This is a genomic window from Citrobacter sp. LJND-P06 (genome assembly GCF_058188415.1).
In genome coordinates this window covers 922,747-1,150,520 of the sequence record NZ_CP187317.1, presented here as the reverse complement: position 1 = coordinate 1,150,520, position 227,774 = coordinate 922,747, and the positions used below count along the sequence as shown (strand labels likewise).

Annotated in this window: 223 protein-coding genes, 6 tRNA genes, 3 rRNA genes, 1 other RNA gene, 5 pseudogenes and 1 other annotated feature (2 of these 239 only partly in view); of the genes and pseudogenes, 95 read left to right on the top strand and 143 right to left on the bottom strand. The window is 53.1% G+C overall.

The window, feature by feature from the left end:
- The 5 genes in view from rseC to rseD are tightly spaced (at most 31 nt apart) and all read right to left on the bottom strand, a layout consistent with a single transcriptional unit that may run on beyond the window.
- On the bottom strand, positions 1 to 182 hold the beginning of the coding sequence (gene rseC, locus ACO7SM_RS05585; protein WP_490470026.1) for a SoxR-reducing system protein RseC. It extends 298 nt beyond the left edge of the window; only the first 182 of its 480 coding nucleotides appear in the window; it begins with the start codon at positions 180 to 182; the stop codon falls past the left edge of the window.
- Positions 179 to 1,132, bottom strand: a complete 954-nt coding sequence (gene rseB, locus ACO7SM_RS05580) for a sigma-E factor regulatory protein RseB (protein ID WP_490470025.1) — start codon at positions 1,130 to 1,132, stop codon at positions 179 to 181. The genes rseC and rseB overlap by 4 nt, the downstream gene beginning before the upstream one ends.
- Positions 1,132 to 1,782 carry an anti-sigma-E factor RseA gene (gene rseA, locus ACO7SM_RS05575; protein WP_162379149.1) on the bottom strand — a complete coding sequence of 217 codons (651 nt, stop codon included), beginning with the start codon at positions 1,780 to 1,782 and terminating at the stop codon, positions 1,132 to 1,134. Before rseA ends, rseB begins: the two co-directional genes overlap by 1 nt.
- Positions 1,783 to 1,813: 31 nt before the next feature.
- Entirely contained in the window at positions 1,814 to 2,389 is a 576-nt protein-coding gene (gene rpoE, locus ACO7SM_RS05570) for an RNA polymerase sigma factor RpoE (protein WP_000003307.1), read from the bottom strand.
- Entirely contained in the window at positions 2,386 to 2,469 is an 84-nt protein-coding gene (gene rseD, locus ACO7SM_RS05565; protein WP_490470873.1) for a rpoE leader peptide RseD, read from the bottom strand. The genes rpoE and rseD overlap by 4 nt, the downstream gene beginning before the upstream one ends.
- 347 nt (positions 2,470 to 2,816) lie before the next feature.
- On the opposite strand from rseD, the gene nadB reads away from it, so the two are divergent.
- The gene (gene nadB / locus ACO7SM_RS05560; protein ID WP_490470024.1) at positions 2,817 to 4,439 is read left to right on the top strand and encodes an L-aspartate oxidase; all 1,623 of its coding nucleotides are present in this window, start codon (positions 2,817 to 2,819) and stop codon (positions 4,437 to 4,439) included.
- Here nadB and trmN read toward each other — a convergent pair.
- Positions 4,424 to 5,161 carry a tRNA(1)(Val) (adenine(37)-N(6))-methyltransferase TrmN gene (trmN, locus tag ACO7SM_RS05555; RefSeq protein WP_490470023.1) on the bottom strand — a complete coding sequence of 246 codons (738 nt, stop codon included), beginning with the start codon at positions 5,159 to 5,161 and terminating at the stop codon, positions 4,424 to 4,426. The genes nadB and trmN overlap by 16 nt on opposite strands.
- Before the next feature lie 131 nt (positions 5,162 to 5,292).
- Between trmN and srmB the strand changes: the two genes are divergently transcribed.
- Positions 5,293 to 6,627, top strand: a complete 1,335-nt coding sequence (gene srmB / locus ACO7SM_RS05550; protein ID WP_490470022.1) for an ATP-dependent RNA helicase SrmB — start codon at positions 5,293 to 5,295, stop codon at positions 6,625 to 6,627.
- Between the two features lie 18 nt (positions 6,628 to 6,645).
- On the opposite strand, the pseudogene ACO7SM_RS05545 reads toward srmB, so the two are convergent.
- A pseudogene (locus ACO7SM_RS05545) lies at positions 6,646 to 6,762 on the bottom strand (LysR family transcriptional regulator); the annotation flags it as partial.
- Between the two features lie 146 nt (positions 6,763 to 6,908).
- Positions 6,909 to 7,292 carry an autonomous glycyl radical cofactor GrcA gene (gene grcA, locus ACO7SM_RS05540; protein WP_096756118.1) on the bottom strand — a complete coding sequence of 128 codons (384 nt, stop codon included), beginning with the start codon at positions 7,290 to 7,292 and terminating at the stop codon, positions 6,909 to 6,911.
- A gap of 317 nt (positions 7,293 to 7,609) precedes the next feature.
- Between grcA and ung the strand changes: the two genes are divergently transcribed.
- A complete protein-coding gene (gene ung, locus ACO7SM_RS05535) occupies positions 7,610 to 8,299 on the top strand; it encodes a uracil-DNA glycosylase (protein ID WP_490470021.1) in 690 nt (229 codons plus the stop codon).
- Between the two features lie 96 nt (positions 8,300 to 8,395).
- On the opposite strand, the gene ACO7SM_RS05530 is transcribed toward ung, so the two are convergent.
- Entirely contained in the window at positions 8,396 to 9,475 is a 1,080-nt protein-coding gene (locus ACO7SM_RS05530) for a tRNA/rRNA methyltransferase (RefSeq protein ID WP_490470020.1), read from the bottom strand.
- 214 nt (positions 9,476 to 9,689) lie between these two features.
- Between ACO7SM_RS05530 and trxC the strand changes: the two genes are divergently transcribed.
- The 5 genes from trxC (at position 9,690) to ACO7SM_RS05505 (ending at position 15,411) form a co-directional block, all read left to right on the top strand.
- Positions 9,690 to 10,109: a thioredoxin TrxC gene (gene trxC, locus ACO7SM_RS05525; RefSeq protein ID WP_490470019.1), complete on the top strand. Its 420-nt coding sequence runs from the start codon at positions 9,690 to 9,692 to the stop codon at positions 10,107 to 10,109.
- A gap of 69 nt (positions 10,110 to 10,178) precedes the next feature.
- Complete coding sequence (gene tapT, locus ACO7SM_RS05520) at positions 10,179 to 10,877, top strand: tRNA-uridine aminocarboxypropyltransferase (RefSeq protein ID WP_490470018.1); 699 nt, start codon at positions 10,179 to 10,181, stop codon at positions 10,875 to 10,877.
- Between the two features lie 35 nt (positions 10,878 to 10,912).
- Entirely contained in the window at positions 10,913 to 13,573 is a 2,661-nt protein-coding gene (locus ACO7SM_RS05515; RefSeq protein ID WP_490470017.1) for a bifunctional acetate--CoA ligase family protein/GNAT family N-acetyltransferase, read from the top strand.
- Positions 13,574 to 13,687: 114 nt separating this feature from the next.
- Positions 13,688 to 15,043, top strand: coding sequence for a CDP-diacylglycerol--serine O-phosphatidyltransferase (pssA, locus tag ACO7SM_RS05510; protein WP_490470872.1), 1,356 nt, complete (start codon positions 13,688 to 13,690; stop codon positions 15,041 to 15,043).
- Positions 15,044 to 15,087: 44 nt separating this feature from the next.
- Entirely contained in the window at positions 15,088 to 15,411 is a 324-nt protein-coding gene (locus tag ACO7SM_RS05505) for a YfiM family lipoprotein (RefSeq protein ID WP_490470016.1), read from the top strand.
- Here ACO7SM_RS05505 and kgtP read toward each other — a convergent pair.
- From kgtP to rluD, 8 genes are all read right to left on the bottom strand, one after another.
- Complete coding sequence (gene kgtP, locus ACO7SM_RS05500) at positions 15,408 to 16,706, bottom strand: alpha-ketoglutarate permease (RefSeq protein WP_490470015.1); 1,299 nt, start codon at positions 16,704 to 16,706, stop codon at positions 15,408 to 15,410. The two genes, ACO7SM_RS05505 and kgtP, sit on opposite strands and share 4 nt — an antisense overlap.
- A 276-nt stretch (positions 16,707 to 16,982) precedes the next feature.
- Positions 16,983 to 17,098 (bottom strand): 5S ribosomal RNA (rrf, locus tag ACO7SM_RS05495).
- Positions 17,099 to 17,195: 97 nt separating this feature from the next.
- Positions 17,196 to 20,103 (bottom strand): 23S ribosomal RNA (locus ACO7SM_RS05490).
- Between the two features lie 216 nt (positions 20,104 to 20,319).
- Positions 20,320 to 20,395, bottom strand: a tRNA-Glu gene (locus tag ACO7SM_RS05485).
- 85 nt (positions 20,396 to 20,480) lie between these two features.
- A 16S ribosomal RNA gene (locus ACO7SM_RS05480) occupies positions 20,481 to 22,022 on the bottom strand.
- Together the 16S, 23S and 5S rRNA genes with 1 tRNA gene alongside form the textbook arrangement of a ribosomal RNA operon.
- 451 nt (positions 22,023 to 22,473) lie before the next feature.
- Entirely contained in the window at positions 22,474 to 25,047 is a 2,574-nt protein-coding gene (clpB, locus tag ACO7SM_RS05475) for an ATP-dependent chaperone ClpB (protein WP_490470014.1), read from the bottom strand.
- A 129-nt stretch (positions 25,048 to 25,176) separates the two neighbouring features.
- Entirely contained in the window at positions 25,177 to 25,908 is a 732-nt protein-coding gene (yfiH, locus tag ACO7SM_RS05470) for a purine nucleoside phosphorylase YfiH (RefSeq protein WP_490470013.1), read from the bottom strand.
- The gene (rluD, locus tag ACO7SM_RS05465; protein WP_203360363.1) at positions 25,905 to 26,885 is read right to left on the bottom strand and encodes a 23S rRNA pseudouridine(1911/1915/1917) synthase RluD; all 981 of its coding nucleotides are present in this window, start codon (positions 26,883 to 26,885) and stop codon (positions 25,905 to 25,907) included. The genes yfiH and rluD overlap by 4 nt, the downstream gene beginning before the upstream one ends.
- Positions 26,886 to 27,016: 131 nt before the next feature.
- On the opposite strand from rluD, the gene bamD reads away from it, so the two are divergent.
- The 4 genes from bamD (at position 27,017) to pheA (ending at position 29,778) form a co-directional block, all read left to right on the top strand.
- Positions 27,017 to 27,754, top strand: a complete 738-nt coding sequence (bamD, locus tag ACO7SM_RS05460; protein WP_203360362.1) for an outer membrane protein assembly factor BamD — start codon at positions 27,017 to 27,019, stop codon at positions 27,752 to 27,754.
- Between the two features lie 274 nt (positions 27,755 to 28,028).
- On the top strand, positions 28,029 to 28,367 hold the full coding sequence (gene raiA / locus ACO7SM_RS05455) for a ribosome-associated translation inhibitor RaiA (protein WP_162382704.1): 339 nt from the start codon (positions 28,029 to 28,031) through the stop codon (positions 28,365 to 28,367).
- A gap of 102 nt (positions 28,368 to 28,469) precedes the next feature.
- Positions 28,470 to 28,595: a sequence feature (Phe leader region), on the top strand.
- Positions 28,471 to 28,518, top strand: a complete 48-nt coding sequence (pheL, locus tag ACO7SM_RS05450; RefSeq protein ID WP_102000890.1) for a pheA operon leader peptide PheL — start codon at positions 28,471 to 28,473, stop codon at positions 28,516 to 28,518. Its footprint overlaps the feature before it by 48 nt.
- Before the next feature lie 22 nt (positions 28,596 to 28,617).
- Complete coding sequence (gene pheA, locus ACO7SM_RS05445) at positions 28,618 to 29,778, top strand: bifunctional chorismate mutase/prephenate dehydratase (protein WP_490470012.1); 1,161 nt, start codon at positions 28,618 to 28,620, stop codon at positions 29,776 to 29,778.
- Between the two features lie 104 nt (positions 29,779 to 29,882).
- Here the strand turns inward: pheA and tyrA are convergent, their stop codons facing one another.
- Both tyrA and aroF read right to left on the bottom strand, forming a co-directional pair.
- Entirely contained in the window at positions 29,883 to 31,004 is a 1,122-nt protein-coding gene (gene tyrA / locus ACO7SM_RS05440; RefSeq protein ID WP_490470011.1) for a bifunctional chorismate mutase/prephenate dehydrogenase, read from the bottom strand.
- A gap of 10 nt (positions 31,005 to 31,014) precedes the next feature.
- Entirely contained in the window at positions 31,015 to 32,085 is a 1,071-nt protein-coding gene (gene aroF, locus ACO7SM_RS05435) for a 3-deoxy-7-phosphoheptulonate synthase AroF (protein WP_490470010.1), read from the bottom strand.
- 214 nt (positions 32,086 to 32,299) lie between these two features.
- Between aroF and ACO7SM_RS05430 the strand changes: the two genes are divergently transcribed.
- The 4 genes from ACO7SM_RS05430 to ACO7SM_RS05415 all read left to right on the top strand — a co-directional run bounded on the left by ACO7SM_RS05430 (position 32,300) and on the right by ACO7SM_RS05415 (position 35,069).
- A complete protein-coding gene (locus tag ACO7SM_RS05430; RefSeq protein ID WP_490470009.1) occupies positions 32,300 to 32,674 on the top strand; it encodes a DUF2799 domain-containing protein in 375 nt (124 codons plus the stop codon).
- A 159-nt stretch (positions 32,675 to 32,833) separates the two neighbouring features.
- On the top strand, positions 32,834 to 33,352 hold the full coding sequence (gene yfiR, locus ACO7SM_RS05425) for a regulatory sequestration protein YfiR (RefSeq protein ID WP_490470008.1): 519 nt from the start codon (positions 32,834 to 32,836) through the stop codon (positions 33,350 to 33,352).
- The gene (dgcN, locus tag ACO7SM_RS05420; protein ID WP_490470007.1) at positions 33,345 to 34,568 is read left to right on the top strand and encodes a diguanylate cyclase DgcN/YfiN; all 1,224 of its coding nucleotides are present in this window, start codon (positions 33,345 to 33,347) and stop codon (positions 34,566 to 34,568) included. The genes yfiR and dgcN overlap by 8 nt, the downstream gene beginning before the upstream one ends.
- Positions 34,569 to 34,583: 15 nt before the next feature.
- The gene (locus ACO7SM_RS05415; RefSeq protein ID WP_490470006.1) at positions 34,584 to 35,069 is read left to right on the top strand and encodes an OmpA family protein; all 486 of its coding nucleotides are present in this window, start codon (positions 34,584 to 34,586) and stop codon (positions 35,067 to 35,069) included.
- Here the strand turns inward: ACO7SM_RS05415 and ACO7SM_RS05410 are convergent, their stop codons facing one another.
- The 7 genes from ACO7SM_RS05410 to ffh all read right to left on the bottom strand — a co-directional run bounded on the left by ACO7SM_RS05410 (position 35,070) and on the right by ffh (position 40,687).
- On the bottom strand, positions 35,070 to 36,440 hold the full coding sequence (locus tag ACO7SM_RS05410; protein ID WP_490470005.1) for a PepSY-associated TM helix domain-containing protein: 1,371 nt from the start codon (positions 36,438 to 36,440) through the stop codon (positions 35,070 to 35,072).
- Between the two features lie 63 nt (positions 36,441 to 36,503).
- Positions 36,504 to 36,914 carry a DUF2946 domain-containing protein gene (locus ACO7SM_RS05405; RefSeq protein ID WP_490470004.1) on the bottom strand — a complete coding sequence of 137 codons (411 nt, stop codon included), beginning with the start codon at positions 36,912 to 36,914 and terminating at the stop codon, positions 36,504 to 36,506.
- Positions 36,915 to 37,048: 134 nt separating this feature from the next.
- Positions 37,049 to 37,396 carry a 50S ribosomal protein L19 gene (gene rplS, locus ACO7SM_RS05400; protein WP_203360309.1) on the bottom strand — a complete coding sequence of 116 codons (348 nt, stop codon included), beginning with the start codon at positions 37,394 to 37,396 and terminating at the stop codon, positions 37,049 to 37,051.
- Between the two features lie 44 nt (positions 37,397 to 37,440).
- The gene (trmD, locus tag ACO7SM_RS05395) at positions 37,441 to 38,208 is read right to left on the bottom strand and encodes a tRNA (guanosine(37)-N1)-methyltransferase TrmD (RefSeq protein ID WP_490470003.1); all 768 of its coding nucleotides are present in this window, start codon (positions 38,206 to 38,208) and stop codon (positions 37,441 to 37,443) included.
- 30 nt (positions 38,209 to 38,238) lie between these two features.
- Positions 38,239 to 38,787 (bottom strand): ribosome maturation factor RimM, encoded by a 549-nt coding sequence (gene rimM / locus ACO7SM_RS05390; protein ID WP_490470871.1) that lies wholly within the window; start codon positions 38,785 to 38,787, stop codon positions 38,239 to 38,241.
- An 18-nt stretch (positions 38,788 to 38,805) separates the two neighbouring features.
- A complete protein-coding gene (gene rpsP / locus ACO7SM_RS05385) occupies positions 38,806 to 39,054 on the bottom strand; it encodes a 30S ribosomal protein S16 (protein WP_003031228.1) in 249 nt (82 codons plus the stop codon).
- Positions 39,055 to 39,325: 271 nt separating this feature from the next.
- Positions 39,326 to 40,687 (bottom strand): signal recognition particle protein, encoded by a 1,362-nt coding sequence (gene ffh, locus ACO7SM_RS05380; protein ID WP_276294267.1) that lies wholly within the window; start codon positions 40,685 to 40,687, stop codon positions 39,326 to 39,328.
- Between the two features lie 165 nt (positions 40,688 to 40,852).
- Here ffh and ACO7SM_RS05375 point away from each other — a divergent pair, with 165 nt between their 5' ends.
- Both ACO7SM_RS05375 and ACO7SM_RS05370 read left to right on the top strand, forming a co-directional pair.
- Entirely contained in the window at positions 40,853 to 41,644 is a 792-nt protein-coding gene (locus ACO7SM_RS05375) for a cytochrome C assembly family protein (RefSeq protein WP_203360307.1), read from the top strand.
- 19 nt (positions 41,645 to 41,663) lie between these two features.
- Positions 41,664 to 42,950: an HlyC/CorC family transporter gene (locus tag ACO7SM_RS05370; protein WP_490470870.1), complete on the top strand. Its 1,287-nt coding sequence runs from the start codon at positions 41,664 to 41,666 to the stop codon at positions 42,948 to 42,950.
- 62 nt (positions 42,951 to 43,012) lie between these two features.
- Here the strand turns inward: ACO7SM_RS05370 and grpE are convergent, their stop codons facing one another.
- The gene (gene grpE, locus ACO7SM_RS05365; protein ID WP_276294266.1) at positions 43,013 to 43,606 is read right to left on the bottom strand and encodes a nucleotide exchange factor GrpE; all 594 of its coding nucleotides are present in this window, start codon (positions 43,604 to 43,606) and stop codon (positions 43,013 to 43,015) included.
- Positions 43,607 to 43,729: 123 nt separating this feature from the next.
- Between grpE and nadK the strand changes: the two genes are divergently transcribed.
- The 3 genes from nadK to bamE all read left to right on the top strand — a co-directional run bounded on the left by nadK (position 43,730) and on the right by bamE (position 46,849).
- A complete protein-coding gene (nadK, locus tag ACO7SM_RS05360; protein ID WP_192613137.1) occupies positions 43,730 to 44,608 on the top strand; it encodes an NAD(+) kinase in 879 nt (292 codons plus the stop codon).
- A gap of 85 nt (positions 44,609 to 44,693) precedes the next feature.
- The gene (gene recN, locus ACO7SM_RS05355; protein ID WP_490470002.1) at positions 44,694 to 46,355 is read left to right on the top strand and encodes a DNA repair protein RecN; all 1,662 of its coding nucleotides are present in this window, start codon (positions 44,694 to 44,696) and stop codon (positions 46,353 to 46,355) included.
- 149 nt (positions 46,356 to 46,504) lie between these two features.
- A complete protein-coding gene (gene bamE, locus ACO7SM_RS05350; RefSeq protein WP_192613139.1) occupies positions 46,505 to 46,849 on the top strand; it encodes an outer membrane protein assembly factor BamE in 345 nt (114 codons plus the stop codon).
- Between the two features lie 44 nt (positions 46,850 to 46,893).
- On the opposite strand, the gene ACO7SM_RS05345 is transcribed toward bamE, so the two are convergent.
- The 3 genes from ACO7SM_RS05345 to ACO7SM_RS05335 all read right to left on the bottom strand — a co-directional run bounded on the left by ACO7SM_RS05345 (position 46,894) and on the right by ACO7SM_RS05335 (position 48,979).
- Positions 46,894 to 48,107 (bottom strand): IS3 family transposase gene (locus tag ACO7SM_RS05345; protein ID WP_490467723.1). Its coding sequence is split into 2 segments (ribosomal slippage): positions 46,894 to 47,765 and positions 47,765 to 48,107, totalling 1,215 coding nucleotides; the frame shifts between segments, so codons are not numbered across the junction.
- A 115-nt stretch (positions 48,108 to 48,222) separates the two neighbouring features.
- Entirely contained in the window at positions 48,223 to 48,513 is a 291-nt protein-coding gene (locus tag ACO7SM_RS05340; RefSeq protein ID WP_490470001.1) for an RnfH family protein, read from the bottom strand.
- Positions 48,503 to 48,979 carry a type II toxin-antitoxin system RatA family toxin gene (locus ACO7SM_RS05335; RefSeq protein WP_490470000.1) on the bottom strand — a complete coding sequence of 159 codons (477 nt, stop codon included), beginning with the start codon at positions 48,977 to 48,979 and terminating at the stop codon, positions 48,503 to 48,505. The genes ACO7SM_RS05340 and ACO7SM_RS05335 overlap by 11 nt, the downstream gene beginning before the upstream one ends.
- Before the next feature lie 131 nt (positions 48,980 to 49,110).
- On the opposite strand from ACO7SM_RS05335, the gene smpB reads away from it, so the two are divergent.
- The 7 genes and pseudogenes from smpB to ACO7SM_RS05300 form a co-directional block, all read left to right on the top strand.
- On the top strand, positions 49,111 to 49,593 hold the full coding sequence (gene smpB, locus ACO7SM_RS05330; protein ID WP_192613142.1) for an SsrA-binding protein SmpB: 483 nt from the start codon (positions 49,111 to 49,113) through the stop codon (positions 49,591 to 49,593).
- A 246-nt stretch (positions 49,594 to 49,839) separates the two neighbouring features.
- Positions 49,840 to 50,203: a transfer-messenger RNA gene (gene ssrA, locus ACO7SM_RS05325) on the top strand.
- A 217-nt stretch (positions 50,204 to 50,420) separates the two neighbouring features.
- Positions 50,421 to 50,597 (top strand): annotated as a pseudogene (locus ACO7SM_RS05320) (hypothetical protein); the annotation flags it as partial.
- 170 nt (positions 50,598 to 50,767) lie between these two features.
- A complete protein-coding gene (locus ACO7SM_RS05315; protein WP_490469999.1) occupies positions 50,768 to 50,983 on the top strand; it encodes a hypothetical protein in 216 nt (71 codons plus the stop codon).
- Between the two features lie 240 nt (positions 50,984 to 51,223).
- Complete coding sequence (locus ACO7SM_RS05310) at positions 51,224 to 51,469, top strand: hypothetical protein (RefSeq protein WP_490469998.1); 246 nt, start codon at positions 51,224 to 51,226, stop codon at positions 51,467 to 51,469.
- Between the two features lie 2 nt (positions 51,470 to 51,471).
- Positions 51,472 to 51,939, top strand: a complete 468-nt coding sequence (locus tag ACO7SM_RS05305) for a hypothetical protein (protein ID WP_490469997.1) — start codon at positions 51,472 to 51,474, stop codon at positions 51,937 to 51,939.
- Between the two features lie 295 nt (positions 51,940 to 52,234).
- A pseudogene (locus ACO7SM_RS05300) lies at positions 52,235 to 52,527 on the top strand (integrase arm-type DNA-binding domain-containing protein); the annotation flags it as partial.
- A 103-nt stretch (positions 52,528 to 52,630) separates the two neighbouring features.
- On the opposite strand, the gene ACO7SM_RS05295 reads toward ACO7SM_RS05300, so the two are convergent.
- Genes ACO7SM_RS05295 through ACO7SM_RS05285 form a run of 3 tightly spaced genes read right to left on the bottom strand, consistent with a single transcriptional unit; the run spans position 52,631 to position 53,836 of the window.
- Positions 52,631 to 52,978 (bottom strand): hypothetical protein, encoded by a 348-nt coding sequence (locus ACO7SM_RS05295; RefSeq protein WP_490469996.1) that lies wholly within the window; start codon positions 52,976 to 52,978, stop codon positions 52,631 to 52,633.
- On the bottom strand, positions 52,978 to 53,361 hold the full coding sequence (locus ACO7SM_RS05290; protein WP_490469995.1) for a hypothetical protein: 384 nt from the start codon (positions 53,359 to 53,361) through the stop codon (positions 52,978 to 52,980). The genes ACO7SM_RS05295 and ACO7SM_RS05290 overlap by 1 nt, the downstream gene beginning before the upstream one ends.
- Before the next feature lie 10 nt (positions 53,362 to 53,371).
- Positions 53,372 to 53,836: a hypothetical protein gene (locus ACO7SM_RS05285; protein WP_490469994.1), complete on the bottom strand. Its 465-nt coding sequence runs from the start codon at positions 53,834 to 53,836 to the stop codon at positions 53,372 to 53,374.
- A 1,424-nt stretch (positions 53,837 to 55,260) separates the two neighbouring features.
- Here ACO7SM_RS05285 and ACO7SM_RS05280 point away from each other — a divergent pair.
- From ACO7SM_RS05280 to ACO7SM_RS05270, 3 genes are all read left to right on the top strand, one after another.
- The gene (locus tag ACO7SM_RS05280; protein WP_490469993.1) at positions 55,261 to 55,767 is read left to right on the top strand and encodes a hypothetical protein; all 507 of its coding nucleotides are present in this window, start codon (positions 55,261 to 55,263) and stop codon (positions 55,765 to 55,767) included.
- Positions 55,768 to 56,088: 321 nt separating this feature from the next.
- Positions 56,089 to 56,475, top strand: coding sequence for a DUF7079 family protein (locus ACO7SM_RS05275; RefSeq protein ID WP_490470869.1), 387 nt, complete (start codon positions 56,089 to 56,091; stop codon positions 56,473 to 56,475).
- Positions 56,476 to 56,562: 87 nt separating this feature from the next.
- On the top strand, positions 56,563 to 57,261 hold the full coding sequence (locus ACO7SM_RS05270) for an RluA family pseudouridine synthase (RefSeq protein ID WP_490469992.1): 699 nt from the start codon (positions 56,563 to 56,565) through the stop codon (positions 57,259 to 57,261).
- A 36-nt stretch (positions 57,262 to 57,297) separates the two neighbouring features.
- Here ACO7SM_RS05270 and ACO7SM_RS05265 read toward each other — a convergent pair whose 3' ends face one another.
- On the bottom strand, positions 57,298 to 57,654 hold the full coding sequence (locus ACO7SM_RS05265; protein ID WP_490470868.1) for a DUF1294 domain-containing protein: 357 nt from the start codon (positions 57,652 to 57,654) through the stop codon (positions 57,298 to 57,300).
- Between the two features lie 181 nt (positions 57,655 to 57,835).
- Here ACO7SM_RS05265 and ACO7SM_RS05260 point away from each other — a divergent pair, with 181 nt between their 5' ends.
- On the top strand, positions 57,836 to 58,192 hold the full coding sequence (locus tag ACO7SM_RS05260; RefSeq protein ID WP_490469991.1) for a hypothetical protein: 357 nt from the start codon (positions 57,836 to 57,838) through the stop codon (positions 58,190 to 58,192).
- 93 nt (positions 58,193 to 58,285) lie between these two features.
- Here ACO7SM_RS05260 and ACO7SM_RS05255 read toward each other — a convergent pair whose 3' ends face one another.
- From ACO7SM_RS05255 to speB, 10 genes are all read right to left on the bottom strand, one after another.
- Positions 58,286 to 58,438, bottom strand: coding sequence for a YnfU family zinc-binding protein (locus ACO7SM_RS05255; protein ID WP_238929229.1), 153 nt, complete (start codon positions 58,436 to 58,438; stop codon positions 58,286 to 58,288).
- A gap of 158 nt (positions 58,439 to 58,596) precedes the next feature.
- Entirely contained in the window at positions 58,597 to 58,770 is a 174-nt protein-coding gene (locus ACO7SM_RS05250) for a GnsA/GnsB family addiction module toxin (protein ID WP_490469990.1), read from the bottom strand.
- Positions 58,760 to 58,828, bottom strand: coding sequence for a hypothetical protein (locus ACO7SM_RS05245; protein WP_446714979.1), 69 nt, complete (start codon positions 58,826 to 58,828; stop codon positions 58,760 to 58,762). Before ACO7SM_RS05245 ends, ACO7SM_RS05250 begins: the two co-directional genes overlap by 11 nt.
- A 135-nt stretch (positions 58,829 to 58,963) precedes the next feature.
- Positions 58,964 to 59,191 (bottom strand): hypothetical protein, encoded by a 228-nt coding sequence (locus ACO7SM_RS05240; RefSeq protein WP_192613157.1) that lies wholly within the window; start codon positions 59,189 to 59,191, stop codon positions 58,964 to 58,966.
- Between the two features lie 80 nt (positions 59,192 to 59,271).
- Positions 59,272 to 59,460 (bottom strand): cold shock small protein YmcF, encoded by a 189-nt coding sequence (gene ymcF, locus ACO7SM_RS05235; protein WP_192614395.1) that lies wholly within the window; start codon positions 59,458 to 59,460, stop codon positions 59,272 to 59,274.
- Positions 59,461 to 59,470: 10 nt separating this feature from the next.
- Positions 59,471 to 59,683, bottom strand: coding sequence for a cold shock protein CspG (gene cspG / locus ACO7SM_RS05230; RefSeq protein WP_192613158.1), 213 nt, complete (start codon positions 59,681 to 59,683; stop codon positions 59,471 to 59,473).
- Between the two features lie 388 nt (positions 59,684 to 60,071).
- Positions 60,072 to 61,760 (bottom strand): choline dehydrogenase, encoded by a 1,689-nt coding sequence (gene betA / locus ACO7SM_RS05225; RefSeq protein WP_490469989.1) that lies wholly within the window; start codon positions 61,758 to 61,760, stop codon positions 60,072 to 60,074.
- Between the two features lie 2 nt (positions 61,761 to 61,762).
- Positions 61,763 to 63,304 (bottom strand): purine-cytosine permease family protein, encoded by a 1,542-nt coding sequence (locus ACO7SM_RS05220; protein ID WP_490469988.1) that lies wholly within the window; start codon positions 63,302 to 63,304, stop codon positions 61,763 to 61,765.
- 142 nt (positions 63,305 to 63,446) lie between these two features.
- Positions 63,447 to 64,958 (bottom strand): aldehyde dehydrogenase family protein, encoded by a 1,512-nt coding sequence (locus ACO7SM_RS05215; protein WP_490469987.1) that lies wholly within the window; start codon positions 64,956 to 64,958, stop codon positions 63,447 to 63,449.
- 90 nt (positions 64,959 to 65,048) lie between these two features.
- Entirely contained in the window at positions 65,049 to 66,026 is a 978-nt protein-coding gene (gene speB, locus ACO7SM_RS05210; protein ID WP_490469986.1) for an agmatinase, read from the bottom strand.
- A gap of 198 nt (positions 66,027 to 66,224) precedes the next feature.
- Between speB and ACO7SM_RS05205 the strand changes: the two genes are divergently transcribed.
- From ACO7SM_RS05205 to csiR, 7 genes are all read left to right on the top strand, one after another.
- Entirely contained in the window at positions 66,225 to 67,091 is an 867-nt protein-coding gene (locus ACO7SM_RS05205) for a LysR family transcriptional regulator (RefSeq protein ID WP_490469985.1), read from the top strand.
- 425 nt (positions 67,092 to 67,516) lie between these two features.
- A complete protein-coding gene (glaH, locus tag ACO7SM_RS05200; RefSeq protein ID WP_490469984.1) occupies positions 67,517 to 68,494 on the top strand; it encodes a glutarate dioxygenase GlaH in 978 nt (325 codons plus the stop codon).
- Positions 68,495 to 68,517: 23 nt separating this feature from the next.
- Positions 68,518 to 69,786 (top strand): L-2-hydroxyglutarate oxidase, encoded by a 1,269-nt coding sequence (gene lhgO, locus ACO7SM_RS05195; protein ID WP_490469983.1) that lies wholly within the window; start codon positions 68,518 to 68,520, stop codon positions 69,784 to 69,786.
- 23 nt (positions 69,787 to 69,809) lie between these two features.
- Positions 69,810 to 71,258 carry an NADP-dependent succinate-semialdehyde dehydrogenase gene (gene gabD / locus ACO7SM_RS05190; RefSeq protein WP_490469982.1) on the top strand — a complete coding sequence of 483 codons (1,449 nt, stop codon included), beginning with the start codon at positions 69,810 to 69,812 and terminating at the stop codon, positions 71,256 to 71,258.
- 35 nt (positions 71,259 to 71,293) lie between these two features.
- Positions 71,294 to 72,577 carry a 4-aminobutyrate--2-oxoglutarate transaminase gene (gene gabT, locus ACO7SM_RS05185; RefSeq protein WP_490469981.1) on the top strand — a complete coding sequence of 428 codons (1,284 nt, stop codon included), beginning with the start codon at positions 71,294 to 71,296 and terminating at the stop codon, positions 72,575 to 72,577.
- Between the two features lie 121 nt (positions 72,578 to 72,698).
- Positions 72,699 to 74,099, top strand: a complete 1,401-nt coding sequence (gabP, locus tag ACO7SM_RS05180) for a GABA permease (protein ID WP_203360280.1) — start codon at positions 72,699 to 72,701, stop codon at positions 74,097 to 74,099.
- A 51-nt stretch (positions 74,100 to 74,150) separates the two neighbouring features.
- A complete protein-coding gene (gene csiR / locus ACO7SM_RS05175; RefSeq protein ID WP_490469980.1) occupies positions 74,151 to 74,843 on the top strand; it encodes a DNA-binding transcriptional regulator CsiR in 693 nt (230 codons plus the stop codon).
- Between the two features lie 265 nt (positions 74,844 to 75,108).
- Here the strand turns inward: csiR and ACO7SM_RS05170 are convergent, their stop codons facing one another.
- A complete protein-coding gene (locus ACO7SM_RS05170; RefSeq protein WP_192613185.1) occupies positions 75,109 to 75,267 on the bottom strand; it encodes a YqaE/Pmp3 family membrane protein in 159 nt (52 codons plus the stop codon).
- Between the two features lie 183 nt (positions 75,268 to 75,450).
- Between ACO7SM_RS05170 and ACO7SM_RS05165 the strand changes: the two genes are divergently transcribed.
- Together ACO7SM_RS05165 and ACO7SM_RS05160 are read left to right on the top strand one after the other, a co-directional pair.
- Positions 75,451 to 75,750, top strand: coding sequence for an ArsR/SmtB family transcription factor (locus ACO7SM_RS05165; protein ID WP_490469979.1), 300 nt, complete (start codon positions 75,451 to 75,453; stop codon positions 75,748 to 75,750).
- 9 nt (positions 75,751 to 75,759) lie between these two features.
- Positions 75,760 to 76,311 carry a rhodanese family protein gene (locus tag ACO7SM_RS05160; protein ID WP_490469978.1) on the top strand — a complete coding sequence of 184 codons (552 nt, stop codon included), beginning with the start codon at positions 75,760 to 75,762 and terminating at the stop codon, positions 76,309 to 76,311.
- Between the two features lie 70 nt (positions 76,312 to 76,381).
- Here the strand turns inward: ACO7SM_RS05160 and stpA are convergent, their stop codons facing one another.
- Positions 76,382 to 76,783: a DNA-binding protein StpA gene (stpA, locus tag ACO7SM_RS05155; protein ID WP_490469977.1), complete on the bottom strand. Its 402-nt coding sequence runs from the start codon at positions 76,781 to 76,783 to the stop codon at positions 76,382 to 76,384.
- 694 nt (positions 76,784 to 77,477) lie between these two features.
- Here stpA and alaE point away from each other — a divergent pair.
- The gene (alaE, locus tag ACO7SM_RS05150) at positions 77,478 to 77,915 is read left to right on the top strand and encodes an L-alanine exporter AlaE (RefSeq protein ID WP_490469976.1); all 438 of its coding nucleotides are present in this window, start codon (positions 77,478 to 77,480) and stop codon (positions 77,913 to 77,915) included.
- Between the two features lie 156 nt (positions 77,916 to 78,071).
- Here alaE and ACO7SM_RS05145 read toward each other — a convergent pair whose 3' ends face one another.
- Positions 78,072 to 78,428 (bottom strand): DUF2002 family protein, encoded by a 357-nt coding sequence (locus tag ACO7SM_RS05145; protein WP_192613190.1) that lies wholly within the window; start codon positions 78,426 to 78,428, stop codon positions 78,072 to 78,074.
- A 161-nt stretch (positions 78,429 to 78,589) separates the two neighbouring features.
- Here ACO7SM_RS05145 and ACO7SM_RS05140 point away from each other — a divergent pair, with 161 nt between their 5' ends.
- Positions 78,590 to 78,916 carry an ElaB/YgaM/YqjD family protein gene (locus ACO7SM_RS05140; RefSeq protein WP_192613191.1) on the top strand — a complete coding sequence of 109 codons (327 nt, stop codon included), beginning with the start codon at positions 78,590 to 78,592 and terminating at the stop codon, positions 78,914 to 78,916.
- Positions 78,917 to 78,966: 50 nt separating this feature from the next.
- Here the strand turns inward: ACO7SM_RS05140 and pdxR are convergent, their stop codons facing one another.
- Positions 78,967 to 80,304, bottom strand: a complete 1,338-nt coding sequence (gene pdxR, locus ACO7SM_RS05135) for a MocR-like pyridoxine biosynthesis transcription factor PdxR (protein WP_490470867.1) — start codon at positions 80,302 to 80,304, stop codon at positions 78,967 to 78,969.
- A gap of 91 nt (positions 80,305 to 80,395) precedes the next feature.
- Here pdxR and ACO7SM_RS05130 point away from each other — a divergent pair, with 91 nt between their 5' ends.
- From ACO7SM_RS05130 to ACO7SM_RS05090, 9 genes are all read left to right on the top strand, one after another.
- Entirely contained in the window at positions 80,396 to 80,827 is a 432-nt protein-coding gene (locus tag ACO7SM_RS05130; protein WP_490469975.1) for a carboxymuconolactone decarboxylase family protein, read from the top strand.
- A 284-nt stretch (positions 80,828 to 81,111) separates the two neighbouring features.
- On the top strand, positions 81,112 to 81,348 hold the full coding sequence (gene nrdH, locus ACO7SM_RS05125; protein ID WP_490469974.1) for a glutaredoxin-like protein NrdH: 237 nt from the start codon (positions 81,112 to 81,114) through the stop codon (positions 81,346 to 81,348).
- Positions 81,345 to 81,755, top strand: a complete 411-nt coding sequence (gene nrdI / locus ACO7SM_RS05120; RefSeq protein WP_490469973.1) for a class Ib ribonucleoside-diphosphate reductase assembly flavoprotein NrdI — start codon at positions 81,345 to 81,347, stop codon at positions 81,753 to 81,755. Before nrdH ends, nrdI begins: the two co-directional genes overlap by 4 nt.
- Entirely contained in the window at positions 81,728 to 83,872 is a 2,145-nt protein-coding gene (gene nrdE / locus ACO7SM_RS05115) for a class 1b ribonucleoside-diphosphate reductase subunit alpha (RefSeq protein WP_490469972.1), read from the top strand. Before nrdI ends, nrdE begins: the two co-directional genes overlap by 28 nt.
- Before the next feature lie 10 nt (positions 83,873 to 83,882).
- Entirely contained in the window at positions 83,883 to 84,842 is a 960-nt protein-coding gene (gene nrdF, locus ACO7SM_RS05110) for a class 1b ribonucleoside-diphosphate reductase subunit beta (RefSeq protein WP_490469971.1), read from the top strand.
- Positions 84,843 to 85,198: 356 nt separating this feature from the next.
- Positions 85,199 to 86,401: a glycine betaine/L-proline ABC transporter ATP-binding protein ProV gene (proV, locus tag ACO7SM_RS05105; RefSeq protein ID WP_490469970.1), complete on the top strand. Its 1,203-nt coding sequence runs from the start codon at positions 85,199 to 85,201 to the stop codon at positions 86,399 to 86,401.
- Positions 86,394 to 87,449: a glycine betaine/L-proline ABC transporter permease ProW gene (gene proW / locus ACO7SM_RS05100; RefSeq protein ID WP_490469969.1), complete on the top strand. Its 1,056-nt coding sequence runs from the start codon at positions 86,394 to 86,396 to the stop codon at positions 87,447 to 87,449. The genes proV and proW overlap by 8 nt, the downstream gene beginning before the upstream one ends.
- Positions 87,450 to 87,518: 69 nt before the next feature.
- Positions 87,519 to 88,514, top strand: a complete 996-nt coding sequence (gene proX / locus ACO7SM_RS05095; RefSeq protein WP_490469968.1) for a glycine betaine/L-proline ABC transporter substrate-binding protein ProX — start codon at positions 87,519 to 87,521, stop codon at positions 88,512 to 88,514.
- Positions 88,515 to 88,646: 132 nt separating this feature from the next.
- Positions 88,647 to 89,831, top strand: coding sequence for an MFS transporter (locus ACO7SM_RS05090; protein ID WP_490469967.1), 1,185 nt, complete (start codon positions 88,647 to 88,649; stop codon positions 89,829 to 89,831).
- A 95-nt stretch (positions 89,832 to 89,926) separates the two neighbouring features.
- Here ACO7SM_RS05090 and ACO7SM_RS05085 read toward each other — a convergent pair whose 3' ends face one another.
- Entirely contained in the window at positions 89,927 to 90,109 is a 183-nt protein-coding gene (locus ACO7SM_RS05085; protein ID WP_490469966.1) for a hypothetical protein, read from the bottom strand.
- A 185-nt stretch (positions 90,110 to 90,294) separates the two neighbouring features.
- Between ACO7SM_RS05085 and mprA the strand changes: the two genes are divergently transcribed.
- From mprA to emrB, 3 genes are all read left to right on the top strand, one after another.
- A complete protein-coding gene (gene mprA / locus ACO7SM_RS05080; protein ID WP_490469965.1) occupies positions 90,295 to 90,825 on the top strand; it encodes a transcriptional repressor MprA in 531 nt (176 codons plus the stop codon).
- Between the two features lie 128 nt (positions 90,826 to 90,953).
- A complete protein-coding gene (emrA, locus tag ACO7SM_RS05075; protein ID WP_490469964.1) occupies positions 90,954 to 92,126 on the top strand; it encodes a multidrug efflux MFS transporter periplasmic adaptor subunit EmrA in 1,173 nt (390 codons plus the stop codon).
- A 16-nt stretch (positions 92,127 to 92,142) separates the two neighbouring features.
- The gene (emrB, locus tag ACO7SM_RS05070; protein ID WP_490469963.1) at positions 92,143 to 93,681 is read left to right on the top strand and encodes a multidrug efflux MFS transporter permease subunit EmrB; all 1,539 of its coding nucleotides are present in this window, start codon (positions 92,143 to 92,145) and stop codon (positions 93,679 to 93,681) included.
- A gap of 103 nt (positions 93,682 to 93,784) precedes the next feature.
- On the opposite strand, the gene luxS is transcribed toward emrB, so the two are convergent.
- The 14 genes from luxS to pncC form a co-directional block, all read right to left on the bottom strand.
- The gene (luxS, locus tag ACO7SM_RS05065) at positions 93,785 to 94,300 is read right to left on the bottom strand and encodes an S-ribosylhomocysteine lyase (RefSeq protein WP_490469962.1); all 516 of its coding nucleotides are present in this window, start codon (positions 94,298 to 94,300) and stop codon (positions 93,785 to 93,787) included.
- A 149-nt stretch (positions 94,301 to 94,449) separates the two neighbouring features.
- Positions 94,450 to 96,006, bottom strand: a complete 1,557-nt coding sequence (gene gshA, locus ACO7SM_RS05060) for a glutamate--cysteine ligase (RefSeq protein WP_490469961.1) — start codon at positions 96,004 to 96,006, stop codon at positions 94,450 to 94,452.
- A gap of 72 nt (positions 96,007 to 96,078) precedes the next feature.
- Positions 96,079 to 96,507 carry a YqaA family protein gene (locus ACO7SM_RS05055; protein WP_490469960.1) on the bottom strand — a complete coding sequence of 143 codons (429 nt, stop codon included), beginning with the start codon at positions 96,505 to 96,507 and terminating at the stop codon, positions 96,079 to 96,081.
- Entirely contained in the window at positions 96,504 to 97,070 is a 567-nt protein-coding gene (gene yqaB / locus ACO7SM_RS05050; RefSeq protein ID WP_490469959.1) for a fructose-1-phosphate/6-phosphogluconate phosphatase, read from the bottom strand. The genes ACO7SM_RS05055 and yqaB overlap by 4 nt, the downstream gene beginning before the upstream one ends.
- Before the next feature lie 270 nt (positions 97,071 to 97,340).
- A tRNA-Arg gene (locus ACO7SM_RS05045) sits at positions 97,341 to 97,417 on the bottom strand.
- A 41-nt stretch (positions 97,418 to 97,458) separates the two neighbouring features.
- Positions 97,459 to 97,535 (bottom strand) — tRNA-Arg (locus tag ACO7SM_RS05040).
- Positions 97,536 to 97,729: 194 nt separating this feature from the next.
- Positions 97,730 to 97,806: transfer RNA gene (locus ACO7SM_RS05035), tRNA-Arg, on the bottom strand.
- A 93-nt stretch (positions 97,807 to 97,899) separates the two neighbouring features.
- Positions 97,900 to 97,976: transfer RNA gene (locus ACO7SM_RS05030), tRNA-Arg, on the bottom strand.
- 3 nt (positions 97,977 to 97,979) lie between these two features.
- A tRNA-Ser gene (locus ACO7SM_RS05025) sits at positions 97,980 to 98,072 on the bottom strand.
- A 344-nt stretch (positions 98,073 to 98,416) separates the two neighbouring features.
- Positions 98,417 to 98,602 carry a carbon storage regulator CsrA gene (gene csrA / locus ACO7SM_RS05020; RefSeq protein ID WP_000906486.1) on the bottom strand — a complete coding sequence of 62 codons (186 nt, stop codon included), beginning with the start codon at positions 98,600 to 98,602 and terminating at the stop codon, positions 98,417 to 98,419.
- Positions 98,603 to 98,840: 238 nt separating this feature from the next.
- Complete coding sequence (gene alaS, locus ACO7SM_RS05015; protein WP_490469958.1) at positions 98,841 to 101,468, bottom strand: alanine--tRNA ligase; 2,628 nt, start codon at positions 101,466 to 101,468, stop codon at positions 98,841 to 98,843.
- A 254-nt stretch (positions 101,469 to 101,722) separates the two neighbouring features.
- On the bottom strand, positions 101,723 to 102,223 hold the full coding sequence (recX, locus tag ACO7SM_RS05010; protein WP_490469957.1) for a recombination regulator RecX: 501 nt from the start codon (positions 102,221 to 102,223) through the stop codon (positions 101,723 to 101,725).
- 104 nt (positions 102,224 to 102,327) lie between these two features.
- A complete protein-coding gene (gene recA / locus ACO7SM_RS05005; protein WP_490469956.1) occupies positions 102,328 to 103,389 on the bottom strand; it encodes a recombinase RecA in 1,062 nt (353 codons plus the stop codon).
- 80 nt (positions 103,390 to 103,469) lie between these two features.
- Positions 103,470 to 103,967, bottom strand: coding sequence for a nicotinamide-nucleotide amidase (pncC, locus tag ACO7SM_RS05000; protein WP_490469955.1), 498 nt, complete (start codon positions 103,965 to 103,967; stop codon positions 103,470 to 103,472).
- A gap of 196 nt (positions 103,968 to 104,163) precedes the next feature.
- Here pncC and ACO7SM_RS04995 point away from each other — a divergent pair, with 196 nt between their 5' ends.
- Complete coding sequence (locus ACO7SM_RS04995) at positions 104,164 to 104,412, top strand: hypothetical protein (protein ID WP_490469954.1); 249 nt, start codon at positions 104,164 to 104,166, stop codon at positions 104,410 to 104,412.
- A gap of 45 nt (positions 104,413 to 104,457) precedes the next feature.
- Here the strand turns inward: ACO7SM_RS04995 and mltB are convergent, their stop codons facing one another.
- Positions 104,458 to 105,537, bottom strand: coding sequence for a lytic murein transglycosylase B (mltB, locus tag ACO7SM_RS04990; protein ID WP_490469953.1), 1,080 nt, complete (start codon positions 105,535 to 105,537; stop codon positions 104,458 to 104,460).
- Positions 105,538 to 105,803: 266 nt separating this feature from the next.
- Here mltB and srlA point away from each other — a divergent pair, with 266 nt between their 5' ends.
- The 7 genes from srlA to gutQ all read left to right on the top strand — a co-directional run bounded on the left by srlA (position 105,804) and on the right by gutQ (position 110,750).
- Positions 105,804 to 106,367, top strand: coding sequence for a PTS glucitol/sorbitol transporter subunit IIC (gene srlA, locus ACO7SM_RS04985; protein WP_490469952.1), 564 nt, complete (start codon positions 105,804 to 105,806; stop codon positions 106,365 to 106,367).
- Positions 106,364 to 107,335: a PTS glucitol/sorbitol transporter subunit IIB gene (gene srlE / locus ACO7SM_RS04980; protein WP_490469951.1), complete on the top strand. Its 972-nt coding sequence runs from the start codon at positions 106,364 to 106,366 to the stop codon at positions 107,333 to 107,335. The genes srlA and srlE overlap by 4 nt, the downstream gene beginning before the upstream one ends.
- Positions 107,336 to 107,346: 11 nt before the next feature.
- Positions 107,347 to 107,709, top strand: coding sequence for a PTS glucitol/sorbitol transporter subunit IIA (gene srlB / locus ACO7SM_RS04975; RefSeq protein WP_490469950.1), 363 nt, complete (start codon positions 107,347 to 107,349; stop codon positions 107,707 to 107,709).
- 10 nt (positions 107,710 to 107,719) lie between these two features.
- Positions 107,720 to 108,499 carry a sorbitol-6-phosphate dehydrogenase gene (gene srlD / locus ACO7SM_RS04970; RefSeq protein WP_490469949.1) on the top strand — a complete coding sequence of 260 codons (780 nt, stop codon included), beginning with the start codon at positions 107,720 to 107,722 and terminating at the stop codon, positions 108,497 to 108,499.
- Positions 108,500 to 108,590: 91 nt separating this feature from the next.
- Positions 108,591 to 108,950 (top strand): transcriptional regulator GutM, encoded by a 360-nt coding sequence (gene gutM / locus ACO7SM_RS04965; RefSeq protein WP_490469948.1) that lies wholly within the window; start codon positions 108,591 to 108,593, stop codon positions 108,948 to 108,950.
- 68 nt (positions 108,951 to 109,018) lie between these two features.
- The gene (gene srlR / locus ACO7SM_RS04960) at positions 109,019 to 109,792 is read left to right on the top strand and encodes a glucitol operon DNA-binding transcriptional repressor SrlR (RefSeq protein ID WP_490469947.1); all 774 of its coding nucleotides are present in this window, start codon (positions 109,019 to 109,021) and stop codon (positions 109,790 to 109,792) included.
- On the top strand, positions 109,785 to 110,750 hold the full coding sequence (gene gutQ / locus ACO7SM_RS04955; RefSeq protein ID WP_490469946.1) for an arabinose-5-phosphate isomerase GutQ: 966 nt from the start codon (positions 109,785 to 109,787) through the stop codon (positions 110,748 to 110,750). Before srlR ends, gutQ begins: the two co-directional genes overlap by 8 nt.
- On the opposite strand, the gene norR is transcribed toward gutQ, so the two are convergent.
- Positions 110,747 to 112,264, bottom strand: coding sequence for a nitric oxide reductase transcriptional regulator NorR (gene norR / locus ACO7SM_RS04950; protein ID WP_490469945.1), 1,518 nt, complete (start codon positions 112,262 to 112,264; stop codon positions 110,747 to 110,749). The two genes, gutQ and norR, sit on opposite strands and share 4 nt — an antisense overlap.
- Before the next feature lie 187 nt (positions 112,265 to 112,451).
- On the opposite strand from norR, the gene norV reads away from it, so the two are divergent.
- The 4 genes and pseudogenes from norV to ACO7SM_RS04930 all read left to right on the top strand — a co-directional run.
- The gene (norV, locus tag ACO7SM_RS04945; RefSeq protein ID WP_490469944.1) at positions 112,452 to 113,900 is read left to right on the top strand and encodes an anaerobic nitric oxide reductase flavorubredoxin; all 1,449 of its coding nucleotides are present in this window, start codon (positions 112,452 to 112,454) and stop codon (positions 113,898 to 113,900) included.
- Positions 113,897 to 115,030 (top strand): NADH:flavorubredoxin reductase NorW, encoded by a 1,134-nt coding sequence (norW, locus tag ACO7SM_RS04940; RefSeq protein WP_490469943.1) that lies wholly within the window; start codon positions 113,897 to 113,899, stop codon positions 115,028 to 115,030. Before norV ends, norW begins: the two co-directional genes overlap by 4 nt.
- Positions 115,031 to 115,045: 15 nt before the next feature.
- A complete protein-coding gene (locus tag ACO7SM_RS04935; protein WP_490469942.1) occupies positions 115,046 to 115,177 on the top strand; it encodes a hypothetical protein in 132 nt (43 codons plus the stop codon).
- Between the two features lie 66 nt (positions 115,178 to 115,243).
- A pseudogene (locus ACO7SM_RS04930) lies at positions 115,244 to 115,324 on the top strand (hypothetical protein); the annotation flags it as partial.
- A 125-nt stretch (positions 115,325 to 115,449) separates the two neighbouring features.
- Here the strand turns inward: ACO7SM_RS04930 and hypF are convergent.
- The 3 genes from hypF to ACO7SM_RS04915 form a co-directional block, all read right to left on the bottom strand.
- The gene (gene hypF / locus ACO7SM_RS04925) at positions 115,450 to 117,711 is read right to left on the bottom strand and encodes a carbamoyltransferase HypF (protein ID WP_490469941.1); all 2,262 of its coding nucleotides are present in this window, start codon (positions 117,709 to 117,711) and stop codon (positions 115,450 to 115,452) included.
- Positions 117,712 to 117,859: 148 nt separating this feature from the next.
- Positions 117,860 to 118,405 carry an electron transport protein HydN gene (gene hydN / locus ACO7SM_RS04920; protein WP_192613214.1) on the bottom strand — a complete coding sequence of 182 codons (546 nt, stop codon included), beginning with the start codon at positions 118,403 to 118,405 and terminating at the stop codon, positions 117,860 to 117,862.
- A gap of 145 nt (positions 118,406 to 118,550) precedes the next feature.
- Positions 118,551 to 119,564, bottom strand: a complete 1,014-nt coding sequence (locus ACO7SM_RS04915) for a LacI family DNA-binding transcriptional regulator (protein ID WP_490469940.1) — start codon at positions 119,562 to 119,564, stop codon at positions 118,551 to 118,553.
- Between the two features lie 298 nt (positions 119,565 to 119,862).
- Here ACO7SM_RS04915 and ACO7SM_RS04910 point away from each other — a divergent pair, with 298 nt between their 5' ends.
- The 7 genes from ACO7SM_RS04910 to ACO7SM_RS04880 all read left to right on the top strand — a co-directional run bounded on the left by ACO7SM_RS04910 (position 119,863) and on the right by ACO7SM_RS04880 (position 126,222).
- Positions 119,863 to 120,342 carry an Hcp family type VI secretion system effector gene (locus ACO7SM_RS04910; RefSeq protein ID WP_490469939.1) on the top strand — a complete coding sequence of 160 codons (480 nt, stop codon included), beginning with the start codon at positions 119,863 to 119,865 and terminating at the stop codon, positions 120,340 to 120,342.
- A gap of 25 nt (positions 120,343 to 120,367) precedes the next feature.
- Positions 120,368 to 121,255, top strand: a complete 888-nt coding sequence (locus tag ACO7SM_RS04905; RefSeq protein ID WP_490469938.1) for a hypothetical protein — start codon at positions 120,368 to 120,370, stop codon at positions 121,253 to 121,255.
- Positions 121,255 to 121,719 (top strand): DUF1240 domain-containing protein, encoded by a 465-nt coding sequence (locus tag ACO7SM_RS04900; RefSeq protein WP_490469937.1) that lies wholly within the window; start codon positions 121,255 to 121,257, stop codon positions 121,717 to 121,719. Before ACO7SM_RS04905 ends, ACO7SM_RS04900 begins: the two co-directional genes overlap by 1 nt.
- A gap of 123 nt (positions 121,720 to 121,842) precedes the next feature.
- Positions 121,843 to 122,313 (top strand): hypothetical protein, encoded by a 471-nt coding sequence (locus ACO7SM_RS04895; protein WP_490469936.1) that lies wholly within the window; start codon positions 121,843 to 121,845, stop codon positions 122,311 to 122,313.
- A gap of 155 nt (positions 122,314 to 122,468) precedes the next feature.
- On the top strand, positions 122,469 to 122,921 hold the full coding sequence (locus tag ACO7SM_RS04890; RefSeq protein ID WP_490469935.1) for a DUF1240 domain-containing protein: 453 nt from the start codon (positions 122,469 to 122,471) through the stop codon (positions 122,919 to 122,921).
- Positions 122,922 to 123,320: 399 nt separating this feature from the next.
- On the top strand, positions 123,321 to 124,775 hold the full coding sequence (gene ascF, locus ACO7SM_RS04885; RefSeq protein ID WP_490469934.1) for a PTS cellobiose/arbutin/salicin transporter subunit IIBC: 1,455 nt from the start codon (positions 123,321 to 123,323) through the stop codon (positions 124,773 to 124,775).
- 22 nt (positions 124,776 to 124,797) lie between these two features.
- The gene (locus tag ACO7SM_RS04880; protein ID WP_490469933.1) at positions 124,798 to 126,222 is read left to right on the top strand and encodes a 6-phospho-beta-glucosidase; all 1,425 of its coding nucleotides are present in this window, start codon (positions 124,798 to 124,800) and stop codon (positions 126,220 to 126,222) included.
- A 357-nt stretch (positions 126,223 to 126,579) separates the two neighbouring features.
- Here the strand turns inward: ACO7SM_RS04880 and hycI are convergent, their stop codons facing one another.
- The 9 genes from hycI to hycA form a co-directional block, all read right to left on the bottom strand.
- Positions 126,580 to 127,047 carry a hydrogenase maturation peptidase HycI gene (hycI, locus tag ACO7SM_RS04875; protein ID WP_490469932.1) on the bottom strand — a complete coding sequence of 156 codons (468 nt, stop codon included), beginning with the start codon at positions 127,045 to 127,047 and terminating at the stop codon, positions 126,580 to 126,582.
- Entirely contained in the window at positions 127,040 to 127,450 is a 411-nt protein-coding gene (locus ACO7SM_RS04870) for a formate hydrogenlyase maturation HycH family protein (protein WP_490469931.1), read from the bottom strand. Before ACO7SM_RS04870 ends, hycI begins: the two co-directional genes overlap by 8 nt.
- Complete coding sequence (gene hycG / locus ACO7SM_RS04865) at positions 127,447 to 128,214, bottom strand: formate hydrogenlyase subunit HycG (protein WP_490469930.1); 768 nt, start codon at positions 128,212 to 128,214, stop codon at positions 127,447 to 127,449. Before hycG ends, ACO7SM_RS04870 begins: the two co-directional genes overlap by 4 nt.
- The gene (hycF, locus tag ACO7SM_RS04860; RefSeq protein WP_490469929.1) at positions 128,214 to 128,756 is read right to left on the bottom strand and encodes a formate hydrogenlyase subunit HycF; all 543 of its coding nucleotides are present in this window, start codon (positions 128,754 to 128,756) and stop codon (positions 128,214 to 128,216) included. The genes hycG and hycF overlap by 1 nt, the downstream gene beginning before the upstream one ends.
- A 9-nt stretch (positions 128,757 to 128,765) precedes the next feature.
- Positions 128,766 to 130,475, bottom strand: a complete 1,710-nt coding sequence (hycE, locus tag ACO7SM_RS04855) for a formate hydrogenlyase subunit HycE (protein WP_490469928.1) — start codon at positions 130,473 to 130,475, stop codon at positions 128,766 to 128,768.
- A 16-nt stretch (positions 130,476 to 130,491) separates the two neighbouring features.
- Positions 130,492 to 131,415 carry a respiratory chain complex I subunit 1 family protein gene (locus ACO7SM_RS04850; protein WP_192613222.1) on the bottom strand — a complete coding sequence of 308 codons (924 nt, stop codon included), beginning with the start codon at positions 131,413 to 131,415 and terminating at the stop codon, positions 130,492 to 130,494.
- Between the two features lie 2 nt (positions 131,416 to 131,417).
- Positions 131,418 to 133,244: a formate hydrogenlyase subunit 3 gene (gene hycC, locus ACO7SM_RS04845; protein ID WP_490469927.1), complete on the bottom strand. Its 1,827-nt coding sequence runs from the start codon at positions 133,242 to 133,244 to the stop codon at positions 131,418 to 131,420.
- Entirely contained in the window at positions 133,241 to 133,852 is a 612-nt protein-coding gene (hycB, locus tag ACO7SM_RS04840) for a formate hydrogenlyase subunit HycB (protein WP_192613224.1), read from the bottom strand. The genes hycC and hycB overlap by 4 nt, the downstream gene beginning before the upstream one ends.
- A 144-nt stretch (positions 133,853 to 133,996) precedes the next feature.
- Positions 133,997 to 134,458 (bottom strand): formate hydrogenlyase regulator HycA, encoded by a 462-nt coding sequence (gene hycA / locus ACO7SM_RS04835; protein ID WP_490469926.1) that lies wholly within the window; start codon positions 134,456 to 134,458, stop codon positions 133,997 to 133,999.
- 200 nt (positions 134,459 to 134,658) lie between these two features.
- Between hycA and hypA the strand changes: the two genes are divergently transcribed.
- The 6 genes from hypA (at position 134,659) to flhA (ending at position 140,499) form a co-directional block, all read left to right on the top strand.
- On the top strand, positions 134,659 to 135,009 hold the full coding sequence (gene hypA, locus ACO7SM_RS04830; RefSeq protein ID WP_490469925.1) for a hydrogenase maturation nickel metallochaperone HypA: 351 nt from the start codon (positions 134,659 to 134,661) through the stop codon (positions 135,007 to 135,009).
- Between the two features lie 3 nt (positions 135,010 to 135,012).
- Complete coding sequence (hypB, locus tag ACO7SM_RS04825; RefSeq protein WP_490469924.1) at positions 135,013 to 135,885, top strand: hydrogenase nickel incorporation protein HypB; 873 nt, start codon at positions 135,013 to 135,015, stop codon at positions 135,883 to 135,885.
- Entirely contained in the window at positions 135,876 to 136,148 is a 273-nt protein-coding gene (gene hypC / locus ACO7SM_RS04820; RefSeq protein ID WP_490469923.1) for a hydrogenase 3 maturation protein HypC, read from the top strand. The genes hypB and hypC overlap by 10 nt, the downstream gene beginning before the upstream one ends.
- Positions 136,148 to 137,269, top strand: coding sequence for a hydrogenase formation protein HypD (gene hypD, locus ACO7SM_RS04815; protein WP_490469922.1), 1,122 nt, complete (start codon positions 136,148 to 136,150; stop codon positions 137,267 to 137,269). The genes hypC and hypD overlap by 1 nt, the downstream gene beginning before the upstream one ends.
- Positions 137,266 to 138,276 (top strand): hydrogenase expression/formation protein HypE, encoded by a 1,011-nt coding sequence (gene hypE / locus ACO7SM_RS04810; RefSeq protein WP_490469921.1) that lies wholly within the window; start codon positions 137,266 to 137,268, stop codon positions 138,274 to 138,276. The genes hypD and hypE overlap by 4 nt, the downstream gene beginning before the upstream one ends.
- 141 nt (positions 138,277 to 138,417) lie before the next feature.
- Positions 138,418 to 140,499 carry a formate hydrogenlyase transcriptional activator FlhA gene (gene flhA / locus ACO7SM_RS04805; RefSeq protein ID WP_490469920.1) on the top strand — a complete coding sequence of 694 codons (2,082 nt, stop codon included), beginning with the start codon at positions 138,418 to 138,420 and terminating at the stop codon, positions 140,497 to 140,499.
- Between the two features lie 148 nt (positions 140,500 to 140,647).
- Here flhA and ACO7SM_RS04800 read toward each other — a convergent pair whose 3' ends face one another.
- A complete protein-coding gene (locus ACO7SM_RS04800) occupies positions 140,648 to 140,992 on the bottom strand; it encodes a nitrous oxide-stimulated promoter family protein (protein ID WP_490469919.1) in 345 nt (114 codons plus the stop codon).
- A gap of 189 nt (positions 140,993 to 141,181) precedes the next feature.
- Between ACO7SM_RS04800 and ACO7SM_RS04795 the strand changes: the two genes are divergently transcribed.
- The 4 genes from ACO7SM_RS04795 to sitD are packed head-to-tail and all read left to right on the top strand — an operon-like array spanning position 141,182 to position 144,601.
- Positions 141,182 to 142,099 carry a metal ABC transporter substrate-binding protein gene (locus ACO7SM_RS04795; RefSeq protein WP_490469918.1) on the top strand — a complete coding sequence of 306 codons (918 nt, stop codon included), beginning with the start codon at positions 141,182 to 141,184 and terminating at the stop codon, positions 142,097 to 142,099.
- A complete protein-coding gene (gene sitB, locus ACO7SM_RS04790; RefSeq protein WP_490469917.1) occupies positions 142,096 to 142,911 on the top strand; it encodes an iron/manganese ABC transporter ATP-binding protein SitB in 816 nt (271 codons plus the stop codon). Before ACO7SM_RS04795 ends, sitB begins: the two co-directional genes overlap by 4 nt.
- Before the next feature lie 2 nt (positions 142,912 to 142,913).
- On the top strand, positions 142,914 to 143,774 hold the full coding sequence (sitC, locus tag ACO7SM_RS04785; RefSeq protein WP_490469916.1) for an iron/manganese ABC transporter permease subunit SitC: 861 nt from the start codon (positions 142,914 to 142,916) through the stop codon (positions 143,772 to 143,774).
- Positions 143,765 to 144,601 (top strand): iron/manganese ABC transporter permease subunit SitD, encoded by an 837-nt coding sequence (sitD, locus tag ACO7SM_RS04780; protein WP_490469915.1) that lies wholly within the window; start codon positions 143,765 to 143,767, stop codon positions 144,599 to 144,601. Before sitC ends, sitD begins: the two co-directional genes overlap by 10 nt.
- A gap of 246 nt (positions 144,602 to 144,847) precedes the next feature.
- Here sitD and ACO7SM_RS04775 read toward each other — a convergent pair whose 3' ends face one another.
- The 30 genes from ACO7SM_RS04775 to ACO7SM_RS04630 all read right to left on the bottom strand — a co-directional run bounded on the left by ACO7SM_RS04775 (position 144,848) and on the right by ACO7SM_RS04630 (position 176,908).
- On the bottom strand, positions 144,848 to 145,294 hold the full coding sequence (locus ACO7SM_RS04775; RefSeq protein WP_490469914.1) for a hypothetical protein: 447 nt from the start codon (positions 145,292 to 145,294) through the stop codon (positions 144,848 to 144,850).
- A gap of 46 nt (positions 145,295 to 145,340) precedes the next feature.
- Positions 145,341 to 147,269: a type VI secretion system Vgr family protein gene (locus tag ACO7SM_RS04770; RefSeq protein WP_490469913.1), complete on the bottom strand. Its 1,929-nt coding sequence runs from the start codon at positions 147,267 to 147,269 to the stop codon at positions 145,341 to 145,343.
- A gap of 137 nt (positions 147,270 to 147,406) precedes the next feature.
- Positions 147,407 to 148,168, bottom strand: coding sequence for an ankyrin repeat domain-containing protein (locus ACO7SM_RS04765; RefSeq protein ID WP_490470866.1), 762 nt, complete (start codon positions 148,166 to 148,168; stop codon positions 147,407 to 147,409).
- Between the two features lie 214 nt (positions 148,169 to 148,382).
- Complete coding sequence (locus ACO7SM_RS04760) at positions 148,383 to 148,838, bottom strand: hypothetical protein (RefSeq protein ID WP_490469912.1); 456 nt, start codon at positions 148,836 to 148,838, stop codon at positions 148,383 to 148,385.
- 224 nt (positions 148,839 to 149,062) lie between these two features.
- Positions 149,063 to 150,496: a serine/threonine protein kinase gene (locus tag ACO7SM_RS04755; protein WP_490469911.1), complete on the bottom strand. Its 1,434-nt coding sequence runs from the start codon at positions 150,494 to 150,496 to the stop codon at positions 149,063 to 149,065.
- A 26-nt stretch (positions 150,497 to 150,522) separates the two neighbouring features.
- Positions 150,523 to 153,138 (bottom strand): type VI secretion system ATPase TssH, encoded by a 2,616-nt coding sequence (tssH, locus tag ACO7SM_RS04750; RefSeq protein WP_490469910.1) that lies wholly within the window; start codon positions 153,136 to 153,138, stop codon positions 150,523 to 150,525.
- A 35-nt stretch (positions 153,139 to 153,173) separates the two neighbouring features.
- Positions 153,174 to 154,217, bottom strand: a complete 1,044-nt coding sequence (gene tssG, locus ACO7SM_RS04745; protein ID WP_490469909.1) for a type VI secretion system baseplate subunit TssG — start codon at positions 154,215 to 154,217, stop codon at positions 153,174 to 153,176.
- A complete protein-coding gene (tssF, locus tag ACO7SM_RS04740; protein ID WP_490469908.1) occupies positions 154,214 to 156,085 on the bottom strand; it encodes a type VI secretion system baseplate subunit TssF in 1,872 nt (623 codons plus the stop codon). Before tssF ends, tssG begins: the two co-directional genes overlap by 4 nt.
- Positions 156,086 to 156,087: 2 nt before the next feature.
- A complete protein-coding gene (tssE, locus tag ACO7SM_RS04735) occupies positions 156,088 to 156,651 on the bottom strand; it encodes a type VI secretion system baseplate subunit TssE (protein WP_490469907.1) in 564 nt (187 codons plus the stop codon).
- Entirely contained in the window at positions 156,644 to 157,456 is an 813-nt protein-coding gene (locus tag ACO7SM_RS04730; RefSeq protein ID WP_490469906.1) for a type VI secretion system accessory protein TagJ, read from the bottom strand. The genes tssE and ACO7SM_RS04730 overlap by 8 nt, the downstream gene beginning before the upstream one ends.
- A 9-nt stretch (positions 157,457 to 157,465) precedes the next feature.
- On the bottom strand, positions 157,466 to 158,440 hold the full coding sequence (locus tag ACO7SM_RS04725) for a hypothetical protein (RefSeq protein WP_490469905.1): 975 nt from the start codon (positions 158,438 to 158,440) through the stop codon (positions 157,466 to 157,468).
- A 16-nt stretch (positions 158,441 to 158,456) separates the two neighbouring features.
- Positions 158,457 to 159,254, bottom strand: a complete 798-nt coding sequence (locus ACO7SM_RS04720; protein WP_490469904.1) for a PP2C family protein-serine/threonine phosphatase — start codon at positions 159,252 to 159,254, stop codon at positions 158,457 to 158,459.
- Entirely contained in the window at positions 159,251 to 160,999 is a 1,749-nt protein-coding gene (tagH, locus tag ACO7SM_RS04715; RefSeq protein ID WP_490469903.1) for a type VI secretion system-associated FHA domain protein TagH, read from the bottom strand. The genes ACO7SM_RS04720 and tagH overlap by 4 nt, the downstream gene beginning before the upstream one ends.
- A 98-nt stretch (positions 161,000 to 161,097) precedes the next feature.
- On the bottom strand, positions 161,098 to 161,505 hold the full coding sequence (locus ACO7SM_RS04710) for a putative T6SS immunity periplasmic lipoprotein (RefSeq protein ID WP_490469902.1): 408 nt from the start codon (positions 161,503 to 161,505) through the stop codon (positions 161,098 to 161,100).
- 20 nt (positions 161,506 to 161,525) lie between these two features.
- Positions 161,526 to 161,966 carry a hypothetical protein gene (locus tag ACO7SM_RS04705; protein ID WP_490469901.1) on the bottom strand — a complete coding sequence of 147 codons (441 nt, stop codon included), beginning with the start codon at positions 161,964 to 161,966 and terminating at the stop codon, positions 161,526 to 161,528.
- Positions 161,967 to 161,970: 4 nt separating this feature from the next.
- Positions 161,971 to 162,363, bottom strand: coding sequence for a hypothetical protein (locus ACO7SM_RS04700; RefSeq protein WP_490469900.1), 393 nt, complete (start codon positions 162,361 to 162,363; stop codon positions 161,971 to 161,973).
- The gene (locus tag ACO7SM_RS04695; protein WP_301699652.1) at positions 162,364 to 163,380 is read right to left on the bottom strand and encodes a hypothetical protein; all 1,017 of its coding nucleotides are present in this window, start codon (positions 163,378 to 163,380) and stop codon (positions 162,364 to 162,366) included.
- Positions 163,381 to 163,460: 80 nt separating this feature from the next.
- Positions 163,461 to 163,943 (bottom strand): Hcp family type VI secretion system effector, encoded by a 483-nt coding sequence (locus tag ACO7SM_RS04690; RefSeq protein WP_192613252.1) that lies wholly within the window; start codon positions 163,941 to 163,943, stop codon positions 163,461 to 163,463.
- 180 nt (positions 163,944 to 164,123) lie between these two features.
- Positions 164,124 to 164,513 (bottom strand): T6SS amidase immunity protein Tai4 family protein, encoded by a 390-nt coding sequence (locus ACO7SM_RS04685; protein WP_490470865.1) that lies wholly within the window; start codon positions 164,511 to 164,513, stop codon positions 164,124 to 164,126.
- A gap of 165 nt (positions 164,514 to 164,678) precedes the next feature.
- On the bottom strand, positions 164,679 to 164,912 hold the full coding sequence (locus ACO7SM_RS04680; RefSeq protein WP_490469899.1) for a hypothetical protein: 234 nt from the start codon (positions 164,910 to 164,912) through the stop codon (positions 164,679 to 164,681).
- Between the two features lie 62 nt (positions 164,913 to 164,974).
- Complete coding sequence (gene tssC / locus ACO7SM_RS04675) at positions 164,975 to 166,474, bottom strand: type VI secretion system contractile sheath large subunit (protein ID WP_490469898.1); 1,500 nt, start codon at positions 166,472 to 166,474, stop codon at positions 164,975 to 164,977.
- 3 nt (positions 166,475 to 166,477) lie between these two features.
- Positions 166,478 to 167,002: a type VI secretion system contractile sheath small subunit gene (gene tssB / locus ACO7SM_RS04670; RefSeq protein ID WP_203360208.1), complete on the bottom strand. Its 525-nt coding sequence runs from the start codon at positions 167,000 to 167,002 to the stop codon at positions 166,478 to 166,480.
- Between the two features lie 75 nt (positions 167,003 to 167,077).
- A complete protein-coding gene (tssA, locus tag ACO7SM_RS04665; protein ID WP_490469897.1) occupies positions 167,078 to 168,094 on the bottom strand; it encodes a type VI secretion system protein TssA in 1,017 nt (338 codons plus the stop codon).
- Positions 168,095 to 168,105: 11 nt separating this feature from the next.
- Entirely contained in the window at positions 168,106 to 168,822 is a 717-nt protein-coding gene (gene tagF, locus ACO7SM_RS04660) for a type VI secretion system-associated protein TagF (RefSeq protein ID WP_490469896.1), read from the bottom strand.
- A gap of 16 nt (positions 168,823 to 168,838) precedes the next feature.
- Complete coding sequence (gene tssM, locus ACO7SM_RS04655) at positions 168,839 to 172,459, bottom strand: type VI secretion system membrane subunit TssM (protein WP_490469895.1); 3,621 nt, start codon at positions 172,457 to 172,459, stop codon at positions 168,839 to 168,841.
- Positions 172,460 to 172,461: 2 nt separating this feature from the next.
- Positions 172,462 to 173,700 (bottom strand): DotU family type VI secretion system protein, encoded by a 1,239-nt coding sequence (locus tag ACO7SM_RS04650; protein ID WP_490469894.1) that lies wholly within the window; start codon positions 173,698 to 173,700, stop codon positions 172,462 to 172,464.
- 17 nt (positions 173,701 to 173,717) lie between these two features.
- The gene (tssK, locus tag ACO7SM_RS04645; protein ID WP_490469893.1) at positions 173,718 to 175,061 is read right to left on the bottom strand and encodes a type VI secretion system baseplate subunit TssK; all 1,344 of its coding nucleotides are present in this window, start codon (positions 175,059 to 175,061) and stop codon (positions 173,718 to 173,720) included.
- A gap of 28 nt (positions 175,062 to 175,089) precedes the next feature.
- Entirely contained in the window at positions 175,090 to 175,593 is a 504-nt protein-coding gene (gene tssJ, locus ACO7SM_RS04640) for a type VI secretion system lipoprotein TssJ (protein ID WP_490469892.1), read from the bottom strand.
- A 23-nt stretch (positions 175,594 to 175,616) separates the two neighbouring features.
- Positions 175,617 to 176,111 (bottom strand): SH3 domain-containing protein, encoded by a 495-nt coding sequence (locus tag ACO7SM_RS04635; RefSeq protein ID WP_490469891.1) that lies wholly within the window; start codon positions 176,109 to 176,111, stop codon positions 175,617 to 175,619.
- A gap of 626 nt (positions 176,112 to 176,737) precedes the next feature.
- Entirely contained in the window at positions 176,738 to 176,908 is a 171-nt protein-coding gene (locus ACO7SM_RS04630) for an integrase (RefSeq protein WP_490469890.1), read from the bottom strand.
- 144 nt (positions 176,909 to 177,052) lie between these two features.
- Between ACO7SM_RS04630 and mutS the strand changes: the two genes are divergently transcribed.
- The gene (gene mutS / locus ACO7SM_RS04625) at positions 177,053 to 179,614 is read left to right on the top strand and encodes a DNA mismatch repair protein MutS (RefSeq protein ID WP_490469889.1); all 2,562 of its coding nucleotides are present in this window, start codon (positions 177,053 to 177,055) and stop codon (positions 179,612 to 179,614) included.
- 78 nt (positions 179,615 to 179,692) lie between these two features.
- Here mutS and ACO7SM_RS04620 read toward each other — a convergent pair whose 3' ends face one another.
- From ACO7SM_RS04620 to ACO7SM_RS04610, 3 genes and pseudogenes are all read right to left on the bottom strand, one after another.
- Positions 179,693 to 179,932, bottom strand: a complete 240-nt coding sequence (locus ACO7SM_RS04620) for a non-oxidative hydroxyarylic acid decarboxylases subunit D (protein WP_490469888.1) — start codon at positions 179,930 to 179,932, stop codon at positions 179,693 to 179,695.
- A 10-nt stretch (positions 179,933 to 179,942) separates the two neighbouring features.
- Positions 179,943 to 181,370, bottom strand: a complete 1,428-nt coding sequence (locus tag ACO7SM_RS04615; RefSeq protein ID WP_490469887.1) for a non-oxidative hydroxyarylic acid decarboxylases subunit C — start codon at positions 181,368 to 181,370, stop codon at positions 179,943 to 179,945.
- Positions 181,370 to 181,573, bottom strand: a pseudogene (locus ACO7SM_RS04610) (phenolic acid decarboxylase); the annotation flags it as partial. The pseudogene ACO7SM_RS04610 and the gene ACO7SM_RS04615, both read right to left, overlap by 1 nt.
- A 145-nt stretch (positions 181,574 to 181,718) precedes the next feature.
- On the opposite strand from ACO7SM_RS04610, the gene ACO7SM_RS04605 reads away from it, so the two are divergent.
- On the top strand, positions 181,719 to 182,123 hold the full coding sequence (locus ACO7SM_RS04605) for a MarR family winged helix-turn-helix transcriptional regulator (RefSeq protein ID WP_490469886.1): 405 nt from the start codon (positions 181,719 to 181,721) through the stop codon (positions 182,121 to 182,123).
- Between the two features lie 118 nt (positions 182,124 to 182,241).
- Here ACO7SM_RS04605 and rpoS read toward each other — a convergent pair whose 3' ends face one another.
- The gene (gene rpoS, locus ACO7SM_RS04600; protein WP_000081498.1) at positions 182,242 to 183,234 is read right to left on the bottom strand and encodes an RNA polymerase sigma factor RpoS; all 993 of its coding nucleotides are present in this window, start codon (positions 183,232 to 183,234) and stop codon (positions 182,242 to 182,244) included.
- Positions 183,235 to 183,296: 62 nt separating this feature from the next.
- Positions 183,297 to 184,382, bottom strand: a complete 1,086-nt coding sequence (gene nlpD, locus ACO7SM_RS04595; protein ID WP_490469885.1) for a murein hydrolase activator NlpD — start codon at positions 184,380 to 184,382, stop codon at positions 183,297 to 183,299.
- Between nlpD and ACO7SM_RS04590 the strand changes: the two genes are divergently transcribed.
- Positions 184,318 to 184,452 (top strand): peptidase, encoded by a 135-nt coding sequence (locus ACO7SM_RS04590; RefSeq protein WP_490469884.1) that lies wholly within the window; start codon positions 184,318 to 184,320, stop codon positions 184,450 to 184,452. The genes nlpD and ACO7SM_RS04590 overlap by 65 nt on opposite strands.
- Before the next feature lie 114 nt (positions 184,453 to 184,566).
- Here the strand turns inward: ACO7SM_RS04590 and ACO7SM_RS04585 are convergent, their stop codons facing one another.
- The 11 genes from ACO7SM_RS04585 to cysG all read right to left on the bottom strand — a co-directional run bounded on the left by ACO7SM_RS04585 (position 184,567) and on the right by cysG (position 193,381).
- Positions 184,567 to 185,193, bottom strand: coding sequence for a protein-L-isoaspartate(D-aspartate) O-methyltransferase (locus tag ACO7SM_RS04585; protein ID WP_192613265.1), 627 nt, complete (start codon positions 185,191 to 185,193; stop codon positions 184,567 to 184,569).
- A complete protein-coding gene (surE, locus tag ACO7SM_RS04580) occupies positions 185,187 to 185,948 on the bottom strand; it encodes a 5'/3'-nucleotidase SurE (protein ID WP_490469883.1) in 762 nt (253 codons plus the stop codon). Before surE ends, ACO7SM_RS04585 begins: the two co-directional genes overlap by 7 nt.
- Positions 185,929 to 186,978 carry a tRNA pseudouridine(13) synthase TruD gene (gene truD / locus ACO7SM_RS04575; protein ID WP_490469882.1) on the bottom strand — a complete coding sequence of 350 codons (1,050 nt, stop codon included), beginning with the start codon at positions 186,976 to 186,978 and terminating at the stop codon, positions 185,929 to 185,931. Before truD ends, surE begins: the two co-directional genes overlap by 20 nt.
- Positions 186,975 to 187,454, bottom strand: coding sequence for a 2-C-methyl-D-erythritol 2,4-cyclodiphosphate synthase (ispF, locus tag ACO7SM_RS04570; RefSeq protein ID WP_490469881.1), 480 nt, complete (start codon positions 187,452 to 187,454; stop codon positions 186,975 to 186,977). Before ispF ends, truD begins: the two co-directional genes overlap by 4 nt.
- Positions 187,454 to 188,164: a 2-C-methyl-D-erythritol 4-phosphate cytidylyltransferase gene (ispD, locus tag ACO7SM_RS04565; protein WP_490469880.1), complete on the bottom strand. Its 711-nt coding sequence runs from the start codon at positions 188,162 to 188,164 to the stop codon at positions 187,454 to 187,456. The genes ispF and ispD overlap by 1 nt, the downstream gene beginning before the upstream one ends.
- A 17-nt stretch (positions 188,165 to 188,181) precedes the next feature.
- The gene (gene ftsB / locus ACO7SM_RS04560; protein WP_490469879.1) at positions 188,182 to 188,493 is read right to left on the bottom strand and encodes a cell division protein FtsB; all 312 of its coding nucleotides are present in this window, start codon (positions 188,491 to 188,493) and stop codon (positions 188,182 to 188,184) included.
- Between the two features lie 205 nt (positions 188,494 to 188,698).
- A complete protein-coding gene (locus tag ACO7SM_RS04555; protein ID WP_490469878.1) occupies positions 188,699 to 189,022 on the bottom strand; it encodes a DUF3561 family protein in 324 nt (107 codons plus the stop codon).
- A gap of 49 nt (positions 189,023 to 189,071) precedes the next feature.
- Positions 189,072 to 189,677, bottom strand: coding sequence for an adenylyl-sulfate kinase (gene cysC, locus ACO7SM_RS04550; RefSeq protein ID WP_490469877.1), 606 nt, complete (start codon positions 189,675 to 189,677; stop codon positions 189,072 to 189,074).
- The gene (gene cysN / locus ACO7SM_RS04545; RefSeq protein WP_490469876.1) at positions 189,677 to 191,104 is read right to left on the bottom strand and encodes a sulfate adenylyltransferase subunit CysN; all 1,428 of its coding nucleotides are present in this window, start codon (positions 191,102 to 191,104) and stop codon (positions 189,677 to 189,679) included. The genes cysC and cysN overlap by 1 nt, the downstream gene beginning before the upstream one ends.
- A 9-nt stretch (positions 191,105 to 191,113) precedes the next feature.
- On the bottom strand, positions 191,114 to 192,022 hold the full coding sequence (gene cysD, locus ACO7SM_RS04540; RefSeq protein WP_490469875.1) for a sulfate adenylyltransferase subunit CysD: 909 nt from the start codon (positions 192,020 to 192,022) through the stop codon (positions 191,114 to 191,116).
- Between the two features lie 9 nt (positions 192,023 to 192,031).
- The gene (cysG, locus tag ACO7SM_RS04535) at positions 192,032 to 193,381 is read right to left on the bottom strand and encodes a siroheme synthase CysG (protein ID WP_490470864.1); all 1,350 of its coding nucleotides are present in this window, start codon (positions 193,379 to 193,381) and stop codon (positions 192,032 to 192,034) included.
- A 247-nt stretch (positions 193,382 to 193,628) separates the two neighbouring features.
- Between cysG and ACO7SM_RS04530 the strand changes: the two genes are divergently transcribed.
- Entirely contained in the window at positions 193,629 to 194,672 is a 1,044-nt protein-coding gene (locus tag ACO7SM_RS04530) for an aminopeptidase (RefSeq protein ID WP_490469874.1), read from the top strand.
- 88 nt (positions 194,673 to 194,760) lie between these two features.
- On the opposite strand, the gene cysH is transcribed toward ACO7SM_RS04530, so the two are convergent.
- From cysH to cysJ, 3 genes are all read right to left on the bottom strand, one after another.
- Complete coding sequence (gene cysH, locus ACO7SM_RS04525; protein ID WP_490469873.1) at positions 194,761 to 195,495, bottom strand: phosphoadenosine phosphosulfate reductase; 735 nt, start codon at positions 195,493 to 195,495, stop codon at positions 194,761 to 194,763.
- A gap of 102 nt (positions 195,496 to 195,597) precedes the next feature.
- Positions 195,598 to 197,310: an assimilatory sulfite reductase (NADPH) hemoprotein subunit gene (cysI, locus tag ACO7SM_RS04520; RefSeq protein ID WP_490469872.1), complete on the bottom strand. Its 1,713-nt coding sequence runs from the start codon at positions 197,308 to 197,310 to the stop codon at positions 195,598 to 195,600.
- Positions 197,310 to 199,109: an NADPH-dependent assimilatory sulfite reductase flavoprotein subunit gene (cysJ, locus tag ACO7SM_RS04515; RefSeq protein WP_490469871.1), complete on the bottom strand. Its 1,800-nt coding sequence runs from the start codon at positions 199,107 to 199,109 to the stop codon at positions 197,310 to 197,312. The genes cysI and cysJ overlap by 1 nt, the downstream gene beginning before the upstream one ends.
- A gap of 305 nt (positions 199,110 to 199,414) precedes the next feature.
- On the opposite strand from cysJ, the gene queD reads away from it, so the two are divergent.
- A complete protein-coding gene (gene queD / locus ACO7SM_RS04510; protein WP_490469870.1) occupies positions 199,415 to 199,777 on the top strand; it encodes a 6-carboxytetrahydropterin synthase QueD in 363 nt (120 codons plus the stop codon).
- Positions 199,778 to 199,877: 100 nt separating this feature from the next.
- On the opposite strand, the gene queE is transcribed toward queD, so the two are convergent.
- From queE to ACO7SM_RS04495, 3 genes are all read right to left on the bottom strand, one after another.
- A complete protein-coding gene (gene queE / locus ACO7SM_RS04505; RefSeq protein WP_490469869.1) occupies positions 199,878 to 200,549 on the bottom strand; it encodes a 7-carboxy-7-deazaguanine synthase QueE in 672 nt (223 codons plus the stop codon).
- Positions 200,550 to 200,620: 71 nt separating this feature from the next.
- Positions 200,621 to 201,310: an N-acetylmannosamine-6-phosphate 2-epimerase gene (locus tag ACO7SM_RS04500; RefSeq protein ID WP_490469868.1), complete on the bottom strand. Its 690-nt coding sequence runs from the start codon at positions 201,308 to 201,310 to the stop codon at positions 200,621 to 200,623.
- The gene (locus ACO7SM_RS04495) at positions 201,307 to 202,866 is read right to left on the bottom strand and encodes a PTS transporter subunit EIIC (protein ID WP_490469867.1); all 1,560 of its coding nucleotides are present in this window, start codon (positions 202,864 to 202,866) and stop codon (positions 201,307 to 201,309) included. Before ACO7SM_RS04495 ends, ACO7SM_RS04500 begins: the two co-directional genes overlap by 4 nt.
- Before the next feature lie 165 nt (positions 202,867 to 203,031).
- On the opposite strand from ACO7SM_RS04495, the gene ACO7SM_RS04490 reads away from it, so the two are divergent.
- Positions 203,032 to 203,856 (top strand): MurR/RpiR family transcriptional regulator, encoded by an 825-nt coding sequence (locus ACO7SM_RS04490; RefSeq protein ID WP_490469866.1) that lies wholly within the window; start codon positions 203,032 to 203,034, stop codon positions 203,854 to 203,856.
- Positions 203,857 to 203,912: 56 nt separating this feature from the next.
- Here ACO7SM_RS04490 and eno read toward each other — a convergent pair whose 3' ends face one another.
- The 5 genes from eno to rlmD all read right to left on the bottom strand — a co-directional run bounded on the left by eno (position 203,913) and on the right by rlmD (position 211,651).
- On the bottom strand, positions 203,913 to 205,208 hold the full coding sequence (eno, locus tag ACO7SM_RS04485; RefSeq protein WP_490469865.1) for a phosphopyruvate hydratase: 1,296 nt from the start codon (positions 205,206 to 205,208) through the stop codon (positions 203,913 to 203,915).
- Positions 205,209 to 205,294: 86 nt separating this feature from the next.
- The gene (gene pyrG / locus ACO7SM_RS04480; protein ID WP_490469864.1) at positions 205,295 to 206,932 is read right to left on the bottom strand and encodes a glutamine hydrolyzing CTP synthase; all 1,638 of its coding nucleotides are present in this window, start codon (positions 206,930 to 206,932) and stop codon (positions 205,295 to 205,297) included.
- Between the two features lie 227 nt (positions 206,933 to 207,159).
- Positions 207,160 to 207,951 (bottom strand): nucleoside triphosphate pyrophosphohydrolase, encoded by a 792-nt coding sequence (gene mazG / locus ACO7SM_RS04475; protein ID WP_203360177.1) that lies wholly within the window; start codon positions 207,949 to 207,951, stop codon positions 207,160 to 207,162.
- A gap of 112 nt (positions 207,952 to 208,063) precedes the next feature.
- Positions 208,064 to 210,301 (bottom strand): GTP diphosphokinase, encoded by a 2,238-nt coding sequence (gene relA, locus ACO7SM_RS04470; RefSeq protein WP_490469863.1) that lies wholly within the window; start codon positions 210,299 to 210,301, stop codon positions 208,064 to 208,066.
- Positions 210,302 to 210,352: 51 nt separating this feature from the next.
- Entirely contained in the window at positions 210,353 to 211,651 is a 1,299-nt protein-coding gene (gene rlmD, locus ACO7SM_RS04465; RefSeq protein WP_490469862.1) for a 23S rRNA (uracil(1939)-C(5))-methyltransferase RlmD, read from the bottom strand.
- 57 nt (positions 211,652 to 211,708) lie between these two features.
- On the opposite strand from rlmD, the gene barA reads away from it, so the two are divergent.
- Positions 211,709 to 214,465 (top strand): two-component sensor histidine kinase BarA, encoded by a 2,757-nt coding sequence (gene barA / locus ACO7SM_RS04460; RefSeq protein ID WP_490469861.1) that lies wholly within the window; start codon positions 211,709 to 211,711, stop codon positions 214,463 to 214,465.
- A gap of 83 nt (positions 214,466 to 214,548) precedes the next feature.
- Here barA and ACO7SM_RS04455 read toward each other — a convergent pair whose 3' ends face one another.
- From ACO7SM_RS04455 to syd, 8 genes are all read right to left on the bottom strand, one after another.
- Positions 214,549 to 215,691: a glycerate kinase gene (locus ACO7SM_RS04455; protein ID WP_490469860.1), complete on the bottom strand. Its 1,143-nt coding sequence runs from the start codon at positions 215,689 to 215,691 to the stop codon at positions 214,549 to 214,551.
- A gap of 87 nt (positions 215,692 to 215,778) precedes the next feature.
- Positions 215,779 to 217,119 (bottom strand): glucarate dehydratase, encoded by a 1,341-nt coding sequence (gene gudD / locus ACO7SM_RS04450; RefSeq protein ID WP_490470863.1) that lies wholly within the window; start codon positions 217,117 to 217,119, stop codon positions 215,779 to 215,781.
- A 20-nt stretch (positions 217,120 to 217,139) separates the two neighbouring features.
- Entirely contained in the window at positions 217,140 to 218,480 is a 1,341-nt protein-coding gene (locus ACO7SM_RS04445; RefSeq protein ID WP_490469859.1) for an enolase C-terminal domain-like protein, read from the bottom strand.
- Positions 218,477 to 219,835, bottom strand: coding sequence for a galactarate/glucarate/glycerate transporter GudP (gudP, locus tag ACO7SM_RS04440; protein ID WP_490469858.1), 1,359 nt, complete (start codon positions 219,833 to 219,835; stop codon positions 218,477 to 218,479). Before gudP ends, ACO7SM_RS04445 begins: the two co-directional genes overlap by 4 nt.
- A 602-nt stretch (positions 219,836 to 220,437) precedes the next feature.
- Positions 220,438 to 220,887, bottom strand: a complete 450-nt coding sequence (locus ACO7SM_RS04435; protein ID WP_203360172.1) for a flavodoxin — start codon at positions 220,885 to 220,887, stop codon at positions 220,438 to 220,440.
- 18 nt (positions 220,888 to 220,905) lie between these two features.
- Positions 220,906 to 221,688: a tRNA pseudouridine(65) synthase TruC gene (gene truC / locus ACO7SM_RS04430; protein ID WP_490469857.1), complete on the bottom strand. Its 783-nt coding sequence runs from the start codon at positions 221,686 to 221,688 to the stop codon at positions 220,906 to 220,908.
- Positions 221,688 to 222,017: a YqcC family protein gene (locus tag ACO7SM_RS04425; RefSeq protein WP_490469856.1), complete on the bottom strand. Its 330-nt coding sequence runs from the start codon at positions 222,015 to 222,017 to the stop codon at positions 221,688 to 221,690. Before ACO7SM_RS04425 ends, truC begins: the two co-directional genes overlap by 1 nt.
- 633 nt (positions 222,018 to 222,650) lie before the next feature.
- The gene (gene syd, locus ACO7SM_RS04420; protein WP_490469855.1) at positions 222,651 to 223,196 is read right to left on the bottom strand and encodes a SecY-interacting protein; all 546 of its coding nucleotides are present in this window, start codon (positions 223,194 to 223,196) and stop codon (positions 222,651 to 222,653) included.
- A gap of 67 nt (positions 223,197 to 223,263) precedes the next feature.
- Between syd and queF the strand changes: the two genes are divergently transcribed.
- From queF to sdaB, 4 genes are all read left to right on the top strand, one after another.
- Positions 223,264 to 224,112: an NADPH-dependent 7-cyano-7-deazaguanine reductase QueF gene (queF, locus tag ACO7SM_RS04415; protein ID WP_490469854.1), complete on the top strand. Its 849-nt coding sequence runs from the start codon at positions 223,264 to 223,266 to the stop codon at positions 224,110 to 224,112.
- Positions 224,113 to 224,225: 113 nt separating this feature from the next.
- Positions 224,226 to 225,590: a nucleotide 5'-monophosphate nucleosidase PpnN gene (gene ppnN, locus ACO7SM_RS04410; RefSeq protein WP_490469853.1), complete on the top strand. Its 1,365-nt coding sequence runs from the start codon at positions 224,226 to 224,228 to the stop codon at positions 225,588 to 225,590.
- Positions 225,591 to 226,128: 538 nt separating this feature from the next.
- The gene (locus ACO7SM_RS04405) at positions 226,129 to 227,418 is read left to right on the top strand and encodes an HAAAP family serine/threonine permease (protein WP_490469852.1); all 1,290 of its coding nucleotides are present in this window, start codon (positions 226,129 to 226,131) and stop codon (positions 227,416 to 227,418) included.
- Between the two features lie 59 nt (positions 227,419 to 227,477).
- On the top strand, positions 227,478 to 227,774 hold the start of the coding sequence (sdaB, locus tag ACO7SM_RS04400) for an L-serine ammonia-lyase II (RefSeq protein WP_490469851.1). The gene runs 1,071 nt beyond the window's last position; only the first 297 of its 1,368 coding nucleotides appear in the window; the start codon lies at positions 227,478 to 227,480; its stop codon lies off the right edge, out of view.

Here is a 227,774-nt window from a genome sequence, read left to right as displayed (position 1 = left end):
GGAACCAACGGCTCAGCACTCGGCACCACAATCGTATGCGTCGTTTGCGGCCCCAGTTTATTCAACACCCGAGTGCCGCATCCTGCCCGGGAAGCGCAACTGCTGCAGGATGCCTTAACATCACAACTCACCCTCGCCTGACCATCCTGCCAGGAGACAACCGTTGCCCACTCTTTGATCATTGCGCTGCCCTGAACTTAATGTTGTCTGCAATACGTTTGGCAGTTTGCGGCGGAAGTTCACCCACAACGGTGATTTCTGCGTTGTCACGCACGCTGGTGCTTACCGTTCTACGCCCGGTACGCAGCAGTTGATCGGTGCTGGCTTGCGTCGCACGGTTAACGTTCACCGAGAAACTGAACAAACCATCGGAGTACAGACGAGACTCAATGGGCATTTCCATGGTCGGAATCGGACGTCGGCTACTGGAGATTTCGCTGAACCCTTGCGGAAGCCAGGATGGGCTCCAGTTGAAGTTGGTCTTTTCCCCCGCCGGAACGGAAAGCAGAGGCGGCAGATTAGCTTTTGCCAAGGTTTGCATCGTATTGCCGATATCATTGCTCACGTTGAAGGAAATCACACGGAATTGCTCCAGTGTTTCACCATCGCGATCAAGGAGATCAACTCTCATCGGTAATCGGGTCTCTGCGTCCATCCAGACGATGTAGCTATAGCGGGTACCGTCACGCGCAACAACACGGATCACTTCGCACAAACGGTCAGCAATACGCGTTTTCCCGACAGAGATAAAATCATAAAAGGGAGCGAGTCGCTTAAAGTCGGTGTAGACCAGAGAAGGCAGGGAATCAACGATGTAGTCACCGTTTAAGGTGAACGGCTCAAGCCCGGGTTCGAAATAGCTGATTTCGTTTCCACGCTGGACGACTTCCCGGCGCGGGCCATCCAGTTGCAACAATTGTGCAAGCGGACGATCTTCGAGGCGCGCATGCCGATAGCGCAGAGACTCAACGCCTTGTTTATTGATGCTGACGAATGACAGCTCGTAAGTGAGTGACTGGCTGGCCAGATTCATCTGCTGCAATAACGCCCCGGACGCAGGATTGGCCGAGGCGTTAGCAGAGAAGAACAGGCTACCTGTCACAAGTGACATGGCAAACCAAAGTTGCTTCATTACTGCGATTGCGTTCCTAAAGTTTGAATTCCTGGCACCTGCACAGCGGCTTGCTGTGTTTGCGCCTGCTCAAACTGAAGCTGTTCGGAGTGCAGTCGACGTTGCAGTTCGTAATCCTGCAGCATGGCATTGATACGACGACGCTGCTCCTGTACCTGCTGTTGCTGGCCACCGCTGGCCGTTGCATCGGAAGGTACCCCCAGACTCACCGGACTCGCCTTACCCATCATTGGTAAGGTATTGAATACCGGTGTTTCAGGCTGCTGGGACGTTTCAGATTGTCCGTTATAGTGCTGGACGCCAACAATAACTGCAAGCGATACGCATGCTGCAACGCCCATTTGGGTGAGTTGCGCTGCCCACGGACGCATTTTCTTCCAGAAAGGCATTTTTTGCCACTGGTGTGGTGCGGGTTGGGCTTCAGGGATCAACGGCGTCGCCTGGCGTACGGGCTCGCTTTCAATCGCGGCCATAACGCGCGCGGAAATATCGAAATGGAGAACATCAGCCGTGTCTCCGCGCATGGAATCGCGGATCAGGTGATAACTCTCCCATGTTTTCTGCATTTCCGGGTCATGAGTCAGCGCTTTAAGCAGCTCATTATCCAGCGTTTCGCCATCCATTAAAGCGGAAAGTTTCTCTTTCTGCATGCCTAATACCTTTTCCAGTATCCCGCTATCGTCAACGCCTGATAAGCGGTTGAACTTTATTATCAATAGCTTCCCGCGCTCGGAAGATACGAGAACGCACCGTACCCACCGGACAATCCATGATAGCAGCTATCTCTTCATAGCTTAGGCCATCTAGCTCCCGCAAGGTAATTGCCATGCGTAAATCTTCCGGGAGGGACTCAATAGTTCGGAAAACTATCTGTCTCAGCTCTTCTGACAACATTAAGTTCTCAGGGTTCGAAATTTCTTTCAGCGCACCACCACTTTCGAAGTTTTCTGCTTCAATCGCATCCACATCACTGGATGGCGGGCGGCGCCCCTGAGCGACCAGGTAATTCTTAGCTGTATTGACTGCAATTCGATATAGCCAGGTATAAAAAGCACTATCTCCCCGGAAAGAATCCAGCGCGCGATAGGCCTTAATAAATGACTCTTGCACCACATCGGGAACATCGCCCGACGGCACATAGCGGGAAACCAGACTCGCCACTTTATGCTGGTAGCGTACCACCAGTAAATTAAAGGCTTTCTGATCTCCCTTCTGGACCCGTTCAACCAGGACCTGGTCCGTTAACTGCTCGCTCATCCGAGGTAAAGTCTCCCCAAACCAAATTTCCACGCGCTCTCGAAACGCCACTCCATCAGCCGCACTATATGAGCAAGCACCAGGTTAGAGTGTCAGAGTTTCGTAAAGTTCCGTTACGCATTTGTTTTTGTTTGTCATGTTGTAGACAGGTCATTATCTCTCATTATAAGTCTACAGAGTCTGAACAACGCACTATCTGTTTAGAAATGCCCATTTAGTCGCTTGCAGAGTAACCCAACAGCGTCTTTATTTCATCACATTATCTGACGCTAACGACCTGCTTCGCAAAATATTTTCCCTATTCTACCTCTAACTGTCTTATCCTTTCATGTTTAGTGGTTGCAACACATTTGAAAATAAAACGTGCTGTAAAGCGCGGTGTGGTGCTATGCTGACCAAACACTGTTTAGTAAATTAAACAAACGCAATGAATACGATTCCTGAATTTTCCTGTGACGTGTTGATTATTGGCAGCGGTGCTGCCGGACTCTCTCTGGCACTGCGCCTGGCTGAAAAGCATCAGGTCATTGTCCTGAGTAAAGGGCCGGTCTGCGAAGGCTCGACATTTTATGCGCAGGGCGGTATTGCCGCCGTTTTCGATGAAACTGACAGTATTGACTCCCATGTCGAAGATACGTTGGTTGCAGGCGCCGGGATTTGCGATCGCCACGCGGTAGAGTTCGTCGCCAGCAATGCCCGCCCATGTGTTCAATGGCTGATTGATCAGGGCGTCCTGTTTGACACCCACGTTCAGGCTAATGGGGAAGAGAGCTATCACCTGACCCGCGAAGGTGGACATAGCCATCGCCGCATTCTGCATGCTGCCGATGCCACCGGCAAAGAAGTCGAAACCACGCTGGTCAGCAAGGCGCAAAACCATCCTAATATCCGTGTGCTGGAACGCAGCAATGCCGTTGATTTAATTATCTCCGACAAAATTGGCTTGCCGGGAACCCGCCGGGTGGTTGGCGCATGGATCTGGAATCGTAATAAAGAAGCCGTCGAAACCTGCCACGCCAAATCGGTTGTACTGGCGACGGGCGGAGCATCAAAGGTGTATCAATACACCACCAACCCGGATATCTCCTCAGGTGATGGTATTGCCATGGCCTGGCGCGCCGGGTGTCGCGTCGCCAACCTCGAGTTTAATCAGTTTCACCCCACTGCGTTATATCACCCACAGGCGCGAAATTTCCTGCTCACCGAAGCGCTGCGCGGCGAAGGGGCGCACCTTAAACGCCCTGACGGCACACGATTTATGCCGGACTTTGATGCGCGTGGCGAACTGGCACCACGCGATATTGTCGCCCGGGCCATCGATCATGAAATGAAGCGTCTTGGCGCAGATTGTATGTTCCTCGACATCAGTCATAAACCCGCTGAGTTTGTCCGCCAGCACTTCCCGATGATTTACGAAAAGCTGTTAGGACTGGGGATTGATCTCACCAAAGAACCCGTGCCCATCGTCCCTGCCGCACACTACACCTGCGGCGGCGTCATGGTGGACGATTTTGGCCGCACCGATGTCGATGGTCTGTATGCAATCGGAGAAGTGAGCTATACCGGCCTGCACGGCGCAAACCGCATGGCCTCTAATTCACTGCTTGAATGCCTGGTCTACGGTTGGTCAGCGGCGGAAGATATTGACCGCCGAATGCCCTATGCCCGTGGCGTTAATCAACTCCCGGCCTGGGATGAAAGCCGCGTTGAGAACCCGGATGAACTGGTAGTTATTCAGCATAACTGGCACGAATTGCGCCTGTTTATGTGGGACTATGTCGGCATTGTTCGCACGACAAAACGTCTGGAGCGCGCCCTGCGCCGCATCACCATGCTGCAACAGGAGATCGACGAGTATTACGCCAATTTCCGCGTGTCGAACAATTTACTGGAACTGCGTAATCTGGTGCAGGTGGCTGAACTTATTGTCCGCTGTGCGATGCAACGTAAAGAGAGCCGGGGTTTGCATTACACGCTGGATTATCCAGCCCTGTTGCCTGAATCCGGCCCGTCGGTGCTCTCTCCATTAAGCACTCACATAAACAGATAAAACGCCTGGGTTAGCGCCGTGTAACTTTCAGAGTAACGCTGGTCTGGCCCACGGATCACCATCCGGTCGCTAAAACACTCTCCGGCCAGCGGAGAAAACGCCAACAGCACCCGATGCGGCAAGCGAGCTTCCGTTTCCGCTACATCGGTACGCAGTCGCAAATGCCAACCCATGCTTAACGCCTGTTGCGTGAATGTGTTGCCAATGTGTTCTGGCAGCACAACGCAAAAGAATCCCTCTTCCGTAATGCACTCCGTGGCATTGGCCAGCAACGTCTGGTGATCCAGCGTCGTGGTATATCGCGCCTGTTCACGCTGTGGCGTGGCGCATTCCACGCCCTGCTCATAATAAGGAGGATTACTGATTATCAGATCGAAACGAACAGTCTGACGAGGAACCCATTGCTGAACGTCTTCACAGTGTACCGTCACGCGATGCGCCCACGGTGACTGTACAATATTTTCCTGCGCTTGTTCGGCAGCGGTGGCGTCCAGTTCTACAGCATCAATGATGACGTTTTCGTCGGTACGCTGCGCTAACATTAGCGCCAGCAGCCCACTACCCGTACCAATATCAAGGACTCGCTTTACACCCGCGACTGGCGCCCAGGCACCTAACAGAATGCCGTCAGTTCCCACTTTCATCGCGCAACGGTCGTGCGCTACAAAAAACTGCTTAAAAGTAAATCCATTACGACGGACGACGGATGTAGACTGGGGCATGAAAACACAACCTTGCAGGAAAAACGGCAATAGCACCGAGTGAAAACAATACCTGAGAAGCGATATCCATACAAACAGATGAAGATTGCAGCCGTAACGTCTATAATCAGCGCCCCACACAGAGGTAGAACATGACTGTAACGACTTTTTCCGAACTTGAACTCGATGAAAGCCTGCTGGAAGCTCTCCAGGATAAAGGTTTCACTCGCCCGACCGCCATTCAGGCTGCCGCCATTCCGCCTGCGCTCGATGGCCGTGATGTCCTCGGTTCTGCGCCAACAGGCACCGGTAAAACGGCGGCATATCTGCTGCCAGCGTTGCAGCACCTGCTCGACTTCCCGCGCAAAAAATCCGGTCCGCCGCGAATTTTGATTCTGACGCCGACCCGCGAACTGGCGATGCAGGTTGCCGATCACGCCCGTGAACTGGCGAAAAACACCCATCTGGATATCGCAACCATCACCGGGGGCGTGGCATACATGAACCACGCGGAAGTGTTTAGCGAAAACCAGGACATCGTGGTCGCCACCACCGGTCGCCTGTTGCAGTATATTAAAGAAGAAAACTTCGACTGCCGCGCCGTCGAAACCCTGATCCTCGACGAAGCCGATCGTATGGTGGACATGGGTTTTGCTCAGGATATTGAACATATCGCTGGGGAAACTCGCTGGCGTAATCAGACGATGCTGTTCTCCGCTACGCTTGAAGGCGAAGCTATTAAAGATTTTGCTGAGCGTCTGCTGAAAGAACCGGTTGAAGTCTCTGCAACGCCTTCCACTCGCGAGCGCAAAAAGATCCACCAATGGTACTACCGTGCCGATAATTTTGAGCATAAAGTCGAACTGTTGAAGCACCTGCTAAAACAAGACGATGCCACACGTACTATCGTATTTGTGCGTAAGCGCGAGCGCGTACATGAACTTGCCGGGATGCTGCGTACCGCGGGGATCAACAACTGCTATCTCGAAGGCGAGATGCCGCAGATCAAACGCAACGAAGGCATTAAGCGACTCACCGATGGTCGTGTAAACGTACTGGTTGCCACCGACGTTGCCGCGCGCGGTATCGATATTCCTGACGTGAGTCACGTCATTAACTTTGATATGCCGCGCAGTGGTGATACCTATCTGCACCGTATCGGTCGTACAGGCCGCGCCGGTCGTAAAGGTACCGCCATTTCTCTGGTCGAAACCCACGATCACCTGCTGTTGTTAAAGATCGGTCGCTACATTGAAGAACCGCTGAAAGTGCGAGTCATTGATGAGCTTCGCCCGACAACGCGTGCGCCGAGTGAGAAACTGACCGGCAAGCCATCTAAAAAAGTGTTGGCTAAACGCGCAGAGAAGAAAAAAGAGAAAGACAAAGAAAAACCACGCGTGAAAAAACGTCACCGTGATGCGAAAAATATCGGTAAGCGTCGCAAGCCTGCCAACGCGGGTACGCCACCGCAGAAGAACGAAGAGTAAAACAAATCGCCGGGTTATTTAGCCCGGCATTTTTTTATCTTCTGCTGAAAAACACGCCTCAACACACTCCATAAAAATCTGCATCGCCGGGCTGACGGCTTTTCCCGCATGGTGCGCGCACAACGCCATGATTGAAGGCGTTGTATCGAATGGCCGTTTATTTACTGCTGGTGGTCTGGTGGGTAGTGCGGATTTTTTACTGATGGAATGCAAAAAGCGGAAGATACGCTTGCATCTTCCGCTTTTGATTATCGTATTACTGGGGGATTCCCCCGTGAGCCTTACAGGCTCTCAGTAAAGGTACGAGCGATAACGTCGCGCTGCTGTTCTGGCGTCAGAGAGTTAAAACGCACAGCATAGCCAGAAACACGGATGGTCAGTTGCGGATATTTTTCCGGATGCTTAACCGCATCTTCCAGCGTTTCGCGACGCAGAACGTTAACGTTCAGGTGCTGACCACCTTCCACGCGAACTTCCGGTTGCACGTCTACCGGAACTTCACGGTATTCGATTTCGCCCAGTTTGCTGACGGCAACGACTTCGTCTGCAGAGAAACCTGCTTTCGCAACGATGCAGCGTGCTTCGCCTTTTTCGCTGTCCAGCAGCCAGAAAGAGTTCAGCAGGTCGTCGTTAGCAGCTTTAGTAATCTGGATACCTGTAATCATGTGATGCCTCCCCGGCAAAATTAATTGATTTCGGTTGGCCCATCGCGGCCAATTGGTAAAACCATTGTTGCTTGAGTGTATATATACCCCTCACACCCCCTTGATTCTTTGATTTAAATCAACAAAAACCACACCACAAAAAGGGTGATGGGTGGATTTTATTGTTTTACATCAACTTACACCCCGCGCAGCGATAAACTTTTTACATAAATTTTCAACATTCTTTAGACGTAGCCCGGCTTTGCGGCATGCAGAATTTTGCGCCGTAGAAAGAAGCAGTTAAGCTAGGCGTATTGAAAAATTCGCAGGAGAGCGAGATGGCTACCGAATTAACCTGGCATGACGTACTGGCTGATGAAAAGCAGCAGCCTTACTTTGTTAACACGCTACATACCGTCGCTGGAGAGCGTCAGTCGGGAATGACGATTTATCCACCGCAACAGGATGTCTTCAATGCGTTTCGCTTCACTGAACTGGGTGATGTTAACGTCGTGATTTTGGGGCAAGACCCCTATCATGGGCCCGGTCAGGCGCATGGACTTGCCTTCTCAGTGCTTCCTGGGATCGCCCCGCCTCCGTCGCTGGTAAATATGTATAAAGAACTGGAGGCCTCAGTACCAGGCTTTACGCGTCCCACGCATGGTTATCTGGAAAGTTGGGCGCGTCAGGGCGTACTGCTGCTCAATACGGTGCTCACCGTGCGAGCGGGCCAGGCGCATTCACACGCCAGTCTCGGCTGGGAAACGTTCACCGATAAGGTCATCAGTCTTATCAATGAACATCGGGAAGGGGTGGTCTTTTTACTCTGGGGTGCACACGCGCAGAAGAAAGGCGCCATTATTGACACCCAGCGCCATCACGTATTGAAAGCGCCACATCCATCGCCGCTGTCCGCGCATCGTGGTTTCTTTGGCAGCAATCACTTTGTTCTGACAAATCAGTGGCTGGAACAGCGTGGCGAAAAGCCAATCGACTGGATGCCGGTGATACCGGAGAAGAGTGAATAACCTATTGCAGGCTGTGAGCCCGGTAAGCATCGCGCCACCGGGCACATCGCCGGATGGCAGCGAAAGCGCCTTATCCGGCTAACATACAAAGCGCAATTACGCTTTGTTTTGACGCCACCATTCAGCAAGCAGCACACCTGTCGCCACTGAGACGTTGAGCGTGTCAACATTACCCGTACCGTCGATCGCAACGCACAGGTCATCTGCAGAAAGTGCGGCTTCCGGTAAGGCGTCGCGTTCACGCCCCAGCACCAGCACCATTTTCTCTGGCAGTGCGGTTGCAAACAGCGGTTTGCCCTGAGCGCTGGACGTCGTGACTACGGTGTAACCCGCCTGACGGAAATCATCCAGCACGTCAACAAGGCTGTCGCCCGTGATCGGCTGCACATGCTCTGCGCCACCTTCAGCAGTACGGATCGCCGCACCTGACTCCAGCAGCGCGGCATCCTGCACCACGACGCCTTTCACGCCAAAGTGCGCACAGCTACGCATCATTCCGCCAAGGTTGTGCGGGTTAGCAATATCTTCCAGCGCCAGCACACAATCCTGTGCCCCCGCCTGACTTACCCACTGCTTAACCGTCGTACCGTTGCGTTTTTTGATCAGGAAACAGACGCCACCGTGGTGTTCCGTACCGGAGGCTTTCGCCAGTTCCGCTTCGTCAACCACGTGATAGGCTTTGCGGTTTGCCGCCATCCAGCGTAGCGCTTCTTTAAAACGCGGGGTCACGCTCTGAATAAACCAGGCGCGTACAATCGCATCCGGACGGCTCTGGAACAGAGCCTGACAGGCATTCTCGCCGTAGACGCGGGTTTCTTCCGCACGTTGGCGACGCAATACTTCAGGATCGATAAAACTTTTGCCGCTGATTCCGCCGTGATCGGCTTTTTCCGTCGTGTCATCGCTCGGGGCACGGGAAACCGTACGCCACGGTGAGTCTTCACGTTTACGGTCGCGTTCAACATCGCGGTCACGACCACGTTCACGACCGCGTTCACTGTTCGGGCCTTTTCTGTCATCACGGGCAGGGCGACGACCGCCTTCGGCTCGGGAAGTACCGGGGCGACCGCCGCCTTTACCAGTACGTGGATTTTGAGTGCGTTTGTCCGAGTCATCATCGCTGCGGACGTACATCACTTTGACCTTGCCGTTTTTGTTCTTCAGTTCGTCGCTCATTTCTTTTCTCCACCTGCGCTGCGCGAAGCGCGCAGATTACCTGATGTGTCACCGGTTAGCCATTATTTCATTTAAAAGCTAATGACTATTGTACCCATCGAATAAAACACATTGTTGTTTAAAACAGTCTCCCCGATAATATGTAACATAATAGAAACATACCGACGTGGATGTGATTGTCGGGAAGTCTACCCTACTCTTCCAGAGGTTAGTTATGAATACCGTTTGTACCAGCTGCCAGGCAATCAATCGCATTCCCGATGATCGTATTGAGGAAGCGGCAAAATGCGGACGCTGTGGTCACGACCTGTTTGATGGAGAAGTGATTAATGCGACCGGTGAAACGCTGGATAAACTGCTGAAAGACGATCTTCCGGTGGTGGTTGATTTTTGGGCGCCGTGGTGCGGCCCATGCCGTAATTTTGCCCCGATCTTTGAAGATGTCGCCGAAGAGCGTAGCGGTAAAGTTCGCTTTGTTAAAGTGAATACGGAAGCGGAACGTGAACTGAGCGCCCGTTTTGGTATTCGCAGTATTCCAACCATCATGATTTTCAAGAAAGGCGAAGTTATCGATATGCTGAATGGCGCAGTGCCAAAAGCCCCTTTTGATAGCTGGCTGAACGAATCACTGTAATCTCTCCGGGGCGCATCTTGTGCCCCGTTTTCACCTCTGCGACAATAGCGTTTTTCAACGCATTCTCCCATGACTGATAACGCTGTTCTCCAGTTACGCGCCGAACGCCTCGCGCGCGCCACGCGTCCCTTTCTTGCCAGAGGTAACCGCATTCGTCGCTGTCAGCGATGCCTGCTGCCATTGAAACAGTGTCTGTGTGACACACTAATCCCTTCGCAAGCGAAAAGCTGCTTTTGTCTGGTGATGTTTGATACCGAGCCGATGAAGCCCAGCAATACAGGCCGTTTAATTGCGGATATTTTACCCGATACCACGGCGTTTCAATGGTCGCGCACAGAACCGCCACAGGCGCTGCTCGAACTGGTGAAAAACCCGGATTATCAACCGATGGTGGTGTTCCCGGCCTCTTATGCAGGTGAAGAGCGCGACGTGATTTTCACGCCCCCGACAGGGAAACCGCCGCTGTTTATTATGCTCGACGGCACCTGGCCGGAAGCGCGTAAAATGTTTCGTAAGAGCCCTTATCTCGACAACCTGCCGGTGATTTCAGTCGATCTGTCACGGCTTTCCGCTTATCACCTGCGCGAAGCCCATGCAGAGGGGCAATACTGCACCGCCGAAGTGGCTATTGCGCTACTGGATCTGGCTGGCGACACCAACGCAGCAAGCAGCCTGGGCGAGCATTTCTCCCGCTTTAAAACGCGTTACCTGGCAGGAAAAACGCAACATCAAGGGAGCGTCACAGCAGACTTATCAGAAAGCGTTTAAAATCATTCGGTCACTGGTGCCATAAGGAAGCCGATATGAGTCAGCGTGGTCTGGAAGCGCTACTGCGACCAAAATCTATTGCGGTGATTGGCGCATCAATGAAGCCCCATCGTGCGGGTTATCTGATGATGCGCAACCTGCTGGCCGGAGGGTTCAACGGCCCCGTCCTGCCAGTGACGCCCACCTGGAAGGCGGTTTTAGGCGTTCTTGCCTGGCCCGATATCGCCAGCCTGCCTTTTACACCCGATCTCGCGGTTCTTTGTACCAATGCCAGCCGCAATCTGGCTCTCCTGGAGGCGCTGGGAGAGAAAGGGTGCAAAACCTGCATTATTTTGTCGGCACCTGCGTCTCAGCATACAGAGCTTCAGTCCTGCGCCCGCCGTTTCAACATGCGGCTTCTTGGCCCTAATAGTCTCGGATTACTGGCGCCCTGGCAGGGCCTAAACGCCAGTTTCTCGCCGGTGCCGATTAAGCGTGGCAAGCTCGCGTTTATTTCGCAGTCAGCCGCCGTTTCCAATACCATTCTGGACTGGGCGCAGCAGCGGGAAATGGGCTTTTCTTACTTTATCGCGCTAGGCGACAGTCTGGATATTGATGTCGATGAATTGCTGGATTACCTTGCACGAGACAGCAAGACCAGCGCGATCCTGCTTTATCTTGAACATTTAAGCGATGCCCGCCGCTTTGTCTCTGCCGCCCGTAGCGCGTCGCGTAATAAACCGATTCTGGTCATTAAAAGCGGCCGTAGTCCGGCAGCTCAGCGTTTACTCAACACCAGTGCGGGGATGGACCCTGCATGGGACGCCGCGATTCAGCGTGCGGGGTTGCTGCGCGTCCAGGATACCCACGAACTCTTCTCTGCGGTCGAAACCTTAAGCCACATGCGCCCACTGCGCGGTGACAGACTGATGATCATCAGTAATGGCGCAGCCCCTGCCGCCCTCGCGCTGGATGAACTTTGGTCACGTAATGGCAAATTAGCCACGTTGAGCGAAGAGACATGTAGCAAACTGAGAGAAGCGCTGCCTGACCACGTCAACATCGCTAACCCATTGAATCTGTGTGATGACGCCAGCAGCGATCATTTTGTCAAAACGGTAGACATTTTGCTGGCCAGCCAGGATTTCGATGCCTTGATGGTGATCCACTCCCCCAGTGCCGTCGCCCCGGGGACCGAAAACGCCCACGCGCTGATTGAAGCGGTGAAGCATCATCCCAGAGGGAAATACGTCACGTTGCTGACCAACTGGTGTGGCGAATTCTCCTCTCAGGAATCCCGCAAATTGTTCAGTGAAGCCGGACTGCCCACCTATCGTACGCCGGAAGGCACGATCACGGCCTTTATGCACATGGTCGAGTATCGCCGGAACCAGAAGCAACTGCGGGAAACGCCAGCACTGCCGACAAACCTGACATCAAATACAACTGAGGCGCACAAGCTACTGCAGCAGGCCATTGATGAAGGTGCAACGTCACTGGATACCCATGAGGTTCAGCCTATTTTGCAGGCCTACGGTTTGCAGACATTGCCGACCTGGATTGCCAGTGACAGTGCGGAAGCGGTGCATATCGCGGAACAAATCGGCTATCCGGTAGCGCTAAAACTACGCTCTCCGGATATTCCGCATAAGTCTGAAGTTCAGGGGGTCATGCTGTACCTGCGTACAGCAAATGAAGTTCAGCAGGCGGCCAATGCCATATTTGATCGCGTAAAAATGGCCTGGCCGCAGGCGCGAATCCACGGCCTGTTGGTACAAAGCATGGCCAACCGCGCAGGTGCGCAAGAGTTGCGCGTGGTGGTGGAGCACGATCCGGTATTTGGTCCGCTGATTATGCTTGGCGAAGGTGGCATGGAGTGGCGCCCTGAAGAGCAGGCGGTCGTTGCGCTGCCGCCGCTAAACATGAACCTGGCGCGCTATTTAGTGATTCAGGGAATAAAGAATAAAAAAATCCGCGGTCGGAGCGCGCTACGTCCACTGGATGTCGCAGGGTTAAGCCAGTTGCTGGTGCAGGTATCGAACCTGATCGTCGATTGCCCGGAAATTCAGCGTCTGGATATCCATCCGCTGCTCGCATCCGCTGACGAATTCACGGCGCTTGATGTGACGCTGGATATCGCCCCTTTCGAAGGCGATAACGAAAGTCGACTTGCGGTACGTCCTTACCCGCAACATCTCGAAGAGTGGGTGGAGTTGAAAAATGGCGAACGTTGCCTGTTCCGCCCTATCCTCCCTGAGGATGAACCGCAGCTTCAGCAGTTCATTTCCCAGGTCACAAAAGAAGATCTTTATTACCGTTATTTTAGCGAGATCAACGAATTCACTCATGAAGATTTAGCCAACATGACGCAGATCGACTACGATCGGGAAATGGCATTTGTCGCCGTACGTCGTCATGACAGCACTGAGGAGATCCTCGGCGTCACGCGCGCGATCTCCGATCCGGATAATATCGATGCAGAGTTTGCTGTATTGGTGCGCTCGGATCTCAAAGGATTAGGGTTGGGACGTCGGTTAATGGAAAAATTGATTGCTTATACTCGGGATCACGGACTAAGACGCCTCAATGGTATTACGATGCCAAACAATCGCGGCATGGTGGCACTGGCCAGAAAGCTCGGTTTTGAGGTTGATATCCAGCTCGAAGACGGAATTGTTGGGCTAACGCTTAATCTTGCCCAGCATGAGGAATCGTGAGTAAGGTACTGGAAATGTTGACCACTTTAATGGGTACTGATGTTATCATTGCCCGCTTATGTCGTCTGCATAGTACAGAGGACCCTTCAATGAACAGAGAAGAAATGCACTGTGATGTTGTCAAAATTTAAGCGTAATAAACATCAACAACACCTTGCCCAACTACCTAAGATTTCTCAGTCAGTTGATGATGTAGATTTCTTTTATGCTCCCGCTAATTTCAGGGAGGCTCTGCTGGAGAAAATAGCCAGCGCGACACGACGTATTTGCATTATTGCCCTGTATCTTGAACAGGATGATGGCGGCAAAGGCATACTCGACGCGCTTTATGCGGCTAAACGGCAGCGTCCTGAGCTGGATGTCCGGGTGCTTGTCGACTGGCATCGTGCGCAGCGTGGGCGTATTGGCGCAGCAGCGTCCAACACCAACGCTGACTGGTATTGCCGAATGGCGCAAGAAAACCCCGGTATTGAGATCCCCGTCTACGGTGTACCGGTTAACACGCGGGAAGCGCTTGGCGTCCTTCATTTCAAAGGCTTTATTATCGATGACAGCGTCATCTATAGCGGCGCCAGCCTGAACGATGTTTATCTGCATCAACATGATAAATACCGTTACGACCGTTATCAGCTTATTCGCAATGCGCAAATGGCGGACATCATGTATGAGTGGGTCACTCAGAATTTGATGAACGGCCGTGGCGTGAACCGTCTGGATGATACGCATCGTCCGAAAAGCCCTGAGATTAAAAATGACATCCGGTTGTTCCGTCAGGAACTACGCGATGCGTCATACCATTTCCAGGGAGATGCCGATAACGAGCAACTTTCCGTGACCCCCCTGGTCGGATTAGGGAAATCCAGTCTGCTTAACAAGACGATTTTCCACCTTATGCCATGCGCGGAGCAAAAGCTCACTATCTGTACGCCTTATTTCAACCTGCCTGCAGTTCTGGTACGTAGCATTATTCAGTTACTGCGTGATGGTAAAAAGGTCGAGATCATTGTCGGTGATAAAACGGCGAACGACTTTTTCATCCCCGAGAATGAACCGTTCAAAATCATCGGCGCGCTTCCTTATCTTTACGAGATTAACCTGCGTCGCTTCCTGAGCCGTCTGCAATATTATGTTAATACCGATCAACTCGTTGTGCGCCTGTGGAAGGATGACGACAATACCTATCATCTGAAAGGTATGTGGGTCGATGACAAATGGATGCTCATCACCGGTAACAACCTGAATCCTCGGGCCTGGCGTCTGGATCTTGAAAACGCGATTCTGATCCACGATCCAAAACAGGAATTAGCCCCTCAGCGTGAGAAAGAGCTGGAGCTTATCCGCACGCATACCACGATTGTTAAGCATTATCGCGACCTGCAGAGTATTGCCGACTATCCCGTTAAAGTCCGCAAGCTGATCCGTCGATTACGTCGTATTCGAATCGACAAATTAATTAGCCGTATTCTGTAAACAAAACCCCGTCCAGTGACGGGGTTTTTCCTGTGGAGGTGTCGGTGCGCTTCTTTATCCTTATTGCTGTTCTGCTTCTTACCGGTTGTAGCCATATGGCGAATGACCGCTGGAGCGGACAGGATAAAGCGCAACATTTTATCGCTTCCGCTATGCTCTCCGCCGCAGGAAATGAATACGCTCAACGCCAGGGAATGAGCCACGATCGCAGTGCCGCATTCGGTCTGATGTTTTCCGTCAGCCTCGGTGCATCAAAAGAATTATGGGACAGCCGCCCCGAAGGAAGCGGCTGGAGCTGGAAAGATTTTGCCTGGGATGTCGCAGGCGCAACTACAGGTTACGCCGTCTGGCAAATGGCTCACGACTAAAGGCGCAGACCTTTGCCTTTACGGTGCAGCATCAATGAAACAAAAAATGCCACGACAGCCATCGCCGTAACGTACCAGAAGAATGAGGTCTCCATACCAATGGACTTCAGCGACAACGCAACATATTCAGCAGACCCCCCGAACAACGCATTCGCCACAGCATAAGAAAGACCAACGCCTAACGCACGCACCTGTGCCGGGAACATTTCTGCCTTCAGGATCCCGCTAATTGAGGTGTAGAAACTCACGATGAGCAACGCGCACATGACCAGTCCAAAGGCGGCATAAGGCGAGGTGACATTCTGTAATGCCGAGAGGATCGGCACCGTAAAAATAGCGGCCAGAGAGCCAAAACATAACATCGATGTCCGTCGCCCGATTTTATCCGATAGCGCACCAATCAAAGGCTGAATAAGCATAAAAACGAACAATGCCGCCGTCATAATTCCGCTTGCCACATTGGCATGCATTCCGGCGGTATTGACCAGATACTTCTGCATATACGTTGTGAAGGTGTAGAAACAGAGCGAACCTGCCGCGGTAAAACCCAACACCATCATGAACGCTTTACGGTTACGCCATAATCCCTTCAACGAACCCGCCTCTTTCAGAGCACGCGTTTCTTGCTGAGACGTTTCATCCAGTTGGCGACGTAACCATAACGCGACAATCGCCAATGCCGCACCCAACGCAAAGGGGATACGCCAGCCCCATGCTCTAAGAGAGGCATCATCCAGCGTTTGCTGGAGAACCACAACAACCAACAATGCCAGAAGTTGCCCACCAATCAGCGTGACATACTGGAATGAGGCATAAAATCCTTTGCGACCTTCTACGGCCACTTCACTCATATAGGTTGCACTGGTTCCGTACTCCCCGCCAACAGACAAGCCCTGAAACAAACGAGCCAGTAACAAAAGCGCCGGAGCCCATGTGCCAATGGTTTCATAGCCGGGCAAGCAGGCGATCACGAGCGATCCCATGCACATCATACAAACCGACAACAGCATCGATTTTTTACGACCGTGTTTATCGGCAATGCGACCAAATAACCATCCACCGATAGGACGCATCAGAAACCCTGCTGCAAAAACACCGGCAGTTTGCAAAAGCTGAGTCGTCGTGTTTCCTGATGGGAAGAAAATGTGGGCAAAGTAGAGAGAGCAGAACGAGTACACATAGAAATCAAACCATTCGACCAGATTCCCGGATGATGCCCCCACAATAGCCCATATGCGACGACGGGTATCACTGTCAGTCAGTGACCCGTTCGCAGTTACACTGCTTTCAGTCATTAGAATTGTACTCCTGCCAAGGATCCAACCGAGAATATCGGCGCTTATTATTGTCACTTAAAGTGAACGGAATGTTATATAGTTGTTATATATAAATATGTGACAGGAATCTAGTTTTTAATTAGCAGGCCAACGATTTAGGAGTATAAGCCAGGGTAGGATCGACTCATCTATATACCGGATCTGATCTGAGAAACACTGCGCCAGTCAGCATTTCCTCGAACCGCAGACGCAAAAAAGCCCATCCTGACGGATGGGCTTTTTTGCTTATTTGATGCCTGGCAGTTCCCTACTCTCGCATGGGGAGACCCCACACTACCATCGGCGCTACGGCGTTTCACTTCTGAGTTCGGCATGGGGTCAGGTGGGACCACCGCGCTACAGCCGCCAGGCAAATTCTGTTTATTAACCCGCTTCTCTGCGCGTTAATCTAATCTGTATCAAGCTGATATTGATGTCTTTCTTTCACCAAAACACCTTTGGCGTTGTAAGGTTAAGCCTCACGGTTCATTAGTATCGGTTAGCTCAATGTATCGCTACACTTACACACCCGACCTATCAACGTCGTAGTCTTCAACGTTCCTTCAGGAGACTTATAGTCTCAGGGAGAACTCATCTCGGGGCAAGTTTCGTGCTTAGATGCTTTCAGCACTTATCTCTTCCGCATTTAGCTACCGGGCAATGCCATTGGCATGACAACCCGAACACCAGTGATGCGTCCACTCCGGTCCTCTCGTACTAGGAGCAGCCCCCCTCAATTCTCCAGCGCCCACGGCAGATAGGGACCGAACTGTCTCACGACGTTCTAAACCCAGCTCGCGTACCACTTTAAATGGCGAACAGCCATACCCTTGGGACCTACTTCAGCCCCAGGATGTGATGAGCCGACATCGAGGTGCCAAACACCGCCGTCGATATGAACTCTTGGGCGGTATCAGCCTGTTATCCCCGGAGTACCTTTTATCCGTTGAGCGATGGCCCTTCCATTCAGAACCACCGGATCACTAAGACCTGCTTTCGCACCTGCTCGAGCCGTCACTCTCGCAGTCAAGCTAGCTTATGCCTTTGCACTAACCTCCTGATGTCCGACCAGGATTAGCTAACCTTCGTGCTCCTCCGTTACTCTTTAGGAGGAGACCGCCCCAGTCAAACTACCCACCAGACACTGTCCGCAACCCGGATTACGGGTCTACGTTAGAACACCAGCCATTAAAGGGTGGTATTTCAAGGTTGGCTCCATGCAGACTGGCGTCCACACTTCAAAGCCTCCCACCTATCCTACACATCAAGGACCAGTGTTCAGTGTCAAGCTATAGTAAAGGTTCACGGGGTCTTTCCGTCTTGCCGCGGGTACACTGCATCTTCACAGCGAGTTCAATTTCACTGAGTCTCGGGTGGAGACAGCCTGGCCATCATTACGCCATTCGTGCAGGTCGGAACTTACCCGACAAGGAATTTCGCTACCTTAGGACCGTTATAGTTACGGCCGCCGTTTACCGGGGCTTCGATCAAGAGCTTCTCCCTAAGGATAACCCCATCAATTAACCTTCCGGCACCGGGCAGGCGTCACACCGTATACGTCCACTTTCGTGTTTGCACAGTGCTGTGTTTTTAATAAACAGTTGCAGCCAGCTGGTATCTTCGACTGATTTCAGCTCCACGAGCAAGTCGCTTCACCTACATATCAGCGTGCCTTCTCCCGAAGTTACGGCACCATTTTGCCTAGTTCCTTCACCCGAGTTCTCTCAAGCGCCTTGGTATTCTCTACCTGACCACCTGTGTCGGTTTGGGGTACGATTTTGTGTTACCTGATGCTTAGAGGCTTTTCCTGGAAGCAGGGCATTTGTTACTTCAGCACCGTAGTGCCTCGTCATCACACCTCAGCGTTAGTAAGCGTCCGGATTTACCTAAACGCTCCGCCTACATGCTTAAACCGGGACAACCGTCGCCCGGCCAACATAGCCTTCTCCGTCCCCCCTTCGCAGTAACACCAAGTACAGGAATATTAACCTGTTTCCCATCGACTACGCCTTTCGGCCTCGCCTTAGGGGTCGACTCACCCTGCCCCGATTAACGTTGGACAGGAACCCTTGGTCTTCCGGCGTGCGGGCTTTTCACCCGCATTATCGTTACTTATGTCAGCATTCGCACTTCTGATACCTCCAGCAACCCTCACAGGCCACCTTCAACGGCTTACAGAACGCTCCCCTACCCAACAACACATAGTGTCGCTGCCGCAGCTTCGGTGCACAGTTTAGCCCCGTTACATCTTCCGCGCAGGCCGACTCGACCAGTGAGCTATTACGCTTTCTTTAAATGATGGCTGCTTCTAAGCCAACATCCTGGCTGTCTGTGCCTTCCCACATCGTTTCCCACTTAACTGTGACTTTGGGACCTTAGCTGGCGGTCTGGGTTGTTTCCCTCTTCACGACGGACGTTAGCACCCGCCGTGTGTCTCCCGTGATAACATTCTTCGGTATTCGCAGTTTGCATCGGGTTGGTAAGTCGGGATGACCCCCTAGCCGAAACAGTGCTCTACCCCCGAAGATGAGTTCACGAGGCGCTACCTAAATAGCTTTCGGGGAGAACCAGCTATCTCCCGGTTTGATTGGCCTTTCACCCCCAGCCACAAGTCATCCGCTAATTTTTCAACATTAGTCGGTTCGGTCCTCCAGTTAGTGTTACCCAACCTTCAACCTGCCCATGGCTAGATCACCGGGTTTCGGGTCTATACCCTGCAACTTAACGCCCAGTTAAGACTCGGTTTCCCTTCGGCTCCCCTATTCGGTTAACCTTGCTACAGAATATAAGTCGCTGACCCATTATACAAAAGGTACGCAGTCACCCCATTAAAGAGGCTCCCACTGCTTGTACGTACACGGTTTCAGGTTCTTTTTCACTCCCCTCGCCGGGGTTCTTTTCGCCTTTCCCTCACGGTACTGGTTCACTATCGGTCAGTCAGGAGTATTTAGCCTTGGAGGATGGTCCCCCCATATTCAGACAGGATACCACGTGTCCCGCCCTACTCTTCGAGTTCACAACACATGCGATTTTGTGTACGGGGCTATCACCCTGTATCGCCGGACTTTCCAGACCGTTCCACTACCACACATGCTGATTCAGACTCTGGGCTGCTCCCCGTTCGCTCGCCGCTACTGGGGGAATCTCGGTTGATTTCTTTTCCTCGGGGTACTTAGATGTTTCAGTTCCCCCGGTTCGCTTCATTACGCTATGTATTCACGTAATGATAGTGTGACGAATCACACTGGGTTTCCCCATTCGGAAATCGCCGGTTATAACGGTTCATATCACCTTACCGACGCTTATCGCAGATTAGCACGTCCTTCATCGCCTCTGACTGCCAGGGCATCCACCGTGTACGCTTAGTCGCTTAACCTCACAACCCGAAGATGTTTCGTAAAACACATCGTGTTGTGAAAATTTGAGAGACTCGAACACACCGCTTATCTGTTCTTATTACGGAGAACAGACACAGTGTGTCGTTTCAATTTTCAGCTTGATCCAGATTTTTAAAGAGCAAATATCTCAAACATGACTCGTAAGTCAGTTTTGAGATATTACGGCAGGTGACTTTCACTCACGAACCAGCAAGTGGCGTCCCCTAGGGGATTCGAACCCCTGTTACCGCCGTGAAAGGGCGGTGTCCTGGGCCTCTAGACGAAGGGGACACTGAAGTCTCAATCGCAAGACGCCTTGCTATTTACTTTCCATCAGACAATCTGTGTGAGCACTACAAAGGCAGGTTCTTTTAGGTAAGGAGGTGATCCAACCGCAGGTTCCCCTACGGTTACCTTGTTACGACTTCACCCCAGTCATGAATCACAAAGTGGTAAGCGCCCTCCCGAAGGTTAAGCTACCTACTTCTTTTGCAACCCACTCCCATGGTGTGACGGGCGGTGTGTACAAGGCCCGGGAACGTATTCACCGTGGCATTCTGATCCACGATTACTAGCGATTCCGACTTCACGGAGTCGAGTTGCAGACTCCGATCCGGACTACGACATACTTTATGAGGTCCGCTTGCTCTCGCGAGGTCGCTTCTCTTTGTATATGCCATTGTAGCACGTGTGTAGCCCTACTCGTAAGGGCCATGATGACTTGACGTCATCCCCACCTTCCTCCAGTTTATCACTGGCAGTCTCCTTTGAGTTCCCGGCCGAACCGCTGGCAACAAAGGATAAGGGTTGCGCTCGTTGCGGGACTTAACCCAACATTTCACAACACGAGCTGACGACAGCCATGCAGCACCTGTCTCACGGTTCCCGAAGGCACTAAAGCATCTCTGCTAAATTCCGTGGATGTCAAGAGTAGGTAAGGTTCTTCGCGTTGCATCGAATTAAACCACATGCTCCACCGCTTGTGCGGGCCCCCGTCAATTCATTTGAGTTTTAACCTTGCGGCCGTACTCCCCAGGCGGTCGACTTAACGCGTTAGCTCCGGAAGCCACTCCTCAAGGGAACAACCTCCAAGTCGACATCGTTTACGGCGTGGACTACCAGGGTATCTAATCCTGTTTGCTCCCCACGCTTTCGCACCTGAGCGTCAGTCTTTGTCCAGGGGGCCGCCTTCGCCACCGGTATTCCTCCAGATCTCTACGCATTTCACCGCTACACCTGGAATTCTACCCCCCTCTACAAGACTCTAGCCTGCCAGTTTCGGATGCAGTTCCCAGGTTGAGCCCGGGGATTTCACATCCGACTTGACAGACCGCCTGCGTGCGCTTTACGCCCAGTAATTCCGATTAACGCTTGCACCCTCCGTATTACCGCGGCTGCTGGCACGGAGTTAGCCGGTGCTTCTTCTGCGAGTAACGTCAATCAACACGGTTATTAACCGTATTGCCTTCCTCCTCGCTGAAAGTACTTTACAACCCGAAGGCCTTCTTCATACACGCGGCATGGCTGCATCAGGCTTGCGCCCATTGTGCAATATTCCCCACTGCTGCCTCCCGTAGGAGTCTGGACCGTGTCTCAGTTCCAGTGTGGCTGGTCATCCTCTCAGACCAGCTAGGGATCGTCGCCTAGGTGAGCCGTTACCCCACCTACTAGCTAATCCCATCTGGGCACATCCGATGGCAAGAGGCCCGAAGGTCCCCCTCTTTGGTCTTGCGACGTTATGCGGTATTAGCTACCGTTTCCAGTAGTTATCCCCCTCCATCGGGCAGTTTCCCAGACATTACTCACCCGTCCGCCACTCGTCACCCAAGGAGCAAGCTCCTCTGTGCTACCGTTCGACTTGCATGTGTTAGGCCTGCCGCCAGCGTTCAATCTGAGCCATGATCAAACTCTTCAATTTAAGTTTGATGCTCGTGAATTAAACTTCGTAATGAATTACGTATGTTCACTCTTGAGACTTGGTATTCATTTTTCGTCTTGCGACGTTAAGAATCCGTATCTTCGAGTGCCCACACAGATTGTCTGATAAATTGTTAAAGAGCAGTGCCGCTTCGCTTTTTCTCAGCGGCGCGGGGTGTGCATATTACGCCATCCCGCTGCAGAGTCAAGCATTTATTTTTGCTTTCTCTGCCGGAGTTCTCAGTGGAACCCCGCTGACCCGGCGGCTTGCGTGCCGTTGTTCCGTGTCAGTGGAGGCGCATTATAGGGAGTTATTTCAGGCTGACAAGCCAAAAATACAAAAAACCTATCAACTGATTACTTTTCCATCAAAAATCGCAATGAACGGCTATATTCGCCTGGTTTTTAAACAAAAACGAGCCCCGCAGGGCCCGTTTTTATTGTTTTGTGACTTACTGCACTGCCACGATGCGATCGTCATTCACTTCCAGACGAATCGTTTTGCCTGGAATCAGCTCACCAGACAAGATTTGCTGTGCCAGTGGGTTTTCAATCTGTTGCTGGATAGCACGTTTCAATGGACGCGCCCCGTAGACCGGATCGTAACCGTTCGCACTCAGCAGTTTAAGCGCCTCGTCAGAAATGTGGATGTCATAACCACGTTCTTCCAGACGTTTGTACAGACGCTGAAGCTGTATCCGGGCGATAGATGCGATGTGTTTTTCGCCAAGCGGGTGGAATACCACAACTTCATCTATACGGTTAATGAATTCGGGACGGAAGTTGTGACTGACCACTCCCAGCACCAGGTCTTTCATATGCCCATAATCCAGTTCACCGAAACGTTCCTGGATAAGATCGGAACCGAGGTTAGACGTCATGATGACCACCGTATTACGGAAGTCGACCGTTCTCCCCTGCCCGTCCGTCAGGCGACCATCATCCAGCACCTGCAACAGTATGTTGAACACATCCGGGTGTGCTTTTTCGACTTCATCCAGCAGGATCACGGAATAAGGACGACGACGTACCGCTTCTGTCAGATAGCCCCCTTCTTCATAACCCACATATCCCGGAGGCGCACCGACCAGACGAGACACGGAGTGTTTCTCCATAAACTCGGACATGTCGATACGCACCATTGCGTCGTCGCTGTCGAACATAAAGTTAGCCAGCGCTTTACACAGTTCGGTTTTACCCACACCGGTCGGCCCAAGGAACAGGAACGAACCGATCGGACGATTAGGGTCAGCCAGACCCGCACGGCTACGACGAATCGCGTTCGATACCGCCTCAACCGCTTCATTCTGACCAATTACGCGGTTATGCAGATCCTGCTCCATACGCAGCAGTTTCTCACGCTCGCCTTCAAGCATTCTGGCAACCGGGATACCCGTCCAGCGCGCCAGCACTTCGGCAATTTCCGCATCTGTCACTTTATTACGCAACAGGCGCATGGTTTTACCTTCAAGCTGAGTGGCGGCTTCCAGCTGTTTTTCCAGTTCTGGAATTTTGCCGTACTGCAGTTCGGACATCCGCGCCAAATCGCCAACACGACGCGCCTGTTCAATGGCGATTTTCGCTTGTTCCAGTTCAGCTTTGATGGTTTGCGTTCCGGAGAGTGAGGCTTTCTCGGCTTTCCACTCTTCTTCCAGCGCCGAATACTGACGTTCTTTGTCGTCCAGTTCTTCGTTAAGCATATCTAGGCGTTTTTTGCTCGCCTCATCAGACTCTTTCATCAACGCCTGCTGTTCCAGCTTTAACTGGATGATACGGCGATCGAGTCTGTCCAGCTCTTCCGGCTTGGAATCAATCTGCATACGAATGCTGGATGCAGCCTCATCGATAAGGTCGATAGCTTTATCCGGTAATTGACGATCCGAAATATAACGATGCGACAGCGTCGCCGCCGCCACAATGGCCGGGTCGGTTATCTGCACATGGTGATGCAGCTCATAACGTTCTTTCAGGCCACGCAGAATCGCGATGGTATCTTCCACTGACGGTTCGGCAACAAACACTTTCTGGAAACGACGTTCCAGCGCCGCATCTTTTTCGATGTACTGGCGATACTCATCCAGCGTTGTCGCGCCCACACAGTGCAGTTCACCACGCGCCAGGGCCGGTTTCAGCATGTTCCCGGCATCCATTGCGCCGTCCGCTTTCCCCGCCCCGACCATGGTGTGCAATTCGTCGATAAACAGGATGACGTTACCTTCCTGTTTTGAGAGATCGTTAAGTACCCCTTTCAGGCGCTCTTCGAACTCACCGCGGTATTTTGCCCCGGCCACCAGCGCACCCATGTCCAGCGCCAGTACGCGACGGCCTTTTAGCCCTTCAGGGACTTCACCATTAATGATGCGTTGTGCCAGACCTTCAACAATCGCAGTTTTACCCACACCGGGTTCACCGATGAGTACCGGGTTGTTTTTGGTACGGCGTTGCAGTACCTGTATGGTACGGCGAATTTCTTCATCACGGCCAATAACCGGATCGAGTTTGCCTTGCTCGGCACGCTCAGTCAGATCGACGGTGTATTTTTTCAAGGCCTGACGTTGGTCTTCAGCCCCTTGATCGTTCACGCTTTCACCTCCGCGCATTTGTTCAATTGCCTGAGTGATATTGGCCGTTGTCGCTCCAGCCGATTTCAATAAGTCGGTCAGCGTACCGCGAGACTCAAGCGCCGCCAGAACGAACAGTTCTGACGAAATAAAATTGTCCCCACGTTTTTGCGCCAGCTTGTCGCAAAGATTCAGTACACGCACCAGCTCCTGAGACGGTTGCACGTCGCCGCCGGTACCTTCCACTTGCGGTAGACGGCTCAGCGCTTGATCAATCGCGGTGCGTAACTGGCCAGCATTGATGCCAGCAGACGTTAATAAAGGACGAACCGATCCCCCTTCCTGATTCAGCAAGGCGCTCATTAGATGAAGAGGTTCGATGAATTGGTTGTCGTGCCCTAATGCAAGTGATTGGGCATCGGCAAGAGCAAGCTGGAATTTATTAGTAAGACGATCCAGACGCATAACTCCTCCCATAACAGGTCAAAATTGCTACTGGAGATTAAATGAGGTCATCCCTCAATTATTCAAGGTGAATGACCTGAATTATGTGAAAAGAAAACGGCGCGTTCCGGATCGTCTTGATTCTTTAGGTTATATCAGCCAAATAAAACTTGCCATCCGACCAGTGATCTTGTCGCGACGATAAGAGAAGAATGTCTCACTTTCACGATATGTGCAGCGGTCGCCACCATAAATGTGGGTGATCCCAGCGTTCGTCAGGCGTTGACGTGCAAGCTGATAAATGTCCGCCAGATATTTTTCTCCGCGTGGCAAAAAGGCAGCCTGCGCCTTCGCATCTTTCGCCATAAATGCGTCACGAACTTCTGGCCCTACCTCAAAAGCCGCGGGGCCGATGGCTGGGCCTAACCAGGCCATAATGTTTGCCGGTTTATCAGCAAAGCAGGCAACGGTTTCTTCCAGTACGCCTTCACACAATCCGCGCCACCCCGCGTGGGCTGCCGCCACTTCCGTTCCGTCGAGATTACAAAACAGTACGGGCAGGCAATCCGCCGTCATCACCGCGCAAACGGTGCCGGGCGTGTTGCTGTACGACGCATCCGCCCTTTTAGAATCATAGGGCGCACCGGTCAGTTTCAGCACATCCTTACCGTGCACTTGCTCCAGCCAGACCGGCTTCGAAGGCAGATTGCCCGCAGTAAACAGTCGTTTTCGGTTCTCTTCGACATGTTCCAGGTTATCGCCACAGTGGGCGCCCAGATTCAGCGAATGGTAAGGAGGCAGACTGACACCCCCAATACGTGTAGAACTACAGGCCGCAACGCCTTTCGGCAGCGGCCACTGCGGGACAATTAGCTTACTCATAACCAGGCAACATCATCCTTATGTTCTTCAAAATCAGCGCGCATGACTTCAATGAGTTTGACCATATCCTGCGGGATCGGCGCATGCCACTCCATTTCGATACCGGAGATCGGGTGATAAAGACGCAGCATGGTGGCATGCAGCGCCTGGCGATCGAATTTACGCAACGTAGAAATAAATTCGTCCGATGCCCCTTTCGGTGGGCGCGGACGGCCGCCGTAAACCTGATCACCCACCAGCGGATGGGTAATGTGCGCCATGTGCACGCGGATCTGGTGCGTACGTCCGGTCTCCAGACGCAGCCGCAGACGCGTGTGCACACGGAAGTGTTCCATAATACGGTAGTGAGTCACCGCCGGTTTACCCATAGGATGCACTGACATATGCGTACGTTTGGTGGGATGACGGCTGATCGGTTCTTCTACCGTCCCCCCCGCAGTCATATGACCAATCGCCACGGCTTCGTACTCACGCGTGATTTCACGCAGTTGCAGTGACTCCACCAGACGCGTTTGCGCCGGAACGGTTTTTGCAACAACCATTAATCCGGTGGTGTCTTTGTCCAGACGGTGCACGATCCCCGCACGCGGGACATCCGCGATTGGCGGGTAGTAATGCAGTAACGCATTCAGTACCGTGCCATCAGGATTACCCGCACCAGGATGCACCACGAAGTCACGTGGTTTGTTGATGACAAGAATGTCGTCATCTTCATAGACGATATCCAGCGGGATATCTTGCGCTTCAAAACGAATTTCTTCGTCAATTTCAGCATTGATGGAGACACGCTCTCCGCCCAATACTTTTTCTTTCGGTTTATCGCAAAGATGCCCATTTACCAGCACTCGCTGGTCGAGGATCCATTCTTTTATGCGTGAACGCGAATAATCAGGGAACAATTCGGCCAAAGCCTGATCTAAGCGTTGACCGAGCTGATTTTCGGAGACTGTTGCGGTGAGTTCTACTCGTTGTGCCATAAACTGCTTCTTCGTTTAACGTTGGGTTTTACGGCTTTGCCGTTTAATATAGTGTGCTATTGTAGCTGGTCTTAACCGGGAGCAGGAACAGAGAATCTCCCGTATTACATTTTGAGGAAAGTCAAAACGTCATGACGCGCATGAAATATCTGGTGGCAGCAGCCACGTTGAGCCTGTTTTTGGCGGGTTGCTCTGGTTCAACGGAAGAAGTGCCCGATAATCCGCCTAATGAAATCTACGCGACTGCTCAGCAAAAGCTGCAGGACGGTAACTGGAAACAGGCAATAACGCAATTGGAAGCGTTGGATAACCGTTATCCATTTGGACCGTATTCCCAGCAGGTGCAGTTGGATCTCATCTACGCTTACTACAAAAACGCAGACCTGCCATTGGCTCAGGCTGCTATCGATCGTTTTATCCGTCTTAACCCAACGCACCCAAATATTGATTATGTCATGTATATGCGCGGCCTGACCAATATGGCGCTGGATGACAGTGCGCTGCAAGGATTCTTTGGTGTTGATCGCAGCGATCGCGATCCACAACACGCCCGAGCTGCGTTCAACGATTTCTCCAAACTGGTGCGTGGCTATCCGAACAGCCAATACACAACCGATGCCACTAAGCGTCTGGTGTTCCTGAAAGATCGTCTGGCGAAATACGAATACTCTGTTGCCGATTATTACACCGCGCGTGGCGCATGGATTGCCGTCGTGAACCGCGTAGAGGGAATGATGCGCGACTACCCGGATACCCAGGCAACACGTGATGCTCTGCCGCTGATGGAAAATGCCTATCGTCAGTTGCAGATGAATGCTCAGGCTGACAAAGTGGCGAAAATTATTGCCGCTAACAGCAGCAACACCTGATTCATCTCCGAACGCAAAACAAAACGGCAGCCCAATGGCTGCCGTTTTTTTGTCCGTAAACGCCGCAACTGAAGCGGTTTAGCTGCAACGCATCCTATCAAATATGGCCTGCTTTCAGGTATTCCTCAAGTAAAAGATCCCCTGTTCCTGCGATGCCTCACAAAAAGATATCCCTGACAAAAAGTGACAAAAAAATGTGATTTAAATCACACATTTTGACATTAGGAACGGTATGCTGGGTTCACCAAGACGGGAAAGACAAGAGGTAAAATTTATGACAATGAACATTACCAGTAAACAAATGGAAATTACTCCGGCAATTCGCCAGCATGTCGCAGACCGTCTCTCCAAACTGGATAAATGGCAAACTCACCTAATTAATCCACATATCATTCTGTCTAAGGAGCCACAGGGTTTCACTGCTGATGCCACCATTAATACACCGAACGGACATCTGGTCGCCAGCGCAAAACACGAAGATATGTACACCGCCATTAATGATTTGATCAACAAGCTGGAACGGCAGCTCAATAAAGTGCAGCACAAAGGCGAAGCCCGTCGTGCAACAACTTCAGTAAAAGACGCCAACTTCGTCGAAGCAGAAGAAGAGTAGTCCCTTACATTGAGTGTATCGCCAACGCGCCTTCGGGCGCGTTTTTTGTTGACAGGGTTAAAACAGTGCGGGTACTTTACTCTTGTCGCCAAAGGAAAATGACATGAAACCAACGCCGTTCTTCTTCGCATTCTTTTTTACCTTCCCCTGAATGGGAGGCGTTTCGTCGTGTGAAAAAGAATGCGAAGACGAACAACAAGGCCTCCCAAACCGGGGGGCCTTTTTTATTGATAACAAGAAAGGCAACACTATGACATCGGAAAACCCGTTACTGGTACTGCGAGAGAAGATAAGCTCGCTGGATGAAAAATTGCTGGCCTTGCTGGCCGAGCGTCGTGAGCTGGCGGTTGAAGTGGGCAAAGCCAAACTGCTCTCTCATCGCCCGGTGCGCGATATTGACCGTGAACGTGATTTGCTGGACAGATTGATCACGCTCGGCAAAGCACATCATCTGGATGCGCACTATATCACCCGCCTGTTCCAGCTCATTATTGAAGACTCCGTACTCACCCAACAGGCCCTGCTGCAGCAGCATCTGAATAAGATTAACCCTCACTCTGCGCGTGTTGCTTTCCTGGGGCCAAAAGGTTCTTACTCTCACCTCGCCGCCCGTCAGTATGCCGCCCGTCACTTTGAGCAGTTTATCGAAAGCGGTTGTGCAAAATTTGCCGATATCTTTAATCAGGTTGAAACCGGGCAAGCAGACTACGCCGTCGTGCCGATTGAAAACACCAGCTCCGGCGCCATCAACGACGTTTACGATCTCCTGCAGCACACGACGCTGTCCATCGTCGGCGAGATGACTATCACTATCGACCACTGTGTGCTGGTTTCTGGCACAACAGATTTGAACACCATCGAAACGGTATACAGCCATCCGCAACCCTTCCAGCAGTGCAGTAAGTTCCTGAACCGTTACCCACACTGGAAAATCGAATACACCGAAAGTACCTCAGCAGCGATGGAAAAAGTGGCGCAGGCGAACTCTCCACACGTTGCCGCGCTGGGAAGTGAAGCCGGTGGTGGGTTACACGGTTTACAGGTTCTTGAACGTATTGAAGCGAATCAGACGCAAAATATCACCCGCTTCGTCGTGCTGGCGCGCAAAGCAATCAACGTTTCCGATCAGGTTCCGGCAAAAACGACGCTGTTAATGGCTACCGGCCAACAGGCGGGTGCACTGGTTGAAGCACTGCTGGTGCTGCGCAACCACAATCTGATCATGACCAGACTGGAATCGCGTCCGATCCACGGGAATCCGTGGGAAGAGATGTTTTACCTCGACATCCAGGCGAATCTGGAATTACCGGAGATGCAAAAAGCGCTGAAGGAGTTGGGAGAGATAACCCGTTCCATGAAGGTTCTGGGGTGTTATCCCAGCGAGAACGTGGTGCCGGTGGATCCGACCTGAGACAAAAGTCCGTTTTCGGATGGCGCTACGCTTAGCGGGCCTACAATTCATGCAATTTTTGTAGGCTCGCTAAGACGCGCCAGCGTTGCTGGCAGGCATCTTACTTACTGACGGCTATCATTCGCCTGACGTAGCAGCGTGCGACTTTCATTCTGGAAGCGTTTGGCATAATCACCAAACCAGTGTTCTACCTTGCGGAAGCTGTCAATAAAAGCCTGTTTATCCCCCTGCTCCAGCAACTCAATGGCTTCACCAAAACGCGTGTAGTAACGCTTGATCAACGCAAGGTTGCTTTCTGACGACATAATAATATCGGCATACAGCTGCGGATCCTGGGCGAACAGGCGTCCTACCATCGCCAGTTCAAGGCGATAAATCGGTGAAGAAAGCGCCAGTAACTGTTCAAGCTGGACATTTTCCTCTGCCAGATGCAGCCCGTAAGCAAAAGTAGCAAAATGGCGCAGAGCCTGAATAAACGCCATATTTTGATCGTGTTCGACAGCGCTGATACGGTGCAGTCGTGCTCCCCAGACCTGAATTTGCTCCAGGAACCACTGATACGCCTCCGGCTGGCGACCATCGCACCAGACCACCACCTGCTTCGCCAGGCTGCCGCTGTCCGGGCCAAACATCGGATGCAGACCAAGAACCGGCCCGGCATGCGCCGCCAGCATCGCCTGCACAGGGCCGTTTTTCACCGATGCCAGATCGACCAGAATGCAGTCAGACGGCAAACGCGGTAGTTTTGCAATCACCTGCTCAGTCACATGGATTGGCACACTGACAATCACCATCCCGGCATCGGCAACAATCTCCCCGGCGCGATCCCAGTCCTGCTGCTCAAGAATGCGCACCTGATAGCCTGAAAGCGTGAGCATTTTCTCGAAAAGTTGCCCCATTTGACCGGCACCGCCGACGATAACCACCGGACGCAGAGAAGGGCAAAGGGTCTTAAACCCTTTGTCATTCTCACTGGAGTAAGACTCACGCATGACCCGGCGCAGCACATCTTCGATGAGATCGGGCGGAACCCCCATCGCCTGAGCCTCAGCACGGCGCGAAGCCAGCATCGTGGCCTCACGTTCAGGTACGTAAATCGGCAAGCCAAAACGACTTTTGACCTCACCGACTTCAGCCACTAATTCCAGACGGCGCGCCAGCAAATCCAGCAACGCCTTGTCCACTTCATCTATTTGATCGCGTAATGCGGTCAACTCAGCAACCATAACAAGCCTCTTATGCTACACGCGCCGCCAGATGACCGTTGAGATTTCCACAAATTTCACGCAGCAGTGCATCGGTGGTTTCCCAGCTAATACACGCATCCGTCACAGACACACCGTATTTCATATCGCTGCGCGGCTGCTCAGAAGACTGATTACCTTCGTGAATATTGCTTTCAATCATTAAGCCAATGATTGAACGATTCCCATCTTTAATCTGCGCAACCACAGACTCAGCCACGGCAGGCTGACGGCGGTAATCTTTATTTGAGTTACCATGGCTGCAATCTACCATCAGAGAAGGATGCAGTCCTGCCTGTTCCATCTCTTTTTCGCATTGTGCGACATCAGCAGGGCTGTAGTTAGGCGCTTTGCCGCCGCGCAGAATCACATGACCATCCGGATTACCCTGAGTCTGCAACAGCGCCACCTGACCCGCCTGATTGATCCCAACGAAACGGTGCGACTGTGCTGCGGCACGCATCGCATTGATCGCTGTCGCCAGGCTGCCATCCGTACCATTTTTAAACCCAACCGGCATGGAAAGACCCGATGCCATTTCACGGTGAGTTTGCGATTCCGTGGTACGAGCGCCAATGGCGGACCAACTGAACAGATCGCCCAGGTATTGCGGGCTGTTAGGATCCAATGCCTCTGTTGCCAACGGCAGCCCCAGATTGACCAAATCAACCAGCAGCTGACGCGCAATTTTCAGACCGGCTTCCACATCAAAAGAGCCATCCATATGAGGATCGTTAATCAACCCTTTCCAGCCAACGGTAGTCCGGGGCTTTTCAAAATAGACGCGCATCACCAGGTAGAGGCTATCGCTGACCTCTTCGGCAAGGGCTTTAAATCGACGAGCATATTCCAGCGCAGTTTCAGGATCATGAATAGAACACGGCCCACACACCACCAGCAGACGAGGATCGCGACCGGCAATGATGTCAGAAATGGTTTTGCGTGACTGGGCGATTTGCGCCTCTTGTGACAAACTCAGCGGGAACTCCGCTTTCAGTTGTTCTGGCGTCATCAGAACTTGTTCGTCAGTAATATGTACGTTGTTCAGCGCGTCTTTTTGCATGATGGTGATCCTGTTTAGCTCGTTTGCGATAGTTTTCCTCAGTGAGGATGACGTAACGATAACACAACAGGTAAAGATTTCAATCCACATTCCGTAAATTTTATTTTACAGAACTCAACATAAGTGCAGCCACCAAGCATCTTCATGTACTAATAAATTTACACTCCGATATTTATTAATCCGCTATGCTTTGAAAAACACAGGAGCACAGGCAATGAAGCGACTCGCAGGCGCGCTACTCACAATACTTCTCAGCGGATGTCAGATAGATCCTTATACGTTCTCCCCTACCTGGACCGGCACTGACTGGTACGATGCCGGTATTGAAGATGCCATTGCAGGATATGCCGTTAAAGATAACGACATGCTCGCCGATACTTTTAATGACCCGGAAGTCGACCGGACGCAATACCTTAAAGGCTATGCGGAAGGTCAGCGAAAAACCTGTCAGCAAGATTTAGCGTATGCCAGAGGCCTGGCAGGGAAAACATTTCCCGCCAGCTGCGATACCGTAGAAAATGCCAGTGAGATACGCAGCGCCTGGCAAAAAGGGGCCGACGAAGGGGCTGGCGCAATAAGGCTCAATTAATAAAAACCTTACGAATTAATATTTACATGAGATTTACCTTAAGAGGCATTTGTTAACCTGTATGGTGTAATGACTCTCGGGCAAAATAATGTTATTTTGTTGTGAACGATCACGGATGTATTTAAATGCTTTACGACTGATGCTGGTGATGACCTGTTTATGATATTTTCTCACCGACTCAAATTTCTGCTAACGCTATTACTGGCGGGATTGCCACTTTACGCCGCGAGCATGACCGACGAAGCCAAATCTGTGCGTTCGATAGTTTCTGGCATTGTCAGCTATACTCGCTGGCCTTCGTTATCAGAACCACCAAGGTTGTGTATTTTCTCCTCGTCTCGTTTCACCAGTACACTTGGAGATAGTCATTCGGGGCCATTACCCTACCAGCCTGTTATCATCCGCTCGGAACAGGAAGCACTGACCGCGCGTTGCGATGGTTTTTATTTCGGAAATGAATCCCCTACCTATCAGGTGGAATTAACGAATAAATATCCGTCTAAGACATTGTTATTAATTGCAGAACAAAACTCCGAGTGTATTATCGGCAGCGCTTTCTGTTTGATTATTAACAATGATGAAGTCAGATTCTCCGTTAATCTGGATGCACTCTCGCGCAGTGGCGTCAGAGTAAATCCGGACGTATTGATGCTTGCACGGAATCAAAAGCATGGGTAAGGAGTTCTCCCCAATCACGCGACCGACGTTCAAACGGACATTGCGACGCATCAGCATGATAAGCGTCGTGGTGACAATGACCCTAATCTGGTTGCTGTTGTGCGTAGCGTCTGTCTTGACGCTGAAACAGTATGCGCAAAAAAACCTGGATCTGACCGCCGCCACAATGACCCACAGCCTTGAAGCTGCACTGGTGTTTGCTGATGGAACTGCCGCAGCAGAAACGCTGGCGGCATTGGGGCGACAAGGCCAATTTTCAGCGGCAGAAGTCCGCGACAAAAATCAAAAATTGCTCGCAACCTGGCATTATGATGCCAGGGCCTCCGATGACAAACTGAGTGGCTTAGTCAGCCACTGGCTATTTCCCTTACCGGTCACTCAACCGGTCTGGCATAACGGCAATGTCATTGGTGAAGTTCGCCTGACTGCCCGTGACAGCCTCATCAGCCATTTTATCTGGTTGTCTTTGGCGGTGCTTACCGGGTGTATTTTACTGGCGGCTGGCATTGCGATTCTTCTCACACGCTATTTGCATAATGGCGTGGTTGACGCACTGCAAAATATCACGGACGTGGTACACGACGTCCGTACTAATCGTAATTTCTCACGCCGGGTTTCCGAGGAGCGCATTGAAGAATTTCATCTGTTTGCGCAGGATTTCAATAGTCTGCTGGATGAGATGGAAGAGTGGCAATTACGACTGCAAGCTAAAAATGCCCAGTTGTTGCGTACTGCATTGCACGATCCTTTGACCGGTCTTGCAAATCGGGCTGCATTTCGCAGCAGTATTAACGCGTTGATGAACGATAATTCTGCCCGTAGCAGCTCGGCATTGTTATTCCTGGATGGCGATAATTTTAAATTAATTAATGACACCTGGGGTCACGCAGCAGGCGACCGCGTTTTAATTGAAGTGGCGAAAAGGCTGGCAGAATTTGGCGGTAAACGCCATCACCCATACCGGCTCGGCGGAGACGAATTTGCCATGGTACTTTATGGCGTTCATTCAGAATATGAAGTCCAGCGCATTTGTGCCGCGCTCTCGCAGGAGTTTAACCGGCCTTTTGATCTGCTTAACGGGCATCTGGCGAACATGACGCTGAGTATTGGTTTCGCCCTGACGTGGGAAAATGCGACTGCTGAAAAATTACAAGAATTGGCCGATCGTAATATGTATCAGGCTAAACATCAGCGTTCTCAACGCTGGATTAAATAATAAGGAATTACACACATGATGAAGCGTCTTTTTTCTCCACTGATTCTGGCTACGTTGATTCTGACGGGTTGTCAGGCACAGCCACAGGGCAAATTTACCCCCGAGCAGATTGCAGCGATGAAGTCATACGGATTTACCGAATCCGCCGGAGACTGGTCTTTGGGTTTATCCGATACCATTCTGTTTGATAAAAATGACTACAAACTGCGCCCAGAAAGCCAGAAGCAAATCCAGGGTATGGCTTCCCGATTATCGTCTACCGGCCTGAACCATGCCCGCCTGGACGGTCACACGGATAACTACGGCGAAGACAGCTACAACGAAGCGTTATCGCTCAAGCGTGCAAATGTGGTGGCAGATGCCTGGGCTGAAGGTGCGAACGTTCCGCGTACGAACCTGACGACCCAGGGTTTAGGCAAAAAATACCCGGTTGCCAGTAATCAAACGGCAAAAGGTCGTGCTGAAAACCGTCGTGTTGCCATCGTTATCAGCACGCCTTAATCATTCGTCGGCTGACTGCGCCTGAAGAACACGAGAAGCACTGAACCAGCGCAGCCAGTCAACAACCATAAACAGCAAAAGACTGATTCCCAACACCGGCATCGCTACCCCCAGCGCGACAGCCAGCACCGCCAGACCGCCCCTTCCCTGCCAGCCGATCGCGAGGATCCCCTGTACAAGCGTCTGTGCGGGATCAACTTCTGAACGTGCCGGGCGACGGATCCACCACAGTCGGTAGCCGATCACAATCATCAGACACAGCCCAACCCCGAACGCGATCAATGCGACCTGGTTTATCACGCCAAACAGTATCCCCATATGAAAATCCACACCCCAGCGCGTCAGTTTCGCCATAAGCGGGAAATCAGAAAAATACGTACGATCGATAACGTGCAGAGTTTGAGGATCCACAGAAACAGCATCGACCTGAGTGGGCCAACGACGATCGATTTCCGTCACCGTCCAGCCATGCTGCGCGTCCTTTGGCGGTCGGATCTCCAGCCTTCTGGCATCAATTCCTGATACCTGCGCGACATGCAACACCGCATCAAACGCGTTTGCATCAACACTTTTTGCAGGCATCGGCATTCCTGCAAAGTGCCCATGATGACTGGCATGTTCATTCTGCACTGGCATAACGCCATCCCGTTGAGTATTCACCTGCGGTGTTAGCCAGCCAAAAGTGGCCCGCATTTTATCTACATTGCCGCCAGCCCACTGCGACCATGTCAGGCCGGTTGCCGAGAAAAGCAGCATCCCCACAAGCAAAAACCATCCCAGCGTGACATGTAGACGACGATGATTCTGTACGCGGTTTTTCAGCCGACGTTTAGGACGGGTAAAATACCAGAGCGTAATGCCGCCCAGCGCCGCCACCCACATCCAGGAGGCGGCCAGCTCGCTATAAATTCGCCCAACATCGCCAAGCAACAAAGAGCGGTGCGCATAATCAATCCATTGTCGCAGCGGCAAAATACCACTGGTGCCATAGACCGTCATATCGCCTGTTACCGCAAGCGTCACCGGATCAATAAAAATCGCCCGGTTCTCAGATTCATTCAGCGCAGGGTCGGCAAACATGACGCGTGTCGTTTGCCCCGCTTCCAGCGCCGGACGCACGGAATGCAATCGCAGATGTCCGCCGGTTACCTGTTCGGCGATAGCGATTTGGGCCGCCAGCGGCTGAGTCTCACCCTGAATGGAGCCTTGCAGCGCTTGCGAATAGAGCGCCTCCTCCAACTGTGGCGTCGCCACATACAGCGTCCCCGTTAAGGCTGCCACGAAAATAAATGGCCCAACGAACAAACCGATATAGAAATGAAGACGTCGCAGCAAGGTAATCCATGCCGCGCGTGAAGTGCAGGTGGTCATACTTTTCCTCAGAACAAGCAAAAGAGTGTCGTGACGCTTTCGCGCACAATCTTATTGTAAGAATCAGGAAATAGCAGACCTGCGCGGCGGCGCGCGCGTATCGGGGAAAAGCCAGGGAAAGAAATGCCAGTGTTTAACAATCGGTCGCGGAGACGCACTTTTCTGCCGCAACAGTATTGCACACAGCAAAAGCACAATCGCCAGCATCAGCCCAGGAACATGCGCGAACAAGACACAATAGCCGCACGCTTCACCATGGTCGACGGGCGTCGTTGCGGGCGTGGACTGCTGATGATGTTCATCAGGTTCAGCCATCATGCTCATCTCATGATGCATGCCTGACATTGTACTCATGGGGTCTTTTTGCAGAGAAACCGAGATCAGCGGCGCGACAACAATCAGCAGGATCGCGCACAGCGCTAACCATGCCGCGTTGTATTGATGACCTGACTGGCGAAATGTCCCGATATCCACAGTTCCTCCTGCGACGACGGAGGCATTGTAAATGATACATGACCAAAAAGTTAACAAAATGAACTAATCAGCCATAAAAAAAGGGCCAGCCAATTGGCCAGCCCTTTTTAACAGGATGTCGCCTGAGCGATATCTTAGTTAAGACGCTCTTTGATACGAGCAGACTTACCAGTACGCTCACGCAGGTAGTACAGTTTAGCTTGACGAACAGCACCACGACGTTTGACAGAGATGCTGTCAACTACCGGAGAGTGAGTCTGGAAGACACGCTCAACGCCTTCGCCGTTGGAAATTTTACGAACAGTGAATGCAGAGTGCAGACCGCGGTTACGAATAGCGATAACCACGCCCTCAAATGCCTGCAGACGTTTTTTGGAACCTTCAACAACCCATACTTTCACTTCCACGGTATCACCCGGACGGAAGGAAGGTACGTCCTGCTTCATCTGCTCTTGTTCAAGTTGCTTAATAATGTTGCTCATAATTTAATCTCTTATCCTGGGTAAACTGATATATCGGGAGCGTATTACGCATGCCCATCATGTTTATGTTGCTGTTGTGCGTGTTCCTTTTTGAACTCCGCCAGCAACCTTGCTTGCTCTTCAGTCAGAGCCAGGTTTTCCAGAAGTTCAGGTCTTCTAAGCCAGGTACGGCCCAGCGACTGCTTCAAACGCCAGCGACGTATCTCAGCATGGTTCCCCGACAGTAACACCGCCGGTACTTCCATCGTCTCTAACACTTCAGGTCGGGTATAGTGCGGACAGTCCAACAATCCATCAGCAAAAGAATCTTCCGTTGCCGAAGCTTCATGACCCAGAACCCCCGGGATGAACCGGGAAACGGAGTCAATCAGCGTCATTGCTGGTAACTCACCACCACTGAGAACGTAATCGCCGATTGACCATTCTTCGTCAATTTCGGTTTGGATCACGCGCTCATCTATGCCTTCGTAGCGACCACACACCAGAATCAGCTTTTGATTCGTTGCCAGTTCGCTAACGCCCGCTTGATCAAGCTTGCGTCCCTGAGGTGACAGATAAATCACCTTTGCGCCTTCACCCGCCGCGCTTTTTGCTGCATGAATAGCATCCCGCAAGGGTTGCACCATCATTAACATCCCCGGTCCGCCGCCGTAAGGACGATCGTCCACGGTACGGTGCCGGTCATGCGTGAAGTCCCGAGGACTCCAGCTCTGGATGTTCAGCAGGCCATTCTTTACTGCCCGGCCAGTTACCCCGTAATCGGTAATTGCGCGGAACATTTCAGGAAACAGGCTAATTATGCCAATCCACATAGCGCCGTCTTTTACCGTTTATCCGGTGGTTTAAAAACCAGGATCCCAATCTACTTCGATAGTACGAGTAGCGAGATCGACTTTCTTGATAACCTGCCCATCGAGGAACGGTACGAGACGTTCCTTGATACCAAACGCATCTTTCAGGTTTGCCTTAATGACGATGACGTCATTTGATCCGGTTTCCATCATATCGACGATTTTACCGAGATCGTAGCCTTCAGTGGTCACTACCTGGCAGCCCATCAGGTCTTTCCAGTAGTAGCTACCCTCTTCAAGCGCAGGCAACTGCGAAGAATCCACGACAATTTCGCAATTAGTCAGCAGATTCGCAGTATCACGATCGTCAACGCCTTTCAGCTTGATGATCAGATCCTGATTGTGGTGCTTCCAGCTTTCCAGCTGTACTTGCTGCCACTGACCCGCCTTCTGGATAAACCAGGGCTGATAGTCAAAAATGCTTTCGGCGTCTTCAGTGGAAGAAAACACTCTGAGCCAACCACGAATACCGTAAGAAGAACCCATTTTCCCCAGAACTATGGGTTCAACAGGGACTTGTGCGGCGAGTTGCTTGCTCATCATGACCACCGTGACAGATTAAGCTGCTTTGTTTGCTGCTTTGATCAGCGTAGCTACGCGATCAGAAATAGTCGCGCCCTGGCCAACCCAGTGAGCGATGCGATCCAGATCCAGGCGAGTGCCTTCTTCTTTTTCGCTAGCGATTGGGTTAAAGAAGCCAACGCGCTCGATGAAGCGACCGTTACGTGCATTACGGCTGTCAGTAACAACAACCTGGTAGAACGGACGCTTTTTAGCGCCGTGACGAGCTAAACGAATAGTTACCATAACATCCTCTTGTGTGAATAGAACACCCGGGCCCCATCGAGGGACGGGGCCCGGGTGTCATATTAAAAGCCCGAAAATTTTACTCATTTCTGGGGAAATTGCAATCAGCATATGCTTCACATATGCCAAACAAGGGATATAAGGCGTATATCGGTGCAGCCAGTTTAGTGCCGGCGTGCGCGCAAAAAGCGGAGCGTACACGCAGTACGTGAGCATTTTGAGCACACCCCGGGGCTAAAATGGCAAACAAGATAGCCTTATTCCCTTGTTTTTAGCGGCCAGGAAATCCGGGGGGCATCATCCCCTTCATACCACGCATCATTTTCGCCATACCGCCTTTCTTCATTTTCTTCATCATGCGCTGCATGTCGTCGAACTGTTTCAGAAGACGGTTAACGTCTTGTACCTGCATGCCGCAACCGGCTGCGATACGACGTTTACGGGAACCTTTGATGATTTCCGGCTTGGCGCGCTCTTTCAGGGTCATCGAGTTGATGATGGCTTCCATGCGCACCAGCACTTTGTCATCCATCTGCGATTTAACGTTGTCAGGAATCTGCCCCATGCCCGGTAGCTTGCCCATCAGGCTCGCCATTCCGCCCATGTTTTTCATCTGACGCAGTTGCTCAAGGAAATCGTTCAGATCAAAGCCGTCACCTTTTTTCAGCTTGCTGGCCAGTTTCTCAGCCTGCGCACGGTCAACTTTGCTTTCGATATCTTCGATCAGCGACAGCACATCGCCCATGCCGAGAATTCGGGAGGCGATACGGTCTGGATGGAACGGCTCCAGCGCTTCGGTCTTCTCGCCGACGCCGAGGAACTTAACGGGCTTACCGGTAATATGGCGAATAGAGAGCGCCGCACCGCCGCGGGCGTCACCGTCCACTTTCGTCAGTATCACACCGGTTAACGGCAGCGCTTCGTTAAACGCTTTTGCCGTATTGGCGGCATCCTGACCGGTCATGGCGTCAACCACAAACAGAGTCTCAACCGGATTGATCGCGGCGTGAACCTGTTTGATTTCGTCCATCATCGCTTCATCAACGTGCAAACGACCGGCGGTATCCACCAGCAGCACGTCATAAAACTTGAGTTTGGCCTCTTTCAGCGCGGCATTAACAATATCAACCGGCTTCTGACCCACGTCAGACGGGAAGAAATCGACGCCAACTTGCTCAGCTAACGTTTCCAGCTGTTTGATCGCCGCCGGGCGATAGACGTCGGCAGAGACAACCAGCACTTTCTTCTTGTGTTTCTCGCGCAGGAATTTACCCAGCTTACCGACGCTGGTCGTTTTACCCGCACCCTGTAAACCCGCCATCAACACGACAGCCGGCGGCTGTGCAGCCAGATTCAGCGTCTGGTTTTCTTCGCCCATTGCCGCAACCAGTTCGTTACGGACAATCTTGACGAACTCCTGCCCTGGCGTCAGGCTCTTGTTAACTTCATGACCAACCGCTTTCTCTTTTACGCGATTGATAAACTCACGCACTACCGGCAGCGCAACGTCAGCCTCCAGCAGCGCCATGCGCACTTCGCGCAGCGTCTCTTTAACGTTGTCTTCAGTAAGGCGTCCACGGCCACTGATATTGCGCAGTGTGCGCGACAAACGATCGGTTAAATTATCAAACATTGTCTCTCGCCTGGGGTGGAAACGGTTGGTCGCTAGCGCGACACATCTACAGAATTTTGCCGCAGTATAACATGAAGCCGTCTTTGTTGTTATGCAACGGTTGGAGCAGCGGTCACGTAACGCTATACTGCTTCTCTCTCTACTGGCCAACTGTCGACACTTAATATGCCCGTTTTTGCCCTGCTCGCCCTTGTCGCCTATTCCATCAGCCTCGCGCTGATCGTTCCTGGTCTGCTGCAAAAAAACAGCGGCTGGCGGCGTATGGCCATTCTCTCCGCAGTTATCGCGCTGGTGTGTCACGCGTTCGCGCTGGAAGCCCGCATTCTGCCGGGCGACGGCAGCGGACAAAACCTGAGCCTGTTAAACGTTGGCTCGCTGGTCAGCCTGATGATTTGCACCGTGATGACCATTGTTGCCTCACGCAATCGCGGCTGGCTTTTGTTGCCTATCGTCTACGCATTTGCGCTGATCAATCTGGCCTTCGCCACGTTCATGCCCAATGAGTACATTACTCACCTCGAAGCAACGCCAGGCATGATGATACACATCGGACTGTCGCTGTTCTCTTACGCAACGCTCATTATTGCTGCGCTGTACGCCTTACAACTGGCGTGGATCGACTATCAGTTGAAGAACAAAAAACTGGCCTTCAGTAATGAAATGCCGCCGCTGATGAGCATTGAGCGCAAAATGTTTCACATCACGCAGATTGGCGTTGTACTGCTGACACTGACCCTTTGTACCGGTCTGTTTTACATGCATAACCTGTTCAGCATGGAAAATATCGATAAAGCCGTGCTCTCCATCGTGGCGTGGTTTGTCTATATTGTCCTGTTGTGGGGGCATTACCATGAAGGCTGGCGTGGACGCCGTGTCGTCTGGTTTAACGTTGCTGGCGCGGGCATTCTGACAATGGCCTATTTTGGCAGTCGTGTATTGCAGCAGTTTGTAAGCTAAACCCTCTAAGGAGTTTCCCCTGGAACATATTTCCACCACCGCGCTGATCGTCACGCTGATCATCATGGTGGTTATTTCAGCCTATTTTTCCGGCTCCGAAACCGGAATGATGACGCTGAACCGCTACCGCCTTCGTCATCTGGCGAAGCAAGGCAACCGCCCGGCAAAACGCGTGGAAAAATTGCTGCGCAAGCCAGACCGTTTGATCAGTCTGGTGCTGATCGGCAATAACCTGGTGAATATTCTGGCGTCGGCGCTCGGCACAATTGTCGGTATGCGACTGTACGGTGATGCTGGCGTAGCGATTGCCACCGGCGTGCTCACTTTTGTCGTGCTGGTGTTCGCGGAAGTATTACCAAAAACCATCGCCGCGATGTACCCGGAAAAGGTCGCTTACCCAAGCAGCTTCCTGCTTGCGCCGTTGCAGATACTGATGATGCCGCTGGTCTGGCTGCTCAATACCATAACCCGTCTGCTGATGCGAATGATGGGCATCAAAACGGATATCGTTATTAGTAGTTCGCTGAGTAAAGATGAACTGCGAACCCTGGTGAACGAATCGCGCTCGCAAATTTCTCGTCGCAATCAGGATATGCTGCTGTCGGTGCTGGACCTGGAGAAAGTCAGCGTTGACGACATTATGGTTCCGCGCAACGAGATTATCGGGATCGACATCAACGACGACTGGAAGTCGATTGTGCGTCAGCTTTCGCACTCGCCACACGGGCGTATCGTGCTCTATCGCGAGTCACTGGATGACGCCATAAGCATGCTGCGGGTTCGTGAAGCCTGGCGGCTGATGTCGGAAAAGAAAGAGTTCACCAAAGAGACGATGCTGCGCGCCGCTGATGAAATTTACTACGTCCCGGAAGGAACACCGCTCAGTACACAGTTGGTCAAATTTCAGCGTAATAAAAAGAAAGTCGGTCTGGTGGTCAACGAATACGGCGATATTCAGGGGCTGGTGACGGTTGAAGACATTCTGGAAGAGATTGTCGGCGACTTCACGACCTCCATGTCCCCCACCCTGGCAGAAGAAGTGACGCCGCAAAATGATGGTTCGGTAATCATTGACGGTAGCGCCAACGTTCGCGAAATCAACAAAGCGTTTAACTGGCACCTCCCCGAAGACGATGCCCGGACGGTAAACGGCATTATCCTGGAAGCGCTGGAAGAGATCCCGATAGCAGGTACCCGCGTGCGTATTGGTCAGTACGATATCGATATTCTCGACGTGCAGGACAATATGATTAAACAGGTGCAGGTGTTGCCGGTAAAACCGCTGCGGGAAAGTGTGGCGGAATAAGGCCTGGCAGGAGTTGTAGGCCGGGTAAGGCGTCACCGCCACCCGGCACTATGAGAAGCAGATTAGCCCTTCGCTTTCGCCACGGTGACCATGGCAGCACGAATGGTACGGCCGTTCAGCGTATACCCTTTTTGCATAACACCCAGTACATTGCCCGGTGTCACATCTTCAGATTCCACCATGGCAATCGCCTGATGCACGTTCGGATCTAACGGCACGTTAACGTCTGCAATCACTTCGACACCAAATTTACGCACAACATCCAGCATGGATTTCAGCGTTAATTCAATACCTTCCACCATAGACGCCATGTCCGGGTTGGCTTTATCGGCCACTTCCAGCGCACGATCCAGGCTATCCACTACCGGCAGCAGCTCATTGACGAATTTTTCCAACGCAAATTTGTGCGCTTTTTCTACGTCCAGCTCAGTACGGCGGCGCAGGTTTTCCATTTCCGCTTTGATACGCAACACGCTGTCACGTTCACGCGTCTGGGATTCAGCAAGCTGAGCTTCCAGATTCGCAATTTTTTCATCGCGCGGATCCACCTGCTCAGCAGAAGCGTCTGATTCAACCGCCTCAACTTCTTCGTGCTGATCCATGATAATTTCTTCCGGGGCTTGCCCCTCAGGCGTTTTCTGTTCTTTACTACTCATGAATTTCTCCGCGTTTTTTTTCGCATTCATCTCGCTAACTTCGCTTATTATGGGGATCAGATTCAGGGATTCAAGGGAAGCACTCACATTGTCATCAATCTTCGCTACAAGGACCTCGAGAAAATGAATAACCATTTCAAGTGTATTGGCATTGTGGGACATCCACGTCACCCCACGGCACTGACCACACATGAAATGCTCTACCGTTGGCTATGCGCCAAAGGTTATGAGGTTATCGTGGAGCAGCAAATCGCCCATGAATTACAGCTCAACAATGTACAAACCGGCACGCTTGCGGAGATTGGTCAACAGGCTGACCTCGCGGTGGTGGTCGGCGGCGACGGCAACATGCTCGGCGCGGCGCGCACCCTCGCGCGCTATGACATCAAAGTCATCGGCATCAACCGCGGCAACCTCGGATTCCTGACCGACCTTGACCCTGACAACGCCCTGCAGCAGTTAGCCGATGTGCTGGAAGGCCACTACATCAGTGAGAAACGCTTCCTGCTTGAAGCCCAGGTGTGCCAACAAAACTGCCAGAAGCGCATCAGTACCGCCATCAACGAAGTGGTTCTGCATCCTGGCAAAGTCGCGCACATGATCGAGTTTGAAGTCTATATTGACGAAATTTTTGCGTTTTCACAGCGCTCCGATGGGTTGATTATCTCCACCCCAACGGGTTCCACGGCCTATTCGCTCTCTGCTGGCGGCCCTATTCTGACCCCTTCGCTGGACGCGATCACCCTGGTGCCGATGTTCCCGCATACGCTCTCAGCTCGCCCGCTGGTGATCAACAGCAGCAGCACGATTCGCCTGCGTTTTTCGCATCGCCGTAACGATCTTGAGATCAGCTGCGACAGCCAGATTGCGCTTCCTATACAGGAAGGTGAAGATGTCCTTATTCGCCGCTGTGATTATCACCTTAATTTGATACATCCTAAAGATTACAGCTATTTCAATACATTAAGCGCCAAACTGGGCTGGTCAAAAAAATTATTCTAATTTTACGCCAGACTCTTTACTGTATAAAAAACCAGTTTATACTGTACGTAATTACAGTTATGGTTTTTCATACAGGAAAACAGCTATGTTGGCACAACTGACCATCAGCAATTTTGCTATCGTTCGTGAACTCGAGATCGATTTTCAGAGCGGAATGACCGTCATCACCGGTGAAACCGGGGCGGGTAAATCCATTGCAATTGATGCGCTCGGCTTGTGTCTGGGTGGGCGGGCCGACGCCGACATGGTGCGCGTTGGTGCCTCACGCGCCGATTTGTGCGCCCGCTTTTCTCTGAAAGATACCCCGGCCGCGCTACGCTGGCTCGAGGAAAATCAGCTTGAAGAAGGCCGCGAGTGCTTACTACGTCGCGTCATCAGCAGCGATGGTCGCTCGCGCGGCTTTATCAATGGTACCGCCGTTCCCCTGTCGCAACTGCGCGAACTCGGCCAGTTGCTTATTCAAATTCATGGTCAACATGCACATCAACTGCTGACCAGGCCTGAGCATCAAAAAAATCTGCTTGATGGCTACGCGAACGAATCCACGCTGATTCAGGAAATGGCTGCGCGTTATCAACTGTGGCATCAAAGCTGCCGCGATCTGGCGCATCACCAACAACAAAGCCAGGAGCGCGCCGCCCGAGCCGAATTGCTGCAATACCAGCTAAAAGAGCTTAACGAATTCAATCCACAACCCGGTGAATTTGAACAAATAGACGAAGAGTACAAACGTCTGGCCAACAGTGGGCAACTGCTCACAACCAGCCAGAATGCGCTGGCAATCATGGCCGACGGCGAAGACGTTAATTTGCAAAGTCAGCTGTATACGGCAAAACAACTGGTCACTGAACTGGCAGACATGGACAGCAAACTTTCTGGCATTCTCGACATGCTGGAAGAAGCCACAATCCAGCTCAGCGAAGCCAGCGACGAACTGCGCCACTACTGTGACCGTCTGGATTTAGATCCCAATCGCCTGTTCGAACTGGAGCAGCGGATTTCAAAGCAGATCTCACTGGCCCGTAAACATCACGTTAGCCCGGAAGCGTTACCGCAATTTTATCAGTCTCTGCTCGAAGAACAGCAGCAGCTTGACGACCAGGCAGACTCTCTGGAAACCCTGACACTGGCGGTAAGTAAACATCATCAGCAGGCGCTGGATGCGGCGAAAGCGCTGCACGATCAACGTCAGTTGTATGCGCAGGAATTGGGGCAACTCATTACCGAAAGCATGCATCTCCTTTCCATGCCGCATGGGATTTTTGCCATCGACGTGAAGTTTGACGAGCAACATTTAAGTGTGGACGGTGCTGACCGTGTTGAATTTAAGGTCACCACAAACCCGGGGCAACCTATGCAGCCAATTGCTAAAGTGGCTTCTGGTGGCGAACTGTCACGTATCGCGCTGGCTATTCAGGTGATCACGGCACGTAAGATGGAAACCCCAGCGCTCATCTTTGATGAAGTGGACGTGGGTATCAGTGGCCCAACCGCAGCGGTTGTTGGTAAACTGCTGCGTCAACTAGGTGAATCTACTCAGGTGATGTGCGTCACCCACTTGCCGCAGGTGGCGGGATGTGGTCATCAACACTTCTTCGTCAGCAAAGAAACCGACGGTGCAATGACCGAAACACACATGCAAGCGCTGGACAAACGTGCACGTCTGCAGGAGCTAGCACGTTTACTCGGCGGTAGCGAAGTGACGCGCAATACCCTCGCAAACGCGAAAGAACTGCTGGCGGCGTAAACTTTTTTTCACCTTCAGGGTCAGAGTACACAACGAAATCGCCGTAAGAGCCGACACCAAAAGGTTTTAAAGTGGTGAAAGGTCTATTATCATCGGCATATTACATATGAGCCGCGTACTGCTCGGGCCCGAAAAGGAATCAAATCACTATGCGCTGTAAAACGCTGACTGCTGCCGCAGCAGTACTACTGATGTTGACTGCAGGCTGTTCCACTCTGGAGCGAGTGGTTTACCGTCCTGACATCAACCAGGGGAACTATCTGACACCTAACGATGTGTCCAAAGTGCGTGTCGGCATGACGCAACAACAAGTTGCTTATGCTCTGGGTACTCCAATGATGTCCGATCCGTTTGGCACAAACACATGGTTTTATGTGTTCCGTCAGCAACCAGGGCACGAAGGTGTGACGCAACAAACACTGACGTTGACCTTTAACAGCAACGGCGTGTTAACTAACATCGACAACAAGCCAGCACTGACCAGCAATAAATAAGCTCGCAAATGACTAGTCCTGATATAGGTTGACACTTTTCAGCCTTAAAACGCCTGATGAACTTCATCGGGCGTTTTGTATTTTAACGACAGATGGGGTCGCCGTGTGTTGTAAATCTCTACCGACTCCCTGACCATCTTTCTCGCCTGCTCAATATCTTCTGGCCTGACGAGAAGATATTCCATTTTTAATATCCCGTTTACCCGTTCCGCCAGCGCATTCTGATAGCAGTCATATCCATCCGTCATCGAGCAGATGACGCCGTAACGTTCATGCAGCGCCTGATATTCTGTTGAACAGTACTGGATACCCCGGTCTGAGTGATGTATCAGTGGGGCTGTTGTACGCCTGCTCACCAGTGCCATTTTGAGTGCGGTGGCCACATGCCGGGTATGCAGACTTTCATGTACATGATATCCCACTATTTTTCGCGACCAGACATCGGTTACCAGACTGACATACGCCGTTCCCTGACGCAGTGGAAGATACGTGATATCCGCGACCCATATCTGTTCCGGATGGCTGGCAACAACCTGATGTTCACCTGACTTCAATAAGTTAGGGTGACAATAAAAGCGATGATGGCTGTTCGTCGTTTTATGATAGGCCCGCTTCGGCATCACCAGTAAATGCGAGCAACGCAGTATCCGGAACAGACGGTCACGGCCAACATACAGCGCCGGGTCTGCTTGTTGTCGCAGCAGATAATGCAATTTACGCGTGCCCAGCCGGGGCTGTTGCAACCGGATGGTCGTCACCTGTTCAATGATGTTCCTGGCCTGAATTTCCCGGCCACGCTCACGCTGCAAAGACTGATACCATGCCTGCCGGCTAATCCCCAGGAACCGGCAGGCACGTGTTACTGTGAGTCCCGGCGTTTGTGTTTGCGTGATAAGACGTCCAACTGCTTTTTTGTCAGAGTCGCTCCGAACTCCGTATTCATAACTTTCACAACCGCTTCAAAAAACTGTGCTTTGATTTCTGATTCAGCGAGTTGCTGCTCGAGTTCTTTAATTCGCTGTTCGGGGGTGAGAGGCATTTTAGGCATGTTAACTCCGCATGCTCTGACAGGAGAGGAGGAACGCCAGTCGAGTTGACCATATTTGCGCAGCCATGCCATGACTGTGTAGCTACCCTGAATACCGTAGCGATCTTGCGCCTGGCGGTAAGTCATTTCACCTTTTTCGACCTGTTCAACAACGGCCAGTTTAAAGGATAGTGGGTAATCGCGTTGTGTGCGTTTAATGTATTGGTTCATCACATTCTCCTCAGTGTGCGAGTTAAATGTGTCAACGCTATTTAGGACGGGTCAAAATATCAAAAAAGGTGCTCAATGAGCACCTTTTTTATTGTGACTGACCCGTCCTGAATAGTTATTTATTGCCTGACTTTTCTGCGCGCTTTCGGCGCAACTCTTTCGGGTCAGCGATTAATGGTCGATAAATCTCAACCCGATCACCATCATGAACCGCATCGGCAAGTTTTACCGGACGACTATAGATACCGACTTTGTTCTTCGCGAGATCGATATCCGTGCGTAATTCCAGCAGCCCGGAAGCCCGGATAGCCTCTTCAACCGTTGCCCCCTCTGCCAGCGTCACACGCTGTAAATACTGCTTCTCAGGCAAGGCGTAGGCAACCTCGACGACAATTTTAGCCAACACTGTAAACCTCTTTGGCGCGGACGGTGAAAGCCTGCACCATGTTGGAAGCCAGTTCCTTGAAGATACGCCCAAACGCCAGCTCTATAAGTTTGTTGGTAAACTCAAAATCAAGCTGAAATTCAATGCGACACGCTTCATGACTCAACGGCGTAAACTTCCAGCCGCCAATCAATTTTTTAAACGGCCCGTCGACCAGATGCATCAGGATGCTCTGATTATCCGTCAGATGATTGCGCGTGGTGAACGTTTTGCTGATCCCAGCTTTCGAGACGTCCACCGCAGCGGTCATCTGCCCTGGCGTCGACTCCAGAACACGACTTCCAATGCAGCCCGGTAAAAACTGGGGGTAGGACTGAACATCATTTACTAACTGATACATCTGCTCCGCACTGTAAGGTACTAAAGCTGTCCGGCTTATCTGAGGCATAGCTATTTCCATCAACATAAATCGAACAAATAATACCATTTATCATCCGGTAAAAAAAACGCTATACCTCCGGTCAGGTACTTGCGGGTTCATGCTAAGATAATGCCTTCCCCCCGCAGGATGATAATGGGGTGTTTTTCGATTCCAGATTACCTATACTGAGCGGCATTATGACGAAGAAAAAAGCACACAAACCTGGCTCAGCCACTATCGCGCTTAACAAACGCGCCCGACACGAATACTTTATCGAAGAAGAGTTCGAAGCTGGACTTGCCCTGCAAGGTTGGGAAGTCAAATCCCTGCGCGCGGGTAAAGCCAACATCGGCGACAGCTACGTGATCCTGAGAGACGGCGAAGCATACCTGTTTGGCGCCAACTTCACGCCCATGGCTGTAGCCTCTACGCACGTCGTGTGCGACCCGACCCGTACCCGTAAACTGCTGCTTAATCAGCGTGAGTTAGACTCTCTCTATGGCCGCGTGAACCGGGAAGGCCACACCGTTGTGGCGCTCTCCTTGTACTGGAAGAACGCCTGGTGCAAAGTGAAAATTGGCGTCGCGAAAGGTAAAAAACAGCACGATAAACGTTCGGATGTGAAAGAGCGTGAATGGCAGTTGGATAAAGCACGTATCATGAAAAATGCGGGACGATAACCGCCAGCCAAACTTTGTGGCCAGTTTCATGATTGCAACTGGCCACTCCTCAATACTCACCTCCTGGCAATATCCCAAATTTAACCAGCAACGATAACCTGCGTTGATCGTCAGTAAGCGGAAACCGTCTCTGACGCTCTGAATAAACCGCATAACCGCATGAAATAAGCGCTATATGAGCGCTAAGCGAACAGATACAGACTGGCATTGAGCTTCACAAATCTGTTATACTTGCTTTAACACATTGGGGCTGATTCTGGATTCGACGGGATTCGCGAAACCCAAGGTGCATGCCGAGGGGCGGTTTGCCTCGTAAAAAGCCGCAAAAAAATAGTCGCAAACGACGAAAACTACGCTTTAGCAGCTTAATAACCTGCTCTGAGCCCTCTCTCCCTAGCTTCCGCTCTTAAGACGGGGATCAAAGAGAGGTCAAACCCAAAAGAGATCGCGTGGAAGCCCTGCCTGGGGTTGAAGCGTTAAAACTAATCAGGCTAGTCTGGTAGTGGCGTGTCTGTCCGCAGGTGCCAGGCGAATGTAAAGACTGACTAAGCATGTAGTACCGAGGATGTAGGAATTTCGGACGCGGGTTCAACTCCCGCCAGCTCCACCAAAATTCTCCATCGGTGATTACCAGAGTCATCCGATGAAGTCCTAATAGCCCGCACGGCGCAAGCCCTGCGGGCTTTTTTGTGCCTTGAATTTGTCCTGCTGAGTCTGAAGTAAACTCATTAAATCCGAACCTTTTAGGCCCATTGATAGACCCAACGAAAAGCTCTATTGTTTTCGTTGGTCCTAAACGCAGGGAAATTACTCATTGTAACCATCCCGCCATGCTGAAAGAGTATGGGCTAAATTACGATAAACGTCGGGCAAATCCGGGCATGCAGACAAACCTCACGCTCAAAGAGGAAAGCAACGCCGACTGGCTACCAAAGTGCATTGAACCCGCAAACTCTGACCGGCAATTGCCGGTCTTTTTGTGTCCACAAACAGCATATTGTTAAGATCTCACTGGTAATTACCCGCCAATTATTTACTTATAATTCATTGAAAATAAATATAAAATTATCACAAACAGTAGTTTAACCAGTAAATATAAAAAAGAACTTTTAGTGATAATGTGCTAGATATTTGTTCAACGCTTCTCTGAGCCAATAAAAGGAACAATGAGAATATGGATGCGACTTTACTTAGCGCCTTAGACACCAATTGCCGCGAAAAATTTGAAAGCGCTATAAATGCCTTGCAAGGCGACGTTTCCGCCGCCGCTGCAAGATTATCAGTGGATCCCCGTTTACGCCTTGAATACTCAAAACGAATCAAAGAAATGTCTGCAGCTTTACAGGCAAAGGCTAATGCTGGTGTAATCTCATGGGAAAAAGCTGCATGAGAAACTCAGGAAACACGAAATGTGATCATGGAAATGGTGAGATCGCGGAGCACTCCACTTGGTCGGGCAATGGCCGAACAGATCAAAACCGAGGGTAAAACGCTCAATGAACTCGTTGCCAAAAAAGCGAAATCCTTATTTTGACCACAGGCAAATTTTAACAACCTCTCTGAAGTACAAAAAAATCAGATATACGCAAATATCGTCGAATCCGCAGGTAAATCTAACCCGCAAGTAAACATGAAAATGATGCAACTCTCCCACGTTGGAAGAGGGCTTATTGTTCTTTCGATTGCGATTTCTGTTTATGAAATTTATACCGCCGACAATAAAGTTTCTGAGTCGGGGAGACAAATAGCCATTAATAGTTCAGGTGGTGCGATGGCAGGATTAATGTGTGGGCCAGGCGCACCTGTTTGCGTACTTATTGGCGGTTTTGTCGGCGGTGCTCTTGCCGCATGGGAAATGGGACGTTTGTGGAATTGATTATGCAGCAGATTAATTCAATATCTCTGGTAACGGTTCGCGAAGCTACCGATTTATCCCAGGCTCAGTCTGATGTTGTGCTCAGTGGCAATAGCACTGGCATTATTATACCAGGGCAAGTGCTGGAAGCGGCGGTTCAGGTCAATGAGCAGCGTTACATTCTGTTTCTGACGGATGATGTTATTTTCGAGGAATCACTAACAATTGCCCTCATTGATGTTCGCAATGGTGTTAAAGAGATAGTTCGATTGGGTAATGAATACTCGACGGGAAGTTTTGAGGACTTATCTGTTTCAGCGGATAGCATCAATTTCAGATTCATTGGTGGTTCTCTATGGACAATCAAAACCGTTGATTCACCACGTTTGAGGCTTCCTTTTGGTTCAGATCCGAAAGGTGTGAAACGAGAAGCCGGACTACAAAAATATATGATGATTTCAGCTACTCCTGCGCCTGAGAAAATTCGCTGATGTTATTTCAACCAAAATACTAAGCGTCCTAAGGGTGCAGGCATTGCTCTAATGTGAAGAGTCTACTCTTCACTTACTCATCACTGCTTATCCATTTGATAAATAAATAATAAAATACATGGTGAATAGTGTGTACAGTTAAACGAAAAAAAGATTTTTCTCTACCAACTGAGTAACAAGCCCTGCGGGCTTTTTTGTGCCTTGAATTTGTCCCGCGAAGCCTGAAGCCTACTCATTAAATCCGAACCTTTTAGACACCTCATAAAACATGATTGTTTTTGAGGTGCCTAAAACGATGGAAACCCGGCAATGGCAAGACAAACCTCTTTCCGTTAAGGAAATCGAATCCGCCAAACCCAGGGAAATGGACTCCGTTCTCTATGATGGTGATAGCCTTGAGCTACTCATCAAATCCAGCGGCAGTAATATTTGGCGGTTTCGCTACATCCGGTCTGTCACCAAGAAACGAGCGAAGAAGAGCATTGCCCCTACCCGTCAGTCACCCTTGCCGATGCCCGAAACTACCGGGCAGAGTCCCACTCTCTTCAGGCAAAACAAATCGATCCTCAGGAACATCAGCACGATCAACAACCTGTTTGACTGCTTCAATTTTAAACTCTTCAGGATAACGCTGACTGCTTCCATCTTAAATGACTCTGAGGTGTCTGTTAAACCCGTAGCGATTCAATCCTTACTGCTGAGTACAGGTAAACCCGCCGCCTATAGTTGGATTACAGTTAGTTTGAGTGACTGGCTTAGGTTGAATACTCTGATTGTAAGCCGCGCTAGCAGCATTCAAATTAGCCGCTTTTTGTTGCCACCCCGCCGCTGTACTTTGTGCAATGTTGGCACAATCAGCTGCTGAGATTGTGGAGGTTCCTGCCTGTATACGGCTTTGCATCATTTGAGCTGCTTCTGATCCACTGGTAAACGTGTCACCGCTCATTGCCTGACATAATTCATAATCTGAGGCGTTAGGGTTGTTAGCACAACCAATAAGCATTACAGACGCTAAAGTCATTAATAATAAATATTTCATTAGTTCAATCCCTTCTCAGCCCATTTAGAACAAAGTGCAATTGCCTGATCATGCAATACTGGGTTAGCCTCATTAAACTGAATGGCTACCCTTGCTTTTACTCCTGCCAGATAAGCACTTTTATCTTTCACAGCGGCTTTATCATTAGCAGCCCGGTTAAAACATTGCGCTGTCAGGAATTTATTACGCATGGTCATTAGGATAGCCGCCTGATCCTCTGGTAACAGATAATCATAAGCCCCCTCACCTCCCACGCTTTCTGCCTCAAGAGTAGCAAGCGTGAGAGCATCACGCCCCATTTCATCCGGTGTAGGTGCTACCTCTACTTGTTCAGCACATCCCGCCAATAGAGCAACAATCACAACTGCTAATAAACACTTCATTGTTATATTCTCAATTAAAACTTTCGTAATCAGTCTGTTCACATTTGGCTGAATAATAAACTTTTGTACCTTCACTATTCGTTTTCATTGCTTTATCAGAGAAATGAGCCTCGATGACACCACTCTTATGATGAATATCGAACATAGCCCCTTTGCCTTGCCCGTTCCCGTCACTGTCGGATTTAGTGAAAAGCATTGTATAAACGATTTCCCCTGTTTTTTCATCCGGGATCTTGCCATCAATGTACATTGGAATATTAAAGTTGCTGCCTTTGCTATCACTCCAGCTTACGAATCGATATATACCATCAGGGCGCTTGTATTCATCAAAGCTGACGATAGTAGAGCCACATTTAAAAACCCGTAGGCTGATCGGTTGTTCACCAGGTTGCACTGTAAAATTTTCTGCATATGCAGGAGCAATCACACAAGCAGCCGTTAAAGTTGCCAGCATCCATTTAACAAGTAATTTCATTTTAATTCCCCAAAGCCAGAAAAGTGCCACAAGCCAGAATAACCAACAGACTAATGAGAAGAAATAAATCTATCTTTTTTCATTCTTTTCAATGGTTAATATTTTATGATCTAACTGCCCCTTAACATAAGCCTGAGCGTTTCAAGAAAAGCAATCCTTGCTTGAGCAACATCGAAATTGCGAATTAAATTAACATCACTCATTTACAACTATCTCCACTACCTCATATCGTTAAACCGTATCAACTCCAATAAATATCCCCCCAACGATACTATTGATAACAATGCACTATGGCTAATAGTAACGAAACTACTTTCACTTCGTTTAGTTCTGCCGTGGTGCCCTATGCGCTCTTTATCGCATGATATGCGACGCAATAGACCAGGGATCAGCAACGCCGGGGTGATTACTCAATGCCTCTCTACCCACCATTTGAAAGCGCTTAATTTCGTCTATGCCACAGGTATTACAACCCCCCGTATTAGGGCTTATAGGATGGCGGCAGGATATGATCTTGATCACGTTTTAGCTATTCGTGCTTTGTATGACAATTAACTTATTCATAGAAAAGGTGAATTTTTTATATCCAGACATATTGAAACCTGTCTTCCTGAAACGAATGGGAATAGTTACCTTCCGTAATGAGAGCCGTTCTCACCAAAGTAGAGACAGGAGGGATTGAGGATGGCAAGACACCAGAACGTGATCACACCACACTGCTCGCACTGTTGGTATGTCACTAATCTATAATCCTTGTTCACAGACTAACAAAAACCGTGGACACATTATTGCAGCCATCTGGAGTGCTAAATAAGCCCCCGTTCTGGAAGTGGAGTATATGTCAAAATTGCTAAACGTTTATTTTTATTGTTTCCCTTCAGGTAATTTTTTAGATTCCCCTTGAAATTAATAGCCATCTCATTTTGAGATTGAATAACAAAACCCACTCTATCTACAAAATCGTTTAAATTCCTCTCTGAAATTTAAAACCGTTAATTAAGGTCATTCATTTTTTGAAAGTTTTCACCCTGGTTCCCTGCCCTCACCCTGGATAAAATATAACCACAGGAGTGATACCCTATTTTTTAATCCACTCGGTTGTTTTCGGGCTGCGTCTTAGAGGGAAACCATGTTCTCGTGCCTGAAAACAGCCCCAGTCTAAACTGAAGTACCCGGTCTTGCTTCCATTTCACCGGAAGCCACATCGCCATGAAAAAGATCCGTTATTCCGAAAAACAGATTGCGTTTGCGCTGAAACAGGCCAAAACCGGTGCTCGCGTTGGTAAGCCACTTAAAAGCAAAATAATTTCCAATACATTGATTAAAATGTTTCCGCTATGAAGGCCTCAATACCAGAATCACTCTCTACCCTACAGCGGAAACACGTTACACAAACCGCCAGACAACCAAAAAAGGCGTCTTAAATGTTAAGAAAAATAGTGCTTATAAGTTTATTTTCATTTACATACTTACCCGTTGCACAGGCATCATGGAAAACGGTTGTCGAGAACGATATATTCTCTACTGGCAAAAAAGCGGAACTCATCGGAGAAATATCAAATGAAAATCAGTCGGTTGTATTTGATTGCTCTGAAGGACAGTTAACGGTCAGTCAGGTTGAAGCAGACAGAAATACGGTTGTCACAGGGAAAGGGCGTTATCAGACGCTCATCAAGATTGATGATAACCAGCCTGTCGCATTGAGCACGACATTGATAAGAAGAAGTCCGGAGTCTATAGCGCTTACCAGTACTGAAAAAGATAAAATTATGACGCTTCTGCGGCAGTTACAGGCTCAAACCTCCAGACAAGACTTTTTAATTGGAGATATGGATAGCAAAGGGAATCAGCTTTCATCAGGCTCCGGCTCTGTTTCGTTTGCCAAAAAATCCGTCACTAAATTCATCAAAGCATGCAAAATCGAACTGTAAACCGAACTCTGGTTATTTTTCCCTGAGCAATCGATATGCTGCGGCAAGCTCCTGATTCGTTGCAGCCAAAATCCGCCTATGGCGGATTTTGTTTCGCGCAGGCCTTATACCCCGCGATTAACAGCATTCATAACAGCGCGGTGATACGGTAGACTGCTTTGTGTCGCTGTATCGACAGAAACCCTGACTCAATGAGAGTTCACTGCTGTTAAATCGCCCGGACTCTGGCCATCGGTGGCTTTTACAGCATAATTTTAGCCGTATGCATTCGCGCCCAACCTGGTATTTCATCGATACGTTTCACCACAGGGAAAAATGTCTATGCCGCTTAGCGAAGCCGAATTGATTACCCGTGTCCCTGTCTGGTATGCGTTATCTGAACTTTTCACCTGGCGTGATCTCCAGGACTATGACTACAAATGGATGGCGCAGGTGCTGAAGGACTCCGGGCTAAGCCGGGAAGAGATCTTTACTATTCTCGATGAGGAAGTCGCCCCCGCCTTGCAGACAAATCTCCTCTATAACCCCACGCCTGTTATAGATTGCTGGTCAGAAGACGATGTCAAAACCCTTGTTTTGCATTATGTCAGCAGAAAACCGACCCTTATTGAGCGGGTTATCCCCTCCCATTTTTTATTTAAACAGCGGCGAAAATACATTCAGGATGACATCCTAAAACTCACTGCTGAGCTGGATAAAAGCACATAAAAAAACCGATGCCCCATCAAACTGAAGATTCGCCAGTCAGCTAAAAATTCGCTATTATCCGCCCTCACTCTCCATCCGGGCAGCCTGATGTCTACGATTTTCGATACCTTTATTGCCCCGCCGTGCCATGACAAGATAGAAATACTCTATCAGGACGATCACCTGGCCCTTATCAATAAACCCACAGGATTGCTCAGTCTCTCGGGGAAAAATCCGCAAAATATCGATTCGGTACATCATCGGCTGGTACAGATATTCCCCGGCTGTACCCTGGTTCACCGCCTTGATTTCGGGACGTCCGGGCTGATGGTGATTGCCCGTAATAAGGCTATCAATGCCGCACTCTGCCAACAGTTCAGTCAGCGTACAGTGACCAAAGTGTACGGCGCACTGCTTTGTGGACATCTCAACGACAATGAAGGGGTAATAGACGCGGCGATTGCCAAAGACCCTGCGCTGTTCCCGCTGATGTCAATTTGCGCAATCCACGGCAAGCCCGCTCGATCCCGCTATCGGGTCATTGAGCGCTTACATTACGAACGGGAAGATCAAACGTTACTGCCGGTAACGCGGGTAGAGCTAACCCCGGAGACCGGGCGTACCCATCAACTGCGCATCCACTGCCAGCAATTGGGCCACCCCATTTTGGGCTGCGACCTGTATGGCGGGCGCCTGTTGCCAGGCACCGAGCAGACACCACGGTTGATGCTGCACGCCAGTGAGTTGCATTTTGTTCATCCCATAAGCCAGGAGAAGATAGCCGCTCATCATGCCAGCCCGTTCTGAAGCCACTACTCTCTGAACGTGAAACGGACGCCAGCCTCATAGTGCTGTTATTTGTTCAAGTATTTCGCGTTGATATACCAGACCTAACAGCACGGCTAAATTCACAATAACACTCACCATAAACCAGGTTTTGAACGGTTGTTTCTGGGTTTTATGCCGGAACAACTGCTGCGCGATCATTCCACCAGGCCACCCACCTACAAGGCCAAAGATCAGAAGCGTCTTTTCTGGCACGCGCTGCCAGTCGCTACGTGCAGCATATTTATCTGCACCATAGAGCAGAAAAGTGAATATATTGACCAGCAACAACCACCCCCAGAACGAATGAAAAACGAAATAGCTGGCTATCAACGAGAGCACCAGTACGCTATAACAAAGTTGATTAATTCTCATATTGACGGCCTTCCCGCTCCATAAATCCACGGCAAAGCATAATCCAGAAATGAACCTCATTTCACCCGTTAATCTCCTATCGTCATGACGCGCTTAATCACCCAGGCGGCGGGCATCAACCGGTTGATGCGGGTTATCCCCATGGTAAACTACCGCCGGATACAACTAATGGATGCAAAACATGAAAAAAATTATCGCTGTAGCGCTGGGAGCGCTTTTATTGTCAGGCTGTACGGTGCGCGTTGCCGATCTCACTGTCGCCAGTACCAAGAACTACAACCTGAACGGTGGGCATTTCTATAAGGGGAAACGGGTAACCGCGGAAGATAGCTACCCGGTGATCATCTTCCCTACGGGGATCCCGAACGTGAAAACAGCAGCAGATCGCGCTATTGAGAAAGACAAGTGTGCGGTTGGTTTAACCGATGTGGTGGTCACTCAGTTAAATCACGCATTTCTGTTCGGCAAAATCGGTTTACGCGTTGAAGGTAATCTGATTATTGACCGCGGTTTACCCGGTTGCGAAAACGCCAGCTAATATCTTAATCCAGCCTGCGGGCTGGTTTTTCATCCATTGCGCCCCGGTTCTGAATTCCCGTCCCTCGTCATTTAACCGCCAGCAGAATTCACATCACGAGCCTGATCGCGGCACAATAAACAGGGCTTTACACCCGGGGCAAAGCATTGCCTGCTTCAGGCGAATTTTAGATGCGGACTGGGAAGACTTGAGGCCACATTCCGGGCAGGTGACAGTAGTTGTAGAAGCGCCACCAATGAATTTCATTGCGTAATCGAAAAATGACATGATGATTAACCTTTCAATGAATGAGCTTCATCGTATCACGCGGTGGTCAAATCGTATGCAACACAAAACACAAAAACATCACTTCAGAAAAAAGTGATGTTTTATATAAATAAATCTCAAGGAACGAAAAAAAAGAATTAAATTAATTTAATCTTTACGTCATAGCTTTCAAGACCAGTCATCTTCTCACGAGCGGAAAACTGAATATCAGAGACTTCTTTCCCGGTATTCTTTTTCAGTTCCACTATTTTCTTCGTGATAAATTCCGATATATCCGCTTCTGTTTTTCTTTTTAAGTCGTCAATGTTCACTGTTGACCTCTTCTGGTTTGTAAAGGCAGCAACGCGCCAGCAAGGTTAATGATTTCAGTTTGCCTATAAGGCACGGATATTTATAAGCTATCCTGCTGAAACATTCAATAACCCCGACTACGGGCGATGCTCATTCTTTAGGCAAAAACAGGCCAGGATTCGACAGTGAAAGAGGAAGAGATAGACGGTTTCGCTAAAGAAACTTTCTCGCGGCATCCAGTATTTCTTCTGAACTAATATCGCGATCGGAGGCTACATGAACGACCTGATGATCGCCCGTCAGGGAAGGAAATCCAGCAGACATGACGGGTAAATGCGTTTTCTCGCCATTGGGATACTCACGTAATATTGTCGTGATGCCACTCATAACGGAAACAACAGCAGCAGGTTCTGCGTTAAAAAACACAATCACTTTTTTCATAACCCCACCGTGATGCCCTCTACAGGCCATCTGTTATCATACTGAAATCAAATATGGCTCCAGTGCGGAGCCAATATGCATTATTTTCTGAAATCTAATGGAGCCTGACCGGAACGGACGTACAACGCGACATTATCGAATGTCATCATTGTCGACTTGCAAAAAATACATTTTGCGCCGAAGGGATTGCTTTCAGTGACATCAAACGTTGATGTTCTGTACTGTGAACCATGACAACATGGACACCGGAAGTGAATATGGTTAGTAATATCAGTTACCTTAGAGCGCCACGACATTGACTGCCGTCGGACCTTTAGGGCCCTGTTCTACCGAAAATTCAACTTCCTGATTTTCATTCAGCGTACGGAAATCATTACTTTGAATTGCAGAAAAATGGACGAATACATCTTTGCTGCCATCTTTAGGGGTAATGAAACCAAAACCCTTATCAGCATTAAACCATTTTACTAAACCAGTCATTTTATTAGACATAAATTATTACCTTATTGAGTTAGCCCTTGGGCAAAATAGTCCGAAAAAATTTATCAGAGAGAAAAGAACCTAAAGGGAATCTCAAGAGGGAATCATGATGAGAAATATAACAATGACTACTTCAGATAAGTTTGTATCAAACCAGACAGCCATTAACGCATGGTTAACCAAACATAGCAAGCTTTAGTTTTGCTAAAAAATAATTCTTATCTTTCCTCGTCAATACCGGGATAAATCCAAAAACGGGCGGCAATGACCCTCATCACTGCCGCCACTCCCCCGCTTAGCGGGCGGGGGACGTTTTGTTAATCCACGCGTGGTTATCTTTGCAGGTGAAACACCCTTTGCACACCGGGTCAACCATCGCCGTACGCGTTACTAACCGTACTCAAACGGCCACTTTACGGTGAGGTTCATGGGTACGTTGCTGCGTTTCCCATTTATCCGCCAGGCCGACTTCAACCTCTGACGGCACGAGCATTGTGCGACCGCGAACCAGATCCGCCGCACGCTCCGCCAGCATGATCGTCGGTGCATTCAGGTTGCCGTTCGGTTCCGTTGGGAACACAGAAGAGTCAATCACGCGAACCCCTTGCAGACCATGTACGCGCAGTTCGGAATCGACGACCGCCAGCGAGTCTTCCCCCATCCGGCAGGAGCCACACGGATGCATCGTGCTTTCCATGTTGGCGCGCACAAACGCATCGATCTCCTCGTCCGTGTTGACGTTCGGGCCCGGGGCCAACTCCTCGCCACGAAAACTGTCCATCGCGGGCTGACCGATTATCTCACGCGTCAGACGCACGCAGCGGCGGAAACCTTCACGATCTTCTTCGCGTTCCAGATAGTTAAAACGAATTTCCGGATGCTCATACGGATCGGCAGAACGTACCCGCACATAGCCGCGACTCTTCGGTTTGTTAGGGCCGGTCAGCACCATAAAGCCGTGTCCCTTGAACGGCTTATCGCCATCGTAGCGCATTGCCGCAGGTAAAAAATGGAACTGAATATCCGGCCAACGCAGCCCCTTCTCTGAGCGGATAAATCCTCCCGCCTCGAAATGGTTGCTCGCCCCCAGCCCATCTTTAAACAGCAACCAGCGCAGGCCAATTAAGGCTTTCGAAAACAGTCCCATTTTGCTGTTCAGCGAGACCGGTTCTTTGCACTGGAACTGGATATAAATCTCGGCGTGATCCTGTAAGTTTTCCCCGACGCCAGGGAGATCGTGTTTCACTTCGATACCGGCTTTACGCAGAACCTCAGCGGGGCCAATGCCGGAGCGCTGCAACAAGTGCGGAGAGCCGATCGGGCCAGAAGAGATCAACACCTCTCGCGTACAGCGCACGGTGTGGATTTCTCCTCCCTGCTCATACTCGACGCCGACGACACGTTTACCGGCCAGCACCAGCTTACGCGTCATCGCATTGGTGACGACGGTCAGGTTAGGTCGCGCCATAGCCGGTCGCAGATAGGCATTTGCGGTAGACCAGCGCACGCCATTTTTGACCGTCATATGCATCGCGCCAAAGCCTTCCTGCATATAGCCGTTGGTATCATCCGTTTTGATATAGCCCGCCTGCGCGCCCGCTTCTACCCATGCGCCATACAGCGGGTTTTGCATATTGTTGCCGTTGTTGGTGCTCAACGGGCCTTCTGAACCGCGATAATCATCGCCGCCAAACTTGTAGTTCTCCGCTTTACGGAAGTAAGGCAGACAGTTGCGGTAACCCCAGTTTTTGGCCCCTAACGACTCCCATTCATCGAAGTCGTAAGCGTGACCCCGGATGTAGACCAGGCCGTTGATCGATGACGACCCACCCAACACTTTCCCGCGAGGGCAGTGCAGACGACGCCCATCCAGATGCGGCTCCGGCTCGGTTTCGTAGTGCCAGTTAAATTTTTTGGTGTTCATCGGCATCGAGAACGCGCTGGGCATCTGGATAATAATGTTGCGATCGCTTCCGCCGTACTCGATAACCAGTACGTTCACACGCGCGTCTTCAGTCAGGCGGTTTGCCAGTACGCAGCCGGCCGATCCTGCCCCTACGATGATGTAGTCGAACTGTTTAGTAGACATTATTAGCTTGCTCCATTTTGATTCTGGACAATTGCGACAGGCACACCTTTATTACCCGTGGTGTACTCCGGCATGTGTAATTCGATATGCGAAATCACGGCCTCTTCATGATGCAGGTTCAGTGAACGGCAAGAGACGTAGTAGACGATACTGGAGGCGATAAGCCCCACCAGCCAGGCCAGATCAACGCTGCCCATCGCGCGCGCTATCGGCCCGACAAACACCTCGCGACCGCCGTCAAAGATGCAGAAGAACGGCACCATCGCGAGAAAGCCCGCGAGGTAAGAGAGCAAACCACGCGCCCCCCAACGGCCATAAATGTTGCCGTGCGGCTGGAAGAAATGCGGGATGGCGTAACGCCCTCTGCGTACAAAGAAATAGTCCGTCAGGTTGACCGCCGTCCAGGGCACCAGGAAGTACAGCATCACCACCAGATAGATGTTCAGTACGGACAACCCCGAGCTGGAGTTGTAGATGCTCATCGCCACGCCCAGTTGCAGGAGCACCACAAAGATGATGGCCACAATACGCGCTTTAGCCGTCGGCTCTATCTTCCTGAAGGAGTCCACGCTGGTAATGGCGGTCAGTTTGGCGCTGTAGATATTCATCGCAATCACCGGCAGGAACGCCAGGATAGTGATGGCTACCACGGCCGTTCCCAGATGAGGAGAAAAGTTGGCGCCAACTGTATTGAGCGCCACCAGCACATCGGTGGCTCGCAAATGAGACGCCAGCCAGCCGCCCACCGAGATCATCCAGGCCCCCGACAACGATGCCCCCAGGAACACCGCGGCGATCAATTTACCGCTGGAGGTATTTTTCGGCAGATAGCGCGAATAGTCGGACACATACGGTGCGTAAGCGATGTTGTAACTGGCGGCCGCCGCAAACTGAGCAACAAAGCCCGTCCAGTTAAAACCTAAAGGTGCCGCCTTCGCCGCCCCTTCGACGGCCGGAGCGTCATGAACCCAGCCCATCAGCACCGCCAGCGTCACCAGACCGTACAACGGCAACGATAAAAACAATGACCATTTGAAGGTTTTGTGCATCCAGTCATGGCCGAGAATGGCCAGAATGGTCGCCGGTACCGTCACCGCCAGCGCGACCTGGAACGGGTTCCAGCTAAACAGCGTTTTCAACCCCTGCATCATCAGCACCAGGTTGACAATATTGAAGCCAGCAAACACAAACAGCGTTGCTAACAACACCAGCACCACGCCGCGATAGCCAAACTGCGCGCGCGACTGGATCATCTGCGGCAGTCCCAGGTGCGGTCCCTGCGATCCGTGGAAAGCCATGAACAGCGTACCGAACATGATGCCCAGAGTGCCCGCCAGCGTAGTCCATAGCGCATCAAGCCCAACGCTCGGCCCGACAAAGCCGATGGTCATGGTAAAAAAAGTAAAATTGCCGACAAACCAGAAGGGTCCCTGACTGGAGAGTTTATCGGTGCGTTCCTGTTCTGGCACAAAGTCGATCGAGCGTCCTTCTATTGGACTTTGTTCACTGCTTGTCCCTTTCACTGCGGTTGATTCTGGTTGCATAAGGTACCCCTTGGTAGAGAAGGGTGAAGCAATAAGAATTCATTAAGCCAGGCGGTTGCCGGCTCGTTAGCTCAGTGTGTTGTGCCGTACCGGGCCGCTTCCGGGCAGCATGACGCTGCGCCGGAAGCGCCGATAAGTCAGACTATGAAGGCAAGGTGATCCACACGGTTTTGGTTTCCATCAGGTAGTCAAGCTGCTCGGGGCCGAGATCTTTGCCAAAGCCGGACTCCTTGAAACCGCCGAACGGCAGCGCCGGGTCGATGGTGCTGTGCGCGTTGACGTACACCGAACCGGCCTCAAGCTGGGGAATAAGGGTATGCACGCGGGCCAAATCGTTCGAATAGATTGCGGCAGCCAGGCCAAACGGCGAGTCATTGGCAAGCTCAACCGCTTCTTCGACGGTATCGAACGGCGCAGTAACCAGCACCGGGCCAAAGATTTCTTCGCGCACAATGCGCATATCATTGCGACAGTGAGCAAAAATGGTCGGCTCAACGAAGAATCCTTCCCGATCCTGGGGACGTCCGCCATAGTACAGCGTCGCCCCTTCGCGTACGCCAGCGTCAATGTATGACAGCACGGTGTCCTGCTGTTTGGCGGAAACCAGCGGGCTAATGAAACATTCAGGATCAAGACCCGGGGCCATTTTCAGCGTAGCGGTATAGTCAGCGAGCGCCGCCAGGAAACGGTCGTAAATACTGCGGTGAATATAGGCGCGGGTTCCCGCGTCGCACACCTGCCCGGAGTTAAAAAACACGCCATTGGCTACCGCCTGTGCCGCGGCAGGAATATCGGCATCTTCCAGTACCAGAACCGGGGACTTCCCGCCCAGTTCCAGGGTCACGCGCTTGATGTTTTCAACCGCCGTTTGCCCAACGGAACGCCCGACAGGCGTCGAACCGGTAAAGGTCACTTTGTCGATCCCCGGATGTGCGGTCATGGCCGCGCCAATCACGCTGCCGTATCCGGTGACAATATTCACCACACCGTCAGGAATCCCCGCTTCCTGAACCAGTTCAGCAAAACGCAGGGTCGATAATGACGTCAGTTCAGCGGGTTTAATCACCGCAGTACAGCCCACCGCCAGCGCCGCCGCCAGTTTCCACGCCATGGTTTGCAGAGGAAAGTTCCACGGCACAATCGCGGCCACTACGCCGATCGGCTCTTTGCGGGTATACGCCAGATAATTGCCCGGCAGCGAAGGTTCTACCGTGCGGCCATGCAGCTTTGAGGCCCAGCCCGCGAAGTAGCGAAAGGTGTCGATGGTGCCCTGGATATCCACGTCGCGCGCCTGCGTCACCGATTTCCCCATATCAATGGATTCGATTTCGGCAAGTTCATCGGCATTGGCTTCAATCAGATCGGCCAGGCGATGCAGCATACGCTCGCGTTCCAGCGGTTTCAGACGACGCCACTCACCGTGGTCGAACTGCTGGCGAGCGGCCGCCACGGCGCGATCCAGGTCAGACGCGGTCGCCAACGGGACAGTGGTCAACACGCCCTGCGTGGAAGGCTCGATAACAGCGCTGACCTCCCCTTCGCTACCGTCAACCCACTCTCCGCCAATAAACATTTTCTGCGGTTTACTCAGAAAGCGTCGTGTCGCGTCTAAAATACCGTAACGATCGAGATAGTGCATTACAGCTGCATCCATTTGATGATCCTCTTTTTTTTACACCCGATTTTTAACTCACGGGTTATGCAGGTAGGGTTCAGAGGGGTGGTTTAACCACCCACTTATTGCTTAGCGAGTCTGGGATTGCTTACGTTCGTAGAAAATAAAACCGATGCTATTCATCAGCAGTTGGGCCGCCAGAATCGAGGTCACGCCGGTGGGATCGTAGGCGGGCGCCACTTCGACCAAATCCATACCGATAATGTTGCCGCCACTGCGTTTCGCCAGTGCCTGAATAATCTCCAGCACCTCGTAATACTGGAAACCACCGTGGCTCGGCGTACCGGTGCCAGGGGCAATCGAGGGGTCAAAACCGTCGATATCAATGGTGAGGTAGTAGTTGCAGCCCTGCGGGATCTGCTCCAGCACGCCTTCGACGCCTAAACGGCGCACGTCGCGTACCGACAGAATATTGGAACCCGCCGCACGCGCTGCGTCGTAGTCGCTGCGGTTGGATGAGGAAACGTTGCGGATACCGAGTTGCGTCATGCCCGCGATGTGATTCATTTCTGACGCGCGGCGCAGCGGGCTACCATGGCCGTAGCGCACACCGTGGCGCTCATCGACGAAATCGAGGTGAGCATCGAAATGGACGATGTGAATCGGCCCGCGCCCTTCATAGGCTTTAATGACCGGGGCGTGAATGGAATGGTCGCCGCCCAGCACCACCGGCATCGCGCCGGAAGCCAGGATCTTACGTACCGCCAGTTCAATATTTGCGTTACTGCTGGTCATATCGGTATGTACGATGTCCGCATCGCCGACATCGACCATTCGTACCTGGTCTTGCGTCAGATACAACGCATCGTCTTCATGATCGTAGGCGCCTGCATGACCAAACGAAAATAACGTAGACGCCTCGCGAATGCCGCGGGGTCCGAAGCGGGCACCAGAACGCCACTGCGTCCCCATATCGTTGGGCGCGCCCAGGATCGCGACATCGGCATCAATCTCTTCCCAGTTGAGGCATACCGGCGCTTTAGCAAAAGTACAATGGCCGACAAACGGCAGATTCAATCGTCCGGACTCGTAGTTATTGTTCCCCATACTTTCTCCCCCAATCTGTGAATTTTCTGAAACGACCTGGCACAGGTTGACTTGCCATAACAATGACTATGGACAACAATTTGCATGATAAAAATAGAAAACATCAGATATTCATATCGGCTTTTCCGAAGTGACGCATGAGGAGACAGAGACGTGAATCAACTGCAGAATATTGACCTTAAGCTACTCAGAATTTTCATGACCATAGTGAAATGTAATGGTTTTTCTGCAGCTCAGGCGGCGTTGAATGTGAGCCAGTCCACGATTAGCGAACATATGACCAGCCTGGAGACACGCCTCGGCGTCAAATTGTGCGAACGCGGACGTTGTGGGTTTCGACTGACCGAATATGGCACCGCCACTTACGAGGCGGCGCAACGGCTGTTTCTGGCGGTGGATACGTTTTGTATGGATACTTCTGCGCTCAAGCGGCACATCTCTGGCAAGCTCTATCTGGGCATCATTGACAATACCGCCACCGACAACGACAGCGTCTTGTCGCGTACGTTGCGTCAGTTCGTCTCACACGGTCACGATGTGCAACTGGATATTTACATTGGTACGCCCGCAGAGCTGGAAGGACGCGTGCTGGACGGGCGGCTTCACGTCGCTATCGGCCATTTCCCGTTTGAGGTGGCCGGGCTTAGTTATACGCAGTTATACGATGAGCCTGATGGTCTGTATTGCAGCCGCTATCATCCGCTTTTCGATAATCCTCCCCGCGGCGATGCCCTCATCGAGGCGATCCGTGAGAGTCAAATTGTCGCGCGCGGCTTTCTGCAACAACGCGATCTGCAATTGCTAAAATCAAGCTATGCCGCCGCCACCGTCGACAATGTCGAAGCGCAGGCCATTCTCATTCTGACCGGCGCTTACCTCGGTTTTCTCCCCCGACACTATGCCCGCCAGTGGGTCAACGCAGGTCAAATGCGCCAGCTAGAGCCTGAGCAATTTGGTTCTAAATGGCCGTTTTCTTCGATAACAAAACGGGGAGCCACGCAACCGGCAATCCTTCGCCTGTTTTTGGAGGAGCTGATGAGTCGTTCTTATTGTGCGTCTGCCTGATAGATATCATTTTCGTCGCTGCTGATGACATTGAAATTATCGCCAGTAATGTCGGAAACCCGGTGACACAACGCCCGTTAGCGCCCACGGCTGAGGGTTTTCTGGCCGCAGGTGCGCAAAACGCGGTTCGCCATCATGGAATATCGCGCTGACTGAAAGCACCCTCTCCTATGAATTATCGATGAGCACACAGCGGCCAGCTCTTATTAATGTACTGTTTTCAATAACTTTTAGCTAAAAACCTCACTCTCCCGCCTTTATCCACACAATTCATATTGTTAAATATTTGTTGCAGTCGATCACAAAAATTAAACAATTTGGCCGTTTTATATGCGTTTCTCAAAAATGTAGATATTTTTAATTTATGGCTACGAAATGAGCATCGCCATGTCTCCCACGACAATCTACCGAGAGGATCGATTCTGATGAATGCACTGACTGCCGTAAAACCCAACGCTGGGGATTCAGCCCGGAACTACACCGGTTTCACTGTCGCCCCGTCAGCACAATCACCGCGACTGCTGGAACTGACGTTTTCCTCCGACACGACCCAACAATTCTTACAGCAGGTTGCGCAGTGGCCGGTGCAGGCGCTGGAATACAAATCATTTTTACGCTTTCAGGTGGGCAAGATCCTCGACGATCTCTGCGGCAACCAACTGCAACCGCTGCTGATCAAAACGCTGCTGGAGCGGGGCGAAGGCGCGCTGTTAATTGGCGCTGAAGGGATCGACAACGTGGCGCAGGCTGACGATATGGTCAAGCTGTCTACCGCCGTGGCGCATCTGATTGGGCGTTCCAATTATGACGCGATGAGCGGTCAATACTATGCGCGGTTTGTGGTGAAAAATGTCGACAGTTCAGACAGCTACCTGCGCCAGCCTCACCGTGTTCTGGAATTGCACAATGACGGAACGTTCGTCGAAGAAATCACCGATTATGTGCTGATGATGAAAATCGATGAGCAGAACATGGAAGGCGGTAATTCACTGCTGCTGCATCTTGATGACTGGGAACACCTGGAAGAGTACTTCTCACATCCTCTGGCACGCCGGGCGATGCGCTGGGCAGCACCGCCAAGCAAAAACGTCAGTCACGATGTCTTTCATCCGGTGTTCGACGTCGACCCACTGGGCCGTCCGGTTATGCGCTACATCGACCAGTTCGTCCAGCCGAAAGATTTTGAAGAAGGCACCTGGCTTAGCCGTCTTTCTGACGCGCTGGAAACCAGTAAAAACATCCTTTCCGTTCCCGTACCGGTCGGCAAATTCTTGCTGATTAACAACCTGTTCTGGCTGCACGGACGCGATCGCTTTACCGCACATCCTGATTTGCGCCGTGAACTGATGCGCCAGCGCGGTTATTTCGCCTACGCCACTCACGGCTACCAGACGCACCAATAAGCGCCACCCGAGGAACAGAGCGGATGTATGATTTTGTGATTATTGGCGGCGGCATTATCGGCATGTCGACCGCCATGCAGCTAATTGATGTCTACCCGGACGCCAAAATTGTGGTGCTGGAAAAAGAGTCTGCACCGGCCTGTCATCAGACGGGCCACAACAGCGGCGTAATTCATGCCGGGGTTTACTACACCCCTGGCAGCCTGAAAGCGCAGTTTTGCCTGGCAGGAAACAAGGCCACCAAAGCCTTTTGCGATCAAAACGGCATTCGCTACGACGAGTGCGGAAAAATGCTGGTCGCCACCTCCGAACTGGAAATGGAACGGATGCGGGCGCTGTGGGATCGTACGGCAGCCAACGGGATTGAGCGCGAGTGGCTCAGTGCCGGGGCGTTGCGCGAACGCGAGCCGAACATTACCGGACTGGGCGGCATTTTTGTGCCTTCCAGCGGGATTGTCAGCTATCGCGAAGTCACTGCTGCCATGGCGAAAATCTTCCAGGCAAAAGGCGGCGACATTGTTTATCACGCCGAGGTTAGCGCCCTGAAAGAGCTCGCCACCGGCGTGGTCGTCCATACCCGACAGGGGCAAGAATTTGAAGCCTCGACGCTGATTAGCTGCTCCGGGCTGATGGCCGACAGACTGGTCAAAATGCTGGGAGTCGATCCCGGTTTTATTATCTGCCCGTTCCGTGGCGAGTATTTCCGCCTGGCGCCTGAGCATAATCACATCGTCAACCATTTGATCTACCCGATCCCCGATCCGGCGATGCCGTTTCTTGGCGTGCATCTCACCCGTATGATCGACGGCAGCGTCACGGTCGGCCCCAACGCCGTGCTGGCCTTCAAACGCGAAGGTTATCGCAAGCGCGACTTCTCCTTCAGTGACACGCTGGAGATCCTCGGTTCATCCGGGATCCGTCGTGTACTGCAAAACAATCTGCGTTCCGGCCTCAGTGAAATGAAAAATTCACTGTGCAAAAGCGGCTACCTGCGGCGGGTACAAAAATACTGCCCGAGCCTGACATTACAGGATCTTCAACCGTGGCCTGCGGGCGTGCGGGCGCAGGCCGTTTCGCCAGACGGAAAGCTTATCGACGACTTTCTGTTTGTGACCACACCGCGCTCTATCCATACCTGTAACGCCCCTTCTCCCGCGGCGACATCGGCCATTCCGATCGGCGCCCATATCGTCAGCAAAGTGCAGACGCTACTGGAGAGTCAACACAATACCGGACGTACGCTGCGTGCGGCACGTAGCGTGGACACCTTACACGCCGCATTTACCCGTTAAACACCTTGAGACAGGAAGCAATCATGCAACTTAACGATCCAACCTTGTTCCGCCAGCAGGCTTTTATTGAGGGCCAGTGGCGCGATGCCCAAAGCGGCGACGTGATCGCAGTGAACAATCCTGCAAACGGCCAGCAGTTGGGCAGCGTCCCCAAAATGGGGGCCACCGAAACCCGCGAAGCCATTGAAGCCGCGAATCGCGCCCTCCCCGCCTGGCGTGCGCTGACCGCCAAAGAACGGGCCAATATTCTGCGTCGCTGGTACAACCTGATGATGGAGCACCAGGACGATCTGGCGCGCCTGATGACCCTGGAACAGGGCAAGCCGCTGGCTGAAGCAAAAGGCGAAATCAGCTATGCCGCCTCCTTTATTGAATGGTTTGCCGAAGAGGGAAAACGTATTTATGGCGACACCATTCCAGGCCATCAGGCAGACAAGCGTCTGATCGTCATCAAACAACCGATTGGCGTCACGGCCGCCATTACGCCGTGGAACTTCCCGTCGGCAATGATCACCCGTAAGGCTGGCCCGGCATTGGCTGCGGGCTGCACCATGGTGCTCAAACCCGCCAGCCAGACCCCGTTTTCCGCGCTGGCGCTGGCGGAACTGGCGCATCGCGCCGGCGTCCCCGCCGGCGTCTTTAACGTCGTCACCGGATCAGCAAGCGCCGTCGGCAATGAACTGACCGGCAACCCGCTGGTACGCAAACTCTCCTTTACCGGCTCCACAGAAATTGGCCGCCAGTTAATGGAACAGTGCGCCAAAGACATCAAAAAAGTCTCTCTGGAGCTTGGCGGCAACGCGCCGTTTATCGTCTTTGACGATGCCGATTTGGATAAAGCCGTGGAAGGGGCGCTGGCCTCAAAATTCCGTAATGCCGGGCAGACCTGCGTCTGCGCCAACCGCCTGTATGTGCAGGACGGCGTTTACGAGCGCTTTGCGGAAAAACTGCAGCAAGCGGTGAACAAACTGCATCTCGGCGATGGTTTACAGGCGGGCGTCACCACCGGGCCGCTGATCGATGAGAAAGCCGTCGCCAAAGTGAAGGAACATATCGCGGATGCCGTCGGGAAAGGCGCGCGCGTGGTCACGGGCGGTGAAGCGCATGTGCTGGGCGGCAACTTCTTCCAGCCCACGATTCTGGCGGATGTTCCTCGTGATGCGAAAGTAGCAAAAGAAGAGACGTTCGGCCCGCTTGCCCCGCTGTTCCGTTTTCACGATGAAGCTGACGTGATAGCCCAGGCCAACGACACCGAGTTCGGCCTGGCGGCCTATTTCTATGCCCGCGATCTGAGCCGCGTATTCCGCGTCGGCGAAGCGCTGGAGTACGGCATTGTCGGGATCAACACCGGCATTATCTCTAACGAAGTTGCGCCCTTTGGTGGGATCAAAGCCTCCGGTCTTGGCCGCGAAGGCTCCAAGTACGGTATCGAAGATTATTTAGAAATCAAATACATGTGTATCGGCCTTTAAGTAAACCTTACCTGATTGAAGACTGGAGAAAGCGAATGAGCACCAATAAAGAGTTAATGCAGCGCCGCAGCAACGCCGTTCCTCGCGGCGTTGGGCAGATTCACCCTATCTTTGCCGATCGCGCAGAAAACTGCCGCGTCTGGGATGTTGAAGGTCGTGAGTTTCTTGATTTTGCGGGCGGCATTGCGGTGCTGAATACCGGACACCTGCATCCGGGGATCGTCTCGGCAGTAGAAGAACAACTGAAAAAATTGTCACACACCTGTTTTCAGGTGCTGGCCTATGAACCGTATCTGGAACTGTGCGAAATCATGAACCAGAAAGTGCCGGGGGACTTTGCCAAGAAGACCCTGCTGGTGACCACCGGTTCAGAAGCGGTTGAGAATGCGGTGAAAATCGCCCGCGCCGCCACCAAACGCAGCGGCACCATAGCGTTTAGCGGTGCTTACCACGGTCGCACCCACTACACGCTCTCGCTGACCGGGAAAGTGAATCCGTATTCTGCCGGAATGGGACTGATGCCGGGCCATGTTTATCGCGCACTGTACCCCTGCGCGCTGCACGGTATCAGCGATGACGATGCGATTGCCAGCATTGAGCGCATCTTCAAAAACGATGCCGCGCCGGAAGACATTGCCGCCATCGTCATCGAACCGGTCCAGGGCGAAGGCGGTTTTTATGCCGCCTCCCCGGCCTTTATGAAACGCCTGCGCGCCATCTGCGACGAGCACGGCATCATGCTGATTGCCGATGAAGTCCAGAGCGGCGCAGGTCGTACCGGTACGCTGTTCGCCATGGAACAAATGGGCGTCGCCCCGGATATTACGACCTTTGCCAAATCCATTGCCGGAGGATTCCCGCTGGCAGGCGTGACCGGTCGTGCTGAAGTGATGGACGCCGTTGCCCCTGGTGGTCTGGGCGGCACGTATGCCGGTAACCCGATTGCCTGCGCCGCCGCGCTGGCAGTACTGAAAATCTTCGAGCAGGAAAATCTGCTGCAAAAGGCCAACACGTTGGGCAAAACCCTGCGCGAAGGACTGTTGGCAATTGCCGAAACACACCCGGAAATCGGCGATGTTCGCGGACTGGGCGCCATGATCGCCATCGAACTGTTTGAAAACGGCGATCACAGCAAACCCGATGCGAAGCTAACCGCAGAAATCGTCGCCCGCGCGCGCGACAAAGGTCTGATCCTGCTCTCCTGCGGCCCTTACTACAACGTGCTGCGTATTCTGGTTCCGCTGACCATTGAAGATGCGCAGATCCGCCAGGGCCTGGAGATCATCGCCCAGTGTTTCGATGAGGTTAAACAACGCTAAGGCTATACCTCGTTGCTAACGGAATGATGACGATGCAGTAAACACAACAATAATACGCGTGCCCCGACGCGGGAAATGTCGGGGTGCTCTCCCAAGTGACACACTTTCGAGAGGATAGAAGATGGGGCAATCGTCAGAATCACATGCTTTAGGGGGCGGGCTGAAATCACGCCACGTCACCATGTTATCTATTGCCGGTGTTATCGGCGCGAGTTTATTTGTCGGCTCCAGCGTCGCTATTGCTGAAGCCGGGCCTGCGGTTCTGCTGGCCTATCTGTTCGCCGGTCTGTTGGTGGTGATGATCATGCGTATGCTGGCTGAAATGGCTGTCGCCACGCCAGACACCGGGTCGTTTTCCACCTATGCGGATAAAGCTATCGGCCCGTGGGCGGGGTATACCATTGGCTGGCTGTACTGGTGGTTCTGGGTGTTGGTGATTCCACTGGAAGCCAATATCGCGGCCATCATCCTGAATTCGTGGATACCGGGAATACCTATCTGGTTGTTTTCACTGGTTATCACGCTCGCTCTGACGGGCAGTAACTTGCTGAGCGTCAAAAACTACGGCGAATTTGAATTCTGGCTAGCGCTGTGCAAAGTCGTTGCCATCCTGGCGTTTATTGCGCTGGGCGCGGTGGCGATCAGTGGTTTTTATCCGTATGCCGACGTGGGCGGTGTTTCCCGCTTATGGGATCATGGCGGCTTTATGCCCAATGGTTTTGGCGCGGTACTGAGTGCCATGCTGATTACGATGTTTTCGTTTATGGGGGCGGAAATCGTCACTATCGCCGCCGCGGAATCCGACACCCCGGATAAGCACATCGTGCGGGCGAGCAACTCGGTTATCTGGCGTATTTCTATCTTCTATCTGTGCTCAATTTTCGTGGTAGTGGCGCTGATCCCCTGGAACATGCCAGGACTTAAGAGCGTGGGGTCGTATCGTTCGGTGCTGGAACTGCTGAATATTCCGTATGCCAAACTGATTATGGACTGCGTCATTTTACTGTCGGTCACCAGTTGCCTGAACTCCGCGCTGTATACGGCCTCCAGGATGCTCTACTCCCTGAGCCATCGCGGCGATGCGCCGGCGTTTATGGGCAAAACCAACCGCAGCAAAACGCCATATGTGGCGGTGTTGCTGTCGACGGGCGCGGCATTCTTAACGGTTGTCGTGAATTATTATGCCCCGGCGAAAGTGTTTAAATTCCTGATCGACAGTTCAGGCGCCATCGCGCTGTTGGTGTATCTGGTTATTGCCGTCTCTCAATTACGGATGCGCAAAATTCTGTTGGCGCAGGGAAGCGAGATTAAACTGAGAATGTGGCTCTATCCATGGTTAACCTGGCTGGTGATTGCCTTTATCGCCTTCGTCCTGATCGCCATGTTATTCCGGCCAGCACAACAGCTTGAAGTGATTTCCACAGGGCTTCTGGGCCTGGGGATCATTTGTACAGTCCCGATTATGTCGCGCTGGAAAAAACTGCTATCGTGGCAAAAGGCACCATTACAAAATACACGTTAGACCTGTTCCCGGCGCAAGCCGGGATAGTGATTTTCTTCAGGAGTCGCACCCATGACCGCCACTTCTCAGCCGACGGCCATCGATGGATACCACTGGCTTAAAAATGACATCATTCGCGGTATTTATCAGCCCGATGAAAAACTGCGCATGAGTTTACTGACGTCGCGCTATGAACTTGGCGTGGGGCCGCTACGAGAAGCCCTTTCCCAACTGGTGGCGGAACAACTGGTGACCGTGGTCAATCAGAAAGGCTACCGTGTGGCACCGATGTCCGGGCAGGAACTGCTCGATATATTTGATGCCCGCGCCAATACGGAAGCCATGCTGGTTCGACTGGCTATCGAGCGCGGAGACGACGCGTGGGAAGCCGAAATCCTCGCCAGAGCGCATATGCTGAATAAACTGGAATCAAGCGACGCCAGTGAAGGCATGCTGGATGAGTGGGATCAACGTCATCAGGCATTTCATTCCGCCATCGTCGCCGGATGCGGTTCGCATTATCTGCTGCAAATGCGTGAACGCCTGTTTGATCTTGCGGCGCGCTATCGATTTATCTGGCTGCGTGAAACGGTGTTGTCGGTCGAAATGCTGGAGGATAAACACATCCAGCACCAGACGCTCACCGAGGCGATTCTGGCGCGAGATGCACAACGCGCCAGCGAGTTAATGCGCCAGCACTTACTGACGCCGATTCCGATTATTCAACAGGCGATGTCCGGCAAGCTCCAGCAAGAGCAGGCCTGAGGAAATTGTCTGATGGCGCTTCGCTTATCAGACCTACAAGCATCTGTAATCGGTTGAAATTGAAAATAATCGTAGGCCGGGAAAGCGAAGCGCCCCCGGAAAAAATGCAGGCACAAGCGGTATATCAGGTCTGTCAGGTTATTAATAACGTGCGTCCTGAGGAAATTGTCTGATGGCGCTTCGCTTATCAGACCTACAAACATCTGTAATTTGTTGAAATTGAAAATAATCGTAGGCCGGGCAAGCGAAGCGCCCCCGGCAAAAATCAGTCGCGCGTTTGGATCCAGAAAGCATGGATAAGGCCTGGGATGTAGCCCAATAGCGTCAAAATGATGTTCAGGATAAATGCCCAGCCGAATCCTTTCCCCAGCAGCACGCCAAGCGGGGGAAGAAGGATGGTAATCACGATTCGCCAGAAACCCATACACACTCCAAAAAAGTAAAATTACTCATTGTTTAAAAAAGAGATTTTCTCTCTAAGCGTAGTCAGTTTAGCCGACTCTGCCAATTTCCCCCTTTTCTTTTACCCTCTTTTACGCTCTTGACGCTGGCATACTGTTGCTCATTATTTTAGAATTACCTTAATTTAGGAAATGCTTAAATAATCATGACTGAACTCGAACAACTCCAGGCCAGCGCCGAACAGGCTGCCGCCCTGCTAAAAGCCATGAGCAATCCCAAACGGTTGTTGATTTTGTGCATGCTCTGCGGCTCGCCAGGCACCAGTGCTGGCGAACTGGCGCGGGCGACAGGACTCAGCCCTTCTGCCACGTCGCAACATCTGGCGCGTATGCGCGAAGAAGGGCTTATCGACAGCCAGCGGGATGCCCAGCGTATTCTTTACTTCATTAAAAATGCGGCGGTAAGTTCACTTATCGCCACATTGAAAACCCTGTATTGCCCCTAAGGAGCCACTATGACAAGCGGGACGATTTCCCCACGCGAGGCGCAGGCGCTCATTGCGCAGGGCGCGAACCTGATTGATATCCGTGATGCCGATGAGTATCTGCATGAACATATTCCAGATGCCCATCTGGTTCCCCTCTCCACCCTTGAACAGGGGACATTTCCCGACCGCCTGCGCGGGGAGTGCATTATCTTTCATTGTCAGTCAGGGCGGCGCACGCAAAACAATATCGCCAGACTGCAGGCGGTTGCAGCTCCGGCAAAAGTCTGGCTACTGGAAGGCGGTATTGATGGCTGGAAAGCGGCGTCGTTACCCGTCGCACGAGACACATCGCAGCCCTTGCCGCTTATGCGTCAGGTGCAGATTGCCGCTGGCGGGCTGATTTTGCTCGGGGTTGTGTTGGGATATGCGGTGAGTCAGGGCTTTTTCTTGTTGAGCGGTTTTGTCGGCGCAGGACTGATGCTGGCCGGATTTACCGGTTTTTGTGGGATGGCGCGTCTGCTCGATAAAATGCCCTGGAACCGTCGCGCGCATTCAGAACCCGAAAAATCAGGCCTGTAATGCAGAGTCCGGTTTTCGGTAATAAACCGGAGGCAGTGTCATACTGCCATCCGGCATATCACGACCCGAATTAAATCAGGAAATCATCCAGAGATTTGCCGGCTGCCAGCGCCTGAGCAATCGGCTTAGGCGTACGCCCCTGCCCGGTCCAGGTTTTTGTTTCGCCATTAAAATCAACAAAACGGTATTTTGCCGGACGCGGTTGACGTTTTTTCGTAACGCCAGGCGCCGCAGATTGCATTCCCAGCAAATCTTCCGGGTTAATGCCGTCCGCTTTCATCAGTTCGAGAAAAGTATTAATTTTCTCTTGCTGCTCTGCCTGTTGACGCTGCTGCTGTTCTTCTTCTTCACGTCTTTCTTTAGTGACAACCCTGAATTTTTCGAGCATTTCTTCAAGAACGTCAATGGAGAATTCGCGAGCCATTGCACGCAACGTACGAATATTATTTAAGTTCTGTAACATCAAATTCATAATAATAAAAACCTTTTAACGCAGAAAGCCAAAAACAGTATTACAGAAAGAAGTGTATTCGATAATTAATGATATTTCCAGACCCAGGCGCGTTGAAGAATATTATGAAATGTCACTTTATAATGATTATTTATCAAACACCCTCAATGAATATATTGGTTCAGGATTGGAAATTGTGAATAAATAAAAATATAGAGTTGCCTGTGGCGTGGCAGACAATCCGCGAAAAATAAGCGACTGACGGAGGATATCACGCATTTGACGCTGAATAAAAATGAATAGAAATTGATAAAAAGTGAATAATAAACCACGCCATTGAAATGGAATTTTATGCTGCCGAATTAGCGCGTACAGCATTAAACATGCTGGCAAGGCAAAAACTGCCTGCGCCGCCGAATTCTCTGTCGAATCTGATACATTTCACAATGACCCTCAAAAAAACCGAAAAGACAAGCCTCTATAACAATTTGATTTAAAATACATTTTCTGAAAATGGTCACCGAAAATCCCGAAATGTACAAAAAACAGACCATCACAGAGCATTTTATCGACAAAAAGCGTGTAAATAAAAATTTTACACTAATTGCTAGTTATTATATAGAGATATACTCTATGCGAAAGCGAAAAGACTTCGCTAATTCACTACATGGCAGTATTTGACGACGATTAATCCCCTTTAACAAGGAGCATTAACATGTTCTCACCGCAGTCACGCTTGCGTCATGCTGTCGCTGACACGTTCGCGATGGTTGTTTACTGTTCTGTCGTGAACATGTTGATCGAGATATTCCTCTCCGGAATGACCTTTGAACAGTCACTTTCATCCAGACTGGTGGCGATACCGGTTAACATCCTTATCGCATGGCCGTATGGAATGTACCGGGATCTGTTCATGCGCGTTTCGCGCAAGGCAAGTTCGGCTGGATGGGCGAAAAACCTGGCGGATATTCTGGCGTATGTGACTTTCCAGTCGCCGGTTTATATCGCTATTTTGCTGACAGTTGGCGCAGACTGGCATCAGATCACCGCAGCCGTGAGTTCGAATATCGTGGTATCAATGCTGATGGGGGCAGTCTACGGGTATTTTCTCGATTACTGCCGTCGCCTGTTTAAGGTCAGCAGCTACGCCTGAGTCATCACTGGCGACTGGCTCCGCCAGTCGCTTTATACCCGTAATACTTCACGTTGCATGTGCTGCGGTTACGTTCGCTCCCGTTACTGATTTTAGTAAGCGCCAGGAAATTCCCTTGCTTACCGCCTTCCTGCAACGCGAATTATATGGCGTATATTAGTTTGCGTTCAGTTTCGCCTCGCCAAACAATCCATTTAAATAACGCTCCAGCGCAATACGCGAGCTAAATCCGTGTGGAATACCGTAATGCTCGTGCGTCTCACCCGCTAAATACAGTGGAAATTGCTGGTAGTGATCGCAGGTTTTAATATCCGTTGCAGGCTCTGCCAGCGAAGAGCTTCGTTCTTTTAATGTTGGATGAATCACTAATGCGGTTCGTCCCATACGCGCTTCTCGATTCACGTAGACATAATTTTCGCCACGTCGATAACCGTACGCTTTTTGTGTCACTACATCGACGGTAAAGCCTACTTTTTCAAGTACGCGCGCCACCTCATCAGGTCGTAAATACATATATTATCCTCGTCATCTTTTACCGCGGCCTAACCATACCTGATTCAGCATTAGCAGCGCTTTCAGAAAAGTCCATAAACATACGAATACAGCGTGATGAACATCGGAAGATAAAATTATGGTCTACACTGAAAAGCACATCGAAATCAATGGAGGATCATATGTTTAATAGACCCAACCGAAACGACGTAGATGAAGATGTACAGGATATTCATGACGATGCCAGCCGATTAGCTGACAGCCTGGAAGAAGTGCTTAAGTCCTGGGGGAGTGACGCCAAAGACGAAGCGGAGGACGCACGACGCAGAGCGCAGGCTTTGCTGAGAGAGACTCGCGCACGTATGCATGGCCGCACTCGCGTCCAACAGGCAGCCCGGGACGCCATTGGCTGCGCGGATACTTTCGTACGCGACAAACCCTGGTGCAGCGTGGGCACCGCAGCGGCGGTCGGTATTTTTCTCGGCGCGCTACTGAGTCGGCGTCGCTAACAGGCCGGTGTGCCGGATGATGGCGCCAAAACGTCTTATCCGGCATTGCTTCACGACTCTATCGCCTGTCTGAGCTGTTGGGCGACCTGTTTCGCCATCGCGGCGGAGGTAATATTGGTAAACGACAGCAGCAATCCGCCCTGCGCTTCTTCCCTTATTCGCCAGCGGCTCAACGCTTGAACCGCCAGTCCGGCACGATTCGCCTTCTCTACCAGAGCAATGTCATCACCCTCAACTGAAATCACCATCTGGATGCCCCCTTCCTGCTCCACCACGCGAAAGCCCTGTTCCGTTAACGCCTCTTCTATCCAGTGACGGCGCCCGGCGTAATGCTGACGCATCTTTTTTAAATGTCGCCAGAAGTGGCCGTCGCGAATGAAATCCGCCAATGTCTGCTGCCATAACACCGGCACGCTGCTGGCCATCAATGCCGCCTGCTCACGAAATCGCGCGACCTGATTCATCGGCACCACCAGCCATGCCGTGCGTAGCGCCGGAAAGAGTGACTTGCTGAACGTTCCGGCATACACCACACGCTGCGGCGCATCCAGACTTTTTAGCGGAGGCAACGGCTTACCGTGATAGCGGAACTCACTGTCATAGTCATCCTCGATAATCCACGCCTGTGAACTGGCGGCCCACTCCAGTAACTGATGGCGACGCGCCAATGACAGCGCCACGCCCAGCGGACTTTGATGCGCGGGCGTTAGCAGGACAAATCGCGCCTGTGGGTAATGATGGATCCCCGCCGATACCTCCAGACCATCGCTATCGACCGGCACGGGCAACAGTTCAACACGCTCCTGCTCGATAACCGGGCGAATCAGAGGAAAACCGGGGTCTTCCACCCACATGCCGTCCCCCGGCTGTGCCAGCGCCCGTAGGATAAGCATCATTGAGGATGCATAGCCGGACGTCACAAACACCTGCTCCGGCTGACACTCAATACTGCGCGATACCCGCAGGTAATCGACAATCGCCTGACGCAGCACGGCTTCGCCGCATACCTCGCCCAGCGCCAGGTCATAACGTGTCTGAGTACGCAGACGGCGTCCCATCACACGCGCCCATATTTCACGCGGGAAGAGATCCAGCGCGGGTAATCCCATCTGAAAAGGCTGCGGCGTCTGGCTTTCTCCGGCAAAAACCGCCGGTGCGGCATGGGGTTTTTCTAAACGCAAATGCCCACTGACAAACGTTCCGGCTTGCCCACGCCGCTCCAGCCAGCCCTGAGCCACCAGCTCACCGTACGCATTTTCTACCGTTGAGCGAGAGATACCCAACTCCTGCGCCCACGTGCGGCTGGAAGGCAACCGTGCGCCAGGTTTGAGTTCACCGTGTTCAATGGCATTTTTTAACTGACGGGCGATGTTCTGATAGCGCGGAATCATTATGGTCTGCTTTTTATGTAAAAATATGGCCCTCTTTGACAGTCCATTATAGTGCTACAGTGCAGTCATTGAAACGAGGAGAAACACCATGACAACATTACGCCAGCCCTATTATGAACTTAGCCCTGAAGTCTATAACGCTCTGGTTCAGGCCAAAAAAGCCCTGGAAAACAGCGCGCTGGATACCACGCTGATGGAGTTGATTTATCTGCGCATTTCTCAAATCAATGGCTGCGCGTTTTGCCTTGAGATGCACAGCAAAGCGCTGCGTAAATCCGGCGTTGAGCAGACCAAACTGGATGCGCTGGCTGGCTGGCGGGTAAGTCACCGTTTCAGTGAACAGGAGCGCGCAGCGCTGGCCTGGGCTGAATCCGTCACGGATATTGTCGGCACCCGCGCCGAAGATGACGTTTATCTGCCGTTGCTCGACCATTTTAGCGCCAGAGAGATAAGCGATCTGACCTTTGCGATTGGCCTGATGAACTGCTTTAACCGTCTGGCAGTAAGCATGCGGATGTAATTTTTGTTGCTGATTAGATGCCTGATGGCGCTAGCGCTTATCAGACTTACCGTTGTGCGCATGTCCCAGGCCGGATAACACGTTTTCGTCGCTATCCGGCTATTCCCCGCCAATAACGCCCCTTCCCCGCTGAACGCTTCAGTGGGGCGTAATCAATCTAAATTTCCCATATCTTGTGTGGTTGAATCCTTTTACAACTACATCTAGTATTTATTTTATCGCAATACACACAACCCGACGCCTGCCTTCGCGCCGTCCCCTCATTTTAAATGGAAATACGAATCATGCGCATAACTATTTACACTCGAGATAATTGCGTTCAGTGCCACGCCACGAAACGGGCGATGGAAAGCCGTGGCTTTGATTTTGAGATGGTGAACGTCGACAAGCTTCCAGATGCGGCGAAAACCCTGCGTGCCCAGGGTTTTCGCCAGTTGCCGGTCGTGGTTGCCGGGGAAACAAGCTGGTCTGGATTTCGCCCCGATATGATCAACCGCCTGCGCGCCGAACCCCACGCATGAGCCAGCTCGTCTACTTCTCCAGCAGTTCCGAAAATACGCATCGCTTTATGCTGCGTTTAGGGTTGCCTGCCATCCGTATCCCGCTTGATGAGCGGGAACGCGTTCGCGTGGACGAACCTTACCTTCTGGTGGTGCCCTCTTATGGCGGTGGAGGCACTGCGGGCGCGGTACCCCGACAGGTGATCCGCTTTTTAAACGATGAACATAACCGGGCGTTAATTCGCGGCGTTATTGCCGCCGGCAATCGCAATTTCGGTGAAGCGTATGGCCGCGCCGGAGACGTTATTTCCCATAAATGCGGCGTGCCCTGCCTGTATCGCTTTGAGCTGATGGGAACGCCAGACGATATCGAGAATGTCCTAAAAGGAGTGAACGAATTTTGGCAACGACTACCGCAGAACGCGTGACGCCGACAACCACGGATTATCACGCCCTGAATGCCATGCTGAATCTGTATGACGAAGCGGGCCATATTCAGTTCGACAAAGACCGCCAGGCGATAGAGGTGTTCATTACCACGCATGTGAAGCCCAATTCCGTGGCGTTTGCCAGCCAGGATGCGCGGCTGGATTATCTGTTACGTGAAGGTTATTACGATGACCACGTGCTCAGCCGCTACGACCGCGCGTTCGTGGTGTCGCTGTTTGCGCGGGCGCACGCGAGCGGTTTTCGTTTCCAGACGTTCCTCGGCGCATGGAAGTACTACACCAGCTACACGTTGAAAACCTTTGACGGTAAACGCTATCTGGAAGACGCTGAAGACCGCGTCACTATGGTGGCGCTGACGCTGGCGCAGGGCGACGAAACGCTGGCGATTCAGCTTGCCGATGAAATGCTCTCCGGTCGCTTTCAGCCTGCGACACCGACCTTTTTAAACTGCGGGAAGCGCCAGCGGGGTGAACTGGTTTCCTGTTTTCTGCTGCGCATTGAAGACAACATGGAGTCGATTGGGCGGGCGGTAAACTCGGCGCTTCAGTTGTCTAAACGCGGTGGCGGCGTGGCGTTTTTGCTCTCTAATTTGCGCGAAGTCGGTGCGCCGATTAAGCGTATTGAAAACCAGTCCTCGGGGGTGATCCCGATAATGAAAATGCTGGAAGATGCGTTCTCTTATGCCAATCAGCTTGGCGCGCGCCAGGGGGCAGGCGCGGTCTGGCTGCACGCGCATCATCCGGATATTCTGCGTTTTCTCGATACCAAACGTGAAAATGCCGACGAAAAAATCCGTATCAAAACGTTGTCGCTCGGCGTGGTGATCCCGGATATCACGTTCGAGCTTGCTAAAGATAACGCCGAAATGGCGCTGTTCTCACCCTATGACGTGGAGCGTATTTACGGTAAGCCGTTTGGCGATATTGCGGTTAGCGAGCTGTACCATGAGCTGGTTGGGGACGAGCGCATCCGTAAAAAAACCATTAACGCCCGCGACTTTTTCCAGCGCCTTGCGGAGATCCAGTTTGAGTCCGGCTATCCGTACATCATGTACGAAGACACGGTCAATCGCGCCAGCCCCATTGCCGGGCGTATTAATATGAGCAACCTGTGCTCGGAGATATTGCAGGTCAACAGCGCATCCACCTATGACGAAAACCTGGATTACGCGGACATCGGCCACGACATCTCCTGTAATCTCGGATCGCTGAACATTGCCCACACCATGGACTCCCCCCATTTTGGCCGCACGGTGGAAATTGCCGTTCGCGGTCTGACGGCGGTATCGGAGATGAGCCATATTCGTAGCGTCCCTTCGATTGACGCGGGCAACGCCGCCTCACACGCCATCGGGCTTGGGCAAATGAACCTGCACGGCTATCTGGCGCGGGAGGGGATTGCGTATGGTTCGCCGGAGGGACTGGATTTCACCAATCTCTATTTCTATACCGTCACCTGGCATGCGCTGCATACCTCGATGTTGCTGGCGCGCGAACGCGGTAAAACCTTCGCCGGATTTACCCAATCCCGCTATGCCAGCGGCGACTATTTTGCGCAGTATCTGCACGGCGACTGGCAGCCAAAAACCGAGAAAGTCCGGGCGCTGTTTGCCCGCGCGGGTGTCATCTTACCGACCCGGGAAATGTGGTTGCAACTGCGTGATGATGTGATGCGCTACGGTATCTATAACCAGAATATACAGGCGGTGCCACCGACCGGTTCTATCTCCTATATCAACCATGCAACGTCCAGCATTCATCCCATTGTGTCAAAAGTGGAGATCCGCAAGGAAGGTAAAACCGGGCGCGTTTACTACCCGGCGCCATTTATGACCAACGCGAATCTGGAGATGTACCAGGACGCCTATGAGATTGGCCCGCAGAAAATTATCGATACCTATGCCGAAGCCACAAAGCATGTGGATCAAGGGCTATCGCTGACGCTGTTTTTCCCCGATACCGCGACCACCCGCGATATTAACAAAGCGCAGATCTACGCCTGGCGCAAAGGCATCAAAACACTCTATTACATCCGACTACGCCAGAGGGCGCTGGAAGGGACTGAAATTGAAGGTTGCGTATCTTGCGCGCTGTAAGGAGAACGAAGTGAAACTATCACGTATCAGCGCCATTAACTGGAACCAAATCCAGGACGAAAAAGACCTGGAAGTGTGGAATCGCCTGACCAGCAATTTTTGGCTGCCCGAGAAGGTGCCGCTGTCTAACGATACGCCAGCCTGGCAATCACTGAGCGCTGTTGAACAACAACTGACTATTCGCGTCTTCACCGGCTTAACCTTGCTCGACACTATTCAGAATATCGCGGGCGCGCCTTCGCTGATGGCGGATTCGTTGACCCCGCATGAAGACGCGGTGCTATCGAATATCAGCTTTATGGAAGCCGTACATGCCCGCTCATACAGTTCTGTCTTCTCTACGCTGTGTCAGACCAAAGAGGTCAACGCCGCCTATGCCTGGAGTGAGCGCAACGAACCGTTACAGCGTAAAGCAGACATTATCCTGGCCTGTTACGCGGGCGAGGAACCGCTAAAGAAGAAAATTGCCAGCGTATTTCTGGAATCATTTCTGTTTTACTCCGGCTTCTGGCTGCCGATGTATTTTTCCAGCCGCGGCAAGCTGACCAACACCGCCGACCTGATCCGCCTGATCATCCGTGATGAAGCGGTTCACGGCTATTATATTGGCTATAAGTACCAGAAAGGACTGGAGAAAGCCTCACAATCGGAACGTGAATCGCTGAAGGATTTTGCCCTTGAACTGCTGATGGAACTGTATGACAACGAAGTCCGTTATACGCGAGAATTGTACGCAGAAACCGGCTGGGTCGAAGAGGTCAACGCCTTCCTTTGCTACAACGCCAATAAGGCCTTAATGAATCTGGGATATGACACATTGTTTCCGGCAGAAATGGCCAACGTTAATCCGGCAATTCTCGCCGCGCTGTCACCCAATGCCGATGAAAATCATGATTTCTTTTCTGGGTCGGGATCATCCTATGTCATGGGCAAATCGGTAGAAACCAAAGACGAAGACTGGCGTTTCTGATAATGGCTATTGACGTAAATATCGCGATGATATTTGCGTTAATATTTTTACCGCGATCACATTTTTGTCATTCAAATATTATTGTGTGATCTACACTCATTATCTTCTGTCTTATCCGCCTGAATCCTGACAATTCAGGCGCATTTCAAATGTCCCTTACAAAAAATATCACCACATCATCATTGGCGCTCAGCCCTTATATCACGGGAAATCCTGCCGAATGGCATTCCATTGCATTAACATCATTAACAAATTCAGGGTTGTCTCAGATTCTCAGTATGTTAGGGTAGAAAAAGGTGACTATTTCTATCAGGTAACATATTGACATATATAAATAACAGGAAACAATCTATTGCATGGCAATTAAATTAGAAGTTAAAAACCTCTATAAGATATTTGGTGAGCATCCACAGCGAGCTTTCAAATATATTGAAAAAGGACTTTCGAAAGAGCAGATTCTGGATAAAACGGGGCTATCGCTTGGCGTTAAAGACGCCAGTCTGGCCATTGAAGAAGGCGAGATATTTGTCATCATGGGATTATCCGGTTCGGGTAAATCCACAATGGTACGCCTTCTCAATCGCCTGATTGAACCCACCCGCGGGCAAGTTCTGATTGACGGTGTCGATATTGCAAAAATATCTGATGCAGAACTTCGCGAGGTGCGCAGAAAAAAGATTGCGATGGTGTTCCAGTCATTTGCATTAATGCCGCACATGACCGTGCTGGACAATACAGCATTCGGCATGGAATTAGCCGGTATTGCTGCGAATGAACGTCGGGAAAAAGCGCTCGATGCGTTACGCCAGGTCGGACTGGAGAATTATGCTCACGGCTACCCGGATGAACTTTCCGGGGGCATGCGTCAGCGTGTCGGTCTCGCCCGCGCATTAGCCATCAATCCTGACATCTTATTAATGGATGAAGCCTTCTCGGCCCTCGATCCATTAATTCGTACTGAGATGCAGGATGAACTGGTAAAACTGCAAGCGAAACATCAACGCACCGTGGTCTTTATTTCCCACGATCTGGATGAAGCGATGCGTATTGGCGACAGGATTGCCATTATGCAAAATGGCGAAGTCGTACAGGTCGGAACGCCGGATGAAATTCTGAATAATCCGGCGAATGATTATGTCCGCACCTTCTTCCGCGGCGTTGATATTAGCCAGGTGTTTAGCGCCAAAGATATTGCCCGTCGTAGTCCCGTGGGATTAATTCGTAAAACCCCAGGATTCGGCCCACGTTCTGCGCTGAAATTATTACAGGATGAAGACCGCGAATTTGGCTACGTCATTGAACGCGGAAATAAGTATGTCGGCGTGGTGTCAATTGACTCCTTAAAATCGGCATTAAGCCAGGCGCAAAACATTGATGCGGCATTGATCGAACAGCCGTTAGCCGTAGATGCGCAAACCCCACTTAGCGAATTGCTTTCTCATGTTGGTCAGGCGCCCTGTGCAGTACCGGTCGTCGATGAGGAACAACAGTATGTCGGCATCATTTCGAAGCGCATGCTGCTACAGGCTTTAGATCGCGAGGGGGCAAACAATGGCTGATCAAACCAATCCGTGGGATACCGCACCGGCAGCAGAGAGCGCCGCACAATCGGCAGATGCCTGGGGCAGCGCGCCGGCCAACAGCGGCGGTGCCGACTGGCTGAACAGCGCGCCTGCGCCAGCGCCGGAACATTTTAATATTATGGATCCCTTTCATAAGACGCTGATCCCATTGGATAGCTGGGTCACAGAAGGGATCGACTGGGTTGTTACCCATTTCCGTCCGCTCTTCCAGGGCATCCGTGTCCCGGTGGATTACATTCTCAACGGTTTCCAGCAATTGCTGCTGGGGATGCCTGCGCCGGTGGCAATTATCCTTTTCGCCTTGATAGCCTGGCAGATTTCCGGGGTCGGGATGGGCGTCGCAACGCTGATTTCGCTGATTGCTATTGGCGCGATCGGTGCCTGGTCGCAGGCGATGATTACGCTCGCGCTGGTGCTCACCGCGCTGCTGTTCTGCGTCATTATCGGGTTACCGATGGGCATTTGGCTGGCGCGCAGTCCGCGGGCGGCAAAAATTGTTCGTCCACTGCTGGATGCCATGCAGACCACACCGGCGTTCGTCTATCTGGTGCCGATTGTGATGCTGTTTGGTATCGGGAACGTGCCGGGCGTGGTGGTGACGATTATCTTTGCCTTGCCGCCGATAGTGCGTCTGACCATTCTGGGGATCAACCAGGTGCCCGCGGATCTGATCGAGGCTTCGCGCTCATTTGGCGCCAGCCCGCGCCAGATGTTGTTTAAAGTACAGCTACCGCTGGCAATGCCCACCATTATGGCAGGCGTCAACCAGACGCTGATGCTCGCGCTCTCCATGGTCGTTATCGCCTCCATGATTGCCGTCGGCGGACTGGGCCAGATGGTTCTGCGCGGTATCGGTCGTCTCGATATGGGGCTGGCCACCGTCGGTGGGGTGGGTATCGTAATCCTCGCCATCATTCTGGATCGTCTGACACAAGCCGTGGGGCGCGACTCGCGCAGCCGTGGCAACCGCCGCTGGTATAACACCGGCCCTGTTGGGCTTTTTACCCGCCCTTTCATCAAGTAATTCACCGGTTGCCCGGAAGCCGCGATGCTTGCCGGGCCTCAGTGTCCCTCCAATAATTAAGGAACAACGATGCGACAGCACATTCTTTTTGCCACAGCGTTTGCCACCCTTGTCTCTACCAGCGCTTTCGCTGCCGACCTGCCGGGCAAAGGCATTACCGTACAACCGGTGCAAAGCACTATCACTGAAGAAACATTCCAGACGTTGCTGGTCAGCCGCGCGCTGGAAAATCTCGGTTATACCGTCAACAAACCGAGTGAAGTCGACTACAACGTGGGCTATACCTCCATTGCCTCTGGCGACGCCACGTTTACCGCCGTGAACTGGCAGCCGCTGCATGATGATATGTACGCCGCTGCGGGTGGCGACAAGAAGTTCTATCGCGAAGGGGTATTTGTTACCGGAGCTGCCCAGGGTTATCTGATAGACAAAAAAACCGCCGAACAGTACAACATCACCAATATCGCGCAATTGAAAGATCCGAAAATTGCCAAAGTCTTTGATACCAATGGCGACGGCAAAGCGGACATGATGGGCTGTTCACCGGGCTGGGGCTGTGAAGCCGTAATCAATCACCAGAACAAAGCCTTTGATCTGGAAAAAACCGTCGATGTCAGCCACGGTAATTATGCCGCGATGATGGCCGACACCATTACCCGTTTTAAAGAAGGCAAACCGGTGCTTTATTACACCTGGACGCCGTACTGGGTGAGCGACGTGATGAAGCCAGGTAAAGATGTGGTCTGGTTACAGGTGCCCTTCTCTTCCCTGCCTGGCGAGCAAAAAGATATCGACACCAAATTGCCGAATGGCGCTAACTACGGCTTCCCGGTGAACACGATGCACATCGTCGCGAATAAAGCCTGGGCAGAGAAAAACCCGGCGGCGGCGAAACTGTTTGCCCTCATGAAACTGCCGCTGGCGGACATTAACGCCCAGAACGCCATGATGCATGAAGGCAAAGCCTCTGAAGCCGACGTTCAGGGTCACGTTGATGGCTGGATCAAAGCTCACCAGCAGCAGTTTGACGGCTGGGTGAAAGAAGCGCTGGCCGCGCAGAAGTAATATCAGCTCTGTGCCTGATGGCAAGATGTCATCAGGCACAATTCCCCTTTTTCCTAAACCGCACAATCCATCACCTGCATTCGTTATCATTCGTTATGATTGTTGTCACTCAATCAAATCATACTGATAACAATGAATAACCCCACACATCCTCTGAGTCCTGCGCTGATTGTCCTGATGTCTGTCGCCACCGGTCTGGCGGTCGCCAGCAACTATTACGCACAGCCGCTGCTCGACACCATCGCCCGCACATTCTCGCTTTCGGCCAGCTCCGCCGGATTTATCGTCACAGCCGCACAGCTCGGCTATGCAGCCGGGTTACTGTTTCTGGTTCCGCTGGGCGACATGTTTGAACGCCGCACACTGATTGTCTCGATGACACTGCTGGCGGCAGGCGGCATGCTGATCACCGCCAGCAGCCAGTCGCTTGCCATGATGATCCTCGGGACAGCACTTACCGGATTGTTCTCGGTCGTCGCCCAAATTTTGGTTCCTCTGGCCGCCACCCTCGCCACGCCGGATAAGCGCGGTAAGGTGGTCGGTACCATCATGAGCGGTCTGCTGCTGGGGATTTTACTGGCGCGGACAGTTGCCGGGTTGCTCGCAAATCTTGGCGGCTGGCGAACCGTGTTCTGGGTCGCCTCCGTGTTGATGGCGCTGATGGCTCTCGCACTGTGGCGTGGTCTGCCGAAGATGAAATCGGAAACCCATCTCAACTATCCGCAGTTGCTGGGTTCCGTATTCAGCCTGTTTATCCACGACAAACTGCTGCGCACCCGCGCACTGTTAGGATGCCTGACCTTTGCCAACTTCAGCATCCTCTGGACGTCAATGGCCTTTTTGCTTGCCGCACCGCCGTTTAACTATTCCGAAGGGATGATTGGCCTGTTTGGTCTGGCAGGTGCCGCCGGTGCATTGGGCGCACGGCCTGCGGGCGGTTTTGCCGATAAAGGCAAATCTCATCTCACGACTACCCTCGGCCTGTTGCTGTTGCTGCTCTCCTGGCTGGCAATCTGGTATGGACACACCTCCGTACTGGCATTGATTATCGGTATTCTGGTGCTGGATCTGACGGTTCAGGGCGTACACATCACCAACCAAACGGTCATCTATCGTATTCACCCGGATGCGCGTAACCGTCTGACGGCGGGTTACATGACCAGCTATTTTATCGGCGGTGCTGCCGGTTCACTGGTTTCCGCATCCGCCTGGCAACATGCGGGGTGGAGCGGCGTTTGTCTGGCGGGTATGACCGTTGCCGCACTTAATCTTCTGGTCTGGTGGCGAGGTTTTCATCGACAAGAAGCCGTAAATTAAGCAGACGCTAAGCGTTTATACCTGTTTGGGCTCCTTAGGGTGTTAAGGTGCCCCCCAGTCTGTTAAGGTTATAGGAATTATTTATCCTGATTATTTTACATCGGTGACGAATCACATAATCCTATGGAAAGCCCTGCCCACCTGTCTGATCCCAGTCCGGCGACGATCATCGCTGAGGGATGTGAAGACAGCGTACCGATAGTCATCAGCGGTAACCCGTTCGCTTTTGCGTTTTCCCGTCGGGGGTTTCCCCCCGCCGTGGCCACGTCAGGTTTCATGCCTCCCGTACTGCTTATTCGTTGTTTGCTCGTTCCCCACATCGTTGCGTTTTCCGGACTACGGATTAGCCTGGAAAACACCGGCGATTTTATAATCAGTAAGAATCGTTTTACTTTAATAATACATTTACTTTATTTGTCACTGTCGTTACTATATCGGCTGAAATTAATGAGGTCATGCCCAAATGGATAGTTCGTTTACGCCCATTGAACAAATGCTAAAATTTCGCGCCAGCCGCTACGAAGATTTCCCATACCAGGAAATTCTTCTGACCCGTCTTTGCATGCATATGCAAGGCAAGCTGCTGGAAAACCGCAATAAAATGCTGAAAGCTCAAGGGATTAACGAGACGTTGTTTATGGCGTTGATTACGCTGGAGTCTCAGGAAAACCACAGTATTCAGCCATCGGAACTGAGTTGCGCACTCGGTTCGTCCCGTACTAACGCAACACGAATCGCGGATGAGTTAGAAAAACGCGGCTGGATCGAACGTCGTGAAAGCGATAACGACCGTCGTTGTCTGCACCTGCAATTGACTGAGAAGGGCCATGATTTTTTACGTGAGGTTCTCCCTCCTCAGCATAACTGCCTGCATCAGCTCTGGTCATCACTCAGCACCGCCGAAAAAGATCAGCTTGAGCACATCACGCGTAAACTCCTGACCCGTCTCGATCAGATGGATAAGGATGGTGCCGTTCTTGAAGCACTAAGCTAACGCGTCGACACGCTCAATAATCCAGATTTATAAAAGAAAAAACTGACAGGCCAGCATGTGACACTGCTGGCCTTTCTGACTAACAGGTCGGCTCAGCCGATGTGAAAAATAAGATCGTGGAGAACAACATGAGCGCAAATGCGGAGACTCAAACCCCGCAGCAACCGGTTAAGAAGAATGGCAAACGTAAAAGTATGCTTATCCTTCTCACCTTGCTCTTTATTATTATTGCCGTGGCATATGGGATTTATTGGTTTTTAGTATTGCGTCATGCCGAAGAGACTGATGATGCGTACGTGGCAGGGAACCAGGTGCAAATCATGGCGCAGGTATCCGGCAGCGTGACGAAAGTCTGGGCTGATAACACTGACTTTGTCAAAAAAGGCGATGTGCTGGTCACGCTTGATCAGACCGATGCCAAACAGGCGTTTGAGAAAGCCAAAACAGCGTTAGCCTCCAGCGTGCGTCAAACACACCAGTTAATGATCAACAGCAAGCAGTTGCAGGCGAACATTGAGGTGCAGAAAACCGCACTGACCCAGGCGCAAAGCGACTTTAATCGTCGTGTTCCGCTGGGTCACGCCAACCTGATTGGCCGCGAAGAACTGCAACACGCGCGTGATGCCGTCGCCAGCGCCCAGGCGCAACTGGACGTCGCAATTCAACAATATAACGCTAATCAGGCCATGATCCTCGGTAGTCGGCTGGAAGATCAGCCTGCCGTGCAACAAGCAGCGACGGAAGTCCGCAATGCATGGCTGGCGCTGGAACGTACCAAAATCGTTAGCCCGATGACCGGATACGTGTCTCGCCGCGCCGTTCAGCCTGGCGCACAGATTAGCCCGACCACACCGCTGATGGCGGTCGTTCCGGCGAACAATCTGTGGGTCGATGCCAACTTTAAAGAGACGCAACTGGCGCATATGCGCATTGGCCAACCGGCTACCGTCATCAGCGATATTTACGGCGATGACGTGAAATATACCGGGAAAGTGGTCGGTCTTGATATGGGAACAGGCAGCGCCTTCTCACTGCTCCCTGCGCAAAATGCGACCGGCAACTGGATCAAAGTCGTACAGCGTCTGCCCGTCCGTATTGAACTGGATGCGCAGCAACTGGCGCAGCATCCTCTGCGTATTGGTTTATCGACATTAGTGACGGTAGATACCTCAAATCGTGATGGACAGGTGTTGGCAAGCCAGGTGCGCACAACGCCCGTTTCTGAAAGCGATGCCCGAGAAATCAGTCTCGCTCCGGTCAATAAGCTGATCGAAGAGATAGTCCTGGCCAACGCGGGTTAATCCTGAGGTGCGTGTGATGCAACAGCAAAAACCGCTGGAAGGCGCACAGCTCGTCATTATGACGATCGCGTTGTCGATGGCAACGTTCATGCAGGTTCTGGACTCCACCATTGCTAACGTGGCGATCCCGACTATCGCCGGGAACCTTGGCTCTTCATTGAGCCAGGGAACATGGGTGATCACCTCATTCGGGGTGGCAAACGCCATTTCGATTCCGATAACCGGATGGCTGGCGAAGCGCGTCGGCGAAGTGAAGCTGTTCATGTGGTCTACCGTCGCCTTTGTCATCGCGTCCTGGGCCTGCGGCGTCTCCAACAGCCTCAACATGCTTATCTTCTTTCGTGTGATACAGGGGATTGTTGCCGGGCCATTAATTCCACTTTCGCAGAGCCTGTTGCTGAATAACTATCCGCCCGCCAAGCGATCCATCGCCCTGGCGTTATGGTCGATGACGGTGATTGTCGCGCCGATTTGCGGCCCGATCCTCGGCGGCTATATCAGCGATAACTATCACTGGGGCTGGATCTTCTTCATCAACGTGCCTATCGGCGCGGTGGTGGTATTGATGACGCTGCAAACCCTGCGCGGACGGGAAACCCGCACCGAGCAGCGGCGGATTGACGCCATCGGCCTTGCGCTGTTGGTGGTCGGGATCGGCAGCCTGCAGATTATGCTCGACCGCGGCAAAGAGCTGGACTGGTTCGCCTCGCAGGAGATTATCGTTCTGACCGTGGTCGCCGTGGTCGCCATCAGCTTCCTGATTGTCTGGGAGCTGACAGACGATAACCCCATTGTCGATCTCTCGCTGTTTAAGTCGCGAAACTTCACGATTGGATGTCTGTGTATCAGTCTGGCCTATATGCTCTACTTCGGCGCTATCGTTCTGCTGCCGCAACTGTTGCAGGAGGTGTATGGCTATACCGCGACATGGGCAGGTCTGGCCTCTGCGCCGGTGGGGATTATTCCGGTGATCCTGTCGCCCATTATCGGACGTTTCGCGCACAAGCTGGATATGCGCAGGCTGGTCACGTTCAGCTTTATTATGTACGCCGTCTGCTTCTACTGGCGTGCATACACGTTCGAGCCGGGCATGGATTTCGGCGCCTCGGCCTGGCCGCAGTTTATTCAGGGTTTCGCCGTGGCCTGCTTCTTTATGCCGCTGACAACGATCACCCTCTCCGGCTTGCCGCCTGAACGTCTGGCGGCGGCGTCGAGTTTGTCTAACTTTACGCGAACGCTGGCGGGTTCCATTGGTACTTCAATTACGACCACCATGTGGACCAGCCGCGAGTCCATGCACCATGCGCAGTTAACCGAGGCGGTGAATCCGTATAACCCCAATGCAAGGGCCATGTACGATCAGCTCCAGGGCCTGGGCATGACCGAACAACAGGCGTCTGGCTGGCTCGCCCAGCAGATAACCAGCCAGGGGCTGATTATGTCTGCCAATGAAATTTTCTGGATGTCGGCGGGGATATTTCTGGTGTTGCTCGGACTGGTCTGGTTCGCCAAACCGCCCTTTGGCGCAGGTGGCGGTGGCGGCGGCGCGCACTAGTAAAAAAGCCAGTTCTTTTGAACTGGCTTTTTTTTATGCCTACGAGAACATTGCTCATTATAGGCCGGATAAGATGCGTCAGCATCGCCATCCGGCACAGCAACTAGATGTGTAGTTCCTGCAACGTCTCTTTTGGCAGGGCCAGCTCTTCATTGCTGTTCACGCGAACATCGCGCTCCAGAATATGACGCGCAATGTCCTGCGCTTCGCTCAGAGAGTGCATCTGATACGTACCGCACTGGTAGACGTTCAGTTCCGGGATCTGGTTTTGATCCTGCACTTTCAGCACGTCCGCCATTGCCGCTTTCCAGGCATCCGCCACGCGCTGCTCGTCCGGCGTACCAATCAGGCTCATATAGAAACCTGTACGGCAGCCCATCGGAGAGATGTCGATAATCTCTACGCCGTTACCGTTAAGGTGGTTACGCATAAAGCCCGCAAACAGGTGCTCCAGTGTGTGAATGCCCTTTTCTGGCATCACTTCTTTGTTTGGGATGCAGAAACGCAGATCAAACACGGTAATGGCGTCGCCATGCGGGGTGTTCATCGTTTTCGCGACCCGGACTGCAGGTGCTTCCATCCGGGTATGATCGACAGTGAAGCTATCTAACAACGGCATTTAGCCACCTCCGATAATTATTTTAAAAATAAACTGAACTCTTTGTTCCAGGGCGAGTCTTAACATATGAAAGACGCGCATTTGTTATCATCATCCCTGTTTTCAGAGATGAAATTTTGGCCACTCCCGAGTGGCCTTTTTCTTTTCTGTCAGGCGTGCTTTTCCAGCCACTCTGCAAACGACTCGGTATCCGCCGCTTCAACATCCTGCTGACGACGTTTCGATGCCTCGCGTTCAGCAATAAAGTCCTGCTCCTGCAATACTTCCAGCGGCTCTTCACGCAACAAATTACGATAGGCCTCACCCAGCGCTTTGCCTGTTCCGCCAATCCCTGTGTCAATCATAGACCGCAGGATACGTGCCGAGAACGTCAGTTCCGGATTATCGAAGCAGGCGACCAGTTCATCGCAGACCTTCTGATATTCCTCTCCGCCGTGAATACTGTCCAGCGTTTGTGCCACGCGTTTCAGATCGCGGAACAAGTCTTTCCCGACTTTCGGCAGCGGGAACTGTGCCGTTTGACAGCCAATACCTAACGTCAGGCCTGGCTTACGCCCTTCCAGGATCACACGATTCCAGTTAGTACGCGTACACAGGAGTTCGTCGCTGCTCATTTCCGGCGCATCCGCCAATACGCACCAGACCATAAACAGATCAAGGAAACGCACCTGCTGCTCGTCCACGCCAATCGGTGAGAACGGGTTAATATCCAGCGAACGCACTTCGATGTACTCAATACCGCCGCGCAAAAGCGCATCTGACGGCGATTCGCCGCTACGTGTTACGCGCTTCGGACGAATTGGCGCATAGAGTTCGTTTTCAATTTGCAGAACGTTGTTGTTAATTTGCAGGCGTTTGCCGTCTTTCTCCAGGCCAATCTCCGCATACTCCTCGGAAGGCGTTTTGATCGCGCGCTTTAATCCTGCCACATACTCATGCAGATCGTTAAACGTAATACCGAGATTGCTTTGCGACTTATTGGTATAACCGAGGTCGCTTAAACGCAGGGACGTCGCATACGGCAGGTAGTACATACCGCAGTCCGTTTTCTCAAACGGCAGCGTGGTCGGTTTTCCCTGCAGGAACGAAGAGCAAATCGCCGGGGACGCGCCAAACAGGTACGGGATCACCCAACCAAAGCGGTAATAGTTACGAATCAGACGGAAATAACCGGCGGAGATTTTTTCTTTCGCATCTTCGCCTTCCGTTACGCCACACTTCGCCTGCCAGAACGCCATCGGCAGCGAGAAGTTATAATGCACGCCAGAGATGGTTTGCATTAACGCGCCGTAGCGGTTCTTCAGCCCTTCGCGATACAGCGTTTTCAGACGGCCAATGTTAGAAGTGCCATATTGCGCCAGTTCGATATCCTGCCCTTCGGCAATATAGCAAGGCATACTCAGCGGCCACATCCGTTCATCGCCCAGGTTTCTGGCCGTGAAACGATGCAGATCGCGCATCAATGTCAGCATATGTTGAATATCGCCATCGACCGGAGTGATAAACTCCAGCAGCGCTTCAGCAAAGTCAGTGGTTATCCATTTATGCGTCAGCGCAGAGCCTAACGCCTCTGGATGGCCTGTCGTTGCTAATGTGCCATCAGCATTAACACGCAGTGTTTCGCGCTCTAGCCCGCGCTGAATCCCCTTCAATGCCTGAGGATGCTTTTCCAGCCAGGCCAACGCCTGTGATACGTCCGGGATCAAATTGACCTCCCGCCTGTCAAAATCGTTTTATTTAGCATAATTGTAATGGTGACCATGTGTGTCTATCTACAATTAGTGCCACCACATCATGCCCTGAAGAGTAGCCGCTGCGACCACAACATAGCGCAACGTTTTACCAAGACATAAAAAAAAGAGCACTGGCCCCCATGAGATACGCATCCATCCCGCCAGTAAGCACAGTAAATCCCCCACCACCGGCATCCAGCTTAATAGCAGCGTGACTGCGCCATAACGCTTAAGCCAGCCCGTGGCTTTTTCTTGCCAGCGCGACGTTTTACGTAACGGGAAGAAACGCCCAAGGATAACGTTAGTTAACCCTCCAAGGCTATTACCCATTGTTGCTGTTAAGACTAAGACCCAGGGTTGGCTTACCCCGGAAACTAACATCGCAGCTAAAACAACTTCTGAATTCCCGGGCAATAGCGTGGCGCTGAGAAAACTACTGGCAAACAGTGACAGGAGCGACAGTCCATCACTCACAGTAATCGAACGTCCACAGCATCCATTCCCGCCGCACGTGCCGCCTGCAGACCAAAATCAGCATCTTCAAACACCACACATTGCGCAGGCATCACGCCCATGCGTTCCGCGCACAGCAAGAACGTATCAGGCGCAGGCTTGTGATGCTGAACATGATCGGCTGCGACAACCGCATCAAAATAGCGACGTAGATCCAGACGAGCCAGCAACGCTTCTGCGATGGCGCTTTCACTACCGGTTCCTACTGACATCGGGCGACGACCATACCAGGCCTTCACCACCTCAACTAAAGGCAACGGCTCGGCGCTGTCCAGCAGCATGCTTTTTACCGTATCGGTTTTTTCTCGCGCCAGCGAATGGGGGTCAAGATCGGCGTGATTGAGTTCAATGATCGACTGAGCAATACGCCAGGTGGGTGAACCGTTGAGTGCGACCATTGCCTGAAGATCAAAACGAAGGCCGTAGCGTCCTAATACTTCACTCCACGCCTTACGGTGTGTCGGTTCAGTATCCAGGAGGGTGCCATCCATATCAAAAATCAAACCCGCATAACGTTCGTACATTGCGTTCTCACCAGCCTAATGACCAGACGTTACTTTATCGTAATTGATTGATTTTGTCGCTGATGGAGATAATGAGGATTGTTCAGTGTGTGAAGCAAAGAAGTGTTTATGAGAAGAGACGAAGTGTTTTGCAGAAGATGGTGCATCCGGGAGGATGACTCACTGGCGTTCGCCCTTCGGGCCGTTGCTAAAGCAACGTTATCCTCCCTTGGTGCTTGCGATAACTTCGCAGACCATGAGACAACAAAATCGCTGTTACCCTGGAGAATATGGTGCATCCGGGAGGATTCGAACCTCCGACCGCTCGGTTCGTAGCCGAGTACTCTATCCAGCTGAGCTACGGATGCATCGGGAATTGCTGATTTACTGCTGATACTTCTGATAAGTATGGTGCATCCGGGAGGATTCGAACCTCCGACCGCTCGGTTCGTAGCCGAGTACTCTATCCAGCTGAGCTACGGATGCATCAGGGAACTTATTTTACTGCTGATATTGATATCGCTACAAAAGCCATATCACGTAAGAGATGGTGCATCCGGGAGGATTACTCGGCTGCGCCTTGCCCTGCGGGTCGTTGCTAAAGCAACGCTATCCTCCCTGGTACTTGCGATATTCTCGCAGACCATGAAACAACAAACCGATTGTTATTTCTGAGAAGATGGTGCATCCGGGAGGATTCGAACCTCCGACCGCTCGGTTCGTAGCCGAGTACTCTATCCAGCTGAGCTACGGATGCATCAGGGAAACTTACTTTACTGCAGATTTTTGATACCGCTGCTAAAGCCGTATCGCTCACTCATACTTTCATTACCGAAAGTAAAAGAGAAGATGGTGCATCCGGGAGGATTCGAACCTCCGACCGCTCGGTTCGTAGCCGAGTACTCTATCCAGCTGAGCTACGGATGCAAATGGCGGTGAGGCGGGGATTCGAACCCCGGATGCAGCTTTTGACCGCATACTCCCTTAGCAGGGGAGCGCCTTCAGCCTCTCGGCCACCTCACCAAACGCCTCTTGCGAGTGCTTCGGAGAACTCGTTAAAAGCTCTTCGTCGCTGCGTGGCGCACATATTACTTTCTGGGACTTATAAGTCAAACAATTTTTCCTGCACTTTTATCGTTTGCACACTTCACGCGCAATTAGTCTGCAAAAACGGCAAAAAGAGTGTTTTATCAACAAACAAATCGGTGTTTAACACGCATCACTGAGGAACAAAAAAACGAGGCGAACGGAAAAGTCGGTCAACAAACACAGAGGCAGAATAAGAAAATGGAGCTGATGGGATAAAAAAGAGGGTTTAGAGCGGGAATCAGGTTGCGCCTCACCGAACAAGATGAGACGCGAAAACCTTAGTAACTGGACTGCTGGGATTTTTCAGCCTGGATACGCTGGTAGATCTCTTCACGATGGACAGAGACTTCTTTCGGGGCGTTTACGCCAATGCGTACCTGGTTGCCCTTCACCCCTAAAACTGTCACGGTGACCTCATCTCCAATCATGAGGGTCTCACCAACTCGACGAGTCAGAATCAGCATTCTTTGCTCCTTGAAAGATTAAAAGAGTCGGGTCTCTCTGTATCCCGGCATTATCCATCATATAACGCCAAAAAGTAAGCGATGACAAACACCTTAGTGTAAGCAGTCACGGCATCACATTCTGTTAAACCTAAGTTTAGCCGATATACACAACTTCAACCTGACTTTATCGTTGTCGATAGCGTTGATGCAAACGCCGTAAACCCAGATCTACGGCGCTCGCTAACGCTTATAGTTATTACAGTTTTGCGCTGACCCAGCCTTTCACACTGGCTAACGCTGCAGGCAGAGCCGCAGCATCCGTACCACCGGCTTGCGCCATGTCCGGACGACCACCGCCTTTACCGCCCACCTGCTGAGCGACCATACCCACCAATTCTCCGGCTTTCACGCGGTCGGTCACATCCTTAGACACGCCCGCAATCAGAGAAACCTTACCTTCAGCTACCGTTGCCAGAACGATAACTGTCGACCCCAGTTGATTTTTCAGATCATCAACCATGGTACGCAGCATTTTCGGCTCAACGCCCGCAAGCTCACTAACCAGCAGCTTCACGCCGTTGATATCGACAGCATTGCTGGAAAGATTCGCACTCTCCTGCGCCGCAGCCTGTTCCTTCAACTGCTGTAACTCTTTTTCAAGCTGACGCGTACGTTCCAGTACAGAACGAACCTTGTCACCCAGATTCTGACTATCGCCTTTCAGCAACTGTGCAATATCGTTTAAGCGATCGCTTTCCGCATGCAGAGTCGCGATTGCGCCTTCACCAGTGACCGCTTCAATACGGCGAACACCTGCCGCCGTACCGGACTCGGAAACAATGCGGAACAGGCCAATATCCCCGGTACGACTGGCGTGCGTACCGCCACACAGCTCGGTGGAGAAATCGCCCATGCTCAGTACGCGAACGCTGTCGTCATACTTCTCGCCAAACAGCGCCATTGCCCCTTTCGCTTTCGCCGCGTCCAGATCCATGACTTCGGTTTCAACCGGCAGGTTGCGACGAATCTGCGCGTTCACCAGGTCTTCCACGGCACGGATTTCTGACGGTTTCATGGCTTCATTATGGGAGAAGTCGAAACGCAGAACCTTATCGTTAACCAGAGAGCCTTTCTGCGCCACGTGCGTGCCCAGAATCTGACGCAATGCCGCATGCATCAGGTGCGTTGCGGAGTGGTTCAGACGAATACGCGCGCGGCGCACATCATCCACATCGGCCTGCACGGCGTCGCCCACATTCAGAGAACCCGCAGAGAGCTTACCGACATGACCAATCGCCTGGCCGTATTTCTGCGTGTCGCTCACCGCAAATGCGAAACCAGCGCCTTTCAGTTCGCCTTTATCGCCAACCTGACCGCCAGATTCAGCATAGAACGGCGTCTGATCCAGCACGACAACCGCTTCCTGGCCTGCGTTAATCACATCCACCGCTTTACCATCAACAAACAGCGCAGTGACCTTGCCGTTCAGTTCCAGATGGTCGTAGCCTTTGAACTCTGACGCGCCATCAACGCGAATCATCGCATTGTAATCGGCACCAAAACCGCTGGCCTCACGCGCACGACGGCGCTGTTCTTCCATGGCGGCTTCAAAGCCTGCTTCGTCAACTTTGATGTTGCGCTCACGGCAAACGTCCGCCGTCAGGTCAACCGGGAAGCCGTAGGTGTCATACAGACGGAAAGCCGTTTCGCCGTCCAGCGTGTCGCCGGTCAGCTTCGCCAGTTCGTCGTCCAGCAGCGCCAGACCACGCTCCAGCGTGCGGGCAAACTGCTCTTCTTCGGTTTTCAGAACTTGTTCAACCTGAGCCTGCTGACGCTTCAGCTCTTCACCGGCAGATCCCATCACCTCAACCAGCGGGCCAACCAGCTTGTAGAAGAAGGTTTCTTTCGCGCCCAGCATGTTGCCGTGACGAACCGCACGACGAATGATACGACGCAGCACATAGCCACGGTTTTCGTTCGACGGGACAACGCCATCGGCAATCAGGAATGCGCAGGAGCGGATGTGGTCAGCGATAACGCGCAGCGACTTGTTGTTGAGGTCTGTCGCGCCAGTAACTTTCGCTACCGCCTTAATCAGCGTGCTGAACAGGTCGATTTCATAGTTGGAGTTAACGTGTTGCAGCACAGCCGCAATACGCTCCAGCCCCATACCGGTGTCCACTGACGGCTTCGGCAGCGGTTCCATGGTGCCGTCAGCCTGACGGTTGAACTGCATGAAGACGATGTTCCAGATCTCAATGTAGCGATCGCCATCTTCTTCTGCGCTTCCCGGAGGGCCGCCCCAGATATGGTCGCCGTGGTCATAGAAAATCTCGGTGCACGGGCCGCAAGGGCCGGTGTCGCCCATCTGCCAGAAGTTGTCAGACGCATACGCACCACCTTTATTATCACCAATGCGGATAATACGTTCGCGCGGAATGCCGACTTCTTTTTCCCAGATTTCAAAGGCTTCATCGTCGGTTTCGTAGACAGTCACCCACAGGCGATCTTTTGGCAGGGCAAACCAGTTTTCACCGGTCAGAAGCTCCCACGCATATTGAATCGCGTCGTGTTTGAAGTAGTCGCCGAAGCTGAAGTTACCCAGCATTTCGAAGAAAGTATGGTGACGTGCAGTGTAACCGACGTTTTCCAGATCGTTGTGTTTACCACCCGCACGCACACAACGCTGCGAGGTGGTTGCGCGGGAATAATTACGCTTGTCGAGCCCAAGGAAAACATCCTTGAACTGGTTCATCCCGGCGTTGGTAAACAACAAAGTGGGGTCATTGTTTGGAACCAGGGAGCTGCTGGCAACTACCTGATGTCCCTTACTATGGAAAAAGTCGAGAAACGCCTGACGGATCTCAGCGGTGCTCTTGCTCATAATTATCCTGAAATCAATCTACACTTCATCGTTCAAACCGCCTCTGCGTTGGCTGCGCTTGTTCACCCCAGTCACTCACTCCAGTAAGCCCTGAGGATTCACTCACTTGCCGCCTTGATGCGACTTGAATGATTTCGTGTATTTAAGGAATATTCGTCGCAGACGTCGGTCATCCTAAAACGACCCTCGCCTGAACGGAAAAAAGTGGGAATAAGATAAGTTTTCTTTACGGGGAAGTAAAATCCCGTATGTGCTCAATCATCAAAATTTCGCCATATATCCTGAATATCTTCCATCAGGTAGCCACGATAGAGCAAAAAACGCTGAACCTTCACCTTTTCTGAAAAGTCTGTCGGCAGTGGATCGCCGTATTTTCGAAAGGCCTGGTCGCGCGCGTGCTCACACCAGTCAATCTCGCATTCGCGCATGGCCCTTTCTGTTGCTTCACGCGCAATACCCTTCTGATTCAGTTCCTGGCGTATCCGTACCGGGCCATAGCCTTTGCGGCTACGACTGGCGATAAAGCGTGCGACAAACCGATTGTCATCAAGATAATGGTGCTCATAGCACCAGGCGATAACCCGTTCATAGTCCTCGGCAGTTGCGTCTATCTCTTCCGGCCCATTTTTACCCATCACCGGCGCAGAGAGCTTACGGCGCAGCTCGTGTTCACTGTGGTCACGTACCGCCAGAATACGAACTGCACGGTCTAACAGACGGGAATAAGCGGGTCGGCGCGGTGTAGATTCGCTCATAACAACCTTCGAAATATAAAATGCAAAAAGGGCCGCATAAATGCAGCCCTCTGATTGTAAGCCGGATATAACGCCAGAGCGTCGCCATCAGGCACGGTTAACGATTAAAAATCTTCGTTGGTTTCCGCAACGTTTGCGCCATCATCAACGGAGAAATCTGGCGTTGAATTCTGGTTGTTCAGCAGCAGTTCGCGTACTTTCTTCTCGATTTCTTTCGCCGTCGCCGTATTCTCTTTCAGCCAGTTCGTCGCATTCGCTTTGCCCTGACCGATCTTCTCACCGTTATAGCTGTACCAGGCGCCAGCTTTCTCGATCAGCTTCTCTTTCACGCCCAGGTCAACCAGTTCGCCATAGAAGTTGATGCCTTCACCGTAGAGGATCTGGAACTCAGCCTGTTTAAACGGCGCCGCGATTTTGTTCTTCACGACTTTCACGCGCGTCTCACTACCGACCACGTTGTCGCCCTCTTTCACCGCGCCAATGCGGCGGATGTCCAGACGAACAGAAGCGTAGAATTTCAGCGCATTACCCCCGGTGGTGGTTTCCGGGTTACCGAACATCACGCCAATTTTCATACGGATCTGGTTGATGAAGATCAGCAGCGTATTGGACTGTTTCAGGTTACCTGCCAGCTTACGCATCGCCTGGCTCATCATACGTGCCGCAAGGCCCATGTGAGAGTCGCCGATTTCGCCTTCGATTTCCGCTTTCGGCGTCAGCGCCGCAACGGAGTCGACCACGATAACGTCAACCGCGCCCGAACGCGCCAGCGCGTCACAGATTTCCAGCGCCTGCTCACCGGTATCCGGCTGAGAACACAGCAGGTTGTCAATATCGACACCCAGCTTACGGGCATAAACCGGATCCAGTGCGTGTTCTGCATCGATAAACGCACAGGTTTTACCTTCACGCTGCGCGGCGGCAATAACCTGCAGCGTCAGGGTTGTCTTACCGGAAGATTCCGGGCCGTAAATTTCGACGATACGCCCCATCGGCAGACCGCCCGCACCCAGCGCGATATCCAGTGAAAGCGAACCGGTGGAGATAGTTTCCACATCCATGGAACGGTCTTCACCCAGGCGCATGATGGAGCCTTTACCGAATTGCTTTTCGATCTGGCCCAGTGCTGCCGCCAACGCTTTCTGTTTGTTTTCGTCGATAGCCATTATTACTCCTGTCATGCCGGATGAAACCGGATAATGAATTCTGTTCTGTTGACGCAATTATACTGTATAGTCATACAGTATCAAGTGTTTTGTAGAAATTGTTGCCAGAGGGTTTGCAGCGCGTAAGCCGTCGCCTGACGACGCACTGCCTCGCGGTCGCCGCTGAAACATTCGCGACGCGTAATCCCTTCGCCACTGGCGCTGGCAAAGGCAAACCAGACCGTACCAACGGGTTTTTCTTCGCTACCGCCGTCAGGCCCGGCAATTCCGCTTATCGAGACTGCGAAGTGCGCTCTGGCGGCTTTCAGCGCGCCAATCGCCATTTCCACCACCACGGGTTCACTGACTGCGCCATGCTGGGCCAGCGTCTCTTCGCGAACGCCGATCATCTGCGCTTTTGCTTCATTGCTGTAGGTGACAAATCCGCGTTCAAACCAGGCTGAGCTCCCGGCAATATCGGTAATGGCTTTCGCCACCCAGCCGCCGGTACAAGATTCCGCGGTCGTTACCGTGGCGCCGCGTGCTTTTAACGCCAGCCCCACTCGTTCACTTAACTGCATCAGTTCACTGTCAGTCATTCCGACCTCTGTCAGTTAAAAAAATATGCCGGACAAGATACCACTTCCCTCAATGAGATGGGGATGAAGTGACCATTTTACGAGCCGTATTCCGAAAAAACGCCGGCCGCTCACTTATACAGGGCAAGAGAGATAAACCCGTGCTTAAAAAGCATATAGTGTGGTTCACTTTTGCACGGATGAAGAGAGAGAGCGAATGGCCTTAGACAAAACGGAAATCCCCCTTCAGCAACAACTGAAACAACAGCAGCAACTGCGGCTATGGCTCATCATTGGCGGCGTATGTTCTTTATTGATGGGCGTGCTGAACATTATCTCGTCCGGATATGTTGAGCCTTATGATGGCGGACAAATGGTCTTAGGCCTGGGATGCCTTGGATACAGCCTGGCAATATCAAAGAAAATATCCCTGTTGCGTGCAGAGAGTCGGTCGGAAAAACAGTAAAAGCAGCAGCAGAGGGAAGCCCACGCTTCCCTCCGTAAACGCTGATTACTGCACGCGTGCCTGCGCGACGGCCAGGCCGAGCTGCCAGACCGCCATAGCATAATGGGTGCTGTGGTTATAGCGGGTAATGGCGTAGAAGTTCGGTAAACCGTACCAGTACTGGTAGCCGGTACCGATATCAAGACGCAACAAACTGGCCGTTTGATGATTACCCAGCGACTGCTGCGGCGTTAGCCCGGCAGCGGCAAGTTGGGAGATGCTGTACTGGGTTTTAAAGCCATTCGCAAGGCCTGGCGCCTGGCCGTTAGCCATTACCGCCACCGTATCGCCTTTCTCCCAGCCGTGTCCTTTAAAGTAGTTTGCAACGCTACCGATAGCATCGACCGGATCCCACAGGTTGGTATGACCGTCGCCGTTGAAGTCGACCGCGTACTCTTTGTAGGAGGACGGCATAAACTGTCCGTAACCCATCGCGCCCGCAAAGGAACCTTTCAGATCCAGCGGATCATCCTGTTCGTTACGCGCCATCAGTAAGAAGGTTTCCAACTCGCTGGAGAAGTACTCCGCCCGGCGTGGGTAGTTGAACGACAGCGTCGCCAGCGCATCCAGAATGCGCGTTTTACCCATCACACGCCCCCAGCGCGTTTCAACCCCGATAATCCCGACGATGATTTCCGGCGGTACGCCATAAACCTGCCATGCGCGATTTAACGCATCTTCGTACTGATTCCAGAACGCCACGCCATTTTGCACATTATCCGGGGTGATGAACTGCTTGCGATAGCGCAGCCATGCGCCGTTAGGCCCGGATGGCGCCTGAGCCGTCGGGGCCTGTCTGTCCATCAGACGCAGCACGTAATCCAGACGTTTGGCCTGTGACAGGATCTCCTGCAACTGTTGGCGGTCAAAGCCGTGCTTGCTCACCATTTTGTCGATGAACTGCTGCGCATTGGGGTTATTGGCGAAATCGCCGCCCATCTGCATGACGTTGTGTTGGGGCTCAAGCAGGAAGCCGCCGGACGGCGTCCCCGTTGTCGTTTGAGTCTCTGAAGGTTTCGGTTTGCTGCTACAGGCAGCCAACAACACACAAAGGGGAAGTAATGCTACATAACGACGCTTGAACATGAGCCATCCATTAAACAAATTCAGCCAGAGTGAAGTATGGTAAAGCATCCTCCGCCGCACAAGGAAGCGGTAGTCTCTCTTCCCCACAGAATTTCGCCCTCCCTTTTCATATCAATCGTCATATTTGCAATTTCCTGACTAATAACTTTCACATTAAAATATTTATCTTTCATTTTGAGATCAAAATAACACTTTAATACCTTTCGATCTGATTAAAATAAGTCACCGATTGGCAAGGTAACTAAAAATCCCTACAGGAGAGAATAATGATTGAAACCATCACACATGGTGCAGAGTGGTTTATCGGGCTATTCCAGAAAGGCGGTGAAGTGTTTACTAGCATGGTCACCGGCATTCTTCCGCTGCTGATTAGCCTGCTGGTCATCATGAATGCGCTGATCAACTTTATCGGCCAGCAACGTATTGAGCGCTTTGCCCAACGCTGTGCCGGAAACCCGCTGTCCCGTTATCTGATTTTGCCCTTCATTGGTACGTTTGTGTTTTGTAACCCAATGACCCTGAGCCTGGGGCGCTTTATGCCAGAAAAATACAAGCCCAGTTACTACGCGGCGGCGTCGTACAGTTGTCACTCCATGAATGGCCTGTTCCCACACATTAACCCTGGTGAGTTGTTCGTATACCTGGGGATTGCCAGCGGCCTGACGACGCTGGGACTTCCTCTCGGCCCGCTCGCCGTGAGCTATCTGTTAGTCGGCATGGTCACCAACTTCTTCCGTGGCTGGGTGACAGACCTGACGACCTCCATTTTTGAGAAAAAAATGGGAATCCAACTTGAGCAGAAAGTCCATCTTGCAGGAGCAACATCATGACGCGTGTTCGTATTGAAAGAGGTTCCGGGGGATGGGGTGGGCCGTTAGAACTTGACGTAATGTCCGGAAAGAAAATTGTCTACATCACGGCGGGAACACGCCCGGCGATTGTCGACAAACTGGCGCTGTTGACGGGCTGGCAAGCCGTTGATGGCTTCAAAGAGGGTGAGCCGCCGGAAGAGGAAATTGGCGTGGCTATCATCGACTGCGGCGGCACATTGCGCTGCGGGATCTATCCGAAGCGTCGCATTCCGACGGTGAACATTCACTCGACCGGGAAATCCGGCCCGCTGGCACAGTATATTGTCGAAGACATCTATGTCTCTGGCGTGAAAGAAGAAAACATTACCGTTATCGGAGAAGCGACCACCGCGCCAGCCCCTACAAATACCACGACCGGACGCGATTACGACACCCGGAAAAAGATTACAGAACAGAGTGACGGTCTGCTGGCGAAAGTCGGCATGGGGATGGGGTCGGCGGTTGCCGTGTTGTTCCAGTCTGGTCGCGACACCATCGATACGGTACTGAAAACGATTCTGCCATTTATGGCGTTCGTATCGGCGTTGATCGGCATCATCATGGCTTCGGGTCTTGGCGACTGGATCGCGCACGGTCTGGCGCCGCTGGCCAGTCATCCACTGGGACTGGTCACGCTGGCTCTGATTTGCTCCTTCCCGCTACTGTCGCCGTTCCTCGGCCCTGGCGCGGTTATCGCGCAGGTTATCGGGGTGCTTATCGGCGTACAGATTGGTCTGGGTAATATTCCACCGCATCTGGCGCTACCTGCCCTGTTTGCCATCAACGCCCAGGCGGCCTGTGACTTTATCCCGGTCGGTTTGTCACTGGCGGAAGCCCGTCAGGATACCGTCCGTGTCGGGGTGCCGTCCGTGCTGGTGAGCCGTTTCCTGACTGGCGCCCCTACCGTCCTTATCGCCTGGTTTGTTTCCGGCTTTATTTATCAATAAGAGGTTCAGAGATGACCGTGATTTATCAAACCACCATCACCCGTATCGGTCAGAGCGCACCGAATGCCCTCTGCGACCAGATGCTGATTACCTTCCGTGAAGGCGCGCCTGCGGATATCGAAGAGTATTGCTTCATCCATTGTCATGGCGAACTGAACGGAACGCTGCAAGCGGGAGCGAAGTTTGCGCTAGGGCAGCACGATTACCCGGTAACAGCTGTGGGTAGTGTGGCCGAGCAGAACTTACGTGAACTGGGGCATATCACCCTGCGCTTTGATGGGCTGAGTGAAGCGGAATTCCCCGGCACCGTTCACGTCGCGGGGCCTGTACCGGACGACATCGCACCGGGCTGTATTTTAAAGTTTGTCGCTTAAGGAGAGAAAAATGAATCAGGTTGCCGTTGTCATTGGTGGAGGACAAACCCTGGGGGCGTTCCTTTGCCGTGGGCTTGCAGCAGAGGGATACCGCGTCGCCGTTGTCGATATTCAGAGTGACAGAGCCGCCAATGTTGCCCAGGAGATTAATGCTGAATTGGGTGAAGGAATGGCCTACGGCTTTGGCTCAGACGCCACCAGCGAGCAGAGCGTTCTTGCGCTCTCTCGCGGCGTGGATGAGATTTTTGGTCGCGTAGATTTATTGGTTTACAGCGCAGGCATCGCCAAAGCGGCGTTTATCAGCGACTTCCAGTTGGGCGATTTTGACCGCTCGCTACAGGTGAATCTGGTCGGTTACTTCCTCTGTGCGCGCGAATTCTCCCGTTTGATGATTCGCGATGGCATTCAGGGACGCATTATCCAGATCAACTCCAAGTCCGGCAAAGTGGGCAGTAAACACAACTCCGGCTACAGTGCGGCGAAGTTTGGCGGCGTGGGGTTAACGCAGTCACTGGCACTGGATCTGGCGGAGTATGGCATTACGGTGCATTCACTCATGCTCGGCAACCTGCTGAAGTCCCCGATGTTCCAGTCGCTGCTGCCGCAGTACGCCACCAAACTGGGTATTGAGGCTAACGAAGTGGAGCAATATTACATTGATAAAGTTCCGCTTAAACGCGGCTGTGATTACCAGGATGTGCTGAACATGCTGTTATTCTATGCCAGCTCAAAAGCGTCGTATTGCACCGGACAGTCCATCAATGTGACGGGCGGCCAGGTGATGTTTTAATGAGTGCAGCCCGGTGAGGTTATGCTTACCGGGCTTACCCGTAGGCCGGATAAGGTGAAACCGCCATCCGGCAAAATAAAAGGAGCTCAATATGGTTTCCGCACTCATTACCGTCGCCGTGATTGTCTGGTGCGCACAACTGGCGCTGGGATACTGGCAAATATCGCGCTTTAACAGGGCGTTTGACAAACTCTGCCAGCAAGGTCGTGTCGGTATTGGCCGCTCAGGTGGTCGTTTTAAACCCCGTGTTATTGTCGCCATCGCACTGGATGAGGAGCTGCGGGTAACAGATACGTTGTTTATGAAAGGTCTTACCGTTCTCGCCAGACCCGTTAAAATCCCCGCGATTCAGGGGAAATATCTCAATGAATTACAGCCTGATGTGATCTTTCCCCATGATCCGCTATCGCAGAATGCACTATCATTGGCGCTTAGTCTGAAACATGGATAATTTCGTTGTGAATGCTAATAGCTTGCGAAATTATCATTTTGCACATTTAATTCAGGGTAATCACACCTATGAAACCTCGTCAGCGTCAGGCCGCCATTCTGGAGCATCTGCAAAAACAGGGTAAATGCTCCGTTGAGGAACTGGCCCAGCACTTTGACACCACAGGCACGACCATTCGCAAAGATCTTGTCATCCTTGAAAATGCCGGAACAGTCATTCGCACCTACGGCGGTGTGGTGTTAAATAAAGATGAGTCCGATCCGCCTATCGATCACAAAACCCTGATCAATACGCATAAAAAAGAACGCATTGCCGAAGCTGCCGTCCAGTTTATCCACGACGGTGACTCGATCATTCTGGACGCCGGAAGCACCGTTTTGCAGATGGTGCCGATGCTCACCCGCTTTAGCAATATCACCGTCATGACCAACAGCCTGCACATTGTTAACGCGCTGTCGGAGCTGGACAACGAGCAAACCATCCTGATGCCCGGCGGGACATTCCGTAAAAAATCGGCGTCATTTCACGGACAACTGGCTGAAAACGCCTTTGAGCAATTCAGTTTTGATAAACTCTTCATGGGCACCGACGGTATTGACCTTAACGCTGGGGTCACCACCTTTAATGAGGTCTATACCGTCAGCAAAGCGATGTGCAATGCCGCTCGCGAAGTGATCCTGATGGCCGACTCATCAAAGTTTGGCCGCAAGAGTCCGAATGTGGTGTGCAGCCTGGAAAGCGTCGATAAGCTGATTACCGACTCAGATATCGATCCTGCATTTCGTCAGGCGCTGGAAGAGAAAGGGATTATCGTTGTCATAACCGGAGAAACCAATGAGTGATGCACTACTGAACGCGGGTCGTCAGACATTAATGCTGGAGCTACAGGAAGCAAGCCGTCTGCCGGAACGTCTGGGCGATGATTTTGTCCGCGCCGCGAATACCATTATCCACTGCGAAGGCAAGGTGATTGTCTCTGGTATCGGCAAGTCCGGTCATATTGGCAAAAAAATTGCGGCAACCCTCGCCAGCACCGGCACTCCGGCTTTTTTCGTTCACCCGGCAGAAGCGCTACACGGCGATCTGGGAATGATCGAAAGCCGTGACGTCATGCTGTTTATCTCCTATTCCGGCGGCGCGAAAGAACTGGATCTCATCATTCCGCGCCTCGAAGACAAATCGGTCGCCCTGCTGGCAATGACCGGGAAACCCACCTCCCCGCTGGGTCTGGCGGCGAAAGCCGTGCTGGATATCTCCGTCGAACGTGAAGCCTGCCCGATGCATCTGGCGCCGACCTCCAGCACGGTAAATACCCTGATGATGGGCGATGCGCTGGCAATGGCCGTGATGCAGGCGCGCGGATTTAACGAGGAAGATTTCGCCCGCTCCCATCCGGCTGGCGCGCTGGGCGCACGTTTGCTAAATAACGTGCATCATCTGATGCGCCGTGACGATGCGGTGCCTCAGGTTCAGCTTGCCACCAGCGTAATGGACGCGATGCTGGAATTGAGCCGAACCGGACTGGGTCTGGTGTCGGTCTGTGACGATGAAGCCTATGTGAAGGGCGTATTTACCGACGGCGACCTGCGTCGCTGGTTAGTAGGCGGCGGCGCGCTCACCACGCCGGTCAGTGACGCGATGACCCACAATGGCGTCACGCTACAGGCACAAAGCCGCGCCATTGACGCCAAAGAGATCCTGATGAAGCGCAAAATTACCGCCGCCCCGGTGGTGGATGAAAACGGTAAACTCACCGGCGCCATTAACCTGCAGGATTTTTATCAGGCAGGCATTCTCTAATCTTTGAGCCCCAGACGCTTCGCCAGTCGGTGCAGGTTGGCGACGTCTGTTTCAAGCGCCCGTGCGCTGGCCGCCCAGTTATGATTATTTTGCGCCAGCGCCCGGCGGATAATCTCCCGCTGAAAATGCTCCGTCGCGTCACGCAGATTTTGATTGAGCGGCAATTCTGCCGGAGGTTCCTGCGGCGGTACAGCCGACGCGTCCTGTAACGCAAAATGCGTGGCTTCCAGTACCACTTCATCCCCAGCTTTCGTTGCCCTCGCCAGTACCACGCCACGATGGATCGCATGTTCCAGTTCGCGCACATTTCCTGGCCAGCCATAATTCAGCAGATGGTTGCGCGCGGCAGGACTCAGCACCACGCGCGAAAGTCCCAACCGCAACCGACACTGCTCGCAAAAATACCCCGCCAGCAACACCACATCCTCACCGCGCTCGCGCAGAGGCGGGACGGAAAGCGGAAAGACGCTCAGACGGTGAAACAGGTCGGCGCGAAAACGCCCGGCCAGAACTTCTTCGCGCAAATCACGGTTGGTCGCCGCCAGTACGCGCACATCAACGCGCAGACTGCGATCGTCGCCAACACGCTGAATATCGCCGTACTGCAACACGCGCAGCAGCTTGGCCTGTAGCGCTAATGACAGTTCGCCAATCTCGTCCAGGAACAGGGTGCCGTTATCGGCCATTTCGAACTTACCGCTGCGGTTGCTGATGGCTCCGGTAAACGCCCCTTTGACATGGCCAAACAGCTCACTTTCCGCCACGCTTTCCGGCAGCGCAGCGCAGTTGAGATAGACCAGTGGATTCACCGCTCGCGGCGAGCCTTCATGGAGGGCTTTTGCCACCAGCTCTTTACCGGTTCCCGTCTCGCCGCTGATCAGCACGTTAAGATCAGAGCCCGCCACAATCTCAATCTCTTTTTTTAACTGCATCATGCTGGGCGAAAGGCCAATCATCTGCGTCTCTTTTACCGGCTCAAACGCGGAGGATGAACCCGGCGACATGTTCTGGCTTTCCAGTTGTTCAATCAGCAGCGCGTTACTCAACGCCCCGGACGCCAGCGCGGCAATCAGACGCAGTTCTTCATCACTGAAAACATCAAACTGGTCTGGTGCCATGCCGTCGAGCGTCAGCGCGCCAATCAGATTCTGTCCGGCGAACAGCGGCAGGCCAATACAGGCGTGGACTTTCAGGCTCTCTTGCCCAGGAATCAATCCGTCATAGGGATCGGGTAAATCACTGTCGGCCGGGAAACGCACCACGTCCCCGGCGCGAGCGATAGCCTCCAGACGCGGATGCCCTTCCAGCGTAAATCGTCTGCCAAGCACATCGCGAGCCAGACCATCAATCGCCAGCGGGATAAACTGGCGAGCCTCGTAACGCAACAACGCGGAAGCATCACATTCCAGCACCTGCCGCAGCGTCGTGATCAGGCGCTGAAATCGGTCTTGGTGGCCGATATCACGTTGTAATTCAATGGCAATACTCGCCAGTACATCAACGGAAAAACGCATAACACCCTCATTGTCATTTTGACCATTCATATTGTCATAGTGACCATTCGACGAATAGTCATTTTGACTACCAACTTAGAGGTATATTTTTAAAAATCGTTTAAAATCAAAATATTAAAAAGTTGGCACACAACCTGCAATCAGGAAAACATCTTTTTGGGAAAACACTGAGTTCATTGAGGTTGCTATGTCTATTCTGGTTAAAAATAACATTCATTGGGTTGGCCAACGTGACTGGGAAGTGCGTGATTTTCACGGGACTGAATATAAAACGCTGCGCGGCAGCAGCTACAACAGCTATCTCATCCGTGAAGAAAAAAATGTACTGATCGACACCGTCGACCATAAATTCAGCCGCGAATTCGTGCAGAACCTGCGCAGTGAAATTGACCTCGCAGACATTGATTACATCATCATCAACCACGCCGAAGAAGACCACGCCGGCGCGCTGACCGAACTGATGATGCAGATCCCGGACACGCCAATCTACTGCACCGCGAATGCCATTGATTCTATCACCGGCCATCACCATCACCCGGAATGGAACTTCCATGTCGTGAAAACCGGCGACGCGCTGGATATCGGCAACGGCAAACAGCTTATCTTCGTCGAAACCCCGATGCTGCACTGGCCGGACAGCATGATGACCTATATGACCGGCGATGCGGTTCTGTTCAGTAACGACGCCTTTGGTCAGCACTACTGCGACGAACGTCTGTTCAATGACGAAGTGGATCAGACCGAACTGTTCGAGCAGTGCCAACGCTATTACGCCAACATCCTGACGCCGTTCAGCCGCCTGGTGACGCCGAAAATTACCGAAATCCTCGGTTTTAATCTGCCGGTCGATATGATTGCCACCTCCCACGGCGTGGTCTGGCGCGACAACCCAACGCAGATCGTTGAGATGTATTTGAAATGGGCGGCGGATTATCAGGAAGACCGCATCACCCTTTTCTACGACACCATGTCCAATAACACCCGCATGATGGCGGACGCCATCGCCCAGGGTATTAACGAAGTTGACCCGAACGTGGCGGTGAAAATCTTTAACGTCGCCCGCAGCGATAAAAATGAAATTCTGACCAACGTCTTTCGCTCAAAAGGGGTGCTGGTCGGCACCTCCACCATGAACAACGTGATGATGCCGAAAATCGCCGGTCTGGTCGAAGAGATGACCGGTCTGCGTTTTCGCAATAAACGCGCCAGCGCCTTTGGCTCTCATGGCTGGAGCGGCGGCGCGGTTGACCGTCTCTCGACCCGCTTGCAGGATGCCGGTTTTGAAATGTCGCTGAGCCTGAAAGCCAAATGGCGCCCGGACCTGGATGCGCTGGAACTGTGCCGTCAGCACGGGCGCGAAATTGCACGTCAGTGGGCGCTCGCTCCGCTGCCGGAAACCAGCGCCACGGCGACCGCCAAAGAAGATGCGTGCGCCTGTGCCGCCGCAGCGGCAGCCGACCTCGGCCCCAGCATGCAATGCAGCGTTTGCCAGTGGATTTACGATCCCGCCAAAGGCGAACCGTTACAGGATGTCGCCCCCGGCACACCGTGGAGTAACGTGCCGGACAACTTCCTCTGCCCGGAATGTTCATTGGGTAAAGAGGTCTTCGACGTACTGGCAACGGAGGCAAAATGAGCCACGGAATTGTCATTATTGGTTCGGGTTTCGCCGCCCGCCAGTTAGTCAAAAACATCCGTAAACAGGATGCTGATATCCCGTTGACCCTGATTGCGGCTGACAGCATCGAGGAATATAACAAGCCCGATCTTAGCCACGTTATCAGCCAGGCGCAGCGCGCTGACGACCTCACCCGCCAGTCGGCGGGGGAGTTTGCCGAACAGTTTACTTTACGCCTGTTCCCGCACACCTGGGTCACCGACATTGATGCCAATGCCCACGTGGTGAAAAGTCAGGACACGCAGTGGTCGTACGACAAGCTGGTGCTGGCGACTGGCGCGTCGGCCTTTGTCCCTCCTGTTGCCGGGCGTGAGTTAATACTCACACTGAACAGTCAGCAGGAGTACCGCGCGTGTGAAACGCAACTGCGCGACGCGCGCCGGGTATTGATTGTCGGCGGCGGTCTGATCGGCAGCGAGCTGGCGATGGATTTCTGTCGGGCGGGCAAAGCCGTGACGTTGATTGATAACGCCGCCAGCATTCTTTCTTCACTGATGCCGCCGGAAGTGAGCAGTCGCTTACAGCATCGTCTTACCGATATGGGCGTACATCTGTTGCTGAAATCACAGCTTCAGGGGCTGGAGCAAACGGCGTCCGGGATCCGTGCAACGCTCGATCGTCAACGCAGTGTCGAGGTCGATGCGGTGATCGCCGCCACCGGCCTGCGCCCGGAAACCGCGCTGGGGCGTCGTGCCGGTGTAACCCTCAATCGCGGCGTTTGCGTGGACAGCTATCTGCAAACCAGTCATCCGGACATTTACGCCCTCGGTGACTGTGCGGAAATCAACGGCCAGGTACTGCCGTTCCTGCAGCCGATTCAGCTCAGCGCGATGTATCTGGCGAAAAATCTGCTCGGCGGAAATGTCCCGCTGAAGTTGCCCGCGATGCTCGTGAAAATCAAAACGCCGGAATTGCCGTTACATCTGGCCGGGGAAACCCAACGTCAGGATCTGCACTGGCACATTGTGGCAGAAGCTGACGGAATGGTTGCCAGAGGGATGAACGACGAAGGCCAGTTGTGCGCCTTCGTGGTCAGTGAAAACAGAATGAAAGAGGCTTTCGCCCTGTTGAAAACGCTGCCAGCGTAAATGGCGTGGTGCCGGATGGCGGCGACGCCTTATCCGGCCTACGGCATGTGGCACTTTGTAGGCCGGAAAGGCCAGTTGTGCGCCTTCGTCGGCAGTGAAGACAGAATGAAAGAGGCTTTCGCTCTGTTGAAAACACTGCCCGCGTAAGTGACGTGGTGCCGGATGGCGGCGACGCCTTATCCGGCCTACGGCATGTAGCATTTTGTAGGCCGGAAAGGCCAGTTGTGCGCCTTCGTGGTCAGTGAAGACAGAATGAAAGAGGCTTTCGCCCTGTTGAAAACGCTGCCAGCGTAAATGGCGTGGTGCCGGATGGCGGCGACGCCTTATCCGGCCTACGGCATGTAGCACGTTGTAGGCCGGAAAGGCCAGTTGTGCGCCTTCGTGGTCAGTGAAGACCGCTTTGTAGGCCGGATAAGGCGCTACGCGTCGCCATCCGGCATATCACGCGGGTTCAACCAGCGCGCTGCGGCAATCACCCCCTGCCCCAGCGAAAGCCCACCATCGCCCGCCGGTAGCTGCTGCGGGAACAACAGCGTAAAATCAGCAAGATAAAAGGCCAGCCGCGATGACAGCAAGCGGTTATGCATCACCCCACCGCTGAAGACCAGCGTCGTAATCCCGCGTGATGCGGCCTGTTCACGCATCATAGCGGCAAACCCACGCGCCAGCGCGTCGTGGAACGCCCATGCGCGTTCAGCGGGCGTTGCCTGCCAGTTCAGCCACTGGTGCCAGAAGGTTGCCAGATCCAGTTGATTTTCGCTCAATGGCATGGTCACCGGATGTTCAACGCTCTGACACGGCGAAGCCAGTGCTTCCAGCGTACAGGCGGCTTCCCCTTCATAGCTGAGTGATTCTGGCGCACAGCCTAACGCGGCGGCAACGGCATCAAACAGACGCCCACATGACGAGGCCAGCGGCGCATTAATCCCACGCTCAATCGCCCGCGCCAGCACACTCCAGTTCTGTCGCTGCACGCCGTCAGTTTCCGGATATTGCTGCCAGTCGGGTAAAAAACGTAAACACTGCGCCAACAGGTTACGCCAGGGTTGCTTCGCTGCGAGATCGCCACCGGCAAGCGCCACGGCGGGCAGTCCACCAAGATGCTCACATTCACGGTAATTAACCCGTAAACACTCCCCGCCCCACAGCGCACCGTTTTCGCCCATCCCGATGCCGTCCAGCGTCAGGGCGATCACGTCACCGCCATTCAGCGGCCAGCCGTGTTCGGCCATACACGCCGCCGCGTGGGCATGATGGTGCAATACCCTGTCAGTCGGCAGATTCATCTCACTCGCCCACTGGCTGGAGACGTAGCCCGGATGCGCATCGCAAATAATGCGTTGCGGCGTAAAGTCATAAATGCTCTGGATCAGGCGCAGCGCATCACGCCACTGGTGTTGAATGCCATCATCGCTGAGATCGCCCAAATGCTGGCTCAGCACCGCCTGTTCCCCACGCACCAGGCAGAAGGTATTTTTGAGATCGGCGCCCAGGCAAAGCATCGGCGGCACATCGCGAAACCCCGGCGGCAACGCCAGCGCGTCTGGTACATAACCGCGTGAACGGCGCAGCATTTCACCGCTTTCACGCACCACGGAATCATCCATCCGCTGCACGATGTCGCGATTGTGCAACAGGAAACCGTCGGCAATCGCCTGCAAATCATCCAGCGCCTGGGCGTTGGTAATGGCGGGAGGTTTACCACTCAGATTGCCGGAGGTCATCACCAACGGCCCGTTCATTTCCTGCAACAGCAAATGCTGTAGCGGATTGGCGGGCAGCATCACGCCGACTTCCGCAAGTCCGGGCGCAATGCCGTCGCAGAGCGAATCAACGAACTGTTTATCCACCAGCACAATCGGGGCGGCGGGCGTGGTCAACAGACGACGTGCCGCGTCCGGCAGACCTTTTTCTGTCGGCAGCATCACCGCCAGCGGTTTTGCCGGGCGGTGTTTACGCGCCCGCAGCAGGGCGACCGCATCGGCGTTGCGCGCATCACAGGCCAGGTGAAAACCCCCAATCCCTTTGATGGCGACAATGCCCCCGGCGTTCAGCATCGCCACCGCAGCCTGCAATGCCTCTTCTTTTTCTGCCTGTACATCGGCAGAACGCCACGCAAGATGCGGCCCACACGCCGGACATGCGACCGGCTGCGCGTGGAAGCGACGGTCATACGGGTCGCGGTACTCCGTATCGCATTGCGGACAGAGCGGAAATGACGCCATGACGGTAAACGGGCGGTCGTACGGCATGGCGCGAATAATAGTGAAACGAGGGCCGCAGTGGGTGCAGTTGATAAACGGGTAACGGTAGCGCCGCTCGCCAGGGGTACGCATTTCAGTCAGACAGGCAGGACACGTGGCCGCATCAGGAACGATCTGCGTGTTCATCGTTCCCCCCGCGCTTTGGCGAATGGTGAAGTCAGCAGGCCGTTGCGACCAGGCAAAAGGCTCGCTCTCAACGCTGTCGATACGCGCCAGCGGCGGGCAATGCTGATGCAGTTCAGCAATAAACGTGGTGGGATCTTCCAGCAGGCGAACGACGACGCCATCACCGTCATTACAGACATCGCCGTGCAGTTGCAGTTGCTGCGCCAGTTGCCAGACAAAGGGGCGAAACCCGACGCCCTGCACTTTACCGCGAATACGCAGCTGTACGCCGGAGTGATTGTTTAGTGTCATTAAGTCGTTTCCGCAGTCATCTATCCCGGTTTGCCTGATGGCGCTTCGCTTATCAGGCCTACGGGGATGCGAACAGTAGGCCGGATAAGATGCGTAAGCATCGCCATCCGGCATAAGTACTACCGTATTTTACGCGGATTTTCAGATATCAGAAGAGCAGCGATGCTGTAGAATCCAGCGCCGCACGGCGACGTTTTTCTGCGCTCAGTTGCTCAAGCTTGTTGCGATCCACACAGATCAACGCGTGAGTCGGACACACTTCCATACAGGCCGGGCCCGCATCGCGGTGATGGCACAGGTCACATTTATTGGCTTCTGCTTTTTCTGCACGCACGTTCAGGCCCGCTCCGCTGTTGCGGATTACCGGACGGACAACCACTTCCATTGCGCCGTACGGGCACGCCACCACGCAGGTTTTACAGCCAATGCAGCGTTCCTGCATGACATGGACAAACCCTTTGTCACGGCTGATCGCACCGTTCGGGCAGACATTCGCACACGGTGCGTCTTCGCACTGACGGCACAGCGTCGCCGTGGAGACGTTCACCCCTTTGATAACATGGATGCGCGGTAAAAAGGTTTCAGGGGTCAGCGACGCGCAGTCCTGGTCTTCCTGATGGGATACCACACAGGCCACTTCACAAGTACGGCAACCAATGCATTTCGTAGCGTCAGCAATGATGAAACGGTTCATCAAATTCTCCAGCAATGACAGATTATGTGCCGAAGTATTCATAATTCGTGCCAGTTTTTAATGTGCTGTTATTAAACGAATTTTTATTTATGCTGTGTGATTTTGAGGTGTCATCGTCACTAGTGACGATGACAATTGACAACCCTTAGCCCGGATGTGACAGCGCTAGCGAGTCGCGGCGGATAAGCTCGCCGGTAAAGGGTTTGGGTGGCGTAAATGCCCCGCCGTCCAGCATAAAGATAAGTCGCCCAATCGTCTCCTGAATCATCTCGGTGACCGGAATTTTGACGCTGGAAAGCGCCGGAATGGTATACGGCGCCATCGCAATATCGTCGAATCCAATCACCGACACCTGCGCAGGCACGCTCATTCCCTGCTCGTGGAGTTGTTTGATGGCGCCAATCGCCATGTCGTCATTACTGGCGACCAGCGCCGTGAAATTGACGTTACGGGAGAGCAACGTGTTAACACCTTCCGCACCGCTGGCGGGCGTCCATTTTCCGTTCACAATCAGGTCATGGTTTAAGGCGATGCCATGATGCGCCAGCGCATCTTTATACCCAGAAAGACGTTCCACGCCGGTCGGGGAATCCATTGAGCCGGTAATAAACGCGATCTGCTGGTGACCGGAGGCAATCAACTGCGTGACGGCGTTAAAGCTGGTCTGTTTTTGATCGCACCAGACGCTATGGCTGCTGTTTTTGCGCAACTGACGGTTAAGCACCATAATCGGCTGAGAATGGCTGTCGATGATGTCGTCTATCTCATCCACGCTGAGAAAACGCGGGTAGATCATCACCGCGTCGCAGCGCAAATCGAGCAGATACTGGATCGCCTGACGCTCTTCCTCAGCGCTGTGCTTACCATCGGCAAGGAGCAACTGACGGCCTTTGTCTTCCGCCATCCGCGCCGTATGAAACAGCAACTCGCTAAAATAGACGCCGTGATACAGGGTGTTCGTCACCACCAGACCGAGGGTCTGGGTGCTCTTAGCCGCCAGACTACGCGCCAGCAAATTAGGGCGATACCCGCTCTCTTCGATAGCCTCAAACACGCGGTCTTTGGTTTCCTGGCTGACGTAGCCGTTACCAGAAAGCACCCGGGAAACCGTCGCCTTCGACACACCGGCGCGCTTCGCCACCTCCAGCATCGTCGTCATATTACTCATTCCTTACGTTTTGATGGCGGGAAGTTTACTTCAGCGCAACCGAATTTGCAGCGTTTAGTCCACGGCCCTCACCTCTTCACTATCACCGTTATCAGGATATATTGGATTCCTTTGCGTTAATTACCTAAACCATTAATATCTGTTTTTATCTATTAGTGCGCAAAATTAACCATTGCACACGTTTCTTATTTATTTGTATTTCCGAACGGAGAATACTGCAAAAGTTTTATATTTTCTTTTGATGCCAACTTATATACATAAACACAATAAATAAATCAGGAACATTCATATGGCTGGATTAATTTACCTCGCACTCGAGGGTGAACAACAAGGGCTGATATCCTCTGGATGCCTGAGTCAGGCATCTGTCGGTAATAAAGCGCAAATTGCGCATTGCGATCAAATATTTATTTTCACCCTGGCACATACCCTTTCGCGCGAACAAAATGTGAATCACCACAACATCTCTATTATTAAGCCGATTGATAAATCGTCCCCACTGCTAGCGAAAGCCATTTCAGAGAATGAATCCCTCAGTTGCACTTTTGATTTTTATCGAACGGACAGAACCGGCTGTAATGAACGTTACTACCAGATAAAACTGACCGATGCGCGCATTGCTGAAATTGATCTTCACGTTCCTCACAATATTCACCACGACGGAGAGGAGGTTCAGGAGAGAATCTCTTTTACCTATCAATCCATTAGCTGGGAGCACTGCGTAGCAGGCACCAGCACCTACAGTCTGTGGGAAGAGCGAATTTTCTGACAACGTATCATCAGGAGAAACAAGGATGAGATATGGACAAGGACGCAGAGGGGATTCATGGGCTGATTCAATGGGCGATATTCTGCGCGGTCAGCAGCCCATCAACCAACTGGTGCCCAACCACCCTTATATTGACACGCTTCCCCATATGGAGGAGCTGTTAGCCAAAAACACTCACTACATTATGTTATTTACGCTACAGGAAGCCAGAGGCATCCTGAGCGATCTCACCGGTAAAGCCGACGATTTTTTCTCGTACAAGCTGGGCGGCGGCAATATCAAAGATATCTGGGATGGGGCGCATACGGCCAGGGATTTCACAACATACCTTAATGAAGCCAATCAACTGGCGTTCAATTTTAAAGGTTTAGGCATCGCCGCGACAACCTGTAAATACAATGGCGTGTCCTACATTAAAATCACCGGCTACCCCAGTCTGAGACGTATTCTTAATGGAACCCGTTATAAAGCAAAAAACCTGCAGTTACTGGAACTCGGAATCGGCTGGCGGGGTGTGGCTTATAACATTATCAGAGGCGTAAAATTCTGTGTTTATTTTTCTCTCGCTTTTCGAGCTATAGAGTTGATCTTCAAAAAAGAGTGCAGCCTCGTCGATTTCTTCGGTGACATGATTATGGATACAGCGAAGGCGCTGGTTTCAACGGTTGTTGCTATTGCCGTTGGCGGGGCAATTGCGCTGGTTTGTCCATGGATTATTCTTACTACCTTCATTGTAATTGCACTGGGCATTAGTTTGAATTACGGATTAAACCAACTCGATACCAAGTATGGCTTGTCTGCTGAGCTGAAAAAACATCTACTTGATGCTCTGGCAGAAGAGCAAAAAATTAGATTATGGAATAACTCTCACTTAGGCCATGAGATGCCTTTGTTTTTTAACTTACATAATTGATGGAATATATGAAAAAAAGTAACCCTACCACTTTTGACAGAATAAAAATACGAATGGCCTGTATATTCATCATTAGCACTCTCAGTATTTTTGTATTTTTCACCCTCAATCTGCCCTGGCGATATCTGCTTCTCTTCTTTACCAGTAGTAATTATTTCTGGTTCAATGGGAAGGTCATCGCACTGGCCTGCACATCGCCAATGTTTATCTATGTCATTTTATATGCTTTCCTTGCATTGTTTTCAAAAAATAATGAACCACCTAAGAGATTCCAAAAATATGCGACGATAATTGCAATCCTATTTTTCTCTCTTTTCATTTTATTAAACATTTTGTCTCTTGTTATTTATTTGTACATTGCCATGTTTACAGCTTATGAACCTTGCCAGGATCCAACATTAAAAAATTACTACGTGACTGATAATAACATTTGTCAGCGCTTTGAAAAACAGATTCTCTATTAGCTTGTGGAGTTCACACTGTTCAAAGTCCATTTAGTTAACTATAGGAGATATCATGACTATCGTTCCATTAAAAAAACATAGCAATAATCGACACCAAGGCTTTCACACTTTCTTATAACCTGAATGATTGATAAAAATATGAAAAGATACTGCATTACTTTATTGAAACAAATAGGTCTGCGCCTTGCCATTATGGCAGTTGCTGCGTTTATGGGCGCACTCATCGTGCTAGCGGTAAACCTACCATTTCACGATATGGTATTCATTACTAAAAATCATGATTATTTTTGGTTCGATGGCAGACGCATTGCATGTTTATCCGCAGTGCCATTATTAGCATATTGCATTGTTATGTCCTTTTTTGCAATTTTCTCTAAAACACATCGTTCCCCAAAAAAACTAGATATTTTTGGTGACATATTTGCTATAAGTTGCATTGCACTTTTTATGCTACTTAATATAGCCACTCTGTTTTTTTATTTATACATTATGTTATTTTCCTCCTTTATCCCCTGTAAAATGCCTGGATTAAAAAACTATTATGTTATTAATGTCAATGTTTGCCCTGAGATTGATACACGCGGTTTTTATTAGCCTTATTTTTGAAATAAACACCCCCTACATCTTTGCCCATCATACCAACTGAAGGTGCTTCTGTGACATGCTCGAGATAATCAAACCTAATCTAAATCACAAAAACTTAATGCAGGACATGCCTTTATTTTACTATCTTCATAACTGAGAAAAATATGAAAGCCATCCCGACCACTTTTGACAGAATAAAAATACGAATGGCCTGTATATTCACCATTAGTATTCTCAGTATTTTTGTATTTTTCACCCTCAATCTGCCCTGGCGATATCTGCTTCTCTTCTTTACCAGTAGTAATTATTTCTGGTTCAATGGGAAGGTCATCGCACTGGCCTGCACATCGCCAATGTTTATCTATGTCATTTTATATGCTTTCCTTTCATTGTTTTCAAAAAATAATGAACCACCCAAGAGATTCCAAAGATATGCGACGATAATTGCAATCCTATTTTTCTCTCTTTTCATTTTATTAAACATTTTGTCTCTTGTTATTTATTTGTACATTGCCATGTTTACAGCTTATGAACCTTGCCAGGATCCAACATTAAAAAATTACTACGTGACTGATAATAACATTTGTCAGAGTTTTGAAAAACAGATTTTCTATTAGTCTGTAGTTTACTTATATATTACTCTATTTACCCTTATAAACCTTCCAAAGAAATAGCGTTTGGACATTACTTTGCGACTAAACTTGATATTTTCCACAGGATCAATGCTTATGGTTTTTCTGAATAATATCACGAGATAAATTATACCACCTGCGCTTATCTCACCAGGCCAACAAAAATTTCACGCTATTTTTGGCGTGGGAGTCAGTTTCTCAACATAAAAACAAGATCTATCTCACAAAACATAAAGCAGACATGCTTTCTACTTGCCTCACAAGCAAAATCTATTCATGATTTTGTGGAACCGGTTTCCTATTGTGTGTTTCATCACCGCCAGACTCCAGGCAATGAAGCATGGCGATATAACGTACCTTACTGATAAAACAGGGTAAAATCCGATGTCCAAGAATTATGCGGCACTGGCGGGCTCCATCGTGTCGGCTTTGGGTGGTGTCGACAACATTACTGCCGTCACACACTGCATGACGCGTTTGCGTTTCGTCGTCAAAGAAGACGCGCGTGTCGATAGCGCAACCTTAAAAGCGCTCAGCGGCGTACTCGGTGTGGTTCGCAACGACAACCAATGTCAGGTGATCATCGGCAACACCGTTTCACAGGCTTATCGTGAAGTCGTGAATCTGCTGCCTGGAGAGATGCAGCCCGCAGCGCCTGTTGGTAAACCGAAGCTGACGCTCAAGCGCATTGGCGCAGGGATCCTGGACGCCCTGATCGGCACCATGTCCCCGCTGATCCCGGCGATTATCGGTGGATCGATGCTGAAACTGCTGGCGATGATCCTGGAAATGACCGGTGTGCTGGTGAAAGGCTCTTCGACGCTGACCATTCTGACCGTGATCGGCGACGGCGCGTTCTTCTTCCTGCCACTGATGGTCGCGGCGTCAGCCGCCATTAAATTCAAGACCAATATGTCGCTGGCGATTGCCATCGCGGGCGTGCTGGTGCATCCGAGCTTTATCGATCTGATGGCGAAAGCGGCCCAGGGTGAGCACGTGGAGTTCGCCCTGATCCCGGTGACCGCAGTGAAATATACCTACACGGTGATCCCGGCGTTGGTGATGACCTGGTGTCTGTCGTACATCGAACGCTGGGTCGATCGTATTACGCCAGCGGTGACCAAAAACTTCCTGAAACCGATGCTGATCGTGCTGATCGCCGCCCCGCTCGCCATCGTGCTGATTGGCCCGATTGGAATCTGGATCGGTAGCGCCATTTCTGCGCTGGTCTACACCATCCACGGCTATCTCGGCTGGCTTTCCGTCGCCATTATGGGCGCACTGTGGCCGCTGCTGGTGATGACCGGGATGCATCGCGTCTTTACGCCAACCATCATCCAGACCATCGCCGAAACGGGCAAAGAAGGCATGGTCATGCCGTCAGAAATTGGCGCCAACCTGTCGCTCGGCGGTTCATCGTTAGCCGTCGCCTGGAAAACCAAAAACCCGGAACTGCGTCAGACGGCGCTGGCCGCCGCCGCTTCCGCGATTATGGCCGGGATTTCTGAACCGGCGCTCTACGGGGTGGCGGTACGTCTGAAACGCCCGCTGATTGCGAGTCTCATCAGCGGCTTTATCTGCGGCGCGGTCGCCGGAATGGCAGGTCTTGCCAGCCACTCAATGGCCGCACCGGGTCTGTTTACCAGCGTTCAGTTCTTCGACCCCGCCAATCCGATGACCATCGTGTGGGTGTTTGGGGTGATGGCGTTAGCGGTAGTGCTCTCCTTTGTGCTGACGTTACTCCTTGGTTTTGAAGATATTCCTGTCGAAGATGCGGCTGAACAGGCCAGAAAAAACCAGGCCGCACAACCGAATACTGCGAAAGGCGCCAGCGTCTGACTGGCATTAATTGAGGTTTACTATGTCTGTATTTCCGCAAGGATTTTTATGGGGCGGCGCACTGGCCGCCAACCAGTCTGAAGGGGCATTCCGGGAGGGCGGCAAAGGGCTGACCACCGTTGATATGATCCCACACGGCGAGCGCCGTATGCCGGTGAAACTGGGTCAGGAAAAGCGTTTCCAGTTGCGGGATGACGAGTTTTATCCGAGCCACGAGGCAATCGATTTTTATCATCGCTATAAAGATGATATCGCGCTGATGGCGGAAATGGGCTTCACGGTGTTTCGCACCTCCATCGCCTGGAGCCGCCTGTACCCTAACGGCGACGAACAGACGCCGAACGAAGAAGGCATCGCGTTTTACCGCGCGGTGTTTGCCGAGTGCAAAAAGTACGGTATCGAGCCGTTAGTCACCCTGTGCCACTTTGATGTGCCGATGCATCTGGTCACCGAGTACGGCTCCTGGCGCAACCGTAAGATGGTCGAGTTTTTTACCCGTTATGCGCGCACCTGCTTCGAAGCCTTTGACGGTCTGGTGAAATACTGGCTCACCTTCAACGAAATCAACATTATGCTGCACAGCCCGTTCTCCGGTGCCGGGCTGGTGTTTGAAGAAGGGGAAAATCAGGATCAGGTGAAATACCAGGCCGCGCACCATGAGCTGATCGCCAGCGCCCTGGCGACCAAAATCGCCCATCAGGTGAACCCACAAAACCAGGTCGGCTGTATGCTGGCGGGCGGGAACTTTTACCCCTATTCCTGCAAACCGGAAGATGTCTGGACGGCGCTGGAAAAAGACCGCGAAAACCTGTTCTTTATTGATGTACAGGCGCGCGGCGCGTATCCCGCCTATTCCGCTCGCGTGTTCCGTGAAAAAGGGGTGGTGATTGAGAAAGCCCCGGAAGACGATGCGATCCTGAAAAATACCGTCGATTTCGTCTCCTTCAGCTATTACGCGTCACGCTGCGCCTCGGCGGAAATGAACACCAAAAACACCAGTGCGGCGAACGTGGTGAAATCCCTGCGTAACCCTCACATCACGGTAAGCGAATGGGGCTGGGGCATTGACCCGCTGGGTCTGCGCATCACCATGAATATGATGTACGACCGCTATCAGAAACCGTTGTTTCTGGTGGAAAACGGCCTTGGCGCAAAAGATGAAGTCGACGCAAATGGCGAGATTAATGACGATTACCGGATCAGCTATCTGCGCGAGCATATTCGGGCGATGGCCGACGCTATCGAAGACGGCGTGCCGCTGATGGGTTACACCACCTGGGGTTGTATCGATCTGGTTTCGGCGTCCACCGGTGAAATGAGTAAACGCTACGGATTCGTGTATGTCGACCGCGACGACGCCGGAAACGGCACGCTTGCCCGGACGCGGAAAAAATCGTTCTGGTGGTATAAGAAAGTGATCGCCAGTAACGGAGAAGATTTGGCGTAACAGCAGTGCCGGATGGCGCTAACGCTTATCCGGCCTACAGAATTACAGGGTTTTGTTGGCCGGTTAAGGCGAAGCCACCATCCGGCCTACAGGATTACAGGGTTTGTAGGCCGGTTAAGGCGAAGCCATCATCCGGCCTACAGAATTACAGGGTTTTGTTGGCCGGTTAAGGCGAAGCCACCATCCGGCCTACAGAATTACAGGGTTTTGTTGGCCGGTTAAGGCGAAGCCACCATCCGGCCTACAGAATTACAGGGTTTTGTTGGCCGGTTAAGGCGAAGCCACCATCCGGCCTACAGGATTACAGGATTACAGGGTTTTGTAGGCCGGATAAGGCGAAGCCGCCATCCGGCGTGGTCATTCTTCAGCCTCTAACTGCGCAAATCCACCGTGCCCTTCCCAGCCTTCCAGTCGCTGGTAAACCGTTTCTACGGCATCTTTGATCGGCTGGGTCATCGGATAATAGAACCCGACGATATCCGGCTGAATGCCTAAGAAAATTACCTCGCCAACATCGTCTTTGAGCTGATCGACCAGGTAGTTGAGCGGCATATTATGGGTGGTCATCATAAACATCTCGGCGATATCGTCGGGATCGATGATGCGGATCTCGCCGGGATTGAGCCCCATATCGGTGGCATCAACAAGCAACAGGCGGCTCGGGCGTAATTCGCGAATCGCCACGATGTCGTTTTCCGGCGCGCTGCCGCCATCAATGACAACCCAGTCCCCTTTCGGCGCGGCGGCACACATTTCCGCCAGCAGCGGGCCTGCGCCGTCGTCACCCATCATACTGTTGCCGACACACAATAAAACGTCAGTCACGGTGTCTCCTCACCATCAGATAGATGGCGCTTTCCTGATGAATATCATGAAGCATACTGAGCATCAGCTTGCTCCACGCCTGTTGTGGCGGCGTCTGCACGGCGAGCGCGTTATCAAACGCACGCGCCAGCATTTGCACATGGCTAAAATCGATGACGATTTCGCCGTACTTCGGCACACCTTCCATTTTACGGCGGGCTTCACTGCCCTCTTCAAGCGTGGAGATCCAGGCCAGGTAGTCATCCCATGGGCAGGTCAACGCCGCTTCCAGACAATCAATGACCCCCAGGTGGTGGCCAATCGCCAGGCTGTAATAGACGACCTGCTGCGCCTCGGCGGGCGTTGCATCATTCTCATCAATAAATTTACGGCTCAGTTGACTGAACACCACCGTTTCACTCATCGGATACGCGCCTCTTCAACAACATGGTTAAGATTCGTGACGATCTCGGTCAAACGCGGATCGTTTTCTGCTTCCAGCCAGCGCGCCACCTGATGTTCGCCCTGCCCTAACTGGCGCAGGTAATCATCGGCAATCTGGCGGCCATAGCGATAACCGGCCAGACGACGCGCTTCGCGATCAACCTTCACGCGCAGCGGTTGCACCATCTCGGGATGCAGGATCTCCGCGGGCTGTTCATCCAGTTCGCCTGGCGCACGCGCGTGAATTTTCTGCTCCAGCAGACCCAGCGCCATCGCAAAGCCGTACAGCGTTGCCGCAGGCGTTGGCGGACAGCCAGGAATGTAGACATCCACCGGGACGATTTTGTCGGTGCCGCCCCAGACGCAATAAAGATCGTGGAATATACCACCGCTGTTGCCGCAGGCCCCGTAGGAGATACAAATTTTCGGATCTGGCGCAGATTGCCAGGCACGTAACGCCGGTGAACGCATTGCGCGGGTGACCGCGCCGGTAAACAGCAGAATGTCTGCGTGGCGCGGCGACGGTACCACTTTGATGCCAAAACGCTCGGCGTCGAACAGCGGAGAGAGGGTGGCGAAAATTTCAATTTCGCAACCGTTGCAACCGCCGCAGTCCACACGGTAGACGTACGCCGAACGTTTAATGTTTTTCAGTAACGACGCTTTCATGCTGGCGATGGATTCGTCCACCGTCATCGGTACCGGAATACCATTGGCATCACGTGGGCCTAATAAATTGCTCATTAGCTGGCCTCTTTCATATGGCGAGTCAGTTCAATACGGTCGGACGGCACCAGGCATTTCTGGCGCTTACAGTCCGGGCAAGTCTCAAAGCTTTCACGGTGATTTTCCGCACGGCTATCGCCGTTGTGCTTAAGCAGCGCAATGGCGTAATCGATCTCTTTCTGAACGGCAAAAGGACGATTGCACACGCGACAGTTACACAGTGCAAAGCGAGACTGCTGCAGAAAGTCTTCTTTCTTCCATACCGCCAGTTCGTACTCCTGCGACAGCTTAATCGCCGCGGTGGGGCAGACTTCTTCACAGCGGGCGCAGAAGATGCAACGCCCAAGGTTGAACTGCCAGGCCAGCTCGCCTGTCGCCAAATCGGTTTCTACCGTCAACGCATTCGACGGACAGGCATTAACGCAGGCCGCGCAGCCAATACACTGCTGCGGGTTATGTTCCGGTTTGCCACGGAAGTTTTTATCAACCGCGATCGGCTCAAGCGGATAAGACGAGGTCGGTGTGCCGGTTTTAATGACTTTTTTGATAAAGGTAAACATGGCGATTCCTTATTTCAGCGGCGAGTTTTTACGCTCAATGCTGTAGCGCTCAAGTTCTTTGTATGGCACGACTTTGCTCTTCTTCTTACGCACGTCGACGACGGTCATACGGTCAGTACAGGAGTAGCAAGGGTCAAGGCTACCGATAATCAGCGGCGCATCGGAAACGGTGTTGCCGCGCAGCATGTAACGCAGCGTCGGCCAGTTGGCGTAGGTCGCCGCACGGCAGCGCCAGCGGTACAGCTTCTGGTTGTCGCCGGTCATGCTCCAGTGAATATCATCCCCACGTGGTGCTTCCGAGAAGCCCAGTGCAAAGCGATGCGGAATATAGGTAAAGCCTTCCACCGCCAGCGCGCCGCCCGGCAGATTGTCGAGGCCATAGTCGATCATATTCAGCGCGGTATAGACTTCGTTGATGCGCACTTTCAGACGGGAGATAACGTCGCAGCCCTGCTCGCTGTGAACTTCCATCGGCAGCAGACCGTAACCGACAAACGGGTGATCGGCGCGGGTGTCGCGGGCATGACCGCTGGCACGAACCATCGGGCCGACGTTACTGAAGTCACGGGCGATTTCCGGGTCCAGACGACCGATACCGACAGTACGCTGCTCCATGTTCGGCGTGCTGAGCAGCATATCCACCAGATCCTGCACATCGCGACGCATCTGCTGCGCCAGTTGGCGAGTCTGGATCATGTCCTCTTTCAGCAGATCGCGGCGAATCCCGCCGATCAGGTTAAGACCGTAGGTTTTACGCGCCCCGGTGAGGATCTCCGCCATTTTCATGGAGGTTTCACGCACGCGGAAGAACTGCATAAAGCCGGAGTCAAAGCCGGTGAAGTGACAGGCCAGGCCGAGGTTCAGCAGGTGCGAGTGCAGACGCTCCACTTCCAGCAGAATGGCGCGGATCATCTGCGCACGTTCCGGCACCACGATGCCCATCGCGTTTTCAACGGAGGTGGTGTAGGCGGTGCTGTGGGCAAAACCGCAGATGCCGCAGACGCGATCCGACAGGAAGGTGACTTCGTTGTAACCCATACGGGTTTCCGCCAGTTTCTCCATGCCGCGGTGGACATAGAACAGACGGTAGTCGGCGTCGATAATGTTCTCGCCGTCAACGAACAGACGGAAATGCCCCGGTTCGTCGGAGGTCACATGCAGCGGGCCAATCGGCACCACATTGTTTTTCTTGTCGCCCAGTTCGTTGATGAACTGGTAAGTCTCGGCGTCGGTAGTCGGCGCCGGACGCTGACGGTAATCCATGCTGTCTTTACGCAGCGGATAGAGTTCATCCGGCCAGTCATCCGGCAGAACCAGACGACGCTCATCCGGCAAGCCAACCGGGATCAGCCCATACATATCGCGGACTTCACGCTCGCCCCAGACTGCTGCCGGAACGCGTGGGGTAACAGACGGGAACTCCAGCGTGTTGGCATCCACTTCAACACGGACAGTGACCCAGCATTTAACGCCCTGCTCCATCGACATCACGTAGTACACGGCATAATGGCCGCATAACTGGCGTTCGTCGTTACCGAACAGCACGGACAACCATCCGCCCTGTTTGTAATACAGGAACTCGACCACTTCCGGCAGGTAGTTCACCTTCACCGTAATCGTCAGCTGATCTTTGGTCTGCCAGGCTTCGTCCAGAACTACGCCCGGAAATGCCTGGTGCAGCGCCGCAAGGTATTGTTGACCTACTTTTTCTTCAGACATGCTCAAACTCTCTTAATCACGCCGCCAGCAAGGAGACGAAGGCTAAAAACGCAAACCCAAAACCGGCCCAGGTCACGCGTGAAGTGGCGCAAAAACGCAGACGCGCCATGCTGTTTTCGAACAGCGCGATCACCAGTACGCCAGCAACCAGCTTGACGACGGCAATCACCAGCGCCAGCAGCAATCCACCTGCGGTAAAGGTTTCCATCTGTCCCCACGGCAGGAACACGCCGACAAACATTTGCAGCACCACCAGTTGTTTCAGGCTGATGCCCCACTTCAGCACCGCAAAACCGCTGCCGCTGTATTCGGTCAGCGGCCCTTCCTGTAGCTCCTGCTCCGCTTCCGCCAGGTCAAACGGCAGTTTGCCCATCTCGATGAAAGTGGCGAAGGCACAGGCGCACAGCGCCAGAATCAGCGGAATACTGCGGGCCACAGGCCAGTGGTAAATCGTGTCGGCGATATTGCTGATGTGCGTGGAACCCGCCACCTGCGCCGCGACCCACAGGCCCAGCAGCAGAATCGGCTCTACCAGTACGCCGAGCATCGCTTCACGGCTGGCGCCAATCGCGGTGAACGGGCTACCGGTATCCAGACCGGCGATAGAAAAGAAGAAACGGGCGATCGCAAAAAGGTAAATCAGGGTGATCAAATCGCCCAGTTGCGGCAGTGGAGAACCGACGGTCACCACCGGCAGCGCGGTAGCGATAGTCAGCATCACGCCGACCATCACAAATGGCGTCAGGCGAAACACCCAACTGGAATCCGCAGGCGCAATACTCTGGCGACCCAGCAGTTTGATAATGTCGCGATATTCCTGCAACACGCCCGGCCCGCGACGATTGTGCAAACGGGCACGCGCCACGCGGGTAATACCAGACAGCAACGGCGCAGCAGCAAACAACACCAGCGCCTGAATTAACGGATATAAAACACTCATTCTCAGGCTCCTCGTGAAACCACAATCACCACCAGCACCGCCAGCTCAATCAGCGCCAGACGACGGAATAGCACCGGCGCGGCCGCGTTCTGCCAGCCCGGAACCAGTGAGACTGGATTGAGCCATTTACGCAGTTTGAGTATTGGCGCAAAGGCCTCTTTCACCGGCATGGCAAAACCGTGCGCAGTGACCACCATTGACTGCTCGTGATCGTAACCGCACACCCACGCCGTACCGCGTGAACGCGACGGCAGACGGTTGCCTTTGAAAATCGCCATAATGATGAAGGGCAGCAACGGACAGGCAATCAACAGCAGGGTAATCATTGGCTGAGAAACGGTGGTATTCGCGGTTTCCAGCGGCAGAGGAACGGCAGAGGAGAGAAGCGGCAGCAGCCACGGTGCGGCAACACCGCCCAACACGCAGCACATCGCCAACGCCACCACGCTCACCGACATCAGGAATGGCGCGCATGAGGCGTTTTCTGCCTCTTTGGTACGCGGTGCGCCGAGGAAGGTAACGCCGTAGACTTTCGCCATACACATCACCGCCAGCGCCCCGGTAATCGCCAGCCCAACGGCCAGCAACGGCCCTAACAAACGGCCAATAAATGAGCCGCTGTTACCCAGTTTGAAGAACGACTGATAGATAACCCACTCACCGGCAAAACCGTTCAGCGGCGGCAGCGCGGCCATCGCCATCAACCCGACCAACATCGCCAGCGAGATCAACGGCATACGTTTGCCAATGCCGCCCAGTTTTTCGATATCGCGATGACCGGTACGAAACCAGATGCTGCCCGCACCAAGGAACAGCGTGCTCTTGAACAGACTGTGGTTAACCAGATGGTAAAGCCCGCCTGTCATACCGAGCGCAATCAGCGCCGGTTGTTGCAGCGCAATACCGGTCACGCCAGCCCCAAGACCGAGCAGAATAATGCCGATATTTTCCAGCGTGTGGTAGGCCAGCAGACGCTGAATGTTATGTTCCATCAGCGCATACAGACCGCCGACAAACGCGGTGATCATGCCCAACACCAACAGCGCAATGCCCCACCACAGCGGCGCGTTACCGCCAATCAGCGACAGAGACAAAATCCCTAACAAACCGACCTTCATGACAACCGTCGAGAACAGCGCCGCAGCCGGTGCGCTGGCGTTGGCATGTGCCTGTGGCACCCAGCCGTGCAGCGGGATAATTCCGGCCAGCAGACCAAAACCAGCTACGCCAAGCAGCCAGATGTCCGAGCCAAGCGGCAATGCCTGCGTGCGCAGGTCGAGCAGGCGCAGCTCCAGCGTGCCATAGCGCTGCCACACCAAATAGCAGGCAACCGCCAGCAGCAGTGTGCCAATACGGCCAAGCGCAAACCACAGCTTGCCCTCTTTGCTGCCACCGGTCAGGAACACGGCGCACAGCGCCATAATTTCGGCCATCACCACCATCGTGCCGAGGTTGCTGGCGACCACGGCGCAGACCGCTGCCGCCATTAATAAATTCACCAGCAAACCGTTGGCTTTCACCTGCGGATGACGATGCCAGTCAATGTTGTACAGGCTGACAAACAGCCCGCACAGACCGAGCGTAATCAACCAGATAGCATTTAACGGCGTCACTTGCAGGGTATGTCCGATAAACGGCATCACACCGCTGACCGCTAATGCGTGAGTCAACGCAAGGGCACCCGCCGCTGCCGTGAACAGGCTACCAATGGCCCCGCCCACGCCCGCAATCCAGCCGCTCAACGCTTTGTGGAATGAAAACAGAAACGCCAGAATCGCCGTGGCGGCAAACCAGGCCACGCCGCTATTAATCAGTGAAATTACGCTCATTTTGCATCCCCACTCTGAGCCTGCTGAAACAAGGTGAGATCGCCAAAATCGGTATTGAACGTCAGTTCACGCTTACGTTTGCTGGCGCGGGCGATATCGGTGTTTTCAACCAGATGCAGCGCTTTGGTTGGGCACATCCGTACACAGGCGGGGCCTTGTTCATCAAAACTGCACAGATCGCATTTCACAGCGATGGCGCGAACACCCGGCACCCAGTCCAGCAGCGTGCTCACGCGAGCCGGAGCCGGAGGCGCAGGCGGCGCTTTCGGGGTATTGGCGTTGGCCGGAATATGCAGCGGACGGCTGCCGGAAAACTCTATCGCGCCAAACGGGCAGGCAATCCCGCACAGTTTGCAGCTTACGCACAGGCTTTCATTCAACTGTACAGCGCCATCTACGCGGTTGATGGCGTTGACAGGACACACGGTCGCGCACGGCGCATCTTCGCAGTGATGGCAAAGTTGTGGCGCGGATTCTTTTTCATTCAGCATCACTTTCAGGCGCGGCATTGACTGCAGGCCATGCTGGCGATGCGTCTCTGAACAGGCGGCCTCACAAGTGTGGCAGCCAATACAGAGCGTGGAGTCAGCAATTACAAAACGATTCACCAGGCATTCCTCAGGTGATAGTCATTTTTGACGAAAACATGTCCATCAAGTGTCATTTTCGACACTCATCGACACTCCCATCCCCAAAATAGTCGTGACACGGCGTCAGACCGCATCGCGAACAAAACGGGCAAAACCTCTGGCTTACGCCGCCGGGAATTGTCCCTTTACCAGTTGGTGCATATTGACCGGGGTGTTGGTTTCCACCGCGGCATACAGGCTGTCGTAAACGCTGGCGATTTTCTCGAGATAGTGCTCCAGCACCTGCTCGCGATCGCGGTTGCTGACATGCTCGTCAACTTTGCCGTCGATGGTCAGTTGCGCTTGCGCAATGAGTTGTTTTTCTTCGCTATCTTTCGTTTCAACGTAGTACTCAATGGTGTGGCTGTTGAAACCGTCAGCCAGCGTGACGTAGATAGTGAAGTGTTCAAAAAGAACGAAGCAAAGATCTTTGTCCGGCGCGCAGCTCATGGCGTGATGCAGTCGCGCTTTTGACAGGGTGATCCCCTGAACCAGCGAATTGCAGTAAATACGCCACTGGTCCTGTAGGAGACGATGCCGCTGCGCGATGTAATCAGCTTTTTCGCTTATTTCCCAAATTGTCATGTCAGGTTACTCGTTTACGTGAGATAACCTGCCTTAAGCACGTTTTATGCCAACTTTAAATTCATTATTTTTCATACACATACAAGCAAATAGCACGATGACGACATGTCATTTCGTCATCGTCGTCAGTGTCAGCGTGCCAAAAACAATAACTGGCATGTTTATTGCTTTTACCGCAGCAATAGATGATGGGAGGCGATATGCACGAAATAACCCTCTGCCAACGGGCACTGGAATTGATCGAACAACAGGCCACACAACACGGTGCGCAAAAGGTAACTGGGGTCTGGCTCAAAATTGGCGCATTTTCTTGTGTCGAAACCAGTGCTCTCGCCTTTTGTTTTGATCTGGTATGCCGCGGCACCCTGGCGGAAGGTTGTAAACTGCACCTCGAAGAGCAAGAAGCCGAATGTTGGTGCGAGTCTTGTCAGCAATACGTCACGCTGCTGACACAGCGCGTCCGCCGTTGTCCGCAATGCAACAGCGACACACTGAGGATCGTGGCCGATGACGGCTTACAGATTAGAAGAATAGAAATAGACCAGGAGTGAGCGATGTGTACAACATGCGGTTGCGCTGAAGGCAACCTTTATATCGAGGGCGATGAACATAACCCTCATTCGGCGTTTCGTAGTGCGCCATTTGCCCCGGCGGCTCGCCCGGCGCTCAATATTACCGGCGTGAAGACGTCCAGTTTTACCCCCAGCCAGACGGAAGAAGGCGACCTGCATTATGGGCACGGCGAAGCCGGAACCCATGCGCCAGGCATGAGCCAGCGCCGTATGCTGGAAGTTGAAATCGACGTGCTGGACAAAAACAACCGCCTGGCCGAACGTAACCGCGCTCGCTTCGCTGCCCGCCAGCATCTGGTGCTTAACCTTGTATCAAGCCCTGGCTCCGGCAAAACCACGCTGCTCACCGAAACGCTGATGAAGCTGAAAGAGCGCGTGCCGTGTGCGGTAATTGAAGGCGACCAGCAGACCGTCAACGACGCAGCCCGTATTCGCGCCACCGGCACGCCGGCCATCCAGGTGAACACCGGTAAAGGTTGCCACCTGGACGCGCAGATGATTGCCGATGCCGCGCCGCGTCTGCCTTTAGAAGATAACGGCATTCTATTTATTGAAAATGTCGGCAACCTGGTGTGCCCGGCCAGCTTTGATCTCGGCGAACGTCATAAAGTGGCAGTGCTTTCCGTCACCGAAGGCGAAGATAAACCGCTGAAATACCCGCACATGTTTGCTGCCGCCTCGCTGATGCTGCTCAACAAAATCGACCTGCTGCCCTACCTTAACTTCGATGTTGAGAAGTGCATCGCCAGCGCCCGTGAAGTAAACCCGGAAATTGAAATCATTCTGATTTCCGCCACCAGCGGCGAAGGGATGGATCAGTGGCTGAACTGGCTGGAGTCACAGCGATGTGCATAGGCGTCCCGGGTCAAATCCGTACCATTGACGGCAACCAGGCAAAAGTCGACGTTTGCGGTATTCAGCGCGACGTCGACCTGACGCTGGTCGGCAGTTGCGATGAACACGGTGAGCCGCGTTTAGGCCAGTGGGTACTGGTTCACGTTGGTTTTGCCATGAGTGTGATTAATGAAGCCGAAGCGCGCGATACCCTCGAGGCGCTACAAAACATGTTTGATGTTGAGCCGGACGTCGGCGCTTTACTGTTTGGTGAGGAAAAATAATGCGTTTTGTTGACGAATATCGCGCACCAGAGCAGGTGATGCAGTTAATTGATCATCTGCGTGAGCGCGCGGTCCATCTCCCTTACACTGCCGAACGCCCGCTGCGTATCATGGAAATCTGCGGCGGCCACACTCACGCTATCTTCAAATTCGGCCTCGACCAGCTATTGCCCGAGAATGTGGAATTTATTCACGGCCCTGGCTGCCCGGTCTGTGTACTGCCGATGGGCAGAATTGATAGCTGCGTCGAAATCGCCAGCCACCCGGAAGTGATTTTCTGCACCTTTGGCGATGCGATGCGCGTACCGGGCAAGCAGGGTTCTCTCCTGCAAGCCAAAGCGCGCGGCGCCGATGTCCGCATTGTTTACTCCCCGATGGATGCGCTCAAACTGGCGCAGGAAAACCCGACGCGGAAAGTCGTGTTCTTCGGGCTGGGTTTTGAAACCACCATGCCGACCACCGCCATTACGCTGCAACAGGCAAAAGCGCGAGACGTGCAGAACTTTTACTTTTTCTGCCAGCACATCACGCTTATCCCCACGCTGCGCTGCCTGCTGGAACAGCCGGACAGCGGCATCGACGCGTTCCTCGCGCCGGGCCACGTCAGCATGGTCATAGGGACTGACGCCTACAACTTTATCGCCAGCGAGTTCCACCGTCCGCTGGTGGTCGCAGGATTCGAACCGCTTGATCTGTTGCAAGGCGTCGCCATGCTGGTTGAGCAGAAAATCGCGGCCCATAGTCTGGTCGAAAACCAGTATCGCCGCGTGGTACCGGATGCCGGTAATGCGCTGGCGCAACAAGCAATTTCCGAGGTGTTCTGCGTGACGGGCGACAGCGAATGGCGCGGCCTTGGCGTGATTGAGTCATCCGGCGTTCATCTGATGCCAGACTATCAACGGTTTGATGCCGAAGCGCATTTCCAACCGGCACCGCAGCAGGTATATGACGATCCGCGCGCACGTTGCGGAGAAGTGTTGACGGGTAAATGTAAACCGAATCAATGCTCGTTGTTTGGCAACACCTGTAACCCACAAACCGCCTTTGGCGCACTGATGGTCTCTTCCGAAGGCGCATGTGCCGCCTGGTATCAGTATCGTCAGCAGGAGTCTGAAGCATGAATAGCGTACAACTCGCCCACGGAAGTGGCGGACAAGCCATGCAGCAACTGATCAACAGTCTGTTCATGGAAGCCTTTGCCAACCCATGGCTGGCGGAACAAGAAGATCAGGCGCGTCTGGATCTGGCGCAACTAATGGCGGAAGGCGATCGTCTGGCCTTCTCGACTGACAGCTACGTTATTGACCCGTTATTTTTCCCCGGTGGCAACATTGGCAAGCTGGCCATTTGCGGCACCGCCAACGACGTTGCGGTCAGCGGCGCAATCCCACGTTATCTGTCTTGCGGTTTTATCCTTGAAGAAGGGTTGCCGATGGAGACGCTGAAAACCGTGGTAAACAGTATGGCGGCAACGGCTCGCGAAGCGGGTATCGCCATTGTAACCGGCGACACCAAAGTCGTTCAGCGCGGCGCGGCAGACAAGCTGTTCATCAACACTGCGGGCATGGGGGCCATTCCGGGGGATATTCACTGGGGCGCGCAAACCCTGACCCCAGGCGACGTTCTGCTGGTAAGCGGTACGCTGGGCGATCATGGCGCGACCATTCTCAATCTGCGCGAACAACTGGGGCTGGATGGCGAGCTGGTGAGCGACTGCGCCGTACTCACCCCGCTGATTCAGACGCTACGCAATATCACCGGCGTGAAGGCGCTGCGCGATGCCACCCGTGGCGGCGTAAACGCGGTCACTCATGAATTCGCCGCCGCCAGCGGTTGCGGTATTGAGCTGTCTGAAAGCGCCCTTCCGGTAAAACCGGCGGTGCGCGGCGTGTGCGAACTGCTGGGACTGGATGCCCTTAACTTTGCCAACGAAGGTAAACTGGTGATTGCCGTTGAACGTCAGGCGGCTGAACAGGTACTGGAAGCGCTCCGTTCACATCCTCTGGGACGTGATGCCGCGTTGATTGGCGAAGTGGTCGAGCGTAAAGGTGTTCGTCTCGCGGGTTTATATGGCGTCAAACGTACCCTTGATTTGCCGCACTCCGAACCTCTGCCACGTATTTGCTGATAATATTGCCCGGTAGCGCTACGCTTACCGGGCTACAGCCGTAGGCCGGATAAGGCGTAGCCGCCATCCGGCAGAAGTTTAAAAAGAATACCTATAATTCATGTACCTTGCCGCACTGCGGTACATTCCTGGAAAAGCAACATGTCGTATACACCGATGAGCGATCTCGGACAGCAAGGGTTGTTTGATATTACTCGTACATTATTGCAGCAGCCCGATCTGGCTTCGCTCAGTGAAGCGCTTTCCCAACTGGTCAGGCGTTCGGCATTAGCCGACAGCGCGGCTATTGTGTTATGGCAGGCACAAACACAGCGCGCACGCTATTACGCGACGCGCGAAGAAAACAGTAAACCAATCGAATATGAAGATGAAACGGTGCTGGCGCACGGCCCGGTTCGCCGTATTCTGTCTCGTCCCGACGCATTGCACTGTAATTTCCATGAGTTTACGGAAACCTGGCCCCAGCTAGCCTCCTGCGGGTTATACGGTGAATTCGGCCACTATTGCCTGCTACCGCTGGCAGCAGATGGGCGTATCTTTGGCGGCTGTGAATTTATCCGCAATGAAGACCGCCCGTGGAGCGAAAAAGAGTACCAACGGCTGCAAACTTTTACCCAGATTGTCTCGGTGGTTGCCGAGCAAATTCAGTGTCGGGTGTCGAACAACGTCGATTACGATTTGCTGTGCCGCGAACGCGATAACTTCCGTATTCTGGTGGCGATCACCAATGCGGTGCTCTCGCGTCTCGACATTGACGAGCTGGTCAGCGAAGTGGCGAAAGAGATCCACTACTACTTCAACATTGACGCGATCAGTATTGTTCTGCGCAGCCATCACAAAAATAAACTGAATATCTGGTCTACCCATTATCTGGATAAAACGCATCCCGCACACCAGCAGAGTGAAGTGGATGAAGCTGGCACTCTCACTGAACGGGTGTTCAGAAGCAAAGAGATGCTGCTGATTAACCTGAATGAAAGGGATGCGCTTGCCCCTTACGAACGTATGCTGTTCGACACCTGGGGTAATCAACTGCAAACGCTGTGCCTGCTGCCGCTGATGTCCGGCAACACCATGCTCGGCGTGCTGAAACTGGCGCAATGCGAAGAAAAAATCTTCACCACCACTAACCTGAAATTGCTGCGTCAAATCGCCGAACGCGTGGCGATTGCCGTCGATAATGCCCTCGCTTATCAGGAAATCCACCGTCTCAAAGAACGCCTGGTGGACGAAAACCTGGCACTCACCGAACAGTTGAATAATGTCGACAGTGATTTTGGCGAAATCATTGGGCGAAGCGAGGCGATGTACAACGTCCTCAAACAAGTCGAGATGGTGGCGCAAAGCGACAGTACGGTCTTGATTCTGGGAGAAACAGGAACCGGTAAGGAACTGATCGCCCGGGCGATCCACAACCTGAGCGGGCGCAACACACGCCGCATGGTGAAAATGAACTGTGCCGCGATGCCTGCCGGACTGCTGGAAAGCGATCTGTTTGGTCATGAGCGTGGCGCGTTCACGGGAGCCAGCGCCCAGCGTATCGGCCGTTTTGAACTGGCGGATAAAAGCTCGCTGTTTCTCGATGAAGTGGGCGACATGCCGCTGGAGTTACAGCCTAAACTACTGCGCGTTCTCCAGGAGCAGGAGTTCGAACGCCTGGGCAGCAATAAACTGATCCAGACCGATGTGCGACTGATCGCCGCCACCAACCGCGATCTGAAAAAGATGGTGGCCGATCGCGAGTTCCGCAACGATCTCTATTACCGCCTGAATGTCTTCCCGATCCAGCTTCCGCCGCTGCGCGAACGCCCGGAAGATATTCCGCTGCTGGTGAAGGCCTTCACCTTTAAAATCGCCCGTCGGATGGGACGTAACATCGACAGCATCCCCGCAGAAACGCTGCGTACCCTGAGCAATATGGAGTGGCCTGGTAACGTTCGCGAACTGGAAAACGTGGTGGAACGCGCCGTACTTCTGACCCGGGGCAACGTGCTACAACTCTCAATCCCGGATGTGGGTGTATTAACCTCAGCCACGCCGCCGGTCGCCACCGAAGTTGCACAGGATGGCGAAGATGAATGTCAGTTGATTTTGCGCGTACTGAGGGAGACGAATGGCGTCGTGGCGGGACCGAAAGGGGCAGCCCAACGTCTGGGACTTAAGCGAACTACGTTGCTTTCACGGATGAAGCGGCTGGGTATTGATAAGGATGCGTTGGTGTAAACGAAGCGTTGCCGGATAGCGGTGCAAGCACCTTATCCGGCCTACAGATGGGGTTTGTCCGTAGGCCTGATAAGCGCAGCGCCATCCGGCCTACAGGTGGGGTTTGTTCGTAGGCCTGATAAGCGCAGCGCCATCCGGTATTTCACACTCACTTTTTACGTTGATATTTTTCCGGTAATTCCGGGACGGGGCGTTTGTCGTCGATCAGATGACGTACGGTCAAAATCGGGTGACGCCAGAGCATTCTCGGCCCCGCCCAGCGCATAATCTGCTTCATCTCTTCACGCTTTGCGGGCTGGTAACAGTGCACCGGACACTGTTTACAGGCCGGTTTCTCCTCGCCAAACACACACTTGTCCAGCCGCTTTTGGGCATAGGCAAACAGTGCGTCGTAGTGCCCCTGTTCATCTAACGCCTGTGGACACTGGCTCTCGTATAACGCGATCATTTTTTTGATCGTCAGTTTTTCACGCGCGATTCGCTTGCCGGACATAGTGCCTCCACCACATTAAAGTGCATTTATTCTACAACTTATTCCCCCTGCGGACTATCACCCGAAGGTGACACATGCTTAGCCAGCTACGCAAATAAGAATTATTTTCATTTAACTATGCGGTGTGCTATATAACATAGCAAAGGCTATATTCGAAGAATAATTAACCACTTTTCAATGAGGGATACTATGCCGCGCCTGCCTCGTTTAACGTCCTTTTTCCTTGCTGGGGTTCTGGCGACGCTTGCGCTAACGCCTGCCTGGGCCACCGAGAAATTCAAGGTGGTAACCACCTTTACGGTCATTGCTGATATGGCAAAAAATGTGGCGGGCGACGCGGCGGAGGTCAGCTCAATCACCAAACCGGGGGCGGAGATTCACGGATATCAACCCACCCCTGGCGACATCAAACGCGCGCAAGGCGCGCAGCTTATTCTCTCCAACGGCCTGAACCTGGAGCTGTGGTTCGCCCGATTTTATCAGCATCTTTCCGGCGTACCGGAAGTCACGGTTTCTGCGGGCGTGAAACCGATGGGGATTAGCGAAGGCCCGTATAATGGCAAACCCAACCCGCACGCCTGGATGTCGGCAGAAAACGCGCTCATTTATGTCGATAATATTCGCGATGCGCTGGCAAAGTACGATCCGCAAAACACGGCGGTTTATCAAAAAAATGCCGAGAACTATAAGGTGAAGATTCGCCAGACGCTGGATCCGCTGCGCGAGGCGCTGGCGACACTCCCCACCGATAAACGCTGGCTGGTCACCAGCGAAGGCGCCTTCTCCTACCTGGCGCGGGATAACAATCTCAGGGAGCTGTATCTGTGGCCGATCAATGCCGATCAACAGGGCACGCCGAAACAGGTACGCAAGGTTATCGATGCTGTCAGACAGCATCAGATCCCCACCGTCTTCAGTGAAAGTACCGTCTCTGATAAACCCGCCCGTCAGGTCGCCCGTGAGTCTGGCGCACACTACGGCGGCGTACTGTATGTCGATTCCCTGAGTACTGCCAATGGCCCGGTACCGACCTATCTGGATTTACTGCGCGTCACCACTGAAACCATCATCGGCGGTATCAATGACGGCCTGAGGAGTCAGAAATGAGCCACGCTGCCATTACCGCCAACAGTGTCACGGTGACCTATCGCAACGGTCACACCGCGCTGCGGGACACCACGTTTCAGATCCCCGGCGGCTCGATTGCCGCCCTGGTGGGCGTCAACGGTTCGGGTAAATCCACGCTGTTTAAAGCGCTGATGGGATTTGTTCGTCTGGCAGCCGGAGAGATCTCTATCTTGCAGCAGCCGGTGAATAAGGCGTTGAAGCAGAATCTGATCGCCTATGTCCCCCAGTCAGAAGAGGTGGACTGGTCATTTCCGGTACTGGTGGAAGATGTGGTGATGATGGGGCGTTACGGCCACATGGGATGGCTACGCCGTCCGAAGGCACACGACCACGCGTGCGTTGATGCCGCCCTGGCGCGCGTGGACATGCTGGAGTATCGCTATCGCCAGATAGGCGAACTCTCCGGTGGGCAAAAAAAGCGGGTTTTTCTGGCCAGAGCGATTGCTCAGGATGGTCAGGTGATCCTGCTGGACGAGCCCTTTACCGGCGTGGATGTAAAAACCGAAGCGCGAATTATCACGCTGTTACGTGAGCTGCGCGATGAAGGCCGCACCATGCTGGTGTCCACCCATAACCTGGGGTCGGTGACCGAGTTTTGTGATTACACGGTGATGATCAAAGGGACGGTGCTGGCGAGCGGCCCCACTAAAACCACCTTCACGGCAGAAAATCTCGAACTGGCGTTCAGCGGTGTATTGCGCCATGTGGCGCTGAGTGGCAGCGAAGAGCACATCATTACCGATGATGAGCGTCCGTTTATTTCGCGGCGAACCGCCAGAGAGGGAGACTAACCATGAACTGGCTTGTGGAACCTTTTGGTTACCAGTACATGCTCAACGCCATGTGGGTGTCGGCGATGGTCGGCGGTCTGTGCGCCTTTCTCTCCTGCTATTTAATGCTTAAAGGCTGGTCGTTGATTGGCGATGCGCTCTCGCATTCTATCGTCCCCGGCGTGGCGGGGGCGTATATGCTGGGACTGCCCTTCTCGCTCGGCGCGTTTCTCTCCGGGGGACTTGCCGCAGGCTGTATGCTGTTTCTCAACCAGCGCTCGCGTCTGAAAGAAGACGCCATTATTGGTCTGATCTTCTCGTCATTCTTTGGCATCGGGCTGTTTATGGTTTCGCTCAATCCGATGTCCGTCAACATTCAGACCATTATTCTGGGCAACGTGTTAGCCATCGCGCCGGAAGATATTGTGCAACTGGCCATTATCGGCGCCGTTTCTCTGACGATCCTATTGTTGAAATGGAAGGATCTGATGGTGACTTTTTTCGATGAAAATCATGCCCGCTCCATTGGGCTCAATCCGGGTCGGTTAAAATTATTGTTCTTCACGCTGCTCTCTGTCTCCACCGTCGCGGCGCTGCAAACGGTCGGCGCATTTCTGGTTATCTGCCTGGTGGTGACGCCCGGCGCAACCGCCTGGCTGCTGACCGACAGATTCCCTCGCCTGCTGATCATCGCCGTGGCTATCGGCAGCCTGACCAGCTTTTTTGGCGCCTGGCTCAGCTATTGGCTGGATGGCGCAACGGGCGGGATTATCGTCGTCCTGCAAACCCTGCTGTTCCTGACCGCGTTTGTCTTCGCGCCGAAACATGGCCTGCTGGCAAACCGTCGCCGCGCGCGAATGAACAAGGAGTCCTCATGCTCTTAACTACACTGATGGAACCCTTCCAGTTCGACTTTATGCTCAATGCGCTGGCCGTCTCCGCCATTGTCGCCGTGCCCTGCGCACTGCTTTCGGTATTCCTGGTGTTGAAAGGCTGGGCGCTGATGGGCGATGCGATGAGTCATGCGGTTTTTCCGGGGATCGTCCTTGCCTGGATTGCCGGTATTCCGCTGGCTATCGGCGCGTTCATCGCCGGATTACTGTGTGCCGTTGCGACGGGTTATCTCGACGACAACAGCCGTATTAAGCGCGACACCATCATGGGGATTGTTTTTTCCGGCATGTTTGGCGCGGGGCTGGTGCTGTATGTCTCTATCCAGTCGGACGTTCATCTGGACCACATTCTGTTTGGCGACATGCTGGGCGTTTCGCTGGCCGATATTGCGCAAACCGCACTGATTGCACTGGGGATAGCGCTGGTTATTGGTCTGAAATGGAAGGATTTATTGCTGCACGCTTTTGATCCTAATCAGGCCAGAGCCAGCGGTCTGAACACCACGTTGCTGCATTACGGGCTGCTGTGCATGATAGCCTTAACCATTGTCGCCACGCTAAAATCGGTGGGTATTATTTTGTCGATATCGCTGCTGATTTCCCCAGGCGCGATAGCCATTTTACTCACCCGCCGTTTCGCCCAGGCGCTGATGCTCGCCACCGTGCTTTCGGTCATCACCTCATTTATGGGCGTCTATCTGTCGTTTTTTATCGACAGCGCCCCCGCCCCCACCATCGTCGTATTGTTCACGGTGATCTTTATCGTGGCCTTTGTCTATACAACGATGCGAGACCGGCGCGCTGAAACTTATGGCTGAAGCATGGCTTTATCCGGGGTAATATCAGGTTGCTTATACATAAGAGGTCAATATTACCCTGACTTAACTTTTTTCAATATGCAGCGTCGCCTGGATAATTTCAAGACAGCGTTTATTTGCCTCAACGTGGTCGTCATGATGATTGCGGTGTCTACCGACCCACTTTGGATAGCACCCGTCTTTTCCCGCGCTGATAAGCTACGGGAAAAGCATCGTTATTTCTGGTGTTCATAAAACCTCTTCAACTCAGGCCGTACTGCCAAACCAAATACCATAGAACATAAGGATACAGCCAAGCGATGCCAGACATTTTGCCAGCACACGTAATTTTGGCCCATACTTGTTAACTAATGATGATAACTTTGAATAGTTCTCAGCAGTATTATAGCGTTCATGAAAACGTATAATAATATCAAAGATGGCACTTAGCATAACGACGGAAAACTTTGATACTAATATTGCCATAAATGAAACCGGTATAATTGCAGATAACGCACGCGCTGTTTCTTTAGGAATTAGGGGGATAAATTTTGAAATACCAACCAGAATAAACACCAACGCAAATGCGCCAATCAGCACTGAGATAAATTTTATTCCAAAGCCACGCCACTCTTTTTTTATAAACAGATCCTTCCCATCCCAGATATAAATCAGTGTGATTATTATAAATAGAGTAAAAGCTATCCATTTCATTACGTAACTATCCCCTTCGCTGTGGTCAACGCTACCCGGTTACTTCTCACTTACTGGCATTAAACACAAAGAAACTGTCCACTTCATGCTGGAGATCGGCCTGATGGGCAGCCCCTGGTGGATCGATAGCATTGCTGCCACCATTCGGGTTTAAATGCAGTTCGCCAGAAAGCGTATTAATTTGCGCCTGCTGTTTCGCGGTGAAATTGAAGTTATTACCGATAATATTAACGCTGCCATCTTTCGATAATTCAATCGCGCTTTCACCACACTCCAGTCGCAAGGTATTTCCCGCAGAAAGCGTATAGTTGTTTACAGCTTTATCACTTCGACTTTTTCCTGCCAGACAAATGACGTCCCCTTTAATCCCCGCCTGCTGATCTTTGGCTACCCGCAGGGTTTCATTTTCCCCCACATATTGGGTACGGTTTTTTTCTGTCGAATGGGATTCATCATTTTTAACGTTAATATCCAGATTACGCTCGGCCTGGATCCACACCTGTTCCTCACCCGCCTTATCCTCAAAACGCAGGGCGTTGGCGTTGTCCGCCGCGCCGTCCTTGCTCCGGCTCATGAAGCCCATCTGGGTTGCCGCCGCCGGTAGCGCCCACGGCGGCATACTCGCTTCGTTGTACACGCGTCCGGTGATAATCGGGCGGTCCGGATCGCCGTTGATGAAATCCACCACCACTTCATCACCCACGCGCGGAATTTGCACCCCGCCGTACCCCTGTCCCGCCCAGGCGCTGGAGACGCGCACCCAGCACGAACTGGTGTCATCACCTTTCGCGAGACGATCCCAGTGAAATTTCACCTTCACCCGACCGTATTTATCCGTCCAGATACTCTCCCCCTGCGGCCCCACCACTTTCGCGGTCTGCGGGCCGTAGGTACGCGGCCACGCCGTAGTTTGCGCCGGACGATACACCACCGACGACGGAATAACGGTGAAGTCGGTGCGATGAATGGTTTCTCCCTCGCCACTCGCGTAGCGGTTCTCTTCGAAGTGATAACCGGCCGCAGTAACCAGATACTCGCCGTTATCACTGAAGAACGGGGCGTTGATCAGCGCGAAGGTATGACCAGGTACAATCCCCACTGCGGTCGCAGTAGCCTGAATCTGCTGGTGTTCCACCTGCCAGCGTTCCTGACGGATACGGGCATAGAACTCGGCGTGACCGTGCTCGACAAAGCGACCCGGCCAGTCGTACACGTCGATGCTGCCTGGTTTCGGCGATACTGGGTTCTGCTGAGCCTGGAATAACCACGCGTTTGGCTTGCGGAAATCATAATCATCAAGGCTATAAATCCCCGGCGTCACACAGTCCTCCAGCGCCCACTGGCCTATCCCTTCTCTATCGGTACTACCACCCGACGGCGTCTGGTGATAGGGGATGAACTCATAGCCACTGAACGGCAGATGTTGCGTGGCGGCATCGGTGAGCACCAGGATGTGTTTATCCGCCTCGTGGCGGAAGTGGAAGGCGATCCCCTCCAGCTCCATCAGGCGGCTGATAAAGTCCAGACTCGACTCCTGATACTGCACGCAGTAATCCCACACCCGATAACTGCCGGTCAGTTTATCTTCGACATTGACCTGATGTTCCCCCAGCAGCGTCTTAACGATCTGCGGTGCCGTCTGGCCCTGGAAAATACGCAGGTTACGGTCACGCTTCATCGGCCACAGATCCGGCTCCACCGTCAACTGGTAGACCGCGTAGCGGGTTCCCGTCAGCTCCACGGCGCTTACCGCCACCCGCGTCACCTTACCGTTGATGTAGCGCGGCGAGAGCAGGCTCTGCGTTGGGAGCGTCACCGTCACTGGTTGTCCAAGCAGTTTACTGCGGTCAATGCGCGCGTCCGTGCCAAGCAGCGTTAGCGTCAGCGCAAACGACTCGGACATCGCCTCACGGCCAGACAGTTTCCAGAACAGCAGCCCCTCAACCGGGAGCTGGACGGTAATTCGGTTGAGCATAATGTTTATTCCGTAATGTTTTATGCGGCACAAAAGGGTGTGGCGGTAGAAAAGCAGAAAACTAAAGGCGTATCTGGTCGTGTATGCCTGAATGAAAAGGGCCATCCGTACAGGCGAATTGATATTCAGTAAGAACGTTATTTAACCGGCGCAGGCGGCCACGTCCCTCCATGCTGAATCAGCGTCTCTTTTATTTTGGCCAACGTTTGATGTTGTTCGCTACCTTCTTTTGTACCTTCCAAAAGGCGTTGCAGCAGGCTTCCCATCGTCAAACCACCGTGACCTCGAAATTCAGCATCGGCTCCGCGTTCAAGCAATAACAACACATGATCGTATTTGCCAAAATTTAACGCCTCAATGAGAAGCGTATTACCTAACGAGTCAGTGATATTGATATTGGCGCCCATATCGAGCATCGCTGCCAGAGTTTCAGTATTTTTGGCCTTGATCGTTTCAAAAATGATGGGCTCTTTATACGTTTTATCTTTCGCATCCGGCGATAAACCGCCGGCAAGCAACGCCTTAATCCAGTCACCGCTGTCGGCTTTTAAAACGAATTCTGCCGGGCTGCTTTTTCCCGCAGGACGCGGCTGGAGCGGATCGGCTCCTGCCTTAACCAGTATGGTCATCATCTTTAATTGCGTGGGCGTTTTCTTATCGTCGAGCGTATTCATGATGGCCCAGAACAGGGGCGTCATATCCTCTTTTCCGGGTTTGTTTAAATCAGTTTCTGAGGCCAGTTTAACAACGTTATCAACGTCACCGTGTTCAATCGCATTGGCTAATGTGAGTTGCTGGCCGCTAAAATAATCCTGCGGATTTAAATCCATATCTTGTTTACACCCCTGAATTATGAACGTAAAACACAGTGCGAAGCAGCCTACTAAAAACGTTTTCACAAGCGACTCCTGATGATTGAAATGTCCACTGCCCAACGACGGACGGACGAATGATTTTTGCAAATAACGCGGGCGTAACATTCTCGTTAAAAATATGCTGAAAGTGAGTGATAACAAAGAGGTGTTCTCTGACAATATGATTCAAGGTATTCGCCTGTCATCATCATAGTATTTGCGAGATATTTTTTGCCTTTTTATATATTCAATATATTCGTCAAGCCGCGGCCCTTCCATTATTTAGCTTCATCATATACAACAAAGAAGCCACCTTTAATGTTTCAGATAAAACAAATAAAAATAAATTCATCCATACGCCGGTTATGCCGAATAGACTGGCTAACAGCGGAAAAAGAGAAACTGAACAGCGGAATGAAATGAGGCGAAAAATTTCCTGGATAAATGCAAATCTTATCGCAACAGTCTTTTTTTGGAAAAAATACCAGGCAGTAGCGAACAGTGACAAAACCAAAAATAGATCAATGATAAAAGACAATATAACTAACACGCTATACCCGCCATCACCTGAAACAGTATCGGCTAAATGACGAAAGGCAATCACATCAGAGATAAAGGGGATCCTGCTCTGCCGCGCAGAATTCACGCAGTATAACAAAATAGCAAGCACATCCATGCTTCCCCAAAAATACCATAACTTATTTTTTAAATTCATAATCTTCTTCTCTGACCCCAGGAATCCATTGCCATGACTTACCGCTTACCGTCCAGGCATCGTCACTCTCCTGACATTTCTGATATATCGAACGTGGTTCTCCATATCGAATGATTTACATCACTCTTCGCACAGACAGGTGAAACAATTTTTTCAAACTCCTTTGGATGAAGTCGCTGCCTTCTGAGATCGTATACTTCCATTTAGACTCCTGTTTATGGCCTTTACGGGTTCACCAGCCAGGTGCCAGGTTTCGCGATGTCGAGGATTTGGGCCCGCGTCTTACCGCTTCCCTGCAATTCAATCGTGAATTGTCCTGCCGGGAGTTTAAGTGAGGCGTAGCCGTTCGTTGACGGACGCAGCGCTTTACGTTCGCCATTGACCCGCAGGTTTTCCCCCTCCAGCATACGGATATAGATCAACGCGACAGGGCTGGCATCCGGCACTGGCGACGGGCTGGATTGCGCGGCGACAGGCGGCTGAACCTGCGCGGAGGCAGTTTGCTGATCCGCAACCGGTTCGCTGGCGACGGTCGCTGGCGGCGTTTCAGCCGAACGAACTTCCGCGGTCTGATTTTGCGTCTCGTGATCGCCGCGAAACAGCATCGCCCCCGTCACAATCCCCACGAGAACGCCTGCGGCGCCAATCGCCGGGATCGTGTAACGACGCCAGTCAAACGCCGTGGTCGATACGCTTTTCTCTTCGACCGGCACCAGCATGGTGCCCGGTTTTTTCGCGGTCAGGACATCATCGATACCCGCGACCGGCATCTCGATAAGCGCCGCAAATTCGTCGATCGACTGCGGTCTGTCTTCCATACGCAGCGCCAGTGCGCGGTCAATGGCCTGCAGCAGCGACACAGAGTATCCCTGAGGTTGCAGTTCCATCAGGGGCTGACAGGTATCCTGAATCGAACGCACCACGCTGACCGGCGGCGGCGAACCCACGATCAGGGTGCGCAAGACGGCGCCGAGCGCGTAAATATCCGTCCACGGCCCCTGCTCGCTTTCGTTATCGTCGGTGTACTGCTCGATCGGCGCAAAGCCGGGGCGCAGCATGGTTTCCGTCTCATCGGAGAGATTGCCAATGGTGCGGCGCGCCGAGCCAAAATCGAGCAGCACCGGCAGACCGTTCTCCTGAATCTGAATGTTATCCAGCGAGATATCACGGTGAAGATAGCCCTCGTCGTGGATAGTCTTAATCGCCCCAAACAGCATCGGCAACATGCGACGGATCCAGGCTTCGTTAATCTGCTGCGGCTTTTCCTCGCGCAGGCGCGAGAGCGTGGTGCCGCTGTAGAACAGCGTGCCCATATACGCGGTGTCGTTCTGCACCCAGAAACGCAGCACGTGCAGCAAGTTGGGATGATTGAAGCGCGCCAGCAAACGAGCTTCCTGAATAAAGCTGTTCAGGCCCGCAGAAAACGCTTTGCTAAATCGCTCGCTGCGCAGCACCAGCGTCATATCATCGCCCCGCAACGCCAGGGAGGCGGGCATAAACTCTTTGATAGCAATAGTGCGTTCGAGCTGATGATCCCAGGCGCGATAAACGATGCCGAATCCCCCACCGCCAATTACTTCTTTAATTTCAAACTCATTGAAACGGTACCCGACAGGGAGCGCATTGGGGACAGTCCGATTGTTATCATTATCCGTCATCTTTAACAGTTCTCTTGATGATTGCGTTACGCGGCAAACTGACAGTGAAACTCGCCGTGCTCACAGGTGATATGCAGACGTCGGTACTGCGCGTCGCTGCGGCTGGCGGTAAGTAAAATCTGACTCATCTGGGGCAGTAAGGTGTTGGTCAGAATTGCGTCCACCATACGTCCACCGGACTCCACCTCGGTACAGCGCTGAACAATCTGTTCCACGACGCTGTCGTCAAACGACGAGAGGATAGTGTGATTCTCTTCGAGACGACGCTGGATGCGTCTAAGTTGCAGGCGAACAATCTGCCCCAGCATCTCGTCGCTGAGTGGGTAATACGGCACCACCAGCAGACGTCCCAGCAGCGCAGGCGGAAACACCTGCAGCAGCGGCTGGCGCAGCGCAGCGCTGAGCGCGTCCGGTTCGGGCATCAGTTCGGGATCGGCACACATGGCGCCTATCAGATCGGTGCCGACGTTGGAGGTGAGAATAATAATGGTGTTGCGAAAATCGATGTGTCGTCCTTCGCCGTCTTCCATCCAGCCTTTGTCGAAGACCTGGAAGAAAATCTCATGCACGTCCGGATGCGCTTTTTCAATTTCATCCAGTAATACCACACTGTAAGGACGTCGGCGTACGGCCTCGGTTAACACGCCACCTTCGCCATAACCCACATAACCCGGAGGCGCACCTTTTAAGGTAGAGACGGTGTGCGCTTCCTGGAATTCGCTCATGTTGATGGTGATGACATTCTGTTCACCGCCGTACAGCGATTCTGCCAGTGCCAACGCAGTTTCCGTTTTCCCCACGCCGGACGGGCCGCAGAGCATAAACACGCCGACCGGTTTGTTCGGATCGTCAAGCTTCGCCCGCGAGGTTTTGACGCGACGGGCAATCAGGTCAAGACCGTGGCGCTGTCCAATCACCCGCTGATTCAGCGTGTCGGCCAGGTTCAGTACCGCGTCGATTTCATTTTTCACCATCCGGCCAAGCGGGATGCCAGTCCAGTCAGACACCACTGCCGCCACCACGTTTTCATCCACTGCGGCGAACAGCAGCGGCGCATCGCCCTGTAACGTTTTCAGCGTCTGCTGCTGCTCCGCAAGCTGGCTGCGCAGTTCGGTCGTATCACTCTCCCCGGCGGCAAATAACGCGGCGCGCAAGCCAACAATCTCGCGGACCAGGCTACGCTCCTCGTGCCAGCGACGGGTCAGGGCGTCGCGTTGTTCTTCGTAGTCATCGTGCGCCGCTTTTAACGCAGCGACCCGTTCAGGCTCGCCCGCACCGACGCGCGCTTCGCGCGCTGCAATCGCCATTTCCACCTCCAGTGCGGCAAGGTGTCGCAGGCAGTCTTCAAGCTGAGGCGGCGGCGCGCTCTGACTGACCGCCACGCGGGCGCAGGCGGTATCGAGCAGAGCGACCGCTTTGTCCGGCAACTGACGCGCCGGAATGTAGCGGTGTGAGAGCTTTACCGCCGCGCTGACCGCTTCATCGAGAAGCAATACCTGATGATGCGTCTCCAGCGGCGACACGGTACTGCGCAGCATCAGGACGGCTTTCGCCTCGTCCGGTTCGTGCACCTGTACCGTCTGGAAGCGGCGGGTCAGCGCCGGATCTTTCTCAATGTACTTTTTGTATTCCGCCCAGGTGGTAGCGCCAATGGTGCGCAACTGCCCGCGTGCCAGCGCGGGTTTCAGCAGGTTCGCGGCGTCGCCGGTTCCCTGCTGTCCACCGGCGCCAATCAGGGTGTGGATCTCATCGATAAACAGGATGATCGGCGTCGCGCTGGACTGCACTTCATTGATCAACGCCTGGAGACGGGCCTCGAATTCGCCTTTCATCCCTGCGCCCGCTTGCAGCATGCCGATGTCCAGCAGCCACAACTGAATGTTTTGCAACGGTTCCGGCACGTCGCCTTCGGCGATACGCAGCGCCAGCCCTTCGACCACTGCCGTTTTACCGACCCCGGCTTCCCCGGTCAGTAGCGGATTGTTCTGCCGGCGGCGCATTAAAATATCGACCATCTGGCGGATCTCTTCATCACGCCCGACCACCGGGTCGATTTTGCCCTCCCGGGCCCGCGCCGTCAGATCCTGCCCATACTGGGCCAGCGTCCCCTGGGCGGCTGGCACCGTACCGGCGGGCGCATCCACTGCGACAGCGGCCTGTTGCGACTCTTTACTCTGCGCACAGATGGTGTCGAACTGCGCGATCAACACCTCAACGTTGAGACGGCCAAACTGGGCTGAGATGCTCTTCAGCACGTTTGCCAGATTCCAGGTTTTCAGTAGGCCAATCAGCAGATGCCCGCCACGAATACGGCTGACGCCAAATTTTAACGAGCCATACACCCAGGCGCGTTCAACGGCGCTATCGATATGCTCGGAGAGATCAGAGACCGAGCTTGCCCCGCGCGGCAGCGCATCCAGCGCGGCGAGAATATCCCGCGTCAGCTGTTGTTCATCGAGTGAAAAGTGGCGGATCACCTGCTGCAAATCGCCATCCTGCTGTTGCATCAGTTGATGCAGCCAGTGCACCAGCTCAACGTAAGGGTTGCCGCGCAGCTTGCAGAACGCGGTGGCGCTTTCCAGAGAGGTAAATAACAGCGTGTCCAGTTTGCCGAAAAGAACGGCACGGCTGATTTCTGACATGTTCGGTTCCGTTGATAACAATGTTGTAGAAGAAACTACCGCTCTGCGGGATAGAGCAGATCGCCACGCGGTATGGACTCAGGCTGAATGCCCAGCCAGGTGTTGTAGCCTAACCGCCCGCTGCGACCGAGGGTGGCACCCTGCACCGCCTCGGCGCGCAGTATCACGCGTATTTCCCATTCATATTCCAGGCCAGCGTACTGACGAACCCAGTCACGCAGCGCCGTCACCTGGGCCGTACCGGGCAGGAAGTGGTTGTACTCTTGCGCGCTCAGTGGGCCTATCTCGAGACGAAACTTGTGCTGCACGTCGCGTACCGCAACCCCGAGAAATGCGGACTCGCCCATGCGCGGCAGGCGACGCCCTTCGCCCAGTTGCGCCTGTTCACGCCGGGTAAGCGGCATCCACTGCGGCACATTGCTGACCAGCTTCACCGGAACCTTGAAATAGTCGCGCAGGATTTTCTCCAGCCCTTCCGGGTCGCGTCCGTGGCGGGTCAGGTGCCCGGCGTGGGTAAAACGGGCGTGCGAACTGAGGCTGCCTTTTTCCATCTGGCCGGGCTGGCCCATACCGATTAGCGAAGCCAGATAGCCCTCAAAGCGTCTGTTGTCGGCGCGGTCGAGCGAGACAGCAGGCTGCGCATCCGCCCACGCGCGATAAAACAGCAGCGTCAGGCGGTGGTGAAACAGGTCGGCGAACGCGCTGAGGCTATCGTCCTGGTGATGATGAATACGCTCACGGGCATATTCCGTCATATGCACCGGCAGCGGGCCGTTGGGGCCAAACAGGCCGAAGCTCAGGATCGAGACGTCATGCAGACCGTGCTCTTCGCGCTGGCGCACCTGTGCGACCGTCGAGGGCGCAAACCCCATCGACGGCTGCTGACCAATACGTAACGGCTCAAATTTTGGCAGCGGCGCGCGTCCCAGCGGGTAGCGTTCTCCCCCCTGTGCATCAATACGCCGTAACAGTTGAAACAGATCGTAGCGCCACGGTGTCTCCCTGACGTCGCGCCAGAACGCCTCCGACAGCGGCGTCAGACGATGCATGCGCAGCGGTGCGGGGGTCACGTCGCTCATAGCAGCGCCCTTTTCCCCATTCGCGGCGCCCAGTAGCCAATCTCACCGCGCTGCTGGCTTTTCAACGTGAACTCCGTGAAGCTGTTGATCGAAACCAGGCGGGCAAACAGGCGCTCCAGCACGCTGCCGAAAAGCCACGGGCTGGCCCCGGAAAAGGCGCGCTCATCCACCGTCAGCGTAATGCCTATCCCGCGGGCGAACACCACCGGGCCGGGTTCCGGTACGCGACGGTGTACCGGCTCCAGCACACAGTGGCGAACACCGTCCACCTGGCGCGCAACCGGCGTCTCCGCCAGGTTTGCATAGAGGCCTAACAACTGACGCAGCGCCGCCGCCCCCTCTTCGTTTTCGCTGTCCATCAGGCTCAGGTAGTTCATCTGTAGCTGACTGATGAGTCGCCAGGTGCTAAACCCTTCCGCCAGCGCCGGGCGCGGCGGCGTCGGACCGTTTCGCAGGTTCAGGGATTTGACCGGCATGGAATCGGCCATGATGAATTGCCCCAGTTCCTGCTGCAGCATCAGGGGTAAATCGCGGCTGGTGCACAGGACGTCAGCGGAGATATAGCGCAGGGCGTCCTGCCACGGCGCGTGCCGCTCATCCACCAGCGAGACAAACACTTCAGAGCCGACATAACCGGTACGCGTGCCGTAGCGCAGGGCATGTTCAGAGAGTACGCGCTGTTCGCGGCGCAGAGAAAAATAGGCGCCGTAGTTGCCCGCGTCCTGACTCCAGGTGCTCCAGAACGGCCGAAACGTCTGGTCGTCACGCTGACCGTCGGCGCTACCGTAGAGAGCCTTTACCGCGTAGATTTCATAATCCAGCGGGCGAATGTTATCCACCACCAGATGGTATTCGTGCTGGCCTTCGCTGAGCTTCTGGCGCGCCGCCACTTTCGGGAACAGGTTGATGACCGGGGTGCAGTGCATGGCCAGATGGCTGGCATCAACCACCCGCTCCAGTTGCTCATCGGTTTTCCCCAACAGAATGAAAATATCGACGGCTTTTTCGCTTTCGCAGCGTTGAATCAGCTTGCCTATCCCGCTCAGGCTAATGAACCGAAAGCGCGCCGGAAACGCGAAGTATTCCTGCAACAGACGATACCCGTCAAAGTTGCGCAGATCGTCCGGGAGCAGCGCCTGTTCCGGCTCAAAACCTTCCTGGCGCAGGCTGTCTGGCGGGAGTACCTGGCGCAATGGCTGATCGCTCAGGGTCTGACAGACGATGCCGACGTGATGCTCCATCACCAGCTCCAGCAGCTTCAGCGCCTCAATGTCCGGGCCACTGAGGAAAAATGCCAGTCGGTCAAAATCGAGATGTCCGAGGTTTTGCGGGCCATCGCAGGCGATGCGAATACGCAATGCGCTACAGGCACCGCGCTGGCTCAGGCCAAGTTGCGCCAGCGGCAGATCGGCGGGAATGCCGCCCAGCGCCACTTTTTCTATTTTCAGCGGCAGCAGATTGACCTCATGGGCAGTGGTATAACTGCACGTTACGCCGTTTTTTTTCAGCGCCAGGCTATCCATCATGGTGCCGCGTGGAACCAGGAAACCGTTGCTCAGATCGCCACGACTGCTGTCGGGCTGTAGCTCTGCAATCGCCATTGATGGCGTGGGAGCCAGGTAATTAGGCGCGATCATCTCCAGCATACGCTGGGAAAAGCGTGGAAACTCCGCGTCCATTTTCAGTTGCACGCGCGAAGTCAGAAAGGCAAAACCTTCCATCAGCCGCTCGATGTAAGGATCCGCCACGTCAATACCGCGCATACCCAACCGACCCGCGACCTTTGGATAGCGTTCGGCAAACTCCGCCCCCATCTCGCGCAGGTAGGCCAGTTCGCGGTTGTAATATTCGAGCAGTTTACTTTCCATGATTACCCCGCGTCTTTGAGTTCAAAATGGCCATTTTCCAGATCGACATCCGTGCGAAACAGAAACTCCAGCGGATACGGCACACACCACAGTCGCCCTTTTATCTCGATCGATAAAACGTTATGCAGATCCAGCGAGGAGGTGTCAGAGACACAGCGCACCTGAAGCCCCTGGGGCAAAATACGCGGCTCGAAATGAATGATGGCTTCCGTCAGCTTGCGCTGGATATCGTGCCATTCAATATCCGACATCCGCTTGCCCGCCAGCGGGGCGACGCCAAAGTTCACGACGGAACGACTCACCTGCGGTAACGCGCTCAGGGTGTATGACGCGTCGTGATTGATGGTGTTAAACAGCCACTGCAAATCCCGCAGCACATGGCGACGCAGCGCGGCATGGGTAATCAGATTGCTGTTGGCCGACTCGCGTTTTTGTTCCGGCGCGTTATCCGTCAGGCGATCCAACAGCGAGGGCTGCATTTTGTCGCGCGCGCCGACGTTTTCCTGCCCGCTACGGGCGCGCCAGCCGCTACGCAGCAGCTCGCCTTCACCTGCGGGATTACTCATTTGCCGCGTCCGGGGCAAACGTAACGAGACTCAGCGAAAGCAGCGGATTTTCACTTTGCTCGCTCAGCCAGGCTTTCTGCCCCTGCCCCAGATAAAGCAGGCCGTCGTTATCCAGCGGTCGCCATTCCGTGGTGCGTGCCAGCTTGACGGCGTCTGCCGCCTCATTGGCAAAGGGATAACGCGCAGGGATCTGGCAGATCTGTTCACTGCCGTCGGTCAGGCATACCAGCGCGTGGCGCCAGACCAGATCCGTGACGCTGGCGGGCGCCTGAAAATGGATCTTCGCAATGGCGCTAAACGGTAGCCAAAAATAGCGGCCATTGACGATGGTTTCGCACACCGGGCCCAACCGGGCATCGCCGTCCATCAACCATTCGAAGTCCTGTGTTTTTTCCGTGTCGAACGCGAGCTGGCCCGCGCTCGCCTGCGCCTGTTCCAGCGCCGTCAGACGTAGCGCGTGGGCGCGCTCACCGCGTTGTGTGAGTGCAGCGGCGAGCGAGGTGAGCCACGGCCACTGCGTGTGTGGCATCGCGGGAGCGGCCATGCCTGCCAGTACCTGCGCACGCTGTTGTTCGCCCTGAAGGGACTGCTCAAGCAGCGTCACGGTGGGTTTCGCCTGAGGCTTCAGCGCCAGCCAGCTCTTAAGCTGGGTCAATGCGCGCGCCCAGTTTCCGCTTAGCGTTAATAACTGCACGAAGGCGGCTCGCAGGTCGGCGTCTGCGGGCCGGGCTTTGATCTGTGATTCAAGACGTAGCAATGCGTCGTTAAGCGACTCGCCCGCCAGATGTCGATAAAGCGTATTCATAGCCGCTCCTTAATTCGCCGCGCGCCAGGCGCCAATAGCGGGATCGCGCAGTTGAGGGCGCAGCGTGTCGATCAGGACAATATTGAGAGAAGTCCCTGGCGCAAGCCACGGACTCCAGGTCTGCCTGACCGCGTTAATCCGTGCCTGGAGCTTCGCATCGTCGCTGGCCATCTCGCGGGAAATTTCCACCGCCACCGTGCCGTCTATCTTCCAGCCGCCCAGCGCCGGGTCGTAAGGCAGAAGCATCCAGCTCTGGTGGCTGTTTTGGGTGCTGAACACCATGCGTTCTTTATTGACGGAGGTGATCAGCGCCTTTTTCGGATCGACCTTCTCACTTAATCCCATCACCGGGAAACCGTGGATCCAGGTAACGGGCATCTCTTTTTTAGCGCCGTTACGGGTCTGAGAAATGACCGTATGACCGCTCAGCCAGCTACCGTTTTCACAACGGGTTGCGGCGGAGTCCGGAATAAACAACGCTGGTGCCGAAGTGCCGCCCTGCCAGAAAGTACGCAGATGGCAGCCATCCTGCAGCGTAAATTCCTGCCATGGCGTGCGGTCTGCGGCAACCGAGTTCGACTCCGGGTTTAGCTCAGGCGGCAGTAGTGCGACGCGAGCGGTGGCCGTCTTCTCTTGTTTGACCACCAATGCCCAGTCCTGCGCCTTGCTTGCCGTGCCCCGCGCCTGCGTAACGCCCGCGGGATCGTTCAGTTTCCACGTCAGCTTATCCAGCTTGCCGCACTGGTTTTTCAGCAACGCGCCAAGACGAGGGACAAAATTTTCGAGGATAGCGACCTCTTTATTGCCGTTCGCCACAATGCGCAACGCCACCTCTGACTTACACCAGCTCTGCGGCGTTTTGTCTTTAATGTCGTCGATCCAGATATCCAGCTTTTGCGCAGGCGACTGTACGATGCGGTAGTTTTCAGCCTGCGCGGTGGTAGCCACCGCCAGAAGCGCCAAACCCGATAGCCAAATTTTCATATCAATCCTTGTATGTCTAATCAGTTCCGCAGGGAAGAAATTGAGTTGCGTCAGAGAGCGTGTGCAGCAAGGTGGTGTCCTGAGGACTTCCCATCCACACCGCAATCGCGGTGTAGTTATCCTGCGCATTGCCTTCCTGTTCGCCGTTCTTTTGAATAATTTGCTGCATTAATGTCAGCCACTCCTGCGGCGTATTAACCATGTGCAACGACTGCTGCATTTGTTCTTCGCTGACGCCATGCCAGAAGCCATCGGTGCAGAGCAAAAAGGCATCGCCGTCTTCAACCGGCACCACGTCGCTGTAGCTGGCTTCCGGGCCGCCGTTCTCAATACCCAGCGCCAGATAAAGCAGATTGCTGTTCAGGTTGTCCGTCTGATAACCGGCGTCTTTCATCTGCTGAATCAGGCTGTGATCGGTCGTCACCTGCCACAGCCAGCCACGGCGAAACAGGTACAGGCGACTGTCCCCGGCGTGCGCCCAGTAAGCCAGACGATAATCTCTGTCGATAAACAGGCTGACCAGCGTCGTGCCCATCCGGTGGTAATCCTGCACGGCCTGCTGCTCACTGAGAATGGTGCGGTTCGCTGTCTGTACGTAGTCACGGATATGCTGCGCGTTAAGATGTTTGTCGCCATCAAAGCGGGAGATAATGCTGTTACGGGCAAGCTCCGCAGCCATCTCGCCGCCGGGCAGCCCGGCGATGCCGTCACAGACGACAAAGCAGGCTGAACGTTCCCCAATGGTTTCTCCCGTCTGATCCTGGTTGCTGGCGCGCGTTCCCTGGCGGGAGAGAGAAGCCGTTGCGATCTTCATTTTTCTTCCGATCCACTCTGTGAGTCTTTGTACTGATTCACCTCCATGTCATAAGCATGAAGGAAGGCTTCGCCAAACAGGGTGTGGAAGTCATCTTCAATTTCACCGGCCGTCTCGCCATAACTGCGAACAAAATAGTCCCACAGCGCGGCTTTACGGCTGCCCGGCAGAGCCAGGCGGGAGCTCACGCCGTTCTGTTTTGCCTGCTCTTCAAGCTGCTCCGGGTTAAAGGATTGCAACATGGCGGCAATAATGGCGCGTATGCCGGAGATCATCCCCAGTTGATGCGCCTGCAAATCGATGAGCGCGTCACGCACCGATTTTGTCGGTGGCATAAAGCCCGGCATCGGAGTGCCGAACATCTGGATCAGTACCGTTTTACCGGAAGGCAGCAGCTTGAAGGGATTGTTCGCGTCATCGAGCACCATCGTCATATCCGCTTTCACACCGCGCTTAAGAATGGAACGCGATGAGAGCAACGCCACCGTCCCCTGCGAGAACATGCCCAGGATTTGACCAAGCTGGCGCATATTTTCACGGTCGAACTGCGGCACCGGCTGCATTTCGCTCAGCCCCATACCGTCAAGCAACGCGTCCAGTAATTCGCCCTGCAGGACGTCGCCCTTCTCTGCGTTATGGGCGATGGCCGACGGTGACGCGGCGTTTTGTACCGGGTCGATACGCAGACGTCCTTTTGGCGGCTGGGCGTTGCTGCGCGCGACGGCCTGTGGCGTCGGCATTGTGAACCCGGCGTAATCCTGTCGTTCCGGTGACTCATCTTCAGCGCCCGGTGCCTCCTGCACGTCTGGCGCAAACAGCGGTGATTCCGCAAGCGCGTCTTCTTCCTGCGCCACGACGGGCGGCTCAGCGATAATTTCGTCAGGGTGCGTTAACGGCGCGCCGCCCATGAGCCCGAGCGGATCGTCATTGCGCGCCGCGGGTGCGCTGGCTGAACCGTCAAAAAGCGCCAGCGGATCGAGTTCATCCAGCGCCTCTTCTTTTGGTAATGTCGGTTTGTTGTCTTCTGGCGCCACCAGCGTGGATGGCGTGACGTCGTTAAAGATGCTCTCGGTTTTAAACAGCGTTTCATCGCTAAACAGCGCATCGGTATTGACGTTTTTGCGCTCAAGCTGTGGGTTGCTGTCACTGAACAGCGCCAGCGGATCGTCGGCATTGCGATCCGGCTCACTGGGTTGAGAGAATGGATCGTGAGACGCGGCAGGCTGCGGTTTCGTGCGGCCGCTGGAGATGCTGTCGGAGATGGAAAACTCCTGCATCAGGCTGTCCCAGATTTCCGTCGGCACCGCGGTTGGCGCGGCGTCAACAGGTTGCGACGCACTGACGGGCTTCGGTTCTGCCGCAGGCACAGGCGTCACCGCAGGACGTGAAGCGATACTCGCGGCCATCCGACTGATCGGCTGAGTATCCTGGATAAGATCGGCCACTTCGATACGATAATCATCAATGCCGAGAATATCGCCGTCCTGAAGCTCAACCTGACGGCCTCGCTCCAGCGGAATATCGTTGAGCACCATGCGGGTGACGCTGCCGCGATTGGTCATGCGGCATTCACCCTGCGCATCCACATGGACGATGGCCTGCAGGCGCGAGATGGTGCGGTCATTGTCCGGCAGCACCAGATTGTTATCCGTACCGCGACCAATGGTGCCCCCCGGGGCGTAAAAATCACAGCGGCTCTGCGGCGGCTGATGACCGGGTTTTGTCGAAATAATCGTGAATCGCATGGCGTATTCCTGCTGGTATGATTAGCGCTCAAACGCTGCCGCTCTCAGGGTGAGAACGGCGGCGTTTGGGGGAGGCGCAAATAAAATATCTTCAGACATTATTCGCTTTGTAAAATCTGAAATTGCCCTGAGGTTTTTTTTTCTAATACAAACCGTGCGGCATAACGGACTGAATCATTTTTACCTGTCACTTTTAGCACGACATCATATTCACCACTCTGCCATTGAATACCATTCCACTGGTGGCACTCTTCAGGATTTAATGTGATCACTGGCGTATAGGTCGAAGGAGGCGATATCGTTTCCCACTGAGCACCTTTCCTTTTCATGATCGTAGGCGAATGGCTGGTAATCGGTTTATCGAGGCTTGAGTCTTTAGGGATGTTAAAACAAGGCTCGTTATTTTTTAGTGTTACCGACAGCGACTGATATTGAGCGGGATGAGATATACAGGCATTAGCCATTAAAGTAATCGATATAACCCCTAATATCTTCTTCATAGCCAAACCCTCCGCTCTTTAGCGGTTTATGAGAAATAGTTCCAGTGTTTGTCTATATTTAGAAAAATAATGCCGGTAAAGAGCCATAATGTAAAAAGTAAGGCCTGAGCTTTATAGCGTCGATGCAGTTTCAATATCCAACTGATTCTCTCTTCCGGTAAAGACTGAACGAATTGATAGGCTTCCATCTGTACATTTCTGTCTTTGGAAAACTTCATCTTCACGCCTTTGCGAAGACGAACAAACCAGATTATTTTTTGATAATTCGCCAGCGAACCAAAAAATGATGCATAATTTGTCATCAGATCGAGATCGTAGCCTCTTTGCCGATATTCTGAAAGAAGTAATTTATAATCATTTTCGTGCTTTCTAAAATAATAAGAACTGTAGAAGTCCATGATAACAAGGGCGGCAAACAAAATCACAAGAGCCAATAACGTTACATTTGTTAAGCTTAAGCATGGCATGCCTTTATTTTCCTGTGGCAACCATTAAAAGCAATAGCAGCATTAAAAATGCTACAAAAATTGTCATTTTGTAAAACGTTTTTATCCATGAAAAATTGTAAGTCGATACTATTAACTGACTTACCTCCGGAGAAAGAATTACTTTACCTTTTGTTGTGGTGGCTTTGCCGGACAGAATCTTTTTCATTAATAACACTCGATGCGCAAAACCGGGCAGGCCAAGTTGCTCATAAAATAGATAATCATTAACATCTAAGCATTGCCTATCACTCAAAAAATGAAATGATTTTGATAGCTCTGCAGAATATTTACGATAAAAATAAAAGTAAAAAAACAAAGAAATAAGCAATCCCAAAAAAACAAAAGAAAGCAAGATTAAACGCAAATATTCAAACATTCACTCATCCCCTGAAAATATCAAGTTGCTGATCTCTTCACCTAATTGAGCCCCTCCTTCTGTACCTATCCATGCCCCCGCAGAAGTAGCACCAAGCCCTACAACAATTCCACATACGAGAGCACCAGTACCTAAGGTAGGTATTCCCATTGCACCACAAAGCGCTCCTGTACCCAACGACGCGGCCCATGCACCTCCGGCTGCACCGAGTGTACCACCACCAAACTTGCTGTATTCAGTCACAGCAACCTTGCCACATTCATTTTCACGACCTGTTGTACACGCATTATAGACTTCATTAGAAGTATTTAAAAAGGCGAAACCTAAAGAGATCCAGCCTCCTGCCTTCATAATGCTTGCGGCACGTGCTGACCGCATTATGTAATCCGAATACCCTGGTATTCCACCAACACCAACCGTACTCCACTCATGAACAATGGAGCGACTAGAAAGCCCTAATGCTTTTTTTATACTTTCATAAGCCTGAATATTAAGAGTTAACTTACTTATCTTATTGAGTAAGGGCTTTAGCTGCGAAAATAAAGCATTTCTTTCCGCGTAAAACTGCTGACCGATGAGGGAACCTTGCGTAATAAACTGATTTTGGTAAGTCTTTTCAATCTTAATCAGAATGCTTTCTATTTGTTTGAAATATTTTTCACCAAAATCACCTACATTACCAGCTAATTTATCCCCTAATGAAGTTAACGCAGCAATGTTTTCGTAATTCGCGCTAAGATAGTCGGCAACAGTTGGACTAGCAGAAGCTAATGATGTATTAACTTTTTGCTTAGCTACAGCGAGGTGATTCAGTTGCAGGGACTGATTTTGGTTGTCGGGATCAGCAACGATGAGTAACTGGCCTGGTTTTAACCAAGGTGTATCCTTGTTAATCTGCATGAAATATCGTGCAGCGTCACTATTGCTATTATTGAACAATAAACGAGCCTGAAAATCTAAGGTACCAGGCTGTTGAACCACACAATAACCCGGTGCAACTCTTGACTGCCCAGCCATCAGACCTCCTATAATTTGAATAATTTAATTTCTGGTAACGATTTAAATGACCGGGGATTACTCCCCGGCCACATGCGAAATTATGCTTCTTTGTTCTCTTTGATATTCCAGCCAGCGCTGCTTTCAGCACCTTTACCACCCGCAGTGGTCTGCTCCCAGTACTGCTGTTTCACTTTCGCCGCCTGGAATGCATAGGTCACGCCAACGGTATCGCCGTTGTCTGCGCCGGTGTACTGAACCGCAGTTACCAGCACATCTTCCAGCGTGATACGGGTGTATTCGACCTGCTGGCCGCCCGCTTTACAGACTGACAGTTCAACTTTGGTCAGGTGCTTACCGCTCGCACAGTGCTTCAGAACGGCAGTGGTAGATTTGTCGATGAGCGCATTGACGTGCAGATCGTTAAAATTAACTTTGCCTGCACCGCCGCCGCCGCCGACACTCATATTTCCCGGCTGGGACGCGCCCCAGGAGAAAGAGGTAATATCAGTCCAGCCAGTGTGGTTAGAATCTTTAGATTCGCCCGTAACACCCTCGACCTTCAGAAACATATCAATAGCCATAATATCTACTCTTCGTGGATTAACATTATTGCTTTCGAAAAAGCACTTATATGGCAAACAGGAAAGCATGGGGCTGAATAAAACCGTCCATATTTTACCTCTGCCTCATATCAAACGACCCGTGTCATTTGACAGTCTTAACATTCCCCTGGAACGAAAGGAAAGAATGTGAAGTCTTTATTACTGCGGATTATCCTGAATCCAGCTTCGGTCAGGATTACCAATAATTATTTGCGGAACCAATTGTTCCAGTTCGTCACTATGATAAAGACGTAAACAATTTAACGTTACGCCTTGTACAGTAGGTTTTCTCTCGGAATGAAAAGTATTGGTTGCACGTTTATATTTATCGATGAGGGCATTAATTTTGTCATTACCATTTTCAATGTCGAAAGGCACCCACTCCAGGAGTGCGCTTGCGCTACGCGCCGCATCGGAGGAAAACTGACTCTGTTTATCTGCTACCTGAGCTAAACATCGCGCGAGAACGACGTCTTTTATGACCTGGCGGTAAGTCTGCTGATGATAAAAATCAGGATTGTTATAACTGTAACAGGCAGTAGAAGTTATGCTTGCAAGGAAAAAGCATAGCCATTTCAAATAGCATCCTCCGGGTTCACGCCACCTCCTGATACGATATCCAAAAACGATTATTCAGTTGAGCAGCAAACAGGTCGCAATTAACATTGTTCTTGTCATCGTATGTTTTTATCCACTCGCTCAACCGACCGGTAATTAGCTGCGAGATTTTATTTTTTCTGCAACAGCATAAATCCCGATCGAGCTACCAATAAGTGTGACTAAAAATAGTCCATTTATTGCTACCATCAGTGCTTCTATATACCAGTCAAAGATAAACAGGTAGTAACCAGATGCAGTAAAAAACAATATGAACGAAACCAACGATAACGTATAAGCAATAGAATACTTAATGAATTTTTTAGCCATCGCCGCCCCCATCAAATTCATTATGTATCTCTTGCATGTATTCCGTGAAAAAATTACCGGCCCCGCAGAGCCGGTAATCCTCATTACGCGTCCTGCGTCTTCAGCGACGGCAGTTTAGAAACCAGACGCAGCGAAACGGTCAGGCCTTCTAGTTGATAATGTGGGCGCAGGAAGAACTTCGCGGCGTAGTAGCCCGGATTGTCTTCGATTTCCTGTACCTGCACTTCCGCCGCCGCCAGCGGTTTACGGGACTTGGTTTCCTGGGAGGAGTTGGCCGGATCGCCGTCCACGTAGTTCATCACCCAGTCATTCAGCCAGCGTTCCATCTCTTCACGCTCGCGGAAGGAGCCAATTTTGTCGCGCACGATGCACTTCAGGTAGTGCGCGAATCGGCAGCAGGCGAACAGGTAGGGCAGACGTGACGCCAGACGGGCATTGGCGGTGGCATCCGGGTCGTGGTACTCCGCCGGTTTTTGCAGCGACTGCGCGCCGATAAACGCCGCAAAGTCGGAGTTTTTGCGATGAATAAGCGGCATAAAACCGTTTTTCGCCAGCTCAGCTTCACGACGGTCGCTGATGGCAATTTCGGTCGGACATTTCATGTCCACGCCGCCATCATCGCTTGGGAAGGTGTGGCACGGCAGATTTTCGACTGCTCCGCCGGACTCCACGCCGCGAATCGAGGTACACCAGCCATACTCTTTGAAAGAGCGATTGATGTTGGCCGCCATTGCGTAGGCAGCGTTCGACCAGGCGTAGTTGTTGTGGTTAGCGCCGTCGGTTTGCTCTTCAAAATCAAAGTTGTCGACCGGGTTAGTTCGAATGCCATACGGCAGACGAGACAGAAAACGCGGCATCACCAGCCCCAGATAGCGGGCATCTTCCGATTCACGCAGCGAACGCCAGGCAGCATATTCGGTGTTCTGGAAGATTTTGGTCAGATCGCGCGGGTTGGCCAGCTCCTGCCAGGACTCCATCTGCATCACGCCAGGTGCAGTACCGGTAATGAACGGACAGTGTGCCGCAGAACCGATGCGCGCCATTTCCCCCAGCAGCTCAACATCCTGCGGGCTATGGTCGAAATAGTAGTCGCCAACGATACAGCCAAACGGTTCGCCGCCAAACTGCCCATACTCTTGTTCGTAGATTTTCTTGAAGACAGGACTCTGGTCCCAGCCCACACCCTTGTAACGCTTCAGGGTACGACCCAGTTCTTGTTTGGAGATGCTCATAAAGCGAATCTTCAGCATCTCGTCGGTTTCAGTGTTGTTGACCAGATAGCTCAGGCCACGCCACGCGCTTTCCAGTTTCTGAAACTCGTCATGGTGAATAATCTGATTCACCTGCTGCGAGAGCTGCTCATCAATACCGGCAATCAGATTTTGAATGGTGCGGTAGGTGTCGTTTGAGAAGGTGACGGTATTTTCCAGCGCCTGCTGCGCCAGTGTTTTTACCGCGCTCTCCACCGCCGAGCGCGCCTGATCGGTCTTGGGGCGAAACTCTTTGTTCAGCAGCGCGCTGAATTCGTCCTGGCTGAACGCCTGACTTGCCTGCTGCTCTTGTTGTTGAGTCGGGTTGCTCATCGATTATTCCTCGCTACCTTTCGCGCTATCGTCATTTTTCGGCAACTGGCTCAGGGATTTGAGCAGCGTCGGATCCTGCAGAATTTTAGCGATCAGCTCTTCCGCGCCGTTTTTGCCGTCCATATAGGTCAGCAGGTTGGAAAGTTGAGTACGCGCCTCCAACAATTTGTTCAACGGTTCAACTTTGCGGGCCACCGCATCCGGCAGGAAGTCATCCATACTGTCGAAGGTCAGATCGACGTTGAGCTTACCTTCGCCGGTCAGCGTGTTATCCACGTGGAATGCAACGCGCGGCTTCAGTGCTTTCATACGTTCGTCGAAGTTATCGATGTCAATTTCAAGGAATTTACGCTCGTCGACCGCAGGCAGGTTTTCAACCGGTTTGCCCACCAGATCGGCCATTACGCCCATCACAAACGGCAGTTGAATTTTACGTTCTGCACCGTAGATCTCTACGTCGTACTCGATCTGCACGCGGGGGGCACGGTTACGTGCGATGAATTTCTGCCCACTGTTACTCATTGCCATGATGTTCTCCGTCAAAGATGCGCGGTGAAGGTGAAACGGCAGACGTCGTGCCTGTCGTCATAATGCCTGGACGCGTCATTCGCGGCGTCCAAAAATGTTTTCCAGTTGATTTACGCCGTCCGGCGCAAGGTCGCGAATAATGTCCATAAAGTTGAGTTCAGACAGCCGCTGTACCCGTTCAATCATCAACGGTGCGGGGTGACTCGGTTCATATTGCGCAAAATACTGCTTCGCTTTTTCCAGCATCAATTGCGCGTCGGCGCGACTGGTGACCTGCACGCTACGCCAGTCCACGACCTGCGAAATGGGCGGAACCGTGGCGGTCGGCAGCGTTGCGCGTTGTTCAACCGAGGCCCCAGCGCCCTGCAACAGTGTGTTGATATCGGTCACCTGACAGGCGCTGGCCACCAGCCCAACGGTTTTCAGCAGTTGTTCCATTTCCGGTACGCCGCTCTCCCCGAGGTGCCCGACCAGCCGATCGCGAATCGCCAGCAACCGTTCGTTAATCAAGACAACCGCTTCGGTGCCGGGCTGACCGCCGCGGGCCAGTTCATCAATCAGCCTTGGACGACCGCCGGGATAATCCGGGCATTCGGTTTTACTGCCGTCGAGCAGCGCCTGGGCATCGCGCAGTGAAATCTCGTCGCCGTTTGAGCGCAACAGCGAGGCATTACGCAGTGCAAAAGTGAGATCGGACTTATCGCCCAGCCCCGCAAGGGCGTTAATACGGTAGAACGGATCGGTTTCGCCATACTCTTCCAGCCGTGGATAGAGCGGTTCCCAGTAGCGGGAAAGAGCCTGCTCTATCAGCAACAGTCCATCTGCGTATCCCGATAGCCCCCGACGCCGGGTCCAGGCATGGGTTAGCGCCAGCATGACACGCAGATCTTTAGTGCGCCCCAGCAGGCAGGTGGCGAGTTTTTCCACCGTATTCCAGTCGGCAGGTTCTGCAGGAATAATGGTGTCGCCGAACTGCTGTTCGGCTTTGCCCTGGCTTGCCTGTCCCATGGCCTGAAAGTCGGCGTCGTACTCAAGATTTTCACCGCAGGGGTTTTCGTGGCTTATCGGCGCGAGAATTTCATCAATATTCATGGAGTCCCTGCTTATTCAAACATCGGCGGATAGAGGCCGTGACGGCCTGGCCGGGCGCCGCCTGCCGGATCGAACAGCAGCGTAAAAAGCTGCCCGGTAAAGTTTCCGCTGTGAACGTGGGTGTAAAGCGGGTAGCCATCGCAACGGTTAGTCCACCAGAAGCTGGCCTGGCGCTGCGGGTCGAAGCACTCTGCCGCCTGCGGCCACCCCAGCGTAATCAGGTCGTCTTCGGCATAACCAATCACGTCCAGGATGTCGGAGCGCATCTGCGGTTCGACGGGTTGCGGCGGCGGAATCAGCATCAGCGCCTCCTCCAGTTGCGCGGCGGAGTAACCGTTACGCACCGCGTGCAATACCCCCCGGCCAAGTTGCTGATACCAGCTTTCGGCCTGACCCAACAAACACGGCGACCACTCGGCAGGCGTAAAGCTAAGCTGAACGCAGACCGGATACTGTCGCCCTACGCTGTCTCGTGCTGGCAGCAGACAGCCCATCTGGATCATCTGGCTACCCAGCATCGGCGGCACGACAAAATTCCACACCGGGGCTTTGGCGAACTGGCGCTCGCCGCTGCGCTGTTCTTCCTGTTGCCAGGCCAGCAGACCGACCTGAAACCAGTGGAACCACTGGCGTTGTAATGCGTCAGGAAAACGACGCTGCAAAAAGTCGCCTGCGCTGGGTAATTTGCCATACCAGCTGTAGAGGTTCATCGCAGGGGGATTTGTCATACGGCTGTCCTTGCGGTTATGGGCATGAGAAACGGGGAAGCTGGAACGGATTACGAATGCTGTTTGGCGCAAACTCCAGCGTGACCTGATGACCGTCCACGCTGAAGGTAGCCTGACGGCTCAGGCTGCCCGCGCCGGGACTGGTGCGCGCTTTATCAAAAAAGCGGTTCAGCGCCCAGGCGCCGTTGGTCACCAGTGTGGCCGTGCTGCCATTCGCCAGCCCTAACTGCATACGCACCTGATTTGTACCGCCCGGCCCCGGCCAGTTCATAATCTGCACTGCCTGTGGCCCATGGCTGTAGCGCAATTGCTGCCCGTCCACGTCCAGGGTCAGGTTCAGAATGGTGTTATCCATCCGCACAGTGCGTACCGTCACCTTGAAAGAAGGCGTGGTTGCGCCGTTGGCGAAAAACGCGTCCCGGATTGACTGCGCCTGCTGGAACGGACGCAGCAGCCCTTCACTCCCCGGCAGGGTTTTGCCATCGATGCCCGGCATAAAGCGCCAGTTCGCCTGGGTGGTATCTACCTTGTTGGTCAGATTGTCGCGAAAAAAGGTATCCATTAACCCGGTGCCCGGCGCGAACATGCGGGCGAGATCGTCAGGCGTGACCTCAGTGCTGGCACTGCGAACCAGCGGGTAACGACCGGCAATCGCCTGACGACAGAAACCGCCGACTTCCACGTTAATCCGCTTGCGGACGTTTTCCAGGTCACGGCGCTGGGTGTCACTGCTGGCACCCACAGCCATATTGCTGAACATGGTTTGCAGACCGCCAGGCAGACGACCGGCGCTGGCCTGCAAACGGCTAATCGCTTCGCCGCCCGGTGCTGGCATACCGCTGTTAGCGGCGTCCTGGACGGCCGTCAGGTAGCGGTAAAGCTCATCAATCTGTTTGAGAAAATCATCAAAGACGAGTGTTTTACCGCCCTTCTCCAGCGGCTGTGCCAGCTCAATCATCGGCGCATAATGCTCGGTAACCCGCTGTTCAGGGGTTTGCGTCATGACCGCGCTCTGTGTCGGCGCCGCGTCATTGTTGCTAAACAGCGCTTCCAGCGTGCGGGTGGCCCGGTTGCCCTGTTCCTGAGGTTTCCCGGCATCCCCGGGCGCTGGCGCAGCGTGCGACAGATCCAGCACCTGGCTCAGATTCTGAACCAGGCGGCGCAGCGGCGAGTTAGCGCCGGAGAGCAGGCGCGCCGTATTGATGCGCTGAGAAAGATCGGCGCTGTTGTTGAGCTGAATATCCGCAAGGAAGCGATCCCAGTTCGCGATAAAGTCACGCATGTAGAGCTGGCGTACGGCGTTATCGATCTGCGGTTTGTCTTCCTGCGATGACGTCGCGCCCAGCACCCAGGTGTCATCTTCGCGTAAGGCGGTGGTCACGTTATCTATCTGACCGTTAACGCTTTTCCAGTAGCCGTCCGGGGTGTAGAGGCCCGGTACGCCTTCACTCACCGGTTTGCCGCTTTTGCGTGAAAAGACCAGTTCGCTTTGCGGGCCGCCGAGATCCGCCAGCGAAACTGGCTGCAGATTTTCATCATGCTCAAGCAGACGCTTCAGGCGACCATAAACGCGGGTGGAGAGCGGCTGCTGGTTGATCAGCGCCCGCTCGCGCGCCACCAGCGTCTCGTCCTGGGCATACGGCGAAGACTGAATTTGCGGCTCCAGCAGTTGCGTCAGATGCCATTCGAGCTGCTGAAGCTGCGCCTGCGTGACGTTTTGCGGCAGATTGCGTTGTAAATTCAGCATCACCCACGAGTGCAGAAACTTGCCGTCGTAATGCTTCGGCTGATAGAGCATCTGATACGCTTTCAGCGCCTCATAGCTGTATTCCACATCGCTGCCGTTATCGTTACGCAGCCAGGTGGTGATGTGCATCGCCACGGCAGGCAGCAGCATTTGATCCAGCGCTTTCTGATACAGAGACTGCGAGGCGTCGCTGACGTCATCACCGCGATAAAGCCCCATACGGCGAGTCACCGGAGGATCGTTGACGTCAAATGCGTCGCTTTTTGGCAGATCCACCAGATCGTTAAGCAACGGCAGGAGGGCAAACAGATCGCGCTGTGGCTGGTTTTGCAACGCGTTGCTCTGCTGTTCCAGGCGCGGCACTTTTGCATCGACTTCTTCCAGATATGCTTTGTTCCGGTTAAAGCTGATAAGCCACAGCCCGCTAAGGATAACCAGCAGGGCGAGGATCGCCGCATAGCCAGACCAGGTAACGGCGCGATTGCGCAGTTCCCACCAGCGGTTTTCCCCGGCGATACCCGCTTCCTGGAAAATGACGTTTTGCAGCAGGTTTTTGATGAAGAAACTCTGGCCTTTCGCGCCCGGAATTGGCGACGCCTTGCTGACAGAATCCCAGCGTTCACTTTCCTCGCCTTCCGGCAACGAGAGCGCGCGATTCAGTTCACCCATCACACGGTCGAACGGCATTCCCTCCTGAGTCCCGCTGGCGAAGTAGATCCCGCGCGGTGAGAACTCAGTTTCAAAGTTAGAACGGGCGAAAACCGTGCTCAGGTAGTCTGCCAGCAACGGGCGCAGCGCGGCGAATTCCTGCGGAAAAAGATACGCGTCGGCGCGGGTTTTCGCATCGTGCTCTTTAAGCATGGTTTCCGGCAGACCCGCATCCAGTCGCTGTTGCAGAAGCGAGAACTCCCAGGTGAAGTTGCCCATCAGATCAAAGTCGGCGTGTTTAGTCTGCTCCCAGGGGAGCGTAAAGCCCCAGATCTGATCGCGCTGCGCTTTGTCGTAATCAGCAAACCAGGCGCGGAAACCTTTGAGCAGGTCGGCCTTGGTCACCATCACATAGACCGGGAAGCGAATACCCAGTTGCTCATGCAGTTCAGAAAGACGCTGGCGCAGGTTCACCGCCTGCTGGCGGGAGGCCTCCGCGGACTGGGTCAGCAAATCGGAAAGACTGATGGTGATAATGACGCCGTTAATCGGCTGACGGCGGCGGTATTTACGCAGCAGCGCGATGAACTCCAGCCATTCGCTGGCGTCCTGCACCTGTTCACTCTCTTGCGTGGTGTAGCGCCCGGCGGTGTCCAGCAGCACCGCCTCGTTGGTAAACCACCAGTCGCAGTTACGGGTGCCGCCGATGCCCCGCAGCGCGGTTTTACCGAAGCGGTCCGCCAGCGGGAATTGCAGCCCGGAATTGGCCAGCGCTGTCGTTTTGCCGGAACCCGGCGCGCCGATGATCACATACCACGGCAACTGATAGAGATATTGCGTACTGAAGCGCTGCGTCCACTGCGTGCGGTTACCCGCTTTGCTGAAGTGCGCTTTTTTCAGCATCTGCGCCGCTTCGTCGAAACGTCCGGCGAGGATCTGCTCCTCGCTGTTCAGCCGCTTCTGGTGGTCTGCCGCTTCCGGGCTGGTGGTATTCTCATTGAGCTTGTCCATCAACTTGCGGTTGAGCCAGGCGTTATACAGACGCGGCAGAATGTGGCTCTGGGCCCAAATCAGGTAGACCACCGCGATGCTGATGATGCGGTTCTGTTCAGATTCGAGCGGCCGGGTATCCACGATGGAGAGCAGCGGGCCAATCATCCAGATCACCGCAGCGAGCGCCGTCACGCCGAGCAGGCTCCACAGCACGCGATTAGTGAGAATGGAAAGAAGAGTTGTCAGCATCCTTAGTTTCCTTGCGGCAATCCGTTCAGCTCAGCCTGGGTATTTTCAGGCGACACCAGCAGAGTAATTTCCACACGGCGGTTACGGGCGCGGTTTTCTGGCGTGTTGTTTGGCGCGACGGGATTGATCTCGCCTCGCCCTTCCGCTTTCACGCGTTCAGGTTGCGAGAGTCTTCCCTGCAATTGTTTTTGTACTGAACGGGCGCGTTCCAGCGAAAGCTCATAGTTGGAGGCAAAACGCGCGCTGCGAATCGGCAGGTTGTCGCTGTACCCCACCACCAGAATTTTGCCGCTGACGTTATTCATCGCCTGGGCGATACGGTCGATGACCGGTTCATAGCGGTCGCGCACCACCGTGGAGGCGGAAGCGAACAGACCGTCACCTTTCAGAATCACCACGCTGCGATCCGCTTCATCCTTCACCACCAGTAGCCCGGCATCTATTTCAGGTTTCAGGAAACCGCGCAGGTTCAGCACCGCAGGCAGTTGTTGCGCCGGATGTTGAATCGTGGCTTCCGGCAGTTGAGACTGGTAAATCTTCGCCAGCACCGGATTGGTGCTGTCGCCGAGGCGCCAGTTAAGAACGATATAGAACAGGCAGGCGATAAAACCGCCCAGCGCCACGCAGGCCCACAGCGGCACCATCGGTCGCCAGAGTTTGCGCAGCACCGGGGTATCTTCGGGATGCGGGGAGAGCGCTGGCGGATAGCTGCCGCGCACGCCACGGATCATCTGCCACAGCCGCTGCTTGATGGTTTCAAGCTGGGTACGACCGTTATCCAGCACCCGATAGCGCCCTTCAAAACCGAGCAGCAGACAGTAGTTGATCATCTCCAGCAACAGGAGGTGTTCGCGCGGATTCTGCGACAGACGCGCCAATAGCTGGAAGAACTTCTCCCCGCCCCAGGTTTCGTTATGAAAGGTCACCAGCAGCCCGCTGCTGGACCAGACGCCGCTGCTGCCCCAGGGGGTGAGCGCGGCGGCTTCGTCCAGCGCCGTACACAGGCAGTAGCGTGCGCCGACGATCACTTCATACGGCAATCCTGCCTGCTGGCAGCGCACTTCGAAGCGGCGAATTTCGTCGATTAAGCGCTGGCGTAACGCCAACTGATCATCGTGAGAAACCGAGTGACGAATTTGCGCAATCGCATTGAGCAGCGGATTGGCGGCCGCCACCAGCGGGTTATTGCCACTCGCGGTGGTAAACGCGGCATCGCTGCCGGGCTCCTGTCGTTCCTGCATAGTAAGCGCTCGCTTTATTATTCTGTCGGGCTACGGATGGCCCAAAACTCCATATCGAGTCCCGGGAACTCCCCCGCAAGATGCAGGGCGAACGCGCCAGACTTATCCATCTCGTTCCACAGCTCTCCCCCTTTTTCCAGCTCGAAGTAGCTGTAGCCGGCGTGCCAGGGGATCTGCGGCGGCGCGACGGGCATAGCGCGCAGCATAATGCCCGGCAACTGAAGCTGAACCAGATCGCGGATTTTGGAGACGGGCGCCACTTTCATTTGCGCAGGGAAATGGGTTTGCAACTGCTCGCCCGGCACGTTGGCTTTCACGGCCAGCACGAAACCGAACTCACGCACCATGCTCGTTTCCGATACGGTGGCAATATTCAGGCCGTGGGAACGTTCGTTGAGCGGTAACTGAATCGCATGGTCTTCCATCACCAGCGACAGCCCCTGACGGAGCATCAGCATCAGCTTGCTAAAACAACCCGCCAGGTCGTCATGATCGTACACGGGCAGTATGCTTTCTGCGGTGCGCTGCGACGTCCAGGTGGCGAGTTCGGTGGCAAACGGCAGCCAGTTGCGCCAGAGCGTTTCCGGGTGAATCAGCGGGAGCGTTTTGACATGCGACACCTCGCCAAGATGGCGATTTACCAGCGAAAGCAGCGTAAATTCAATCAGTTCAGACGTGTTAAAACGCCCAGGCTGTCGCAAACGCCCGCCGATCTGCTGGCTGCGCTGAACCAGTAAACCGTGGAGATCGTTAATCATGCTGTAAAGCTGCGGGCTGTTGTTGGCATTCAGCATCGGCGGGATGTAGGTGTTATCCAGCCGCAGGTGATTGTCGTTACGCTTCTCAGTGACGAACGCCACGCCGATAGCGGTCCATTCCGCCGTCAGATCGGTTTCCAGCATCAATTTCAGGCGCAACCGGCCAAACTGTACCGTGGCGTCGCCTACCGACATCGCGTTATCGTCTTCAACGTCTTGCTCATAGGCTATGAAGCGCGCCGGCGAAGCATGCTCTTCACTAAAGATGACTTCTTCACGCTCACCCCGGCGAACCGGTAATGCCAGCACCACTTTTTCATTGGTGAGGTTGTCAGGGATTTTCAGCGGCGGCGGCGCATTGCGACCATTGCGCACGTGGAAAAAGGTGCCGTCGGGAAGTAGCCCGCTCGCGTAGCTCAGCGCAATGCATCCCTGACGGAGCATCGCCTCGTCCAGTTCAACATCGAGAAATCCCCACAGATACGATCGTTGCAGCACTCCCCATTCCCGCATCTGGTTGAGCAGGAAACTCTCTGTCCGCTGAAAATGGTGTGGACGCAGAAACATCCCTTCGGTCCAGACGACCTTTTCTGCTTTCGTCATGATGATGTGATTCCTGTTATGAAGCGCGTTACTGGCTGATGACCCGGATGCCGTTTACATCAAGAAAGATGCTGGCCTGCAGTTCGTCTGCGGCCCCTTTCCAGAACGAGTAAAGATGATTTTCGCCAGGGACAGGCAACGGGAGAGAGACGCGCCACTTTTTTCCATCCAGCATTTGATATTCCGCCATCACACCGATGTAGCGTGCTTCAGGCGAACTTTGTCCGCTCAGGGTTTTCGTAAGCTGGTCAGGCATCAGAAAGAACACATCGCTGTTAAGCAGATTCGCGCCAAGCGTGGTCGACGCGTTGTTCTGTAGGGAATAAAAGTCGCTGGACATGAAATCCGCATCAGATTTCAGCAGCAGCACTCTCACTTTGAGCGGCGCCGAATCATTGATTTGCGGATGGGCCTGAAACTGCAGATTGTAGCGGGAGGGATCGCTGTGTGAAGACGATGAACAACCGCTAACCAGGGTGAATAGCACCACGTAAAACGCCAACCACATCCTGTGAAAACTTTTATTATTCATAAAAATAAGCTCGTGAAGCCCGTTTAGTTCAGGATCCAGGTTCCGTTGGCGTTGTCTTTGCAGGCTTTGCTGTTACCGTCTACGTCTACGCAGGTGGTTTTCTTACGCGCTTTTGGTCGCATGGCCTGCTTACGTACCGTCGCGTCATACTGGTCGGCCTTAATCACGGCCCGCATTGGCACATAACCGATCAGTTGATCGTTGCCCTCGTCGGCGAGCGCCATCCAGAAGGACTCTACCTGTCCCAGTACCGTGTAGGTTTTACCGGTTTCAAGGGTACGGATGACCTTTCCGCTGTAGTCTGGGCGGCTCATCAGAGAAGCCGGATACATTGCGCGATAAGGTTCGTTCACTGACGTAAATTCCGCAGGCGGAACGACAATATGTCGGTGGGTTAACGTGACGCCATTCACCTGGCTGGTCACGATGGTATCGTCGGTAATCACAGGTTTCTGCGGCGCTTTACAGCCCGCCACTGCCATTACAAACAGAAGTGAAAACAGTACGCGCATTTTCATATGCTTTTCCGTAGCGATATTTAGATAATAATCAAGATGAGAGGTAAATTAGATTTGAATGCTGTCGTCAAGAATATTCCAGACACTTTATAAGGGTTACTATCCTTTGGGTATGGCTACCGCAAAAGCCTTACAGAATAAGGCCCGATTTTATCCTGGGATTTTTAACAAACAGGAAACAAGTGTACATAAGCTTTTCATCAATTCAATATTATCTGGTCATCACCCACCATATTTAGAGGGTTTCAGACTATTATAGGATTAATCCTGGCAAAGGTTTTTAAAAGGTCTTCTCTGATTTTTCCCCCTCAATAAAAACAATACATACAATTGATTTATAAGAAATAAAATTAAAAACATGAAAAATTTCATTACCCCACCAACGTAATTACTTCTACTACCACAATTAGTAGAATTACCCATAAAGACAGCTCAAGAATATATTTCACACAACCCGTTTGTTGCATTTAAAGGACATGTTTAATTCGAACTTAAATTAGTATTAATGCAATTGAAATTAATAGTCAGCGATATTAATTTCGCGACCTAAAATAACATCATGTTATGACGAAATGTTTCCCGGCGCAGCGGGATATCACGAGGTGCGGATTATTCATCCGGGCCAGTTAACCCGTCTGTGGGTGGGGGGAATAGTAGAAGAAAAACGCCACTCTGGTTGTACCGCGAGAAATGTACAAGATCCGATTTTCGCTAATCACAATGTTGCGCTTATCACCCGATACCATCATTTCTGGCGTTTTAAACGACAGAGGCTCTGCCGCTTGTTTTCCTGCCATAAAGAGTCCGTTATCATGCTCTCTATGTAGTCATGAACAGTTAATGCAGACGTTCATGAGATCCAATGAGACGCCGTAAAACTTAATGAGAACAATAAAAATCACTCACTCATTAAAATTAAAGAAAATGGACATCACAAACCAATGACTTCAATAGCAAATTTAGATTCTCATACCCCCATGATGCAGCAGTATCTCAAGCTGAAAGCACAGCATCCGGAGATCCTGCTGTTCTATCGCATGGGTGATTTTTACGAACTGTTTTATGACGATGCTAAGCGTGCGTCTCAACTGCTCGATATCTCGCTGACTAAACGCGGCGCCTCTGCGGGCGAACCTATCCCGATGGCGGGCATCCCGCATCACGCGGTCGAAAACTACCTCGCCAAATTGGTCAATCAGGGCGAGTCCGTGGCGATTTGCGAACAGATTGGCGATCCGGCGGCCAGCAAAGGCCCGGTTGAGCGCAAGGTCGTGCGTATTGTTACGCCAGGCACCATCAGTGATGAAGCGTTGTTGCAGGAACGCCAGGACAACCTGTTGGCCGCTATCTGGCAAGACGGCAAAGGCTACGGTTACGCCACGCTGGATATCAGTTCCGGGCGTTTTCGCGTCAGCGAACCTGCTGACCGTGAAACCATGGCCGCCGAGTTACAGCGCACCAACCCTGCCGAACTGCTCTATGCGGAAGATTTCGCTGAAACCACGCTTATCGAAGGCCGTCGCGGTTTGCGCCGCCGTCCGCTGTGGGAATTTGAAATCGATACTGCTCGCCAGCAACTGAACCTTCAATTTGGCACGCGGGATCTGATTGGCTTTGGCGTGGAGAACGCCCCGCGCGGATTATGCGCCGCAGGTTGCCTGTTGCAGTACGTGAAAGATACCCAGCGCACATCGCTGCCGCACATCCGTTCCATCACCATGGAACGCCAGCAGGACAGCATCATCATGGATGCCGCCACGCGCCGTAACCTGGAGATCACGCAAAACCTGGCTGGGGGTGTGGAGAATACGCTGGCTTCTGTGCTTGATTGCACCGTTACCCCGATGGGCAGTCGAATGCTCAAGCGCTGGCTGCATATGCCGGTGCGTGACACCAAAATTCTGACCGAACGCCAGCAAACCATTGGCGCGTTGCAGGATGCCACCGGCGAATTGCAACCGGTGCTGCGACAGGTGGGCGATCTGGAACGTATTCTCGCGCGCCTGGCGCTGCGAACCGCCCGCCCACGCGATCTCGCCCGTATGCGTCACGCCTTCCAGCAGTTGCCGGAACTGCGCACTCAGTTGGCAACGGTGAACAGCCATCCGGTACAGATGCTGCGTGAAAAAATGGGCGAGTTTACGGAGCTGCGCGAATTGCTGGAACGGGCGGTTGTCGATGCACCACCGGTGCTGGTTCGCGACGGCGGCGTCATTGCTCCGGGTTACAATGAAGAGCTGGACGAGTGGCGTGCGCTGGCTGATGGCGCAACCGACTATCTCGACCGTCTGGAAATTCGCGAGCGCGAGCGTACCGGTCTGGATACCCTGAAAGTCGGTTATAACGCGGTGCACGGTTATTACATTCAGATAAGCCGTGGTCAGAGCCATCTTGCGCCAATCAACTATGTACGCCGCCAGACGCTGAAGAACGCCGAGCGCTACATTATCCCTGAACTGAAAGAGTACGAGGACAAAGTTCTCACCTCCAAAGGCAAGGCGCTGGCGCTGGAAAAACAACTGTATGACGCGCTGTTTGACCTGCTGCTGCCACACCTGGCAGACCTGCAACAGAGCGCGACAGCCCTGGCTGAGCTGGACGTCCTGATCAATCTCGCCGAACGCGCGTATACGCTGAACTACACCTGCCCAACATTCACGGATAAACCCGGCATTCGGATTATCGAAGGTCGCCATCCGGTGGTGGAACAGGTGCTCACCGAGCCGTTTATCGCCAACCCGTTAACGCTCTCACCGCAGCGTCGGATGTTGATCATTACCGGCCCCAATATGGGCGGTAAAAGTACCTACATGCGTCAAACTGCGCTGATTGCGCTGCTGGCCTACATCGGCAGTTATGTTCCAGCGCAAAGCGTGGAGATCGGCCCAATTGATCGCATTTTCACCCGCGTCGGCGCGGCAGACGATCTGGCTTCTGGTCGCTCGACCTTTATGGTGGAGATGACCGAAACCGCCAATATCCTGCACAACGCCACCGAAAGCAGCCTGGTGTTAATGGATGAGATTGGTCGCGGCACCTCCACCTACGACGGCCTGTCGCTGGCGTGGGCTTGTGCAGAAAATCTGGCAAACAAAATCAAAGCGTTGACGTTGTTTGCCACCCACTACTTCGAACTGACTCAGTTACCGGAGAAAATGGAAGGCGTTGCCAACGTTCATCTGGATGCGCTGGAGCACGGTGAAACTATCGCGTTTATGCACAGCGTGCAGGATGGCGCCGCCAGCAAGAGCTATGGCCTGGCAGTTGCCGCACTGGCGGGTGTACCAAAAGAGGTGATTAAACGCGCACGCCAGAAACTGCGCGAACTGGAAAGCCTTTCGCCGAATGCCGCCGCCACCCAGGTAGACGGTACGCAGATGTCTCTGCTGTCAGCCCCGGAGGAGACTTCCCCTGCCGTTGAAGCACTGGAGAACCTCGATCCCGATTCCCTGACGCCGCGCCAGGCGCTGGAGTGGATTTATCGGTTAAAGAGTTTGGTGTAAAACCCATAATCCGCGAAGGCGTGGCCCTCGCGGATTACTCGACAGGCCGGGTATGGCGAAGCCCCGCCCGGCACTGTTTTATGAGCGCTTATCTTCCGCCAGCAGCGGCGGAATACTCGGCACCATTGGCGCGTCATCAATATCTTTTTGCGTCATCCGAAACGCCTGTGGATAGTGTTCGCGGCTGGTGCGGCGCAGCGGTTCAGTATCACGCCAGGTGTAGAGACAGTGCTGGCACTGATAAACCGTCCATACCCCTTTCACTGGCGATGTCGCCATCACTTCAATTTGTTCATCAGCACAACGTGGGCAAATCATCACATTCTCCTTATTTGCGTGCGGCCAGCATGGCGGTCAGTTTTTCAGCCCAGGCTTTGGTTTCCGGTAAATCCACCACCGGCTGGCTGTAATGACCACGCTTGTCCGGGGCGACCGGCGTGGTGGCGTCGATAATCAGTTTGTCGGTGATCCCCGCCGGACTGGAGCCGGGGTCAAGTTCCAGCACCGACATATTCGGCAACTGCACCAGGTCGCCTGCCGGGTTCACTTTCGAGGAGAGCGCCCACATCACCTGCGGCAGGTTGAACGGGTCAACGTCTTCATCGACCATGATCACCATTTTCACGTAACCCAGACCATGTGGCGTGGTCATTGCGCGCAGGCCAACCGCGCGGGCAAAACCGCCGTAGCGTTTTTTGGTGGAGATAATCGCCAGCAGGCCGTGGGTGTACATGGCGTTTACCGCCTGCACTTCCGGGAATTCAGCTTTCAGTTGCTGGTAAAGCGGGACGCAGGTGGCCGGCCCCATCAGGTAGTCGATTTCGGTCCACGGCATGCCGAGATAGAGCGATTCAAAAATCGGTTTCGTGCGATAAGAGACTTTATCGATGCGTACCACCGTCATGTTGCGCCCGCCGGAGTAGTGCCCGGTAAATTCGCCGAACGGCCCTTCGATTTCGCGTTTGCGGCTTTCGATGACACCTTCGAGAATAACTTCCGCCCCCCACGGCACATCAAAACCGGTTAGCGGCGCGGTGGCGATCGGGTACGGGCTTTCACGCAGCGCGCCCGCCATTTCGTATTCAGACTGATCGTATTTCAGCGGCGTCGCCCCCATCAGGGTGATAACAGGATCGTTGCCCAGCGTAATCGCGATGGGCAGATCTTCGCCGCGCTCTTCCGCTTTATGCAGGTGCAGGGCGATGTCGTGCATCGGCACCGGTTGCAGGCCAAGCTTCCGCTTACCCTTCACTTCCATGCGGTAGATCCCGACGTTTTGCTTGCCGAAATGCTCAGGATCAAGCGGGTCGCGAGAGACAACGCAGGCTTTATCGAGATAAAAACCACCGTCACCGTCGTTTAAACGAAACAGCGGCAGAATATCGAACAGGTTAATCTCTTCACCGTCTACGGTATTCTCGGCCCACGCCGGGTTAGCGCGACGCTCTGGCGCAATGGGAAAGTTATCCCAGCGGCGGATAAACTCATCAATCTGTTTTCTCACTGGGGTATTGGGCGGCAGGCCGAGAGAAATCGCGTGGTTTTGCCAGGAACCGATGGTGTTCATTGCGACGCGGGCATCGGTAAAACCGCGAATGTTATCAAACCACAGCGCCGGTGCTCCGTCGCCAATTCGCCCGGTCGCGTTAGCGGCGGCGGCCAGATCCGGCTCGGCGTTGACCTCCTCGTTGATTTTCAGCAACTGCCCGTGATCGTCGAGCGCCTGTAAAAAGCTGCGTAAATCATCAAATGCCATTATTCATTCTCCTGAGAAAAATTCAGTGTCTGCTGCAATCCCTGCCAGCGCCTGGCGTGCGGGTGTTCCAGGCCAAATTGATCCAGCACGCGCGCCACGATGTGCTGTGTGATGTCATCAACGCTTTGTGGAGGGTTATAGAACGCGGGCATGGGCGGCACCATCGCCACCCCCATGCGCGAAAGTGTAAGCATGCCTTCAATTTTGTTCTTATACGAACGTTTTAGATAAAATACGCCTGAGATACCGTCACGACAAGTCGCAGTGCAACGCGCCGCACAAATTCCCACATTAAAAAACGGGCTGGAACCCGTTATGATAGACGCAGACAGTCATCCCGGAGTTCTCATGGAGTTACGAAACACAGCGTTTCACCTGCTACGTCAGCTTTTTCAGCAACACACGGCTCGCTGGCAGCATGAATTGCCGAGTCTGACCAAACCTCAGTATGCGGTGATGCGTGCCATTGCGGAGCGCCCCGGCATTGAGCAGGTCGCCTTAATGGAAGCCGCGGTCAGTACCAAAGCGACGCTGGCTGAAATGCTGAGCCGGATGGAAAGCCGGGGTCTGGTGAGGCGTGAAAACGACCCGATGGATAAGCGACGCCGTTTTGTGTATCTGACCCCAGAAGGGGCCGCATTACTGGCGAGCGTTACCCCGCAAGGAAATCGCGTCGATGAGGAGTTTCTGGGTCGTTTAAGTGATGAAGAGCGCGAACAATTTACACGGCTGGTTCGCAAGATGATGGGGTGATACCGGATAACATTGCCTGATGGCGTTTCGCTTATCAGGCCTACATCGATTCGGGACGGGTCACGCAAAAGAAAAAGGCCAGTCTCAATGAGGCTGGCCTTTCTTGATATGACTTTGCTTACTCGCGGAACAGCGCTTCGATATTCAGCCCCTGCGTCTGCAGGATTTCACGCAGACGACGCAGACCTTCTACCTGAATCTGGCGAACACGTTCACGGGTGAGGCCAATTTCACGGCCCACATCTTCCAGTGTCGCAGCTTCATATCCCAGCAGACCGAAACGACGTGCCAGCACTTCACGCTGTTTGGCGTTCAGTTCGAACAGCCATTTGACGATACTTTGTTTCATATCATCATCTTGCGTGGTGTCTTCCGGGCCGTTTTCTTTTTCATCGGCCAGGATATCCAGCAACGCTTTTTCGGAATCGCCACCCAACGGGGTGTCTACCGAGGTAATGCGCTCGTTAAGACGAAGCATACGGCTAACGTCATCAACCGGTTTATCCAGTTGCTCTGCAATCTCTTCCGCACTCGGTTCGTGGTCCAGTTTATGCGACAACTCACGCGCAGTACGCAGATAGACGTTCAGCTCTTTAACAATGTGAATCGGCAGTCGGATCGTACGGGTTTGATTCATAATCGCCCGTTCAATCGTCTGGCGAATCCACCAGGTTGCGTATGTTGAGAAGCGGAACCCACGCTCAGGGTCAAACTTCTCGACGGCACGGATAAGTCCCAGATTGCCCTCTTCAATCAGATCCAGCAATGCCAGACCCCGATTGCCATAACGGCGGGCAATTTTCACCACCAGACGCAGGTTACTTTCAATCATCCGACGGCGAGAGGCAACATCTCCACGCAGTGCGCGACGCGCGAAATAAACTTCTTCTTCGGCCGTTAACAGTGGCGAATAACCAATCTCACCAAGGTAAAGCTGAGTCGCGTCCAACACACGCTGTGTAGCACCCTGCGATAACAGCTCTTCTTCAGCCAGGTCGTTATCACTGGGTTCCTCTTCACTCAAGGCTTTCTCATCAAAAGCCTCTACTCCGTTCTCATCAAATTCCGCGTCTTCATTTAAATCATGAACTTTCAGCGTATTCTGACTCATAAGGTGGCTCCTACCCGTGATCCCTTGACGGAACTAGCAAGTGAAAGCCTGGTTCCGACGCTTTATCGCTGCGGCAAGTATTGCAGCGGGTTTACGGATTTCCCCTTGTAACGAATTTCAAAATGCAAGCGTGTTGAACTGGTTCCGGTGCTACCCATGGTAGCGATTTTTTGCCCCGCCTTGATGTCTTGTTGTTCCCGGACCAGCATCGTATCGTTATGGGCGTAGGCACTCAGGTAATCATCGTTGTGTTTGATGATAATTAAATTACCGTAACCGCGCAGAGCATTACCGGCATACACGACGCGTCCATCTCCGGTCGCGACGATTGCCTGTCCTTTACTGCCTGCAATGTCGATACCTTTATTGCCACCCTCGGTAGCCGCGAAGTTTTCGATCACTTTGCCATCGGTCGGCCAGAGCCATTTAGAGATTGGCGCACTGGTAGACATACTGCTTGCAGTCGGTTGGGTTGTGCTCGTTGATGATGCCGTTACAGGGGCTGTGACAACCGTCCCAGCGGGCTGATTGTTCGGCAACATTTTATTAGCACTTTGTTCACCTGAGTCCTCAGAATACGTAATTGTCGGTTTAGACGCAACAGCAACGGTGGAATTTTGTGCAGGGTGGGTCACAACTCCTTGCTGTGCTGCATCCGCCTGGGTGATGGCGTTTCCACCCGTAATTGGCGCGCCGGATGCATTACCCACCTGAAGCGTTTGTCCTACGTTCAACCCGTAGGGCGCCGCAACATTGTTGCGCTGAGCAAGGTCACGGAAGTCGTTTCCGGTTATCCAGGCAATATAGAAAAGGGTGTCGCCTTTCTTAACGGTGTAGGTGCTGCCGCCAGTGTAGCTGCCTTTCGGAATGTCACCGTATTTACGGTTGTAAACAATACGGCCATTTTCCGTCTGCACGGGTTGTTGCGAGACGGACTGGATTTGCGCAGGTTGGGTAATCTGAGGCTGCTGCTGAACGGGCTGAATTTGCGGCGTTTGTTGTGTCGCCGTGGTCCCCATTTTTGGCGGAGGCGTGATCAGCATACCTGAATTGGTGCTCGACGGTGCGCCGCCGTCAACAGAGTTGACGGGTGCAGGTGGATTAGACGTGTTGGAACAACCTGCCAGCCATAGCGAAACCAGTGACAATGCCGCAATGCGGCTAACGGTGAATTTTGGGCTTCCCGCGCTCATTTATCCCCCAGGAAATTTTGGTTAATAACCAGTGACGTAATAACCGTGCAATGCATCAGGCTGAACACTGGAAAACGTGTTCACCATACGCTTACCCTTTACAAAATAACCAGGAAAAATCCAGGTATTCAGGAATGCGCTATGCCAGTTCGCCTTTGACTAATGGAACAAAGCGAACGGCTTCCACGGTATCGATAATAAATTCGCCTCCCCGACGACGCACCCGTTTCAAATACTGGTGCTCGTCACCCACAGGCAAGACGAGAATACCGCCTTCATCCAACTGTGCCATTAACGCAGTGGGAATCTCCGGCGGCGCAGCCGTCACAATGATGGCATCAAACGGGGCACGAGCTTGCCAGCCTTGCCAGCCATCGCCATGACGGGTCGAAACATTGTGTAAGTCGAGCTGTTTCAGGCGACGACGCGCCTGCCATTGCAGCCCTTTGATACGCTCGACAGAGCATACATGGTGCACCAGATGCGCCAGTATTGCCGTCTGGTATCCTGAACCAGTACCAATTTCCAGCACCCGGGATTGCGGCGTCAGTTCCAGTAACTCCGTCATTCGCGCCACCATATAAGGCTGCGAAATCGTCTGTCCCTGGCCAATCGGCAATGCAATGTTTTCCCAGGCTTTGTGCTCAAACGCTTCATCAATGAATTTTTCGCGCGGTACTGCGGCAAGTGCGTTCAGCACCAGCTCATCGCGGATACCCTGAGCGCGCAATTGTTCAAGAAGGGTGTGTACGCGTCTGCTTACCATTGCGTGTCAACTCCCACGCTTTCTAACCACGTTGAAACAACATCATGCGCGCTGTATGCAGTTAAATCCACATGCAGCGGCGTTACGGAGACGTAGCCTTCGTCTACCGCAGCAAAATCGGTGTCCGGCCCGGCGTCGCATTTTTCGCCTGGCGGGCCAATCCAGTACAGCGTATTGCCGCGGGGATCTTGCTGCGGGATAACTTTATCCGCCGGATGGCGGCTGCCGCAACGCGTCACACGAATGCCTTTGATTCTTTCCAACGGAAGATCCGGGACGTTGATATTCAGAATACGGCCGGTGCGCAGAGGTTCGCGACGCAGAGCGCGCAAAATAGTGCAGGTGATCGCAGCGGCAGTATCGTAGTGTTTATGACCATTCAGCGAAACCGCCAGCGCCGGATAACCGAGGTGACGGCCTTCCATCGCCGCAGCGACCGTGCCGGAATAGATAACATCATCGCCCAGATTCGGGCCCGCGTTAATCCCCGACACCACGATGTCCGGGCGCGGACGCATCAACGCGTTGACCCCGAGATACACGCAGTCCGTTGGCGTCCCCATTTGTACGGCGATATCACCGTTATCAAAGGTATAAGTGCGAAGCGAAGATTCCAGCGTCAGCGAGTTAGACGCGCCGCTGCGGTTACGATCGGGGGCAACCACCTGTACGTCAGCAAACTCACGCAGGGCTTTCGCCAGCGTTTGTATTCCAGGCGCGTGAACCCCATCATCGTTACTCAGCAATATGCGCATAATCACCCAATGTGTTGATAAGTTCCCTTACAACACTGGTGGCAAAACTCCCTGCCGGTAGCCAAAAGCTTAACTCGACGGTTACGTCATCCCACCAGTTCCAGCTTAATTGTTGCGGATACAGCAGCATGGCGCGGCGTGAAGCCTCCACCTTTTCCCGCAACAACAGCGATTGCAGCTCAGTTTCACTGGCGATGGCAGCTTCTTCGAACGCCAGCGCGTCACGCTGGGTTCCCCACTCACCGCTGCCAGGTAACGCAGCTGTAATCATTAATTCTTTATCATCGACGCGGCGTTGTAATTCAGCCTGTTCTTCCGCTGTGGCGACAAACCAGCTACCGCGCCCCGCTAATTGTAGCGCATCGCCGTCAACAACTTGATTAAAGTCTGTTTTTTTCAAACGTTCGTCGACAATTTGATTAAACAACGCACTGCGGGCTGCCGACAACCAAAAACTGCGTTTATTGCGATCGCGTACCGGTGCATCGCTTTGCGCCCAACGTAGCGCACCCAGCAGGTTGCTGCCGCCAATGCCGAAGCGCTGCGCGCCAAAATAGTTCGGTACGCCCCGCTCGCTGATTGCCTGCAAACGCGCTTCCACGTCATCACGATGGCTCACTTCGCGCAGAACCAGCGTAAACGCGTTGCCTTTCAGGGCACCTAACCGCAGCTTACGCTTGTGACGAGCGTATTCCAGCACTTTACAACCTTCGAGCTGAAATGCGCTGAGATCGGGCAGATCTTTGCCCGGCAGGCGCGCGCACAGCCACTGTTCCGTGACCGCGTGTTTGTCTTTCTGCCCGGCAAAGCTGACTTCACGGACATGTATTTTCAGGAACTTTGCCAGCGCGTCAGCCACAAAACGGGTATTGCAGCCGTTTTTGAGAATACGCACCAGAATATGCTCACCTTCCCCGTCGGGCTCGAAGCCTAAATCTTCGATGACCACAAAGTCTTCCGGGTTTGCTTTCAACAAACCGCTCGCCTGGGGTTTCCCGTGGAGGTAAGTCAGGTTTTCAAACTGTGTCATTTCGATGCCTTAATGAGGAGCGCCACCGCTTCACAGGCAATCCCTTCGCCACGTCCGGTAAAGCCGAGTTTTTCCGTGGTGGTCGCTTTAACGTTTACGTCATCCATATGGCAGCCGAGATCTTCGGCAATGAACACGCGCATTTGCGGAATATGCGGCAACATCTTCGGCGCCTGGGCAATGATGGTTACATCCACGTTTCCCAGGGTGTAGCCTTTGGCCTGAATACGACGCCAGGCTTCGCGCAGCAGTTCACGGCTGTCCGCCCCTTTAAAGGCCGGATCGGTGTCAGGGAAAAGTTTACCGATATCCCCCAGCGCCGCCGCCCCTAACAACGCGTCAGTCAACGCATGTAGCGCAACATCGCCATCCGAATGCGCCAGTAACCCTTTTTCATACGGAATACGCACGCCACCAATGATAATTGGGCCAACGCCACCAAAGGCGTGTACGTCAAAACCGTGTCCAATTCGCATTATGCATTCTCCTGGTGGATGGTTCGGGTCAAATAGAATTCAGCCAGCGCCAAATCTTCCGGACGGGTCACTTTAATATTATCAGCGCGCCCTTCAACAAGCGCAGGATGATAACCACAATATTCCAGCGCTGAGGCTTCATCGGTGATGGTCGCGCCGTCATTGAGCGCGCGGATCAGGCAATCGTGCAACAGCTCGCGGGGGAAAAATTGCGGGGTTAACGCATGCCATAAATCAGTACGCTCCACGGTATGCGCAATGGCGGTTTTACCCGGTTCGGCGCGCTTCATGGTGTCACGTACCGGCGCGGCAAGAATGCCTCCCGTACGGCTGGTTTCACTGAGGGCGAGCAGGCGGGCAAGATCGTCTTGATGCAGACAAGGTCTGGCGGCGTCATGCACCAGCACCCATTGCGCTTCGCCGACGGCCTGCAGCCCGGCGAGCACGGAGTCTGCGCGCTCATTGCCGCCATCGACAACCGTAATCTGCGGGTGTTGCGCCAAAGGCAGTTGCGCAAAGCGGCTATCGCCGGGACTGATGGCAATGACAACACGCGTCACCCGGGGATGCGCCAGTAGCGCATGAACCGAGTGTTCAAGAATGGTTTTATCACCGATTGAGAGGTACTGCTTAGGACATTCCGTTTGCATCCGACGGCCAAATCCGGCAGCCGGCACCACGGCGCAAACGTCCAAAAAAGTGGCTGCCATGTTAAATCCTTGGCTGTTTATCGATTATTTTGCCCCGTCGTCTGAGTGCGCTTAGACGCATCGGGCACCAGACGGAAAAAGGTTTCGCCCGGTTTAGTCATACTCAGTTCATTGCGAGCACGCTCTTCAATGGCTTCCTGGCCGCCATTAAGATCGTCAATTTCGGCAAAAAGCTGATCGTTACGCGCTTTGAGCTTCGCATTTGTATCTTGCTGCGCGACGACGTCATCATTGACGCGGCTATAGTCGTGTAAGCCGTTCTTACCGAACCACAGTGAATACTGCAGCCAGACCAGTAAAGCCAGCAACAGCAGCGTTAGTTTACCCATCCTGCCCCCTGAAAAACGGCGCCATCATCCCATAACTTCCTCTGAGACTCTACTCAGAGGGCGGGAATGCCGCGACAACGCGGGCAAATGTACCACATTTATCCCCCGAACCGCACATCTCGAACAGGGAGAACATAATCTAATTGTTGGTTACGGTTTGAATTATGACCATCCGCAGCAGTCATCAAAAAAGAAGAGAAGCGACCTACCCCAGCAACCACATGAACAAAGCGCCAAACATCGTGCCCACGGTTAACAAGGTGGAGATAATACTGAACAGCAGTTTGCCCTTCATCAGTGAATGTAAGGCGATCCCTACCACCACGGCAACGGGCATGAGCGCCAGAAAGAAGGGCCAGGTATAAAGAAAGAAAAACAGCGTGTTAGAGCCATAAATGAGGAAGGGGAAACCCAACGCCAGCAGCCACGACACGAAACCGACCACGGCCCCGGATAACGACCAGGTGGTTTCGTCTTCGACGGTGAACGTATCTGACGTTGTGATAGTAATGTTATGGCTATTACGCATATGAAATCCTGTGACCTTGACGAGCCAGGCACACAAGCCCGGTGGTGTCTCAGGATCTGATCATATCGCCCTCTCTCAGTAGATCTAATAATTGACGGACTAAATTTGTTACTAATTGTTCACCATCCAGGTGAATTTCTGGTGATTTGGGCGATTCGTAAACCGAGTCAATGCCGGTGAAATTACGCAACTCACCCGCCCGTGCTTTTTTGTATAAACCTTTCGGATCGCGCGCTTCACAGATAGCCAGCGGAGTATCCACGAAGACTTCGATAAAGCGCCCGTTCCCGACGCGTTCACGTACCGCCTGCCTCTCAGCGCGATGCGGGGAAATAAACGCCGTCAACACCACCAGTCCGGCATCGACCATCAGATTGGCGACTTCCCCCACCCGACGGATGTTCTCTTTGCGATCGGCCTCGCTAAAGCCGAGATCGCTGCACAAGCCGTGGCGTACGTTGTCGCCATCCAGCAGATAAGTGCTCACGCCGCGTTGATGCAGCGCCTCTTCCAGCGCCCCCGCCACCGTGGATTTACCCGAGCCGGAAAGCCCGGTAAACCACAGAACGACACCACGGTGACCGTGGTGTTGCTCTCGCTGTTGCGGTGTTACGGGATGCGCATGCCAGACGACGTTTTCGTCATGCAGCGCCATTATTGGCCTCCCAGCAAATCACGCGCGCCCCAGTGCGGGAAGTGACGGCGCACCAGCGCATTCAGTTCCAGCTCAAACGCGCTGAATTCAGACGGTGCTGAGACAGACTCTGCGAGCGGTTGGCGTACCATGCCCGCCCCGACGGTCACATTACTCAGGCGGTCAATAATAATCAGCCCCCCGGTCACCGGGTTTTGCTGATAGCTCTCCAGGGCCAGAGGTTCATCAAAGGTAAAATTCACCAGGCCGATGCCGTTCAGCGGCAAATTTTCAACCTCGCGCTGGGTCAGATTATTGATATCAACCTGATATTGAACATGATCAACACGGGCGCGGGTCTTTTTCCCGGCAATCTTAATATCATAACTCTGCCCCGCCGACAGCGGCTGCTCCGCCATCCAGACCACGTCAATGGCAGCGCGCTGTACCGCAGGTAATGCTTCACCGGCATCAAGCAGCAGGTCACCGCGGCTGATGTCGATCTCATCTTTCAGCACCAGGGTGATGGCTTCACCCGCATGTGCCTCCGGCAAGTCTCCGTCAAAGGTCACAATGCGCGCCACGCTGGATTCCACGCCGGAAGGCAGAACTTTGATTCGCTGACCCACTTTCACGGTGCCAGACGCCAGTGTTCCGGCGTAACCACGAAAATCCAGATTCGGGCGGTTCACATACTGCACCGGGAAACGCATCGGCTGGGTATCGACCCCGCGCTGGATGTCGACAGTTTCCAGCACTTCCAACAGCGTCGGGCCGCTGTACCAGCGCATTTTCGCGCTCTGAGATGCCACGTTATCGCCTTCCAGCGCAGAGAGCGGGACAAAGCGAATATCCAGATCCCCCGGCAACTGTTCGGCAAACGTCAGGTAATCTTCGCGAATACGGACAAATGTCTCTTCGCTGAAATCCACCAGATCCATTTTGTTAATGGCGACCACCAGGTGTTTGATCCCAAGCAGCGTAGAGATGAAACTGTGGCGACGAGTCTGATCCAACACCCCTTTGCGGGCATCGATCAGTAAGATCGCCAGATCGCAGGTTGAGGCACCTGTCGCCATATTACGGGTGTACTGCTCATGCCCCGGCGTATCGGCGATGATAAATTTGCGTTTCTCGGTGGAGAAATAGCGGTAGGCCACGTCAATCGTGATCCCTTGCTCGCGCTCGGCCTGTAGGCCATCCACCAGCAACGCCAGATCGAGTTTCTCGCCCTGCGTGCCGTGACGTTTGCTGTCATTATGCAGCGAAGAAAGCTGATCTTCGTAAATCTGGCGCGTATCGTGCAGCAAGCGGCCAATCAGCGTACTTTTACCATCGTCCACGCTACCGCAGGTTAAAAAGCGCAGCAGACTTTTATGTTGTTGGGCGACCATCCAGGCTTCGACGCCGCCTTCATTAGCGATTTGTTGGGCAAGTGCGATGTTCATAGCGGCTCCTTAGAAATACCCCTGACGTTTCTTCAGCTCCATGGAGCCCGCCTGGTCGCGGTCGATCACGCGCCCCTGACGTTCACTGGTGGTTGAAACCAGCATCTCTTCGATAATCTCCGGCAGCGTTTGCGCGTTCGATTCCACCGCGCCGGTCAGCGGCCAGCAGCCCAAAGTACGGAAACGCACCATCCGCTTTTTGATAACCTCGCCAGGCTGCAAATCAATCCGGTTGTCATCGACCATCATCAACATGCCGTCGCGCTCCAGCACCGGGCGTTCAGCCGCCAGATACAGCGGGACTATCTCAATATTTTCCAGCCAGATGTACTGCCAGATATCCTGTTCGGTCCAGTTGGAAAGCGGAAAAACGCGAATGCTTTCGCCTTTGTTTATCTGCCCGTTGTAGTTGTGCCACAGTTCCGGGCGCTGGTTCTTCGGGTCCCAGCGATGAAAACGGTCGCGGAAGGAATAGATACGTTCTTTGGCGCGGGATTTCTCTTCATCGCGGCGCGCGCCGCCAAACGCGGCATCAAAACCGTATTTGTTCAGCGCCTGTTTCAGCCCTTCGGTTTTCATGATGTCGGTATGCTTCGCGCTACCGTGGACGAAAGGGTTAATGCCCATCGCCACCCCTTCCGGGTTTTTGTGAACCAGCAATTCGCAGCCGTAGGTTTTGGCAGTGCGGTCACGAAATTCATACATCTCGCGGAATTTCCAGCCAGTATCAACATGCAGCAGCGGGAACGGCAGCGAGCCTGGATAAAACGCTTTACGCGCCAGATGCAGCATCACGCTGGAATCTTTACCGATGGAATACATCATCACCGGATTAGAGAATTCGGCGGCCACCTCGCGAATGATATGGATGCTTTCCGCTTCCAGTTGCCGCAGGTGGGTGAGTCGTTTTTGGTCCATAACCGTTCCTTAAGCCAGATTTATAACAGAAGAACCGAAGCCTTCTGCGTCTGTTGTGTGTTGAAACCAGGCGAGCGTGTCGTGAAGTTGCACGACTTCCCCTACGACGATCAGAGAGGGCATAGGGGCGTCTTTCGCAAGGCTTGCAAGGTTGTGTAGTGTGCCGGTCGCAACGTGCTGATCGACGCGCGTTCCGCGAGAAATCACCGCCACCGGCGTTGTCGCGTCGCGACCGTGTTGAATGAGTTGTTCGCTGATTTCCGCCGCTTTCATCGTGCCCATATAAATGGCAAGCGTCTGTCGACTCTGGGCCAGGTGCGCCCAATCAAAGGGAGTGCTGTCCGCCTTGTAGTGTCCCGTCACAAACGTCACGCTCTGGGCGTAATCGCGATGGGTGAGCGGAATACCGGCATATGCGGTAACGGCGGATGCCGCCGTGATCCCCGGCACCACCTGAAACGGTACACCCGCTTCGGCGGCCGCCTGAAGTTCCTCGCCTCCGCGGCCAAAGATAAACGGGTCGCCGCCTTTGAGACGGACAACGGTTTTGCCCGCCTTTGCTGCCGCAATCAGCATCTGATTAGTTTCATGTTGCGGTACGGAGTGTTCACCCGCCCGTTTGCCTACGCAGATCTGTTCAGCATCGCGACGAATCAACTCTCGCACGCCGTCGCTCACCAGGTGGTCATAGAACACCACGTCGGCATCCTGCAGCACCTGCAGGGCGCGCAGGGTCAGTAACCCGGCATCTCCCGGCCCGGCGCCCACCAGAATCAGTTCCCCGGCGCTACAGCCCGGGTTGTCCAGCTCATCTTCCAGAATCTGCTGCGCCGCTGACTCATTACCGGCATGCATCAGGCTTGCAAAGCGGCCACGGAAAACGCGCTCCCAGAATCGACGGCGTTCGGTCACGCTGGTCAGACGCGTTTTCAGATGGTTACGCCAGTAGCTGGCTTTTTCCGCCATGCGCCCCAGGCTAGTCGGCAGCAGTGCTTCGATTTTTTCCCGCAGCACGCGTGTCAGAACCGGCGCGGTACCGCCGGAAGAGATCGCCACCAACAACGGAGAACGATCGACAATCGACGGGAAGATAAATGAACATTGCGGCGGATCGTCCACCACGTTGACCAGGCGATGGCGGGCTTGTGCGGCCCTGGAGATCCGTTGGTTGAGTTCACGGTCACGGGTGGCGGCAACGACCAACACCACGCTGTCGATTTGCGACTCCACAAAATCCGCGTCGCTGACTACCTGCACCTGCGCACCCGCACGATGCAAGAATGCGACGTTGCGATCGGCAATCTCACCCGACCCCACAACCAGCACGGGCCTCTCTTTTATCGCAACAAATAAGGGCAAATAGTTCACAAGTTACAACTCGCTGGCAATCAGGATTAGAGTGACTATAGGGAGCGCGGGGGAACGAATGAAATTACGAATTGGAATGAGTAGTTCCTCAAAAGAATAACGATTTGAGAAAGCAAATACCAAAAAGTGCTTAACCCACCGAAATTCGGGCATTTCGGAGCAAATGAAATTGTTTTACCCGTGTCGCGGTTTCATACTAGGCGGGTAAAAATTTCTGCTTTGCATTTAAGGACTCACTATGTTTTCCGCATTGCGCCACCGTACCGCTGCCCTGGCGCTCGGCGTATGCTTTATCCTTCCCGCCCACGCGACGTCGCCGGACACGGGCACGATTGCAAATACTCAGGCCCGACATATTGCGACCTTTTTTCCTGGGCGAATGACCGGTTCCCCTGCGGAAATGCTGTCTGCCGATTATCTTCGTCAGCAATTTGAGCAGATGGGGTATCGCAGTGATATTCGAACGTTTAACAGCCGTTATATTTATACCGCGAGGGACAATCGCAAAAACTGGCATAACGTGACAGGCAGTACCGTCATTGCCGCGCATGAAGGTAAAGCGCCACAGCAGATTATTATTATGGCGCACCTGGATACCTACGCGCCGCAAAACGATGCGGACGCCGATGCCAATCTTGGCGGGCTGACGTTACAGGGCATTGACGATAACGCAGCCGGGTTGGGCGTCATGCTCGAACTGGCGGAAAGACTGAAAGATGTACCCACCGAATACAGTATCCGCTTTATCGCCACCAGCGGTGAAGAAGAAGGAAAACTGGGCGCCGAAAACCTGCTTAAGCGGATGAGCGCCACCGAGAAGAAAAATACGCTGTTGGTTATCAATCTCGATAATCTGATCGTCGGCGATAAGCTCTACTTCAATAGCGGGCAAAAAACCCCGGAAGCGGTGCGTAAACTGACGCGCGACCGCGCCCTGGCTATCGCCCGTCATCATGGCATTGCCGCCAGTTCCAACCCTGGTTTTAACAAGAACTATCCAAAAGGAACGGGTTGCTGCAACGATGCAGAGGTTTTCGATAAAGCAGGGATTGCCGTGCTCTCGGTTGAAGCCACAAACTGGAACCTGGGCAAAAAAGACGGTTATCAACAACGCGCGAAAACCGCCTCTTTCCCCGCCGGAAATAGCTGGCACAATGTGCGACTGGATAACCAGCAGCATATCGACAAGGCGCTGCCTGGACGCATTGAGCACCGTAGCCGCGACGTAGTTCGCATCATGCTACCGCTGGTGAAAGAGCTGGCAAAAGCAGAAAAAGCCTAGCGGGTAATCCAACGCTGAAAGACTGACTCACTGGTTAAAAAAACGCCCCCGGCCCTGCGGCAGGAGGCGTTAATTGTATTGGGCAAATTCAACCTTCGTGCAGTCCGCACTCGCGCTTGAGTCCGAAGAAACGGGTTTCCTCTTCGGCCATTCCGGGTTCCCATTTGCGGGTGGTGTGAGTGTCACCGACCGACAGATACCCCTGATCCCACAGCGGGTGATATTTCAGACCCTGTTTTTGCAGGTACTGATAAACCGTACGGTTGTCCCAGTCGATAATCGGCAGCACTTTAAAGATCCCGCGCTGAATCGCCAGCACGGGCAAATGCGCGCGACTGCCCGACTGCTCGCGGCGCAGGCCAGCAAACCAGGTTTGTGCGTTAAGATCGTTTAACGCCCGATTCATCGGCTCCACTTTGTTGATTTCATTGTATTTCTCAATGCCTTCAACGCCCTGCTCCCACAACTTACCGTAGCGCGCTTCCTGCCACGCGGCGCTCTGCGTCGCGCGGTAGACCTTCAGGTTCAGCCTGAGCTTGTCTGCTAACTCGTCAATAAACTGGTAGGTTTCCGGGAACAGATAGCCGGTATCGGTGAGGATCACCGGGATATCCGGGCGGATCTGATTGACCAGATGCAGGCTGACCGCCGCCTGGATGCCGAAGCTGGAAGAGAGCACGTATTCGCCGGGCAGATTTTCCAGCGCCCACGCCACGCGACCTTCAGCGTCAAGTTTTTCCAGTTGGCTGTTGGTTTGCGCCAGCGCCATCACTCGCTCAACTTTCGGAAGTTCGTTAAGCATGTTTAGATCGAGTTTAGACATCGTTACCTCACTGTTTGCCATGCCTGATGGCGCTACGCTTATCAGGCCTACACAATCCGTAGGCCGGATAAGGCATTCACGCCGCCATCCGGCAATGAGACGCTATTCCCAGAAATCTCTCGCCGGGTCGAGCACCGGGCGAATGATGCCCGCACGCACCGTAAAGTCACCGAAGCCTTCACCCGCTTCACGCTCTTTCACCCAGCGCCCAATCAGTTCATCGAGAGAGGCCAGAATCTCCGGCTCGGTAATATTCTCTTTAAACATCCGCGGGATGCGCGTCCCGCTGCGATTACCGCCCAGGTGCAGGTTGTAACGCCCCGGCGCTTTCCCGACCAGGCCGACTTCCGCCAGCATGGCGCGACCGCACCCGTTCGGACACCCCGTCACACGCATCACAATATGCTCGTCGCTGACGCCATGCTTTGCCATCAGCGTGTCGATATTATCGATAAACGTCGGCAGGAAACGCTCTGCTTCCGCCATCGCCAGCGGGCAGGTCGGGAACGACACGCAAGCCATTGAGTTTTCGCGCTGCGGCGTGACCGAATTCATCAGACCGCTGTCGCGCGCCAGTTTTTCGATCTTCGCTTTCTGGCTCTCTGGCACCCCGGCGATGATCAAATTCTGGTTGGCGGTGATACGAAACTCGCCTTTGTGGATCTTCGAGATCTCCAGCAGGCCGGTTTTCAGCGGACGCCCCGGATAATCCAGAATACGACCGTTCTCAATAAACAGCGTCAGGTGCCATTTATTGTCGATACCTTTTACCCAGCCGATACGATCGCCACGTCCGGTAAATTCATACGGGCGGATCGGCGCGAATGTAATGCCCGCGCGGCGTTCCACTTCCGCTTTGAACGTCTCAACGCCGACGCGCTCCAGCGTGTATTTGGTTTTCGCGTTTTTACGATCGGTACGGTTGCCCCAGTCGCGCTGGGTCGTGACCACTGCTTCCGCCACCGCCAGCGTGTGCTCCAGCGGAATATAGCCAAACTCACTCGCCGTACGGGCGTAGGTTTTCTTGTTGCCGTGTTCGATGGAAAGCCCACCGCCCACCAGCAGGTTAAAGCCCACCAGCTTGCCGTTTTCGGCAATCGCCACGAAGTTCATGTCGTTGGCGTGCAGATCGATATCGTTCTGCGGCGGGATCACCACCGTGGTTTTAAACTTACGCGGCAGATAGGTCTGGCCGAGGATCGGTTCTTCATCAGTGGTCGCGACTTTCTCCTGATCAAGCCAGATCTCCGCATAGGCGCGGGTGCGCGGCAGCAGATGCTCAGAGATCTTCTTCGCCCATTCATAGGCTTCGGCGTGCAGTTCGGACTCGTACGGGTTCGACGTGCAGAGCACGTTACGGTTCATGTCGTTGGCGGTTGCCAGCGCGTCCAGCCCCACCGAGTGCAGCATCTGATGCACTGGCTTCACGTTCTTCTTCAGAATGCCGTGGAACTGAAAGGTCTGACGGTTGGTCAGACGAATGCTGCCGTAGATCGTGTTGTCATGGGCGAATTTATCAATCGCCTGCCACTGTTTGGTGGTGATCACCCCACCCGGCAGGCGGCAGCGCAGCAGCATCGCATGACGCGGCTCCAGCTTCTGTTCGGCACGCTCGGCGCGGATATCGCGATCGTCCTGCTGATACATGCCGTGAAAGCGGATCAGCAAGAAGTTGTCGCCTTTGAAACCGCCGGTAAGCGTGTCATTCAAATCGTCTGCAATGGTGCCGCGCAGATAGTTGCTTTCCAGCTTCATGCGCTCGGCGTCCGTCAGTTTGCCTTCGACCACTAAAGGCCCTGGATGTTTTTCGCTCATTAGTAGACATCTCGCTGATAACGGCGCTCAACGCGCAGCTCACTTAAAAATTCATCCGCTGCTTCGGCGTCCATACCGCCGAATTCAGCAATCACATCCAGCAAAGCCTGCTCAACGTCTTTCGCCATGCGATTAGCGTCGCCGCAGACATAAAGGTGGGCACCGTCATTGATCCAGCGCCACAGCTCTGCGCCCTGTTCGCGCAGTTTGTCTTGTACATAAACTTTTTGTTTTTGGTCGCGAGACCAGGCCAGATCGATGCGGTTCAACACGCCCTCTTTGACGTAGCGCTGCCATTCGACCTGGTAAAGGAAATCTTCCGTAAAGTGCGGGTTGCCAAAGAACAGCCAGTTTTTCCCCGGCGCTTCATCCGCCGTACGCTGCTGCATAAAGGCGCGGAACGGCGCGATACCGGTGCCCGGGCCAATCATAATGACCGGCGTCTCCGGATTGGCTGGCAGACGGAAGTTGTCGTTGTGTTCGATAAACACGCGGACTTCCCCTTCTTCCTCGACGCGATCGGCGAGGAAGCTCGACGCCCCGCCCGCCCGCGCACGGCCTTCAATTTCATAGCGCACCGCACCAACGGTCACGTGGACTTCGCTCTCCACCTCCGCCTGTGACGAGGCGATGGAGTAAAGGCGCGGCGTCAGCGGACGCAGCAGACCGATGAGCACTTCGGCGTCCAGTTGTGCCGGAGAGAAGCGCACCATATCGACTATCGGGGTGGTCGCGGCGTACTGCTGCAACTTCGCTTTATCGCCCACCAGCGGCAGCAGGGATTCACTGCGCGTCAGCGTGGCATAGTTTTCAACGATATTGGCGGTGTTGACCGTCAGTTCAAAATGCCACGCCAGTGCGTCTGCAAGCGGCAGAACTTTGCCCTCGACGGTGACGGGTTCATCACCTTTTAGCCACAGCAGTTCGACCATCTCTTTGACCAGCGCCGGATCGTTTTGATACCAGACGCCCAGCGCATCGCCAGGCTGATAACGCAGGCCAGAATCGCCTAAATCGATTTCGATATGACGCACGTCTTTTTCAGAATCACGGCCGGTAATTTTCTGATTAACAGAAAGGCTCGCGGTAAGTGGCGCTTCTTTGGTATACGGACTGGTATGAATTTCGTTGACCGCCCCTGTCGCAACCGACAGTGAAGGTGCGGCAACCGGCGCACGCGCTTTCAGTACCTCTACCACCCGGGCACGCCACTCGCTTGCGGCTGACTGGTATTCCACATCGGCATCAACCCTGTCCAGCAGGCGTTCTGCACCGAGTTCCGCCAGTTTGCTGTCAAAATCTTTACCGGACTGGCAGAAAAACTCATACGAGGTGTCGCCAAGGCCGAAAACCGCAAACGCGGTGCCGTTGAGTTTTGGCGCTTTTTTCGAGAACAGGAATTTATGCAGTGCGACGGCTTCTTCTGCCGGCTCCCCTTCCCCCTGCGTTGAGGCAACAACGATCAGCAGTTTTTCATTGGCGATCTGTTTGAATTTGTAGTCGCCCGCGTTGACCAACGTGACGCTGAGTTTTGCCGCCAGCAGATCGTCGCGCAGGGCTTCGGCCACACGGCGCGCATTGCCCGTTTGCGACGCAGAAATCAGCGTGATGCCCGGCATTTGAGCCGCAGGCGCGGGGGCCGTCGCTGTCGAGCCGGGTTGCTGATTCAGCATGCCCCAGAAATAGCCGGAAACCCACGCAAGCTGCGTAGGCGTGAGATCGGTCGCGGCCGCCTGAAGGCGTGCCAGTTGCTCCGGGTTCAGCGGAAGCAAAGCGGAAGGTGGGGCCTGTGTCGTCATGCGTCGTTATGTTCCAGTAAGCAAGGCGGATTTAAGCAATAAAACCCAAACTGATGATAAGGTTAACGGCGAGGATAGTAACAATTAAAGAAGGGTTGGAAATAACAAATAACCAAATGGACTAACCTGTTTTAACTATACTTATTAACAGCAAAAACGATTATCTAATCCCATGAAATTAAAGAAAATAAAAAAGTTAATCGCGATAAATAGCGTAATCAGCGGCTGAGCGCCGTTTTAGTTAATGATAAAAAATGTACTTTCCGGTACCCTACGGCGGTTTTTCGTATCATTGAGAGCTAATCATGACCACCACCCTGTTTAAAGATTTCACCTTCGAAGCCGCCCACCGCCTGCCGCATGTCCCTGCCGGGCATAAATGTGGCCGTCTGCACGGTCATTCATTCATGGTGCGACTCGAAATTACCGGTGAAGTCTGCCCGCATACAGGTTGGATCATCGATTTCGCCGAACTCAAAGCGGCATTCAAACCGACCTACGATCGTCTGGATCACTACTATCTGAACGATATCCCGGGTCTGGAGAATCCAACCAGCGAGGTGCTGGCACACTGGATTTGGGATCAGGTTAAACCTGTCGTCCCTCTGCTAAGCGCGGTGATGGTGAAAGAAACCTGCACGGCGGGCTGCATTTATCGCGGCGAGTGATTCTGTGCACTTGCCGGATGGCGACGCAAAGCGTCTTATCCGGCCTACAAAACTCGTCGCCCTTGTAGGCCGGATAAGCGCAGCGCCATCCGGCTTTAAGTCACGCAATATTCAGATATTTGTGCGTCTGCATGGAGAGACGCCAGTTGCGGGCGATGCAGGTTTCGATGCACAGGCGCGTCGCGTCTTCTTTCTGACTGATGGGCTGTAGAGCAATAATGCGCGGTTTATCATCGGTCAATGTGGCCAGCAGTTCATCCAGCGCTTCAATGTCGCGAACCCGCCCAACCGGATGTTTGATTTCATTGGCACGCTCCAGCGCCTGTGAAAGCACGTCATAGCCACCACGCATATTCACTTTCGGAGAAACCGTCACCCAGGTATTGGGCGTACAGCGGACTTCGTGGGTGCCGCTGGTTTCAATCTGGCAACTGAAACCGTTCTTTTCCAGTAACTCGGTCAGCGGCATTAAATCATGAATGCAGGGCTCACCGCCGGTTATCACCACATGACGTGCGGTATAACCCTGTCGGCCAATTACCGCCAGCAGATCTTCGCTGCTCGCCGCGCCCCATTTGTCGCTCTCTTTGGTTTTTGCCAGGATGCTATACAGGGACACTTCCCGATCCTCAAGCTTATCCCAGGTGTGTTTGGTATCGCACCAGGCACAGCCAACCGGGCATCCCTGTAAACGAATGAAAATAGCGGGGACACCGGTAAAATAACCCTCACCTTGCAGGGTCTGGAACATCTCGTTAATCGGGTACTGCATAATCATCTCAATGTGGGGATAAACGATAATTATCGCAGATCCCCGCCAAAGTATCATGCCCCATCGGTGCTTTAGGCGGTGATTGCCGCAATAAAGCGCTCTGTTATCTGCTGCGGACGGGTGATAGCACCGCCCACCACAACGGTGTGTGCGCCTAACGCAAGGCAACGCGCTGCCAGCTCCGGCGTTTCGACATTCCCTTCCGCCACCACCGGAACCGTCACGGCAGCCAGCACATCGCGTAAAAAGTTGCAGTCATTCTCCGGTAAGCGGTGACCTGCCGTCTCTGCGGTGTAGCCATAGAGCGTGGTTCCTACGCAGTCGAACCCCAGCGCCTGCGCCGTGACCGCCTCTTCGACGCTGGCAATATCCGCCATCAGTAAAACCGCCGGATAGCGGGAACGGATCTGCGCAACCAGCGCCTCCAGCGTTTGTTCCTGCGGGCGTGGGCGCGCGGTGGCGTCGAGTGCAATAATTTCCGGCCCCACGCTCATCAGCTCATCCACTTCTTTCATCGTGGCGGTAATAAATACCTCGCTGTCCGGGTAATCACGTTTGATGATGCCAATCACCGGTAATGAAACCTGCTGTTTGATGGCGGCAATATCCACCACGCTATTCGCGCGGATCGCCGCCGCTCCACCTTGTGCTGCCGCCAGCGCCATGCGCGACATAATAAACGGGCTGTGTAAGGGCTCATGTTCCAGCGCCTGGCAGGAGACGACTAACTTGCCTTTCAGGTTATCCAGTACAGTTTTCATTGCGATAATGTCTCTTCAATTTCATTTTTGATGATCGTGACGTGCGGGCCATAAATGACCTGGACACCGTTACCACGCAGGATGACGCCTCGCGCGCCGGTCGCTTTCAACGCCGCTTCATCCACCTTTGCGCCCTCTTTGACCGTGACGCGCAAACGCGTTGCACAGCAGTCCACGTCTTCAAGGTTGTCTTTGCCGCCCAGTCCGCTAATCACTGCCGCCGCGCGTTCGCTTTGCGGGAGCACACTTTCTACCGTTGTCTCTTTCTCACGCCCCGGCGTCATGAAACCAAAGCGGTTAATCAGGAAGCGGAACGTAAAGTAGTACAAGAAGAACCACGGTACGCCGACCAGCGGGACGTACATCCAGTGGGTTTTGGCTTCGCCCTGCAGCACGCCAAAGAGAATGAAATCGATAAACCCGCCAGAGAACGTCTGACCGATCGTGATATGCAAAATATGCGCGATCATAAACGCCAGCCCGTCGAAGAAGGCGTGAATGACATACAGAACCGGCGCCACAAACAGGAAGGAGAACTCAATCGGCTCGGTGATCCCCGTCAGGAAGGAGGTCAGCGCGGCAGACAACAACAGCCCGGCAACCCGTTTCTTGTTCTCAGCATTCGCCGTGTGATACATCGCCAGACACGCGCCAATCAGGCCGAACATCATGGTGATAAAGCGACCGGACATAAAGCGCGAGGTACCGATGTAAAACTGTTGAACATTGGGGTCGGCAAGCTGGGCGAAGAAAATACGCTGTGTACCTTCAACCAGTTGACCATTGACGATTTCACTCCCTCCCAGCGCCGTCGTCCAGAAGGGCAGATAGAAGATATGGTGCAGACCAAACGGGCCGAGCATACGCAGAATAAAGCCGTACAGAAACGTCCCCAGATACCCCGTCGCATCCACCAGACCGCCCAGACCAAAAATCAGTTTCTGGAAATGTGGCCACACCACGGTCATCGCCGCACCCACCAGAATCGCCGCCAGCGAACTGATGATCGGCACAAAGCGCGAGCCGCCAAAAAAGCCCAGGAACTGCGGCAACGCAATTTTGTTGAAACGCTGATGCAGAACGCAGGTCACCAGACCAATCACCACGCCGCCGAAAACCCCCGTTTCCAGGGTCTGGATACCCAGCGTCATCCCCTGCCCGACGGCACCTGGATTCTCGAGCGCCAGCGTACCGGTCAGGATCAGCAAGGCGTTGATCGTGGCATTCATCACTAAAAACGCCAGCAGCGCCGCAAGACCGGCCGTCCCTTTATCGGTTTTCGCCAGCCCGACCGCCACCCCAACGGCAAACAGCACCGAGAGGTTGGCAAATACAATCGAGCCCGCGCTGCTCATGATTGTAAAAATGGCCTGTAGCCAGCCGATATCCAGAAACGGATAGGCGGTAATGGTGTTCGGATTCGAGAGCGCGCCACCGATCCCCAACAACAAGCCTGCAGCAGGCAACACCGCAATCGGTAGCATGAACGATTTTCCAAACCGCTGCGCCTTTTCAAACCAGGCACCCGAGGAGGCACCGCTGAACATTTGCATCATTTTTTCACTTCCCCATCAATCGATGAAAATTTTTACCACACAAATAAATTAAAGTGAAAATTATCATCACAAACCAGGGAGCGGATCATACTTTTTTAAAATAACTGGCATCGATCCCCTGCTTTCCTCCACACTAGCCACAGAGAAACGCATTAAGGATCTTGCATGTCAGAAAATGAAAATTTGCTGCTGAGGCTGCGCCAGGGGGTTTCCGGATACAGCCCGACTCAGCAAAAGCTGGGAGAGTTTGTCTTAAACGATCCAGCAAAAGTGCTCTACCTGACGATTACCGAACTGGCCCGGGAAAGCGACACCAGTGAAGCAAGCGTCACGCGCTTATGCCGCACGCTGGGCTGTAAAGGCTATACCGAATTTAAGATGGCGCTGGCGCTGGATATTCAGCAGGGGCAACCCGCTTCGCAAAGCGGCGATGAGATTGATAACGTCGTCAATGAGTCTGTGCAGGCCTTGCAGGACACGGCAAAATTACTCGACAGAGCGATGCTGGAGAAAGCCGCGCTGGCGCTGCATCAGGCGCACGCTGTGCAGATCTACGGCGTGGCCGCCAGTGCGATTCTTGGGGAATATTTGCATTACAAACTCCTGCGACTGGGTAAACCTGCGCAGCTTTTCAGCGATATGCACCGTGCTGCCATGAATGCCGCTACGCTTTCAAAAGAGACGCTAGTGGTGGCTATCTCCAGTTCAGGCTCAACCCGCGATTTGTTGCATGTGGTTAAGCTTGCCCGCAAGCGTGGCGTACCAGTGCTGGTTCTGAGCAATACGCCGCGTAGCCCGCTGGGTTCATTGAGTGATTTCCAACTGGTGGCCGCCAAACCGGAAGGGCCGCTGAGCGCCGGGGCGCTGAATGCCAAAGTCGGGGTCATGCTGTTAGTTGAACTGCTCACCACATCGCTGATTGCACTGGATGAGGGTTACAGCAATGTAAGCCAACAAACAGCCAGCGCAACGCTACCGCTGCTGCTGTAGTGCAGGCATAAAAAAACCCGCCGAGGCGGGTTTTTTCTTAAGAGGTAAGGTTCAGATTACTGACCTTTGATCTCTTTACGACCGTTGTACGGTGCTTTTTCACCCAGCGCTTCTTCGATACGAATCAGCTGGTTGTATTTAGCTACACGGTCAGAACGGCTCATAGAACCGGTTTTGATCTGGCCTGCTGCAGTACCAACAGCCAGGTCAGCGATGGTAGCGTCTTCAGTTTCGCCAGAACGGTGAGAGATAACGGCAGTGTAGCCAGCATCTTTCGCCATTTTGATCGCAGCCAGAGTTTCGGTCAGAGAACCGATCTGGTTGAATTTGATCAGAATGGAGTTAGCGATACCGTTGTCGATACCACGTTTCAGGATTTTGGTGTTAGTTACGAACAGGTCGTCACCAACTAACTGAAGTTTGTCGCCCATAACTTTAGTCTGGTATGCGAAACCATCCCAGTCAGACTCGTCCAGACCGTCTTCGATGGAAACGATCGGGTACTGTTTAGTCAGGTCTTCCAGGAAGTGGGTAAATTCTTCAGAGGTGAAGGATTTGTTGCCTTCGCCAGCCAGAACGTATTTACCGTCTTTGTAGAATTCAGACGCTGCACAGTCCATCGCCAGAGTGATGTCGGTGCCCAGCTCGTAACCTGCTGCTTTAACCGCTTCAGCAATAACAGCCAGCGCTTCTGCGTTGGAACCCAGGTTCGGCGCGTAGCCACCTTCGTCACCAACAGCAGTACCCATGCCTTTAGATTTCAGAACTTTAGCCAGGGTGTGGAACACTTCAGAACCCATACGGATGGCTTCTTTCAGGGTTTTTGCGCCAACAGGCTGGATCATGAACTCTTGAATATCAACGTTGTTGTCAGCGTGCTCACCACCGTTGATGATGTTCATCATCGGAACCGGCATAGAGTATTTGCCCGGAGTACCGTTCAGCTCAGCAATGTGCTCGTACAGCGGCATGCCTTTAGCGGCAGCAGCAGCTTTGGCGTTAGCCAGAGACACAGCGAGGATTGCGTTCGCACCGAAGTTGGATTTGTTTTCAGTACCGTCCAGGTCGATCATGATTTTATCGATGCCAGCCTGGTCTTTGGCGTCTTTGCCAAGGATAGCCTGAGCGATCGGGCCGTTAACCGCGCCAACAGCTTTGGTTACGCCTTTACCCAGGAAACGGGATTTGTCGCCATCGCGCAGTTCCAGCGCTTCGCGGGAACCGGTAGAAGCACCTGACGGAGCAGCTGCCATACCGACGAAACCACCCTCCAGGTGTACTTCGGCTTCAACAGTCGGGTTACCACGGGAGTCGATGATTTCACGACCGATGACTTTAACGATTTTGGACATTAGATTTTCCTCAGTACAAGTTAAACTAAAACTCCAGACAAACAACGCGTACCTGAGGTACGCGTTGCCGTTCTAACTTTTTACTCTTACTTCACCTGACGCTTCTGATGCTCGCTGGCGGCTTTCACAAAGCCCGCAAACAGCGGATGGCCATCACGTGGCGTGGAAGTAAATTCCGGGTGGAACTGACAGGCCACGAACCACGGATGATTCGGTACCTCAATGATCTCGACCAACTGATCATCACCGGAACGGCCTGCAACGCGCAGACCCGCAGCTTCAATTTGTTTCAACAGCATATTGTTGACTTCGTAGCGGTGGCGATGGCGTTCAACAATCGTCGGCGTACCGTACAGCTTACGCACCAGACTCTCGTCGTCCAACTGACACTGCTGCGCGCCAAGGCGCATCGTGCCGCCCAGATCGCTTTTTTCGGTACGGACTTCAACGTTGCCGTCTTCGTCACGCCATTCGGTAATCAGGGCCACCACCGGGTACTTACAGTCTGGCACAAATTCCGTCGAGTTGGCGTTGTCCATACCGACGACGTTACGTGCAAACTCAATCAACGCAACCTGCATACCCAGGCAAATGCCCAGATAAGGAATATTGTTCTCACGCGCATAGCGTGCGGTAGCGATCTTGCCTTCTACACCACGGTAGCCAAAGCCGCCCGGGATAAGAATAGCATCCAAATCTTTCAGAATTTCGACGCCGCGCGTTTCCACATCCTGCGAATCAATCAGCTTGATGTTAACGGTCACGCGGTTTTTCAGGCCACCGTGTTTCAGCGCTTCAATCACTGATTTGTAAGCGTCCGGCAGTTCAATGTACTTGCCGACCATACCAATAGTGACTTCACCTGCCGGATTAGCTTCTTCGTAGATAACCTGTTCCCATTCTGACAGATTTGCTTCCGGACAGTTCAAGCTGAATCGTTTACAAATATAATCGTCAAGACCCTGAGATTTCAACAGGCCTGGAATTTTATAAATGGAATCGACATCTTTCATTGAAATAACGGCTTTTTCTGGCACGTTACAGAACAATGCAATTTTTGCACGTTCGTTGGCCGGAATCGCACGGTCGGAACGGCAAACCAGGATGTCAGGCTGAATACCGATGGACAGCAGCTCTTTTACAGAGTGCTGAGTCGGTTTGGTTTTGACTTCACCGGCCGCGGCCAGATAAGGCACCAGGGTCAGGTGCATGAACAGCGCGTGTTCACGACCGATATCCACTGCCAACTGGCGAATCGCTTCAAGGAACGGTAAGGACTCGATATCACCGACGGTACCGCCGATTTCAACCAGCACCACGTCGTGACCTTCGCCACCCGCCAGAACGCGCTCTTTAATCGCATTGGTGATGTGCGGGATAACCTGTACGGTTGCGCCAAGATAATCGCCACGGCGTTCTTTACGCAAAACGTCGGAGTAGATACGACCTGTGGTGAAGTTGTTGCGGCGGCTCATTTTGGTGCGGATGAAACGCTCATAGTGCCCCAGGTCCAGATCGGTTTCAGCGCCGTCTTCAGTAACGAACACTTCCCCGTGTTGGATTGGGCTCATAGTGCCCGGATCGACGTTGATATACGGATCCAGTTTCATCATGGTCACATTGAGACCACGGGCTTCAAGAATGGCTGCGAGGGAGGCTGCGGCAATGCCTTTTCCCAGAGAGGATACAACCCCGCCGGTCACAAAAATATAGTTCGTTGTCATGCTGAACCTGAGAAGTTAGGTTTAAAAGACGATGGAATAACCAAGACGGGAAAGCAGTATACCCGAACATGACGTACGCCACAAACTTTCATTATTCCTCCTCTTCATCAGGCTCACATTAATATTGGGAGTGAGAAAATAGCCCCTTTGGGCTAAATGTTTTTGACGCAAATCAAGAGCTTGTTATTTAAAGAATCACACAAAACGCCCTTGACCGCTTAAATCCCTTAGAGATCAATTTCCTGGCGTTTTACCTGCTGCCAGACCTCTTCCATGGTTTCCAAATCTACCCCAGTCATTTCCAGACCTCGGGCTGCGACAATGCGTTCAACTTCACGAAAACGACGTTCGAACTTTTCGTTCGCTTTTTGTAACGCAGTCTCTGCTTTGGTACCTAAATGGCGGGCCATATTGACTGTCGCAAACAGCAAATCGCCCATTTCCTCCTCCAGTTTAGCCTGGTCTACGACGACCTGCCGCGCCTCAAACATGACCTCGTCAATCTCTTCATAAACCTTATCGACGACCGGCCCGAGCGTAGTCCAGTCAAAGCCAACATTTGAACAGCGTTTCTGGATTTTTTGCGCGCGCATTAATGCCGGTAAACTGCGGGGAATATCATCCAGTGCCGAAAGCTGTGCTTTGTCGGCACGCTCTTCCGTTTTGATCTGCTCCCAGCGGGTAAGTACTTCGGTGCTGGTATTGGCGCACGCATCGGCAAACACATGCGGATGGCGACGTTCAAGTTTGTCGCTAATGGCGGCGCAAATATCGTTAAAATCGAACCGCCCCTCTTCCTGCGCCATCTGGGCGTAGAACACAACCTGAAATAACAGGTCGCCCAATTCACCACGCAGATCGTCAAAATCTTCGCGGGCAATGGCATCCAGCACTTCGTAAGTCTCTTCCAGCGTATGCGGCGCAATGGTGGCAAAAGTTTGCTCTTTATCCCACGGACAGCCATTTTCCGGGTCACGCAGACGCTTCATGATGCCGAGCAGGCGGTCGATTTGATTCATGTGAGATCCTGAGAGTTGTAACCAATGTTGGCCTGATAAGACGTATCGCGTCGTCATCAGGCAAAAAAATGCCGGATAGCGGCGAATGCCTTATCCGGCCTAAAGAATAAAATTAACTTCCGTGCAAACGACGGGCGTCGATCACATCCGGTACCTGGTTCAGCTTACCGAGCACCCGGCCCAGCACCTGCAGGTTGTAAATCTCGATGGTCATATCAATAGTGGCAAGCTGTTGCTTAGTATCACTTCGACTGGCGACGCCCAGTACGTTCACTTTTTCGTTCGCCAGAATGGTGGTGATGTCGCGCAGCAGCCCGCTGCGATCGTTGGCCTGAACACGCACAACCAGCGAATAACCGGCGGAATAACTTTCGCCCCAGACCGCATCCACAATCCGTTCCGGCGCGTGGGAACGCAGTTCTGTCAGTTGTTCGCAGTCCGCACGGTGCACGGAAATACCGCGCCCCTGGGTGATAAATCCGACAATCTCATCGCCCGGAATCGGCTGGCAGCAGCGGGCAATGTGGTGCATCAGGTTCCCGACACCTTCGACCACGACACGACCATCATCTTTGCGACGGTTCTGCGGCGCCTGCGATTTCTGCTGCAACTGTTTCAGTGCGGCGGCATCCTGTTCGGCGGCGCTGGGTTTATTGAACTGTGACTGCAGGAAGTTCACCATCTGGTTAAGACGGATATCCCCGCCGCCAATTGCCGCCAGCAGTTCATCCAGCTCGTTAAAGCTGTAGCGAGGCAGCAGGTGCTTTTCCGCTTCCTTCAGGCTGATGCCCAAATGTTCCAGTTCGTCGTCAAGGATCTGGCGACCCGCAAGGATGTTTTTGTCCCGGTCTTGCTTGCGGAACCAGGCATGAATTTTTGACCGGCCACGGCTGGTGGTGACATAGCCTAAGTTCGGGTTGAGCCAGTCGCGGCTGGGGTTCGGCTGCTTCTGGGTGATAATTTCTATCTGATCGCCCATTTGCAACTGATAGGTAAACGGCACAATGCGTCCGCCGATTTTCGCCCCGATGCAGCGGTGCCCCACATCACTGTGGATATGGTAAGCAAAGTCGAGCGGCGTAGATCCTGCGGGCAAGTCCACCACGTCACCTTTCGGGGTAAAGACATACACGCGGTCATCAAAGACCTGGCTACGGACTTCGTCCAGCATTTCGCCGGAATCGGCCATCTCTTCCTGCCAGGCAATCAGTTTACGCAGCCAGGCAATCCGGTCTTCGTGGCCAGAGCGCGCCGCCGCCCCCGACGCGGGGCCTTCTTTGTACTTCCAGTGCGCTGCGACGCCCAGTTCGGCGTCTTCATGCATCTGGCGGGTACGAATCTGAATTTCGATGGTTTTGCCACCCGGCCCAAGCACGACGGTATGGATAGACTGATAACCATTGGGTTTCGGATTGGCGACGTAGTCGTCAAACTCATCGGGGAGATGGCGATAGTGCGTATGCACAATCCCCAGCGCGGCGTAGCAATCCTGTAAACGCTCCGCCACGATGCGCACAGCGCGCACATCGAACAACTCATCAAACGCCAACTGCTTTTTCTGCATTTTGCGCCAGATGCTATAGATATGTTTCGGGCGACCGTACACTTCCGCTTTCACGCCTTCGGTCTTCATCTCTGCGCGCAGATGACCGACAAACTCGTCGATGTAATGCTCACGGTCAATGCGCCGTTCATGCAGCAGTTTGGCAATGCGTTTGTATTCTGCCGGGTGCAGGTAACGGAAGCAGTAATCTTCCAGTTCCCATTTCAGTTGCCCGATCCCTAAGCGGTTTGCCAGCGGTGCGTAGATGTTGGTGCACTCTTTTGCCGCCAGCACGCGTTCGTCTTCCGGCGCGTCTTTCACTTCACGCAGATGCGCAATACGTTCCGCCAGCTTGATCACCACGCAGCGGAAATCGTCCACCATCGCCAGCAGCATCCGGCGAACGTTATCAACCTGTTCAGATGAGACGGAGTCGGTGTGCGTCGCTTTAAGCTGGCGGATTGCCGCCATGTCGCGAACGCCATGAATAAGATTGACGATGGACTTACCTACGCTCTCGCGCAGAACATCCTCACTGACAACATTACCATCCGCCAGAGGGAACAACAGCGCAGCCCGCAACGTGTCGATATCCATACTCAGCATAGAGAGGATTTCCACCATCTCCACGCCGCGCCACAGCAACAACTCCGCATTCGGGTGTCCCTGTGTCTGTTGCAGGCAGTACGCCCAGGTTTCGGCTAAGCGCTCACACGACGGCTGGTTGGTGATTCCCAGACTCGTGATCCATTTTTTCGGATCAAATTCACCCGCTTTATTAAGATGTGCACTTCTTACCGCAACCATTGTCCTCTCCTTAAGGGACCAGGTCTGCCAGGATCAGCAAACCGTAATTCATTACAACTGCTCAAACAACACCATCGACTCCAGGTGCCCAGTGTGCGGGAACATGTCGAGCATCGCCAGCCGCTTAATTTGGTAACCTGCGCTCAACAACGCTTCGCTATCACGAGCCAGCGTGGCTGGGTTACAGGATACATAAACAATGCGGCCAGGGTTCAATTTTATAATATGTTGCATCACACCTGCAGCCCCAGCGCGAGCAGGATCGAGCAAGATTTTGTCGAAACCTTCAGCCGCCCACGGCTGCTGAGTCACATCGTCTTCGAGATTCTCGTGAAAGAATGTCACATTGTGTAATCCGTTGCGCAATGCATTTTCACGCCCTTTTTCTACCAGGGCGGGGACGCCTTCTACGCCCACCACATGACGGGCGCGCGTTGCCAATGGCAGGGTAAAATTGCCCATCCCACAGAAAAGATCTAACACGCGATCGTGAGGTTGGATATCCAGCCACTCCATCGCTCGCGCGACCATGAGCTGATTTACCCCAGCGTTAACCTGAATAAAGTCACGCGGACTGAAGGTTAAGCGTAGCCCGTTTGAATCGTACCAGGGCGCCTCCCCGGAAATCGGCTCAAGTATGTCGCTTTGAGGCGCCAGAAACAGAAACAGTCCCTCAGAATGCGAAAAGCGTTCCAGTTTTTCTTTGTCTGCCGCACTTAAGGGGCCGGTATGACGCAGGATCATCAGCGTGCCGTTCTCTGCCTGCACCAGCTCAACATGACCAAGATGGCGAATGGCCTGCAGGTCGGCAAGGCATGCCCTAAGACCGGGCAACAGAGCCTCAAGTTGGGGCACCAAAACGGGACACTGCATCACCTCGACAATGTCACTGGAATTGGCTTTGCGAAATCCCATCTGAAGATGCTGTGTTTTGGGTTGATAGTTCAGGCTCAGTCGCGCGCGACGACGGTAATTCCACGCAGACCCGGCAATGACTTCAGAAACCTCATTTTTCATTAAACGCGCGAGCGCCGCACTTTTGCTTTGCTGTTGCAGGGCAATGCTGGCATGTTGTTGCTGACATCCACCGCAAATACCAAAATGCGGACAGCGTGGCGTTTCACGCTCTGGACTCTCTTTGAGACGACGTTTAACCTGGGCGCGGGCGTACTGTTTTTTATCTTCGGTAATCACGACTTCAGCGCTTTCTTGCGGCAGCAATCCCGGGATAAACAAGGCCTTTCCGTTGTGGCGAGCAACGCCCTGACCAAAGGGATCCAGGTCATTGACTGTAACGGTTATGATCTGACGCGTCGTCACGCGTCGTTTTGCAGAGTAGAATTGCGCCATTGACGAGGTTTTTCTCAATTTAACAGTGTGACCCTAATTGTCCCATAACGGAACTCCATGACCAACTACAGCCTGCGCGCACGCATGATGATTCTGATCCTGGCACCGACTGTCCTTATTGGTTTACTGCTCAGTATCTTTTTTGTCGTGCATCGCTATCACGACTTGCAGCGTCAACTGGAAGATGCCGGTGCCAGCATTATCGAACCCCTTGCTGTCTCCAGCGAATATGGCATGAATCTGCAAAACCGCGAATCCATCGGTCAGTTGATCAGTGTCCTGCATCGCCGTCATTCCGATATTGTGCGGGCGATTTCGGTCTTTGATGAAAACAATCGGCTTTTCGTTACCTCGAATTTTCACCTCGACCCGACAGACATGCAGCTCGCCACTGGCGCACCGTTCCCCCGCAGGCTGAGCGTGACCCGCCACGGGGATATCATGATCCTTCGCACACCCATTATTTCCGAGAGCTATTCGCCGGATGAGTCTGCGGTGAGCGACGCCAAAAATACCAAAAACATGTTGGGATATGTGGCGCTGGAACTCGATCTCCGCTCGGTGCGGCTACAGCAATACAAAGAAATATTTATTTCCAGCGTCATGATGCTGTTTTGTATCGGCATCGCGTTAATTTTCGGCTGGCGGCTGATGCGCGATGTTACCGGCCCTATTCGTAATATGGTGAATACCGTTGACCGGATCCGCCGTGGGCAACTCGACAGTCGCGTTGAAGGATTCATGCTCGGCGAGCTGGATATGCTGAAAAATGGCATCAACTCGATGGCGATGTCGCTTGCGGCTTATCACGAAGAGATGCAGCACAATATTGATCAGGCGACCTCGGATCTGCGTGAAACGCTGGAGCAGATGGAGATCCAGAACGTTGAGCTGGACCTGGCGAAAAAACGCGCCCAGGAGGCCGCGCGCATTAAGTCTGAGTTTCTGGCGAACATGTCCCACGAGCTGCGTACCCCGCTCAATGGTGTGATTGGCTTTACCCGCCTGACGTTGAAAACCGAGTTAAACCCAACCCAGCGCGATCACCTGAATACCATCGAACGTTCGGCCAATAATCTGCTGGCGATCATTAATGATGTGCTCGACTTCTCCAAGCTGGAAGCAGGCAAACTGATACTGGAGAGTATTCCCTTCCCGCTGCGTAATGCACTCGATGAAGTTGTGACCCTCTTAGCCCACTCCTCGCACGATAAAGGGCTGGAGCTGACGCTCAATATTAAAAATGACGTGCCGGACAACGTGATTGGCGATCCGCTGCGTTTACAGCAAGTGATCACCAATCTGGTGGGGAACGCCATTAAATTCACCGAAAGCGGTAATATCGATATTCTGGTGGAGAAACGCGCGCTCAGTAACACCAAGGTGCAAATTGAAGTGCAGATCCGCGATACCGGTATCGGGATTCCTGAACGCGATCAGTCGCGGTTGTTCCAGGCATTCCGCCAGGCTGACGCCAGCATTTCGCGCCGCCACGGGGGAACCGGGTTAGGGCTGGTGATTACGCAAAAACTGGTCAATGAAATGGGCGGGGATATCTCATTCCACAGCCAGCCTAATCGCGGCTCGACCTTCTGGTTCCATATTAATCTCGATCTCAACCCTAACGTTATCAGTGATGGCCCCTCGACCCGCTGTCTGACGGGTAAACGTCTGGCGTATGTCGAACCTAATGCCACCGCCGCGCAATGCACCCTGGATCTGCTGAATGATACGCCGCTTGAAGTGATTTATAGCCCGACGTTTTCGGCCTTACCGATCGATCACTACGATATTCTGCTGCTGAGCGTACCGGTGACGCTCCGCGAGCCGCTCACCATGCAGCATGAAAGACTGGCAAAAGCGGCATCAATGACCGAATTCCTGCTGCTGGCGCTGCCTTGCCATGCCCAAATCAACGCAGAAGCGCTCAAACAGGGTGGTGCGGCGGCCTGTCTGTTAAAACCGCTGACCTCTACCCGTTTACTGCCTGTACTGAGCGAATATTGCCATCTGAATCAAAGCACCGAGTTACTGCCCGTTAATGAAAGCAAAATTGCGATGTCGGTGATGGCGGTGGATGATAATCCTGCCAACCTGAAGCTGATCGGCGCTCTGCTGGAAGATATCGTGCAGCACGTCGAGCTTTGCGACAGCGGCCATCAGGCGGTGGAACGCGCCAAACAGATGCAGTTTGATTTGATCCTGATGGATATTCAGATGCCTGATATGGATGGCATTCGCGCCTGCGAACTGATTCATCAACTCCCCCATCAACAGCAAACGCCCGTGATTGCCGTCACCGCACATGCCATGGCGGGGCAAAAGGAGAAGTTGCTGAGTGCGGGAATGAACGATTATCTGGCTAAACCGATTGAGGAAGAGAGGCTCTACAACCTGCTGCTGCGCTACAAGCCTGGAACGGGAGTAATAAACCGATTACCGGCGCCCGAACCGGTCGAGTTTATCTTCAACCCAAATGCCACGCTCGACTGGCAACTGGCGCTCAGACAGGCAGCCGGAAAAACCTCCCTGGCGCGGGATATGCTGCAAATGTTGCTCGACTTTTTGCCGGAAGTTCGCAATAAGATTGAAGAACAACTGGTCGGGGAAAACCCGGAAGGTCTTGTTGATTTAATTCACAAATTGCACGGTAGCTGCGGTTATAGCGGCGTACCGCGCATGAAAAGCCTTTGTCTGTTCATTGAGCAACAACTGCGTAGCGGAATCAAAGAAGAAGAGCTGGAGCCGGAACTTTTGGAGCTGCTCGATGAAATGGATAACGTTGCGCGGGAAGCCAAAAAGATGTTGGGATAAAACGTTAAGGCTGAATGGCAATGCGTCTTATCTGGCCTGATGGCTCACATGCCCAGGCCAGATAAGCGAGTCTCAACAGAGACTCAGCGGAGAAGCTGCCCCAACCTGATGGTCGCGGCCACGTTTCTTGCAGTCATCCGCACATTCTCGGCGGCATTTTTCAGCGCATCATCGAGTGTGCAAATGTTATAAATCACACTAAACACGGCATCAATACCATGCTGATGCACCACACCGACATCCGCCGTTAAACTCCCGGCAATGCCGATAACCGGCTTATTGTAGCGTTTCGCAACGCTGGCGACGCCGACGGGAACTTTGCCATGAATCGTCTGGCTGTCGATACGCCCTTCCCCGGTTATCACTAAATCTGCATCGATGACACAGGCATCCAGATGCAGAGCATCGGTCACTATCTCAATCCCGCTGCGCAATTTAGCGCCACAAAACGCGTACAGCGCCGCGCCCATTCCCCCCGCCGCACCGCCGCCAGCCAGTCCAAAGACATCAACATCCAGATCGCGGGCAATCAACTGCGCATAGTGCGCCAGTGCTTTATCCAGGCGAGCGATCATTTCCGGCGTCGCCCCTTTCTGCGGACCAAAAACAGCCGACGCGCCCTCGTTTCCGGTTAATGGGTTTGTCACATCGCACGCCACGTCAATGCGGCACGCGGCAAGGCGTGTATCCAGTTGACTGATATCGATCTGCGCGAGTGCCTCCAGCGCCGCGCCACCCGGCGCTATCTCGTTTCGCCGGGAATCCAGTAATCTTGCGCCCAGCGCCTGCATCATGCCCGCGCCGCCATCATTGGTGGCGCTGCCGCCAAGGCCGATAATGATATGTTCGACACCCGCATCTAAGGCGTGGCGAATAAGCTCACCCGTCCCCCACGACGTCGTTTTTAGCGGATCGCGCAGTCCCGGCGGAACGCGTTCCAGACCGCTGGCAGCGGCCATTTCGATGAAGGCTGAGCGCTCATCGCCAGACAAACCGTAGAATGCGTCAACAGATTTGCCCAGAGGCCCCGTCACCTTAACGTGAACAATACGACCCGCCGTCGCCTCCACCATGGCCTCGACCGTTCCTTCTCCACCGTCAGCAACCGGAATCTTCACGTAATCCGCGTCAGGCCAGATTTCGCGAAACCCCTGCTCAATGGCGGTCGCCACTTCAAGAGCGCTCAAACTTTCCTTATATGAGTCCGGCGCGATCACTATTTTCATAAAGCATCCTTAGCATGTTGACTACGTTAAGCATACACTCGGTTTGGTGATAAAAACTGCCGGTTCCCCACGGAACCGGCACCTTGCTTAACGCACCATGCACGGGCGCTTGTTGTCGAACGTCCAGTTAGGGATCAGGTACTGCATTCCCATTGCGTCATCACGCGCCCCCAGACCGTGTTGCTGATACAACTCGTGCGCTTTCATCACCTGATCCATATCAAGCTCAACACCCAATCCGGGTTTTTCCGGTACCTGAACCATACCGCCTTTAATTTCAAACGGTTCTTTGGTCAGGCGTTGATTACCTTCCTGCCAAATCCAGTGCGTATCGATAGCCGTTATCTTACCTGGCGCCGCCGCTGCCACATGGGTAAACATCGCCAGCGAGATATCAAAGTGGTTGTTCGAGTGTGAGCCCCAGGTCAGGCCAAATTCATGGCACATCTGCGCAACACGCACCGAGCCTTGCATCGTCCAGAAATGCGGGTCCGCCAGCGGGATATCCACCGATTGCAGCGAGAGCGTATGCCCCATTTGACGCCAGTCGGTGGCGATCATATTGGTGGCCGTCGGCAGCCCCGTAGCACGACGGAACTCGGCCATCACTTCGCGCCCTGAGAAGCCTTGTTCTGCGCCACACGGATCTTCTGCATACGCAAGCGATCCTTTCAGGTATTTGCCAATCTGGATCGCTTCATTGAGCGACCAGGCGCCATTCGGATCCAACGTCACACGCGCCTGCGGGAAACGTTTTGCCAGGGCCACAATCGATTCAGCCTCTTCTTCACCCGCCAGCACGCCGCCTTTGAGTTTAAAGTCGTTGAAGCCATATTTCTCGTACGCCGCCTCCGCCAGACGCACCACGGCATCCGGGGTCATCGCTTCCTCATGGCGCAGACGATACCAGTCGCATTTCTCATCAGGCTGGCTTTGGTACGGCAATGGCGTTGCTTTGCGATTACCGACAAAAAACAGATATCCCAGCATTTCCACTTCACTACGCTGCTGACCATCGCCCAACAAGGAGGCCACATTCACCCCCAGGTGCTGTCCGAGCAAATCAAGCAGTGCCGCTTCGATCCCAGTAACCACATGAATAGTGGTGCGCAGGTCAAAGGTTTGCAGACCACGGCCACCCGCATCACGGTCGGCAAACTCACTGCGTACCGCATTCAGCACATTTTTATATTCCCCCAGCGTTTTGCCCACCACCAGCGGGGTAGCATCTTCCAGCGTCTTGCGGATTTTCTCGCCGCCGGGGATTTCACCGACGCCAGTGTGGCCGGAGTTGTCTTTGATAATAACGATATTACGCGTGAAGAACGGAGCATGTGCGCCGCTCAGGTTCATCAACATACTGTCATGACCGGCCACCGGGATAATCTGCATAGAAACCACGACCGGGGTAGAAAATTGTACATTCATCATTAAGTCCTTATTCAGAATCAGTGGCGGCCGAAAACAGGGCGTTTACGGTCAAAAGTCCAACCGGGGATCAGGTACTGCATCGGAGCGGCGTCATTACGTGCACCACCCGGCAGTTTTTTGTAAGCGTCATGCGCTTTCTGTACCTGATCCCAGTCCAGCTCTACGCCTAATCCAGGCGCATCCGGAACAGCAATTTTTCCGGCTTTAATTTCCAGTGGCTGTTTCGTCAGGCGGCAATCGCCTTCCTGCCAGATCCAGTGCGTGTCGATCGCCGTCGGTGTACCCGGCGCCGCCGCGCCAACATGCGTAAACATGGCCAGCGAAATATCAAAATGGTTGTTGGAATGACAGCCCCATGTCAGCCCCCAATCGTCGCACAACTGTGCCACCCGGACTGCGCCAGAGAGCGTCCAGAAATGCGGGTCGGCAAGCGGAATATCCACCGAATTCAGCATCACCGCATGCCCCATTTCACGCCAGTTGGTGGCAATCATATTGGTCGCCACTGGCAGCCCGGTCGCCCGTCGGAACTCCGCCATCACTTCGCGACCAGAGAAGCCCTGCTCCGCACCGCACGGATCTTCTGCGTAAGTGAGAACATCGTTTAATCCTTTACACAGCGCGATGGCTTCATCCAGCAGCCAGGCGCCGTTGGGATCAACCGTGATACGCGCATCCGGGAAGCATTTTTTCAGCGCTCGGGCGGTTTCAATCTCCTGCTCACCGGGCAGCACGCCGCCTTTGAGTTTGAAATCTTTAAACCCGTAACGGTCCTGGGAGGCTTGTGCCAGACGGACTACCGCTTCGCTGCTTAATGCTTCCTGATGGCGCAGGTGATACCAGTCATGGTGACCCGGCGTGTTCTCCAGATAGGGCAGATCGGTCTTTGTACGATCGCCCACATAGAAGAGATACCCCAGAACAGTCACCGCATCACGCTGCTTGCCTGGCCCTAATAGTTCACACACCGGAACATTGAGCGCTTTGCCGAGCAGGTCAAGCAGCGCGGCTTCCAGCGCCGCTACCGCGTTAACCCGCAGCTCAAACGTCCAGGCGCCTTTACCAAAGGTGTCAAAATCCGCGGCCTGATTACCTTTATGTACCTGCTGAACCACGTTATTTAAGCGAGCGACCTGCTGGCCTATAACCCGCGGGGCAGCATCCACCAGCGTCTGGTAAATCACCTCGCCACCCGGCGCTTCCCCTACGCCGGTGTTCCCGGCGTTATCCGTTAGCACCACAATATTGCGGGTAAACCAGGCGTTATGCGCACCGCCGATATTGAGGAGCATACTGTCATGCCCGGCAACCGGAATGACCTTCATGTCTGTCACGATGGGGCTGGATTGCGTCGTCATGAGGATTGTCCCGTTACAGGTTTCAGCTCAATACGTTTGATATCGCCCACCAGCACCAGATAGCTCAGTACCGCAATCAATGCGTGAACGCCCACATAAATCAGAGCGCCGTTGAACGAACCGGTCGTGCCCACGATATAACCGATCGCAATCGGCGTGACGATACCGGAAATGTTGCCGAACATATTGAACAGACCGCCCGAGAGGCCGCTGATCTCTTTCGGCGCAGTATCTGCCATCACCGCCCAGCCCAACGCCCCAATGCCTTTACCGAAGAAGGCCAGCGCCATAAAGCCGATGATCATCCATTCAACATTCACGTAGTTACAGAACACCATCACCATCGACAACAGCATCCCCAGCACAATCGGCGTTTTGCGGGCGATATTGAGCGAACCGGTACGGCGCATCAGCCAGTCGGAAATAATGCCGCCGAGCACACCGCCAACAAAGCCGCAGATAGCCGGGACAGAAGCGACGAATCCGGCCTTCAGAATCGACATGCCGCGCGCCTGCACCAGATAAACCGGGAACCATGTGATGAAGAAGTAGGTCAGGGCGTTGATGCAGTATTGGCCAATATAGACGCCAATCATCATGCGTGAACCCAACAACTGCTTGATTTGTCCCCACTTCACGCTGAACGGCACTTTCACTTTGCTGTCTTTGTGATCCATGTTGATCAGCGCGCCGCCTTCGGCGATGTAGTCGAGCTCTTTTTGGTTCACGCCAGGATGCTGGTTGGGTTCATGGATCACTTTCAACCAGACAAAACTGATGATGATCCCCAGTCCCCCCATAAAGAAGAAGACGTGCGACCAGCCCACTTCGTGGGTCAGCCACCCCATGATGGGCGCAAAGATGACCGTAGCGAAGTATTGCGCGGAGTTAAAAATCGCCACCGCCGTTCCCCTCTCCTGCGCAGGGAACCATGCCGCCACAATCCGACTGTTACCCGGGAAAGAAGGCGCTTCCGCTAAACCGACAAGGAAACGTAAGGTGAATAGCGCCACAATAATGCCAAAGCCGCTAAAGATATCGACGAAGCCCTGTAACAGCGTAAACAGCGACCAAATAAAGATGGACCAGAAATAGACGCGTTTAGAGCCAAAGCGGTCAAGCAACCAGCCGCCAGGGATCTGACCAATAACGTAGGCCCATGAAAAGGCCGAGAAAACATACCCCATTCCGACGGCGTCCAGACCAATGTCTTTGGCCATTCCCGTACCGGCGATGGACAATGTGGCGCGATCACCATAGTTAAAGGATGTGACGATAAACAGCATCACCACTATCCAGTAGCGGGCGTTGGTGCGTTTTTCAGCGCTACTCGCTGCCTGACTTAATGAACTCATTGTTGCACTCCTGAATTTTCGCGTTAGCCACGCTCACTCTGAACAGCACAACCTGTAGGGAATCAGAGAGACGTTTCGTGTTTTTGCCGTTTTTTATTAGGCCGTTCGGCTTGCGTACTGCATTTCTTATTACTGGCAGGAGAAGTATAAAAAGCATGCAAAACTCTCTCACCGTGCAACAACACAGTATTTTAGCGGCGTATTACGTATGTTTATGGCAAAAGCCCAAGCCCGTGGAACCCACTTCACGGAAATGAAAACCAGGCGGAGAAACGTTGGCAGCAAAGGCTTGAAAGGGAAGAGAGTGTGAATACGGTCGCTTGACCTAAGGAAAATGCCCGTAAGAAAACGGGGGTTATCCGCCGTTTTTGGTGCGGATGCCTAACGCTCACGCAAGCTGAACGTCACAGGCATTGTCCGGTGCATAACGTTTTTTGAAGGGCAAAAAGAGAGGATGTCCCCTCATTAGGTAACACCGTTCACTTAAGTCAATAAATAAGGGGAAACACCGGGATTAGGTTCCTGGAGGGACGCCAAACCCGGCGGTCGCCCCGAATATCCCGGTCTTAAACTAACGGTGTTACCCTGATTGGGGTCAGGGTTCAGGAGAGTAACGTGCCCCAGTGCTCAACCCAGGGATTTGATTCGCTTTCGGGTTCTGGATGTTCACCAGCATCAATCAGCAACATTTCTCCCACGCGTTGCGCGCTCTGTTCCTGCAATAACGCGTCAAATTGCTTACCGCCGTTACAGAAATTGGTGTAGCTACTGTCGCCCAATGCAATCACGCCATAGCGCAGATTAGGCTGAAAGCCGAGACTCTCTTTGATGCCCTGAAACAACGGCACAATACTGTCGGGAAGATCGCCCTGACCGGTCGTTGAGGTCACCACCAGAACGACTTTATCCAGATACGGCTGCCAGTCGGTCAATTCGGGGTCTTCAAACACTTTAGCGTTATGACCCTGCGCGGTGAGGATAGCTTCCGCCTCTTCCGCGACCAGCAGCGCGTTTCCATACATTGTGCCGACAAAAATACCAATTTCCGCCATGACGATTTTCTCCCTGAATTAAACCTGATGATTCTCATCCTGACTGGAGAGCTCACTAAACTCAACCCTTTCATTCTCAGGGAGAAGTCCGCGCCAGCCAAACTGTGATAATGCCTGCATCCAGGCGGCATCCAGCCCGGCACGAATCGTCAGCGGTTCGTCAGTGAATGGATGTGTCAGCTCAAGCTGGCTCGCATGGAGCATCAATCTCTGGCAACCAAAATGTTCAGCGGCACTGCGGTTCTGCCGCAAATCGCCGTGTTTGCTGTCACCAATGATGGGATGGCGCAAATGCGCCAGATGGCGCCTGAGCTGGTGCTTACGACCGGTTTTGGGATCCAGTTCGACTAAACCATAACGGGTCGTGGGATAACGCCCGGTCGCCACCGGCATTTCGACGGTCGCCAGGCCGCGATAATGCGTCACCGCAGGCTGCGGGCCTTTATCATCGCGGGCAAACTTATCGGCAATTTTATCCAGCTCTTCGACCAGCGGGTAGTCCAGTACAGCATCATCCATTAACCAGCCACGGACAATCGCATGGTAACGTTTCTGGATTTGATGCTGTTCAAATTGCTGCGCAAGCCGACGCCCGGCTTCGCTGGATAATCCCATTAGCAGTACGCCGGAGGTGGGTCTGTCGAGTCGATGGGCGGTAAATACATGCTGGCCAATCTGGTCACGCACCGTTTGCATCACCACGACTTTTTCATCGCGATCCAGCCAGCTTCGGTGAACTAACCAACCGGAGGGTTTATTGACGGCAACCAGCCACTCGTCCTGATACAGAATTTCCAGCATCAGGCTTTATCACTCGTGAACAACGCATCCAGTTCCTGCAACGCCTGCAGAAGAATCTCGCGCTGCGGATGATCGGCCTCCAGCGCCATTTCGTAATAAGGGGCGATAGCAAAGGCGTCCGGGAGTGGCTGCGCGTTGTCGATCAACGCATGCATACGGGGGATCAGCACCCATTGCAACCATTCGACAGGTGCCATGGTGTCCATACAAAAAGGCTGTGTGCTGGTAAACAGGTGAGCTTGTGGTTCGTCCAGTCGCCAGTGTTGATGTTCACGCAGCAGCGCTTCAAGCGCATGTAACTGCTGGCGCACACGTTCATGAGTCGTCACGATTAAAACCTCATTGATGAAAAACTGGCGCGAAGAATAGCATTTATAGACGGGCAAATAAAAAAAGGGAGCACTGTATAAACAGTGCTCCCGGTTCGTTTCGCAGCCATCCAGCTACTTTTAGTGCTCCCTGCTCATCCATGACAACTTTTCCTGTGGTCTTGCGACCTGTTCGTCCTGAACGCTAGCATCCTGCTTCACACCACCCCAGTGCGATCAACTTCACCCTGAAGTTTCCTGGCCATCCTGACCCACCGAACATCCTGACCGGTTCTCGTTCTCCGTCCTGGAGGTGTCCTTTAACGCATCCTGCGCCGTCCTCTTCACTTCATCCTGAAGCCTTTCCTTGCTACACCGTCCTGGTGTGTCCTGCTGAAGTGTCATCATCCTGATGTTCACTTCGGTGTGCGACTCCTTGTCGACAGACATAGAATCGCCTGTTTCGTCATGTCTTACAAGGCACTTACAGGTAATAGCTTAAGGATATTTTCATTTGAAAGTGAGCGTTTTATCGATAACTAATTGATTATCACCGATTTAATACATTAGTGATGGGTTGAACCTTTACTTATATCCTGGCGATCTCTTACAGGGTTTGTAAGAGATCTCTCACAAAGGAAGAGGCAACAGGGATTACAGAAGAGGCTTAAGCTGAGCGAGAAATTCCACAAGGGAGGCGGCCAGCACGCTGCGATTACGCGTGCCCAGCGTCTCTTTGCACACTTCGCCAGACAGATTGCACACCGAAATGACCTCGAGTTCATTTTCCAGGGTGGCAATAAACAGCGTCGGCGATATCTTGAGACGTTTCTGCGTGACCAGATGGCCGATCAGGTTTTCCTGAACGCGTCTGAAATCATCTGCACTCCAGGTTTGCAACAGCGTCAATGTCTGCCCGGCAAACTGCGCGTGCATATCCCCGGCAAACTGGGTGGTATAAAACGAATGAATTGCGGGTTGTATCACAATATCAAAAGCCCGTTCAACCGCGTTTACATTCGCCTCTCCTTCAAAAGGTTGCGGCTGCCAGTACACGGCCTCACCGGTTGAAGAAATCACACAGGGTGAAGGAACGCCGTACAGTTCTTCGCTCAGCGGCCAACTGCTGTGTTTTTCATGCCAGGCGTCACAATAGCGAGTTGTAAAGGCCTTCAGGGCCTGTGATGTCTGTTCGTCCACCGATTTCTCTCTTAACAAAAGCAGGATACACTTGACGCATAGTGTATCTGGTTTATGACGGTGAAACATGTCTTCTTATGAAAACCATCAGGCGCTTGACGGCCTGACTCTCGGTAAATCAACTGATTATCGGGATATTTACGACGCAAGTTTGTTGCAGGGCGTCCCGCGCAGCCTGAATCGCGATCCGCTGGATTTAAAAGCCGATAATCTGCCTTTTCACGGTGCGGATATCTGGACGTTGTATGAACTGTCGTGGCTGAATGCAAAAGGGCTACCGCAAGTCGCTGTGGGTCATGTCGAGCTGGATTACACCAGCCTCAATCTGATTGAATCAAAAAGCTTTAAGCTCTACCTGAACAGCTTTAACCAGACACGCTTTGAGCGTTGGGAGGATGTCCGTCAAACGCTGGAAAACGATCTGCGCGCCTGCGCCCAGGGCGATATCAGCGTTGCGCTGTACCGGCTTGATGAACTGGAAGGGCTCCCCATCGCCCATTTCCACGGTAGCTGCATCGACGACCAGGATATCGCGATTGATAACTATCAGTTCAGCACCGACTATCTGGAAAATGCCGTCAGCGGCGAGAAAGTGGTAGAAGAGACGCTGGTCAGCCATTTGTTGAAATCTAACTGCCTGATCACTCACCAGCCAGACTGGGGCTCCATACAAATTCAGTATCGCGGTCGAAAAATAGATCGTGAAAAATTGCTACGTTATCTGGTCTCTTTCCGCCATCACAATGAGTTCCACGAACAGTGTGTGGAGCGAATTTTCAATGACATTTTGCGCTTCTGCCAGCCGGAGAAACTGAGTGTCTACGCGCGCTACACGCGACGCGGCGGCCTGGATATTAACCCCTGGCGTACCAATACCGATTTCGTGCCTGCCATCGGAAGACTGGTTCGTCAGTAATCTTTTTTCTCAATTTTGCGTGCCGGATTCCGCGCGCAAGGTTGTGAAAGGTCATAAGCCAGCGCTATTGTAATCATTAGGGAATGGCGTGTTGCGTCCCATAAGGAGTTTACTTGATTACACATATTAGCCCGCTTGGCTCAATGGACATGTTGTCGCAGCTGGAAGTCGATATGCTTAAACGCACCGCCAGCAGCGACCTTTATCAACTGTTTCGTAACTGTTCTCTTGCTGTACTGAACTCCGGCAGTTTGACCGACAACAGCAAAGAGCTGCTGTCTCGTTTTGAAAATTTCGACATCAACGTGCTCCGTCGCGAGCGTGGCGTGAAGTTGGAATTGATCAACCCACCTGAAGACGCTTTTGTTGACGGCCGTATTATCCGTGCCCTGCAGGCCAACCTGTTTGCCGTGCTGCGCGACATTCTTTTTGTTAACGGTCAAATTCATAACGCAGGGCGTTTTCGACATCTGAACCTCGACAGTTCCGTTCATATCACCAACCTCGTGTTCTCCATTCTGCGTAACGCCCGTGCACTGCACGTCGGGGAAGCGCCGAATATGGTGGTGTGCTGGGGCGGTCACTCCATTAACGAAAATGAGTACCTGTACGCGCGTCGCGTTGGCACACAGCTAGGTCTGCGTGAGCTGAACATCTGTACCGGCTGTGGGCCGGGCGCGATGGAAGCCCCCATGAAAGGCGCCGCAGTAGGCCACGCGCAGCAGCGCTATAAAGACAGCCGTTTTATCGGTATGACGGAGCCGTCCATCATTGCGGCAGAACCGCCTAACCCGCTGGTCAATGAATTGGTCATCATGCCCGATATTGAAAAACGGCTGGAGGCGTTTGTTCGTATCGCCCACGGTATTATCATCTTCCCAGGCGGCGTCGGCACGGCGGAAGAGTTGTTGTATCTGCTGGGAATATTGATGAACCCGGCGAATAAAGATCAGGTTCTGCCGCTGATCCTTACCGGCCCCAAAGAGAGCGCGGACTACTTCCGCGTGCTTGATGAGTTTGTGGTGCATACGCTGGGCGAAGACGCGCGACGTCATTATCGCATCATCGTTGATGACGCGGCAGAAGTGGCGCGACTGATGAAAAAAGCGATGCCGCTGGTCAAAGAGAACCGTCGCGATACCGGTGACGCATATAGCTTCAACTGGTCTATTCGTATTGCGCCGGATCTGCAACTGCCGTTCGAGCCATCGCATGAAAACATGTCGAACCTGAAACTGTATCCCGATCAACCGGTTGAGATCCTGGCGGCAGACCTGCGCCGCGCCTTCTCCGGGATCGTTGCGGGTAACGTTAAAGAAGTCGGCATTCGTGCCATCGAGGAGTTTGGCCCGTATAAAATCCACGGCGATCGCGAGATGATGCGCCGTATGGATGACCTGCTACAGGGCTTTGTCGCGCAACACCGTATGAAGTTGCCTGGCTCCGCCTATATCCCCTGCTACGAAATTTGCAGGTAATTCTCATGCCCGACAGCGCCAACTGTCGGGCCTCACTCTTCGCCCGGAGAGTCAGATTTTTTAGTGATACCAGTCACATAGCAAATCCCCCATTCGTTAACTCCGCTTATATTTCTACTAAAACCCCGAAAAACGCAAACGTTTACCTTGCAAAGGAAACCGTGATTTATCACAAAAAATCGCCATTAGTCGCAAGAATCCACCAAAAACAGAACAATTTATAGCCAAACATGGGTATCTCGCGGCCTGCTCTTTCTGGACATATCTCGTTAATGGTAGCCTTCGCGCCCATAAATCCGCTTTGATGATTTTTTGACAGATTAATGGTCCAAATTTACCCACATAAAAGGTGGATTATGGCATTTGAGATCGCGATCACTGATACATTCATAACTTAAATGTATCTTTCCGCCCTCAAATAATTACGGCGAAAAATTATATAAAAATCGTCGCTTAACGAATTTCATTTTACGGTCAGGCTTCTTTTTTATTGGCTAAGTCCAAAAAACTGACATTTAAATTCCTCCAGGAGAAATAGATGGAAACCACCCAAACCAGCACTGTCGTTACGGGCCAGACCCGCAGCGGATGGCGCAAGACAGACACCATGTGGATGCTGGGTCTGTACGGCACAGCAATCGGCGCAGGCGTTCTGTTCCTGCCTATTAACGCCGGCGTTGGCGGCATGATCCCGCTGATCATCATGGCGATCCTCGCCTTCCCGATGACCTTCTTTGCTCACCGTGGCCTGACTCGCTTCGTGCTGTCCGGTAAAAACCCGGGCGAAGACATCACTGAAGTGGTTGAAGAACACTTCGGCGTTGGCGCAGGTAAACTGATTACCCTGCTCTACTTCTTCGCCATCTACCCGATTCTGTTGGTCTACAGCGTGGCAATCACCAACACTGTTGAAAGCTTCATGACTCACCAGTTGCAGATGTCAGCACCGCCGCGTGCGATTCTGTCGCTGATCCTGATCGTCGGTATGATGACCATCGTTCGTTTTGGCGAGCAGATGATCGTGAAGGCGATGAGTATTCTGGTATTCCCGTTCGTTGCAGCCCTGATGTTGCTGGCACTGTACCTGATCCCTCAGTGGAGCGGCGCGGCGCTGGAAACACTTTCCTTTGATTCCGCTGCTACGACCGGTAAAGGTCTGTGGATGACCCTGTGGCTGGCGATTCCGGTGATGGTTTTCTCCTTCAACCACTCCCCGATCATCTCCTCCTTCGCGGTTGCAAAACGTGAAGAGTACGGTCAGGAAGCCGAGAAGAAGTGCTCCAAAATCCTGGCGTGCGCACACGTGATGATGGTGCTGACGGTCATGTTCTTCGTCTTCAGTTGCGTACTGAGCCTGACCCCAGCAGATCTGGCGGCCGCCAAAGCACAGAACATCTCAATTCTGTCTTACCTGGCAAACCACTTTAACGTCTCGTTTATCGAATGGATGGCGCCGATCATTGCGATGATTGCTATCACCAAATCCTTCCTTGGCCACTATCTGGGCGCACGTGAAGGCTTTAACGGGATGGTTATCAAGTCACTGCGTGGTAAAGGTAAAACCATCGAAATCAACAAACTGAACAAAATCACGGCGCTGTTCATGCTGGTGACCACCTGGATCGTGGCAACCCTGAACCCAAGCATCCTGGGCATGATTGAAACCCTGGGCGGCCCAATCATCGCGATGATTCTGTTCCTGATGCCGATGTATGCTATCCAGAAAGTACCTGCAATGCGTAAGTACAGCGGCCACATCAGCAACGTATTCGTTGTCGTGATGGGTCTGATTGCTATCTCTGCGATTTTCTACTCTCTGTTCAGCTAAGTTCTTAAGCGCCGCTTGCGGGCGGCGCCTCTTTCCGACACAACCGCAATGGATGCCTTATGATTAGCGTATTCGATATCTTCAAAATCGGCATTGGCCCTTCCAGTTCTCACACCGTCGGACCAATGAAAGCAGGCAAACAATTCACGGATGACCTGATTGCACGCAACTTACTCACTGATGTCACCCGCGTCGTCGTTGATGTTTATGGCTCACTGTCTTTGACGGGGAAAGGTCACCACACCGACATCGCCATTATTATGGGCCTGGCGGGAAATCTGCCGGACACCGTCGACATCGATTCTATTCCCGCCTTTATTCAGGATGTGAATACTCACGGGCGCTTGCTGCTGGCA

What these genes read in the sequence shown, in the direction of transcription:
- rseB (WP_490470025.1), bottom strand. Translation starts at nt 1,132, where the DNA reads ATGAAGCAACTTTGGTTTGCCATGTCACTTGTGACAGGTAGCCTGTTC.
- rseA (WP_162379149.1), bottom strand. Translation starts at nt 1,782, where the DNA reads ATGCAGAAAGAGAAACTTTCCGCTTTAATGGATGGCGAAACGCTGGAT.
- rpoE (WP_000003307.1), bottom strand. Translation starts at nt 2,389, where the DNA reads ATGAGCGAGCAGTTAACGGACCAGGTCCTGGTTGAACGGGTCCAGAAG.
- nadB (WP_490470024.1), top strand. Translation starts at nt 2,817, where the DNA reads ATGAATACGATTCCTGAATTTTCCTGTGACGTGTTGATTATTGGCAGC.
- trmN (WP_490470023.1), bottom strand. Translation starts at nt 5,161, where the DNA reads ATGCCCCAGTCTACATCCGTCGTCCGTCGTAATGGATTTACTTTTAAG.
- srmB (WP_490470022.1), top strand. Translation starts at nt 5,293, where the DNA reads ATGACTGTAACGACTTTTTCCGAACTTGAACTCGATGAAAGCCTGCTG.
- grcA (WP_096756118.1), bottom strand. Translation starts at nt 7,292, where the DNA reads ATGATTACAGGTATCCAGATTACTAAAGCTGCTAACGACGACCTGCTG.
- ung (WP_490470021.1), top strand. Translation starts at nt 7,610, where the DNA reads ATGGCTACCGAATTAACCTGGCATGACGTACTGGCTGATGAAAAGCAG.
- ACO7SM_RS05530 (WP_490470020.1), bottom strand. Translation starts at nt 9,475, where the DNA reads ATGAGCGACGAACTGAAGAACAAAAACGGCAAGGTCAAAGTGATGTAC.
- trxC (WP_490470019.1), top strand. Translation starts at nt 9,690, where the DNA reads ATGAATACCGTTTGTACCAGCTGCCAGGCAATCAATCGCATTCCCGAT.
- tapT (WP_490470018.1), top strand. Translation starts at nt 10,179, where the DNA reads ATGACTGATAACGCTGTTCTCCAGTTACGCGCCGAACGCCTCGCGCGC.
- ACO7SM_RS05515 (WP_490470017.1), top strand. Translation starts at nt 10,913, where the DNA reads ATGAGTCAGCGTGGTCTGGAAGCGCTACTGCGACCAAAATCTATTGCG.
- pssA (WP_490470872.1), top strand. Translation starts at nt 13,688, where the DNA reads ATGTTGTCAAAATTTAAGCGTAATAAACATCAACAACACCTTGCCCAA.
- kgtP (WP_490470015.1), bottom strand. Translation starts at nt 16,706, where the DNA reads ATGACTGAAAGCAGTGTAACTGCGAACGGGTCACTGACTGACAGTGAT.
- clpB (WP_490470014.1), bottom strand. Translation starts at nt 25,047, where the DNA reads ATGCGTCTGGATCGTCTTACTAATAAATTCCAGCTTGCTCTTGCCGAT.
- yfiH (WP_490470013.1), bottom strand. Translation starts at nt 25,908, where the DNA reads ATGAGTAAGCTAATTGTCCCGCAGTGGCCGCTGCCGAAAGGCGTTGCG.
- rluD (WP_203360363.1), bottom strand. Translation starts at nt 26,885, where the DNA reads ATGGCACAACGAGTAGAACTCACCGCAACAGTCTCCGAAAATCAGCTC.
- bamD (WP_203360362.1), top strand. Translation starts at nt 27,017, where the DNA reads ATGACGCGCATGAAATATCTGGTGGCAGCAGCCACGTTGAGCCTGTTT.
- raiA (WP_162382704.1), top strand. Translation starts at nt 28,029, where the DNA reads ATGACAATGAACATTACCAGTAAACAAATGGAAATTACTCCGGCAATT.
- pheA (WP_490470012.1), top strand. Translation starts at nt 28,618, where the DNA reads ATGACATCGGAAAACCCGTTACTGGTACTGCGAGAGAAGATAAGCTCG.
- tyrA (WP_490470011.1), bottom strand. Translation starts at nt 31,004, where the DNA reads ATGGTTGCTGAGTTGACCGCATTACGCGATCAAATAGATGAAGTGGAC.
- aroF (WP_490470010.1), bottom strand. Translation starts at nt 32,085, where the DNA reads ATGCAAAAAGACGCGCTGAACAACGTACATATTACTGACGAACAAGTT.
- ACO7SM_RS05430 (WP_490470009.1), top strand. Translation starts at nt 32,300, where the DNA reads ATGAAGCGACTCGCAGGCGCGCTACTCACAATACTTCTCAGCGGATGT.
- yfiR (WP_490470008.1), top strand. Translation starts at nt 32,834, where the DNA reads ATGATATTTTCTCACCGACTCAAATTTCTGCTAACGCTATTACTGGCG.
- dgcN (WP_490470007.1), top strand. Translation starts at nt 33,345, where the DNA reads ATGGGTAAGGAGTTCTCCCCAATCACGCGACCGACGTTCAAACGGACA.
- ACO7SM_RS05415 (WP_490470006.1), top strand. Translation starts at nt 34,584, where the DNA reads ATGATGAAGCGTCTTTTTTCTCCACTGATTCTGGCTACGTTGATTCTG.
- ACO7SM_RS05410 (WP_490470005.1), bottom strand. Translation starts at nt 36,440, where the DNA reads ATGACCACCTGCACTTCACGCGCGGCATGGATTACCTTGCTGCGACGT.
- rplS (WP_203360309.1), bottom strand. Translation starts at nt 37,396, where the DNA reads ATGAGCAACATTATTAAGCAACTTGAACAAGAGCAGATGAAGCAGGAC.
- trmD (WP_490470003.1), bottom strand. Translation starts at nt 38,208, where the DNA reads ATGTGGATTGGCATAATTAGCCTGTTTCCTGAAATGTTCCGCGCAATT.
- rimM (WP_490470871.1), bottom strand. Translation starts at nt 38,787, where the DNA reads ATGAGCAAGCAACTCGCCGCACAAGTCCCTGTTGAACCCATAGTTCTG.
- rpsP (WP_003031228.1), bottom strand. Translation starts at nt 39,054, where the DNA reads ATGGTAACTATTCGTTTAGCTCGTCACGGCGCTAAAAAGCGTCCGTTC.
- ffh (WP_276294267.1), bottom strand. Translation starts at nt 40,687, where the DNA reads ATGTTTGATAATTTAACCGATCGTTTGTCGCGCACACTGCGCAATATC.
- ACO7SM_RS05375 (WP_203360307.1), top strand. Translation starts at nt 40,853, where the DNA reads ATGCCCGTTTTTGCCCTGCTCGCCCTTGTCGCCTATTCCATCAGCCTC.
- grpE (WP_276294266.1), bottom strand. Translation starts at nt 43,606, where the DNA reads ATGAGTAGTAAAGAACAGAAAACGCCTGAGGGGCAAGCCCCGGAAGAA.
- nadK (WP_192613137.1), top strand. Translation starts at nt 43,730, where the DNA reads ATGAATAACCATTTCAAGTGTATTGGCATTGTGGGACATCCACGTCAC.
- recN (WP_490470002.1), top strand. Translation starts at nt 44,694, where the DNA reads ATGTTGGCACAACTGACCATCAGCAATTTTGCTATCGTTCGTGAACTC.
- bamE (WP_192613139.1), top strand. Translation starts at nt 46,505, where the DNA reads ATGCGCTGTAAAACGCTGACTGCTGCCGCAGCAGTACTACTGATGTTG.
- ACO7SM_RS05335 (WP_490470000.1), bottom strand. Translation starts at nt 48,979, where the DNA reads ATGGTATTATTTGTTCGATTTATGTTGATGGAAATAGCTATGCCTCAG.
- smpB (WP_192613142.1), top strand. Translation starts at nt 49,111, where the DNA reads ATGACGAAGAAAAAAGCACACAAACCTGGCTCAGCCACTATCGCGCTT.
- ACO7SM_RS05315 (WP_490469999.1), top strand. Translation starts at nt 50,768, where the DNA reads ATGGATGCGACTTTACTTAGCGCCTTAGACACCAATTGCCGCGAAAAA.
- ACO7SM_RS05310 (WP_490469998.1), top strand. Translation starts at nt 51,224, where the DNA reads ATGAAAATGATGCAACTCTCCCACGTTGGAAGAGGGCTTATTGTTCTT.
- ACO7SM_RS05305 (WP_490469997.1), top strand. Translation starts at nt 51,472, where the DNA reads ATGCAGCAGATTAATTCAATATCTCTGGTAACGGTTCGCGAAGCTACC.
- ACO7SM_RS05295 (WP_490469996.1), bottom strand. Translation starts at nt 52,978, where the DNA reads ATGAAATATTTATTATTAATGACTTTAGCGTCTGTAATGCTTATTGGT.
- ACO7SM_RS05290 (WP_490469995.1), bottom strand. Translation starts at nt 53,361, where the DNA reads ATGAAGTGTTTATTAGCAGTTGTGATTGTTGCTCTATTGGCGGGATGT.
- ACO7SM_RS05285 (WP_490469994.1), bottom strand. Translation starts at nt 53,836, where the DNA reads ATGAAATTACTTGTTAAATGGATGCTGGCAACTTTAACGGCTGCTTGT.
- ACO7SM_RS05280 (WP_490469993.1), top strand. Translation starts at nt 55,261, where the DNA reads ATGTTAAGAAAAATAGTGCTTATAAGTTTATTTTCATTTACATACTTA.
- ACO7SM_RS05275 (WP_490470869.1), top strand. Translation starts at nt 56,089, where the DNA reads ATGCCGCTTAGCGAAGCCGAATTGATTACCCGTGTCCCTGTCTGGTAT.
- ACO7SM_RS05270 (WP_490469992.1), top strand. Translation starts at nt 56,563, where the DNA reads ATGTCTACGATTTTCGATACCTTTATTGCCCCGCCGTGCCATGACAAG.
- ACO7SM_RS05265 (WP_490470868.1), bottom strand. Translation starts at nt 57,654, where the DNA reads ATGAGAATTAATCAACTTTGTTATAGCGTACTGGTGCTCTCGTTGATA.
- ACO7SM_RS05260 (WP_490469991.1), top strand. Translation starts at nt 57,836, where the DNA reads ATGAAAAAAATTATCGCTGTAGCGCTGGGAGCGCTTTTATTGTCAGGC.
- ACO7SM_RS05255 (WP_238929229.1), bottom strand. Translation starts at nt 58,438, where the DNA reads ATGAAATTCATTGGTGGCGCTTCTACAACTACTGTCACCTGCCCGGAA.
- ACO7SM_RS05240 (WP_192613157.1), bottom strand. Translation starts at nt 59,191, where the DNA reads ATGAAAAAAGTGATTGTGTTTTTTAACGCAGAACCTGCTGCTGTTGTT.
- cspG (WP_192613158.1), bottom strand. Translation starts at nt 59,683, where the DNA reads ATGTCTAATAAAATGACTGGTTTAGTAAAATGGTTTAATGCTGATAAG.
- betA (WP_490469989.1), bottom strand. Translation starts at nt 61,760, where the DNA reads ATGTCTACTAAACAGTTCGACTACATCATCGTAGGGGCAGGATCGGCC.
- ACO7SM_RS05220 (WP_490469988.1), bottom strand. Translation starts at nt 63,304, where the DNA reads ATGCAACCAGAATCAACCGCAGTGAAAGGGACAAGCAGTGAACAAAGT.
- ACO7SM_RS05215 (WP_490469987.1), bottom strand. Translation starts at nt 64,958, where the DNA reads ATGGATGCAGCTGTAATGCACTATCTCGATCGTTACGGTATTTTAGAC.
- speB (WP_490469986.1), bottom strand. Translation starts at nt 66,026, where the DNA reads ATGGGGAACAATAACTACGAGTCCGGACGATTGAATCTGCCGTTTGTC.
- ACO7SM_RS05205 (WP_490469985.1), top strand. Translation starts at nt 66,225, where the DNA reads ATGACCATAGTGAAATGTAATGGTTTTTCTGCAGCTCAGGCGGCGTTG.
- glaH (WP_490469984.1), top strand. Translation starts at nt 67,517, where the DNA reads ATGAATGCACTGACTGCCGTAAAACCCAACGCTGGGGATTCAGCCCGG.
- lhgO (WP_490469983.1), top strand. Translation starts at nt 68,518, where the DNA reads ATGTATGATTTTGTGATTATTGGCGGCGGCATTATCGGCATGTCGACC.
- gabD (WP_490469982.1), top strand. Translation starts at nt 69,810, where the DNA reads ATGCAACTTAACGATCCAACCTTGTTCCGCCAGCAGGCTTTTATTGAG.
- gabT (WP_490469981.1), top strand. Translation starts at nt 71,294, where the DNA reads ATGAGCACCAATAAAGAGTTAATGCAGCGCCGCAGCAACGCCGTTCCT.
- gabP (WP_203360280.1), top strand. Translation starts at nt 72,699, where the DNA reads ATGGGGCAATCGTCAGAATCACATGCTTTAGGGGGCGGGCTGAAATCA.
- csiR (WP_490469980.1), top strand. Translation starts at nt 74,151, where the DNA reads ATGACCGCCACTTCTCAGCCGACGGCCATCGATGGATACCACTGGCTT.
- ACO7SM_RS05170 (WP_192613185.1), bottom strand. Translation starts at nt 75,267, where the DNA reads ATGGGTTTCTGGCGAATCGTGATTACCATCCTTCTTCCCCCGCTTGGC.
- ACO7SM_RS05165 (WP_490469979.1), top strand. Translation starts at nt 75,451, where the DNA reads ATGACTGAACTCGAACAACTCCAGGCCAGCGCCGAACAGGCTGCCGCC.
- ACO7SM_RS05160 (WP_490469978.1), top strand. Translation starts at nt 75,760, where the DNA reads ATGACAAGCGGGACGATTTCCCCACGCGAGGCGCAGGCGCTCATTGCG.
- stpA (WP_490469977.1), bottom strand. Translation starts at nt 76,783, where the DNA reads ATGAATTTGATGTTACAGAACTTAAATAATATTCGTACGTTGCGTGCA.
- alaE (WP_490469976.1), top strand. Translation starts at nt 77,478, where the DNA reads ATGTTCTCACCGCAGTCACGCTTGCGTCATGCTGTCGCTGACACGTTC.
- ACO7SM_RS05145 (WP_192613190.1), bottom strand. Translation starts at nt 78,428, where the DNA reads ATGTATTTACGACCTGATGAGGTGGCGCGCGTACTTGAAAAAGTAGGC.
- ACO7SM_RS05140 (WP_192613191.1), top strand. Translation starts at nt 78,590, where the DNA reads ATGTTTAATAGACCCAACCGAAACGACGTAGATGAAGATGTACAGGAT.
- ACO7SM_RS05130 (WP_490469975.1), top strand. Translation starts at nt 80,396, where the DNA reads ATGACAACATTACGCCAGCCCTATTATGAACTTAGCCCTGAAGTCTAT.
- nrdH (WP_490469974.1), top strand. Translation starts at nt 81,112, where the DNA reads ATGCGCATAACTATTTACACTCGAGATAATTGCGTTCAGTGCCACGCC.
- nrdI (WP_490469973.1), top strand. Translation starts at nt 81,345, where the DNA reads ATGAGCCAGCTCGTCTACTTCTCCAGCAGTTCCGAAAATACGCATCGC.
- proV (WP_490469970.1), top strand. Translation starts at nt 85,199, where the DNA reads ATGGCAATTAAATTAGAAGTTAAAAACCTCTATAAGATATTTGGTGAG.
- proW (WP_490469969.1), top strand. Translation starts at nt 86,394, where the DNA reads ATGGCTGATCAAACCAATCCGTGGGATACCGCACCGGCAGCAGAGAGC.
- proX (WP_490469968.1), top strand. Translation starts at nt 87,519, where the DNA reads ATGCGACAGCACATTCTTTTTGCCACAGCGTTTGCCACCCTTGTCTCT.
- ACO7SM_RS05090 (WP_490469967.1), top strand. Translation starts at nt 88,647, where the DNA reads ATGAATAACCCCACACATCCTCTGAGTCCTGCGCTGATTGTCCTGATG.
- ACO7SM_RS05085 (WP_490469966.1), bottom strand. Translation starts at nt 90,109, where the DNA reads ATGAAACCTGACGTGGCCACGGCGGGGGGAAACCCCCGACGGGAAAAC.
- mprA (WP_490469965.1), top strand. Translation starts at nt 90,295, where the DNA reads ATGGATAGTTCGTTTACGCCCATTGAACAAATGCTAAAATTTCGCGCC.
- emrA (WP_490469964.1), top strand. Translation starts at nt 90,954, where the DNA reads ATGAGCGCAAATGCGGAGACTCAAACCCCGCAGCAACCGGTTAAGAAG.
- emrB (WP_490469963.1), top strand. Translation starts at nt 92,143, where the DNA reads ATGCAACAGCAAAAACCGCTGGAAGGCGCACAGCTCGTCATTATGACG.
- luxS (WP_490469962.1), bottom strand. Translation starts at nt 94,300, where the DNA reads ATGCCGTTGTTAGATAGCTTCACTGTCGATCATACCCGGATGGAAGCA.
- yqaB (WP_490469959.1), bottom strand. Translation starts at nt 97,070, where the DNA reads ATGTACGAACGTTATGCGGGTTTGATTTTTGATATGGATGGCACCCTC.
- csrA (WP_000906486.1), bottom strand. Translation starts at nt 98,602, where the DNA reads ATGCTGATTCTGACTCGTCGAGTTGGTGAGACCCTCATGATTGGAGAT.
- alaS (WP_490469958.1), bottom strand. Translation starts at nt 101,468, where the DNA reads ATGAGCAAGAGCACCGCTGAGATCCGTCAGGCGTTTCTCGACTTTTTC.
- recX (WP_490469957.1), bottom strand. Translation starts at nt 102,223, where the DNA reads ATGAGCGAATCTACACCGCGCCGACCCGCTTATTCCCGTCTGTTAGAC.
- recA (WP_490469956.1), bottom strand. Translation starts at nt 103,389, where the DNA reads ATGGCTATCGACGAAAACAAACAGAAAGCGTTGGCGGCAGCACTGGGC.
- pncC (WP_490469955.1), bottom strand. Translation starts at nt 103,967, where the DNA reads ATGACTGACAGTGAACTGATGCAGTTAAGTGAACGAGTGGGGCTGGCG.
- ACO7SM_RS04995 (WP_490469954.1), top strand. Translation starts at nt 104,164, where the DNA reads ATGGCCTTAGACAAAACGGAAATCCCCCTTCAGCAACAACTGAAACAA.
- mltB (WP_490469953.1), bottom strand. Translation starts at nt 105,537, where the DNA reads ATGTTCAAGCGTCGTTATGTAGCATTACTTCCCCTTTGTGTGTTGTTG.
- srlA (WP_490469952.1), top strand. Translation starts at nt 105,804, where the DNA reads ATGATTGAAACCATCACACATGGTGCAGAGTGGTTTATCGGGCTATTC.
- srlE (WP_490469951.1), top strand. Translation starts at nt 106,364, where the DNA reads ATGACGCGTGTTCGTATTGAAAGAGGTTCCGGGGGATGGGGTGGGCCG.
- srlB (WP_490469950.1), top strand. Translation starts at nt 107,347, where the DNA reads ATGACCGTGATTTATCAAACCACCATCACCCGTATCGGTCAGAGCGCA.
- srlD (WP_490469949.1), top strand. Translation starts at nt 107,720, where the DNA reads ATGAATCAGGTTGCCGTTGTCATTGGTGGAGGACAAACCCTGGGGGCG.
- gutM (WP_490469948.1), top strand. Translation starts at nt 108,591, where the DNA reads ATGGTTTCCGCACTCATTACCGTCGCCGTGATTGTCTGGTGCGCACAA.
- srlR (WP_490469947.1), top strand. Translation starts at nt 109,019, where the DNA reads ATGAAACCTCGTCAGCGTCAGGCCGCCATTCTGGAGCATCTGCAAAAA.
- gutQ (WP_490469946.1), top strand. Translation starts at nt 109,785, where the DNA reads ATGAGTGATGCACTACTGAACGCGGGTCGTCAGACATTAATGCTGGAG.
- norR (WP_490469945.1), bottom strand. Translation starts at nt 112,264, where the DNA reads ATGCGTTTTTCCGTTGATGTACTGGCGAGTATTGCCATTGAATTACAA.
- norV (WP_490469944.1), top strand. Translation starts at nt 112,452, where the DNA reads ATGTCTATTCTGGTTAAAAATAACATTCATTGGGTTGGCCAACGTGAC.
- norW (WP_490469943.1), top strand. Translation starts at nt 113,897, where the DNA reads ATGAGCCACGGAATTGTCATTATTGGTTCGGGTTTCGCCGCCCGCCAG.
- ACO7SM_RS04935 (WP_490469942.1), top strand. Translation starts at nt 115,046, where the DNA reads ATGGCGGCGACGCCTTATCCGGCCTACGGCATGTGGCACTTTGTAGGC.
- hypF (WP_490469941.1), bottom strand. Translation starts at nt 117,711, where the DNA reads ATGACACTAAACAATCACTCCGGCGTACAGCTGCGTATTCGCGGTAAA.
- hydN (WP_192613214.1), bottom strand. Translation starts at nt 118,405, where the DNA reads ATGAACCGTTTCATCATTGCTGACGCTACGAAATGCATTGGTTGCCGT.
- ACO7SM_RS04915 (WP_490469940.1), bottom strand. Translation starts at nt 119,564, where the DNA reads ATGACGACGATGCTGGAGGTGGCGAAGCGCGCCGGTGTGTCGAAGGCG.
- ACO7SM_RS04910 (WP_490469939.1), top strand. Translation starts at nt 119,863, where the DNA reads ATGGCTGGATTAATTTACCTCGCACTCGAGGGTGAACAACAAGGGCTG.
- ACO7SM_RS04905 (WP_490469938.1), top strand. Translation starts at nt 120,368, where the DNA reads ATGAGATATGGACAAGGACGCAGAGGGGATTCATGGGCTGATTCAATG.
- ACO7SM_RS04900 (WP_490469937.1), top strand. Translation starts at nt 121,255, where the DNA reads ATGGAATATATGAAAAAAAGTAACCCTACCACTTTTGACAGAATAAAA.
- ACO7SM_RS04895 (WP_490469936.1), top strand. Translation starts at nt 121,843, where the DNA reads ATGATTGATAAAAATATGAAAAGATACTGCATTACTTTATTGAAACAA.
- ACO7SM_RS04890 (WP_490469935.1), top strand. Translation starts at nt 122,469, where the DNA reads ATGAAAGCCATCCCGACCACTTTTGACAGAATAAAAATACGAATGGCC.
- ascF (WP_490469934.1), top strand. Translation starts at nt 123,321, where the DNA reads ATGTCCAAGAATTATGCGGCACTGGCGGGCTCCATCGTGTCGGCTTTG.
- ACO7SM_RS04880 (WP_490469933.1), top strand. Translation starts at nt 124,798, where the DNA reads ATGTCTGTATTTCCGCAAGGATTTTTATGGGGCGGCGCACTGGCCGCC.
- ACO7SM_RS04870 (WP_490469931.1), bottom strand. Translation starts at nt 127,450, where the DNA reads ATGAGTGAAACGGTGGTGTTCAGTCAACTGAGCCGTAAATTTATTGAT.
- hycG (WP_490469930.1), bottom strand. Translation starts at nt 128,214, where the DNA reads ATGAGCAATTTATTAGGCCCACGTGATGCCAATGGTATTCCGGTACCG.
- hycF (WP_490469929.1), bottom strand. Translation starts at nt 128,756, where the DNA reads ATGTTTACCTTTATCAAAAAAGTCATTAAAACCGGCACACCGACCTCG.
- hycE (WP_490469928.1), bottom strand. Translation starts at nt 130,475, where the DNA reads ATGTCTGAAGAAAAAGTAGGTCAACAATACCTTGCGGCGCTGCACCAG.
- ACO7SM_RS04850 (WP_192613222.1), bottom strand. Translation starts at nt 131,415, where the DNA reads ATGAGTGTTTTATATCCGTTAATTCAGGCGCTGGTGTTGTTTGCTGCT.
- hycC (WP_490469927.1), bottom strand. Translation starts at nt 133,244, where the DNA reads ATGAGCGTAATTTCACTGATTAATAGCGGCGTGGCCTGGTTTGCCGCC.
- hycA (WP_490469926.1), bottom strand. Translation starts at nt 134,458, where the DNA reads ATGACAATTTGGGAAATAAGCGAAAAAGCTGATTACATCGCGCAGCGG.
- hypA (WP_490469925.1), top strand. Translation starts at nt 134,659, where the DNA reads ATGCACGAAATAACCCTCTGCCAACGGGCACTGGAATTGATCGAACAA.
- hypB (WP_490469924.1), top strand. Translation starts at nt 135,013, where the DNA reads ATGTGTACAACATGCGGTTGCGCTGAAGGCAACCTTTATATCGAGGGC.
- hypC (WP_490469923.1), top strand. Translation starts at nt 135,876, where the DNA reads ATGTGCATAGGCGTCCCGGGTCAAATCCGTACCATTGACGGCAACCAG.
- hypD (WP_490469922.1), top strand. Translation starts at nt 136,148, where the DNA reads ATGCGTTTTGTTGACGAATATCGCGCACCAGAGCAGGTGATGCAGTTA.
- hypE (WP_490469921.1), top strand. Translation starts at nt 137,266, where the DNA reads ATGAATAGCGTACAACTCGCCCACGGAAGTGGCGGACAAGCCATGCAG.
- flhA (WP_490469920.1), top strand. Translation starts at nt 138,418, where the DNA reads ATGTCGTATACACCGATGAGCGATCTCGGACAGCAAGGGTTGTTTGAT.
- ACO7SM_RS04800 (WP_490469919.1), bottom strand. Translation starts at nt 140,992, where the DNA reads ATGTCCGGCAAGCGAATCGCGCGTGAAAAACTGACGATCAAAAAAATG.
- ACO7SM_RS04795 (WP_490469918.1), top strand. Translation starts at nt 141,182, where the DNA reads ATGCCGCGCCTGCCTCGTTTAACGTCCTTTTTCCTTGCTGGGGTTCTG.
- sitB (WP_490469917.1), top strand. Translation starts at nt 142,096, where the DNA reads ATGAGCCACGCTGCCATTACCGCCAACAGTGTCACGGTGACCTATCGC.
- sitC (WP_490469916.1), top strand. Translation starts at nt 142,914, where the DNA reads ATGAACTGGCTTGTGGAACCTTTTGGTTACCAGTACATGCTCAACGCC.
- sitD (WP_490469915.1), top strand. Translation starts at nt 143,765, where the DNA reads ATGCTCTTAACTACACTGATGGAACCCTTCCAGTTCGACTTTATGCTC.
- ACO7SM_RS04775 (WP_490469914.1), bottom strand. Translation starts at nt 145,294, where the DNA reads ATGAAATGGATAGCTTTTACTCTATTTATAATAATCACACTGATTTAT.
- ACO7SM_RS04770 (WP_490469913.1), bottom strand. Translation starts at nt 147,269, where the DNA reads ATGCTCAACCGAATTACCGTCCAGCTCCCGGTTGAGGGGCTGCTGTTC.
- ACO7SM_RS04760 (WP_490469912.1), bottom strand. Translation starts at nt 148,838, where the DNA reads ATGAATTTAAAAAATAAGTTATGGTATTTTTGGGGAAGCATGGATGTG.
- ACO7SM_RS04755 (WP_490469911.1), bottom strand. Translation starts at nt 150,496, where the DNA reads ATGACGGATAATGATAACAATCGGACTGTCCCCAATGCGCTCCCTGTC.
- tssH (WP_490469910.1), bottom strand. Translation starts at nt 153,138, where the DNA reads ATGTCAGAAATCAGCCGTGCCGTTCTTTTCGGCAAACTGGACACGCTG.
- tssG (WP_490469909.1), bottom strand. Translation starts at nt 154,217, where the DNA reads ATGAGCGACGTGACCCCCGCACCGCTGCGCATGCATCGTCTGACGCCG.
- tssF (WP_490469908.1), bottom strand. Translation starts at nt 156,085, where the DNA reads ATGGAAAGTAAACTGCTCGAATATTACAACCGCGAACTGGCCTACCTG.
- tssE (WP_490469907.1), bottom strand. Translation starts at nt 156,651, where the DNA reads ATGAGTAATCCCGCAGGTGAAGGCGAGCTGCTGCGTAGCGGCTGGCGC.
- ACO7SM_RS04730 (WP_490469906.1), bottom strand. Translation starts at nt 157,456, where the DNA reads ATGAATACGCTTTATCGACATCTGGCGGGCGAGTCGCTTAACGACGCA.
- ACO7SM_RS04725 (WP_490469905.1), bottom strand. Translation starts at nt 158,440, where the DNA reads ATGAAAATTTGGCTATCGGGTTTGGCGCTTCTGGCGGTGGCTACCACC.
- ACO7SM_RS04720 (WP_490469904.1), bottom strand. Translation starts at nt 159,254, where the DNA reads ATGAAGATCGCAACGGCTTCTCTCTCCCGCCAGGGAACGCGCGCCAGC.
- tagH (WP_490469903.1), bottom strand. Translation starts at nt 160,999, where the DNA reads ATGCGATTCACGATTATTTCGACAAAACCCGGTCATCAGCCGCCGCAG.
- ACO7SM_RS04705 (WP_490469901.1), bottom strand. Translation starts at nt 161,966, where the DNA reads ATGCCATGCTTAAGCTTAACAAATGTAACGTTATTGGCTCTTGTGATT.
- ACO7SM_RS04700 (WP_490469900.1), bottom strand. Translation starts at nt 162,363, where the DNA reads ATGTTTGAATATTTGCGTTTAATCTTGCTTTCTTTTGTTTTTTTGGGA.
- ACO7SM_RS04695 (WP_301699652.1), bottom strand. Translation starts at nt 163,380, where the DNA reads ATGGCTGGGCAGTCAAGAGTTGCACCGGGTTATTGTGTGGTTCAACAG.
- ACO7SM_RS04690 (WP_192613252.1), bottom strand. Translation starts at nt 163,943, where the DNA reads ATGGCTATTGATATGTTTCTGAAGGTCGAGGGTGTTACGGGCGAATCT.
- ACO7SM_RS04680 (WP_490469899.1), bottom strand. Translation starts at nt 164,912, where the DNA reads ATGAATTTGATGGGGGCGGCGATGGCTAAAAAATTCATTAAGTATTCT.
- tssC (WP_490469898.1), bottom strand. Translation starts at nt 166,474, where the DNA reads ATGAGCAACCCGACTCAACAACAAGAGCAGCAGGCAAGTCAGGCGTTC.
- tssB (WP_203360208.1), bottom strand. Translation starts at nt 167,002, where the DNA reads ATGGCAATGAGTAACAGTGGGCAGAAATTCATCGCACGTAACCGTGCC.
- tssA (WP_490469897.1), bottom strand. Translation starts at nt 168,094, where the DNA reads ATGAATATTGATGAAATTCTCGCGCCGATAAGCCACGAAAACCCCTGC.
- tagF (WP_490469896.1), bottom strand. Translation starts at nt 168,822, where the DNA reads ATGACAAATCCCCCTGCGATGAACCTCTACAGCTGGTATGGCAAATTA.
- tssM (WP_490469895.1), bottom strand. Translation starts at nt 172,459, where the DNA reads ATGCTGACAACTCTTCTTTCCATTCTCACTAATCGCGTGCTGTGGAGC.
- ACO7SM_RS04650 (WP_490469894.1), bottom strand. Translation starts at nt 173,700, where the DNA reads ATGCAGGAACGACAGGAGCCCGGCAGCGATGCCGCGTTTACCACCGCG.
- tssK (WP_490469893.1), bottom strand. Translation starts at nt 175,061, where the DNA reads ATGACGAAAGCAGAAAAGGTCGTCTGGACCGAAGGGATGTTTCTGCGT.
- tssJ (WP_490469892.1), bottom strand. Translation starts at nt 175,593, where the DNA reads ATGAATAATAAAAGTTTTCACAGGATGTGGTTGGCGTTTTACGTGGTG.
- ACO7SM_RS04635 (WP_490469891.1), bottom strand. Translation starts at nt 176,111, where the DNA reads ATGAAAATGCGCGTACTGTTTTCACTTCTGTTTGTAATGGCAGTGGCG.
- ACO7SM_RS04630 (WP_490469890.1), bottom strand. Translation starts at nt 176,908, where the DNA reads ATGGCAGGAAAACAAGCGGCAGAGCCTCTGTCGTTTAAAACGCCAGAA.
- mutS (WP_490469889.1), top strand. Translation starts at nt 177,053, where the DNA reads ATGACTTCAATAGCAAATTTAGATTCTCATACCCCCATGATGCAGCAG.
- ACO7SM_RS04620 (WP_490469888.1), bottom strand. Translation starts at nt 179,932, where the DNA reads ATGATTTGCCCACGTTGTGCTGATGAACAAATTGAAGTGATGGCGACA.
- ACO7SM_RS04615 (WP_490469887.1), bottom strand. Translation starts at nt 181,370, where the DNA reads ATGGCATTTGATGATTTACGCAGCTTTTTACAGGCGCTCGACGATCAC.
- ACO7SM_RS04605 (WP_490469886.1), top strand. Translation starts at nt 181,719, where the DNA reads ATGGAGTTACGAAACACAGCGTTTCACCTGCTACGTCAGCTTTTTCAG.
- rpoS (WP_000081498.1), bottom strand. Translation starts at nt 183,234, where the DNA reads ATGAGTCAGAATACGCTGAAAGTTCATGATTTAAATGAAGACGCGGAA.
- ACO7SM_RS04585 (WP_192613265.1), bottom strand. Translation starts at nt 185,193, where the DNA reads ATGGTAAGCAGACGCGTACACACCCTTCTTGAACAATTGCGCGCTCAG.
- surE (WP_490469883.1), bottom strand. Translation starts at nt 185,948, where the DNA reads ATGCGCATATTGCTGAGTAACGATGATGGGGTTCACGCGCCTGGAATA.
- truD (WP_490469882.1), bottom strand. Translation starts at nt 186,978, where the DNA reads ATGACACAGTTTGAAAACCTGACTTACCTCCACGGGAAACCCCAGGCG.
- ispF (WP_490469881.1), bottom strand. Translation starts at nt 187,454, where the DNA reads ATGCGAATTGGACACGGTTTTGACGTACACGCCTTTGGTGGCGTTGGC.
- ispD (WP_490469880.1), bottom strand. Translation starts at nt 188,164, where the DNA reads ATGGCAGCCACTTTTTTGGACGTTTGCGCCGTGGTGCCGGCTGCCGGA.
- ftsB (WP_490469879.1), bottom strand. Translation starts at nt 188,493, where the DNA reads ATGGGTAAACTAACGCTGCTGTTGCTGGCTTTACTGGTCTGGCTGCAG.
- ACO7SM_RS04555 (WP_490469878.1), bottom strand. Translation starts at nt 189,022, where the DNA reads ATGCGTAATAGCCATAACATTACTATCACAACGTCAGATACGTTCACC.
- cysC (WP_490469877.1), bottom strand. Translation starts at nt 189,677, where the DNA reads ATGGCGCTGCATGACGAAAACGTCGTCTGGCATGCGCATCCCGTAACA.
- cysN (WP_490469876.1), bottom strand. Translation starts at nt 191,104, where the DNA reads ATGAACATCGCACTTGCCCAACAAATCGCTAATGAAGGCGGCGTCGAA.
- cysD (WP_490469875.1), bottom strand. Translation starts at nt 192,022, where the DNA reads ATGGACCAAAAACGACTCACCCACCTGCGGCAACTGGAAGCGGAAAGC.
- ACO7SM_RS04530 (WP_490469874.1), top strand. Translation starts at nt 193,629, where the DNA reads ATGTTTTCCGCATTGCGCCACCGTACCGCTGCCCTGGCGCTCGGCGTA.
- cysH (WP_490469873.1), bottom strand. Translation starts at nt 195,495, where the DNA reads ATGTCTAAACTCGATCTAAACATGCTTAACGAACTTCCGAAAGTTGAG.
- cysI (WP_490469872.1), bottom strand. Translation starts at nt 197,310, where the DNA reads ATGAGCGAAAAACATCCAGGGCCTTTAGTGGTCGAAGGCAAACTGACG.
- cysJ (WP_490469871.1), bottom strand. Translation starts at nt 199,109, where the DNA reads ATGACGACACAGGCCCCACCTTCCGCTTTGCTTCCGCTGAACCCGGAG.
- queD (WP_490469870.1), top strand. Translation starts at nt 199,415, where the DNA reads ATGACCACCACCCTGTTTAAAGATTTCACCTTCGAAGCCGCCCACCGC.
- queE (WP_490469869.1), bottom strand. Translation starts at nt 200,549, where the DNA reads ATGCAGTACCCGATTAACGAGATGTTCCAGACCCTGCAAGGTGAGGGT.
- ACO7SM_RS04500 (WP_490469868.1), bottom strand. Translation starts at nt 201,310, where the DNA reads ATGAAAACTGTACTGGATAACCTGAAAGGCAAGTTAGTCGTCTCCTGC.
- ACO7SM_RS04495 (WP_490469867.1), bottom strand. Translation starts at nt 202,866, where the DNA reads ATGATGCAAATGTTCAGCGGTGCCTCCTCGGGTGCCTGGTTTGAAAAG.
- ACO7SM_RS04490 (WP_490469866.1), top strand. Translation starts at nt 203,032, where the DNA reads ATGTCAGAAAATGAAAATTTGCTGCTGAGGCTGCGCCAGGGGGTTTCC.
- eno (WP_490469865.1), bottom strand. Translation starts at nt 205,208, where the DNA reads ATGTCCAAAATCGTTAAAGTCATCGGTCGTGAAATCATCGACTCCCGT.
- pyrG (WP_490469864.1), bottom strand. Translation starts at nt 206,932, where the DNA reads ATGACAACGAACTATATTTTTGTGACCGGCGGGGTTGTATCCTCTCTG.
- mazG (WP_203360177.1), bottom strand. Translation starts at nt 207,951, where the DNA reads ATGAATCAAATCGACCGCCTGCTCGGCATCATGAAGCGTCTGCGTGAC.
- relA (WP_490469863.1), bottom strand. Translation starts at nt 210,301, where the DNA reads ATGGTTGCGGTAAGAAGTGCACATCTTAATAAAGCGGGTGAATTTGAT.
- rlmD (WP_490469862.1), bottom strand. Translation starts at nt 211,651, where the DNA reads ATGGCGCAATTCTACTCTGCAAAACGACGCGTGACGACGCGTCAGATC.
- barA (WP_490469861.1), top strand. Translation starts at nt 211,709, where the DNA reads ATGACCAACTACAGCCTGCGCGCACGCATGATGATTCTGATCCTGGCA.
- ACO7SM_RS04455 (WP_490469860.1), bottom strand. Translation starts at nt 215,691, where the DNA reads ATGAAAATAGTGATCGCGCCGGACTCATATAAGGAAAGTTTGAGCGCT.
- gudD (WP_490470863.1), bottom strand. Translation starts at nt 217,119, where the DNA reads ATGAATGTACAATTTTCTACCCCGGTCGTGGTTTCTATGCAGATTATC.
- ACO7SM_RS04445 (WP_490469859.1), bottom strand. Translation starts at nt 218,480, where the DNA reads ATGACGACGCAATCCAGCCCCATCGTGACAGACATGAAGGTCATTCCG.
- gudP (WP_490469858.1), bottom strand. Translation starts at nt 219,835, where the DNA reads ATGAGTTCATTAAGTCAGGCAGCGAGTAGCGCTGAAAAACGCACCAAC.
- ACO7SM_RS04435 (WP_203360172.1), bottom strand. Translation starts at nt 220,887, where the DNA reads ATGGCGGAAATTGGTATTTTTGTCGGCACAATGTATGGAAACGCGCTG.
- truC (WP_490469857.1), bottom strand. Translation starts at nt 221,688, where the DNA reads ATGCTGGAAATTCTGTATCAGGACGAGTGGCTGGTTGCCGTCAATAAA.
- queF (WP_490469854.1), top strand. Translation starts at nt 223,264, where the DNA reads ATGTCTTCTTATGAAAACCATCAGGCGCTTGACGGCCTGACTCTCGGT.
- ACO7SM_RS04405 (WP_490469852.1), top strand. Translation starts at nt 226,129, where the DNA reads ATGGAAACCACCCAAACCAGCACTGTCGTTACGGGCCAGACCCGCAGC.